Annotated in this window: 206 protein-coding genes, 7 tRNA genes and 3 pseudogenes (2 of these 216 cut by a window edge); 136 read left to right on the top strand and 80 right to left on the bottom strand. The window is 69.9% G+C overall.

Annotation, left to right across the window (positions count from 1 at the left end; genetic code table 11):
- The 4 genes in view from hisH to hisIE are tightly spaced (each overlapping or abutting the next) and all read left to right on the top strand, a layout consistent with a single transcriptional unit that may run on beyond the window.
- Positions 1-559, top strand: partial view of an imidazole glycerol phosphate synthase subunit HisH gene (gene hisH, locus AAG688_RS10465; RefSeq protein ID WP_411832213.1) — the 3' portion only. Its footprint begins 41 nt before the window's first position; the window shows 559 of its 600 coding nt (coding positions 42-600); its start codon lies beyond the left edge, outside the window; the stop codon is at positions 557-559.
- On the top strand, positions 559-1,323 hold the full coding sequence (hisA, locus tag AAG688_RS10460; RefSeq protein ID WP_411832212.1) for a 1-(5-phosphoribosyl)-5-[(5-phosphoribosylamino)methylideneamino]imidazole-4-carboxamide isomerase: 765 nt from the start codon (positions 559-561) through the stop codon (positions 1,321-1,323). The genes hisH and hisA overlap by 1 nt, the downstream gene beginning before the upstream one ends.
- Positions 1,317-2,093, top strand: coding sequence for an imidazole glycerol phosphate synthase subunit HisF (gene hisF / locus AAG688_RS10455; protein WP_411832211.1), 777 nt, complete (start codon positions 1,317-1,319; stop codon positions 2,091-2,093). The genes hisA and hisF overlap by 7 nt, the downstream gene beginning before the upstream one ends.
- Positions 2,083-2,685 (top strand): bifunctional phosphoribosyl-AMP cyclohydrolase/phosphoribosyl-ATP diphosphatase HisIE, encoded by a 603-nt coding sequence (gene hisIE / locus AAG688_RS10450; RefSeq protein WP_411832210.1) that lies wholly within the window; start codon positions 2,083-2,085, stop codon positions 2,683-2,685. Before hisF ends, hisIE begins: the two co-directional genes overlap by 11 nt.
- A 253-nt stretch (positions 2,686-2,938) precedes the next feature.
- On the opposite strand, the gene AAG688_RS10445 is transcribed toward hisIE, so the two are convergent.
- From AAG688_RS10445 to AAG688_RS10430, 4 genes are all read right to left on the bottom strand, one after another.
- A complete protein-coding gene (locus AAG688_RS10445; RefSeq protein WP_411832209.1) occupies positions 2,939-3,343 on the bottom strand; it encodes an HIT domain-containing protein in 405 nt (134 codons plus the stop codon).
- Positions 3,340-3,999, bottom strand: coding sequence for a dienelactone hydrolase family protein (locus tag AAG688_RS10440; RefSeq protein ID WP_411832208.1), 660 nt, complete (start codon positions 3,997-3,999; stop codon positions 3,340-3,342). Before AAG688_RS10440 ends, AAG688_RS10445 begins: the two co-directional genes overlap by 4 nt.
- Before the next feature lie 244 nt (positions 4,000-4,243).
- Positions 4,244-4,756 (bottom strand): transcription elongation factor GreB, encoded by a 513-nt coding sequence (gene greB, locus AAG688_RS10435; protein ID WP_411832207.1) that lies wholly within the window; start codon positions 4,754-4,756, stop codon positions 4,244-4,246.
- 9 nt (positions 4,757-4,765) lie between these two features.
- Complete coding sequence (locus AAG688_RS10430) at positions 4,766-6,250, bottom strand: helicase HerA-like domain-containing protein (RefSeq protein ID WP_411832206.1); 1,485 nt, start codon at positions 6,248-6,250, stop codon at positions 4,766-4,768.
- A gap of 158 nt (positions 6,251-6,408) precedes the next feature.
- Here AAG688_RS10430 and AAG688_RS10425 point away from each other — a divergent pair, with 158 nt between their 5' ends.
- The 3 genes from AAG688_RS10425 to AAG688_RS10415 all read left to right on the top strand — a co-directional run bounded on the left by AAG688_RS10425 (position 6,409) and on the right by AAG688_RS10415 (position 8,851).
- The gene (locus AAG688_RS10425) at positions 6,409-7,995 is read left to right on the top strand and encodes a transglycosylase SLT domain-containing protein (protein WP_411832205.1); all 1,587 of its coding nucleotides are present in this window, start codon (positions 6,409-6,411) and stop codon (positions 7,993-7,995) included.
- Positions 7,996-8,173: 178 nt separating this feature from the next.
- Positions 8,174-8,461, top strand: a complete 288-nt coding sequence (locus AAG688_RS10420) for a type II toxin-antitoxin system RelE/ParE family toxin (protein WP_411832204.1) — start codon at positions 8,174-8,176, stop codon at positions 8,459-8,461.
- A 21-nt stretch (positions 8,462-8,482) separates the two neighbouring features.
- Complete coding sequence (locus tag AAG688_RS10415) at positions 8,483-8,851, top strand: hypothetical protein (protein WP_411832203.1); 369 nt, start codon at positions 8,483-8,485, stop codon at positions 8,849-8,851.
- Positions 8,852-8,876: 25 nt separating this feature from the next.
- Here AAG688_RS10415 and asd read toward each other — a convergent pair whose 3' ends face one another.
- Together asd and AAG688_RS10405 are read right to left on the bottom strand one after the other, a co-directional pair.
- Positions 8,877-9,743, bottom strand: coding sequence for an archaetidylserine decarboxylase (asd, locus tag AAG688_RS10410; protein ID WP_411832202.1), 867 nt, complete (start codon positions 9,741-9,743; stop codon positions 8,877-8,879).
- Positions 9,740-10,390, bottom strand: a complete 651-nt coding sequence (locus AAG688_RS10405; protein ID WP_411832201.1) for an SCO family protein — start codon at positions 10,388-10,390, stop codon at positions 9,740-9,742. Before AAG688_RS10405 ends, asd begins: the two co-directional genes overlap by 4 nt.
- Before the next feature lie 132 nt (positions 10,391-10,522).
- Here AAG688_RS10405 and prmB point away from each other — a divergent pair, with 132 nt between their 5' ends.
- From prmB to AAG688_RS10370, 7 genes are all read left to right on the top strand, one after another.
- Complete coding sequence (gene prmB / locus AAG688_RS10400; RefSeq protein WP_411832200.1) at positions 10,523-11,452, top strand: 50S ribosomal protein L3 N(5)-glutamine methyltransferase; 930 nt, start codon at positions 10,523-10,525, stop codon at positions 11,450-11,452.
- Positions 11,453-11,569: 117 nt separating this feature from the next.
- A complete protein-coding gene (gene aroC / locus AAG688_RS10395) occupies positions 11,570-12,673 on the top strand; it encodes a chorismate synthase (RefSeq protein ID WP_411832199.1) in 1,104 nt (367 codons plus the stop codon).
- Complete coding sequence (locus AAG688_RS10390) at positions 12,666-12,821, top strand: hypothetical protein (RefSeq protein ID WP_411832198.1); 156 nt, start codon at positions 12,666-12,668, stop codon at positions 12,819-12,821. Before aroC ends, AAG688_RS10390 begins: the two co-directional genes overlap by 8 nt.
- A gap of 103 nt (positions 12,822-12,924) precedes the next feature.
- Positions 12,925-13,950, top strand: a complete 1,026-nt coding sequence (locus AAG688_RS10385) for an aspartate-semialdehyde dehydrogenase (RefSeq protein WP_411832197.1) — start codon at positions 12,925-12,927, stop codon at positions 13,948-13,950.
- Between the two features lie 40 nt (positions 13,951-13,990).
- Positions 13,991-15,697, top strand: coding sequence for a FimV/HubP family polar landmark protein (locus AAG688_RS10380; RefSeq protein WP_411832195.1), 1,707 nt, complete (start codon positions 13,991-13,993; stop codon positions 15,695-15,697).
- Positions 15,698-15,708: 11 nt separating this feature from the next.
- Positions 15,709-16,506 (top strand): tRNA pseudouridine(38-40) synthase TruA, encoded by a 798-nt coding sequence (truA, locus tag AAG688_RS10375; RefSeq protein ID WP_411832194.1) that lies wholly within the window; start codon positions 15,709-15,711, stop codon positions 16,504-16,506.
- Positions 16,507-16,708: 202 nt separating this feature from the next.
- A complete protein-coding gene (locus AAG688_RS10370) occupies positions 16,709-17,365 on the top strand; it encodes a phosphoribosylanthranilate isomerase (RefSeq protein ID WP_411832193.1) in 657 nt (218 codons plus the stop codon).
- A gap of 39 nt (positions 17,366-17,404) precedes the next feature.
- On the opposite strand, the pseudogene AAG688_RS10365 reads toward AAG688_RS10370, so the two are convergent.
- Positions 17,405-18,314, bottom strand: a pseudogene (locus AAG688_RS10365) (LysR family transcriptional regulator).
- Between the two features lie 99 nt (positions 18,315-18,413).
- On the opposite strand from AAG688_RS10365, the gene trpB reads away from it, so the two are divergent.
- From trpB to AAG688_RS10210, 31 genes and pseudogenes are all read left to right on the top strand, one after another.
- The gene (gene trpB / locus AAG688_RS10360; RefSeq protein WP_411832192.1) at positions 18,414-19,628 is read left to right on the top strand and encodes a tryptophan synthase subunit beta; all 1,215 of its coding nucleotides are present in this window, start codon (positions 18,414-18,416) and stop codon (positions 19,626-19,628) included.
- A 180-nt stretch (positions 19,629-19,808) separates the two neighbouring features.
- A complete protein-coding gene (trpA, locus tag AAG688_RS10355) occupies positions 19,809-20,612 on the top strand; it encodes a tryptophan synthase subunit alpha (protein ID WP_411832191.1) in 804 nt (267 codons plus the stop codon).
- A gap of 313 nt (positions 20,613-20,925) precedes the next feature.
- Positions 20,926-21,819 carry an acetyl-CoA carboxylase, carboxyltransferase subunit beta gene (accD, locus tag AAG688_RS10350; RefSeq protein WP_411832190.1) on the top strand — a complete coding sequence of 298 codons (894 nt, stop codon included), beginning with the start codon at positions 20,926-20,928 and terminating at the stop codon, positions 21,817-21,819.
- Positions 21,816-23,174 carry a phosphoglucosamine mutase gene (glmM, locus tag AAG688_RS10345; protein ID WP_411832189.1) on the top strand — a complete coding sequence of 453 codons (1,359 nt, stop codon included), beginning with the start codon at positions 21,816-21,818 and terminating at the stop codon, positions 23,172-23,174. Before accD ends, glmM begins: the two co-directional genes overlap by 4 nt.
- A gap of 70 nt (positions 23,175-23,244) precedes the next feature.
- Positions 23,245-24,213, top strand: a complete 969-nt coding sequence (locus AAG688_RS10340) for an isopenicillin N synthase family dioxygenase (protein ID WP_411832188.1) — start codon at positions 23,245-23,247, stop codon at positions 24,211-24,213.
- Between the two features lie 139 nt (positions 24,214-24,352).
- Positions 24,353-25,108, top strand: coding sequence for a triose-phosphate isomerase (gene tpiA / locus AAG688_RS10335; RefSeq protein WP_411832187.1), 756 nt, complete (start codon positions 24,353-24,355; stop codon positions 25,106-25,108).
- A gap of 51 nt (positions 25,109-25,159) precedes the next feature.
- The gene (secG, locus tag AAG688_RS10330; RefSeq protein WP_411832186.1) at positions 25,160-25,597 is read left to right on the top strand and encodes a preprotein translocase subunit SecG; all 438 of its coding nucleotides are present in this window, start codon (positions 25,160-25,162) and stop codon (positions 25,595-25,597) included.
- A gap of 49 nt (positions 25,598-25,646) precedes the next feature.
- Positions 25,647-25,731, top strand: a tRNA-Leu gene (locus AAG688_RS10325).
- Between the two features lie 361 nt (positions 25,732-26,092).
- The gene (locus AAG688_RS10320) at positions 26,093-26,449 is read left to right on the top strand and encodes an NADH-quinone oxidoreductase subunit A (protein ID WP_411832185.1); all 357 of its coding nucleotides are present in this window, start codon (positions 26,093-26,095) and stop codon (positions 26,447-26,449) included.
- Positions 26,440-26,994, top strand: a complete 555-nt coding sequence (locus tag AAG688_RS10315) for a NuoB/complex I 20 kDa subunit family protein (protein WP_411832183.1) — start codon at positions 26,440-26,442, stop codon at positions 26,992-26,994. Before AAG688_RS10320 ends, AAG688_RS10315 begins: the two co-directional genes overlap by 10 nt.
- 41 nt (positions 26,995-27,035) lie before the next feature.
- Positions 27,036-27,794, top strand: a complete 759-nt coding sequence (locus tag AAG688_RS10310; protein ID WP_411832182.1) for an NADH-quinone oxidoreductase subunit C — start codon at positions 27,036-27,038, stop codon at positions 27,792-27,794.
- Complete coding sequence (locus tag AAG688_RS10305) at positions 27,791-29,092, top strand: NADH-quinone oxidoreductase subunit D (protein WP_411832181.1); 1,302 nt, start codon at positions 27,791-27,793, stop codon at positions 29,090-29,092. Before AAG688_RS10310 ends, AAG688_RS10305 begins: the two co-directional genes overlap by 4 nt.
- Positions 29,089-29,616 carry an NADH-quinone oxidoreductase subunit NuoE gene (gene nuoE / locus AAG688_RS10300; RefSeq protein ID WP_411832180.1) on the top strand — a complete coding sequence of 176 codons (528 nt, stop codon included), beginning with the start codon at positions 29,089-29,091 and terminating at the stop codon, positions 29,614-29,616. Before AAG688_RS10305 ends, nuoE begins: the two co-directional genes overlap by 4 nt.
- A 4-nt stretch (positions 29,617-29,620) precedes the next feature.
- Complete coding sequence (gene nuoF, locus AAG688_RS10295; RefSeq protein ID WP_411832178.1) at positions 29,621-30,964, top strand: NADH-quinone oxidoreductase subunit NuoF; 1,344 nt, start codon at positions 29,621-29,623, stop codon at positions 30,962-30,964.
- Positions 30,965-31,067: 103 nt separating this feature from the next.
- On the top strand, positions 31,068-33,305 hold the full coding sequence (nuoG, locus tag AAG688_RS10290) for an NADH-quinone oxidoreductase subunit NuoG (RefSeq protein WP_411832177.1): 2,238 nt from the start codon (positions 31,068-31,070) through the stop codon (positions 33,303-33,305).
- Positions 33,302-34,393, top strand: a complete 1,092-nt coding sequence (nuoH, locus tag AAG688_RS10285; RefSeq protein ID WP_411832176.1) for an NADH-quinone oxidoreductase subunit NuoH — start codon at positions 33,302-33,304, stop codon at positions 34,391-34,393. The genes nuoG and nuoH overlap by 4 nt, the downstream gene beginning before the upstream one ends.
- 3 nt (positions 34,394-34,396) lie before the next feature.
- Positions 34,397-34,885, top strand: a complete 489-nt coding sequence (gene nuoI / locus AAG688_RS10280; RefSeq protein ID WP_411832175.1) for an NADH-quinone oxidoreductase subunit NuoI — start codon at positions 34,397-34,399, stop codon at positions 34,883-34,885.
- A 10-nt stretch (positions 34,886-34,895) separates the two neighbouring features.
- Positions 34,896-35,540, top strand: a complete 645-nt coding sequence (locus tag AAG688_RS10275; RefSeq protein WP_411832174.1) for an NADH-quinone oxidoreductase subunit J — start codon at positions 34,896-34,898, stop codon at positions 35,538-35,540.
- Positions 35,537-35,842, top strand: coding sequence for an NADH-quinone oxidoreductase subunit NuoK (gene nuoK, locus AAG688_RS10270; RefSeq protein ID WP_411832173.1), 306 nt, complete (start codon positions 35,537-35,539; stop codon positions 35,840-35,842). Before AAG688_RS10275 ends, nuoK begins: the two co-directional genes overlap by 4 nt.
- Before the next feature lie 16 nt (positions 35,843-35,858).
- Positions 35,859-38,073, top strand: a pseudogene (gene nuoL, locus AAG688_RS10265) (NADH-quinone oxidoreductase subunit L).
- A 33-nt stretch (positions 38,074-38,106) separates the two neighbouring features.
- Entirely contained in the window at positions 38,107-39,618 is a 1,512-nt protein-coding gene (locus AAG688_RS10260) for an NADH-quinone oxidoreductase subunit M (protein WP_411832172.1), read from the top strand.
- A gap of 9 nt (positions 39,619-39,627) precedes the next feature.
- Entirely contained in the window at positions 39,628-41,073 is a 1,446-nt protein-coding gene (nuoN, locus tag AAG688_RS10255) for an NADH-quinone oxidoreductase subunit NuoN (RefSeq protein WP_411832171.1), read from the top strand.
- A gap of 60 nt (positions 41,074-41,133) precedes the next feature.
- Positions 41,134-41,210: transfer RNA gene (locus tag AAG688_RS10250), tRNA-Met, on the top strand.
- 168 nt (positions 41,211-41,378) lie between these two features.
- A complete protein-coding gene (gene rimP / locus AAG688_RS10245) occupies positions 41,379-41,999 on the top strand; it encodes a ribosome maturation factor RimP (RefSeq protein WP_411832170.1) in 621 nt (206 codons plus the stop codon).
- Between the two features lie 3 nt (positions 42,000-42,002).
- Entirely contained in the window at positions 42,003-43,514 is a 1,512-nt protein-coding gene (nusA, locus tag AAG688_RS10240) for a transcription termination factor NusA (protein ID WP_411832169.1), read from the top strand.
- A 133-nt stretch (positions 43,515-43,647) separates the two neighbouring features.
- Complete coding sequence (gene infB / locus AAG688_RS10235) at positions 43,648-46,272, top strand: translation initiation factor IF-2 (RefSeq protein WP_411832168.1); 2,625 nt, start codon at positions 43,648-43,650, stop codon at positions 46,270-46,272.
- 107 nt (positions 46,273-46,379) lie between these two features.
- Entirely contained in the window at positions 46,380-46,748 is a 369-nt protein-coding gene (gene rbfA / locus AAG688_RS10230) for a 30S ribosome-binding factor RbfA (RefSeq protein WP_411832167.1), read from the top strand.
- Between the two features lie 176 nt (positions 46,749-46,924).
- Positions 46,925-47,860, top strand: a complete 936-nt coding sequence (gene truB / locus AAG688_RS10225) for a tRNA pseudouridine(55) synthase TruB (RefSeq protein ID WP_411832166.1) — start codon at positions 46,925-46,927, stop codon at positions 47,858-47,860.
- 138 nt (positions 47,861-47,998) lie between these two features.
- A complete protein-coding gene (rpsO, locus tag AAG688_RS10220) occupies positions 47,999-48,259 on the top strand; it encodes a 30S ribosomal protein S15 (RefSeq protein WP_411832165.1) in 261 nt (86 codons plus the stop codon).
- Positions 48,260-48,443: 184 nt separating this feature from the next.
- A complete protein-coding gene (gene pnp, locus AAG688_RS10215) occupies positions 48,444-50,552 on the top strand; it encodes a polyribonucleotide nucleotidyltransferase (RefSeq protein ID WP_411832164.1) in 2,109 nt (702 codons plus the stop codon).
- A gap of 303 nt (positions 50,553-50,855) precedes the next feature.
- Complete coding sequence (locus AAG688_RS10210) at positions 50,856-52,001, top strand: NAD-dependent epimerase/dehydratase family protein (protein WP_411832163.1); 1,146 nt, start codon at positions 50,856-50,858, stop codon at positions 51,999-52,001.
- Positions 52,002-52,066: 65 nt separating this feature from the next.
- Here AAG688_RS10210 and AAG688_RS10205 read toward each other — a convergent pair whose 3' ends face one another.
- The 3 genes from AAG688_RS10205 to AAG688_RS10195 form a co-directional block, all read right to left on the bottom strand.
- Complete coding sequence (locus AAG688_RS10205; protein ID WP_411832162.1) at positions 52,067-53,536, bottom strand: DUF1501 domain-containing protein; 1,470 nt, start codon at positions 53,534-53,536, stop codon at positions 52,067-52,069.
- Between the two features lie 10 nt (positions 53,537-53,546).
- A complete protein-coding gene (locus AAG688_RS10200) occupies positions 53,547-55,487 on the bottom strand; it encodes a DUF1800 domain-containing protein (RefSeq protein WP_411832161.1) in 1,941 nt (646 codons plus the stop codon).
- A 107-nt stretch (positions 55,488-55,594) separates the two neighbouring features.
- On the bottom strand, positions 55,595-56,992 hold the full coding sequence (locus AAG688_RS10195; protein WP_411832160.1) for a GntP family permease: 1,398 nt from the start codon (positions 56,990-56,992) through the stop codon (positions 55,595-55,597).
- A 199-nt stretch (positions 56,993-57,191) separates the two neighbouring features.
- Here AAG688_RS10195 and AAG688_RS10190 point away from each other — a divergent pair, with 199 nt between their 5' ends.
- From AAG688_RS10190 to AAG688_RS10180, 3 genes are all read left to right on the top strand, one after another.
- Complete coding sequence (locus AAG688_RS10190) at positions 57,192-59,393, top strand: TonB-dependent receptor (RefSeq protein ID WP_411832159.1); 2,202 nt, start codon at positions 57,192-57,194, stop codon at positions 59,391-59,393.
- A 294-nt stretch (positions 59,394-59,687) separates the two neighbouring features.
- Entirely contained in the window at positions 59,688-63,026 is a 3,339-nt protein-coding gene (locus tag AAG688_RS10185; RefSeq protein ID WP_411832157.1) for a PAS-domain containing protein, read from the top strand.
- 131 nt (positions 63,027-63,157) lie between these two features.
- Positions 63,158-63,646: an NUDIX hydrolase gene (locus tag AAG688_RS10180; protein ID WP_411832156.1), complete on the top strand. Its 489-nt coding sequence runs from the start codon at positions 63,158-63,160 to the stop codon at positions 63,644-63,646.
- 919 nt (positions 63,647-64,565) lie between these two features.
- Here the strand turns inward: AAG688_RS10180 and AAG688_RS10175 are convergent.
- The gene (locus AAG688_RS10175) at positions 64,566-65,231 is read right to left on the bottom strand and encodes a response regulator (protein ID WP_411832155.1); all 666 of its coding nucleotides are present in this window, start codon (positions 65,229-65,231) and stop codon (positions 64,566-64,568) included.
- Between the two features lie 100 nt (positions 65,232-65,331).
- Entirely contained in the window at positions 65,332-66,099 is a 768-nt protein-coding gene (locus AAG688_RS10170) for a 3-hydroxybutyrate dehydrogenase (RefSeq protein WP_411832154.1), read from the bottom strand.
- A gap of 195 nt (positions 66,100-66,294) precedes the next feature.
- On the opposite strand from AAG688_RS10170, the gene AAG688_RS10165 reads away from it, so the two are divergent.
- From AAG688_RS10165 to AAG688_RS10135, 7 genes are all read left to right on the top strand, one after another.
- A complete protein-coding gene (locus AAG688_RS10165; protein WP_411832153.1) occupies positions 66,295-68,052 on the top strand; it encodes a 3-hydroxybutyrate oligomer hydrolase family protein in 1,758 nt (585 codons plus the stop codon).
- A gap of 166 nt (positions 68,053-68,218) precedes the next feature.
- Positions 68,219-68,833 (top strand): CDP-alcohol phosphatidyltransferase family protein, encoded by a 615-nt coding sequence (locus tag AAG688_RS10160; protein WP_411832152.1) that lies wholly within the window; start codon positions 68,219-68,221, stop codon positions 68,831-68,833.
- A 33-nt stretch (positions 68,834-68,866) separates the two neighbouring features.
- Positions 68,867-70,342, top strand: a complete 1,476-nt coding sequence (gene phaE, locus AAG688_RS10155) for a class III poly(R)-hydroxyalkanoic acid synthase subunit PhaE (RefSeq protein WP_411832151.1) — start codon at positions 68,867-68,869, stop codon at positions 70,340-70,342.
- A complete protein-coding gene (locus AAG688_RS10150; protein ID WP_411832150.1) occupies positions 70,339-71,409 on the top strand; it encodes a class III poly(R)-hydroxyalkanoic acid synthase subunit PhaC in 1,071 nt (356 codons plus the stop codon). Before phaE ends, AAG688_RS10150 begins: the two co-directional genes overlap by 4 nt.
- An 8-nt stretch (positions 71,410-71,417) precedes the next feature.
- Complete coding sequence (locus tag AAG688_RS10145) at positions 71,418-71,834, top strand: DUF5329 domain-containing protein (protein WP_411832149.1); 417 nt, start codon at positions 71,418-71,420, stop codon at positions 71,832-71,834.
- Between the two features lie 79 nt (positions 71,835-71,913).
- On the top strand, positions 71,914-72,120 hold the full coding sequence (locus AAG688_RS10140) for a PspC domain-containing protein (protein WP_411832148.1): 207 nt from the start codon (positions 71,914-71,916) through the stop codon (positions 72,118-72,120).
- A gap of 109 nt (positions 72,121-72,229) precedes the next feature.
- Positions 72,230-72,667, top strand: coding sequence for a hypothetical protein (locus AAG688_RS10135; protein WP_411832147.1), 438 nt, complete (start codon positions 72,230-72,232; stop codon positions 72,665-72,667).
- Between the two features lie 180 nt (positions 72,668-72,847).
- Here the strand turns inward: AAG688_RS10135 and AAG688_RS10130 are convergent, their stop codons facing one another.
- The 20 genes from AAG688_RS10130 to AAG688_RS10035 form a co-directional block, all read right to left on the bottom strand.
- The gene (locus AAG688_RS10130) at positions 72,848-73,285 is read right to left on the bottom strand and encodes a hypothetical protein (protein WP_411832145.1); all 438 of its coding nucleotides are present in this window, start codon (positions 73,283-73,285) and stop codon (positions 72,848-72,850) included.
- Between the two features lie 70 nt (positions 73,286-73,355).
- Positions 73,356-74,570, bottom strand: coding sequence for an NAD(P)/FAD-dependent oxidoreductase (locus AAG688_RS10125; protein ID WP_411832144.1), 1,215 nt, complete (start codon positions 74,568-74,570; stop codon positions 73,356-73,358).
- Between the two features lie 40 nt (positions 74,571-74,610).
- Positions 74,611-75,306: a TetR/AcrR family transcriptional regulator C-terminal domain-containing protein gene (locus AAG688_RS10120; RefSeq protein ID WP_411832143.1), complete on the bottom strand. Its 696-nt coding sequence runs from the start codon at positions 75,304-75,306 to the stop codon at positions 74,611-74,613.
- 187 nt (positions 75,307-75,493) lie between these two features.
- Positions 75,494-75,579: transfer RNA gene (locus tag AAG688_RS10115), tRNA-Leu, on the bottom strand.
- A 35-nt stretch (positions 75,580-75,614) separates the two neighbouring features.
- The gene (locus AAG688_RS10110; RefSeq protein ID WP_411832142.1) at positions 75,615-76,196 is read right to left on the bottom strand and encodes a cysteine dioxygenase; all 582 of its coding nucleotides are present in this window, start codon (positions 76,194-76,196) and stop codon (positions 75,615-75,617) included.
- Positions 76,197-76,297: 101 nt separating this feature from the next.
- Positions 76,298-76,720, bottom strand: coding sequence for a hypothetical protein (locus AAG688_RS10105; RefSeq protein ID WP_411832141.1), 423 nt, complete (start codon positions 76,718-76,720; stop codon positions 76,298-76,300).
- On the bottom strand, positions 76,717-77,361 hold the full coding sequence (locus AAG688_RS10100; RefSeq protein WP_411832140.1) for a DUF5671 domain-containing protein: 645 nt from the start codon (positions 77,359-77,361) through the stop codon (positions 76,717-76,719). Before AAG688_RS10100 ends, AAG688_RS10105 begins: the two co-directional genes overlap by 4 nt.
- A gap of 114 nt (positions 77,362-77,475) precedes the next feature.
- Positions 77,476-78,600 carry a homoserine O-acetyltransferase MetX gene (gene metX, locus AAG688_RS10095; RefSeq protein ID WP_411832139.1) on the bottom strand — a complete coding sequence of 375 codons (1,125 nt, stop codon included), beginning with the start codon at positions 78,598-78,600 and terminating at the stop codon, positions 77,476-77,478.
- 113 nt (positions 78,601-78,713) lie between these two features.
- Positions 78,714-79,748 (bottom strand): tetratricopeptide repeat protein, encoded by a 1,035-nt coding sequence (locus AAG688_RS10090; protein ID WP_411832138.1) that lies wholly within the window; start codon positions 79,746-79,748, stop codon positions 78,714-78,716.
- The gene (locus AAG688_RS10085) at positions 79,742-80,206 is read right to left on the bottom strand and encodes a cytochrome c-type biogenesis protein (protein WP_411832137.1); all 465 of its coding nucleotides are present in this window, start codon (positions 80,204-80,206) and stop codon (positions 79,742-79,744) included. The genes AAG688_RS10090 and AAG688_RS10085 overlap by 7 nt, the downstream gene beginning before the upstream one ends.
- 50 nt (positions 80,207-80,256) lie before the next feature.
- The gene (locus tag AAG688_RS10080) at positions 80,257-80,757 is read right to left on the bottom strand and encodes a DsbE family thiol:disulfide interchange protein (RefSeq protein WP_411834985.1); all 501 of its coding nucleotides are present in this window, start codon (positions 80,755-80,757) and stop codon (positions 80,257-80,259) included.
- A 95-nt stretch (positions 80,758-80,852) separates the two neighbouring features.
- Complete coding sequence (locus tag AAG688_RS10075) at positions 80,853-82,775, bottom strand: heme lyase CcmF/NrfE family subunit (RefSeq protein ID WP_411832135.1); 1,923 nt, start codon at positions 82,773-82,775, stop codon at positions 80,853-80,855.
- A gap of 153 nt (positions 82,776-82,928) precedes the next feature.
- Positions 82,929-83,393: a cytochrome c maturation protein CcmE gene (ccmE, locus tag AAG688_RS10070; protein ID WP_411832134.1), complete on the bottom strand. Its 465-nt coding sequence runs from the start codon at positions 83,391-83,393 to the stop codon at positions 82,929-82,931.
- Positions 83,390-83,557: a heme exporter protein CcmD gene (ccmD, locus tag AAG688_RS10065; RefSeq protein WP_411832133.1), complete on the bottom strand. Its 168-nt coding sequence runs from the start codon at positions 83,555-83,557 to the stop codon at positions 83,390-83,392. Before ccmD ends, ccmE begins: the two co-directional genes overlap by 4 nt.
- Positions 83,554-84,318 carry a heme ABC transporter permease CcmC gene (gene ccmC / locus AAG688_RS10060; RefSeq protein ID WP_411832132.1) on the bottom strand — a complete coding sequence of 255 codons (765 nt, stop codon included), beginning with the start codon at positions 84,316-84,318 and terminating at the stop codon, positions 83,554-83,556. The genes ccmD and ccmC overlap by 4 nt, the downstream gene beginning before the upstream one ends.
- 210 nt (positions 84,319-84,528) lie before the next feature.
- Positions 84,529-84,978, bottom strand: a complete 450-nt coding sequence (gene azu, locus AAG688_RS10055) for an azurin (protein ID WP_411832130.1) — start codon at positions 84,976-84,978, stop codon at positions 84,529-84,531.
- A gap of 113 nt (positions 84,979-85,091) precedes the next feature.
- The gene (locus AAG688_RS10050; RefSeq protein ID WP_411832129.1) at positions 85,092-87,317 is read right to left on the bottom strand and encodes a putative bifunctional diguanylate cyclase/phosphodiesterase; all 2,226 of its coding nucleotides are present in this window, start codon (positions 87,315-87,317) and stop codon (positions 85,092-85,094) included.
- Between the two features lie 123 nt (positions 87,318-87,440).
- The gene (gene ccmB / locus AAG688_RS10045) at positions 87,441-88,130 is read right to left on the bottom strand and encodes a heme exporter protein CcmB (protein ID WP_411832127.1); all 690 of its coding nucleotides are present in this window, start codon (positions 88,128-88,130) and stop codon (positions 87,441-87,443) included.
- Positions 88,127-88,786: a heme ABC exporter ATP-binding protein CcmA gene (ccmA, locus tag AAG688_RS10040; protein ID WP_411834984.1), complete on the bottom strand. Its 660-nt coding sequence runs from the start codon at positions 88,784-88,786 to the stop codon at positions 88,127-88,129. Before ccmA ends, ccmB begins: the two co-directional genes overlap by 4 nt.
- Positions 88,787-88,855: 69 nt before the next feature.
- Entirely contained in the window at positions 88,856-89,341 is a 486-nt protein-coding gene (locus AAG688_RS10035; RefSeq protein WP_411832126.1) for a DUF3293 domain-containing protein, read from the bottom strand.
- Between the two features lie 71 nt (positions 89,342-89,412).
- On the opposite strand from AAG688_RS10035, the gene AAG688_RS10030 reads away from it, so the two are divergent.
- The 4 genes from AAG688_RS10030 (at position 89,413) to hemN (ending at position 93,984) form a co-directional block, all read left to right on the top strand.
- Positions 89,413-90,561, top strand: coding sequence for a pyridoxal phosphate-dependent aminotransferase (locus tag AAG688_RS10030; protein ID WP_411832125.1), 1,149 nt, complete (start codon positions 89,413-89,415; stop codon positions 90,559-90,561).
- Positions 90,562-90,680: 119 nt separating this feature from the next.
- On the top strand, positions 90,681-91,493 hold the full coding sequence (locus AAG688_RS10025; RefSeq protein WP_411832124.1) for an amidohydrolase: 813 nt from the start codon (positions 90,681-90,683) through the stop codon (positions 91,491-91,493).
- Complete coding sequence (locus AAG688_RS10020) at positions 91,468-92,043, top strand: DUF488 family protein (protein WP_411832123.1); 576 nt, start codon at positions 91,468-91,470, stop codon at positions 92,041-92,043. Before AAG688_RS10025 ends, AAG688_RS10020 begins: the two co-directional genes overlap by 26 nt.
- A 522-nt stretch (positions 92,044-92,565) precedes the next feature.
- Positions 92,566-93,984, top strand: a complete 1,419-nt coding sequence (gene hemN / locus AAG688_RS10015) for an oxygen-independent coproporphyrinogen III oxidase (RefSeq protein WP_411832122.1) — start codon at positions 92,566-92,568, stop codon at positions 93,982-93,984.
- Positions 93,985-94,147: 163 nt separating this feature from the next.
- On the opposite strand, the gene AAG688_RS10010 is transcribed toward hemN, so the two are convergent.
- Genes AAG688_RS10010 through AAG688_RS09995 form a run of 4 tightly spaced genes read right to left on the bottom strand, consistent with a single transcriptional unit; the run spans position 94,148 to position 98,034 of the window.
- Entirely contained in the window at positions 94,148-94,585 is a 438-nt protein-coding gene (locus AAG688_RS10010; RefSeq protein ID WP_411832121.1) for a PaaI family thioesterase, read from the bottom strand.
- Complete coding sequence (locus tag AAG688_RS10005; protein ID WP_411832120.1) at positions 94,582-94,968, bottom strand: hypothetical protein; 387 nt, start codon at positions 94,966-94,968, stop codon at positions 94,582-94,584. The genes AAG688_RS10010 and AAG688_RS10005 overlap by 4 nt, the downstream gene beginning before the upstream one ends.
- Positions 94,968-96,146: a PQQ-dependent sugar dehydrogenase gene (locus AAG688_RS10000; protein ID WP_411832119.1), complete on the bottom strand. Its 1,179-nt coding sequence runs from the start codon at positions 96,144-96,146 to the stop codon at positions 94,968-94,970. Before AAG688_RS10000 ends, AAG688_RS10005 begins: the two co-directional genes overlap by 1 nt.
- A gap of 28 nt (positions 96,147-96,174) precedes the next feature.
- Positions 96,175-98,034 carry an ABC transporter ATP-binding protein gene (locus AAG688_RS09995; RefSeq protein WP_411832118.1) on the bottom strand — a complete coding sequence of 620 codons (1,860 nt, stop codon included), beginning with the start codon at positions 98,032-98,034 and terminating at the stop codon, positions 96,175-96,177.
- Between the two features lie 152 nt (positions 98,035-98,186).
- On the opposite strand from AAG688_RS09995, the gene AAG688_RS09990 reads away from it, so the two are divergent.
- Positions 98,187-99,710 carry a fumarate hydratase gene (locus AAG688_RS09990; RefSeq protein WP_411832117.1) on the top strand — a complete coding sequence of 508 codons (1,524 nt, stop codon included), beginning with the start codon at positions 98,187-98,189 and terminating at the stop codon, positions 99,708-99,710.
- 156 nt (positions 99,711-99,866) lie between these two features.
- Positions 99,867-100,502 carry a glutathione S-transferase family protein gene (locus tag AAG688_RS09985; RefSeq protein ID WP_411832116.1) on the top strand — a complete coding sequence of 212 codons (636 nt, stop codon included), beginning with the start codon at positions 99,867-99,869 and terminating at the stop codon, positions 100,500-100,502.
- 177 nt (positions 100,503-100,679) lie between these two features.
- Here AAG688_RS09985 and AAG688_RS09980 read toward each other — a convergent pair whose 3' ends face one another.
- From AAG688_RS09980 to AAG688_RS09965, 4 genes are all read right to left on the bottom strand, one after another.
- Positions 100,680-101,156, bottom strand: coding sequence for an NUDIX hydrolase (locus tag AAG688_RS09980; RefSeq protein ID WP_411832114.1), 477 nt, complete (start codon positions 101,154-101,156; stop codon positions 100,680-100,682).
- On the bottom strand, positions 101,146-102,255 hold the full coding sequence (locus AAG688_RS09975) for a sterol desaturase family protein (RefSeq protein WP_411832113.1): 1,110 nt from the start codon (positions 102,253-102,255) through the stop codon (positions 101,146-101,148). Before AAG688_RS09975 ends, AAG688_RS09980 begins: the two co-directional genes overlap by 11 nt.
- Positions 102,256-102,330: 75 nt before the next feature.
- Positions 102,331-103,470: a phospholipase A gene (locus tag AAG688_RS09970; protein WP_411832112.1), complete on the bottom strand. Its 1,140-nt coding sequence runs from the start codon at positions 103,468-103,470 to the stop codon at positions 102,331-102,333.
- 53 nt (positions 103,471-103,523) lie between these two features.
- A complete protein-coding gene (locus AAG688_RS09965) occupies positions 103,524-104,009 on the bottom strand; it encodes a DUF456 domain-containing protein (RefSeq protein ID WP_411832111.1) in 486 nt (161 codons plus the stop codon).
- 240 nt (positions 104,010-104,249) lie between these two features.
- Here AAG688_RS09965 and AAG688_RS09960 point away from each other — a divergent pair, with 240 nt between their 5' ends.
- Positions 104,250-104,459 carry a cold-shock protein gene (locus AAG688_RS09960; protein WP_411832110.1) on the top strand — a complete coding sequence of 70 codons (210 nt, stop codon included), beginning with the start codon at positions 104,250-104,252 and terminating at the stop codon, positions 104,457-104,459.
- 96 nt (positions 104,460-104,555) lie between these two features.
- Here the strand turns inward: AAG688_RS09960 and AAG688_RS09955 are convergent, their stop codons facing one another.
- Together AAG688_RS09955 and AAG688_RS09950 are read right to left on the bottom strand one after the other, a co-directional pair.
- Positions 104,556-105,017, bottom strand: a complete 462-nt coding sequence (locus AAG688_RS09955) for a glycine zipper 2TM domain-containing protein (RefSeq protein ID WP_411832109.1) — start codon at positions 105,015-105,017, stop codon at positions 104,556-104,558.
- A gap of 126 nt (positions 105,018-105,143) precedes the next feature.
- Positions 105,144-105,560 carry a hypothetical protein gene (locus AAG688_RS09950; RefSeq protein ID WP_411832108.1) on the bottom strand — a complete coding sequence of 139 codons (417 nt, stop codon included), beginning with the start codon at positions 105,558-105,560 and terminating at the stop codon, positions 105,144-105,146.
- A 76-nt stretch (positions 105,561-105,636) separates the two neighbouring features.
- Here AAG688_RS09950 and AAG688_RS09945 point away from each other — a divergent pair, with 76 nt between their 5' ends.
- Positions 105,637-106,464, top strand: a complete 828-nt coding sequence (locus AAG688_RS09945) for a ThiF family adenylyltransferase (RefSeq protein ID WP_411832107.1) — start codon at positions 105,637-105,639, stop codon at positions 106,462-106,464.
- A 76-nt stretch (positions 106,465-106,540) separates the two neighbouring features.
- On the opposite strand, the gene AAG688_RS09940 is transcribed toward AAG688_RS09945, so the two are convergent.
- Together AAG688_RS09940 and AAG688_RS09935 are read right to left on the bottom strand one after the other, a co-directional pair.
- Complete coding sequence (locus AAG688_RS09940) at positions 106,541-107,311, bottom strand: TatD family hydrolase (protein WP_411832106.1); 771 nt, start codon at positions 107,309-107,311, stop codon at positions 106,541-106,543.
- A 3-nt stretch (positions 107,312-107,314) separates the two neighbouring features.
- Positions 107,315-107,539, bottom strand: a complete 225-nt coding sequence (locus tag AAG688_RS09935; RefSeq protein ID WP_411832105.1) for a DUF6116 family protein — start codon at positions 107,537-107,539, stop codon at positions 107,315-107,317.
- A gap of 173 nt (positions 107,540-107,712) precedes the next feature.
- Here AAG688_RS09935 and AAG688_RS09930 point away from each other — a divergent pair, with 173 nt between their 5' ends.
- The 4 genes from AAG688_RS09930 to AAG688_RS09915 all read left to right on the top strand — a co-directional run bounded on the left by AAG688_RS09930 (position 107,713) and on the right by AAG688_RS09915 (position 112,924).
- The gene (locus tag AAG688_RS09930) at positions 107,713-108,540 is read left to right on the top strand and encodes a glycine zipper 2TM domain-containing protein (RefSeq protein WP_411832103.1); all 828 of its coding nucleotides are present in this window, start codon (positions 107,713-107,715) and stop codon (positions 108,538-108,540) included.
- Between the two features lie 124 nt (positions 108,541-108,664).
- On the top strand, positions 108,665-109,828 hold the full coding sequence (locus AAG688_RS09925; protein WP_411832102.1) for an acyl-CoA dehydrogenase family protein: 1,164 nt from the start codon (positions 108,665-108,667) through the stop codon (positions 109,826-109,828).
- A 104-nt stretch (positions 109,829-109,932) separates the two neighbouring features.
- The gene (locus tag AAG688_RS09920) at positions 109,933-112,203 is read left to right on the top strand and encodes a thiamine pyrophosphate-dependent enzyme (protein ID WP_411832101.1); all 2,271 of its coding nucleotides are present in this window, start codon (positions 109,933-109,935) and stop codon (positions 112,201-112,203) included.
- A 163-nt stretch (positions 112,204-112,366) separates the two neighbouring features.
- Positions 112,367-112,924: an NADPH-dependent FMN reductase gene (locus tag AAG688_RS09915; protein ID WP_411832100.1), complete on the top strand. Its 558-nt coding sequence runs from the start codon at positions 112,367-112,369 to the stop codon at positions 112,922-112,924.
- A gap of 138 nt (positions 112,925-113,062) precedes the next feature.
- Here AAG688_RS09915 and ubiM read toward each other — a convergent pair whose 3' ends face one another.
- Positions 113,063-114,301 carry a 5-demethoxyubiquinol-8 5-hydroxylase UbiM gene (ubiM, locus tag AAG688_RS09910; protein ID WP_411832099.1) on the bottom strand — a complete coding sequence of 413 codons (1,239 nt, stop codon included), beginning with the start codon at positions 114,299-114,301 and terminating at the stop codon, positions 113,063-113,065.
- Positions 114,302-114,503: 202 nt separating this feature from the next.
- Positions 114,504-115,364: a YgfZ/GcvT domain-containing protein gene (locus AAG688_RS09905; RefSeq protein ID WP_411832098.1), complete on the bottom strand. Its 861-nt coding sequence runs from the start codon at positions 115,362-115,364 to the stop codon at positions 114,504-114,506.
- Between the two features lie 39 nt (positions 115,365-115,403).
- Here AAG688_RS09905 and AAG688_RS09900 point away from each other — a divergent pair, with 39 nt between their 5' ends.
- From AAG688_RS09900 to AAG688_RS09880, 5 genes are all read left to right on the top strand, one after another.
- On the top strand, positions 115,404-115,583 hold the full coding sequence (locus AAG688_RS09900) for a DUF1674 domain-containing protein (protein WP_411832097.1): 180 nt from the start codon (positions 115,404-115,406) through the stop codon (positions 115,581-115,583).
- Positions 115,584-115,640: 57 nt separating this feature from the next.
- Positions 115,641-116,036: a succinate dehydrogenase, cytochrome b556 subunit gene (gene sdhC, locus AAG688_RS09895; protein ID WP_411832096.1), complete on the top strand. Its 396-nt coding sequence runs from the start codon at positions 115,641-115,643 to the stop codon at positions 116,034-116,036.
- The gene (gene sdhD, locus AAG688_RS09890) at positions 116,033-116,419 is read left to right on the top strand and encodes a succinate dehydrogenase, hydrophobic membrane anchor protein (protein WP_411832095.1); all 387 of its coding nucleotides are present in this window, start codon (positions 116,033-116,035) and stop codon (positions 116,417-116,419) included. Before sdhC ends, sdhD begins: the two co-directional genes overlap by 4 nt.
- Before the next feature lie 30 nt (positions 116,420-116,449).
- Complete coding sequence (gene sdhA, locus AAG688_RS09885) at positions 116,450-118,240, top strand: succinate dehydrogenase flavoprotein subunit (protein WP_411832094.1); 1,791 nt, start codon at positions 116,450-116,452, stop codon at positions 118,238-118,240.
- 117 nt (positions 118,241-118,357) lie between these two features.
- Complete coding sequence (locus tag AAG688_RS09880) at positions 118,358-119,143, top strand: succinate dehydrogenase iron-sulfur subunit (RefSeq protein ID WP_411832093.1); 786 nt, start codon at positions 118,358-118,360, stop codon at positions 119,141-119,143.
- A gap of 321 nt (positions 119,144-119,464) precedes the next feature.
- On the opposite strand, the gene AAG688_RS09875 is transcribed toward AAG688_RS09880, so the two are convergent.
- The 7 genes from AAG688_RS09875 to cyoA all read right to left on the bottom strand — a co-directional run bounded on the left by AAG688_RS09875 (position 119,465) and on the right by cyoA (position 126,566).
- Entirely contained in the window at positions 119,465-120,019 is a 555-nt protein-coding gene (locus AAG688_RS09875; protein WP_411832092.1) for a response regulator transcription factor, read from the bottom strand.
- Entirely contained in the window at positions 120,009-121,376 is a 1,368-nt protein-coding gene (locus AAG688_RS09870) for an ATP-binding protein (protein ID WP_411832091.1), read from the bottom strand. The genes AAG688_RS09875 and AAG688_RS09870 overlap by 11 nt, the downstream gene beginning before the upstream one ends.
- Positions 121,376-122,065, bottom strand: coding sequence for an SURF1 family protein (locus AAG688_RS09865; protein WP_411832089.1), 690 nt, complete (start codon positions 122,063-122,065; stop codon positions 121,376-121,378). Before AAG688_RS09865 ends, AAG688_RS09870 begins: the two co-directional genes overlap by 1 nt.
- A gap of 346 nt (positions 122,066-122,411) precedes the next feature.
- The gene (gene cyoD / locus AAG688_RS09860) at positions 122,412-122,828 is read right to left on the bottom strand and encodes a cytochrome o ubiquinol oxidase subunit IV (protein ID WP_411832088.1); all 417 of its coding nucleotides are present in this window, start codon (positions 122,826-122,828) and stop codon (positions 122,412-122,414) included.
- Positions 122,825-123,472 (bottom strand): cytochrome o ubiquinol oxidase subunit III, encoded by a 648-nt coding sequence (gene cyoC / locus AAG688_RS09855; protein ID WP_411832087.1) that lies wholly within the window; start codon positions 123,470-123,472, stop codon positions 122,825-122,827. Before cyoC ends, cyoD begins: the two co-directional genes overlap by 4 nt.
- Positions 123,465-125,438: a cytochrome o ubiquinol oxidase subunit I gene (gene cyoB / locus AAG688_RS09850; protein WP_411834983.1), complete on the bottom strand. Its 1,974-nt coding sequence runs from the start codon at positions 125,436-125,438 to the stop codon at positions 123,465-123,467. Before cyoB ends, cyoC begins: the two co-directional genes overlap by 8 nt.
- 72 nt (positions 125,439-125,510) lie before the next feature.
- The gene (gene cyoA, locus AAG688_RS09845; protein ID WP_411832086.1) at positions 125,511-126,566 is read right to left on the bottom strand and encodes a ubiquinol oxidase subunit II; all 1,056 of its coding nucleotides are present in this window, start codon (positions 126,564-126,566) and stop codon (positions 125,511-125,513) included.
- Positions 126,567-126,761: 195 nt separating this feature from the next.
- Here cyoA and AAG688_RS09840 point away from each other — a divergent pair, with 195 nt between their 5' ends.
- From AAG688_RS09840 to AAG688_RS09755, 18 genes are all read left to right on the top strand, one after another.
- Positions 126,762-128,090 carry an MFS transporter gene (locus AAG688_RS09840; RefSeq protein ID WP_411832085.1) on the top strand — a complete coding sequence of 443 codons (1,329 nt, stop codon included), beginning with the start codon at positions 126,762-126,764 and terminating at the stop codon, positions 128,088-128,090.
- Positions 128,091-128,165: 75 nt separating this feature from the next.
- Positions 128,166-128,447 (top strand): succinate dehydrogenase assembly factor 2, encoded by a 282-nt coding sequence (locus tag AAG688_RS09835; RefSeq protein ID WP_411834982.1) that lies wholly within the window; start codon positions 128,166-128,168, stop codon positions 128,445-128,447.
- 19 nt (positions 128,448-128,466) lie between these two features.
- Positions 128,467-128,850 (top strand): hypothetical protein, encoded by a 384-nt coding sequence (locus AAG688_RS09830; RefSeq protein ID WP_411832084.1) that lies wholly within the window; start codon positions 128,467-128,469, stop codon positions 128,848-128,850.
- An 88-nt stretch (positions 128,851-128,938) separates the two neighbouring features.
- Positions 128,939-130,186, top strand: coding sequence for a lipoprotein-releasing ABC transporter permease subunit (locus tag AAG688_RS09825; protein WP_411832083.1), 1,248 nt, complete (start codon positions 128,939-128,941; stop codon positions 130,184-130,186).
- The gene (gene lolD / locus AAG688_RS09820; RefSeq protein WP_411832082.1) at positions 130,179-130,922 is read left to right on the top strand and encodes a lipoprotein-releasing ABC transporter ATP-binding protein LolD; all 744 of its coding nucleotides are present in this window, start codon (positions 130,179-130,181) and stop codon (positions 130,920-130,922) included. Before AAG688_RS09825 ends, lolD begins: the two co-directional genes overlap by 8 nt.
- Positions 130,923-131,164: 242 nt before the next feature.
- A complete protein-coding gene (locus AAG688_RS09815; protein WP_411832081.1) occupies positions 131,165-133,525 on the top strand; it encodes a DNA internalization-related competence protein ComEC/Rec2 in 2,361 nt (786 codons plus the stop codon).
- Positions 133,526-133,592: 67 nt separating this feature from the next.
- The gene (locus tag AAG688_RS09810; protein ID WP_411832080.1) at positions 133,593-134,237 is read left to right on the top strand and encodes a MotA/TolQ/ExbB proton channel family protein; all 645 of its coding nucleotides are present in this window, start codon (positions 133,593-133,595) and stop codon (positions 134,235-134,237) included.
- Positions 134,238-134,247: 10 nt separating this feature from the next.
- Complete coding sequence (locus tag AAG688_RS09805; RefSeq protein ID WP_411832079.1) at positions 134,248-134,685, top strand: ExbD/TolR family protein; 438 nt, start codon at positions 134,248-134,250, stop codon at positions 134,683-134,685.
- The gene (msbA, locus tag AAG688_RS09800) at positions 134,682-136,430 is read left to right on the top strand and encodes a lipid A export permease/ATP-binding protein MsbA (protein WP_411832078.1); all 1,749 of its coding nucleotides are present in this window, start codon (positions 134,682-134,684) and stop codon (positions 136,428-136,430) included. The genes AAG688_RS09805 and msbA overlap by 4 nt, the downstream gene beginning before the upstream one ends.
- Positions 136,427-137,431 carry a tetraacyldisaccharide 4'-kinase gene (lpxK, locus tag AAG688_RS09795; RefSeq protein ID WP_411832077.1) on the top strand — a complete coding sequence of 335 codons (1,005 nt, stop codon included), beginning with the start codon at positions 136,427-136,429 and terminating at the stop codon, positions 137,429-137,431. The genes msbA and lpxK overlap by 4 nt, the downstream gene beginning before the upstream one ends.
- Positions 137,432-137,618: 187 nt before the next feature.
- A complete protein-coding gene (kdsB, locus tag AAG688_RS09790) occupies positions 137,619-138,392 on the top strand; it encodes a 3-deoxy-manno-octulosonate cytidylyltransferase (RefSeq protein WP_411832076.1) in 774 nt (257 codons plus the stop codon).
- Positions 138,389-138,880, top strand: coding sequence for a low molecular weight protein-tyrosine-phosphatase (locus tag AAG688_RS09785; protein ID WP_411832075.1), 492 nt, complete (start codon positions 138,389-138,391; stop codon positions 138,878-138,880). The genes kdsB and AAG688_RS09785 overlap by 4 nt, the downstream gene beginning before the upstream one ends.
- Positions 138,877-140,298 carry a hypothetical protein gene (locus tag AAG688_RS09780; protein WP_411834981.1) on the top strand — a complete coding sequence of 474 codons (1,422 nt, stop codon included), beginning with the start codon at positions 138,877-138,879 and terminating at the stop codon, positions 140,296-140,298. Before AAG688_RS09785 ends, AAG688_RS09780 begins: the two co-directional genes overlap by 4 nt.
- Positions 140,295-142,142, top strand: coding sequence for an excinuclease ABC subunit UvrC (gene uvrC / locus AAG688_RS09775; RefSeq protein WP_411832074.1), 1,848 nt, complete (start codon positions 140,295-140,297; stop codon positions 142,140-142,142). Before AAG688_RS09780 ends, uvrC begins: the two co-directional genes overlap by 4 nt.
- A 6-nt stretch (positions 142,143-142,148) precedes the next feature.
- Positions 142,149-142,796, top strand: coding sequence for a CDP-diacylglycerol--glycerol-3-phosphate 3-phosphatidyltransferase (gene pgsA, locus AAG688_RS09770; RefSeq protein WP_411832073.1), 648 nt, complete (start codon positions 142,149-142,151; stop codon positions 142,794-142,796).
- Positions 142,787-142,862 (top strand) — tRNA-Gly (locus AAG688_RS09765). Before pgsA ends, AAG688_RS09765 begins: the two co-directional genes overlap by 10 nt.
- Before the next feature lie 119 nt (positions 142,863-142,981).
- Positions 142,982-143,055 (top strand) — tRNA-Cys (locus tag AAG688_RS09760).
- A 544-nt stretch (positions 143,056-143,599) separates the two neighbouring features.
- The gene (locus AAG688_RS09755) at positions 143,600-144,169 is read left to right on the top strand and encodes a GIY-YIG nuclease family protein (protein ID WP_411832072.1); all 570 of its coding nucleotides are present in this window, start codon (positions 143,600-143,602) and stop codon (positions 144,167-144,169) included.
- A gap of 58 nt (positions 144,170-144,227) precedes the next feature.
- Here the strand turns inward: AAG688_RS09755 and AAG688_RS09750 are convergent, their stop codons facing one another.
- On the bottom strand, positions 144,228-145,226 hold the full coding sequence (locus tag AAG688_RS09750; RefSeq protein WP_411832071.1) for a CorA family divalent cation transporter: 999 nt from the start codon (positions 145,224-145,226) through the stop codon (positions 144,228-144,230).
- A 366-nt stretch (positions 145,227-145,592) separates the two neighbouring features.
- Between AAG688_RS09750 and AAG688_RS09745 the strand changes: the two genes are divergently transcribed.
- The 4 genes from AAG688_RS09745 to AAG688_RS09730 all read left to right on the top strand — a co-directional run bounded on the left by AAG688_RS09745 (position 145,593) and on the right by AAG688_RS09730 (position 149,502).
- Positions 145,593-146,351 carry an endonuclease/exonuclease/phosphatase family protein gene (locus AAG688_RS09745; protein ID WP_411834980.1) on the top strand — a complete coding sequence of 253 codons (759 nt, stop codon included), beginning with the start codon at positions 145,593-145,595 and terminating at the stop codon, positions 146,349-146,351.
- Positions 146,352-146,356: 5 nt separating this feature from the next.
- Entirely contained in the window at positions 146,357-147,565 is a 1,209-nt protein-coding gene (gene clsB / locus AAG688_RS09740) for a cardiolipin synthase ClsB (RefSeq protein WP_411832070.1), read from the top strand.
- Positions 147,562-148,743: a lysylphosphatidylglycerol synthase transmembrane domain-containing protein gene (locus tag AAG688_RS09735; protein WP_411832069.1), complete on the top strand. Its 1,182-nt coding sequence runs from the start codon at positions 147,562-147,564 to the stop codon at positions 148,741-148,743. The genes clsB and AAG688_RS09735 overlap by 4 nt, the downstream gene beginning before the upstream one ends.
- Positions 148,744-148,872: 129 nt before the next feature.
- The gene (locus AAG688_RS09730) at positions 148,873-149,502 is read left to right on the top strand and encodes a hypothetical protein (protein ID WP_411832068.1); all 630 of its coding nucleotides are present in this window, start codon (positions 148,873-148,875) and stop codon (positions 149,500-149,502) included.
- A 116-nt stretch (positions 149,503-149,618) separates the two neighbouring features.
- Here the strand turns inward: AAG688_RS09730 and AAG688_RS09725 are convergent, their stop codons facing one another.
- From AAG688_RS09725 to AAG688_RS09715, 3 genes are all read right to left on the bottom strand, one after another.
- Positions 149,619-150,260, bottom strand: a complete 642-nt coding sequence (locus AAG688_RS09725; RefSeq protein WP_411832067.1) for a DUF4142 domain-containing protein — start codon at positions 150,258-150,260, stop codon at positions 149,619-149,621.
- A 127-nt stretch (positions 150,261-150,387) separates the two neighbouring features.
- Entirely contained in the window at positions 150,388-152,397 is a 2,010-nt protein-coding gene (locus tag AAG688_RS09720) for a protein-L-isoaspartate(D-aspartate) O-methyltransferase (protein ID WP_411832066.1), read from the bottom strand.
- A gap of 6 nt (positions 152,398-152,403) precedes the next feature.
- Complete coding sequence (locus AAG688_RS09715) at positions 152,404-153,120, bottom strand: BON domain-containing protein (RefSeq protein ID WP_411832065.1); 717 nt, start codon at positions 153,118-153,120, stop codon at positions 152,404-152,406.
- A gap of 187 nt (positions 153,121-153,307) precedes the next feature.
- On the opposite strand from AAG688_RS09715, the gene AAG688_RS09710 reads away from it, so the two are divergent.
- Positions 153,308-153,553: a hypothetical protein gene (locus tag AAG688_RS09710; protein WP_411832064.1), complete on the top strand. Its 246-nt coding sequence runs from the start codon at positions 153,308-153,310 to the stop codon at positions 153,551-153,553.
- A gap of 76 nt (positions 153,554-153,629) precedes the next feature.
- A complete protein-coding gene (locus AAG688_RS09705) occupies positions 153,630-155,252 on the top strand; it encodes an FMN-binding glutamate synthase family protein (RefSeq protein ID WP_411832063.1) in 1,623 nt (540 codons plus the stop codon).
- A 96-nt stretch (positions 155,253-155,348) separates the two neighbouring features.
- Here AAG688_RS09705 and AAG688_RS09700 read toward each other — a convergent pair whose 3' ends face one another.
- The 3 genes from AAG688_RS09700 to AAG688_RS09690 form a co-directional block, all read right to left on the bottom strand.
- Positions 155,349-156,497: a PLP-dependent cysteine synthase family protein gene (locus AAG688_RS09700; protein WP_411832062.1), complete on the bottom strand. Its 1,149-nt coding sequence runs from the start codon at positions 156,495-156,497 to the stop codon at positions 155,349-155,351.
- Positions 156,498-156,666: 169 nt separating this feature from the next.
- The gene (locus AAG688_RS09695) at positions 156,667-157,101 is read right to left on the bottom strand and encodes a c-type cytochrome (RefSeq protein WP_411832061.1); all 435 of its coding nucleotides are present in this window, start codon (positions 157,099-157,101) and stop codon (positions 156,667-156,669) included.
- Positions 157,102-157,108: 7 nt separating this feature from the next.
- A complete protein-coding gene (locus tag AAG688_RS09690; protein WP_411834979.1) occupies positions 157,109-157,489 on the bottom strand; it encodes a c-type cytochrome in 381 nt (126 codons plus the stop codon).
- Between the two features lie 350 nt (positions 157,490-157,839).
- On the opposite strand from AAG688_RS09690, the gene AAG688_RS09685 reads away from it, so the two are divergent.
- From AAG688_RS09685 to AAG688_RS09675, 3 genes are all read left to right on the top strand, one after another.
- A complete protein-coding gene (locus AAG688_RS09685; protein ID WP_411832060.1) occupies positions 157,840-158,988 on the top strand; it encodes an efflux RND transporter periplasmic adaptor subunit in 1,149 nt (382 codons plus the stop codon).
- A 104-nt stretch (positions 158,989-159,092) separates the two neighbouring features.
- Complete coding sequence (locus AAG688_RS09680; protein WP_411834978.1) at positions 159,093-162,737, top strand: efflux RND transporter permease subunit; 3,645 nt, start codon at positions 159,093-159,095, stop codon at positions 162,735-162,737.
- Positions 162,734-165,838 (top strand): efflux RND transporter permease subunit, encoded by a 3,105-nt coding sequence (locus AAG688_RS09675; RefSeq protein WP_411832059.1) that lies wholly within the window; start codon positions 162,734-162,736, stop codon positions 165,836-165,838. Before AAG688_RS09680 ends, AAG688_RS09675 begins: the two co-directional genes overlap by 4 nt.
- A gap of 243 nt (positions 165,839-166,081) precedes the next feature.
- On the opposite strand, the gene AAG688_RS09670 is transcribed toward AAG688_RS09675, so the two are convergent.
- From AAG688_RS09670 to ykgO, 8 genes are all read right to left on the bottom strand, one after another.
- Positions 166,082-167,326, bottom strand: a complete 1,245-nt coding sequence (locus AAG688_RS09670; RefSeq protein WP_411832057.1) for a TraB/GumN family protein — start codon at positions 167,324-167,326, stop codon at positions 166,082-166,084.
- 4 nt (positions 167,327-167,330) lie between these two features.
- A complete protein-coding gene (locus tag AAG688_RS09665) occupies positions 167,331-167,861 on the bottom strand; it encodes an N-acetyltransferase family protein (RefSeq protein ID WP_411832056.1) in 531 nt (176 codons plus the stop codon).
- Between the two features lie 10 nt (positions 167,862-167,871).
- Positions 167,872-168,756 carry a carbon-nitrogen hydrolase gene (locus AAG688_RS09660; RefSeq protein ID WP_411832055.1) on the bottom strand — a complete coding sequence of 295 codons (885 nt, stop codon included), beginning with the start codon at positions 168,754-168,756 and terminating at the stop codon, positions 167,872-167,874.
- Positions 168,757-168,837: 81 nt separating this feature from the next.
- On the bottom strand, positions 168,838-170,169 hold the full coding sequence (locus AAG688_RS09655) for an NTP/NDP exchange transporter (protein ID WP_411832054.1): 1,332 nt from the start codon (positions 170,167-170,169) through the stop codon (positions 168,838-168,840).
- A gap of 3 nt (positions 170,170-170,172) precedes the next feature.
- A complete protein-coding gene (locus AAG688_RS09650; protein ID WP_411832053.1) occupies positions 170,173-171,096 on the bottom strand; it encodes an aldo/keto reductase in 924 nt (307 codons plus the stop codon).
- Positions 171,097-171,219: 123 nt separating this feature from the next.
- Positions 171,220-172,257 carry an agmatine/peptidylarginine deiminase gene (locus AAG688_RS09645; RefSeq protein ID WP_411832052.1) on the bottom strand — a complete coding sequence of 346 codons (1,038 nt, stop codon included), beginning with the start codon at positions 172,255-172,257 and terminating at the stop codon, positions 171,220-171,222.
- A gap of 4 nt (positions 172,258-172,261) precedes the next feature.
- Positions 172,262-172,591 (bottom strand): hypothetical protein, encoded by a 330-nt coding sequence (locus AAG688_RS09640; protein WP_411832051.1) that lies wholly within the window; start codon positions 172,589-172,591, stop codon positions 172,262-172,264.
- Between the two features lie 213 nt (positions 172,592-172,804).
- Positions 172,805-172,930, bottom strand: coding sequence for a type B 50S ribosomal protein L36 (gene ykgO / locus AAG688_RS09635; RefSeq protein WP_010342887.1), 126 nt, complete (start codon positions 172,928-172,930; stop codon positions 172,805-172,807).
- A 158-nt stretch (positions 172,931-173,088) separates the two neighbouring features.
- On the opposite strand from ykgO, the gene cmk reads away from it, so the two are divergent.
- The 8 genes from cmk (at position 173,089) to galU (ending at position 181,424) form a co-directional block, all read left to right on the top strand.
- The gene (gene cmk, locus AAG688_RS09630; RefSeq protein ID WP_411832050.1) at positions 173,089-173,760 is read left to right on the top strand and encodes a (d)CMP kinase; all 672 of its coding nucleotides are present in this window, start codon (positions 173,089-173,091) and stop codon (positions 173,758-173,760) included.
- Positions 173,761-173,996: 236 nt separating this feature from the next.
- Positions 173,997-175,688, top strand: coding sequence for a 30S ribosomal protein S1 (rpsA, locus tag AAG688_RS09625; RefSeq protein WP_411832049.1), 1,692 nt, complete (start codon positions 173,997-173,999; stop codon positions 175,686-175,688).
- 84 nt (positions 175,689-175,772) lie between these two features.
- A complete protein-coding gene (locus tag AAG688_RS09620) occupies positions 175,773-176,078 on the top strand; it encodes an integration host factor subunit beta (RefSeq protein WP_411832048.1) in 306 nt (101 codons plus the stop codon).
- A 70-nt stretch (positions 176,079-176,148) separates the two neighbouring features.
- Entirely contained in the window at positions 176,149-176,445 is a 297-nt protein-coding gene (locus tag AAG688_RS09615) for a lipopolysaccharide assembly protein LapA domain-containing protein (RefSeq protein WP_411832047.1), read from the top strand.
- A 3-nt stretch (positions 176,446-176,448) separates the two neighbouring features.
- Positions 176,449-177,630 (top strand): lipopolysaccharide assembly protein LapB, encoded by a 1,182-nt coding sequence (gene lapB, locus AAG688_RS09610; RefSeq protein ID WP_411832046.1) that lies wholly within the window; start codon positions 176,449-176,451, stop codon positions 177,628-177,630.
- Positions 177,630-178,607, top strand: coding sequence for a lipopolysaccharide biosynthesis protein (locus AAG688_RS09605; protein WP_411832045.1), 978 nt, complete (start codon positions 177,630-177,632; stop codon positions 178,605-178,607). The genes lapB and AAG688_RS09605 overlap by 1 nt, the downstream gene beginning before the upstream one ends.
- 7 nt (positions 178,608-178,614) lie before the next feature.
- Entirely contained in the window at positions 178,615-180,528 is a 1,914-nt protein-coding gene (locus tag AAG688_RS09600) for a polysaccharide biosynthesis protein (protein ID WP_411832044.1), read from the top strand.
- Positions 180,525-181,424: a UTP--glucose-1-phosphate uridylyltransferase GalU gene (gene galU, locus AAG688_RS09595; protein ID WP_411832043.1), complete on the top strand. Its 900-nt coding sequence runs from the start codon at positions 180,525-180,527 to the stop codon at positions 181,422-181,424. The genes AAG688_RS09600 and galU overlap by 4 nt, the downstream gene beginning before the upstream one ends.
- Before the next feature lie 97 nt (positions 181,425-181,521).
- Here galU and AAG688_RS09590 read toward each other — a convergent pair whose 3' ends face one another.
- The 3 genes and pseudogenes from AAG688_RS09590 to AAG688_RS09580 form a co-directional block, all read right to left on the bottom strand.
- Entirely contained in the window at positions 181,522-182,727 is a 1,206-nt protein-coding gene (locus AAG688_RS09590; RefSeq protein WP_411832042.1) for an acetyl-CoA C-acyltransferase, read from the bottom strand.
- A 156-nt stretch (positions 182,728-182,883) separates the two neighbouring features.
- Positions 182,884-185,256: a 3-hydroxyacyl-CoA dehydrogenase/enoyl-CoA hydratase family protein gene (locus AAG688_RS09585; protein WP_411832041.1), complete on the bottom strand. Its 2,373-nt coding sequence runs from the start codon at positions 185,254-185,256 to the stop codon at positions 182,884-182,886.
- A gap of 52 nt (positions 185,257-185,308) precedes the next feature.
- Positions 185,309-185,935, bottom strand: a pseudogene (locus AAG688_RS09580) (TetR/AcrR family transcriptional regulator); the annotation flags it as partial.
- A 213-nt stretch (positions 185,936-186,148) separates the two neighbouring features.
- On the opposite strand from AAG688_RS09580, the gene ndk reads away from it, so the two are divergent.
- The 13 genes from ndk (at position 186,149) to tadA (ending at position 200,378) form a co-directional block, all read left to right on the top strand.
- On the top strand, positions 186,149-186,574 hold the full coding sequence (gene ndk / locus AAG688_RS09575; protein WP_411834976.1) for a nucleoside-diphosphate kinase: 426 nt from the start codon (positions 186,149-186,151) through the stop codon (positions 186,572-186,574).
- A gap of 15 nt (positions 186,575-186,589) precedes the next feature.
- Positions 186,590-187,798 carry a 23S rRNA (adenine(2503)-C(2))-methyltransferase RlmN gene (gene rlmN, locus AAG688_RS09570; RefSeq protein ID WP_411832040.1) on the top strand — a complete coding sequence of 403 codons (1,209 nt, stop codon included), beginning with the start codon at positions 186,590-186,592 and terminating at the stop codon, positions 187,796-187,798.
- A complete protein-coding gene (gene pilW / locus AAG688_RS09565) occupies positions 187,788-188,606 on the top strand; it encodes a type IV pilus biogenesis/stability protein PilW (protein WP_411832039.1) in 819 nt (272 codons plus the stop codon). The genes rlmN and pilW overlap by 11 nt, the downstream gene beginning before the upstream one ends.
- Complete coding sequence (locus AAG688_RS09560) at positions 188,603-189,421, top strand: helix-turn-helix domain-containing protein (RefSeq protein WP_411832038.1); 819 nt, start codon at positions 188,603-188,605, stop codon at positions 189,419-189,421. The genes pilW and AAG688_RS09560 overlap by 4 nt, the downstream gene beginning before the upstream one ends.
- Before the next feature lie 60 nt (positions 189,422-189,481).
- A complete protein-coding gene (locus AAG688_RS09555) occupies positions 189,482-190,114 on the top strand; it encodes a YfgM family protein (RefSeq protein WP_411832036.1) in 633 nt (210 codons plus the stop codon).
- Positions 190,114-191,319 (top strand): outer membrane protein assembly factor BamB, encoded by a 1,206-nt coding sequence (bamB, locus tag AAG688_RS09550; protein WP_411832035.1) that lies wholly within the window; start codon positions 190,114-190,116, stop codon positions 191,317-191,319. Before AAG688_RS09555 ends, bamB begins: the two co-directional genes overlap by 1 nt.
- Before the next feature lie 154 nt (positions 191,320-191,473).
- Entirely contained in the window at positions 191,474-192,874 is a 1,401-nt protein-coding gene (der, locus tag AAG688_RS09545; protein ID WP_411832033.1) for a ribosome biogenesis GTPase Der, read from the top strand.
- Between the two features lie 16 nt (positions 192,875-192,890).
- The gene (gene glp, locus AAG688_RS09540) at positions 192,891-194,108 is read left to right on the top strand and encodes a gephyrin-like molybdotransferase Glp (protein ID WP_411832032.1); all 1,218 of its coding nucleotides are present in this window, start codon (positions 192,891-192,893) and stop codon (positions 194,106-194,108) included.
- 167 nt (positions 194,109-194,275) lie between these two features.
- Positions 194,276-195,415 (top strand): molybdopterin-synthase adenylyltransferase MoeB, encoded by a 1,140-nt coding sequence (gene moeB / locus AAG688_RS09535; protein WP_411832031.1) that lies wholly within the window; start codon positions 194,276-194,278, stop codon positions 195,413-195,415.
- 130 nt (positions 195,416-195,545) lie between these two features.
- On the top strand, positions 195,546-196,415 hold the full coding sequence (gene folD / locus AAG688_RS09530) for a bifunctional methylenetetrahydrofolate dehydrogenase/methenyltetrahydrofolate cyclohydrolase FolD (RefSeq protein WP_411832029.1): 870 nt from the start codon (positions 195,546-195,548) through the stop codon (positions 196,413-196,415).
- A 167-nt stretch (positions 196,416-196,582) separates the two neighbouring features.
- On the top strand, positions 196,583-198,040 hold the full coding sequence (gene guaB / locus AAG688_RS09525; RefSeq protein ID WP_411832027.1) for an IMP dehydrogenase: 1,458 nt from the start codon (positions 196,583-196,585) through the stop codon (positions 198,038-198,040).
- A 114-nt stretch (positions 198,041-198,154) separates the two neighbouring features.
- A complete protein-coding gene (guaA, locus tag AAG688_RS09520) occupies positions 198,155-199,720 on the top strand; it encodes a glutamine-hydrolyzing GMP synthase (protein ID WP_411832025.1) in 1,566 nt (521 codons plus the stop codon).
- A 208-nt stretch (positions 199,721-199,928) separates the two neighbouring features.
- Positions 199,929-200,378, top strand: coding sequence for a tRNA adenosine(34) deaminase TadA (gene tadA / locus AAG688_RS09515; protein WP_411834975.1), 450 nt, complete (start codon positions 199,929-199,931; stop codon positions 200,376-200,378).
- A 30-nt stretch (positions 200,379-200,408) separates the two neighbouring features.
- On the opposite strand, the gene AAG688_RS09510 is transcribed toward tadA, so the two are convergent.
- Positions 200,409-200,867, bottom strand: a complete 459-nt coding sequence (locus AAG688_RS09510; protein WP_411832023.1) for a DUF2721 domain-containing protein — start codon at positions 200,865-200,867, stop codon at positions 200,409-200,411.
- 88 nt (positions 200,868-200,955) lie between these two features.
- On the opposite strand from AAG688_RS09510, the gene orn reads away from it, so the two are divergent.
- Positions 200,956-201,519 carry an oligoribonuclease gene (orn, locus tag AAG688_RS09505; protein ID WP_411832021.1) on the top strand — a complete coding sequence of 188 codons (564 nt, stop codon included), beginning with the start codon at positions 200,956-200,958 and terminating at the stop codon, positions 201,517-201,519.
- A gap of 112 nt (positions 201,520-201,631) precedes the next feature.
- Here the strand turns inward: orn and ppsA are convergent, their stop codons facing one another.
- Positions 201,632-204,004 (bottom strand): phosphoenolpyruvate synthase, encoded by a 2,373-nt coding sequence (ppsA, locus tag AAG688_RS09500; protein ID WP_411832020.1) that lies wholly within the window; start codon positions 204,002-204,004, stop codon positions 201,632-201,634.
- A 132-nt stretch (positions 204,005-204,136) separates the two neighbouring features.
- On the opposite strand from ppsA, the gene AAG688_RS09495 reads away from it, so the two are divergent.
- Together AAG688_RS09495 and AAG688_RS09490 are read left to right on the top strand one after the other, a co-directional pair.
- Complete coding sequence (locus tag AAG688_RS09495) at positions 204,137-204,979, top strand: pyruvate, water dikinase regulatory protein (protein ID WP_411832018.1); 843 nt, start codon at positions 204,137-204,139, stop codon at positions 204,977-204,979.
- A gap of 121 nt (positions 204,980-205,100) precedes the next feature.
- Positions 205,101-205,586, top strand: coding sequence for a DUF1249 domain-containing protein (locus AAG688_RS09490; RefSeq protein ID WP_411832017.1), 486 nt, complete (start codon positions 205,101-205,103; stop codon positions 205,584-205,586).
- Between the two features lie 31 nt (positions 205,587-205,617).
- Here the strand turns inward: AAG688_RS09490 and AAG688_RS09485 are convergent, their stop codons facing one another.
- The 7 genes from AAG688_RS09485 to AAG688_RS09455 form a co-directional block, all read right to left on the bottom strand.
- Entirely contained in the window at positions 205,618-205,842 is a 225-nt protein-coding gene (locus AAG688_RS09485; protein WP_411832016.1) for a hypothetical protein, read from the bottom strand.
- A 171-nt stretch (positions 205,843-206,013) separates the two neighbouring features.
- A tRNA-Glu gene (locus AAG688_RS09480) sits at positions 206,014-206,089 on the bottom strand.
- Between the two features lie 53 nt (positions 206,090-206,142).
- A tRNA-Ala gene (locus AAG688_RS09475) sits at positions 206,143-206,218 on the bottom strand.
- A 175-nt stretch (positions 206,219-206,393) separates the two neighbouring features.
- Complete coding sequence (locus AAG688_RS09470) at positions 206,394-208,646, bottom strand: heavy metal translocating P-type ATPase (protein WP_411834974.1); 2,253 nt, start codon at positions 208,644-208,646, stop codon at positions 206,394-206,396.
- Between the two features lie 140 nt (positions 208,647-208,786).
- Complete coding sequence (locus AAG688_RS09465; RefSeq protein ID WP_411832015.1) at positions 208,787-209,185, bottom strand: MerR family transcriptional regulator; 399 nt, start codon at positions 209,183-209,185, stop codon at positions 208,787-208,789.
- Positions 209,186-209,265: 80 nt separating this feature from the next.
- A complete protein-coding gene (locus tag AAG688_RS09460) occupies positions 209,266-210,180 on the bottom strand; it encodes a copper resistance protein B (protein WP_411832014.1) in 915 nt (304 codons plus the stop codon).
- The gene (locus AAG688_RS09455) at positions 210,177-211,880 is read right to left on the bottom strand and encodes a copper resistance system multicopper oxidase (RefSeq protein ID WP_411832013.1); all 1,704 of its coding nucleotides are present in this window, start codon (positions 211,878-211,880) and stop codon (positions 210,177-210,179) included. The genes AAG688_RS09460 and AAG688_RS09455 overlap by 4 nt, the downstream gene beginning before the upstream one ends.
- Positions 211,881-212,212: 332 nt before the next feature.
- Here AAG688_RS09455 and AAG688_RS09450 point away from each other — a divergent pair, with 332 nt between their 5' ends.
- The 13 genes from AAG688_RS09450 to AAG688_RS09390 all read left to right on the top strand — a co-directional run.
- A complete protein-coding gene (locus tag AAG688_RS09450) occupies positions 212,213-213,199 on the top strand; it encodes a glucokinase (protein WP_411832012.1) in 987 nt (328 codons plus the stop codon).
- Positions 213,200-213,565: 366 nt separating this feature from the next.
- Positions 213,566-215,593: a TonB-dependent copper receptor gene (locus AAG688_RS09445; RefSeq protein WP_411834973.1), complete on the top strand. Its 2,028-nt coding sequence runs from the start codon at positions 213,566-213,568 to the stop codon at positions 215,591-215,593.
- A gap of 87 nt (positions 215,594-215,680) precedes the next feature.
- The gene (locus tag AAG688_RS09440) at positions 215,681-216,928 is read left to right on the top strand and encodes a hypothetical protein (RefSeq protein WP_411832011.1); all 1,248 of its coding nucleotides are present in this window, start codon (positions 215,681-215,683) and stop codon (positions 216,926-216,928) included.
- Between the two features lie 231 nt (positions 216,929-217,159).
- A complete protein-coding gene (locus tag AAG688_RS09435; RefSeq protein ID WP_411832010.1) occupies positions 217,160-217,732 on the top strand; it encodes a molybdenum cofactor guanylyltransferase in 573 nt (190 codons plus the stop codon).
- Positions 217,729-218,094, top strand: coding sequence for a hypothetical protein (locus AAG688_RS09430; RefSeq protein ID WP_411832009.1), 366 nt, complete (start codon positions 217,729-217,731; stop codon positions 218,092-218,094). Before AAG688_RS09435 ends, AAG688_RS09430 begins: the two co-directional genes overlap by 4 nt.
- Positions 218,095-218,187: 93 nt before the next feature.
- Positions 218,188-218,352 carry a periplasmic nitrate reductase, NapE protein gene (gene napE / locus AAG688_RS09425; protein ID WP_411832008.1) on the top strand — a complete coding sequence of 55 codons (165 nt, stop codon included), beginning with the start codon at positions 218,188-218,190 and terminating at the stop codon, positions 218,350-218,352.
- 55 nt (positions 218,353-218,407) lie between these two features.
- Complete coding sequence (locus AAG688_RS09420) at positions 218,408-218,713, top strand: chaperone NapD (RefSeq protein WP_411832007.1); 306 nt, start codon at positions 218,408-218,410, stop codon at positions 218,711-218,713.
- On the top strand, positions 218,710-221,202 hold the full coding sequence (gene napA / locus AAG688_RS09415) for a periplasmic nitrate reductase subunit alpha (RefSeq protein ID WP_411832005.1): 2,493 nt from the start codon (positions 218,710-218,712) through the stop codon (positions 221,200-221,202). Before AAG688_RS09420 ends, napA begins: the two co-directional genes overlap by 4 nt.
- A 10-nt stretch (positions 221,203-221,212) precedes the next feature.
- Entirely contained in the window at positions 221,213-221,776 is a 564-nt protein-coding gene (locus AAG688_RS09410) for a nitrate reductase cytochrome c-type subunit (protein ID WP_411832004.1), read from the top strand.
- Positions 221,777-221,794: 18 nt separating this feature from the next.
- On the top strand, positions 221,795-222,379 hold the full coding sequence (locus tag AAG688_RS09405; protein ID WP_411832003.1) for a NapC/NirT family cytochrome c: 585 nt from the start codon (positions 221,795-221,797) through the stop codon (positions 222,377-222,379).
- A gap of 133 nt (positions 222,380-222,512) precedes the next feature.
- On the top strand, positions 222,513-223,028 hold the full coding sequence (gene fabA / locus AAG688_RS09400; RefSeq protein ID WP_411832002.1) for a 3-hydroxyacyl-[acyl-carrier-protein] dehydratase FabA: 516 nt from the start codon (positions 222,513-222,515) through the stop codon (positions 223,026-223,028).
- A 2-nt stretch (positions 223,029-223,030) separates the two neighbouring features.
- Complete coding sequence (gene fabB / locus AAG688_RS09395) at positions 223,031-224,239, top strand: beta-ketoacyl-ACP synthase I (protein ID WP_411832001.1); 1,209 nt, start codon at positions 223,031-223,033, stop codon at positions 224,237-224,239.
- Positions 224,240-224,453: 214 nt separating this feature from the next.
- On the top strand, positions 224,454-225,227 hold the 5' portion of the coding sequence (locus AAG688_RS09390; protein WP_411834971.1) for a UbiD family decarboxylase. It continues 714 nt past the right edge of the window; 774 of the gene's 1,488 nt are visible here — the first part of the coding sequence; the start codon lies at positions 224,454-224,456; its stop codon lies beyond the right edge, outside the window.

The raw sequence follows: 225,227 nt of genomic DNA, 5'->3' as shown, positions 1-225,227 counted from the left end.
CTCGGTGCGCGACGCGCTGCAGCGGCTCGGCATCGATCCGCTGCTGACCCGCGACGGCGGCGAGATCCGCGCGGCCGACCGGGTCATCCTGCCCGGCGTCAGCACCGCCGCGCAGGTGATGGCACGGCTGCGCGAGTACGATCTGGTGGATACGCTGCGCGCGCTGGAGGCGCCGCTGCTGGGCGTGTGCGTCGGCATGCAGCTGCTGTTCGAGCATTCTGAAGAGGACGACACGCCCTGCCTGGGCCTGCTGCCGGGCAAGGTCGCGCGGCTGCCGGAAAGCGCCGGCGTGCGCGTGCCGCACATGGGCTGGAACACGCTGCGGCGGCTGCGCGATGCGCCGCTGCTGGACGGCATCGCCGATGGCGAGCACGCCTATTTCGTCCACAGTTACGCCGCGCCGGTGACGGAAGACTGCATCGCTTCGTCCGGGCACGGCGTGCCGCTGGCGGCGGTGGTGCAGCGCGGCCGCGTGGCCGGCGCGCAGTTCCATCCGGAACGCTCGGCGGCGGTCGGCGCGCGGCTGCTGCGCAACTTCATCGAACAGGGACTGGACTGATGGCCGCGTTGAATCCCGTGCAGGCGGAAGCTTCGGATTTCCTTTGTTATCCGGCCATCGACGTCCGCCAGGGCAGGGTGGTGCGGCTGGCGCAGGGCGACTACGCGCGCGAGACGCGCTACGACGACGATCCGCTCGCGCCCATCCGCGACTACGCCGCGCAGGGCGCGCAGTGGCTGCACCTGGTCGATCTGGACGCGGCCCGCGCCGGCGGCTACACGCTGCTGCCGCTGCTGGCGCGCATCCGTGCCGAGACCGGCCTGCGCGTGCAGACCGGCGGCGGCGTGCGCGGGCGCGACGACGTGGCGCGCATCCTCGACGGCGGCGCCGATCGGGTGGTCATCGGATCGCTGGCGGTGCGCCGGCCCGACGAGGTGCTGGCCTGGCTGGAGGAATTCGGCGCGCAGCGCATCACCGTGGCGCTGGACACGCGCCGGATCGACGCGCAATGGCGGCTGCCGGTGCACGGCTGGACCGAGACCGCGACCGAAACGCTGGACGATCTGGTGCGGCGCTTCGCCGCGGGCGGGCTGATCCACCTGCTCAGCACCGACATCGCCCGCGACGGCATGCTGTCCGGTCCCAACCTGGATCTGTACGAGCACCTGCTTGCGACAGCACCGACGCTGCGCGTGCAGGCCTCCGGCGGCGTGCGCACCGTGGCCGATGTCGTCGCAGCACGTGCGCGCGGCTGCGCCGGCATCGTGCTGGGCCGCGCGCTGCTGGAGCGGCGCTTCACCCTGGCGCAGGCGCTGTCGTGCTGAGCCGGCGCATCATCCCGTGCCTGGACGTGCGCGACGGCCGCGTGGTCAAGGGCGTGCGCTTCCGCGATCACGTCGACATGGGCGACATCGCCGAACTGGCGCTGCGCTACCGCGACGCCGGCGCCGACGAGCTGGTGTTCTACGACATCTCCGCCAGCCCTGACGGACGCTCGGTCGATCGCGACTGGGTGCGACGGGTGTCGCGGCTGCTGGACATCCCGTTCTGCGTGGCCGGCGGCATCCGCGACGTCGAGACCGCGCGCGCGGTGCTGCACGCCGGCGCCGACAAGATCTCGGTCAACACGCCGGCACTGGAACGGCCGGCGCTGATAGGCGAACTGGCCGAGGCCTTCGGCGTGCAGTGCGTGGTGGTCGGCATCGACTCGGTGCGCGAGGCCGACGGCCAGTGGCGCGTGCGCCAGTACACCGGCGACCCCGCGCGCACCCGCGCGCTGCCGCTGACCACGCTGGAATGGATGGAGCAGGCGCAAGGTCTGGGGGCCGGTGAAATCGTACTCAACTGCATGGACAGCGACGGCGTGCGCCAGGGCTACGACATCGAGCAACTGGCGGCGGCGCGCCTGCGCTGCCGGGTGCCGTTGATCGCCTCCGGCGGCGCGGGAACACTGGAACACTTCGCGGAAGTCTTCGAGCGCGCCGACGTCGACGGCGCGCTGGCCGCCAGCGTGTTCCACAGCGGCAGGATCGCCATCCCCGAACTCAAACGCTACCTGTCCTCGCGATGGATCGAGGTGCGCCATGCCGCTTGACGCCGACGCGCTGGCCTGGGACAAGCAGGGCGGCCTGCTGCCGGCCGTCGTCCAGGACGCCGATACGCTGCGCGTGCTGATGCTGGGCTACATGGATCGCCAGGCGCTGGAAACGACGCGGGAAACCGGCCGCGTCACCTTCTACAGCCGCAGCCGGCAGCGGCTGTGGACCAAGGGCGAAAGCTCGGGCCACGTGCTGGAACTGGTGTCCGTCGAGGCCGATTGCGACGACGACACCCTGCTGGTGCTGGCGCGGCCGCAGGGGCCGACCTGCCACCTGCAACGGCCCAGTTGCTTCGCCGCTGCGCCGGAGGCGTTCCTGCTCGAACTCGATGCGATCGTCGCGCGCCGGGAGCGCGAACGACCGGCCGGCAGCTACACCACGAAGCTGTTCGAGCAGGGCGTGCGCCGCATCGCGCAGAAAGTGGGCGAGGAAGGCGTGGAGACCGCGCTGGCCGCGGTCGCGCAGGACGACGACGCGCTGCTGGGCGAGAGCGCGGATCTGCTCTACCACCTCGTCGTGCTGCTGCGCGCGCGCGGTCTTTCGTTGCGCGATGCGCTGGCGGTGCTGGAACGGCGCCACCGCGGTTAAGGCAATTTGATTGGTTCTTCACCCAACTCCGGTAAAGCGGCACGTAGAGCGGAGCTTGCTTCGCTGCTCCTGGCTCCGGAACCGGCATGGCCGAGCAAGCTCGGCTCTACGCAACGGCGACGCGAACGAAGACCAATGTAGAGCGGAGCTTGCTCCGCTGCCCGTCATGGGTGAAGAACCCTTTGATTGCTTCCCCGTCGTCCCCGCCTGACCAGACATGCGTCTGTTGAAAACCGCGGGGACGACGGGTGGATCAGCCCAGCCGCCGCCGCCAGTACTCGACCCGTGCCGCCAGCGCATCGCCGTGGCGCTGCGCCTGCCCGTGGCCCCAGACCGGACCGGGCCAGGCGGCGTCGCCCTCGTGGCGTCCGACCAGGTGCACGTGCAACTGCCGCACGATGTTGCCGAGCGCGCCGATGTTGAGCTTCAGCACGCCGGGTTCGCCGCGCAGCAGCGCGCCCACCTGGTTGATCTCGGCCAGCAGCAGGCGCTGCTGGCCGCCGTCCAGATCCAGCCATTCGCTGGCGCCATTCACGCGCGGCACCAGCAGCAGCCACGGATAACGGGTGTCGTCCATCAGCCGGACCTGCGACAGCGGGCCGTCGGCGACGAAGGCGCTGTCGGCCGCCAGCCGCGGGTCGAGCTGGAAATCGTTCATGCCAGGTGTTTCCGGAAGAATTCCAGCGTGCGCTGGCGGGCCAGGCGGGCGCTCTCGGGGTGGTGGCTGGCGCGCGCATCGCAGTTGAAGCCGTGGTCGGCCGGATAGGTGAACACGTCCATCTGCGGCAGCTTGTCGCGGTGCTGCTGGACCATTTCCGGCGGGATCGACTTGTCGTGCTCGCCGAAGTGGAACATCACCGGCGCCTTGGGCGCCTCGTCGAGGAACGGCACGTTGCGCGCGCCGTAGTAGCTGACCGAAGGCAGGCCCAGCCGCAGCGCGGCCAGCAGGGCGACGGTGCCGCCCCAGCAATAGCCGACCGTGCCCACGCGCGCCTGCGCGGCCAGCGCGTCGGCGGCGGCGCGGGTGATGTCCACCGCCGCGTCCAGGCCCAGCCGCTGGATCAGTCCGCGGCCGCGCTCGATGCCTGCCTCGTCGTAGCCCAGTTCGACGCCGGGTTCGATCGGATCGAAATAGGCAGGCGCCAGCGCGATGAACCCATCGGCGGCGAAGCCTTCGGCCACGCCGCGGATATGCGCGTTGACGCCGAAGATTTCCTGCACCACCACCAGCGCGCCGCGCGCCGGCTGCGCGGGCTCGGTCTTCCAGGCGGAGATTTCGCCCTGCGGGGTTTGCAACTTGATCCATTGGCCCATCGGAAGGCTCCTGCGTGCGCGGGGAGGGAAGGGTATTCGAAGCCGTGTTCGGCGGCCATGAATGGGCTTGTGGAGCTTTCGTTCATCGCTCGACGATTCGATGCTCGAATGGTTGGAGCGGTTTCACGATGTTTCCGTCATCCCCGCGAAGGCGGGGAAACAGCGAATGCATGCATCGCATTCCTGCCGTCGTTGGCAGTCGGGGAAGTGCCGAAGGAACAGCATGCTTCGTGGCACATGGCCGCTATGACTCGACCCCGTCATAGCGCACATCGACGATCACCAACTGCGCCGCCCCGCCTGGCAACTGCGCCTCGACCTCGTCGTCGACGCGCTTCTTCAGCAGCGCGCGCGCCAGCGGCGAGTCGATGCTGATCCAGCGGCGCGCGGCGTCGGTCTCGTCGGGGCCGACGATGCGGTAGCGGGTGGCCTGCCCGTCGGCGACGTTCTCGACCTCGATCCAGGCGCCGAAGAACACCGCCTGCGGATCGGCCGGCGCGCTCTCGACCACCCGCAGGGCTTCCAGCCGCTTGCTCAGGTAGCGCACGCGACGATCGATCTCGCCGAGCTGCTTCTTGCGGTAGGTGTACTCGGCGTTCTCCGAGCGATCGCCCTCGGCGGCGGCCGCGGCCAGCGCCTTGACCACCTCGGGGCGGCGCACGCGCCACAGATCGTCCAGCTCGGCCTTCAGCCGCGTATGGCCTTCGCGCGTGATCAGCGCGGTGCTCTTCTCACCGGGGGGACGCCAGCGGCTCATCGGATGCGCTTACTTCAGCTTGATGCTGCCGAGGATGTTGCGCACGATGCGGTTGGTGATCGTGCGCGCGGCCTGCTTGCCGGCCGCCTGCACCACGCCCTGGCGGCGCTTGGTGCCGAACAGCCACTCGTTGACCGTGCGGCCGAAGCCGCCGCTCTCGCCATCGTCCTCGCCGCGGCTGGCGGGCGGCGCCTTGGCCTGGGCCGGCGCCTGCTCGACCCGGCGGGCGAGCATTTCCGCCGCCGATTCGCGGTTGACCGCGTTGTCGTAGCGCTGCCCGACCGGGCTGCCGGCGCGCACCTGCGCGCGCTCGGTCTCGCTGATCGCGCCCATCCGGCAGCGCGGCGGCGCGATCAGGGTGCGCTGCACCGGCGACGGCACGCCCTTGTCCTGCAAGGTCGAGACCAGCGCCTCGCCGGTGCCGAGCTGCGAGATCGCCTGCGCCACGTCCAGGCGCGGGTTGGGGACGAAGGTTTCCGCCGCGGTCTTCACCGCCTTCTGGTCGCGCGGGGTGAACGCGCGCAGCGCGTGCTGCACGCGGTTGCCGAGCTGGCCGAGGATGTCGCCCGGCACGTCGTCGGGGAACTGCGAGCAGAAGTACACGCCCACGCCCTTGGAGCGGATCAGCCGCACCACCTGCTCGATGCGCTGGCGCAGCGCTGGCGGCGCGTCGTCGAACAGCAGGTGCGCCTCGTCGAACACGAACACCAGCCGGGGCTTGTCCAGGTCGCCGACTTCCGGCAGCGTCTCGAACAGTTCCGACAGCAACCACAGCAGGAAGCTCGAATACAGCCGCGGCTTGAGGATCAGCTGGTCGGCGGCGAGGATGCCGATGACGCCGCGGCCGTCGTGGTTGACCCGCATCAGGTCAGCCAGTTCCAGCGCCGGCTCGCCGAAGAAGCGCTGCCCGCCTTCCTGCTCCAGCCGCAGCAGCGCGCGCTGGATCGCGCCGACCGATTGCGTGCTGACCAGCCCGTAGCTCGTCGAGATGTCCTTGCGCTCCTCGGCGACCAGGCCGAGCAGGGCGCGCAGATCCTCCAGGTCGAGCAGCAGCAGGCCGCGGTCGTCGGCCAGCTTGAACACGATGTCGAGCACGCCGGACTGGGTGTCGTTGAGTTCGAGGATGCGCGCCAGCAGGGTCGGGCCCATCTCGCTGACGGTGGTGCGCACCGGATGGCCGAGCTTGCCGTACAGATCCCAGAACACCACCGGGCTGGCGGCCGGCGCATAGCCGTCCACGCCGAGATCGCGGGCGCGCGCCATCACCTTCTCGTTGCCGTCGCCGGCCACCGCCAGCCCGGCCACGTCGCCCTTGACGTCGGCCATGAACACCGGCACGCCGATGCGCGAGAAGCCCTCGGCCAGGGTCATCAGGGTGACCGTCTTGCCGGTGCCGGTGGCGCCGGCGACCAGACCGTGGCGGTTGCCAAGCCTGGGCTGCAGCGTGACGGGGATGTCGTCGGTGATGCCCTTGCCCAGCAGGATCGGATCCATGATGCGCCTCGCGGTGTGATGGGACGATTCTAGGGCGTGTGGCCAGCGACAGGAACCGCGCCGGCCGCCGCGATCCGCGATGTAATGCCTTGCCGCCTGCCCGAAGCCGGGGCTACCCTGCCTGCCTTTGCCGTCACTTGCCGTCACTTGCCGTAACGATGCCTCCGCACTGCCCCCATAAGCTGTCGCTGTCCCGTTCCCTGTTCATCGCCGCCGCGCTGTCGCTGCTGGCCCCCAGCGCGCTGGCCCAGCGCGTGTCCGCGCGCGATCGCGCCGCCGTCGAGGCGCTGGACGCACGCATGGCCGCCGCCGAGAAGCGCTACCGCGACGCGCTGGTGCTGATCGCCAACGCCGATCCCAAGGGGCAGGCCGAAAGCGACCAGGCGCTGGAGGACATGGAGGACGTGCTCAGCGCCTGCGTGCAGCAGCGCGGCTGCGAGGTCCACACCCTGCTGGCCGCCTACAAGCGGCTGCTCAAGCAGAACGCCGATGCCGAATCCTCCGCCTCGGCCGAACCGGGCGACGCCGGGATCGAGGAGGGCGACGCGGGCCACCACGTGGCGCCGATCCCCGGCGAGATCCCCGAGGCCGCGCGCGCGGCCGCGCTGCTCAACGACAACCGCCACGCCTTCGATCGCATGGTCGAGTACAACCCGGCGGTGCAGGCCTCGATCCGGCGCTGGCTGACCGACATGCGGGTGGCGCTGGTGACCAGCCACGAGAACTACCAGTACGTGCGCGAGGAGATGTGGCCGGCGTGGGAGCGCCACGGCCTGCCGGAAGCGCTGCTGTTCGGCATCATGGCCAAGGAGTCCAATGGCCGCGTGCACGCCAGCTCGCGCGCCGGCGCGGCCGGGCTGATGCAGTTCATGCCCGCCACCGGCCGTCGCTTCGGCCTGGGGCCGGACGGCACCGGCTTCGACACCCGCTTCGATCCGCGCATGGCCGGCATGGCCAGCGCCGAGTACATCAACGAGCGCATGCGCTTGCTCAACAACAACATCGAGTACGCGCTGGCCGCCTACAACGGCGGGGAAGGGCGCGCGCAGCGGATCTACAACCAGAACCCCGGCCGCGGCTTCTGGGACGAAGGGGTCTACAACCAGTTCCCGGGCGAGACCAAGGACTACGTGCCGATGGTGATCGCCGCGGCGTGGCTGTTCCTGCACCCGAAGGAGTACGGGCTGGAGTTCCCCAAGGTGCAGGCGCAGGCGGCCAGCTTCAAGCTGGCGCGGCCGGCGTCGATCTACGAACTGACCATCTGCCTGGGCAACGCCGGCGTGCGCGACGGCTACATGCGCGCGCTGCGCAACCTCAACCCGCGCTACGAGGCCGACACCTGGATCCCGGCCGGCACCACCATCCGGGCGACCCAGCGCATCGCCGCGCTGTACGCGCGCCACTGCGTCAGCGGCCCGCGCGCGGACCTGGCGCGCACGCTGGTCAGCGCCGACCTGAACGCCGCCATCGTCCGCGCCGCGCCGCTCAATCCCAACGTTGCCGTCGGCGACGTGACCCCGGTCGAGGGCGTGCCGACCACGGTGGCGACCGGCCAGCCGCAGCCGGCCGAACCCAAGCGCGCGCAGGCGCGCAGCTACCGCGTGGCCAAGGGCGACACGCTGGGCCGGATCTCGCAGAAGTTCGGTTGCGACCTGAAGGCGCTGGCGCGCGCCAACGGCCTCAAGGCCCCGGCCTACGCGGTGAAGCCCGGGCAGGCGCTGAAGCTGGAAAGCTGCCGGAAATAGGGAAGTCCGAAAGCCTCCGCCCGCGCGCGGGAGCGTGCATCGCGCACCCGATGATCCAGCGCCGCAAACATCTCGACAAGCCCGCGCCAAGTCAGGTGCGCGAGCCGGGATTCAGGGTGATATTTGCCTGCCTGAATACAAGTAATACATTGTATTCACTCCAGCCTTGGAACCGACCATGAGCATCACGACCGTTCGCCTGCAACCGGACGTGGAAAGCGGTCTGGAGACCCTGTCCAACAGGCTCCAGCGCAGCAAGAACCGGCTCGTCAACGAGGGGATCCGTGAGTTCGTCGCGCGGCAGGAACAGGAACAGGCGCATGGCCGAAACGTGCCGCAGGCGCCGGAGCCGGATACCATCCGCGATTTCGTTTTCGGCAAGTACGTCGTTCGCTATGTCGTGCATGGGGATGCACTTGTCGTCCTGCGTCCCTGGCATCAGCATGAGACTCGCGACGGCGACTGAGGCCGGAAATGGTGCGCACAAATGAAAGCGACCTCTGCCATCAAGAACGGCTTTATACCCAGCCCTCCGGATTTGTCGCAAGGGATGATTGCGGCATATAGGCAGATTGCGGATGCGCAGGGCAGGCTCCTGGTTCCCGTGCAGCATCAATTGAAATATGGAAATGAAATCGACAGCCCGATTCTCCTGATGCACGGGGAACAGCTGCTGGAACTTGTCGATGACTATGAACCTGTCACGGGTAATGCGCGCCTGGCTGCTTCACGGGATCAAACATGGTTCCGGCTTGTGTCTGGGGCGGAACCAATTGACGAGGATACGGAGTTCCTCGCCTGGCGCCTGGACCAGGGAAGTTGGCACCTTTGCTTCATGGAGCAATATCTTGCCTAGCAAGCTTGCTGGATGATGTTCCGAATCAACCGGACTTCTTCAGCCTTGCCAGCGCCTGCCCCAGCCGCACCGGGCATTCTGCGCCCAGCTCGGGGTTCAGCTCGGCCACGCCCGGCGGCAGCAGCACGATCACGGTGGAGCCGTAGTTGAAGCGCGCCATCTCGGCGAACCGCTCCAGCACGATGCCCTTGCCGCGGTAATCCTTGCGGGTGATGGCCTTGCCGTAGTGCGGGATTTCCTCGCCGCCCCACACCGTCTCCACGCCCGACACCAGCAGCGCACCGACCATCACCGAGGCCATCGGGCCGAAATCGGTGTCGAAGTGGCAGACCAGCCGCTCGTTGCGCGCGAACAACCGCGGCACCTTCGCCACCGCCGCCGTGCCGACGCTGAACAGCCGGCCCGGCACGTGCACGGTCTCGCGCAGCGTGCCGGTCCAGGGCATGTGCACGCGGTGGTAGTCGCGCGGCGACAGGTAGACGGTGGCGAACAGGCCGCCGACGAAGGGTTCGGCATCGGCCTCGCTGCCCAGCAGTTCGGCGGCGGTGAAGGACTGGCCCTTGGCCTGGAAGATGCGGCCGCGATCCAGCGCCTCGTGGCCGATGCGCCCGCACTGGCTGATGCGGCCGTCGGCGGGCATCAGCAAGGCAGCGGGGTCCGGATCCGGCACGCGCGCGCCGGCGCGCAGCGCGCGGGTGAAGAAGGCGTTGAAGCTGGGATAGGCGGTGGGGTCGGGCTGCTCGGCTTCGTCCAGATCCACGCCGAAGCGCGCGGCGACGGTGTCGATCAGCCACTGCTTGACCCGCGGCGAGCGCGAATACGCCAGCCGCCGCGCCATCGACGACAGCAGCCGGTGCGGCAGCACGTAGGTCAGCGAGGTGACCAGGCTCATCGCGCGGCTCCGGTCAGCGCAGCCATGTCCTCGGCGATCGCCTTCGGCTGGAACGGCGGCCGGATCAGCCCGGCCAGCCGGCCCTGCGGGTCGATCACCGCGATGCCGGAGGAGTGGTCCATGCTGTAGTCGTTGGGGTTGTCCTCGTAGGTCCTGCCCGGCACCTTCATGAAGACGAAGCCCAGCGACTTGGCGAAGTTCTCCAGCGTCGGCAGATCGGCGGTGGCGGCGACGGTGTCGGGGTGGAAGGCGTGCGCGTACTCGCCGATGCGGGTCGGCGTGTCGCGCTCGGGATCGACCGAGACGAACACCACGCGCGGGCGGATCGAGTCGGGCAGGCCGGTCCACTGCGCCTGCGCCTGGGCCAGTTCGGCCAGCGTGGTCGGGCACACGTCCGGGCAGAAGGTGAAGCCCAGGAAGACCAGGTTCCAGTGGCCCTTCAGCTCGCCGGCGGTCAGCTGGGTGCCGTCGGACTGGCGCAGCGAGAACTCCGGCAGCGGGCGCGCCTGCGGGTACATCGTCACCGCCTGCAGCTGCGGCCACTGCGGCGCGCGCGAGGCCGGGCCGAAGAATTTTTGCGCGGCCAGCAGGCCCAGGCCCGCGGCCAGCGCCAGTACCAGAACGATGCCGGTTTTTCGGTTGAACATGCTTCGCGAGAACCCTGTAGGCGGAAGTAAGGAGGGCGCCAGCATGCCGCAGGCGGCCGAAAGGCCACATGATACCCGTCGTCGCCCCTATAATCGGGGGCCCACCGACGGGACGCTCCCGCCCACCTCGCCATGACTGCCGACGCGGCCGCAGAACTGCACACCCTCATCGATCTGATCCGCTACGGCGCCAGTCGCTTCAACGCGGCCGGCCTGACCTTCGGCCACAGCCACGACAACGCGCTGGACGAGGCGACCCAACTGGTGTTGCACACGCTGCACCTGCCGCCGGATCTCGGCCCGGCCTACGGGCAGGCGCGGCTGACCTCTGAGGAGAAGGCGCGGATCCTGGCGCTGTTCCAGCGTCGCATCGACGAGCGCATCCCGATCGCCTATCTGACCGGCGAGGCGTGGTTCGCCGGCCTGAGCTTCAGGAGCGATGCGCGCGCGCTGGTGCCGCGCTCGCCGATCGCCGAGCTGATCGAGGCCGGCTTCGAGCCGTGGCTGGGCGGGCGCGAGGTCAACCGCGCGCTGGACCTGTGCACCGGCTCGGGCTGCATCGCCATCGCGATGGGCCACTACAACCCCGACTGGCAGGTCGACGGCGCCGACATCAGCGACGACGCGCTGGCGCTGGCGGCCGAGAACAAGGCGCGCCTGCACGCCGACAACGTGCGGCTGGTCAAGTCCGACCTGTTCGCCGGGCTGGCCGGCCAGCACTACGACCTGATCGTCAGCAACCCGCCGTACGTCACCAACGACGAGACCGACGCGCTGCCGCGGGAATATTCCTACGAGCCGGAACTGGGCCTGCGCGCCGGCGACGACGGCCTGGACATCGTGTTGCGGATCCTGCGCGACGCGCCGCTGCACCTGAGCCAGGACGGCCTGCTGATCTGCGAGGTCGGCGAGTCCGAGCGCGCGCTGGTGGCGCTGCTGCCTGACGTCGAGTTCGCCTGGATCGAGTTCAAGGTCGGGCAGATGGGCATCTTCGCGGTCGAGTGCCGCGAGCTGATCGCCCACAACGCCCGCATCGCCGAACTGGCCGAAGCGCGAAAATGAAACGCTGTCTTCCAGGCCGCGCCGGTCGCGCGGCCGCCTGACGCCGGGTTACGCTCGGCGACTGCCCGGAAGGGCACGCGGAACGCCATGCGCGCCGCGCCCATGCAGAGGTCGGCCTTGAGCAGCAACACCTTCGGAAAACTCCTGTCGGTCACCACCTTCGGCGAAAGCCACGGGCCGGCCATCGGCTGCGTGATCGACGGCTGCCCGCCGGGGCTGGAACTGGCCCCGGAGGAGTTCGCCCACGACCTGCAGCGCCGCGCCACCGGCAAGTCGCGGCACACCTCGGCGCGGCGCGAGGCCGACGAGGTGGAGATCCTCTCGGGCGTCTACGAGGGCCGCACCACCGGCACGCCGATCGCGCTGCTGATCCGCAACACCGACCAGCGCAGCAAGGACTACCGCGACATCGCCGCGCAGTTCCGCCCGGGCCACGCCGACTACAGCTACTGGCAGAAGTACGGCATCCGCGACCCGCGCGGCGGCGGGCGCTCGTCCGCGCGCGAGACGACGATGCGGGTGGCCGCCGGCGTTGTCGCCAAGAAGTGGCTGAAGCTGCGGCACGGCGTGGTCGTGCGCGGCTACCTGTCGCAACTGGGCGGGATCACCCCGCAGGGCTTCGACTGGGACGCGGTCGAGGACAACCCCTTCTTCTGGCCGCACGCGCCGCAGGTGGCCGAGCTGGAAAGCTACATGGACGCGCTGCGCAAGTCCGGCGACTCGGTCGGCGCGCGCGTGGACGTGGTCGCCGACAACGTGCCGCCGGGCTGGGGCGAGCCGATCTACGGCAAGCTCGACGGCGAGCTGGCCGCGGCGCTGATGAGCATCAACGCGGTCAAGGGCGTGGAGATCGGCGACGGCTTCGCCAGCGCGGCGCAGCAGGGCACCGCGCACCGCGACCTGATCACGCCGCAGGGCTTCCTGTCCAACCATGCCGGCGGCATCCTCGGCGGCATCTCCACCGGCCAGCCGGTACTGGCGTCGATCGCGCTCAAGCCCACCTCCAGCCTGCGCCTGCCGGGCGCGACGGTGGACGTGGACGGCAACCCGGCCGAGGTGATCACCACCGGCCGCCACGACCCCTGCGTCGGCATCCGCGCCACCCCGATCGCCGAGGCGATGGTCGCGCTGGTGCTGATGGACCAGGCGCTGCGCCACCGCGCGCAGTGCGGCGACGTCGGCGAGGTGACGCCGCGCATCCCCGGGCAGGCCGATGGCTGAAGCGCGGCCGCGCGCGGGGATGTCGCAGCCGCGGTTCGACGGCATCGTCGGACGGCACGGCGGGTATTGCGACGTCCGCGCGGTGCACGCGGACTGCCCGCAGGCCGTCGCCACCAAAAGCATCACCAAGATCGCCATCAAACGATAGGGAGCCTTGCGGTCGCGCGCATCGCCGCCGGAGGTTCCCCGAACACAGTCCCGCTCGCGCCTGTCGTTCTTCCCACTCCCACATCACATTGGCAACCCCCTACATGAGCAACCAGAACCGCAGCTTCACCGTCGCCGTCGTCGGCGCCACCGGCGCCGTCGGCGAAACCATGCTGAACATCCTGGCCGAGCGGGACTTCCCGGTCGGCAAGCTCCATGCGCTGGCCTCGGCGCGCTCGGCCGGCGGCACCGTCGAGTTCGCCGGTGAGAAGATCGACGTGCAGGATCTCGCCACCTTCGACCCGGCCGGCGTGGACATCGCGCTGTTCTCGGCCGGCGGGAGCGTATCGAAGGAATACGCGCCGAAGTTCGCCGCCGCCGGCGCGGTGGTGATCGACAATTCCTCGGCCTTCCGCTACGACGACGACGTGCCGCTGGTGGTGTCCGAGGTCAACCCGGAAGCGGCGCAGGACCGCCCGCGCGGCATCATCGCCAACCCCAACTGCTCGACCATGCAGATGCTGGTGGCGCTGGCGCCGCTGCACCGCGAGTACGGCATCGAGCGCATCAACGTGGCGACCTACCAGTCGGTGTCCGGCGCCGGCCGCTCGGCGCTGGAGGAACTGGGCCGGCAGACCGGCGCGCTGCTCAACTTCCAGGATCCGGAACCGCAGCGCTTCCCGGTGCAGATCGCCTTCAACCTGATCCCGCACATCGACGAGTTCCTCGACAACGGCTTCACCAAGGAGGAGATGAAGATGGTCTGGGAGACCCGCAAGATCCTCGGCGACGACAGCATCCAGGTGAACCCGACCGCGGTGCGCGTGCCGGTGTTCTACGGCCATTCCGAAGCCGTCGCCATCGAGACCCGGAAGAAGGTCACCCCGCAGCAGGCGCGCGAGCTGCTGGCGCGTTCGCCGGGCGTGGAGGTGGTGGACGATCCGAAGGCCGGCGTCTACCCGACCCCGGTCACCCATGCTTCCGGCAACGACCCGGTGTACGTCGGCCGCATCCGCGAGGATCTGTCGCATCCGCGCGGCCTTAACCTGTGGATCGTGGCCGACAACATCCGCAAGGGCGCCGCGCTCAACGCGGTGCAGGTGGCCGAACTGGTGGCGAAAAACGGTTGAACCGCTATATTCCCCCGCTGGGAACAGGTTGGGGAAGGGCGTGAGGCGCAAACCGGGACATCGACTGACGGCATGGCTGGGGCTGGCGCTGCTGGCCTTCAGCGGCGCGGCGATGGCGCTGGGACTGGGCGAGATCCGCGTCCGCTCGCAGCCGGGGCAACCGCTGCTGGCCGAGATCCCGATCATCTCCAGCGAGCCGGGCGAACTGGAGCAGCTCAGCGCCCGGCTGGCCTCGCCGGCGACCTTCGAGCGGGTCGGCCTGCCGCGCCCGCAGGGGCTGGTCAGCGACCTCAACTTCGCCGTCGCGCTGGACGATTTCGGCCGGCCGGTGGTACGGGTCACCAGCCGCGCGCCGGTGGACGTGGCCGCGGTCAACTTCCTGATCGAGGTGGACTGGGGGCAGGGCAGGCTGGTGCGCGAGTACTCGGCGCTGGTCAGCGCCCCGGACAGCGTCGCCGCCGCCGACCAGCCGCTGATCGAGGCGCCGCGAGCCGCGCCCACCGACACCATCGTGCGCCCGGTCGAGGCGCCGGTCGCGCAGGCGCCGCCGCCCGAACCCGAACCGGCGGCGCCACTGCCGCCGGCCCGGCCGCAGCCGCCCGTTGCGCAGCCGCCGCCCGCACCGGTGGCGCAGCAGGCCGCGCCGCCTGCGTTTTCCGCTTCCGGCGGGATCGAAGTGCGGCGCGGGCAGAGCCTGTCGCGGATCGCCCGTGATTTGACCCCGGAAGGCTTCACCCTGGATCAGACGATGCTGGCGCTGCTGCGCGCCAATCCGGACGCCTTCATCAACGGCAACATCAACCTGCTCAAGCAGGGCGCGGTGCTGCGCGTGCCGCAGAGCGAGGAGCTGGCGCAACTGGGCCAGCGCGAGGCCGCGGCACTGGTGCGCACGCAGGTCGCCGAATGGCGACAGGCGCGCCAGCCGATCCCGCAGCCGGCGGCGGTCGCGCAGGATCCGCCGGCCGGCACCCGCGCGCAGGCGACCGCCCCGCCGGCGGCCGACGCGCGGCTGGAAATCGCGCCGCCCGCTTCCGGCGCGGCGACGCAGGCAGGAACACAGTCCGGCATCAGCGCCGGTGGCGAGGGCGAGATGCTGGCGAACGAACAACTGCAACAGACGCGCGAGGATCTCGCGGCCCGCGAATCGGAGGTCCAGGAGTTGCGCGCGCAGGTCGCCGAGCTGGAAAAGCTCAAGCAGCAGCAGGAACAGCTGATCGCGATGAAGGACAGCGACCTGGCCCTGGCCCAGCAGCGCCTGGCGCAGAGCCAGGGGGGCGCGGGCGTGCCGGCCTGGGCCTGGGCAGGCCTGGGCCTGCTGGTGCTGGGCGCGCTGGTGTGGGCGCTGGCCAATCGCCGCCGGCGCCTGGCGCCGGCCCCGGCGCCGCGCAAGCCGATGTTCGACACTGCCGCGCTGGCAGCCGCGATGCCCGCCGCCGCCGTGGCAGCGCCGGTCGATGCGGCGGATGAAGACGGCGATGACGCCCGGGACTTCCCGCCGGCCGAAGAAGTCGCCGTGGCGCCGCCGGCGGTCGCGCCGTCGCGCCCGACCTGGCATTCCGGCGATGCCGCCGCCAGCGTGGTGCCGCTCAATCCCGCGCCGGGCGGCCGCGAGCGGCTGGAACTGGCGCTGGCCTACCTGGACCTGGGCGACGTGGCGACCGCGCGCGGCCTGCTCGACGAAGTGGCCGCCGGCAGCGACGCCGCCGCGCGCGACCAGGCGATGCAACTGCTGCGCGAGATCGGTTGAGCGGAAGTTACGTGACCCGCTACGCGCTGGGCGTCGAATACGACGGCGGCGGCTTCCAGGGTTGGCAGCGGCTGAGTCCGGCCGGCGTGGCCGACAACGGCACCGTGCAGTCGGTGCTGGAGCAGGCGCTGTCGAAGGTCGCCGACGCGCCGGTCGACACCGTCTGCGCCGGCCGCACCGACGCCGGCGTGCACGCGCAATGCCAGGTCGTCCACTTCGACAGCGACGCCCGCCGCACGCCGCGCGGCTGGATGCTGGGCGCCACCTCGCACCTGCCGCCGGCGGTATGCGTGCGCTGGTGCCAGCCGGTGCCGGAGGACTTCCACGCGCGCTTTTCCGCGCGCGCGCGCCGCTATCGCTACGTGTTGCTCAACCGCGCGATCCGCCCGGCGCTGGGGCGCCAGTACCTGAGCTGGGAGCGGCTGCCGCTGGACGCCGGGGCGATGCACCGCGCCGCGCAGGCGCTGCTGGGCGAGAACGACTTCAGCGCCTTCCGCACCGTGCACTGCCAGGCGCCGCACGCGCGGCGCGACCTGCAGGCGATCTCGGTGCGCCGCGACGGCGAGAAGGTGATCGTCGAGGTGCAGGCCAACGCCTTCCTGCACCACATGGTGCGCAACATCGTCGGCTCGCTGCTGCCGGTCGGGCGCGGCGAAAGGCCGGAGGAATGGATCGCCGAACTGCTGGCCGGCCGCGACCGCACCCTGGCCGGCCCGACCGCGCCGCCGGACGGGCTGGTCTTCGTCAGCCCGCTGTATCCGGCGCACTGGGGCCTGCCGGCGGAGGTATCGCTGCCGGAGGAAATCTGAGGGGAGTTGCGGATGGCTGCGCCGGATTCCACAGATAGTGCCCCAGCCGCCGGTTTTCGCTGGAATGACGAGCAAAGGGATACGCTTTTTCCCGATTCCCGATTCCCGATTCCCGATTCCCGATTCCCCTAATCCCTAATCCCTAATCCCTAGCCCCTAGCCCCTAGCCCCTAGCCCCTAGCCCCTAGCCCCTAGCCCCCCCATGCCCCAAACCCGCATCAAATTCTGCGGCCTCACCCGCTCCGAAGACGTCCGCCTCGCCGTCGAACTCGGCGTGGACTTCATCGGCCTGGTGTTCGCGCCGCGCAGCCCGCGTCGGCTGCTGCTGGGGCAGGCGCGGGAACTGCGCGAGCTGGTGCCGGAGGAAATCTGCGTGGTCGCGCTGGCGATGGACAACGACGCCGGCGAGGTCGCCGCGATCGTCGGGCACGTGCGGCCGGATCTGCTGCAATTCCACGGCGGCGAGGACGACGCCTTCTGCGCCGGCTTCGGCCTGCGCTACTACAAGGCGATCGCGATGGGCGGCGATTCGGAGGGCGCGCATGCCGCGATCGCGCGCTACCCGTCGGCCAGCGGCTTCCTGTTCGATGGCCACGCGGCCGGCGAGCAGGGCGGCAGCGGCCAGCGCTTCGACTGGCGGCGGATGCCGTCGCTGGGCGATCGCCCCTGCCTGCTGGCCGGCGGGCTCGACGCCGGCAACGTCGGCCTCGCCATCCGCGCCGCGCGGCCGTGGGGGGTGGACGTGTCCAGCGGCATCGAGGCCGCGCCGGGCGTCAAGGACGGCGAGAAGATGCGCCGCTTCGTCGAGGCGGTGCGCGTCGCCGACAGCCTGCACGCGCAAGGCGCACATCCTGCCTGAGCGCGCGTTGCGCCGTGCGCGCCTGCCTGCCCGATGCGTTCACTCCGGCAGCGGCGAATGCCCGTCCTGCAGTTGCCGCGTCAGCCAGCGCGCCAGCGCGGCGATGCGCGGGTCGTCGCGCTCGCCGGGCGCGCACAGCGTCCAGGCCGCCCCGGTGGCGGTGAATCCCCACGGCGCGGCCAGCCGGCCGGCGGCGATGTCGGCCGCCACCAGCGGTTCCGGTGCGATTGCCACGCCGAGGCCGGCGATCGCCGCCTCCAGCAGGTAGAACAGGTGCGCGAAGCCGGCGCCGTAGCGCAGCGACGCCGGGTCCAAGCCCTGCAGCGACGCCCACTCCGGCCAGGCCTGCGGGCGCGAGGCGGTGTGCAATAGCGGCAGTCCGGCCAGCGCGCCGGCTGCCTGCGCCGACAGCGTGGCGAAGTCCGGATGGCGGGGGCTGAGGACCGGGCCGATACGCTCGGCGGCCAGGGCATGCGCCTTCCAGCCCTGCGGCCAGGGCGGCCGGCCGATCGCCAGCAGCGCGTCCGCGCCGGCCGGCGCGGAATCGGGGCTGCCCTCGTGCGCGGACAGGTGCAGCTTGAGATCCGGCAGTGCGCGCTCCAGCGCCGGCAGGCACGGGATCACCCAGCGCGCCAGCAGGCTGCCCGGGCAGGCGAGCACCAGTGCGGCGGGCGCGGCATCGCGGCGCAGTTCCGCCACCGCCGACTGCAACTGCGCCAGGGCCGTGCCGGTCGCCTCGCCGAGCCGCGCGCCGGCCGCGGTCAGGCGCAGGCCGCGGCCGGCACGGGCGAACAGCGGCATGCCCAGTTCCGCCTCCAGCAGCTTGATCTGCCAGGCTGATCGCGCCGTGGGTCACCGACAGTTCGGTCGCCGCGGCGCTGACGCCGCCCAGCCGGGCGGCCGCCTCGAAGGCGCGCAGGGCGTTGAGCGGGGGCAGGGGACGTGGCATCGGTGAGAATTCCTGACGGGTCAGGTCAGATTTTATCGATTTTCCGGTCGCCACCTGTGCGCTAGAGTGAATCCCCGAATCCGCCCGCCCGCACAGCCCATGTCCACCGCCGTCGCCGACTTCCATGCCTATCCCGACGCCACCGGCCATTTCGGCCGCTACGGCGGGCGCTTCGTCGCCGAGACGCTGATCGGCCCGTTGCAGGAACTGGCGGCGGCCTACGACGCGGCCCGGGTCGATCCGGCCTTCGTGGCGGCCTTCGACAAGGATCTGAAGCACTACGTCGGCCGGCCCAGCCCGATCTACGAGGCCGAGCGGCTCTCGCGCGAGGTCGGCGGCGCGCGCATCCTGCTCAAGCGCGAGGACCTGAACCACACCGGCGCGCACAAGATCAACAACACCATCGGCCAGGCGCTGCTGGCCAGCCGCATGGGCAAGACCCGCATCATCGCCGAGACCGGCGCCGGCCAGCACGGCGTGGCCAGCGCCACCGTGGCCGCGCGGCTGGGGCTGGAATGCGTGGTCTACATGGGCGCCACCGACATCGAGCGGCAGAAGATCAACGTCTACCGGATGAAGCTGCTCGGCGCGACGGTGGTGCCGGTGACCAGCGGCTCGGCCACGCTGAAGGACGCGCTCAACGAGGCGATGCGCGACTGGGTCACCCACGTGCACGACACCTTCTACATCATCGGCACCGTCGCCGGCCCCGACCCGTACCCGCGCATGGTGCGCGACTTCAACGCGGTGGTCGGCCGCGAGGCGCGCCTGCAGATGCTGGAGGACTACGGTTGCCTGCCGGACGCGATCACCGCCTGCGTCGGCGGCGGCAGCAACGCCATCGGCCTGTTCCATGCCTTCCTCAACGATGCTTCCGTGCGCATCGTCGGCGCCGAGGCCGCGGGCGACGGCATCGACACCGGCCGCCACGCCTCGTCGCTGGCGGCCGGGCGACCCGGCGTGCTGCATGGCAACCGCACCTACGTGATCTGCGACGACGACGGGCAGATCACCGAGACCCATTCGATCTCCGCCGGCCTGGACTACCCCGGCGTCGGCCCCGAGCACGCCTTCCTCAAGGACAGCGGCCGCGCCGAATACGTCGGCGTCACCGACGAGGAGGCGCTGCACGCCTTCCACACGCTGGCGCGCACCGAGGGCATCCTGCCGGCGCTGGAGTCCAGCCACGCCATCGCCCAGGCGATGAAGCTGGCGCGCGAGCTGCCGAAGGACGCGCTGGTGCTGTGCAACCTGTCCGGGCGCGGGGACAAGGACGTGCACACCATCGCCGCGCGCGAAGGCATCGCGCTGTAGCGATTTATCCCTTCTCCCATCGGGAGAAGAGCCTGCCCCGTACTTGATACGGGGTGGCGCGCAGCGCCGGATGAGGGCAACGGGATCGTGATGCCTGCACCGTGTGTGACCCGGTTGTCCCTCACCCCAACCCCTCTCCCGATGGGAGAGGGGCTTTCGCAACATACTCGAGAGAACGCCATGACCCGCCTCGAAACCAGATTCGCCGAACTCAAGGCCGCCGGCCGCAAGGCGCTGATCCCGTTCGTCACCGCCGGCGATCCGTCGCTGGAGGCCACCGTGCCGGTGATGCACGCGCTGGTCGAAGCCGGTGCCGATGTGATCGAACTGGGCGTGCCGTTCTCCGACCCGATGGCCGACGGGCCGACCATCCAGCGCAGTTCCGAGCGTGCGCTGGCGCGGGGGGCGGGGCTGCGCTACGTGTTGGAGGCGGTGGAGGTATTCCGCCGGCAGGACGCCGTCACGCCGGTCGTGCTGATGGGCTATCTCAACCCGGTCGAGATCCACGGTGCCGAGCGCTTCGCCGCCGAGGCGACGGCGGCCGGCGTCGATGGCGCATTGCTGGTGGACCTGCCGCCGGAAGAGGCCGACGAAACCCGCGCCCTGTTCGACCGGCACGGGCTGGCGCTGGTCGCGCTGGCCGCCCCGACCACCAGCGCCGGGCGCCTGGCGATGCTGTGCGACACCGCGCGGGGCTACCTGTACTACGTCAGCTTCACCGGGGTGACCGGTGCGTCGGAACGGCTGGACACTGCCGCCGCCGGCCAGCACCTGCGCCAGATCCGCCAGCGCTCCCGGGTGCCGGTGGTGGCCGGCTTCGGCATCAGGGACGCCGCCAGCGCGCGCGCGATGGCGGCCGATGCCGACGGCGTGGTGGTCGGCAGCGCGCTGGTGAGCGTGCTGGCCGAGGCTGGCGACGGCGCCGAGGCCGCCTCGCGCGCGGCGGCCTTCCTCGCGCCGCTGCGAGCCGCGCTGGACGGCTGATTGGACGGCTGACCGCTCACCGGCGCCGGGCCACGGATCCGGCGGATTGCCGGGATAGCCCAGCGAGCTTCGCTCCACGAAAAGCGATGACAACCCACCTGCCCTTGTAGCGCCGAGCTTGCTCGGCGGGGACATTGCAGCAGGAAAGCCCCAGCGGAGCGAACTCCGCCCTACCGGCCGCAGGGCCTGTTCAGCAACCGGGAAGCCACCGCCAGCCGCCGCATCGTGGCCGGCCGCGTTGGCCCATGCCCGTTTCGCTAGAATGCGATCCCTTGGCCGCCCGGCGGCCGCGCGAACGGAAACCTCATCCCGCATGAGCTGGCTCAGCAAACTCATGCCCTCGGGCATCCGCACCGAAGGCAAAACCCAGAACAAGACCAAACGCAGCGTCCCGGAAGGACTGTGGGAGAAGTGCGACCGCTGCGGCGCGGTCCTGTACCGCCCCGAGCTGGAGGAGAACCTGGAGGTCTGCCCGAAGTGCAGCTTCCACATGCCGATCCGCGCGCGCGCGCGGCTGGCGGCGCTGTTCGACCCCGGCAGCACCAGGGAAATCGGCGCCGCGCTCGGCCCGACCGACGTGCTCAAGTTCAGGGACCAGAAGAAGTACGCCGACCGCATCAAGGCCGCGCAGAAGGGCACCGGCGAGCGCGACGCGCTGATCACGCTGCAGGGCCAGGTCAAGGGCCGCGCGCTGGTCGCCAGCGCGTTCGACTTCGCCTACATGGGCGGCTCGATGGGCTCGGTGGTCGGCGAGCGCTTCTCGCTGGGCGCCGAGAAGGCGCTGGAGATCGGCTCGCCGTTCGTGTGTTTCTCGGCCAGCGGCGGCGCGCGCATGCAGGAGAGCCTGTTCTCGCTGATGCAGATGGCCAAGACCTCGGCCGCGCTCGGCCGGCTGCGCGCGGCCGGGCTGCCCTACATCTCGGTGATGACCCATCCGACCACCGGCGGCGTGTCGGCCAGCTTCGCGATGCTGGGCGACATCAACATCGCCGAGCCGGAGGCGCTGATCGGCTTCGCCGGCCCGCGCGTGATCGAGCAGACCGTGCGCGAGACGCTGCCGGAAGGCTTCCAGCGCTCAGAATTCCTGCTCGAGCACGGCGCCATCGACCAGATCTGCGACCGCCGCGAGCTGCGCGACCGCCTGTCCGACCTGCTGGCGATGATGATGAAGCAGCCGAGGCCGCAGGACGCCGAGGTGATTGCGTGAGCAGGCGCTACTTCGGCACCGACGGCATCCGCGGCAAGGTCGGCGAGGGCGTCATCTCGGCCGACTTCGTACTGCGCCTGGGCAACGCGCTGGGCCGCGTGCTCAACCGCGGCACCCAGGAGGACGGCGGCGTCCGCCCGGTGGTGGTGATCGGCAAGGACACCCGCATCTCCGGCTACATGTTCGAGGCCGCGCTGGAGGCCGGGCTGGTCGCCGCCGGCGTGGACGTGCAGCTGATGGGGCCGATGCCGACCCCGGCGGTGGCGTTCCTGACCCGCACGCTGGGCGCCGACGCCGGCATCGTCATCAGCGCCTCGCACAATCCGCACCACGACAACGGCATCAAGTTCTTCTCCGCCGAGGGCGAGAAGCTCGACGACGCCACCGAACTGGCCATCGAGGCCGCGCTGGACGAAGACTTCGCCACCGTCGAGTCCGAGCGGCTGGGCAAGGCGCTGCGCACCCGCGACGCGGTCGGCCGCTACATCGAGTTCTGCAAGGCCAGCGTGCCGCGCGGTTTCGACCTTCGCGGGCTCAAGGTGGTGCTGGACTGCGCGCACGGCGCGACCTACCACATCGCGCCGCTGCTGTTCCGCGAGCTGGGCGCCACCGTCATCGCCATCGGCGACGCGCCGGACGGACTCAACATCAACGCCGGCGTCGGCTCGATGCACATCGACAACCTGTCGCGCAAGGTGCGCGAGAGCGGGGCCGACCTGGGCATCGCCTTCGACGGCGACGGCGACCGCGTGCTGATGGCCGACGACCAGGGCAACCCGGTCGACGGCGACGACCTGCTGTACGTGCTGGCGCGCGACTGGCAGGCGCGCGGCCGCCTGCGGGGCGCGGTGGTCGGCACGCTGATGACCAACTACGGGCTGGAACGCGCGCTGGCCGGGCAGGGCATCGACTTCGTCCGCGCCAGGGTCGGCGACCGCTACGTCCACCAGAGGCTGGTCGAGGGCGGCGGCGTGCTCGGCGGCGAGGCCTCCGGCCACCTGCTGTGCCTGGACCGCGCCACCACCGGCGACGCCATCGTCAGCGCCCTGCAGGTGCTGGAGGCGCTGCGCCGCAACGGCCAGAGCCTGCGCCAGGCGCTGGCCGGCATCGCCAAGCTGCCGCAGAAGACCGTCAACGTCCGCCTGGCCAACGGCGCGCGCCCGGCCGAGGCCGAGAGCGTGAAGGCCGCGCTGGCGCAGGCGCAGGCGGCGGTGGCAGGGCGCGGACGCGCCTTCCTGCGGCCCTCGGGCACCGAGCCGGTCGTGCGCGTCACCGTCGAGGCCGACGACGACGCGCTGATGCAGTCCACCCTGGAACGGCTGGCCGAAGCCGTCCGCGCCGCCGCCGCGCATTGACGCCCCATCCATGACCATCGGGCGGCTGCGTGTCCATGACCGCCGCCCGCGCCCTTCTTCCGGAGCCTTCATGACCTCGCGCATTCCCACCCTCGACATCCGCCGTTTCGTCGAACCGTCCAGCCCGGCCGACCGCGACGCCTTCGTCGCCGAACTCGGCGCGGCCTACCGCCAGTGGGGCTTCGCCGGCATCCGCAACCACGGCATCGAGCAGGCGCGCATCGACGCGGCCTACGACGCGTTCCAGAGGTTCTTCGCGCTGCCCGAGGAAACCAAGCTGAAATACCACGTCCCCGGCGGCGGCGGCGCGCGCGGCTACACCCCGTTCGGGGTGGAGACCGCCAAGGACTCCAAGCACTTCGACCTCAAGGAGTTCTGGCACATCGGCCGCGAGATTGCCGACGATTCGCAGTACCGCGGGGTGATGCCGCCGAACCTGTGGCCGGACGAGGTGCCGGGCTTCCGCGAGCACGGCTACGGCCTGTACCAGGCGCTGGACCAGCTGGGCGCGCGGGTGCTGTCGGCGCTGGCGCTGCACATCGGCCTGCCGGAGGACTGGTTCGCCGACAAGACCGACTCGGGCAACTCCATCCTGCGCCCGATCCACTACCCGCCGATCACCGGCGACGCGGCTTCCATCGAGAATCTTCCCAACGTGCGCGCCGGCGCGCACGAGGACATCAACCTCATCACCCTGCTGGTCGGCGCCAGCGCCGCCGGCCTGGAGGTCAAGTCCAGGCAGGGCGAGTGGGTGCCGTTCACCTCGGATGCCGACACCATCGTGGTCAACATCGGCGACATGCTGCAGCGCCTGACCAACCACGTGTACCCGTCCACCACCCACCGCGTGGTCAACCCGCCGGGCGATCTGGCGCGCCAGCCGCGCTACTCGGTGCCGTTCTTCCTGCATCCCAACCCGGATTTCCTGATCGACGTGCTGCCGTCCTGCGTGAGCGCGGACAACCCCAGCCGCTATCCCGAACCGATCACCGCGCAGGGCTACCTGGAGGAGCGGCTGCGCGAGATCAAGCTGAAATAAGGCCCGCGGGCGGCAACCCGCATCGCCTCCGGTCCCGCCACGCGCACCCGTGCGCATGGCGGGACGCGCCGCCCGGGCGGTTCGGTATTGCGGGCATATCGGCTATCCTTGCGCGCCGAACTGGACAGGAAATGGTCTCATGCGTCGCAAGATCGTGGCGGGCAACTGGAAACTGCACGGCGACCGCGCCTTCGCCTCCGCGCTGATGGACGAACTGGTCGCCGGCCTGCCGCCGGAAGGCGTGGAGGTGGTGATCCTGCCGCCGCTGCCGTACCTGGGCGAGCTGATCGAAGGCTACGGGCCCAGGGGCGTGCGCTTCGGCTCACAGGACGTCAGCTGCAACGAGAAGGGCGCCTACACCGGCGAGGTCTCGGCCTCGATGCTGGTCGACGTCGGCGCCGCCTACGGCCTGGTCGGGCACTCCGAGCGCCGCCAGTACCACAACGAGAGCAGCGAGCTGGTCGCGCGCAAGTTCGTCGCCGCCCGCAAGGCCGGGCTGACCCCGATCCTGTGCGTCGGCGAGACCCTGGCCCAGCGCGAGGCCGGCCAGACCGAGGCGCGCATCCAGAAGCAGATCGAGGCGGTGTTCGACGCCGCCGGCCCGCAGGCCTTCGACGGCGCGGTCATCGCCTACGAGCCGGTCTGGGCCATCGGCACCGGCCGGACCGCCAGCCCGGAGCAGGCGCAGGCGGTCCACGCCTTCATCCGTGGCGAAGTGGCCGCGCGCGATGCTAGAATCGCCGATTCGCTGCCCCTGCTGTACGGCGGCAGCGTCAAGCCCGACAACGCCGCGGAACTGTTCGCCCAGCCCGATGTCGATGGTGGGCTGGTGGGCGGCGCTTCGCTGGTCGCCCGCGACTTCCTCGCCATCGCGCAGGCGGCGGCGCAGGGCTGAATCATCGGGCCGGCCCGTGCCGGCCCCGCAACCGTATCGAGACGAACTGGAATGATGCTGATCCTCAACGTGGTCTACGTGCTGGTCGCCATCGCGATCATCGCGCTGGTGCTGATGCAGCGCGGCTCCGGCGCCGCGGCGGGCTCGGGTTTCGGCGCGGGCGCCTCCGGCACCGTGTTCGGCGCGCGCGGCGCGTCCAACTTCCTGTCCAAGAGCACCAAGTGGCTGGCGGTGGTGTTCTTCGGCATCAGCCTGTTCATGGCCTGGTACGCGACCCACAACGCGCGGCCGGCGCAGCAGCAGGACCTGGGCGGCAGCGTGATGACGCAGTTGCCGGCGGCACCGGCCTCGGCGCCGGGCGAACTGCCCTCGACCGTGCCCAGCGCGCCGATCGCAGCGCCGGCCGGGCAGGGCTCCAGCGTCCCGGCCGCACCGCCGCAGGCCGCTCCCGAAGTCGGGCGCCCGACCGCGCCGCAACAGGGCGATTGAACGACTACAATAGCGACATCCGCGCCGGCGCCGCCGGTGCGACAGCATTGCCCAGGTGGCGGAATTGGTAGACGCACTACCTTGAGGTGGTAGCGACGAGAGTCGTAGGGGTTCGAGTCCCCTCTTGGGCACCAATCCGGCGGAATGCCAGCAAGGCCTTCCGCGAGCAATACCGACGAAGGCCCGCCCCGCGCGGGCCTTTGGCGTTTTCCAGCCTTTTCGGCAGGCTGCAAGCGTTTACTAGGCAGTTCACGAACCGCTACAATTCCGCCTGTTCATCGTCGTCCCGGTACGTGCTGCGGAAGGGCGGCGATGATGGCATCCGCCGCAGCCGGTCCCGGTGCGCGGATTGGCCGGGATGCCGGATTCGGAGCGCGCTTGCGCAAGGCCGCGGAATCGGCGGTTCAATCGGTGAAATGCGAACCTTTCGCAAGGTCTGGCGCGACAGCGTGTAGACTGCGCGGCGGGCAGGTTAGGACAAGAGAGAAACGTAGCGTGCTGGCCAACTATCTGCCCACCCTGTTGTTCCTGATTGTCGGCACCGGCATCGGTGTCGCGCTGATGGTGGCCGGCCGCTTCCTCGGCCCGCGCCGCCCCGACGCGCAGAAGCTCACGCCGTACGAATGCGGCTTCGAGGCCTTCGAGGACGCGCGCATGAAGTTCGACGTGCGCTACTACCTCATCGCCATCCAGTTCATCGTGTTCGACCTGGAAATCATCTTCATCGTGCCGTGGACCCTGGTGTTCCAGGAACTCGGCGCGCGCGCGCTGGTTACGATGGGCCTGTTCGTGGGCATGTTGTTCCTCGGCTTCATCTACGTTTGGAAGAAGGGAGCGCTCGAATGGGAGTGATCCAGACCCTCGATCGCCTGATGACCAACCCGATCCCGGAAGGGCGGGTCGACGACATCCTGCGGCCGGAAGGCGACAACCCGCTGCTGGAGAAGGGCTACGTCACCACCAGCGTCGACGCGCTGCTCAACTGGGCGCGCACCGGCTCGATGTGGCCGATGACCTTCGGCCTGGCCTGCTGCGCGGTGGAGATGATGCACGCCGGCACCTCGCGCCTGGACCTGGACCGCTACGGCGTGGTGTTCCGCCCGTCGCCGCGCCAGTCCGACGTGATGATCGTGGCCGGCACCCTGGTCAACAAGATGGCCCCGGCGCTGCGCAAGGTCTACGACCAGATGCCCGATCCCAAGTGGGTCATCTCGATGGGCAGCTGCGCCAACGGCGGCGGCTACTACCACTATTCGTACTCGGTCGTGCGCGGCTGCGATCGCATCGTGCCGGTGGACGTCTACGTGCCGGGCTGCCCGCCGACGGCCGAGGCGCTGGTCTACGGCATCCTGCAATTGCAGAAGAAGATCTGGCGCACCCAGACCATCGCGCGCTGATTCCCCTTTCGTCCTTCAACTGACAGAGCACGCCACGCCCCATGGCTGAGCAAGCTGCAAACTTCATAGACCGGCTGCGCGCGCGCTTCGCGGACGCGACGGCCACCGTCGCCGCGCCGCGCGGCGAGGCCACGCTGGAAGTCGCCGCCGCCGACTGGCACGCGACCTGCCTGGCGCTGCGCGACGAGTTCGGCTTCGAGCAGGCCGTCGACGTCTGCGGCGTGGACTACCTGGGCTACGGCAGCGACGAGTGGGATACCTCCGACGTGTCTTCCGGCGGCTTCAGCCGCGGCGTCGAGGGCAAGGCGATGGGCCGCTTCGCCTGGGGCGAGTTCCCCAGCGCCGAGGAAGGCGAGCTCGGCGTGCAGCCGATGGACGTGCCGCAGAAGCGCTTCGCCGTGGTCCTGCACCTGCTGTCTTACCGGCACAACCGCCGCCTGCGCGTGCGCTGCTTCGCGCCCGACGACGGCCTGCCGGTGGTCGCCTCGGTCACCGACATCTGGGCCGGCGCCAACTGGTTCGAGCGCGAGACCTTCGACCTGTACGGGATCATCTTCGAGGGCCACCCGGACCTGCGCCGCATCCTCACCGACTACGGCTTCGTCGGCCACCCGTTCCGCAAGGACTTCCCGCTGATCGGCAACGTCGAGGTGCGCTACGACGCGGAGAAGAAGCGCGTGGTGTACGAACCGGTGACCTCGGTCGAGCCGCGCGTGGGCGTGCCGCGGGTGATCCGCGACGACGCCCGCTACCAGACCGCCGCCGGCGAGAGCGCCGCGCGCGAGGGCAGCCCCAAATGAGCGAGCAATCCCACACCGCCTTCGCCAGCAACCCTTCCGAGGGCCGGCAGGAAATCCGCAACTACACGCTGAACTTCGGCCCGCAGCACCCGGCCGCGCACGGCGTGCTGCGCCTGATCCTGGAAATGGACGGCGAGACCGTGGTGCGCGCCGATCCGCACGTCGGCCTGCTGCACCGGGGCACCGAGAAGCTGGCCGAGTCCAAGCCGTTCAACCAGTCGATCGGCTACATGGACCGCCTGGACTACGTGTCGATGATGTGCAACGAGCACGCCTACGTGCGCGCCATCGAGACCCTGATGGGCATCGAGGCGCCGGAGCGCGCGCAGTACATCCGCACGATGTTCGACGAGATCACCCGCATCCTGAACCACCTGATGTGGATCGGATCCAACGCGCTCGACCTCGGCGCGATGGCGGTGATGCTGTACGCGTTCCGCGAGCGCGAGGAGTTGATGGACTGCTACGAGGCGGTCAGCGGCGCGCGCATGCACGCGACCTACTACCGTCCCGGCGGCGTCTATCGCGACCTGCCCGATCGCATGCCGCGGTACAAGGAATCGCCCTGGCGCAAGGGCGCCAAGCTGAAGCAGTTCAACGCCGCGCGCGAAGGCTCGCTGCTGGACTTCCTCGACGACTTCACCCGCGAGTTCCCCAAGCGCGTGGACGAGTACGAGACGCTGCTGACCGACAACCGCATCTGGAAGCAGCGCACCGTCGGCATCGGCGTGATCTCGCCGGAGCAGGCGCGCGCCTGGGGCATGACCGGCGCGATGCTGCGCGGCTCGGGCATCGAATGGGACCTGCGCAAGAAGCAGCCCTACGCCAGGTACGACGCGGTCGATTTCGACATCCCGGTCGGCGTCAACGGCGACTGCTACGACCGCTACCTGGTCCGCGTGGCCGAGATGCGCCAGTCCAACCGCATCATCAAGCAGTGCGTGGACTGGCTGAAGGCCAACCCGGGCCCGGTGATGGTCAGGAACTTCAAGGTCGCGCCTCCCTCCCGCGAGGAGATGAAGGACGACATGGAAGCGCTGATCCACCACTTCAAGCTGTTCTCGGAAGGCTATTGCGTGCCGGCCGGCGAGACCTACGCGGCGGTGGAAGCGCCCAAGGGCGAGTTCGGCTGCTACCTGGTCTCCGACGGCGCCAACAAGCCGTTCCGCGTGCACCTGCGCGCGCCGGGCTTCGCGCATCTTTCGTCGATGGACGCCGTCGTCAAGGGCCACATGCTGGCCGACGTGGTGGCGATGATCGGCACCTATGATCTTGTTTTCGGTGAGGTGGACCGATGAGGGCCACGGGTAATTTCGAGGCGACGCAGCACGTCGATCCGCTGGTGGTGCTGAGCGATGCGACGCGCGCGCACATCGACCACTGGCTGACCAAGTTCCCGCCGGACCGCAAGCGTTCGGCGGTGCTGCAGGGGTTGCACGCGGCGCAGGAGCAGAACGGCGGCTGGCTGTCCGACGAGCTGATCGCCGCGGTGGCCAGGTACCTGGGCCTGCCGCCGGTTTGGGCCTACGAGGTCGCCAGCTTCTACTCGATGTTCGAGACCGAGAAGGTCGGCCGCAACAACGTCGCCTTCTGCACCAACATCAGCTGCTGGCTCAACGGCGCCGAGGACCTGGTCGCGCACGCGGAGAAGAAGCTCGGCTGCAAGCTGGGCGAATCCACCGCCGACGGCCGCGTCTACCTCAAGCGCGAGGAAGAATGCGTGGCCGCGTGCTGCGGCGCGCCGGTGGTGGTCATCAACGGCCACTACCACGAGAAGCTCACCCCGGCCCAGGTCGACGAGCTGCTGGACGGGCTGGAGTAAGCGCATGGCACATCATTCCCACACGTCCGAAGGCTACGGCCCGGTCGGCCCGGCGCCGAAGGAGCACCAGGCGGTCTACACGACGCTGCACTTCGACAAGCCGTGGTCGTACGAGAACTACCTGAAGACCGGCGGCTACCAGGCGCTGCGCAGGATCCTCACCGAGAAGATCCCGCCGGCCGACGTGGTCGAGATGGTCAAGCAGTCCGGCCTGCGCGGCCGCGGCGGCGCGGGCTTCCCGACCGGCCTGAAGTGGAGCTTCATGCCCAAGGGCGAGATGCAGAAGTACATCCTCTGCAATTCCGACGAGTCCGAGCCGGGCACGGCCAAGGACCGCGACATCCTGCGCTACAACCCGCACGCGGTGATCGAGGGCATGGCGATCGCCTGCTACGCCACCGGCTCGACCGTGGGCTACAACTACCTGCGCGGCGAGTTCCACCACGAACCGTTCGAGCACCTGGAGGAAGCCACCGCCGAGGCCTACGCCAATGGCTGGCTGGGCAAGAACGTGCTCGGCTCGGGTATCGACATCGACATCTACAACGCGCTCGGCGCCGGCGCCTACATCTGCGGCGAAGAGACCGCGCTGATGGAGTCGCTGGAAGGCAAGAAGGGCCAGCCGCGCTTCAAGCCGCCGTTCCCGGCCAACTTCGGCCTGTACGGCAAGCCGACCACGATCAACAACACCGAGACCTACGCCTCGGTGCCGGCGATCGTGCGCAACGGCCCGGAGTGGTTCCTCAACCTCGGCAAGCCCAACAACGGCGGCTGCAAGATCTTCTCGGTGTCCGGCCACGTCAACCGCCCGGGCAACTACGAGATCCGCCTGGGCACCTCGTTCGTCGAACTGCTGGAAATGGCCGGCGGCGTGCGCAACGGCAACCGGCTGAAGGCCGTGATCCCGGGCGGATCGTCGATGCCGGTGCTGCCGGGCGAGACGATGATGGGCCTGACGATGGACTACGACAGCATCCAGAAGGCCGGCTCCGGCCTCGGCTCGGGCGCGGTCATCGTGATGGACGAGACCACCTGCATGGTGCGCGCCTGCCAGCGCATCAGCCGCTTCTACTTCAAGGAAAGCTGCGGCCAGTGCACGCCGTGCCGCGAAGGCACCGGCTGGATGTACCGCATGATCACCCGCGTGGTCGAGGGCAAGGCCACGCTGGAGGACCTGCATACGCTGAAGGCCGCCGCCGGCCAGATCGAGGGCCACACCATCTGCGCGTTCGGCGAGGCCGCCGCGTGGCCGGTGCAGGGCATGCTGCGGCACTTCTGGCATGAATTCGAGTACTACATCGTCAACGGTCGCTCGATCGTCGATGGGAAGTTGGGAGTGGCGGCATGAACATGGTGATGAGGCCAGAGGCCAGAGGCCAGAGGCCGGTGACAGCATTCACGAGCACTTCCCTGATCCCTGACCTCTGGCTCCTGGCCCCTGGAGTTGCGGCATGAGCGCGCAACCCACAAATCCCGCTATTCCGCCCGATCACGTCACCGTCGAGATCGACGGGCAGGCGCTGGTCGTGCCGAAGAACTCGATGATCATCCAGGCCGCCGACAAGGCAGGCATCCCGATCCCGCGCTTCTGCTACCACGACAAGCTCGCCATCGCGGCCAACTGCCGCATGTGCCTGGTCGACGTGGAGAAGATGCCCAAGCCCGCGCCGGCCTGCGCCACGCCGGTGATGGACGGCATGAAGATCGCCACGCGCAGCGAGAAGGCGCTGAAGTCGCAGCGCAACGTGATGGAGTTCCTGCTGATCAACCACCCGCTCGACTGCCCGATCTGCGATCAGGGCGGCGAGTGCGAGCTGCAGGACCTGTCGCTGGGCTACGGCCGCTCGGTCAGCCGCTTCAACGAGCGCAAGCGCGTGGTGCCGGACGAGGACATCGGCCCGCTGGTCGCCACCGAGATGACCCGCTGCATCCAGTGCACGCGCTGCATCCGCTTCACCGCCGACATCGCCGGCACCTACGAGCTGGGCGGCATGTACCGCGGCGAGAACCTGCAGATCGGCACCTACGACGGCAAGCCGCTGACCACCGAGCTGTCCGGCAACGTCATCGACGTGTGCCCGGTCGGTGCGCTGACCAACAAGGTGTTCCAGTTCCGCGCCCGCCCGTGGGAGCTGACCGCGCGCGAATCCATCGGCTACCACGACGCGATGGGCTCCAACCTGTTCCTGCACGTGCGCCGCGGCGAAGTGCTGCGCACCGTGCCGCGCGAGAACGAGGCGGTCAACGAGTGCTGGCTGTCCGACCGCGACCGCTACTCGCACCAGGGCCTGCTGGCCGAGGACCGCGCCGTGCGCCCGCTGCTGCGCGAGGGTGATGGCTGGCGCGAAGCCAGCTGGGCCGAGGGCCTGGCCGCGGCGGCCGCGATCCTGCGCGCGCAGTCCGGCGACGAGATCGGCGTGCTGGCGCATCCGGCCACCTCCAGCGAGGAGGGCGGGCTGCTGGCGCTGCTGGCCTCCGGCCTGGGCAGCGGCAACCTCGACCACCGCATCTTCAACCGCGACTTCTCCGACGGCGCGGTCGCCCAGCCGTTCGCGCTGTCGCTGGCCGAGGTCGAGCAGGCCGACGTCGTCGTCGTGGTCGGCAGCAACATCCGCCACGAGCTGCCGCTGTTGCATGCGCGCCTGCGCAAGGCGCAGACCAAGCGCAACACCCGCATCCACGTGGTCAACCCGGTCGACTTCGACTTCACCTTCGACATCGCCGGCAAGCGCATCGTGCCGCCGTCGCGGCTCGCCGCGGCGCTGGACGACGCGGCGCTGCGCGAGGCCGCCTCGGGCGCGCGCAAGGCGGTGGTGATCGTCGGCGGCATCGCCGAGAACCATCCGCAGGCGGCCGCCATCCGCGCCGCCGCCTCGGCGTTCGCCGCGGCCACCGGCGCGGCGCTGTGCCGCATCCCGCAGGGCGCCAACGCGCTCGGCCTGGCCCGCGCCGGCGTGCTGCCGTCGCGGCGCGACGTCGCGGCGATGTTCGCCGAGCCGCGCAAGGCCTACCTGATCTACGGCATCGAGCCGGGCCTGGACTTCGCCGAGGGCGGCGCCGCGCAGAAGGCGCTGAAGGCGGCCAAGGTCGTCGCGTTCAGCCACTACGCGTGCAAGTCCACCCGCAACGTCGCCGACGTGATCCTGCCGATCGGCGCGCTGCCGGAAATCGAGGCGACGCTGACCAACCTGGACGGCGTCGAACAACGCACCCAGGCCGGCGGCAAGCTGCCGGGCGAGGCCCGCGAGGGCTGGCGCGTGCTGCGCGCGCTCGGCGGTGAACTGCAACTGGCCGGCTTCGGCTTCACCGACATTGCCGGCGCGCGCGCCGCAGGCGCGGGCGTGGCGCCGGCCACGGTCGCAACCTCGGCCGTGCCGCAAGCGGCGAAGGAAGGACTGGAACTGGCGGTCAGCGCCGCGATCTACCGCACCGACGCGGTGGTGCGCCGCGCTGCGGCCCTGCAGGCGCATCCGCTCAACCTCGCGCCGCGGCTGGTGCTGAATCCCGCCGACGCGCAGGCGGCGGGCCTGCAGGCGGGCCAGGTCGCCAAGGTCGGCGGCGGCGACGGCGCGGCGACCCTGCCGGTGGCGGTGGACGCGCGGGTGGCGCCCGGCGCGGCCTGGATCGAGAGCGGCCACGGCGCGACCTCGCCGCTGGGCGCCGGACGCGTAACGGTGGTGGGCGCATGAACGAGTTGCTGATCAATGCCGTCGGGCCGCTGCGCGACTGGCTGCTGGGGCTGGGCGACATCGGCGCGGTGCTGTGGATCGTGCTGAAGATCCTGGCGATCGCCGTGCCGGTGATCGTCGCGGTGGCGTTCTACGTGGTGTGGGAGCGCAAGCTGATCGGCTGGATGCACGTGCGCCACGGGCCGATGTACGTGGGCATGGGCGTGTTCCAGGCCTTCGCCGACGTGTTCAAGCTGCTGTTCAAGGAAGTCATCCAGCCCAGCAGCGCGCACAAGACCATGTACATCCTGGCGCCGCTGATCGTGCTGGCGCCGGCGTTCGCCGCCTGGGCGGTGGTGCCGTTCGATTACCAGGTGGTGCTGTCCAACGCCAACGCCGGCCTGCTGTACCTGCTGGCGATGACCTCGCTGGGCGTGTACGGCGTGATCATCGCCGGCTGGGCGTCGAACTCGAAGTACGCCTTCCTCGGCGCGATGCGCTCGGCCGCGCAGGTGGTCAGCTACGAGATCGCGATGGGCTTCGCGCTGGTCGGCGTGCTGATCGCCGCCGGCAGCCTCAACCTGACCGATATCGTGATGGCGCAGGCCGGCAACGCCGGTCCGTTCGAGTGGTTCTGGCTGCCGCTGCTGCCGCTGTTCGTCGTCTACTGGGTGTCCGGCGTGGCCGAGACCAACCGCTCGCCGTTCGACGTGGTCGAGGGCGAGTCGGAAATCGTCGCCGGCCACATGGTCGAGTACTCGGGCGCGGCGTTCTCGCTGTTCTTCCTGGCCGAATACGCCAACATGATCCTGATCAGCTTCCTGATCTCGATCTTCTTCCTCGGCGGCTGGCTCAGCCCGCTGCAGGGCCTGTCCGTGGCCGACGTCTCGCCGTGGGTGGACTGGATCTGGAAGGGCGGCTGGCCGTGGCTGCTGATGAAGGTGGCGTTCTTCGCCAGCGCCTACATCTGGTTCCGCGCCAGCTTCCCGCGCTACCGCTACGACCAGATCATGCGGCTGGGCTGGAAGGTGTTCATCCCGCTGACCATCGCCTGGATCGCGGTGACGGCGTTGATGGTGTTCTTCGGCGTGTTCGAGAAGGGTGTGTAAGAGATGAACAAGGTTGCGCACTACTTCAGGAGCCTGCTGCTGCTGGAACTGATGCAGGGGCTGTGGCTGACGCTGAAGTACACCTTCAAGCCGAAGTACACCATCATGTACCCGATGGAGAAATTCCCGCAGTCGCCGCGCTTCCGCGGCCTGCACGCGCTGCGCCGCTATCCCAACGGCGAGGAGCGCTGCATCGCCTGCAAGCTGTGCGAGGCGGTCTGCCCGGCGCTGGCCATCACCATCGACTCGACCCGGCGCGAGGACGGCACCCGCCGCACCACCCGCTACGACATCGATCTGTTCAAGTGCATCTACTGCGGCTTCTGCGAGGAGAGCTGCCCGGTCGATTCGATCGTCGAGACGCACATCCTCGAATACCACTTCGACAAGCGCGGGCAGAACGTGGTGACCAAGCCGCAACTGCTGGCCATCGGCGACCGGCTCGAGGCCGAGATCGCCGAGCGCCGCGCCGCCGACGCCGCCTTCCGCTGAGGTCCGAGAAATGGATTGGGTCAATATCGCTTTCTGGATCTTCGCCGCTTCCGCCGCGCTCGCCGCCGGCGGGGTGATCAGCGTGCGCAACCCGGTGCATGCCGTGCTGTGCCTGATCCTGACGTTCTTTTCGGTGGCCTGCGTGTGGCTGCTGGTCGGCGCCGAGTTCCTCGGCGTGGCGCTGATCCTGGTCTACGTCGGCGCGGTGATGGTGCTGTTCCTGTTCGTGGTGATGATGCTGGACATCGACATCGCCGCCGTGCGCGAGGGCTGGGTCAGGTTCCTGCCGGCCGGGTTGGTGGTGGCGGTGGTGATGCTGCTGCAGATGCTCGCGCTGATCGGCATCAAGGCCAAGTCGGCCGCGCCGTTCCCGGACAACGCCGCCGCCGCGGCCGCCGACGTCTCCAACACCGCCTGGCTGGCGCGCCGCCTGTTCACCGAGTTCCTGCTGCCGTTCGAGTTCGCCGCGGTGATCCTGACCGTGGCGGTGGTGGCGGCGGTGATGCTGACCCTGCGCAAGCGCCCCGGCAACAAGACCCAGAATCCTTCCGAGCAGTCGCGCGTGCGCGCGGCCGATCGCGTCCGCCTGGTCAAGATGGCGGCCGAGAAGCCCGCGCCCGTTGCCGATGCCGGCGAAGGGGAGGCCAAGCCATGATCACCCTCGGACACCTGCTGGCGCTGGGCGCGGTGCTGTTCTGCATCAGCCTGGCCGGCATCTTCCTCAACCGCAAGAACGTCATCGTGCTGCTGATGTCGATCGAGCTGATGCTGCTGTCGGTCAACATCAACTTCGTCGCCTTCTCGCGCGAGCTGGGCGATTCGGCCGGGCAGATTTTCGTGTTCTTCATCCTGACCGTGGCCGCGGCCGAGGCCGCCATCGGCCTGGCCATCCTGGTCGCCCTGTTCCGCACCCGGCGCACGATCAACGTGGCCGAAGTCGATACGCTCAAAGGCTGATGCTCCGATGACTGGTCTGGAAGTCCTCTCCAAGAACGTGCTGCTGGCCATCGTGCTGGCGCCGCTGCTGGGCAGCATCGTCGCCGGCGTGTTCGGCCTGGCAGGTGGGGCGCGCCGGCGCGCACACCGTCACCATCCTCGGCGTGGCGGTGAGCTGCGCGCTGTCGTGCTGGGTGCTGTACCAGCTGGCCGTGCAGGGCGCCGCGCCGTTCAACCAGAACGTCTACACGCTGTTCGAGGTGGGCAACTACGCCGGCCACGTCGGCTTCATGGTCGACAAGCTGACCGCGATGATGATGGTGGTGGTCACCTTCGTCTCGCTGCTGGTGCACGTCTACACCATCGGCTACATGGCCGAGGACCCGGGCTACCAGCGCTTCTTCAGCTACATCTCGCTGTTCACCTTCTCGATGCTCATGCTGGTGATGAGCAACAACTTCCTGCAGCTGTTCTTCGGCTGGGAGGCGGTGGGCCTGGTGTCGTACCTGCTGATCGGCTTCTGGTTCAAGCGGCCGAGCGCGGTGTTCGCCAACATGAAGGCGTTCCTGGTCAACCGCGTCGGCGACTTCGGCTTCCTGCTCGGCATCGCCTGCGTGCTGCTGCTGTTCGGCACGTTGGACTACGCCACCGTGTTCGCCAACGCGACCATGCTGGTCGGCGTCGACCTGCCGGTGTGGTCGGGCGCGATCGGCCTGTTCGGCAAGACCTGGCAGGTGCTGGACCAGCCGCTGCTGTGGCCGGCCGCCACGGTCATCTGCATCTGCCTGTTCATCGGCGCGATGGGCAAGTCTGCGCAGGTGCCGCTGCACGTGTGGCTGCCCGACTCGATGGAAGGCCCGACCCCGATCTCGGCGCTGATCCACGCCGCCACGATGGTGACCGCGGGCATCTTCATGGTGGCGCGGATGTCGCCGCTGTTCGAGCTGTCGCAGACCTCGCTGGACTTCGTGCTGTTCATCGGCGCGACCACCGCGTTCTTCACCGGCCTGATTGGCATCGTGCAGAACGACATCAAGCGCGTGGTGGCGTACTCGACGCTGTCGCAGCTCGGCTACATGACCGTGGCGCTGGGCGTGTCGGCGTACTCGGCGGCGGTGTTCCACCTGATGACCCACGCCTTCTTCAAGGCGCTGCTGTTCCTGGCCGCCGGCTCGGTGATCATCGGCATGCACCACGAGCAGGACATGCGCAAGATGGGCGGCCTGCGCAAGTACATGCCGATCACCTGGATCACCAGCCTGATCGGCACGCTGGCGCTGGTCGGCACGCCGTTCTTCTCGGGCTTCTACTCCAAGGACAGCATCATCGAGGCGGCCAAGCACCACAACCAGCGCGCCGGCGAACTCGCCACCCAGTTGCACGACCTCGGCGCGATGGTGCCCGAGTCCGTGGTGGCCGCCGCGCCCAGCCCCTGGGTCGCCACCTACGGCTACTGGGCGGTGCTGCTGGGCGTGCTGGTGACCAGTTTCTACAGCTTCCGCCTGCTGTACCTGACCTTCCACGGCCGCGAGCGTTTCCGCGACGAGCACCATCCGCACGTGCACGAGGATCACGGCGACTCGGATCACACCGACGCCGAGGCGCAGGTGCATGCCGACGAGCGCGAGCACCACGGCGCGCACGAGCCGCACGAATCGCCGTGGGTGGTGACCGTGCCGCTGATCCTGCTGGCGATCCCGTCCATCTTCATCGGCTTCTTCACCATCGGGCCGATGCTGTTCGGCACCGACTGGAGCGGCCACCACGCGCGGCTGCCGTTCTTCCTCGGCGCGATCGATTTCATCGATCCGGCGCGCGACACGCTGGCGGCGCTGAAGGAACACTTCCACGGACCGGTGGCCTTCGCCACCCACGGCTTCGTCACGCCGGCGTTCTGGCTGGCGTTCGCGGGCTTCGCGCTGGCCACGCTGCTGTACCTGGTGTTCCCGGACGTGCCCGGCCGGCTGCGGCAGAAGCTGGCGCCGCTGGTGCGCATCCTGGAGAACAAGTACGGCATGGACGACCTGTGGATCGGCGGCCTGGCCGGCGGCGGCCTCAAGCTGGGCAAGCTGTCGCGCGGCATCGACAGCAGGCTGATCGACGGGGTGGTGGTCAACGGCAGCGCGCGCCTGGTCGACCTGGCCGCCAGCCTGCTGCGCCGTACCCAGTCCGGCTACCTCTACCACTACGCCTTCGCGATGATCCTCGGCCTGATTGTGCTGCTGGCCGTGCTCATCCGGTTTTGGCAATGAACGCCCTGGCGCTGAACTGACGGAATACCACACGTGTCGAACTGGCCCCTGCTTAGCCTCCTGATCTGGTTGCCCATCCTGGGCGCCGTGGCCGTGCTCGCGCTGGGTGGCGCGCGCGCGGGCGCTGCGCGCTGGCTGGGCATCGCGGTCGCGCTGCTCACCTTCATCCTCAGCCTGGGCCTGTGGACCGGCTTCGACGCCGCCGACCCGGGCATCCAGTTCGTCGAGAAGCACGCGTGGATCCCCGCGTTCGACATCTGGTACGCGCTCGGCGCCGACGGCATCGCGGTGGCGCTGATCCTGCTGACCACGGCGGTAACCGTGCTGACCCTGCTCGGCGCGTGGACCTCGGTGGAGAAGCGGGTCAACCAGTACGTGGCGGCCTTCCTGATCCTCGAGGGCGTGACGGTCGGCATCTTCGCCGCCACCGACGCGATGCTGTTCTACGTGTTCTTCGAGGCGATGCTGATCCCGATGTTCCTGATCATCGGCGTGTGGGGCGGCCCGCGCCGCATCTACGCGGCGATGAAGTTCTTCCTGTACACCTTCCTCGGGTCGGTGTTCATGCTGGTGGCGCTGATCTACCTGTACCTGAAGGGCGGCAGCTTCCAGCTGGCCGACCTGTACGCGCTGCAGCTCGATTCCGGCGAGCAGACCTGGCTGTTCTTCGCCTTCCTGATCGCCTTCGCGGTCAAGGTGCCGATGTTCCCGGTGCACACCTGGTTGCCGGACGCGCACGTCGAGGCGCCGACCGCCGGCTCGGTGATCCTGGCCGCCATCGCGCTGAAGATCGGCGGCTACGGCCTGCTGCGCTTCAACCTGCCGATCGTGCCGGACGCCTCGTACGAATGGGCCGGTTTCGTCATCGCGCTGTCGCTGATCGCGGTGGTCTACGTCGGCCTGGTCGCGCTGGTGCAGGACGACATGAAGAAGCTGATCGCCTATTCGTCGGTCTCGCACATGGGCTTCGTGACCCTGGGCGTGTTCATCGCGATGGGGCTGGTGCGCGACTACGGCAACCTCGACGGCGCGCGGCTGGGCCTGCAGGGCGCGATGGTGCAGATGATCTCGCACGGCTTCATCTCCGGCGCGATGTTCACCTGCGTCGGCGTGCTGTACGACCGCATGCACACCCGCATGATCAAGGACTACGGCGGCGTGGCCAACGTGATGCCGTGGTTCGCGGTGTTCTTCGTGCTGTTCGGCATGGCCAACTCGGGCTTGCCGGGCACCAGCGGCTTCGTCGGCGAGTTCATGGTGATCGTGGCCAGCTTCCAGAAGCACCCGCTGATCGCGCTGGCCGCGGCCAGCACGCTGATCATCGGCGCGGCCTACACGCTGTGGCTGGTGCGCCGGGTGATGTACGGCGAGATCGGCAACGCGCACGTGGCCGCGCTGAAGGACGTCAACCCGCGCGAGGCGCTGGTGCTGGGCCTGTTCGCCGCCGGCGTGCTCGCGATCGGCATCTATCCCAAGCCGCTGACCGACCTGATGGAACCCTCGATCGCGAACCTGGCGATGCAGCTCGCCAACAGCAAGCTGTAAGGAACAACGATGACGCAGATGCTACCCACCGCCGCCGACCTGCTGCCGCTGTTGCCGGAGGTGACCCTGATCGCCGGCGCCTTCGCGCTGCTGATGCTGGATCTGTTCCTCGACGATCGCCGCCGCATCGTCACCCATGCGCTGGCGCTGGCGCTGCTGGCGGCGGTGCTGTTCATGATCTACGCCGGCGTGGGCGGGCAGGGCGAAGCGTTCAACGGCATGTTCGTGCGCGACGTGATGGCCAACGTGACCAAGCTGGCGATCGTGCTGGTCGGTGGCCTGTCGCTGATCTACGCCTGGCCGTACCTGCGCGAGCGCAAGCTGTACCCCGGCGAGGTGCCGGTGCTGGTGCTGCTGGCCACCGCCGGCATGATGATGCTGGTCTCGGCCGGCAACCTGGTGATGGTCTACCTGGGGCTGGAACTGCTGGCGCTGTGCTCGTACGCGCTGGTCGCGCTCAACCGCGACGACGGCCTGTCGGCGGAAGCGGCGATGAAGTACATCGTGCTCGGCTCGATCGCCTCGGGCCTGCTGCTGTACGGCATGTCGCTGGTCTACGGCACGACCGGTTCGCTGGACCTGGGCGAGATCCAGCAGGCCGTCCTCGATCCCGGCGACAAGCCGATGCTGCTGACCGGCCTGGTGTTCATGGTCGCCGGCGTGGCGTTCAAGCTCGGCGCGGCGCCATTCCACATGTGGCTGCCCGACGTCTACCACGGCGCGCCGACCCCGGTGACGCTGTTCATCAGCACCGGCCCCAAGCTGGCCGCGTTCGCGATGGCCTACCGCCTGCTCGACAACGCGCTGGCGCCGACCGTCGAGTACTGGCAGTGGCTGCTGGCCGGACTGGCCGCCGCCTCGCTGGTGATCGGCAACATCGTCGCCATCGCGCAGACCAACCTCAAGCGCATGCTGGCCTATTCGACCGTCTCCCACGTCGGCTTCCTGCTGCTGGGCCTGGTCGGCGGCGGCCCGCAGGGCTATGCGGCGGCGCTGTTCTACGCCATCGCCTACGCGCTGATGTCGGCGGCCTCGTTCGGCGCCATCGTGGTGCTGTCGCGGCAGGGCTTCGAGGCCGATCGCATCGACGACTTCAAGGGCCTGGGTTCGCGCAACCCGTGGCAGGCGTTCCTGGTGCTGTGCGTGATGGCCTCGCTGGCCGGCGTGCCGCCGTTCCTGGGCTTCTGGGCCAAGCTGCTGGTGCTGGGCGCGGCGCTGAAGGCCGGCTTCCTGTGGCTGGCGATCCTGGGCGTGGTCTGCGCGGTGATCGGCGCGTTCTACTACCTGCGCGTGATCAAGGTGATGTACTTCGACGAGCCGGTCGGGCAGGCGCAGCCGCCGCGCCCGGGCCGGGCGGTGCCGGTGGTGTTCGGCGTCAACGCGCTGGCGCTGCTGGCGCTGGGCTTCGCCTGGAATCCACTGATGTCGTGGTGCCAGCAGGCGTTCGCCGGCTGAACATTTGTTGCGGAATGGGCTTGCAATAAACGCGCCGCATCCGCATAATTCCGCTTCTGCTGCGGGGTGGAGCAGTCTGGCAGCTCGTCGGGCTCATAACCCGAAGGTCGCAGGTTCAAATCCTGCCCCCGCTACCAAGTTTTCAGGCCCGGCGGCCTGGTCATGCCAGCCGCCGGTCCTCGTGAAACTCGGGCACGCAACGACGCATGTTCCCGTCGTTGCACCGGAATCCAGCGTATCGGACAAAGGGCCCATCGGGCCCTTTGTTGTTTCTGCAATCCAACGACGGACGACAAGGTCACCATTTGAGCGACAAGGCCAACCAGATCGCGAACCTGCTGGCTCCCACGGTCCAGGCCCTGGGGCTGGAACTGCTGGGCGCCGAATACCTGCCGGCGCCGGGCGGGGCGACGCTGCGCCTGTACATCGACGTGCCCGGGGCCGAGCAGGACAGCCGCGCGGTCGGCATCGACGACTGCGAGGCGGTCAGCCGCGAGGTGTCGGCGCAATTGGACGTGGAAGACCCGATTTCCGGCAACTACACGCTGGAGGTGTCCTCGCCCGGCATCGACCGGCCGCTGTTCACGCCGGCGCAGTTCGCCCGCCACCTGGGCCAGAAGGCCAAGGTGGCGCTGAAGCTGCCGCAGGACGGCCGGCGCCGCTTGCAGGGCGTCATCGCCCGCATCGAAGGCGACAGCATCGTGTTCGTGGTGGACGCGGCCGAGCTGGCCGTGGCGTTCGACAACATCGACAAGGCGCGGCTGGTCCCCGACTGGGCCGCGCTGGGGCTGGCGCCGGAAAAGCCTTCCGGCAGGAAGGCCAGGCCCACCGATTCCAAACCCGGTACTGCCAGGCCGTCTTCCGGCGGGCAGGCCAACAGGCAAAAACCCAAACAACCGGCGGCCCGCAAGCCGCGCGCGGAGTGAAAGATGAGTAAGGAACTGTTGCTGGTGGTGGACGCGGTCGCCAACGAGAAGGGCGTGCCGCGCGAGGTGATCTTCGATGCCATCGAGGCCGCCCTGGCTTCGGCCGCCAAGAAGCGTTATCAGGATCAGGACGTGCAGGTGCGCGTGTCCATCGATCACAAGGACGGCAGCTACGAGACCTTCCGCCGTTGGGAAGTGGTGGCCGACGACGTGGTGATGGAGTCGCCGGACCGCCAGATCCGCCTGATGGACGCGGTCGACGAGGCCGACGGCGTCGAGGTCGGCGACTGGATCGAGGAGCAGATCGAGAACCCGGACTTCGGCCGCATCGCCGCCCAGGCCGCCAAGCAGGTGATCGTGCAGCGCGTGCGCGAGGCCGAGCGCCAGCAGGTCGTGGACGCGTGGAAGGATCGCATCGGCGAACTGGTCACCGGCGTGGTCAAGCGCGCCGAGCGCGGCAACATCTACGTCGACCTGGGCGGCAACGCCGAGGCGTTCATCCCGAAGGACAAGGGCATCCCGCGCGACGTGCTGCGCGCCGGCGACCGCGTGCGCGGCTACCTGTTCGACGTGCGCTCCGAGCCGCGCGGCCCGCAGCTGTTCATCAGCCGCGCCGCGCCGGAGTTCATGATCGAGCTGTTCAAGCTGGAAGTGCCGGAAGTGGGCCAGGGCCTGGTCGAGATCAAGGCCTGCGCGCGCGATCCGGGCGATCGCGCCAAGATCGCCGTGCTGGCGCACGACACCCGCACCGATCCCATCGGCGCCTGCATCGGCATGCGCGGCTCGCGCGTGCAGGCGGTGAGCAACGAGCTCAACGGCGAGCGCGTGGACATCGTGCTGTGGAACGACAACCCGGCCACCTTCGTCATCAACGCGATGGCGCCGGCCGAGGTGCAGTCGATCATCGTCGATGAAGAGAAGCACTCGATGGACCTGGCCGTGGCCGAGGATCGCCTGGCCCAGGCCATCGGCAAGGGCGGCCAGAACGTGCGCCTGGCCAGTCGCCTGACCGGCTGGCAGCTCAACGTGATGACCGCCGACCAGGTGCAGGCCAAGAGCGAGGCCGAGCAGGCCGTGGCCCGCCAGCTGTTCATGGACAAGCTGGAGGTGGACGAGGAAATCGCCGCCATCCTGGTGTCCGAGGGCTTCAGCACGGTCGAGGAAATCGCCTACGTGCCGGTCGGCGAGCTGCTGGCGGTGGAGGGCTTCGATGAGGACATCGTCGAGGAGCTGCGCGCCCGCGCCCGCGACGCGCTGCTGAACGAGGCGCTGGCCGAGGAGGAGGGGCTGGAGGAACACCAGCCGTCCGACGACCTGCTGGCGCTGGAGGGCATGGACGAGGCGACCGCCTACGCGCTGGCCAGCCACGGCGTGCGCACCAGCGAGGACCTGTCCGACCTGGGCGCCGACGAAGTGCTCGAGTTCGGCATCGAGGACCTGGACGAGGCGCGCGCCGCCGCGCTGATCCTGGCCGCGCGCGCCGAGGAGATTGCCCGCCTGGAGCGTGGCGAATGATCGCCACGGGGGCCCCCCTGGAGCACGGCGAATGATCCGTCGATGAACGCCGCCCTGGACCGTTCAGGGCTTAGAATCCGCGTTCCCTCCGCAAACGGCGTGGGGGCGCAACACAGAAGAACCTAGGATCCGAATGTCGCAGCAAACCACCATCCGCAAGCTGGCTGAACTGGTCAACACGCCGGTCGAGAAATTGCTGGAGCAACTGGCCGAGGCCGGCATGAGCTTCAGCGGCCCCGACCAGGTCGTGACCAGCACCGAGAAAGTGAAGCTGCTCGGCTTCCTGCGCCGTACCCACGGCAAGAGTGACAAGTCGGTCGAGGAAATCGCCGCGCCCAAGAAGATCACGCTCAGCCGCCGCAAGGTGCAGGAGCTGACGGTCGCCGCCGGCCGCACCAAGACCACGGTCAACGTCGAAGTGCGGCAGAAGCGCACCTACGTCAAGCCGACCGACGAGGCGCCGCCGACCACCTCGCACAACGAGCCGGATCCCGAGCGCGCGGAAATCCTGCGCAAGCTGGAGGAATCCAAGCAGCGCAACCTGGAAGAGCAGCAGCGCCTGGCCGCCATTGACCAGAGCCGCAAGGAAGAGCAGGAGCGCCGCCGCCAGGAGGAGGAAGCCGCCCGCGCCGAAGCCGCGCGCCTGCAGGCCGAGGCCGAGGCGGTGGCCAATGCCGCCGGCGTGGCCAGCGAGGACGGCGAAACCCCACGTCCGGCCAAGGCCGGCGGGCACCACGTGCCCAAGCCGCCGGTGCGCAAGGATCCGCCGCGCGTGGACGATCGCAGCGCGGCCGCCAAGCACAAGACCCGGGGTTCGCACGCGATGGTCGCCGGCGTCGAGGACGACGACAGCACCCAGCGCTTCGCCGGCCAGCTGCACCTGTCGGCCGCCGATCGCGCGCGCCGCGGCGCCTCGCGCGGCAAGCCCAAGCCCAAGCGCCACGAGCAGTCGCGCGGCGGTTCCGGCGCGCACGGCTTCGAGCGCCCGACCGCGCCGGTGGTGCGCGAGGTCGCCATCGGCGACACCATCACCGTGGCCGACCTGGCGCAGAAGCTCGCGCTCAAGGGCGGCGACGTGGTCAAGGCGCTGTTCAAGATGGGCGTGATGGCCACCATCACCCAGACCATCGATCACGACACCGCCGCGCTGGTGACCGAGGAACTCGGCCACAGGCCCATGCGCGCCGGCAGCGACGACGCCGAGAGCGAACTGCTGGCCCATGCCGAGGAAGTGCAGGGCGACAAGCTGGCGCGTCCGCCGGTGGTCACCATCATGGGCCACGTCGACCACGGCAAGACCTCGCTGCTGGACTACATCCGCCGCACCAAGGTCGCCACCGGCGAGGCCGGCGGCATCACCCAGCACATCGGTGCCTACCACGTGGAAACCCCGCGCGGCGTCATCAGCTTCCTCGACACCCCGGGCCACGCCGCGTTCACCTCGATGCGCGCGCGCGGCGCCAGGCTGACCGACATCGTGGTGCTGGTGGTGGCCGCCGACGACGGCGTCATGCCGCAGACGGTGGAAGCCGTGCAGCACGCCAAGGCGGCCGGCGTGCCGCTGATCGTGGCGGTCAACAAGATCGACAAGTCCGACGCGGATCCGCTGCGGGTCAAGAACGAACTGCTCGCCCACGACGTGGTGGCCGAGGAGTTCGGCGGCGACACCCAGTTCGTCGAAGTGTCGGCCAAGGTCGGCACCGGCATCGACACCCTGCTCGACGCCATCTCGCTGCAGGCCGAAGTGCTCGAACTCCGCGCCGTGCACGAGGGCCGCGCCAGCGGCGTGGTCATCGAGTCCTCGCTGGACAAGGGCCGCGGCCCGATCGCCACCGTGCTGGTGCAGCAGGGCTTGCTGAAGAAGGGCGACTACCTGGTCTGCGGCATCCAGTACGGCCGCGTGCGCGCGCTGTTCGACGAGACCGGCGGCCAGCCGGAATCGGCCGGCCCGTCGATCCCGGTGCAGGTGCTCGGCCTGTCGGGCGTGCCCGAGGCCGGCGACGACTTCGTCGTGGTCAAGGACGAGCGCCTGGCCAAGGACGTGGCGCAGCAGCGCGACGCCAAGCGCCGCGAGTCGCGCCTGGTGCAGTCGGCCGGCAGCCGCATGGAAGACCTCATGGCGCAGATGGGCAAGGGCGAGGGCCAGCAGGTCCTCAACCTGGTCATCAAGGCCGACGTGCAGGGCTCGGTGGAGGCGCTCAGGCAGGCGCTGGTGGCGCTGTCCAACGACCTCATCCGCATCAACGTCATCACCGCTGGCGTCGGCGGCATCACCGAGTCCGACGCCAACGCCGCGGTCACCGCCAAGGCGACCGTCATCGGCTTCAACGTGCGCGCGGACGCCTCGGCCCGCCGCATCATCGAGGCCAACGGCGTGGACCTGCGCTACTTCTCGATCATCTACGACGTGATCGACCAGGTGAAGCAGGTGGCGTCCGGCCTGCTGGGCGTGGAGATCCGCGAGGAGATCATCGGCATCGCCGAGGTCCGCGACGTGTTCCGCAGCTCCAAGTTCGGCGCGGTGGCCGGCTGCATGGTCATCGAGGGCGTGGTCAAGCGCAACAAGCCGATCCGCGTGCTGCGCGACAGCGTGGTGGTGTTCGAGGGCGAACTGGAATCGCTGCGCCGCTTCAAGGAGAACGTCGACGAGGTGCGCAACGGCACCGAGTGCGGCATCGGCGTGAAGGCCTACAACGACGTCAAGGCCGGCGACCAGATCGAGTGCTTCGAGCGCATCGAGGTGCAGCGCACCCTGTAAGGGTGCGCTGGGAATAGGGAATGGAGAATCGAGAATCGCAACGGCGGTTCCCGGACGTTCCCGGCTCCAACTCCCGACCATTCCCCATTCTCGATTCCCCATTCCCGATGACGAAGTCATTCACCCGCACCGATCGCATCTCAGCCCAGCTCCGCCGCGAGCTGGGCACGCTCGTGCACGAGGCCGTGCGCGAGGGCGGGTTGCCGTCGGTCAGCGTGTCCGACGTGGAGGTCACCCGCGACCTGGCCCACGCCAAGGTGTTCGTCACCGCGCTGATGCCCGAGCGTTCGGTCGAGGCGGTCAAGGGCCTGCGCGATATGGCGCGCGAAATCCGGATGGAACTGGCGCGGCGGGTGAAGCTGCGGCATACCCCGGAACTGCACTTCCACTACGACGATTCGGTCGACCGCGGCGAGCGCATCGAGAACCTGCTCCGCGACTCGGGACTCGGGACCGGCGATCCGGAAGATCAGTAAGCCTCCCTTTGGTTTTTCAGGCGGCGCATGCGGGCGCAAGCCGCTGCGCGCCCGGTCGCTCGCCTCCAGCGACCGGCGTCCGAGATACATATGTTCGTCATCCAGCGCTTCCGGCTTGCGCCGGGATGACGAGCAAAGGCGATACGCTTTGTCCCTAGCCCCTAGCCCCTTAGCCCTTGAAACCCCGCATCGCCTACCGCCGTCTCGACGGCATCCTGCTGCTGGACAAGCCGCCGGGCATGAGTTCCAACGCCGCCCTGCAGGCGGCGCGGCGGCTGCTGCGCGCGGAGAAGGGCGGCCATACCGGCAGCCTGGACCCGCTGGCGACCGGGCTGCTGCCGCTGTGCTTCGGCGAGGCGACCAAGATCGCCGGCCTGCTGCTGGGCGCGCGCAAGGCCTACGAGACCGTCGCCGTGCTCGGCGCGACCACCGATACCGACGATGCCGACGGCGCGGTGCTGCGCGAACGTCCGGTGCCGGCCATCGACGACGCCATGCTGGAAGCGGCGCTGGCGCCGCTGCGCGGGCGCATCCGCCAGCGCGCGCCGATCTATTCGGCGCTCAAGCAGGGCGGCGAGCCGCTGTACGCCAAGGCGCGCCGCGGCGAGGCCATCGAGGCGCCCGAGCGCGAGGTCGAGGTGCATGCCATCGAGGTGTTGTGGCGGCAGCCGGACCGGATCGCGCTGCGCATCGAATGCGGCTCGGGCACCTATGTGCGCAGCCTGGTCCGCGACCTGGGCGAGGCGCTGGGTTGTGGCGCGCACGTGGCGCAACTGCGGCGGCTGTGGGTCGAGCCGTTCAGGCAGCCGGCGATGCATACGCTGGAGCAGCTGGCGGCGCTGGCCGAGGCCGGCGAGGCCGCGCTGGACGCCTGCCTGCTGCCGGTCGAACAGGGGCTGGCGGGATTCCCGGCCGTCACCCTGGCGCCGGCCGAGGCCCGCCGGCTGGGGCTGGGCCAGCGCCTGCGCGGTCCCTGGCCCGCGGCCGGGACCGTCGCCGTCCACGGCCCGGACGGCCGCGTGCTGGGCCTGGCCTCGGTCGACGCCGGCGGCCTGCTGTCGCCGCAGCGCCTGTTCACCTGGGCCGTGCCGGGACAGGAGGGCGCGCAATAAGACCTTGTTTCACAAGGGGCCACAGGCGTACACTACGTCGCCGGTTTCATACCGGCATTTCCTTTTGCATCCACGGCGAGCCACGCGGTGCCCGGCATCCTCCGGCGTTCCTGCAGGCTTCGCGTCAACGAGAAACCCATGTCCATCGATACCCAGAAAGTCATTGAAGAGAACAAGCGCAGCACCAACGACACCGGCTCGCCGGAAGTCCAGGTCGCCCTGATCACCGCCCGCATCGAACAGCTGAGCGGCCACTTCAAGACCCACAAGAAGGATCACCACAGCCGTCGCGGCCTGCTGCAGCTGGTCAACCGCCGCCGCAGCCTGCTCGATTACCTCAAGCGCAAGGACAACGAGCGCTACAAGGCACTGATCGAGAAACTCGGCCTGCGTCGCTGATGCACCCCTCCGCCGCGGCGCAGCAATGCGCCGCGGTTTGCATTTCAGGGAAGGCAACGGCCCACGCCGCCGTTCCCGGGAATGCGTTCCACCGCCGTCGTATCGGCCGGACATGCCGGCCAGCCGGACGCGACAAGGGTCGCGCGCGGTCCAACCCGAAAAGCTAGAACGCTAAGGAATCAACGTGGCAAAAATCACCAAAACCTTCCAGTACGGCAAGCACACCGTCACCCTGGAGACCGGCGAAATCGCCCGCCAGGCCGGCGGCGCCGTCCTCGTCAAGATGGACGACACCGTACTGCTGGTCACCGCCGTGGCCGCCAGGAACGCGCGCGAAGGGCAGGACTTCTTCCCGCTGACGGTGGACTACCAGGAGAAGTTCTACGCCGGCGGCCGCATCCCCGGCGGCTTCTTCAAGCGCGAGGGCCGCGCGACCGAGAAGGAGACGCTGATTTCGCGCCTGATCGACCGCCCGCTGCGCCCGCTGTTCCCGGAAGAATTCCGCAATGAAGTGCAGGTCATCGCCACGGTGATGTCGCTGAACCCGGACATCGACGGCGACATCCCGGCGCTGATCGGCGCCTCGGCCGCGGTCGCCCTGACCGGCGCGCCGTTCAACGGCCCGATCGGCGCGGCCAAGGTCGGCTACGTCAACGGCCAGTACGTGCTCAACCCGACCGTCAGCGAGCTGAAGGATTCCAAGCTGGAGCTGGTGGTCGCCGGCACCGCCAACGCCGTGCTGATGGTCGAGTCGGAAGCCGACCAGCTGTCTGAGGACGTCATGCTGGGCGCGGTGATGTTCGGCCACCGCGAGATGCAGAAGGTCATCGCGGTCATCAACGAGCTGGTCGCCGAAGCCGGCAAGCCGAAGTGGGACTGGCAGCCGCCGGTCAAGAACGAAGGCCTGATCGCCGCGCTGCGCAACGCCGTGGGCGACAGCCTGGCCGGCGCCTTCCAGGTGCGCGACAAGCTGGAGCGCCGCGACACCATCTCCAACCTCAGGAAGGCCATCCTCGGCGCGCTGGCGCCGGAAGCCGAGTCCAATGCCTGGAATGCCGGCGATCTGTCCAAGGAATTCAGCGAGCAGGAATACCAGACCATGCGCCGCTCGGTGCTGGAGACCAAGGTGCGCATCGACGGCCGCGGCCTGGCCGACGTGCGTCCGATCACCTCCAAGGTCGGCGTGCTGCCGCGCACCCACGGCTCGTCGCTGTTCACCCGCGGCGAGACCCAGGCGATCGTGGTCACCACGCTGGGCACCGCGCGCGACGGCCAGATCATCGACGCCGTGTCGGGCGAGTACAAGGAAAACTTCCTGTTCCACTACAACTTCCCGCCTTACTCGGTCGGTGAAGCCGGCCGCATGATGGGCCCGAAGCGCCGCGAAATCGGCCACGGCCGCCTCGCCAAGCGCGGCGTGCTGGCGGTGATGCCGTCGCTGGAGGAGTTCCCGTACACCATCCGCGTGGTCTCGGAAATCACCGAGTCCAACGGCTCCTCGTCGATGGCCTCGGTGTGCGGCAGCTCGCTGGCGCTGATGGATGCCGGCGTGCCGATCAAGGCGCCGGTGGCCGGTATCGCGATGGGCCTCGTCAAGGAAGGCGACGACTTCGTCGTGCTGAGCGACATCCTGGGCGACGAGGATCACCTCGGCGACATGGACTTCAAGGTCGCCGGCACCGCCGAGGGCGTGACCGCCCTGCAGATGGACATCAAGATCGAGGGCATCACTGAGGAAATCATGAAGCAGGCCCTGGCGCAGGCCAAGACCGGCCGACTGCACATCCTCGGCGAGATGGCCAATGCGCTGACCGCGCCGCGCCAGGAGCTGAGCGAGTTCGCCCCGCGCCTGCTGACCATCAAGATCCACCCGGACAAGATCCGCGAGGTCATCGGCAAGGGCGGCGCCACCATCCAGGGCATCACCAAGGAGACCGGCACCCAGATCGACATCCAGGACGACGGCACCATCGTCATCGCCTCGGTCAATGCCGCCGCCGCGCAGGCCGCCAAGGCGCGCATCGAGCAGATCACCTCCGACGTCGAGCCGGGCCGCATCTACGAGGGCAAGGTCGCCAAGATCATGGACTTCGGTGCGTTCGTCACCATCCTGCCGGGCAAGGACGGCCTGGTGCACGTGTCGCAGATCTCCAACGACCGCGTCGAGAAGGTCAGCGATGCGCTGAAGGAAGGCGACGTGGTCAAGGTCAAGGTGCTGGAAGTCGACAAGCAGGGCCGCATCCGCCTGTCGATCAAGGCGGTGGAGGAAGGCGAGGGCGTGTCGGCCGAATAAGCCGCGCCTCGGCCTCAATCGCAAGCGTCACGAAAAAGCGGGCTTCAAGCCCGCTTTTTCGTGGCCGTTTGCCTGGGTCTTGCCCGGAGGCCGCAGGGCGGCGTGTTCTCCGGTAGAGCCGAGCTTGCCCGGCTCCCTGATGCCGGATGGAAGGGCAGTCGAGCAAGCTCGGCTCTACAGAGATGCGGCATGTGGCGTCCACCGGCGATGGAGGAAGAAGGTCACCGCGACTTCCGGCATGGGAGGGCGCGTGCCCGGGATGCTATCTAGGCAGCTTCCCATCCCGGCCTGCCTGGAGCCGACATGACCACCACCCGCCGCGACCTGTTCAAGCTGGGCGCACTGGCCGCCGCCGCGGCCGCGCTGCCGTCGTTCGCCTCGTCCGCCGATGAAGCCCGGCCGGTCGCCAGGGCGGCCAGGCCGCTGGACATCCTGATCCTGGGCGGCACCGGCTTCACCGGCCCGTTCCAGGTCGACTACGCGCTCAGGCGCGGCCACAGGGTCACGCTGTTCAACCGCGGCCAGCGGCCCTCGCCGAAGTGGCCGGGCGAAGTGGAACAACTCAACGGCGATCGCAACACCGGCGACCTGGCATCGCTGAAGGGTCGCAAATGGGACGTGTGCGTCGACAATCCCACCAGCCTGCCGTTCTGGGTGCGCGACGCCGGCAAGGTGCTGAAGGGCAACGTCGGCCATTACCTCTTCATCTCCACCATTTCGGTCTACGCCGACGGCAGCAGGCCGGGCATCACCGAGGACGCGCCGCTGGCGCAGTACAAGGGCAAGGACGCGATGGCCGAGACGCAGGAGTCGCTGCGCGCCGACGTCGGCAACCTCTACGGCCCGCTGAAGGCGCTGAGCGAGGCCGAGGCGCGCAGGCAGTTCGGCGAGCGCGTGACCATCGTGCGGCCGGGCTACATCGTCGGTCCGCGCGACGAGACCGACCGTTTCACCTACTGGCCGCACCGGGTCGCGCAGGGCGGCGAAATCCTGGTGCCGGGCGACGGCGCCGATCCCATCCAGATCATCGACGGCCGCGACCTGGGCGAATGGATGATCCGGCTGGCCGAGGCCAGGACCTACGGCGTCTTCAATGCCTGCGGCCCCGACTACCGGCTGGGCATGGACGCGATGCTGCACGGCTGCCAGGCCGTGACCGGCGGCGGCATGACGCTGACCCACGTACCGCCGTCGTTCCTCGAAGAACACAAGGTCGGCCTGCCGATCTGGGTGCCGTCGAAGGACAGCGAGTACGCCGGCTACGGCGCGGTCAGCAACGCGCGCGCCATCGCCGCCGGCCTGACCTTCCGCCCGCTGGCTATCACCGTGGCCGATCTGCTGGCGTGGTTCCGCGGCCTGCCGGCCGAGCGCCAGGCCAAGCTGCGCGCCGGCATCAGTCGCGAGAAAGAGGCGGAACTGCTGAAGGCCTGGCACGCGCGCGGCGCCTGAGCCTGAAGCGCGCCCGGATCGCGTGATGGCAGTGCGCCTGCCGCGACGGGCGCAGGATTCGGTGGTTAGCGTTCCCGGCGCAGGATCGCCCGGTCCACCGGGCCACGGCGCTGCCAGTCGGGCGCGGCGCGTCCGGCCGATGCGTCGAGAGCGGGCGCTGCACCCGGCACCGCCAGCGCGGGAATCGACGCTGCCTGCGGTTCGGATCTGGCCACCAGGTCGGCGCCCTGCACGATGCCCAGCGGCGCATAGCCGGCGTAGCCCGGGAACACCTGGCTCAGGTTGGCGTTGCCCATCCGGCGGATCAGGATTTCCGAGAACACCTGGCGGTAGTCGGTGGTGACCGGCACGTCGCCGTGGGTGGCCGACAGCGTTTCCGGGTTCAGCCCCATCCAGGTGCCGTAGAACCTGCGGCCATTGACCGGGCCGCCGAGCACCAGCAGCGGATTGCCGTAGCCGTGGTCGGTGCCTCCGTTGGCGTTGGCGCGCACGCGGCGGCCGAACTCGGACTGCACGACCACCGTCACCCGCGACATCTGCCCGCCGGCGTTGAGTTCGTTGAAGAAGGCGTACAGCGCGGTGGACAGTTCGCTGATCTTGTTCTGGTAATAGTGGTAGCCGCTGCCGGCGGTGCCCTGGCCCTCGTGCGTGTCCCAGCCGCCGAGGTCGAGGGTGGCGTAGCGCAGGCCGAGGTTGAAGCGGATCGACTGGGCGATGGTCCACAACTGCTGGGCGAAGGTGCCGGTGGGCCAGCTGGCCGGCAGGCTGGCGTAGGCCTGCTGGTTGATCAGCTTGAGCGCGGCGTCGGCACGGCTGCCGTTGACGCCCAAGCCGGTGGGACCGCCCCACAGGTCGGCCAGGGTCTCGTTGAGGCCGCGGAAGCCGGCCGGCGAATCGCTGCGTATCCGCTGCCAGGCATAGGCGCCGGCGTTGAGCGCGAAGTCGGCCGGGCTGGTCATGGTCAGCCCGTCGATGGCGCCCAGCAGGCTGGCCGGCCGCGTGCCGCTGATGCCCAGCGAGGGCAGGCTGGCGGTCGTGCCGCCCGCCCGCGTTTCCCAGGCCCGGGTGATCCAGCCGGTCGGCGAGCCGTATTTTCCGGGCGTGCCGAGATCGATGTAGAGCTGGGCATCGAAGTGGCTGCGGGTGACCGCGGTGGCCATGCCGCAGGCGTGGACGATGGCCAGCCTGCCGTCGTTCCACAGGTCGCGCAGGCCGCTGGCGGAAGGATGCAGGCCGAAGCCGGTGGCGGCATTGCCGGCCAGGGTCAGCGGCAACGCGCCGTACGTGCCGCTGGCGGCGATCTGCAGATTGGGGCGCGCCTGCTCGTAGTGGCTGCGATCCTGCCCGCTGATCGGCACGACCAGGTTCAGCCCGTCCAGGCCGCCGCGCAGGAACAGGTGCACCACCGTGTCGTAGGGGTTGGCGGCGGCGAAGGCGTCGTCGGCGAACATCATCGACGTGCCGGCCGCGCCGACCACCGCGGCGCTGCAGCAGCCCTTGAAGAACTCGCGCCGGGTCAGTTTGAAATCGCTCATCGGTTCGACCTCAGCGGCTCATGAACTCGGGGGACATCAGGATCAGCGAGACCATGCTGCGCAGGCGCTGGTGGTTGTAGTGGCGCTTCAGATCGCTGGCGGCCCAGGCATCGGTGTCGGTGATGACGTAGCTGGCGGGATCGCCGTTCTGCGCCATGAAGTTGATCAGGGTCTGTTTGCGTCCGGCTTCCGGCTGGTAGCCGAGGATGCGGTTGCACCAGAAGGTGACCAGGTTGCTAGCAGTCCACGTAGCCACGCCGCTGCGGGTGGCATCGATAATCGGGCTGAGGAAGGCGTCGCCTTCCTTCGTTTCCGTCAGCCAGTTCACCAATTTCCAGGTCATCGCGAACGAGTTGGACCCGGACCAGGCGATGCCGGTGTCCGGATAGCCGTTGGGCGCCGGCCAGTTGTAGGGGACGTGGCCGGTGAAGCCCATCCGCCACATGAACTCGTTGCTCTTGTCGTGATCCAGCCGCAGCGTCCAGGTCTGGCCGAGCGCGCGCATCGCCGCGACGACCGCCTCGAACGGCCGGCGGTTCTTCTGCCCCCAGCCGTTGATCATGTCCTCGGAGGTGAGGATGTGGCGCAGGGTGATCTCGATCTGGTTCGGATGCTGCCAGTGGGCGCGGAAGATCGCCGCGGCGCTGTCGACCAGCGGCTGCGACGGGGTGTCGCCGACGAAGCGCCGGATCAGCTTGCCGCAGATGAACTTCGCCACGCGCGGGTGGCTGGCCAGCCGGTCGAGCACGTCGCGGCCGTCCTTCATCGCCGGCTGCTCGGGCGTGAGCGTCATGCCGAGCAGGAACTTGGGGCCGGCGTCGTGCCAGGACTGGCGGTAGACGAAGGTGCCGTCGTTCTCGGTGGGGAACTGCCAGTGCCCGTTCTTGGCCGACCAGCCGGTGAAGGCGGCGGCGGTCTCGTAGACGTCGACGTCGGTGTAGCCGATCGGGTAGGACGGATCCTCGGGGCACGGCGGCACCCGGAACGGATCCATGAAGCCGAGGTAGTTCTCCGCGCCCAGCGTGTGCAGTTCCAGCAGTTCGCGGGCGAAGTTCTCGTTGGGGCCGGAGCGCGAATTGTTGATGTTGTCCAGGTAGTAGAGCATCGCCGTGCTCTTGGCGACCTCTTCCAGCATCGTGCGGAAGTTGCCCTTGGCGTGGGCGCGGATCACCTCGCGATCATAGTGCGCGTGGACCGAGCCGACGCTGTAGTCGGTGCCCAGCACGTTGAAGTGGTCGTGCCAGAAATTGGCCAGCACCTCGCGCAGTTGCCGGCGCGAATGCACTGCGCGCACGAAGGCGGCGCGCTGCACCTCGTTGCCGGGGCGGATGCGCACGGCGTACTCGGGATCGTTCTTGGTGTGGTCGTTCCACATCTGCGCCAGCGGCTTGCCCAGCGTGGTATAGCCGGCCTGGGCCAGGCGCGCGTCCAGGGCGGCGTCATTGATGGCGTCCCAGTCCAGTTGCCAGTCCACGTAGTTGGCCAGGCGCTGCCGGTCGTTGCCGCCCAGCGCGTTGAACTCGTTGATGCTGGCCGGGGTGGCGCCATAGCTGAGGCGGTTGAGCATGCGCACCGCGAACGGCGGCGCCGGCAGCGTGACCAGTCGCGGCGCCGACAGCCCGGCCATGCTGCGTGCGCCGCCGTCGGTGGCCGCCTGCCCGGCGGTTGTATTGGCCGGGGTGCCCTTGTCCGGCGCCTGCGACTGGCGGCGCGTGCCGTACAACTGCTGGTGGCGCTGGCGAACCCGCGCTTCCATCGCCGCCAGCGAATCCCCGGGAAGGGACGACGAAGGCGATGACGGCGAGGCGGCGCCGGGACGCGCGCGCCGGGTCCAGTAGGAGAGGGATTGATCGCCTGAAAATGTGCCGGCGTTCGCATCGAGTGATGCCTCGTCCAGCAGCGCGCGCTCGCGCAGTCCGGACAGCCGGAAATGGAGTGGGCGTCTGGCCATGATCCCTGCTTGATGTCCCCCGGGCCGCGCAGTATTGGCGAAGTGCCGCCTGCATTATTGCGACGCGCCGCACAGGCCGGCCAACCGGCCGGTGGCACAGGGGGATATCAAACCCAGCCGGTGGCGTAGAACACGCCGATGATCACGAATACCGCGGCGGTCTTGATCAGGGTGATGGCGAAGATGTCCTTGTAGGACTGCCGGTGGGTCAGGCCGGTCACCGCCAGCAGGGTGATGACCGCGCCGTTGTGCGGCAGCGTGTCCATGCCGCCGGAGGCCATCGACGCGACCCGGTGCAGCACGTCCATCGGGATGCCGGCGGCGTTGGCGTTGGCGATGAAGCTGTCGGCCATCGCCGCCAGCGCGATGCTCATGCCGCCGGAGGCCGAGCCGGTGATGCCGGCCAGCGTGGTCACCGAGATCGCCTCGTTGACCAGCGGGTTGGGGATCGCGCCGAGTGCGTTGGCCACCACCAGGAAGCCCGGCAGCGCGGCGATCACCGCGCCGAAGCCATATTCGGAGGCGGTGTTCATCGCCGCCAGCAGCGCGCCGCCGATGGCGTTCTTCGTGCCTTCGGCGAAGCTGGCGAATACGCTGCGCCAGGCGAACGCCAGCACGGCCAGGATGCCGACCAGCAGCGCGCCCAGCACCGCCCAGATCGCCGCCAGCTTGGACACGTCCTGCACCACCGGCGCCGGGTTGCCGATGACCGCCGGTACGAACGACTGCGTCGCGCCATAGAACTCGGGAATCCAGCGGGTGAAGGCGAAGTTGGCCACGCCCACCAGCAGCAGCGGCAGCAGCGCGATCAGCGGATGGGCGAGCTTCTCGCCGCGGAACGGCTCGGGCTCGTTGCGCAGTTGGCCGCCGTAGCCTTCGCCGGCGCGCAGCGCCGCGCGCCGGCGCCATTCCAGGTAGCCCATGCCGACGATCAGGATGAACACGCCGCCCAGCGTGCCCAGCACCGGCGCGGCCCACGAGGTGGTGCCGAAGAACGCGGTCGGGATGATGTTCTGGATCTGCGGCGTGCCCGGCAGCGCGTCCATCGTGAAGGTGAACGCACCCAGCGCGATGGTGCCGGGGATCAGCCGCTTGGGGATGTCGCTCTGGCGGAACAGCTCGGCGGCGAACGGGTACACCGCGAACACCACCACGAACAGCGACACGCCGCCGTAGGTCAGCAGCGCGCAGACCACCACGATCGACAGCATCGCGCGCTGCGCGCCGAGCAGGCGGATGGTCGCCGCGACGATCGACTTGGAGAAGCCGGAGATCTCGATCAGCTTGCCGAACACCGCGCCGAGCAGGAACACCGGGAAGTACAGCTTGAGGAAGCCGACCATCTTGTCCATGAACAGGCCGGTGAACATCGGCGCGACCAGCGCGGGATCGGTCAGCAGCACCGCGCCGAGCGCGGCGATCGGCGCGAACAGGATCACGCTGTAGCCGCGGTAGGCCACGAACATCAGGAAGCACAGCGCGGCCAGAACGATCAGGAAGGACATCACGGCTCCTCGGCGTCGCGCCGGGTGACAGGCGGCGGCCGGCGGGCCGCGGGAATGGCGGCGAGTATCGGCACCGCGCCATGCGCCGGCCCACTGTACGAAGGTACAGGTGCGGCGCCGGCGGCCGGTGTCTAGCCTTGCCTGCGAATCGGCGGCGTTCGTCCGCCGCCACGTCATACCCGGGAGGAGGGGAGACCCAATGAAGCGCAAGCACCTGAGCCTGGCCATCGGCTGCATCCTGTTGTCGTCCACGCCGCTGGCGTGGTCGCAGGACACGGCCGCCGCCGGCGATACGCCAGCCAGTTCCGCCACCACGCTCGATGCCGTCACCGTGACCGCGCGCAAGCGCGAGGAGACCCTGCAGGAAGTGCCGGTGGCGGTCACCGCGTTCACGCCGGAGACGCTGGAGAAGCTCAACGTCAACGACATCGGCGACCTCGACGCGCAGGTGCCCAACCTGACCATCTACGCCGCGCGCGGCTCCACCAGCACCGCCACCGCCTACATCCGCGGCGTCGGCCAGGCCGATCCGCTGTGGGGCGTGGACCCGGGCGTGGGCATCTACCTGGACGACGTCTACATCGCCCGTCCGCAGGGCGCGCTGCTGGACGTGTTCGACGTCGGCCGCATCGAGGTGCTGCGCGGCCCGCAGGGCACGCTGTACGGCAAGAACACCATCGGCGGCGCGATCAAGTACATCTCGCGCGGGCTGCCGAAGGAAACCGAGGGCTTCGCCTCGATCACCGTCGGCAACTACAACCAGCTCGACGCCAAGGCCGCCGTCGGCGGCCCGATCGGCGGCGCCGACAGCGGCCTGCGCGCGCGCGTGTCGGTGGCCAGCATGAACCGCGACGGCTTCGGCACCAACCTCCATACCGGCCAGGACGTCAGCGACAAGGAGATCAACGCCGCGCGCTTCCAGCTCGGCGCCTACGCCGGCGACGACTTCGACGTGCAGTTCGCGCTGGACTGGATCGACGACCAGTCCGGCGTGCGCGGCGCCAGGATGCTGGCGGCGAACGGCAACGTGCTGGTCCCCGTGTCCGGCATCGCGCCGCTGGACGACCGCTACGACATCCGCAGCGGCATGAAGAACGTCAACGACACCTCGATGAAGGGCGCCTCGGCCACCGTCAACTGGCGCCCGGGCGAGGACTGGACCTTCAAGTACGTCATCGCCAAGCGCGAGTCGGATACCGAGACCAACATCGACTTCGACACGCTGCCGCAGATGATCGCCGACGTGCGTGCGTTCTACAGCGACCAGCAGGTCACCAACGAACTGCAGGCCAACTACGATGGCGGCGGCCGCGCCCGCGGCGTGATGGGCCTGTACTGGTTCGACGGCGACGCCGGCGGGCAGGTGCTGAACAACTTCTTCAACCTCAGCTTCGGCGACACCCAAGGCGTGGTCAACACCTCGAGCTTCGCCGCGTATGCGGACTGGACCTTCGACCTGACCGAGCGGATGAAGCTGGACGTGGGCGCGCGCTACACCGACGAGGACAAGCACGCCATCGCCTACAACATCGGCTACACGGACGCCACGTTCACCCGCCCGAACGGCGCGGTCGCGGCGAACTTCGACAAGACCATCAACTTCAAGAACGTCTCGCCCAAGATTTCGCTGGACTACCAGGTCACGCCGGATGTCATGGCCTACGCACTGGCCTCGCGCGGATTCAAGTCCGGCGGCTACAACATCCGGGCCAACACCACCGCGGTGCCGCGCTCGGGCGAGCCGTTCGACGACGAGAGCGTCGACAGCTTCGAGATCGGCACCAAGATGGGACTGCTCGACCAGCGCCTGTTCCTCAACCTGGCCGCGTTCCACAACGTCTACAGGGACATCCAGCTTTCGGTGTTCACCGCATTGCCGGGAGGCGGCTTCTTCGGCGACTTCACCAACGCCGGCAAGGGCACGGTCAACGGCCTGGAAGTGGAATACCAGTTCCTGCCGACCGCCAACTGGCTGATCAGCGGCAACCTGGCCTGGCTGGACGCCAAGTACGACGAGTTCATCAGCGCCGGCGTCAACATCGCCGACACCCAGTACTTCACCAACGCACCGGAGTTCTCGGGTGCGCTGAACGTGGAATACCGCACCGAACTGGCCAACGGCGGCAACCTGTCCGCGCGCGTGGGTTATTCCTACCAGTCCGAGGTATGGCCGACCACCGATCTGAGCCCGGCGATCCGGCAGGACGGTTACGGCCTGCTCGGCGCCGGCGTGATCTGGCGCGCCAATGATGCGTGGTCGTTCTCGTTGCAGGGTTCCAACCTGACCGACAAGGAATACCGCACCACCGGCTACAACCTGGTCAGCGCCGGCCTGGGCGTGCTGACCGGCTTCTACGGCCCGCCGCGCCAGTACTCGCTGACCGCCCGCTACGATTTCTGAGCGGGTGACGGCGGTGCAGGCGACTCCGGCGACGGCGGGCGAAAGCCCGCCGTCGCCGCGTTATGCTCATGGCATGGGGGAGCCTGCCGGAAAAGTCGGTGATTCGCGGTGCCGTAGGGCCGGGCTTGCTCGGCTGCTTGGGTTCCGGAGCCGGGAGCGGAGCAAGCTCCGCTCTACAGGGATTCGCGGTGTCGTAGAGCCGAGCTTGCTCGGCTGCGCAGGTTCCGGAGGCGGGAGCAGCGGAGCAAGCTCCGCTCTACAGGGGTTTTGGCTCGGCCTCCGTCGGTTCCATCCATGCTGAGCTTCTGGGTCGTCGCCCTGGCCAGCCTGGCGTGGCTGGCGCTGATGTTCGGCACCGCGCTGTACGGCGAGCGGCGGCCCAACCTGTTCGCGCGGCACTGGCGGCACGTGTATTCGCTGTCGCTGGCGGTGCACTGCACCTCGTGGACGTTCTACGGCACGGTCACCCAGGCCGCGCGCTACGGCTGGCCGCTGCCGCCGACCTTCCTCGGCGCGATCCTGTTCTACGCGCTGGCGGTGGCCTTCATGATGCGGCTGGTGCGGCTGGCGCGCGAGAGCAACGCCACCTCGCTGGCCGATCTCATCGCCACCCGGCTGGGCAAGGATGCGTGGCTGGCCGCCACGGTCACCCTGGTCGCCGCGCTCGGGCTGATTCCCTACATCGCCCTGCAGCTCAAGGCCATCGCGATGAGCTTCGCGACGCTGACCGCGGCGAGCGGACAGGTGGAAGCCGCGGTGCCGCTGTGGCGCGACAGCGCGCTGTACGTGGCGCTGGCGATGGCGCTGTTCGCGATGCTGTTCGGCACCCGCCGTGCCAGTGCGGCCGAGCACAACCGCGGACTGGTGCTGGCGATGGCGTTCGAGTCGCTGTTCAAGCTGGTGGCGATGCTGGCGCTGGGCGCGTTCGTCTGGTTCGGGTTGAAGTCGCTGCCCGACGCGCCGGCGCCGGCGCTGCCGCTGGAGCCGGTCGGCGGATTCGCGCCGCTGGTGCTGCTCGGTGCGCTGGCGATGTTCATCCTGCCGCACCAGTTCCACGTCGGCGTGGTCGAGTGCCGCGACGATCGCGACGTGCGCACCGCGCGCTGGCAGTTCCCGCTGTACCTGGTGCTGATCGCCTTGCCGGCGCTGCCGCTGGCGCGCGCCGGCACCGCGCTGCTGGGCGACGCCGTGCCGTCGGACATGTACGCGCTGGCGCTGCCGTTCTCGCAGGGGCACGAGGGCGTGGCGCTGCTGGCCTTCCTGGGCGGCATGAGCGCGGCCACCGGCATGGTGGTGGTCAGCACGCTGACGCTGAGCCTGATGATCGGCAACCACTGGTTCGCGCCGGGCCTGCTGCGCGGCGCGTGGTCGCGCGGGCAGGGCGGGGATCGCCGCGGCGACCTGCTGCGGCTGCGGCGCGGCGGCATCCTGGCGATCATGCTGCTGGCGTGGGCGTACAGCCGCTTCAACAGCGGCAACGATGCGCTGGCCGACATCGGCGCGGTGTCGTTCTCGGCGCTGGCCACGCTGGCGCCGGCGCTGGGCTTCGCGGTATGGCGGCCGCAGACGCCGCCGCGCGCGGCGGTCGCCGGCATCGTCGCCGCGTTCGCGGTATGGGCATGGGTGATGCTGGTGCCGATGTACGCGGTGGCGACCGGCAGCGAACCGGTGTGGATGCGCGCCGGGCCGCTCGGGCAATCGTGGCTGTCGCCGCACGGGCTGTTCGGGCTGACCGGCTGGAGCCCGCTCGGGCGCGCGGTCGGCGCCAGCCTGTTCGTCGGCATCGTGGTCACCTGGGCGCTGGCGACCTGGCGCGGCGATGCGCCGCGGCGCAGCGGCCGCCGCCTGGATCGGCAGACACTGCGGGACGCGGGCCTGCGCTTCCTCGCCCGCGAACGGGTCGAGCAGCTGCTGCGCGACGCGCCGGCCGAAGGCCCGGTGCCGGCGGCGCTGGAGCAGGGCGTGGAGCGCGAGCTGTCGGCGGTGCTGGGCTCGGCCTCGGCGCGCCTGCTGCTGGACGCGGCGCGGCGCGAGAGCGGCGAACTGGACGCGGTGGCCGCGATCGTCGGCGAGGTCTCGCAGGACCTGCGCTTCAACCAGCAGGTGCTGGAGGCGGCGCTGCACAACATGAGCCAGGGCATCAGCGTGGTCGATCGCGAGCAGCGGCTGGTGGCGTGGAACCGGCGTTATGCGGAGATGTTCGGTTTCCCCGGCGAGCTGCTGCAGGTCGGCCGGCCGATCGCCGACCTGACCCGCTGGGCGCTGCAGCGGATGCCACACCGCGGCGCCGACGATCGCGCGCTGGAGCGGCGGCTGGCGTTCATGCGCGCCGGCACGCCGCACCTGACCGAGCGGGTGTTCCCGGACGGCAGCATCGTCGAGATCCGCGGCAACCCGATGCCGGGCGGCGGCTTCGTCGCCACCTACACCGACGTGACCGCCTCGCGCCAGGCCGAGCGCGCGCTCAAGCGCGCCAACGAGACTTTGGAGCAGCGCGTGGCCGAGCGCACCGCGCTGCTGGAGACTGCCAAGCGCGAGGCCGAGCACGCCAACGACGCCAAGAGCCGCTTCCTTACCGCCATCGGCCACGACCTGCTGCAGCCGCTGCATGCCGCCCACCTGTTCACCGACGCGCTGGCGCAGCAACTGGCCGATGCGCGCCAGCGCGCGTCGGCCGAGCAGATCCGCGGCGCGCTCGATTCCACCACCGACCTGCTGACCGGCCTGCTCGACATGTCGCGGCTGAAGGCCGGCGGGCTGGTGCCGCAGCCGCGCGACTTCCCGCTGGCCGAGGTGCTGGAGCCGCTGGCGTCGGAGTTCGCCGCGCTGGCGGGCGAGCGCGGGCTGGCGTTCCGCTGCCGCAGCACGCGGCTGTGGGTGCGCAGCGACCCGCAACTGCTGCGGCGCGTGCTGCAGAACTTCCTCGCCAACGCGGTGCGCTACACCGCCGCCGGCGGCGTGCTGCTGGGCGCGCGACGGGTGGCCGGCCAGCGCCTGCGCATCGAGGTGCATGACACCGGCCCGGGCATCGCCGAGGCCGAGCGGCGCAGCATCTTCGAGGAATTCCGCCGCGGCGAGGACGCGCCGGGGCAGGGCCTGGGACTGGGGCTGTCGATCGCCGATCGCATCGCGCGGCTGCTGGAGATCCCGCTGTCGCTGCGCAGCCGGCTCGGGCACGGCACCGTCTTCGCGGTCGAACTGCCGATCGTCGCGGCCGCGCGCGGAGCCGGCGGGCTGGCCGTGCGCGCCGGCCTGTCCGGACGGCGCGTGCTGGCGGTGGACAACGACGCGCAGGCGCTGGTCGCGCTGCGGCAACTGCTGGAAGGCTGGGGCTGCGAGGTCGCCGCCGCCGCCGATCGCGCGCAGGCGCGGGCGCGGCTGCGGGACGCGCCGGCGGACCTGTGGCTGTTCGACTACCACCTCGACGAGGGCGACACCGGAGTGGCGCTGCGCGGCGAGTTGTCCGCGCTCTTCGGCGAACGGCCCTGCCTGATCCTCAGCGCCGACCAGACCGAGGCGGTGCGCCGCGCCGTCCACGAGGCCGGCCTGTCGCTGCTGGCCAAGCCGGTGCGGCCGCTGGCGCTGAAGTCGGTGCTGGATCGGCTGGTGGCCGCGCAGCACTCCGCGCACTGAAACCCGCCTTGTGGGAGCGACGTCAGTCGCGATGAGGCTTTACCGGGATTCCGTCGCGACTGACGTCGCTCCCACCGGAGGGTTCGCCGATACGCCTTACAATGGCGACCGGTTTTCCCGGTTCCTCGCGCATGCCCTACACCCCCATCGTCGCCACGCTCGGCTACGTGCTCTCGCCGGATCGCTCGCAGGTGCTGCTGATCCATCGCAACGCGCGCCCCGACGACCAGCACCTGGGCAAGTACAACGGCCTGGGCGGCAAGATCGAGCGCGACGAGGACGTGGTGGCCGGCATGCGCCGCGAGATCCTGGAGGAAGCCGGCATCGCATGCGAGGCGCTCGCCTTGCGCGGCACCATCAGCTGGCCCGGCTTCGGCAAGCATGGCGAGGACTGGCTGGGCTTCGTGTTCGTGGTAACCGCGTACACGGGCGTGCCGTTCGAGCGCAACCCCGAAGGCACGCTGGAATGGGTGCCGGTCGAGCGCATCATGGAACTGCCCTTGTGGGAAGGCGACCGCCACTTCCTGCCGCTGGTGTTCGACGGCGATCCGCGCGCGTTCCACGGCGTCATGCCGTACCGCGACGGCCGCATGCTGTCGTGGAACTATTCGCGCATCTGAAACCCGCGTTGTCCACACCGGGTGTGGACGGCCTTCGGGCAAACATGTGGATAACCGCCGGCGCGCCTTGTGGCACAAGGCTGTCAAGGGGTGTGGCGAAAAAATGGCCAGCCGATGACGCTCCGGTTTCCGCATCCTCCGGATGCTTGTCCACAGCGCATGTGGATGTCGTCGGGGCAAACATGTGGATAACCGCCGGCGCGCCTTGCCGCACAACGCTGTCAAGCGGGATGGCGAAAAAATGGACAGCTCTGTCGGAGCGGGGAGCGGAGCAAGCTCCGCTCTACAGGAGCAAGGTGTGCCGTTCGTACCTCGAGGCATCGGAACGGCACGCATCAGGTGCTGTAGAGCCGAGCTTGCTCGGCTGGGGCCTGCCCGAACAGGGCAGCGGAGCAAGCTCCGCTCTACAGGAACAAGGTGTGCTGTTCGTACCTCGAGGCATCGGAACGGCACGCATCAGGTGCTGTAGAGCCGAGCTTGCTCGGCTGGGGCCTGCCCGAACAGGGCAGCGGAGCAAGCTCCGCTCTACAGGAGCTAGGTGTGCAGGTTCGTCATCGAGGCATCGGAACGGCACGCATCAGGTGCTGTAGAGCCGAGCTTGCTCGGCTGGGGCCTGCCCGAACAGGGCAGTGGAGCAAGCTCCGCTCTACAGGGCAAGGTGTGCAGGTTCGTACCTCGAGGCATCGGAACGGCACGCATCAGCTGCTGTAGAGCCGAGCTTGCTCGACTGGGGCCTGTGCGAACAGGGGCAGCGGAGCAAGCTCCGCTCTACAGGAGCTAGGTGTGCAGGTTCGTCATCGAGGCATCGGAACGGCACGCATCAAGCGCTATAGAGCCGAGCTTGCTCGGCTGGGGCCTGCCCGAACAGGGCAGCGGAGCAAGCTCCGCTCTACAGGGGCAAGGTGTGGATGGCGCGGTGTCAGCCTTCGATCTGCCGCGCCGGATCGCTCAGTTCCAGCTCGCGCAGCACCACGCTGGCCTGGGTGCGGTTGCGCACGCCGAGGCGATCGAAGATGGCAGACAGGTGCGCCTTGACGGTGCGTTCCTGCACGTCGAGCTGGTCGGCGATTTGCTTGTTGAGCAATCCCTGCGCCACCAGCGTCAGCACGCGGAACTGCTGCGGCGAGAGGCTGGCCAGCCGCGCAGCCAGTTCGGTGTCGTGCCGCGAGGACTGCGCGCGCGCCACCGCCGCGCGCAGCGAGGCCGGCAGCCACTGCTCGCAGGCCAGCACGCTGCGGATGGCCTCGCGCAGTTCGTCCAGGCCCGAGCTCTTGGGCAGGTAGCCGGCCGCGCCGTGGTCGAGCGCGCGCCGGACCACGCGCGGATCGTCGTTGGCCGACACTACCACCACGGCCACCGCAGGGTACTGCGCGCGGATCGCCGCCAGCCCGGCCAGCCCGTGGTTGCCCGGCATGTGCAGGTCCAGCAGGACCAGATCCACTTCCGGATGCCGGTCCAGCGCGTCCAGCACGCCCTCCAGCGATGCCGCCTCCAGCACCGACAGCTGCGCCACCGCATCGGCCGCCGCACCGCGCAGGGCGGCGCGGAACAGCGGGTGGTCGTCGGCGATCAGGAGGGTGGGCATGAAGCGAGGAGTGAGCGGAGAGGAGTGAGGAGTGAGGGAAGCAAGGGTGGGAAGCGAGCTTTTGCTCACTCCTCACTCCTCTCCGCTCACTCCTGCTCTTTCACTGCACCGTCCACCCCCCATCCAGCACCAGGCACTGCCCGGTCATGTTGCGCGCGGCGGGCGAGGCGAGGAAGGCGGTGACGCCGGCCAGTTCGTCCATCTCGATGAACACGCCCTTGGGCATCGGCTTGAGCATGATCTGGCCGATCACTTCCGACTCGGGAATGCCGCGCGTGCGCGCCTGGTCGGCGATCTGCCTGTCCACCAGCGGCGTCTTGACGTAGCTGGGGCAGACCGTGTTGATGGTGATGTCGGTGTCGGCGGTTTCCAGCGCGACGACCTTGGAGAATCCCACCAGGCCGTGCTTGGCCGCCACGTAGGCGCTCTTGTACGGGCTGGCGACCAGCGCATGGATGCTGCCGATGTTGACGATGCGGCCGAAGCCGCGCTCGCGCATGCCCGGCAGCACCGCGCGGGTCAGCCGCGCCACGCCGACCAGCATCACCTGCAGCAGGAAATCCCATTTCTCCATCGGGAAGTCCTCCAGCGGCGAGACGTGCTGCAGCCCGGCGTTGTTGACCAGCACGTCCACCGGCCGCGAGATCGCTGCCAGCGCGGCGGCGATGCTGGCCTCGGAGGTCACGTCCAGCGCGACCGACTCGGCCGAGCCGCCGCCGGCGCGGATGCGCGCGGCCACGGTCTCGGCGGCATCGCGGTCGAGATCGCTGACGATCAGGTGGCGGCCGGCCTGGGCCAGCTCTTGGGCGATGCCGGCGCCGATGCCGCTGGCCGCGCCGGTGATCAGGTAGCTGTGGGTCTGCTGCATGGGGGTCTCCTTTCGGGGTAGGGTAGCAACTCGCGCCGCGCCGGTTCGTGGTACCAAAGTACGATGACACCCCGGGACATGGCGTTTAGCTTGAGGGCAATGACCGGAACGGTGGGCGAAGACATGCCGCGACTTGCTTGCGCGTTGATGATGGGACTGGCGCTGGCCGGATGCGCCAGCGCCGACGGAGCCAGGATGAGCCGGGATGAGCCGATGATCGAACCGCAGCGCGTCACCGAGCATCGCGGTGGCGACGATCTGCTGACCGCCGGCCTGGGCCTGGACGGCCTGCGCGCGATGATGCCGCCGGCGTTCGCCGACCCGCAGCGGCCGACCGCGCGGGAACTGCGCCGCCGCGCGATCTGGAGCAGCTGGCGCGGCATCGCCGATCTGTCGCCGGGCGGCGGCTACGGCCAGGTCTACGGCAGCACGGCCGCCGTGCCCGGGCGCGAGTACTCGGCGCTGGCCACGCTGCCCGGTGCGCGCCAGCCGCATCGCGTGCTGGTGCAGGTGCCGGACGATTTCGACCAGACACGGCGCTGCGTGGTGGTGGCGCCCTCGTCCGGCTCGCGCGGCGTCTACGGCGCGATCGCGGTGGCCGGCGCGTGGGCGCTGCCGAAGGGCTGCGCGGTGGCCTACACCGACAAGGGTGGCGGCTCGGACTACTTCGACCTGGACAGCCAGGCGGGCTTCGGCGAGGACGGCACGGCGCGCCCGCGCGAGGCCGGCGATCTCGCGTTCGCGCCCGATGCGGCCGGCGGCGGCGGGGTGGCGTTCAAGCACGCGCACTCGCGCGACAACCCCGAGGCCGACTGGGGCCGGCACGTGCAGCAGGCGGCCGGGTTCGCGCTCGGCGCGCTGTCGCAGGCGTTCCCGCAGGCCAAACCGTTCCGCTTCGACAATACCCGCGTCATCGCCGCCGGCATCTCCAACGGCGGCGGCGCGGTGCTGCGCGCGGCCGAACTGGAGGGCGACTGGCTGGACGCGGTGGTCGCCGGCGAGCCCAACGTCTGGGCGCGCGGGCAGGCCGGCGCGCGTTCGCTGTACGACTACACCACCGAGGCCGCGCTGCTGATGCCGTGCGCGCTGCTGCACCTGCCGGCCGAGGCGCTGCCGCAGCCGCCGCTGCGCGCGCAGGCCGAGCCGTTGTGGACGCAGCGCTGCGCCTCGCTCAAGGCGGCCGGACTGGTCGAAGGCGACAGCGTGCAGGCGCAGGCCGCCTCGGCCCATGCGCGACTGCTCGCCAATGGCTGGACGCACGAGGTGCTGGTCGCCGGCGCGCTCAGCGTCGGCTTCGACCTGTGGCGCGCGATCGCGGTGACCTATGCCTCGGCCTATGGGCGCTACGGTGTCGGCGAGCATCCGTGCGGCTATGCGTTCGCCGCGCAGAACCCGGACTTCAGCGCGCGCGCGTCCACCGCCGCCGAACGCGTGGCCTGGTGGTCCGACGCCAGCGGCATCCCGCCGGGCAACGGCGTGGGCATCGTCGATACGCGCATCGCCGCGCCCGACTTCACCCTGCCGGGCTTGCAGTGCCTGCGCGCCTTGCAGGCCGGCGACAGCGCCGATGCCCTGCGCGTGCGCGCGGGCATCGACGCCACCGCCGCCGCGCCGCCGCGAGCCGGGCTGCCGGTGGTGGTCATCCACGGCCGCGACGACGGCCTGGTCCCGGAAGCGTTCAGCAGTGCGCCCTACGTCGCCGCCGCGCGCGCCGCCGGCCGTGACGTGCGCTACTGGCAGGTGCGCAAAGCGCAGCATTTCGACGCCTTCCTCGCGCTGCCGGCCTACGGGGCGCGCTACGTGCCGCTGCTGCCGTACATGTACGCGGCGCTGGATCGCGTGCAGGCGCACCTGGACGGGCAGGGCGCCTTGCCCGCCGATGCGGTCGTCGAAGCACGGCCGCGCGGCGCCGGCGCGGTGGAGGCCACGCAACTGGCGATGCCGTCGCGCTGAATCCGCCGATCCCCCTGTAGAGCCGAGCTTGCTCGGCTGCCTTTCTGCCCTGTAGCCGAGCAAGCTCGGCTCTACAGGGAACAATCCGTGGTTGTCCTGAAGGAAGGCTCCCCGCATTCACGCCGCCGGCCTTACCCTGTAGGCCCTTCCCGCGCGAAGAACCGCCATGCGCCGACACTTCTCGATGATCCGCGACTTCCAGCTGGCCGACTGGTTCACGCTGGCCAACGCCGTATGCGGCACCGGCGCGGTGTTCGCGGCGATGCGCTTCCTGCAGGACGGCATCGTCGGCGACCTGATGATCGGGATGGCGCTGATCCCGCTGGCCTTCGTGTTCGACGCGCTGGACGGCCGGGTCGCGCGCTGGCGCCGGCAGGCTTCCACGCTGGGGCGCGAGCTGGACTCGCTGGCCGACGTGATCTCCTTCGGCGTGGCCCCGGCCGCGCTGGCCTACGCCTGCGGCATGCAGGGCGGCTGGGACGCGGTGGTGCTGGCGTACTTCGTCGCCTGCGGGGTCAGCCGGCTGGCGCGCTACAACGTCACCGCCGAGAGCCTGTCCGGCGGGGACGACAAGGTGAAGTACTTCGAGGGCACGCCCATCCCGACCAGCCTGCTGCTGGTGATCGTGCTGGCGGTGGCGGCCTGGGGCGGGAACCTGGGCGCCGACCTGTGGCTGGGACAACTGCAACTGGGGCCGTGGCAACTGCATCCGCTGGTGCTGATGTACCTGATCTCCGGCACGCTGATGATCAGCAAGACCCTGCGCATCCCCAAGCCGTGATTTCGCCCTAGAATCACCGCAAAGGGAGGGCGCATGGCCAACTTCGCAGCATCCGGCGACTTCGAATCGCTGGCACGGCAGTACTGGAACCTCTGGAGCGACGCGCTGAGGCAGGGCGCGCTGGGCGCGCAGCCGCAGGCCCCGGGCGGGTGGCAGCAGGCGATGGACGCGTGGGCGCGGCTGATGCCGGGCAACAGCCATCCGGTCGAGGAGATGATCGGCCGCTTCCAGCGGCAGTCGCAGGACTGGTACGGGCAGATGCAGCAACTGGCCGCGCAGTTCGCCGGCCGCGACCACGGCGCCAGCGACATCCGCAACGCCTGGCAGCAGATGCTCGGCCTGGCCGGGCATGCGCACAACCACAATCCCTTCGCCGACCTGTTCCAGGCGGTGCAGGGGCCGGGCGTGACCCAGGTCGACGGCTGGCTGCGGCAGGTCGAGCCCTACCTGGAGTCGTTCCGCCGCGACGGTTCGCGCTGGCTGCAGATGCCGGCCTTCGGCCCGATGCGCGAGCACCAGGAGCGCTGGCAGGCGCTGGCGCAGGCGCAGCAGGACTACCAGCAGCGGCAGGGCGAGTACAACGCGCTGATGCTGGGCACCCTGCAGCGCGCGCTGGACGTGTTCGAGCGCGACCTGCACGCGCGCGCCGAGAACGGCAACCGCATCAGCAGCGCGCGCGGGTTGTTCGACGCGTGGATCGACGCCGCCGAGGCGGCCTATGCCGAATCCGCGCTTTCGCCGGAGTTCCGCCATGCCTTCGGCGCGCTGGCCAACGCGCAGATGCGCCTGCGCCAGGGCATCCAGAAGGAGGTCGAGCACGTCTGCGGCCTGTTCGGCATGCCGACGCGCACCGAGATCGACTCGGCCCACCGCCGCATCGCCGAACTGGAACGCACGCTGCGCAAGCGCAGCGCACAGCCGCAGCCGCAAGCGGCGGCGGGACCGTCCAGGCGCGCCGCACCCGCCGCGGCGAAGACAGACGCCGCGCCCGGGCGCGCGACGCCCGCGCCGGCCGTGGAAACAACCGAAGCAGCCCCGCCGCGCCGCCGCGCCGCCGCGCCGCGCAAGCATGGCGCCGTTGCCGCGTCTCCGAAGCGTGGCCCCGCGGTCGCCGCCAGGCAGGCGGACGACGACGCGCCGGCCGCCGGCAAGCGGCGGACGCCGGCCCGCAAACCGGCAAGGCCCGCCGCCGCCCCGGCCAAGGGCGCGCGCAAGCCGCGCACGGCCGGCAAGCGCGCGGTCACCGCCGCCAAGTCCCCGGCGACGCGCAAGACGGCCGACAAGGCCCGCCGCGCACCGGCGGCGCGCCGGCAACTGGCCGCCAAGGCATCGTCGCCGGCCAAGGTCGAACGCCGGCCGGCGGCCCCCCCGAAGCGCACCCCGAAAGCCCGGCCCGCCGCCGCCGCCCCGGCCGGCGTCGTGTCGATGAAGGACTGGGTGGCGCGCAACGCCGCCGCGCAGGCGGCAACGCCGGCGGCGACCGGCGGCAAGCGGAGTAAGCGGAAATGACCTTCCCCCTCGACATCACCCCGGACGCGCTGGCGCAGGAAACCCTGACGCTGCAGCAGAAGCTGTCCGCCGGCCTGCACGTGCTGCCCGACGTGGAGGACGTGAACTACGGCGCCACCCACAAGCAGGAAGTGTGGCGCGACGGCAAGGTGACGCTGTACCGCTTCGTCGGCGAGAAGGCGCCGACCACGCGGGTGCCGCTGCTGATCGCCTACGCGCTGGTCAACCGCCCGTACATGGTCGATCTGCAATCCGACCGCTCGCTGGTCAAGGGCCTGCTGGCGCTGGGCGAGGACGTCTACATCATCGACTGGGGCTATCCGGATCGCTCGGATCGCTTCCTGACCCTGGACGACTACTTCAACCGCTTCATCGACGGCGCGGTCGATCACCTGTGCCAGGCGCACGGCGTGGACGCGGTCAACCTGCTCGGCATCTGCCAGGGCGGCGCGTTCTCGCTGTGCTACGCCGCGCTGCATCCGGACAAGGTGCGCAACCTGATCACGATGGTCACCCCGGTGGATTTCCACACCCCGGACAACATGCTCTCGCAATGGACGCGCGAACTGGACGTGGACCTGTTCGTCGACACGCTGGGCAACGTCCCGGCCGACATGATGAACGCCTGCTACCTGATGCTGAAGCCGTTCCGGCTCAACGTGCAGAAGTACGTCGGCCTGATCGACATCCTCGACGACAAGCGCGCGGTCGAGGACTTCCTGCGCATGGAGAAGTGGATCTTCGATTCGCCGGACCTGGCCGGCGAGGCGTTCCGCCAGTTCATCAAGCAGTTCTACCAGGGCAACGGCTTCGTCAACCGCAACGTCGAGATCGGCGGCGAGCCGGTGGACTTGGGCTACGTGGACATGCCGGTGCTCAACATCTACGCCGAGCAGGACCACCTGGTGCCGCCGGACGCCTCGCGCGCGCTGAAGGATCTGGTCGGCAGCCAGGACTACACCGAGCTGAGCTTCAAGGGCGGCCACATCGGCATCTACGTCTCCAGCCGCGCCCAGCGCGAGGTGCCGGCGGCCATCCACCAGTGGCTGGCGCGGCGCTCGGGCTGAAGCGGCTCATGCAGCTGGGCATGCGCGGGCGGGCTGCACCACGCCTGCCCGCGGCCGCCGCGGCCCTGCTCCTGCTGCTGGCGCTGCCGGCGCCCGCCGTCGCCGCACCCGCGCCGCGCGCGCAGCAGGAAATCGCCGGCCTGATGGCGGCGCTGGCCGGCTCGCATTGCCAGTTCCAGCGCAACGGCAAGTGGCACGACGCCGCCGAGGCGCGCCGGCACCTGCAGCGCAAGTACGACTACCTGCTGAAGAGGAACCTGGTGGACAGCGCCGAGCAGTTCATCGAGCGCGCCGCCAGTTCCAGCAGCGTCAGCGGGCGCGAGTACCGCGTGCGCTGCGCCGGCCAGCCGGAACGCGCCTCGGCCGAGTGGTTCGGCGAACAACTGCGCCGCCAGCGCGCGGCCGGCGGCACGCCCGGCCGCTGAGCCGGAACCGGAGGCCGGCTTCACGTGGCCTGTGGCCTCCGGCTCCTAGACTGGCCGCATCACTCCCCAGGGGAACGCCATGAACACTTCCTCCCCGCGACCGTTCACCCGTTCACTGAACGACCGCATGATCGCCGGCGTGATGGGCGGCATCGCGCACCATTTCGGCTGGAACCCGACGCTGCTGCGGGTGCTGTACGTGATTTTCTCGCTGCTGTCGGCGGCCTTCCCGGGCATCCTGGTCTATCTCATCCTGTGGCTGCTGATGCCGCAGGAAGCCGACTGACGCCTCGCGCCATCCCGTCGCCCGCTGCGCAGGCGGCCACGCCCATTCCCCCGGACCGTCCCGTCGCGAGAAGATGGGCGCGGGATTTCGCGAGGGGAGAAAGACGCGCATGGCGCACCCGGCCGTACGCCGCACACTGCTCGTCCTGGGCGTGGCGTGGACGCTGCCCAATACCCTGGTGGGCCTGCTCGCCGGCCTGGCCGGGATGCCGTTCGGCGCGCGCGCGCATTTCAGCCGGCGCGACATGGCCATCGTCTTCCAGCGCTGGCCGTGGGGACCGGGCGGGGCCATCACCTTCGGCAACAGCATCCTGCATACCGGCGCCACGCTCGACTCGGACTGCGTGACCTACGAACACCGCGCCGGCATCTGCGAGCACCCGGCCATCCGCCTGTGCGACCACGAACGTGCGCACGTGCTGCAGTACATGCTGCTGGGACCGCTGTTCCTGCCCGTGTACCTGCTGTGCGGCGGGGTCAGCGTGCGCAACCCGCTCGAACGCGCCGCCGACCGCTACGCGCTGACCGGCCGCGGCTGGTGGCCCTGAGGTCTGAGTACCGGATGGCCGACGAACGGTCGGCGTCCCTGTACTTTCTGCTAACGCGCGACGCGCTAGCCTGCACGCGTCGGAAAACCAAGAGGCGCAATGCCGAAGGTCTCCGACAACGGAGGGCCCAGCCATCCGGGATACTTCCCGGACAGACTGGGCCTTCTCATTGGGACTTGCTCAGCTGGATTTTTTCGCCGCTTTCTTCGTCGCGCGCTTGCGCGCGGCCGATTTGCGGGCGGTCTTCCTGGCAGTCTTCCTGGCGGCGGATTTCTTTCCGCCTGTCTTCTTCGCAGCGGTCTTCTTCGCAGCGGTTTTCTTCGCCGCGCGCTTGCGGGTCGCGGTCTTCTTGGCCGGACTTTTCTTCGCCGCGGATTTCCTCGCCGTGGTGGTCTTCTTGGCTGCGCGCTTGCGGGTCGATTTCTTCGCCGCCTTGCCAGCGGACGACTTGCGCCCCGACCCGCTGCGCTTGCCGCCGCCGTCCTGCTTGTTGACGGTGGCCCAGGCGATGCGCTCGGCGGCTTCGCGGGAGCGCCCGCTTTCGAGTTCGCTTTCCTCGATGTGCTCGGCCTGGCGCTTCTGCTTGTCGGTGTAGGAGGATTTTTCTCCACGGGGCATGGCGGTTCTCCGTCGATGGGGCGTGGCCGACGCTAGAACGGCTCGCGTGTGCAGGCGATGAATGCCGGCGTCAGCGATCCAGCCGCTCGAAGGAGAACAGCCGCGCCAGCGGATGGGCGCGGCGCTCGATCCGCGCGCGCAGCAGGCCGGCGCCGAGCATGCTGTAGGTGATGCCGTTGCCGCCGTAGGCCATCGCGAAGTGGATGCGCGGACCGTGCTGCCGGTGCGGGCCGAAGAACGGCAGGCCGTCGCGGGTCTCGGCGAAGGTGCCGGCCCAGGCGAAGGCGGGAGAGAGATCCAGCTGCGGGAACAGCTTGCGCAGCTTGCCGCACAGCGCGCGCGCCTTCTTGTCCACGCGTGCGTCGCGGCGGGCGGGCACGTCGATGGCGTCGTCCTCGCCGCCGACCAGCAGGCGGCCGTCGCCGGTGCTGCGCAGGTACAGGTAGGGGCGCGCCGATTCCCACAGCAGCGTGTCCGCCAGGAAACCCAGCCTGCCCGGCTCGACGGGATCGGTGATGAAGGCGTAGCTGCTGCGGTTGCTCGCCACCGGCTGGTCCAGCCATTGCTGGCTGGCATAGCCCGCCGCCATCACCAGGTGGCCGGCGCGCACGCGCTGGCCGCCCTCGGTGGTCAGGGTCACCCCGCGCGCGTGCCGGTGGATGTGCGCGACGCGGGTGCGGTCGTGGATCGCCGCGCCCTGCCGGGCCAGGCGCTGGAACAGCCGGTGCGCGAAGCGGTAGGCGTCCACGCGCGCGGCCTGGTGGCTGAGGATGGCGGCCGGGGCGTCGAAGCCGAAACGCTCGGCGAGCGCCTCGCGTGGCAGCCATTCCACGTCGAAGCCATGCCGCCTGCGCATGCCGTACTCGTCTTCCAGATCGCGCGCGTGGCGGCGCCTGCTGGCGTAGTACAGGCTGTCGTTCCAGGCGAAATCGACGTCGCGCACCTGCCGCGCCTTGTCCCGCAGCAGCACCAGCGCCTCGGCGCAGGCGCGGTAGGCCAGCACGGCGTCATCCTCGCCGTAGCGCGCGGCCAGATCGACCAGGTGGGTGTCGATCTCGTACTGCAGCAGCGCGGTGCTGGCGGCGGAACTGCCCCAGCCGACGTCGCGCTGCTCGATGACCACGACCTCGTGGCCGTGCGCGGCCAGTTCGTCGGCGATCAGCGCGCCGGTGATGCCGCCGCCGATGATGGCCACGTCGCAGGCCGCATCCCCGCGCAGCGGCGGGAACGCCTGCATCAATCCGTTCTTGACCGCCCAGTAGGGATAGCCGCTCTTCAGGTCCATGTCGTCGCGCAGCAAGGGACCGGACGGCCCGCCGGCGGGGTCAGCGAGGCAGCGTGCCTTGCAGGAACAGCTCCACCGCGTCCCGCGCATTGGCCCGGAGCTGATCCGGGTCGGGCAGGTCGGTGATGCCGCTGGCAAGGCGCATGACCATGTCGCCGAACAGCATCATGGAGAACTGCGCGGCAGCGCTGTGTGTAGACGCCATCCGCATCCGCCCGGCCTCGACCTGGCGGTCGAAATACCCGGCCAGGGTGGCGCGGAAGGTGCCGACCACGTTCTCGAAGAACCAGTCGCGCAGCGTCGGGAACGACTGCCCGTCGCCGATCACCAGCCGGTAGATCACCCGCGACTCCGGCCGAGCCATCAGCTCGGCCATGCGCTGCGCCAGCGCCGGCAGCGCCTGTTCCGGCGGCAGCACCGACAGGTCGATGTCGCGGGTGGTGTGCAGGTAGAAGTCCAGCCGCCGCTGCAGGATGGCGTGCGCCAGCCCTTCCTTGTCGCCGTAGATGCGGTACAGCGTAGCCAGCGAACCGCCGGCGCGCGCGACGATCTCGCTCAGCCGCGCATGCCGGTAGCCCTTCTCGGCGAAGACCTCGGTGGCCGCGTCGATGAACTTCTCCGCGCGGATTTCTCCGCGCCGGCACAGATCGACCTGCGGCAGCGGACGCAGCGGCGTGCGTGCCGCCGGTTCGTCTCCGGCGTTTCCGTAGAGGGGAGAGGAATTGTGGGAATTCATGGCAGGCGCCTTTGAGGGAGCTGTCGCCGTGAAGCCTAGCAAAGCCCGCGCGGCGAGGGAGCCACGACTGATGGCAGGGGAGCCTGCGGACGGCGCGGCGAAGCCACTGGCCACGGCCAGCCGCGAACCGGTTGCCATGAAAGCAAAACGCCCCGGGCCATCGAGGGCGAGGGGCGTTTTGCAGGCCTGGTGCCGAAGGTGGGACTCGAACCCACACGCTTTTAAGGGCGGCGGATTTTGAGTCCGCTGCGTCTACCATTCCGCCACTTCGGCGCGGAGGCGAAGTATAGCCGAGGGCGGGGGCCGCGTCAGTGCGCCGGGTCGGTGCCGAGCAGGCGCTCGCTGCGGCGCAGCCAGCCGTCGCCTTCGCCGTGGTCGGAGTAGATGCCGCAGCGGACCATCGGGCGCTGGTAGACGTGCAGCGAGACGGCGATGTCCTCGTCGCTGGGGTTGCGGATGGTGTGGTATTCGTGCGGCGGGATCAGGCTGCCGGCCGAGCCGGTGCGGGCCTCGATGGTGCCGACCGGGACGAAGCGGTAGCGCGGGTCGTCCTGCTCGGCCAGTTCGTACTGGGTGATCTCCAGCCGGCCGCGCCAGACGCCCTCGACGCACCACATCCCGCAATGGTCGTGGATCATGGTGCCCTGGCCGGGCGCCCAGGTCATCGCAATGACGGCATAGCCGTGCTCGCGGCTGGCATGGAGCTCGCGGCGTGCGTAGTGGTCGTCCACCGGTTCCATCACCGCCGCGGGCAGCGCGACGGCGGCATCGTCCATCAGTTCGCACAGCGACTTGCGCAGCGCGTCGGTGATCGCGCGGTCCTCGCCCAGGGCGACGGCCGCGTCGAGCGCGGCGATCAGCCGCTCGCGGCCTGGAAATTCGAGATGCATGGGAAGCCTCCCAGGAAGATGTGTCGTCATTCTAGGGAGGCAAGGCTGAGCAGGATGTTCAGCAGGCCCTTCGGGCAGCCCCGGCGATGCCCGTGGCGGGTTCAGCGCGGCTTTTCCGCTTTGCGCGCGAAGCAGTGTTCGCCGCGGCCGTGCGCCCATTCGCTGTCGGTCCAGCGTTCGGCGGCCTGGGCGCTGTCGGTGGCGAAGACCGCGCACAGCCGGTAGCGCAGGCCGGCCTCGGGACTGTAGCGATAGGGCCGGGCGGTGGCGGGATCGGCCAGCGACAGCCGGGTCCCGGGCTGGCCGGCCAGGGTGGCCAGGTCCGGCGGCAGCGCCTCGTGCTGGCGCACGTGCTGGTCGATGCCGCGGGCGATGCGGCGCAGGTCGTCGATGCGGCGTTCGTCCAGCCGCGCTTCCCGCTGCGCCGCCGGCGAGCCCATCGCCATCAACGCGGCGATCACCGCGCCGACGATCGCCACGCCGGCGAGCGCGACCAGTGCATGGCCGATGCCCCAGCCCTTCATGGTTCCTTTTCCTCCTTGCGCAGATCCCACAGGTAGTAGCCGAAGATGCTGCCTGCGATCAGCCCGGCCACGACCACCTTGGCCACGAACCGCAGGGTCAGTTCGCCGCCCAGCGCGTTGTAGAGCAGCGTGGTCATGTCGCCGATCAGCACCATCGCGGCGACGAACAGGGTCAGGTAGGTCAGCCAGCGCCGCACCGCCGACAGCCGCTTGGCGGGATTGCGCGCCAGCTCGCGCGAGAGCAGGCGGGCGACCCAGGCGAACACCGGGAAGGCGATCAGCACCGAGGCGGTGGACCAGCGCATCGACGACGGACGCCGCGAGGCGAGGTATTCCATCTCGGCCGGATCCGGCCAGGCCTTGTTGATCAGGTCGAACAGCAGGCTGCCCAGGTGCCAGGCGGCGTAGTAGAGCGTGGCGAACAGCAGCAGGTAGAGGAAGGCTTCGCGCGCGGACAGGTACGGGCGCGGCCTGGGCACCGGCAGTGGGAAATCGACTTCGGCATACGCCGACAGCGCGCTGCGCACCTGCTCGGCCGGCCAGCCGGCCGCCGCCAGCGCATCGGCGGTCTGCTGCCGGCTTGCGCCACGTGCCAGCGCCTCGCGCACGAAGGCGTCCAGTTCCTGCGTCGTCGATGCCATGCGCTGCCTCCGTGGTGGATTCGCGGGTGAATCTAGCAGCTGGATGCGGGGCGGGCCATCGGGGTGCGTTTTTCCCACAGGGTTTGGCTGGCCGGCCTTCGCTGGCCCGGCCTTTCAGAGCGCGTCGAGGAAATCGCGCACCGCCGGGCCGAAGCGGGCGAAATCGACCAGGAAGGCGTCGTGGCCCTGTGGCGAGGGCAGTGGCAGGAACGCCGCATCGGCGCCGCCCAGGCGCAGCCCCTCGGCGATCTGCTCCTGCTGCTGCAGCGGGAACAGGATGTCGGTGGTCGCGCCGATCGCCAGCGCCTTGTCCACGCGGATGCGCGCCAGCCCGCGCAGCACGTCGCCTTCCCCCTTGCCGTCGGCGTACTCGGCCAGGTCGAACCAGTCCATCGATCGGCTCAGGTAGAGATAGCAATTGGGATCGAAGCGGCGCACGAAGCGGCGCGCGTGGCCTTCCAGGTAGCTCTCGACCTGGAATTCGAGGCCGAACGGATCTTCGTCGGGGCGATCAGATTCCAGCCGCACGCGGCCGAATCGGCCGTCCCACTCCAGCGCCGAGCGGTAGGTGATGACGCCGAGCTTGCGCGCCATGCGCATGCCCGATTCCGGGTACGTCGCCTCGTCGTACCGGCCGTTGTTCCAGTTGGGATCGAGCCGGATCGCCTCGCGCTGCAACGAGCGGATGGCGATGGAGAACGGCAGCGCCTGCGCGCTGCCGGAGATGTTGACGTGCGCGCGCGCCGTGCCGGGATGGCGCAGCAGCAGCGCCAGCGCGGTCATGCCGCCCATCGAGTTGCCGATCAGGCAGGCCAGGCGATCTATGCCCAGCCCGCGCACCACCTCGTAGGCGGCGTCGGCGCCGTCCTCGATCGACAGTTCGGGGAAATCCAGCCGGTACGGCGCGCCGGTGGCCGGGTCGATCGACGCCGGCCCGGTCGAGCCCTTGCAGCTGCCCAGCGAGTTCACGCAGACGACGAACCAGCGATCGGTGTCGATCGGCTTGCCCGGCCCGAGCATCGCCTCCCACCAGCCTTCCTCGGGATTGTCGTCGCTGCGCGCGGCGTGCGCGTCGGGCGAGAGGCCGGTGACGATGAGGATGGCGTTGTCGCACGCGGCGTTGAGCCTGCCCCAGGTCTCGTAGGCGATGCGCGCATCGAACAATTGGCCGCCGCGCTTCATCGGGAACGGCGAGGGCAGGGCGTGGAAGCGGGACGACGGCGGGACGAATTCGGTCATCCGGCGATTCTAGCCGCTGCGCGCGCTGCGCCAGGCAGGCGATGACGGGAAAACAGCGTCCTTCCGGGGGAATTGCGCGCGTCGCGCCAGCGCGGCGCGACGGCGGCGCGGCTTCAGTCGGCCGCGCCGATCACCAGTTCCACCGGCGCGGTGGCCGGCAGCGGCACGCGCACCGGCGCCGATTCGACATCGCCGGGCTGGCGCGTGGCGTTGCCGCTTTCCGACAGCCGCGCGACCAGTTCCACTTCGCGCAGCGCCGAGAGCTTCTGCGTCGGCATCAGGCTGTCGGCATCGTCCAGCACCACGGTCAGCGGCAGGTCCTGCACGCCATGCTTCTCCACCGCCACCGGCATCGGCGGACCGCCGGCCATGCGCGCGATCACGAACACGCTGGCGTCGCCGCGCAGGCGCACGCGGCTGGCGAACTGTGGATCCAGCGACACCTTGATCGTCACCGCGTGGGCGGTGGCTTCGGTCGAATCGGGTCGGGCCTGCGCGGCGGCCGGCAGCGGCGGCAGCCCGGCCTCCGCGCGGGCCTCGTCGATCTGCGGGCGCAGCTGCGCGGCGGTGGCCGCGTCCACGCGCGCCAGCAGCGGTTCCCAGGTCCGCGCGGCCTCGGCGGGCTGGCCGTTCTGGCGCTGCGCCACGCCGAGGAACCAGCGCGCGCGCTGGTTGGGCGGATCCAGCGCCAGCGCCTTCTCCAGCATCGACACGCCCTGCGCGTCGAGCTTGCGCTCGGCGCTGGCGAACAGGCGCGACTGCGCCGCTTCGACCAGCAGTTCGGGATCGTCGGGCAGCAGCTTCACCGCCTTGTCGAAGGCGGCCTGCGCATCGGCATGGCGCAGTTGCGCGGCATAGGAACGGCCGAGCAGGCGCCAGCCTTCCGGCTCGTTGGGGTGGCGCTCCAGTTCGGCCTCCAGCTGGGCGATGGCGTCCTCCAGCGTGATCGGCAGCGCGCCGGCGGCCGTGTGCGGCGACAGCGCGGCCGGCGTGCCGACCAGCCGGTACAGCGCGAAGGTGGCGACGGACAGCATGAGGATGACCGCCACCACGGTGCCGCGCGCGCCGCGCCACAACGGCCACAGCACCGCGGCGAGCACGAGGACGGTCAGCAGCGCGGCGAGGGCGGCGAACAGGTTCATCACCACTCCTGGGTGTCGTCGGGTTCGGCCACCGGCTGGCGGCCGCGGGTGCGCACGATGCGCCAGACCAGCAATGCGCCGGCCAGCAGCAGCAGCGCCGGGCCGAACCACAGCAGCCAGGTGCCGGCGCTGACCGCGGGCCGGTACAGCACGAACTCGCCGTAGCGCTGGACCAGGTAGTCCTTGATCTGCGCGTCGCTCTTGTCCTGGCGCATCTGCGCCAGCACCTCGCGGCGCAGGTCCTGGGCGATCTGGGCGTTGGAATCGGCCAGCGACTGGTTCTGGCACATCACGCAGCGCAGTTCGGCGGCGAGCTTGTGGAAGCGCGCTTCCTCGGCCGCGTCCTCGAAGCGCAGCGGCGCCGGATCGCCGGCCTGGGCGAAGGCGTTGGCGGCCAGCAGCGACAGCAGCAGCGCCAGCAGTCCCGCGCGTAGAGCCGAGCTTGCTCGGCTGCCCTTCGGCACGGCATCGCGGAGCCGAGCAAGCTCGGCTCTACAGGGAGGACGGGGCGCCTTCATTGTTCGGCCTCGATCCGCTCCAGCGCGGGGATCAGCTCGTTGGCGAGGATCTCGTCGGTGACCGCGCCCACGCGCTTCCAGCGCACCACGCCGTTGCCGTCGACCAGGAAGGTTTCCGGCGCGCCGTAGATGCCCCAGTCGATGGCGGTGCGTCCCTCGACGTCCGCCAGCACCAGCATGTACGGGTTGCCGAACTGCTCCAGCCAGCGCAGCGCGTCCTCGCGCTCGTCCTTGAGGTTGTAGCCGACGAAGCGCACGCGCTTGGTCAGCGCGAAGCGGGTCAGCACCGGGTGCTCGACCCGGCACTCCGGGCACCAGCTGCCCCAGACGTTCATCACGTAGGGCTCGCCGGCCAGGTCGGCGTTGGTGACGCGGCGCTCGGGCGCGTGCAGCAGCGGCAGGTCGAACGCCAGCGCCGGCTTGCCGATCAGCGGCGAGGGCAGCGCCTCGCGGTCGGCGCGGCCGGACTGCTTGACGCCGTAGAGCAGCAGGCCCATCAGGCCGACGAAGAACAGCCCGATGATGACCACCGCGAAGGTCAGCGCGCCGCGCGAGGGCGGCTGCGACGGGGCGGGAGAAGGCGGGGTATCGTTCATGCCGTCCTCGTTTCGTTGTGGCGGCGGAAGCGCCTATCGGCCGCGGTGACGAACCCGCCCAGCGCCATCAGCAGCGCGCCCAGCCAGATCCAGCGCACGAACGGCTTGATGTGCACGCGCACCGCCCAGGCGCCGTCGCCCAGCGATTCGCCCAGCGCGACGTAGATGTCGCCGGTCAGGCCGGGGCGGATGCCGGCCTCGGTCATCACCTGGCCGCCGCTGGCGTAGGCGCGCTTTTCCGGGTGCAGCAGGGTCAGTTCGCGATCGCCGCGCAGCACGCGCACGTGGCCGCGGTCGGACAGGTAGTTGGGGCCCTGGGTCTCGTCCACGCCCTCGAAGCGGAACGCGTAGCGGCCGACTTCCAGCGTCTGCCCCGGCTTCAACGCGACCTCGCGCTGCACGTTCATCGCCTCGACCAGCAGCGCGCCGACCAGGAACACCGCGATGCCCAGGTGCGCCAGCACCATCCCCCACATCTCCGGCGTCATCCGGCCGCTGGCGCGCAGCCGCTGCCAGACGAAGCGCAACGTGCCCAGCGCGACCCACGTCGCGCCGGCGACGCCGGCGGCGGTCTTCAGCGGCCCCTGCGGCGCCATGAACCAGGCAATGGCGCCGGCGGCCAGCGCCAGCCCCAGCCAGGGCAGCAGCAGCGCCAGCGGCCGCGACGGCTGCTCGCGCTGCCAGCGGGTCAGCGGGCCGAACGGCACCAGCAGCACCAGCGGCGCCATCAGCACCACGAACAGCAGGCCGAAGTAGGGCGGGCCGACCGAGATCTTGCCGAGGTTCAGCGCATCGGCCAGCAGCGGGTACAGCGTGCCCAGCAGCACCATGCCGCAGGCGCTGGCCAGCAGCAGGTTGTTGGCCAGCAGCAGGGTCTCGCGCGAGCTGGCGGCGAACGGCGCGCCGTCGGGCAGGCGCGGCGCGCGCAGCGCGTACAGCAGCAGCGAGGCGCCGATGACGATGGCCAGCAGGATCAGGATGAACATGCCGCGCGACGGATCGGCGGCGAACGAGTGCACGCTGGTCAGCACGCCCGAGCGCACCAGGAACGCGCCCAGCAGCGACAGCGAGAAGCTGGCGATCGCCAGCAGCAGGGTCCAGCCGCCGAAGCTGCCGCGCTTCTCGGTCACGGCCTGCGAATGGATCAGCGCCGCGCCGGCCAGCCACGGCATGAAGCTGGCGTTCTCGACCGGATCCCAGAACCACCAGCCGCCCCAGCCCAGCTCGTAGTAGGCCCACCAGCTGCCCAGCGCGATGCCCAGGGTCAGGAAGCCCCAGGCCACGTTGGTCCACGGCCGCGTCCAGCGCAGCCAGCGCGCGTCGATGCGGCCCTCGATCAGCGCGGCGATGGCGAAGGCGAACGGCACCGCGAAGCCGACATAACCCAGGTACAGCATCGGCGGGTGGATGATGAGGCCGGGATCCTGCAGCAGCGGGTTGAGGTCGCGCCCTTCCGGCGGCGCCGGCAGCAGCCGGTCGAACGGGTTGGAGGTGAAGATCAGGAAGGCGAGGAAGCCGATGCCGACCAGTCCCATCACCCCGAGCACGCGCGCGACCACCACCTCGGGCAGGCGCCGCGAGAACGCCGCCACCGCCGCGCCCCAGGCCGCCAGCACCAGCACCCACAGCAGCAGCGAGCCCTCGTGCGCGCCCCACACCGCCGAGTAGCGGTAGATCATCGGCAGCAGTGAGTTGGAGTTCTGCGCCACGTACTGCACCGAGAAGTCCTGGCGCACGAAGGCGGCGGTCAGCAGCGCGAACGCCATCGCCAGCAGCGCCAGTTGCGCGTACGCCGCCGGCCGCGCCACCGCCATCCACGCCGCGTTGCCGCGCTGCGCGCCGACCAGCGGCAGCGACGCCTGCAGGGCGGCGACCAGCAGCGCCAGGATCAGGATGATTTGTCCGAGTTCAGGCAGCATCGCGGTTCCGGGAACGCGGCGCGATGTCGATGGCTGGATGCATCGCGCGACGGGAAACATCCCCTCTCCCGCGCTCGCGGAGGAGAGGGGCAGGGGTGAGGGGGAAGCCCGGGAAGGTTGTCGCCATTTCAGGTGACGACTCGCGCGCCGCAATCAATTCGCCGGCTCCGCCGCGGGCGTCTGCACGTCGTGCTTCTGGTGCGCGATGCCCATCTTGTCGGCCACTTCCTTGGGCATGTAGGTCTCGTCGTGCTTGGCCAGCACGTCGTCGGCGACGAACACGCCGTCCTTCATCGTGCCGGTGGCGACCACCGCCTGGCCCTCGCGGAACAGGTCGGGCAGGATCTTGCTGTACACCACCGGCAACTGCGCGTCGCCGTCGGTGACGCGGAAATGCGCCTCCAGCGAGCCGGACTCGCGGCGGAACGATCCCTTCTCGACCATCCCGCCCAGGCGGAAGCGCGCGCGCTCGCCGGCCTCGCCGCGCAGCACCTCGGCCGGCGTGTACAGGTAGGCGACGTTGCGCTCCAGCGCCAGCACCAGCAGGGTGGTGGCGACGGCGGCGGCGGCCAGGATGATCAGGATGAAGAACAGGCGGCGGCGGCGGGTCGGGTTCATCGGGTCAATTCTCCGGTCGCGCCCTCGACGCGCGGCTGGCGGGCGGCGCGCAGGCGCGCCTGCCGCAACTGGCGGCGGATCTCCAGGCGCGGGACCAGGAAGTCCCACAGCAGCACGCCGGCGAACACCGCGTAGGCGGCGATGACGTAGCCCAGGTAGCTCATGGCCGCGCTCCGGCCAGTTTCGCCACCCAGTCCTTGCCGGCCTCGCGGCGCAGGTTGTCGGCGCGCGCGCGCGCCAGCAGCGAGCCGGCGAACCAGAACTTGGTCGCCAGCACCATCAGCCACAGCGGCGCCTGCATGCTGGCGTCCATGCTGGACTCGCCGAACATGCGGATGGTCTGGCCCTGGTGCAGCGAGTTCCACCACACCACCGAGTAGCGGATGATCGGCAGCAGCGCCACCCCGACGATGGCCAGCAGGCCGGCGGCGCGCGCGGCGGCGCGGCGGTCGTCGATGGCGTTGTACAGGCCCATCACGCCCAGGTAGAGGAACAGCAGGATCAGCTCGGTGGTCAGGCGCGGATCCCAGTCCCACCAGGTGCCCCACATCGGCTTGCCCCAGATGCTGCCGGTGGCCAGCGTGATCACGGTGAAGGCCGCGCCGATCGGCGCGCAGGCCATCGCCAGGATCTCGCACAGCTTGATCCGCCAGACCAGCGCGATGGCCGCGTAGAAGGCCATCAGCCCGAACACGAACATGCTCATCCAGGCGGCGGGCACGTGGATGTAGAGGATGCGGAAGCTGTCGCCCTGCTGGTAGTCGGCCGGTACCACGAACAGGCCCTGCCACAGCCCCAGCGCCAGCAGCGGCAGCGCGGCCAGGTAGCACCACGGCGCCCAGCGCGCGGCGAAGCGGTCGAAGTAGGGCGGTGAACCTAGCTGGTGGAACCAGCGGACCAACGGGTGGGGAGCGGTGGAACTCATGCGTGGGTGTGGCTCGGAAGCGATGCGGGGGACCGGCGGGGACGCCGGAAGGACCTTGCACCGGCCGCGGCGGCCGTCAGGCCGGGATCGCGCCCGCAAGCGCGCAAGGATACCAGCCCTGCCCAGGAGCCGACAGGCCGCCGCCGGCGCGCCCGTGCGGCGATGGCCCGTGGCGCGCCGTCTTCACGCGCGCCACGGAAGCGCGCACGCTCACTTGAGGGTGAGCGTGCCCTTCATCAGCGTCGCATGGCCGGGGAAGCTGCAGAAGAACGAGTACGGCCCCGGCGCGGCCTTCAGCTTGGCGACCGGGATGGCCAGGGTGGTGGTCTCGCCGCCGCCGATGACCTTGCTGGCGGCGATGACGCGGGCATCGCCCGGCTTGACGTATTCGTTGGCCAGCCCGGCCTTCATGCCGTCGGCGTTGACCGCCTGCAGGTCGGCGCTCTTGGTGACGACGACGTTGTGGCCCATCACGCTGCGGCCCAGCTTGCCGGTGTGCTTGAGGGTCAGGGTGAAGGTGGTGCAGCTCTTGTCGACCGGGATGTCGGTCAGGTTGAACTTCATCGCGTCGTTGCCTTCCAGCACGGCCGAGCAGGACGCGGCCTGGGCCAGCGGCGCGGCCACCAGCAGGGCCGAGGCGAACAGCAGTTTGCGGATCATGGGGAACTCCTGGCTAGCGGGGAATCTTCAGCGTCCATGATGGGCGCACGGCGTCCGCGCCGCATTGATTGACATCAATCGCGCCACCGCGCGAACGCGGGTATGGCCGCGGTTCATCCATGCGGCTCAACGGCCGAAGCGTCCATCAGCCAGCGCTCGAAATCCCCGGCCGGCATCGGCCGGGCGATGTGGAATCCCTGCGCCTGGTCGCAGCCCAATGCGGCCAGCGCGGCCAGCGTTTCGGCATCCTCGACGCCCTCGGCGACCACGATCAGGCCGAAGCTGTGCGCCAGGCCGATGGTCGAGCGCACGATGACCTCGTCGGCCGGGTCGGTCAGCATGTCGCTCACGAACGAACGATCCACCTTGAGGGTATCGATAGGCAGCTTCTTCAGGTAGCTCAGCGAGGAATAGCCGGTGCCGAAGTCGTCGATGGCGATGCGCAGGCCAAGGTCGCGGAACGCCAGCAGCACCTTCAGCGCGCGCTCGGGATCGGTGATCAGCGCGCTCTCGGTGATTTCTATTTCAAGCAGTCCGGCCGGCACCGAGAATTCCCGCAGCAGCGCGGCGATCATCGCCGGGCATTGCGCGTCGAGCAGGTTGCGCGCCGAGAGGTTCACCGCCACGCAGATCGGCCGGCCGGCGTCCAGCCAGCGCCGCACATGCCGCAGCGCCTGGCGGATCACCCAGCGCCCCAGCGCATGGATGATGTCGCTCATCTCGGCGGCCGGGATGAAGTCGCCCGGCGGCACCATGCCCAGCTGCGGGTGCGGCCAGCGCAGCAGCGCCTCGCACCCGGTGCAGCCGGCTCCGTCCAGGCCGACGCGGGGCTGGAAGTAGAGCTGCAGCTGGTCGGCGCGGATGGCGTTGCCCAGCTCGGAAACCAGCGCCAGCCGGCGCGGGCTGTAGGAGTCGTAGCCGCTTTCGTAGACGGCCGCGCCGAGGCCGTTGACCTTGGCGTGGTACATCGCCACGTCGGCGCAGCGCAGCAGGTCATGGCTGCTGCCGCCTTCGCGCGGGAACAGCGCGATGCCGAGGCTGCCGCCCAGTTCCAGGACGATGCTCTCCACCTGCCGCGGTTCGCGTAGCCCGCGCAGCAGCCAGTCGCCCAGCAGCATCGCCGCCTCCGGCTCGTCGATGCCGTAGGCCAGGATGACGAACTCGTCGCCGCCCAGGCGGAACAGTTCGGCCCGGTGCTGCGCCAGCAACCGGGCCAGGTCGTTGGCGATGCTCTTCAGCAGCAGGTCGCCGACCCGGTGGCCGAGGGTGTCGTTGACTTCCTTGAAGCGATCCAGGTCCAGCAGCATCAGCACCACGCCGGTGCCTTCGATGCGCGCGCGCTCGATCCATTCCGAAGCGCGCGCGTGCAGGTGGCTGCGGTTGGGCAGGCCGGTCAGGTCGTCATGGGTGGCGCGGTGTTCCAGTTCGCGCCGCGACTGCTGCAGGATGGCTTCGCTGCGCTTGCGTTCGGTGATGTCGCGCACCACCGCCAGCAGGCAGGGACGGCCGTCGATGCTCAGGCCGCGCAGCGCCACCTCGGCGTCGAACAGGCTGCCGTCCATGCGGCGATGCTGCCACTCGAAGCGCTGCGGGGCCTTGAACGCCCGCCGCATCTTCTCCGCGGCAAGCGCGGCCGAATCGCCGCCGCACGGCTGCCACGGCGGCGAGGCGGCGGCCGGCGCCATGCCCAGCAACTGCTCGCCGCTGCAGCCGAACATGGCGCTGGCGGCCGGATTGCAGGCGATGAAAAGACCGTCGCGCATGACGAAGATGGCGTCGGCCGCGCCGTCGAACAGCGCCCGGTAGCGTTGCTCGCTGTCGCGCAGCGCGGCCACGGCGAACAGTTGCGAGATCAGGTCGGCCACCGAGGTGAGGAAGTTCTTTTCCTCCCCGCTCCACATGCGCCTGTGCCCGACCGACTCGAAGCACAGTACGCCCCGGGTCTCGCCTTCGACCCGCACGGTGGCGTCGAGGAAGGAGTGGATGTCGCGCGTGCGCAGGTAGTCCTGCATGCCGGCCAGGCGCGGATCGCGGAAAGCGTTGCTGACCTCGACCAGCCGCTCGTCGCCCAGGGTGTTGTAGTAATCGGGGACGGCGATCAGGTCCAGGATGGCCGGGTCCCGCTCGGTCTGGCCCACTTCGTACAGCGACAGGCACTGCATCGCGCTGCGGTCGGCGCTCATCCGCCAGACGCTGGCCCGCGTCACGCCCGTGGCCTCAACGCAGAAGCGCGTCACGTGGTCCAGCGCGCAGCTCAGGTCGGCGCTCCAGATGGCCGGATCCTTGGACAGGCCGATGTAGGCGTCCGCCAGGCGCCGTGGCGGCTGGCCCTGGCGCACGAGCGCTTTCGATGATTCGGACACCGACGTACCCCCTGGCCGCCCGCCTGCGTCCGGACGAGGCTACCCCAGGCCGGGCGTTTGCGCACCGGTGGATGCGGCGAAAAGTGCCCTGCGTCGCCCTCAGGGCAGCGAGATGCGGATCGCCGCCGCCGCCGCCAGCGGCGCCAGCACCGCCGCCGCGGCCAGCCCGGCGCCCAGGTACAGCAGCGCCCCGGTGCCGTCCAGGCCCTGCGCGGCCAGCGCCACGCTGCCGGCGCCGAACACCAGCACCGGCACGTACAGCGGCAGCGCCAGCAGCGCGACCAGGATGCCGGAGCGGCGCATGCCCACCGTCAGCGCCGCGACCACCGCGCCGAGCAGGCCGAGCAGCGGCGTGCCCAGCGCCAGCGAGGCCAGCAGCATCGGCAATTGCGCGCGCGGCAGGTGCAGCAGTTCGCCCAGCAGCGGGGTGATCAGCAGCAGCGGCAGGGCGGTGGTCAGCCAGTGGCTGAACACGCGCACGCCGACCAGCCAGGCCAGCGGCACCGGCGCGAGGATCCACTGCTCCAGCGAACCGTCCTCGGCGTCGCCGCGGAACAGCGTATCCAGCGACAGCAGCCCGGCCAGCAGCACCGCCACCCACAACACCGCGGCGGCCGCCTTCGCCAGCGATTGCGGGTCGCCGCCCAGGCCGAGCGCGAACATCACCACCACCAGCACCGCGAACAGCGCCGGCTGCATGGCGTCGCCGCGCCGCCGCCACAGCAGTTGCAGGTCGCGCGCCAGCAGGGCGCGGGCGGCGCGCGGCAGCGAAGGGGAAGTGGCGCTCATGCCACCGCTCCCTTCCGCGCCCGGTCCAGCACCAGCATGCGCGTCTGCACCGGCGGCGCGGCATAGGCGCCGTGGGTGGTGAGCAGCGCCGCGCCGCCGTCGCGCAGGTGCGCCGAGATCATCCGGTTGACCAGGTTGATGCCGTCCAGGTCGAGGTTGGCGTAGGGCTCGTCGAGCAGCCACAGCGGCGCCGGCGAAAGCCACAGCCGCGCCAGCGACAGGCGCTTCTTCTGGCCGGCGGAGAGCTGCCGCGCCAGCGTGCCCTCGTAGCCGGCCAGGCCGACGATGGCCAGCGCCTGGCCCGGCATCTGGCGCGCGCGGCGGCCGTGCAGGCCGCACAGGAAGTCGAGGTTCTGCAGGCTGTCCAGGTCGGCCTTCAGCGCCGGCAGGTGGCCCAGGTAGGCCATCGCGTGCGAGCGCCGGGCCGGGCCGGCCGGCTGGCCGTCGATGTCGATCCCGCCGGCGTCGGCGCGCAGCAGCCCGGCCAGCACGCGCAGCAGGGTGGTCTTGCCGGCGCCGTTGCCGCCCTGCACCAGCAGGGCCTCGCCGGCGTCGACGGCGAAGTCCAGCGGGCCGAAGACGGGCTCGTCGTTGCGCGAGAAGGTCAGTCCGCGCGCGGCCAGCAGCGGCGGCGGGGACGGGGGGGCGTCGATCATCGGGTGGACGGTGGCGGCGGTCGCCGGCGCGGGAACGGCGGCCATTGTATGCGCAGGCCCGCCGCGGGTTCAGCCGACCCAGTCGGTGTGGGGATCTTCCTGCGCGCAATCCGGCCGCGCCCACAGCATCCGCAGCCGCACCGGTTCGCCGGCCCGCCAGGCCAGCGTGCCGCCCTGGCCGAACTCGCGGCCCAGCGCGTCGGCCTGCTCCAGCGGGCAGTCCAGCACCAGCCAGCCGCGTTCGATCGCCCCGCCCTGGGCGTTGCAGCCCAGCGACGGATAATGGCGCAGGCGCAGCGCGTGCAGGCGCGATTGCAGGCGCTCGTCGGCGGCACGGTTGTCGGCCCGGTCGCGCTCGCCCGGCGGCGGGTTCCAGGCGGTGATGAACAGGTAGCGGCCGGCGCCGAGCTGGCGCTCGACGTCCGGCGCGGTCTGCCCGGCCTTGTACAGCCATTCGTCGTGGCCGATGCTCACGAAGTAGTGCGCGGCCTTCCACGCCAGCGCCAGGCGGGCCTTTTCCGCCTCGGGAACGCTGTGTCCGTCCTGTCCATCCATGCCGCCATCATCCCCGTAATCCGCCATTGCGTACACTCCCCGTCCCTCACTCAGTGTCCCCGGGAAGGCGGATGTCCCTGCAAACCAAGCTGCCCAAGGTGGGCACGACCATCTTCACCGTGATGTCGCAGCTGGCCGCCGAGCACGGCGCGGTCAACCTGGGGCAGGGCTTCCCCGACTTCGACGTGCCGCGGCGGCTGGTGGACGAACTGGAGCACGCGATGCGCCAGGGCCACAACCAGTATGCGCCGGCCACCGGGGTGGCGCCGCTGCGCCAGGCCATCGCCGCCAAGGCGCGGCGCTGCTACGGCGCCGAGATCGACGCCGATGCCGGGATCACCGTCACCAGCGGCGCCACCGAGGCGCTGTTCAACGCCATCCACGCGGTGGCGCGGCCGGGCGACGAGGTGATCGTGCTGGACCCCGCCTACGACAGCTACGAGCCGGCGATCGAGCTGGCCGGCGCGCGCGCCGTGCACGTGGCGCTGGATCCGCGCAGCTTCGCGGTGGACTGGGACAGGGTGCAGGCCGCGATCACCCCGCGCACGCGGCTGCTGATGATCAACAGCCCGCACAACCCGTCCGGCGCGATGTTCGGCGAGGCCGACATGCGCCGGCTGATCGACATCCTCGACGGCACCGACATCGTGCTGATCTCCGACGAGGTCTACGAGCACATCGTCTTCGACGGCCGCCGCCACGAGTCGGTGCTGCGCTGGCCGCAGCTGGCGCGGCGCGCCTTCGTGGTGTCCAGCTTCGGCAAGACCTACCACTGCACCGGCTGGAAGGTCGGCTACGCGATCGCGCCGCCGGAACTGGGCGCCGAGTTCCGCAAGATCCACCAGTACAACGTGTTCTGCACCTTCGCCCCGGCGCAGCACGCCTTCGCCGCGATGATCCGCGACGAGCCGGAGCACGACGAGCGGCTCGGCGCGTTCTACCAGGCCAAGCGCGACCGCTTCCGCGAGCAGTTGCTGGGCACGCGGCTGAAGCCGCTGCCGGTGCCGGGCGGGTATTTCCAACTGGTGGACTACTCGGCGGTCAGCGATCTGCCCGACCACGAGTTCGTGCGCTGGCTGACCGTCGAACACGGCGTCGCCGCGATCCCGCTGTCGCCGTTCTACGAGAACCCGCCGCCGGAGCAGCGCCTGGCGCGCCTGTGCTTCGCCAAGAACGAGGCGACGCTGGATGCGGCGATCGAGAGGCTGGTGAAGCTGTGATTGGGGATTGGGGATTGGGGATTCGAAGAAGCAAGGAAGCACTTCGCAAGCCGCTCTTTCCCTCAGTCACGAATCCCTGGCCCCTAACCTCTAGCCCCTAGCCCCTAGCCCCTAGCCTCATGAAAGATCTCCGCATCTCCCTCGTCCAAGGCGCCACCCGCTGGCACGACCCGGAAGGCAACCGCGACTACTACGGCGACCTGATCGCGCCGCTGGGCGGGGCGACCGACCTGGTGATCCTGCCGGAGACCTTCACCAGCGGGTTCTCCAACGACGTCATCGACCAGGCCGAGACGATGGACGGCGAGACGGTGGCCTGGATCCGCACCCAGGCCGAACTGCTCGGCGCGGCCGTCACCGGCAGCGTGCAGTTGCGCACCGCCGACGGCGCCGGCTCCTCGCAGGTGTTCAACCGCCTGCTGTGGGCCACGCCCGACGGCGAGCTGCGCCACTACGACAAGCGCCACCTGTTCCGCTACGCCGGCGAGCACAAGCGCTACGCCGCCGGGCGCGAGCGGCTGACGGTGGAGTGGAAGGGCTGGCGGATCAATCCGCAGGTCTGCTACGACCTGCGCTTCCCGGTGTTCTGCCGCAACCGCTACGACGTCGAGCGGCCCGACGGCATGGACTTCGATCTGCAGATCTTCGTCGCCAACTGGCCGGCCGCGCGCGCCCATCCGTGGAAGACGCTGGCGCGCGCACGCGCCATCGAGAACCTGTGCTACGTGGCGGCGGTCAACCGGGTCGGCGTGGACGGCAACGACCTGGCGTATTCGGGCGACAGCGCGGCCATCGACTTCCTCGGCCAGCCGCTGGCCGAGATGGGGCCGGAGGAGGGCGTGCGCACGGTGACGCTGTCGGCCGCCGAACTGGCCGCGCACCGCGAACGCTTCCCGGCGATGCTGGATGCCGACCGCTTCGAGCTGCGCTGAGCCGGCAGCCGGCAGGCTGTGGACGATTGGCCATTCGACCCATCCGGCCGAAACGCTGATCGCCCTGCTGGCCGCCGCCGGCATCGAGGCGGTGGCCGACGTGCGCCGCTTCCCCGCCTCGCGCCGGCTGCCGCAGTTCAACGCGGCCGGACTGGCACGGACGCTGGCGCATGCCGGCATCGCCTACCTGCCGTTCCCGCAGCTGGGCGGCAGGCGACAGGCGCGCTCCGATTCGGGCAACCTGGCGTGGAAGGAAGCCGGCTACCGCGGCTACGCCGACTACATGCAGACCGACGGCTACCGGCACGCGCGCGGCCGATTGGCGCAGGCCGCGCGGCAGCGCCGCACCGCGATCCTGTGCGCCGAGGCGGCCTGGCGCAGTTGCCACCGCCAGTTGATCGCCGACGACTTCAAGGCTGCCGGCTGGGAAGTGCTGCACCTGCTGGCGGACGGCGGCTGCCAGCCGCATCCCTGGTCGCCTGCCGCGCGCATCGTCGACGGCCGGCTGGACTACGGCACCATGCCGCCGGCGCAGGGGCGCCTGTTCTGAATCTCCTCGAACCCATTCCCCGCGATCCCTTGTAGAGCGGAGCTTGCTCCGCTGCTCCCGGCTCCGGAGCCTGGTGAGCCGAGCAAGCTCGGCTCTACAGCACTACGGGGGCGATACCCTGCGGCTTGCCACGAGGTATTCGGGTCCATTCCCCACCGCCCTTGTAGAGCGGAGCTTGCTCCGCTGCTCCCGGTTCCGGAGCCTGGTGAGCCGAGCAAGCTCGGCTCTACAGCGATAGGGAGGTCGATACTCCGCGATTTGCCACGAGGTCTTCGGCTCCATTCCCCACCGCCCTTGTAGAGCGGAGCTTGCTCCGCTGCTCCCGGCTCCGGAGCCCGGCGAGCCGAGCAAGCTCGGCTCTACAGCGATGCAGGAGCGATATTTCGGGCTTGCCGCGAGGCATTACCGGCCACCGGCGAGCCCCACGGTCGGCCATATTGCGGCGGTTTCGGGATTTGCGGCCGGTCGCGGGCATTGATCGAGGTCAAGGCGCAGCCGGGCTCGGCAACCGAAACTGCAGCGATGGAGACGTCCACCCACGCCGTGCAAGCCCCTGCCTCATGGCCGTTCGACGCGGATCTGCTGCGCCGCTACGACCGCCCGGGGCCGCGCTATACCTCGTACCCGACCGCGCCGCATTTCAGCGCCGGCTTCGGCGAGGCGGACTTCGTCCAGCTGGCCGCCGACAGCAACGTCGGCGCGTTCTCGCGGCTGCTTTCGCTGTACGTGCACGTGCCATTCTGCCGCAGCCCCTGCTTCTACTGCGGCTGCAACCGGGTGATCACCCGCGACGAGAGCCGCGGCCGCGATTACCTGCGCGCGCTGCGGCAGGAAGTGGAACGGATCGCGCCGCTGTTCGACGCCAACCGCGAGGTGATCCAGCTGCACCTGGGCGGCGGCACGCCGAACTTCCTGTCGGCCGCGCAACTGGTCGAGCTGGTCGCGCTGCTGCGCCGGCACTTCACCTTCAGCGACAGCGCGCAGCGCGATTTCTCCATCGAGCTGGATCCGCGCTTCGTCAACGGCGCGGACGTGGCGACGCTGGCCGGGGCCGGCTTCAACCGCATCAGCCTGGGCGTGCAGGACTTCAACCCGGACGTGCAGCGGGCGATCAACCGCGAGCAGAGCGTCGAGCAGACCCGCGAGATCGTCGAGGCCGCGCGCGCGTCGGGCATGCGCTCGGTCAACATCGACCTGATCTACGGGCTGCCGTTGCAGACCCGCGAAGGCTTCGCGCGCACGCTCGACACCGTGGTCGGCATGCGCCCGGACCGGCTGGCGGTCTATGGCTACGCGCACCTGCCGCACCTGTTCAAGGCGCAGAAGCACATCCACGACCACCAGCTGCCCGCGCCGGAGGACAAGCTGGCGCTGCTGGGGCTGGCGGTGGAGAAGCTCTCGCAGGCCGGCTATCGCTACATCGGCATGGATCACTTCGCCCTGCCGGAGGACGATCTGGCGGTGGCGCAGCAGCGCGGCGGGCTGCGCCGCAACTTCATGGGCTATACCACCCATGCGCAGACCGACCTGATTGGCCTGGGGCCGAGCGCGATCAGCCAGGTCGGCGACAGCTTCAGCCAGAGCCACCGCGACGTGATGGCCTGGGAGGAGGCGCTGGCGTCCGGCCGCCTGCCGGTGGCGCGTGGCATGCGCCTGGACAACGACGACGTGCTGCGCGCCGACGTCATCCAGCAGCTGATGTGCCAGGGCGAGGTGGAGTTCGAGCAGATCGAGCGCGCCCACGCCATCGGCTTCCGCGACTACTTCGCCGACGCCATCGACACGCTGGCGCCGCTGGTCTGCGACGGGCTGGTGCAGGTGCTGCCGGAGCGCATCGTGGTCACCCCGCGCGGACGCGGGCTGGTGCGGCTGGTGGCGATGTGCTTCGACCGCTACCTGAAGCAGACCCCGGCGACGGTGCGCTACTCGCGCACGATCTGAAGCGCGGCGGGGCGAACCGGTGGGAGCGACGCCAGTCGCGACGCGGCGCAGGCAAGAGCGGCGGCGAAGGCGAAAGCGCCGTCAGGCTGAACGTCATCGCGATGCCTTCGGCATGCCGGTTTCCATCGCGACTGGCGTCGCTCCCACAAGGAAGGAGCATCCCTCAGCGCGGTTCGAGCACCTGCGCCGTGGCCTGGCACAGCGCCAGCACGCGCCCCTGCGGATCGGCCGCCTGCGCGCGCAGGTGCAGTTGCGCGCGGGTGCGTTCGACCAGCCAGGCGGTGCAGACGATGTGCGGAATGTCCGACGTGACCGGCCGCAGGTACTGGGTGTTGAGCGACACCGTCGCGCTGGGCGGGGCGACGAGGTAGGAGAACGGCCCCAGCGTATTGTCCAGCGCGGCGACGATGAAGCCGCCCTGCATGTGGCCCAGCGGGTTGCCGTAGCGCGGCAGCACCGGGAAGCGCGCGCTCAGCGACCGGCCCTCGACGTAGTCGACGAACTCGCCCTGCATGTCGAGCAGGCACGGCGGCGGGATTTGCAGGTCCATGCCTTCCGGCAGTTTCGCGCGCAGCAGCGCGTTGAAGTCGGGCGCGTTCAAGGCGTGAAGCTCATCTCGATGAAGGTGTGGAACGGCGTGCGCGGCGGCGTGAACAGCGTGGCCTGCGCGAGCTGTTTCTCGAAGCAGATCGCCAGCGGCGTGGCGCCCTCGCGCCAGGTCCGCACGACCCGGCCGGCGGCGTCGAGTTCGGCCACCACCACGAACGGCGCCGGATCCGCGCTCGGGCTGGCGCAGGCGGCGGCCGCCGCGCCCACCAGCCGTCCCTGGCTTTCCAGCAGCCTGCGGTTGTCCTGTCCTTGCAGCGAAGCCTCGTCCGCCTGCGCGCGTTCGTACGCCTGCCGGTAGTCCAGCGGCGCCTGCGCCCGGGCCGGCGACGGCAGCGCCATCAGCGGCAGCAGCGCCAGCGAGGCGAGGGCGCGCATCACGGCGCCTTCGGCGGGTCGATGCGCAGCAGCTTGCCGTCGGTCTCGTCGGTGACGACGTAGATCCCGCCGTCCACGCCGACACGCACGTCGCGGATACGCTCGCCGAGGTCCTGCAGCAGCCGTTCCTCGCCGACCACCTTGTCGCCATCCAGGCTGAGCCGGATCAGGTTGCGCTGCGCCAGCGAGCCGAGGAACAGACTGTCGTTCCACGGATCGCCGGGACGGCCGGTGTAGAACGCCATGCCGGACAGGCCGGGCGAGACCTCGAAGACGTGGTGCGGCGGCTCCATGCCTTCCTTCTGCTTGCCGATCGCCTCGGGGATCGGCTGGCCGGAATAGTTGATGCCGTGGGTGACGATCGGCCAGCCGTAGTTGCGGCCGGGGCGGGGCAGGTTGATCTCGTCGCCGCCGCGCGGGCCGTGCTCGCTGGCCCACAGCTTGCCGGTGCGCGGGTCGAAGGCCATGCCCTGCATGTTGCGGTGGCCGTAGCTCCAGATCTCCGGGCGCGCGCCGTCCTGGCCGACGAAGGGGTTGTCGCGCGGCACGCCGCCGTCCAGCCTCAGCCGCACCAGCTTGCCCTGCAGCTTGTCCAGGTCCTGGGCGAACGAGCGCATCGTGCGATCGCCTTGGCTGACGAAGAGGTGGCCGTCGCCGTCGAAGGCCAGGCGCGAGCCGAAATGGTTCTCGGCATTGACCTTCGGCGCCTGCCGGTAGATCACCGTCAGCCCGTCGAGCGCGGCGTCGCCGAGGATCGCGCTGGCCACGCTGGTGCCGGCCAGGCCGCCGCCGTCCGGCTCGGCGTAGCTCAGGTAGATCCTGCGGCTGCTGGCGAAATCGGGCGCCAGCGCCACGTCGAGCAGGCCGCCCTGGCCGCGCGCGGCCACTTCCGGCACGTTGGCCAGCGGCGCGGAAACCTGGCCGTCGGCGCCGACGCGGCGCAGCTTGCCGGAACGCTCGGTCACCAGGAAGCCGCCGTCCGGCAGCAATGCGACCGCCCACGGATGATCCAGCCCGCGCGCGATCGTCGAGACCTGCACCCGTTGTGTGCTGGCCGCGGCCTGCGGCGCGGGCGTCGCCTCGCCGGCGGCATCGGCGCCGCCTTGCGCGCCGGGCTGGCAGCCGGCGAGGACGAGCGTCAGGGCCGCGGCCAGCGGCAGCAGGGAAGTCCGGGTCATCGCGAAGCCTGGGAAGCGGGAAAGGGCGTCAACGATAACCAGCCGCCTGCAGTTCGAACAACTCGGCGTAGCGCCCGCCCTCGGCCAGCAACTGCTCGTGGGTGCCGCTGGCCTCCAGCCGGCCCTGGTCGAGCACGAGGATGCGATCGGCCATGCGCACGCTGGAGAAGCGGTGCGAGATCAGCACCGCGGTGCGGTTGTCCGACAGTTCCTTGAAGCGCTGGAACACCTCGAACTCGCTGCGCGCGTCGAGCGCGGCGGTCGGTTCGTCGAGGATCATCACCTGCGCGTCGCGCATGTAGGCGCGGGCGATGGCGATCTTCTGCCACTGGCCGCCGGACAGGTCGACGCCGGTCTTGAAGCGGCGGCCGATCAGTTGGTCGTAGCCGTGCGGCAGGGTGGCGATGACCTGGTCGGCCATCGCGCGCGCGGCGGCGTCGCGGATGCGCGCGGCATCGTCCATCGCCTCGATCTGGCCGACGCCGATGTTCTCGCCGGCGGTCAGGTGGTAGCGCACGAAGTCCTGGAAGATCACCCCGATGTTGGCGCGCAGATCGTCCAGGTCGTATTCGCGCAGGTCGCGCCCGTCCAGCAGGATGCGGCCCTCGTCGGGGTCGTACAGCCGCGCCAGAAGCTTGACCAGGGTGGTCTTGCCGGCGCCGTTCTCGCCGACCAGCGCCAGCACCTCGCCGGCGCGCAGCTCGAACTCCAGCCCGCGCAGCGCCCATTTCTCCGCGTCCGGGTAGCGGAAGCCTACGTTCTCGAACACGAAGCCGCGCGCGATCGGCTGCGGCACCGGCAGCGGGTTTTCCGGCGAGGCGATCTCCGGCTCGATCTCGAAGAACGAGAACAGGTCGTCCAGGTATAGCGCCTGCCCGGCGACCTGCGAGAAGCCGACCAGCAGCCCTTCCAGCAGCTGGCGCAGGCGGCGGAAGCTGCCGGCCAGGAAGGTCAGGTCGCCGATGCTGAAGTCGCCGCGCACCGTGCGCCAGGCGATGTAGGCGTAGGCCACGTAGTAGCCCAGCGTGCCCAGCGCGGCCAGCAGGGTGCCCCAGAACGCGCGCTTGCGCGCCAGCGCACGGTTGGCGCGGAAGAACCTGTCGGCCAGCGTGCGGTAGCGCGAGATCAGGAAGCGGTGCAGGTTGAAGATCTTGACTTCCTTGGCGGTCTCCACGCTGGCGCCCATCTGCCGCATGTATTCCAGCTGCCGCCGCTCCGGCGTCCACTGGAAGTTCAGCGAATAGCTCAATGCGTTGAAGTGCGCCTCGCCGACGAAGGCCGGGATCAGCGCGATGGCCAGCAGCAGGATCAGCCAGGGCGCGTAGATCAGCAGGCCGGCGGCGAAGCTGACCACGGTGATCGTGTCCTGCACCTGGCCGAACAGCTGGCTCATCAGGTTCATCCGCCCCATCGTCTGGCGGCGCGCGCGGTCCAGCTTGTCCTGCAGGTCCGGATCCTCGAAGTCCTCCAGGTCCAGCGTCGCCGCGTGCTCCATCAGGCGGATGCTGGTGGCGTTGGTGAACAGTTCCGACAGCAGCGCGTCGGCGTAGCTGACCAGCCGGCCGAGCAGGTCGGACAGGATCGCCAGGCCGAACTCCAGCGCCAGCAGTCCCAGCAGCGGTTCCAGCTGGCCGCTGCGCCAGGCCTCGCCCAAGGTCTGGAAACCCAGCCCCAGCCCGACCAGCCGGATCGCCTCGTCGATGATCAGCTTGCCGATGTACAGCATGACGATGGGCAGCAGCGCACGGATCACGCGCAGGCCCAGGCTGGCCAGGGTCAGCGTCCGGCTGGTCTGCCAGATCTGCTTGAGGAAGGGCGGCAGGTTGCGCATCGCGTCGAGGCGCTCGCGCAGGTTGGGCCTGTCGCGGGAGGGGGCGTGGGGGCTCATGCGCCGATTCTGCCAGCCCGGCTGCGAAGACGGCGGCAGAGGCGACCTCCGGGCCGCGCCGGCCATCGGGGCAGGGCCCGGTAACGGGGCGCGGCATGGCCTAAAATGACGGCTTCCGCCCGCTACCCACCGGCAGCCCCGGCTTTCGCCCCATGACCTCCATCAAGCAAGAAGACTTCATCCAGTCGGTCGCCGACGCGCTCCAGTACATCAGCTACTACCATCCGGTCGACTACATCAAGAACCTGTCCGCCGCCTACGAGCGCGAGCAGTCGCCGGCGGCCAAGGACGCCATCGCCCAGATCCTGATCAACTCGCGCATGTGCGCCGAAGGCCACCGGCCGATCTGCCAGGACACCGGCATCGTCACCGTGTTCCTGGAAATCGGCATGGGCGTGCGCTGGGACGACGCCACGATGGGCGTGGAGGACATGGTCAACGAGGGCGTGCGCCGCGCCTACGCCCATCCCGACAACAAGCTGCGCGCCAGCGTGCTGGCCGACCCGGCCGGCAAGCGCACCAACACGAAGGACAACACCCCGGCGGTGGTCAACACGAAGATCGTCCCCGGCAATACCGTGGACGTGATCGTCGCGGCCAAGGGCGGCGGTTCGGAGGCGAAGTCGAAGTTCGCCATGCTCAACCCCTCTGACTCCGTGGTCGACTGGGTGCTCAGGACCGTGCCGACGATGGGCGCCGGCTGGTGCCCGCCGGGCATGCTCGGCATCGGCATCGGCGGCACCGCCGAGAAGGCGATGCTGCTGGCCAAGGAGGCGCTGATGGAGCCGATCGACATCACCGACCTGCAGGCGCGCGGCGCCACCAACCGCGCCGAGGAACTGCGGCTGGAACTGTACGAGAAGGTCAATGCGCTGGGCATCGGCGCGCAGGGCCTGGGCGGCCTGACCACGGTGCTCGACATCAAGGTCAAGGATTACCCGACCCACGCCGCCAACCTGCCGGTGGCGATGATCCCCAACTGCGCGGCCACCCGCCATGCGCACTTCACCCTCGACGGCAGCGGTCCGGTCGCGCTGGATCCGCCGTCGCTGGAGGACTGGCCCGAGCTGACCTACGACCCGCAGAACGCGCGCCGGGTGAACCTGGACACGATCACCCGCGACGAAGTCGCGACGTTCAAGCCCGGCGAAGTGCTGCTGCTGAGCGGCAAGCTGCTGACCGGCCGCGACGCCGCGCACAAGCGCATGATCGACATGCTCAACCGCGGCGAGACGCTGCCGGTCGATTTCACCAACCGCTTCATCTACTACGTCGGCCCGGTCGATCCGGTGCGCGACGAGGTGGTCGGCCCGGCCGGCCCGACCACCGCCACGCGCATGGACAAGTTCACCCGGCAGATGCTGGAGCAGACCGGCCTGCTCGGCATGGTCGGCAAGTCCGAGCGCGGCGACGCGGCTATCGAGGCGATCCGCGACAACAAGGCGGTCTACCTGATGGCGGTCGGTGGGTCGGCCTACCTGGTGTCGAAGGCGATCCGGGCGTCGAAGGTGCTGGCGTTCGAGGACCTGGGCATGGAGGCGATCTACGAATTCGAGGTCAGGGACATGCCGGTAACGGTGGCGGTCGATGCGCAGGGCGAGTCGGTGCACAAGACCGGCCCGCGCGAATGGCAGGCGCGCATCGGCAAGATCCCGGTGATCGTCGAGCCGGCCTGAGCCTGCGTCTGGTAGAGCGGAGCTTGCTCCGCTGCTCTCGGCTCCGGAGCCGAGTTCGGTTCTACGGCGGCGCAGCGGTCGATGCCTCGCGGGTAATTCATTCCATTCCGCCGGTCGCGACAAGCAACCCTTCATGACCCGGCCAAGGGAGCTACGATGTCCATCATCCTCTACGGTTCGCCCAGCACCGCTTCGCTGGTCGTCCACTGGCTGCTGATCGAACTGGGCGTCGAGCACGAGCTGCGCCTGCTCGATTTCGAACGGCGCGAGCACAAATCGCCCGAATACCTCGCGATCAATCCGGCCGGGCGCGTGCCCGCGCTGGTCATCGACGGGCAGGTCGTCACCGAGGCCGTGGCCATCGCGATGCACCTGGCCGACCTGCATCCGCAGGCCGGCCTGGCCCCCGCGCCGGGCACGCCGATGCGGGCCGACTACTACCGCTGGATGCTGTTCTGCGCCAACACGCTGCAACCGGCGTATCGCGCCTGGTTCTATCCCGACGAGCCGGCCGGCGCGGAACATGCCGGCTCTGCCCGCGAACAGGCGCGCCTCCAGCTGGAGGCGGGCTGGCAGCATGTGGCAGATCATCTCGCGGTGAACGGTCCGTACCTGCTCGGCGAGACGCGCACCGCGGCGGACTTCCTGCTGACCATGCTGATGCGCTGGTCGCGCAACATGCCGCGCCCCAGCGACGCCTGGCCGGCGCTGCGCGAGCACGCGCGGCGGATGAAGGCGCTGCCCAGCTTCGGCGAGCTCTACGCGCGCGAGGGTTTGAGCGACTGGACCTGATGGGGGGAGCCGCTGACGACCTGTTGGCGTTCTCGCTCCGGTTCACATCAGAACTGTCATCCCCGCGAAGGCGGGGACCCAGTGTCTTTGCTTTCAAAAGCCTGAAGTCGCTGGATCCCCGCCTTGGCGGGGATGACGGATGTTCGCGAGGAAGGAAGCACCTGGATCGAAAATGCCTTAGCCGGCATAAGCCAAAAGCGCCGCGTCTATCGCCGATGTGCCGTCCGGGGGATTGCCCGGAGGCCACCAGCCGATGGCTTCGATTTCGTCGGTCGGATCGAACGGGGCGACGGAAGAGACTTCCACCCGGTAGAGCGCGCCATGCTTGACGAGAAATCCGCGGTCGGCCCGGTCGGGTACTTCCAGTTCCATCAGCGCCCGCCAGCGCGGGTTCGTCGCGCGCTGGCCGGTTTCCTCCATCACCTCGCGCACCGCGCAGTGGGCGGCCGACTCGCCCGCATCGACATAGCCTCCCGGCAGCTCCCAGGCCTTGCGCCTGCGGTTGCGCACCAGCAGCACGCAGGAACCCTGCATGACCAGCGCCAGCGCGAAACCGAACGGCGCGGTGACGGCCGCCTCGCCGACGGCATGCACCGCCACCAGCCGCTCGCCGCGCTCGTTGACGATCGACGCGCGCGCCGGATCAGTCCACATGATCGTCGTAGTGCTTCCTGCGCTGGAACGGCATCAGGTGCTGGCGCAGGATGCCGCGCGGCACCGTCTCCAGTTTCATCACCCCGTATTCCTGTGGCCATTCCTCCTGCCGCGGCGGCAGCTTGAACGTGCCCATCAGCATGTCCACCAGCGGCAGGTGGATGGCGTAGTTCACGTCCAGGTAGTCCTTGTGCCGGGCATGGTGCCAGTGGTGGTAGCGCGGCAGCACCAGCAGGTACTCCAGCCATCCGAAGCGGATGCCGAGGTTGGCGTGGGCGATCACCGCCTGCAGGCCGACCAGGATCACGTAGGCGTTCACCGCCGGCGTCGAGAAGCCCAGGATCAGCAGCGGCAGCAGCACCGCGCTGCGGGTCAGCACGATCTCGACCAAGTGGATGCGCGATCCGGCCAGCCAGTCCATGTGGCGGCTGGAATGGTGCACGGCGTGGAAGCGCCACAGCCACGGCAGGTTGTGGTAGGCGCGATGCAGCAGCGCCTGCGCCAGGTCGGCGACGAACACCGCGATCAGGAACTGCGCCCACACCGGCAGCGACTGGATGGCGTCCTTCAGCGCCGGGAACGACGCCAGCCCGGCGATGGTCGAGGTCGAGGCGGTCACCAGGATCAGGATGAACTGCACCAGCACGTGGCTCATGAAGAAGTAGGCGATGTCGGTGCGCCAGCCCGGCCGCAGCGGCGACAGTTCGCGCTTGCCCAGGTAGCGCTCCAGCGGCACGAACACCAGCGCGGAGAAGAACAGCGACAGCACGAACCAGTCCAGCCCCAGCGAGTAGGGCGTCTGCCCGATGGCGTCGAACTGCACGTTGGTGCCGCCCAGCAGCACCGCCAGCGTCGCCGAGCCTACGCCGACGGTGGCGATGCGCTTGTTGCGGTCGCGCAGGATGGCCAGCGTGCCCATCAGGAACGCCGCGACCAGCCCGACCAGCAGCAGGTGCCGCGCGAAGCGCTCGTCGTAGACCGCGCGGAACTCGCGGCTGGTCAGCAGTTCGGGATGGTGGAAGCACAGCACGGCCATCAGGCTGAGCAGCCCCAGCATGGCCGAACCGTAGGCGAAGAACGAACGACGCTGGCGTGGCATGGGATCCTTTCCCGGCTGCGATGACGGGCCAGCATACGGAAGCGCGCCGTCATGCGTCCATGCACGTAGCCGCGGTCAGTACCACTCCAGCAGCGAGATGCCCACGCCCAGGTAGGTCGCCTTGTGGTTGTAGTCGATCAGGCTCTCGCCGTAGCCGTGGAAGGCCTGCACGTGGCCGCGGAAGCTGCGGTTGAGCGGGAAGCCCCAGTCCAGTTGCAGCGCGCCGCGCGACTGCTCGCCGCCGCGCAGCGTGTGCCGCGCCAGCACGGTGAACACGTGGCCGTCGCGGACGTAGGTCAGCATCGCGTCGCCGCGGCCGACGTAGTCCTCGATGTCCGGGTTGTCGTCCTCGTTGCCGTCGGGCACGCGCCACCACGGCCGCAGCACCAGCGCCCAGTTCTCGCGGTCCAGCCCCACCGTGGCCACGATCCGGTTCCAGCTGCGCGAGAGCGGATCGCCGCGCCCGTTGGACTGGTGGTTGAAGCCGATGCCGGCCATGCGGCCCTTCCAGCCCAGCAGGCTGTAGTTGTTGCGGAACAGCAGCAGCACTTCCGGCTCGTAGTTGGTCTCGCGGAACGGCCGCGACTGCTCGCCGTTGAACACCTGCCAGCGCGAACTCTGGGTGTAGGCGCCCCACAGGTCGCCGTTGTCGCCGAACAGGTTCTCCGCGAACTTGGTCTTGAAGCTGAGCTGGAACTTGGTCTCGGTGTTGTCCAGGTCCTGCGGCTCGGTCACCGTGTTGGACGGGTTGGGCGAATGCGGCGTGCGGTTGGTGTCGCTGGTCCAGAACGCCGGCAGCAGGTAGACCGGCTTGTAGCCGCGCATCTGGAACACGCCCAGCTTGGAGTCCTTGGCCAGTTCCCAGCGGCTGTCCAGCAGCGAACCCTTGCCGGCATTGGCCAGCGCCTGCTCCAGCAGCGGGTCGTCGCTGCGGAACAGCGCCCCGCGCAGGCGGCTGAGCTGCCGCCCGGAGGCTTCGGCTTCCTCGGCCGCGGCCTTTTGCAGGCTCTCGCGCGCCGCCTGCGCCTGCTCGTCGGCCTTGCGGGTGGCCTCGCTGTCCTGGCGGAACAATGCGTCGTAGCAGGCCAGCCGCGTCGAGTCGCTTTCGATGGCGGCGCAGGCGGCGGGAGGGATGGGAGCGTCCTGCGCGGCCACGGACGCGCAGGACGCCAGCAGGGTCAAGGTGACAATGGAGGAACGAGTACGGAGCGTCATCGTGGGCCGGCCGGGGGGAACCTGCGCATTCTGCCGCAGCTGCCCGCGGCCGTTCACAGGAACCAGGCCAGGACGAACAGCCCGAGCATCGCGAAGGCCAGCCCCAGCTTGAGCACCACGCCGATCACGATGCCGATCCAGGTGCCGAGGCCGACCCGGGTCGCCTGGCCCAGCTGCCGGCCGTGCCACAGCTCGCCGGCCAGCGCGCCGACGAACGGCCCGGCGAACAGTCCGATCAGTCCGAAGAACAACCCGACCACCGTGCCCACGGCGGCGCCCAGCAGCGCCTTGCCGCTGGCGCCCACGCGCCTGGCGCCGGCCACCGAGGCCAGGAAATCCACCGCCACCGAAAGCAGGGTCAACACCCCCAGCACGGCCAGCACCGCCCCGCCGATGCGCTGGAAATCGCCGGCCCAGGCCGCCAGCACCATCCCGGCGAACACCAGCGGCAGCCCGGGAAGTGCCGGAAGTACCACCCCGGCCAGCCCGACCAGGATCAGGACGAGGGCGAGGGTGTAGTAGAGGGCCTGGATTTCCAAGGATTCTCCTTTTTCAATCAATGGGTTGGGAGGCTGTCAGCCGTGCTGGCAGGGGGTTTGCAATTTGATAAACGCCGGGTTAATGTGCGGCCGCTGTCGTTGCCAAGGTCACCGTGAATCGTGGCCTAGATCCAGATGCGGTAGATCCATCGATCCGCTACATCGTTCGCACCCCGCTTCCTCCTTGCAACCAGCCGCCCGCCAGGGGCGTATCCATCACCCGTTCCAAGGAGTAAGTCGATGTCCGACCGTGAGACCGGAACCGTCAAGTGGTTCAATGATGCCAAGGGCTTTGGCTTCATCAGCCGCGAGAACGGCGAAGACGTGTTCGTGCATTTCCGCGCCATCCAGAGCCAGGGCTTCAAGAGCCTGAAGGAAGGCCAGAAGGTCAGCTTCACCGTCGTGCAGGGCCAGAAGGGCCTGCAGGCCGACGCGGTGCAGCCACTCTGAAATCCTTCCCGGCCGCAAGGCCGGGACGTGGCAGGAACAGGAAAAAGCCCGACGCGAGTCGGGCTTTTTCTTTGCCTGCCGTGAACGGGGTGGGGGTCAGCGGATGACCACCCGGCCGTTGACCACGCGCACGTAAGTGTTCTCGCGCACGCCGCCCAGGTCGCGCTGGTTGATCACGATGGTGCGGCCATCGTCCATGCGCACGTGCACGTCGTAGGTATCGTCGGTGACGCGGTTCTGGATGGCGTTGCCGGCGACCGCGCCGGCGACCGCGCCGGCGGCGGTGGCGGTGTTGCGGCGGCCGGAACTCTTGTCGTCGGCGAGTTCGCGCCCGGCGACCGCGCCGACGATGCCGCCCAGCACCGCGCCGGTGGCCGAGGGCGCCGTGCGGCCCGAGGCGACGCGGTCGATGCGGGTCACGATGCCGCAGTCGGCGCAGTAGCGCGACGAGGAAGGCGCGGAGGAATAACCGCCGCTGCCGTAGCCAGGCGAGGTGCTGGCGCAGCCGGCCAGCGCGGTGGCGGCGACGGCGCCGACGAGAAGCAGACGGATCTTCATGGTTTCCTCCGGTTCGATGCCAGCGGGGACATCCCCGTGCGTCCGCATCGTCGCGCCGGCCGGGTGAACCGTGCGTCAACCATCCCGCGAACCGGCGGCGAAGCCGCGGCGCGCGTCAGCGCCAATTCAGCCGCGGAAATCCTGGTGGCAGGCCTTGCAGCCGTCGCGGATGCGATCCTTGAGCTGGGTGGCCGCGACGCATTCGGTCGGCGGCGTGGACAGCCCCGCGTCGAGGCTGGCGCGGAACTGGCTGGCATGCTGCGAGAAGCGCTGGTCCTCGGCCAGGCCCGGGAAGGCGATCTCCAGGTCATTGGCCATCGCGCGCAGCGTGCGCACGTGGGGGACGGTATCGGTGGCGGCGCAGCGGCTATGCGAGATGCTGCGCGACAGCAGTTCGGCATGCTTGTCCATCACGTGCATCACGCTGTCCGGAAACGGATCCTGCCGCGCCTGCAGCGCGCGCATCGCCATCACCGTGCAGATGCCGCCGACCGCCAGGCCGAGCAGGAACAGGAACAGGTAACGCGATGCTTGGCTGGCCATGCGGCGGGCTCCGGATTGAAGGTCCGGGCGATGGTACGACGCGCGTGCCGGCCTTGGCCACGATTACAATGGCGCGATGGAATCAACCGAACTGCCCGAGGCCCTGCGCGAGCGCTTCGCCGGCATCGACCGCCTGTACGGCCGCGGCGCGATCGCGCGGCTTTCCTCGTGCTGGGTCGCGGTGGTCGGACTGGGCGGGGTCGGCTCGTGGGTGGCCGAGGCGCTGGCGCGCTCGGCCATCGGCCATCTGGCCCTGATCGACGCCGACGACATCTGCGTGTCCAACAGCAACCGCCAGTTGCCGGCGCTGGAAGGCCAGTACGGCCACAACAAGGCGCAGGCGATGGCCGCGCGCTGCCGCGCGATCAACCCGCTGATCGAGGTGGAGGCGGTGCCGGCGTTCGTCACCGGCGCCAATCTGGGCGAACTGCTGGACCGCGGTTTCGACCTGGTGCTGGATGCTTGCGACAGCTTCCGCACCAAGGTCGAGATGATCGCCTGGTGCCGCCGCCGCAAGCTGCCGATCATCGTGTCCGGCTCGGCCGGCGGTCGCACCGACCCGACCCAGATCCGCCTGCGCGACCTCTCGCGCACCGAGCACGACGCGCTGCTGGCGCTGATCCGCAAGAAGCTGCGCACCGAGTTCAACTTCCCGAAGAACCCCGATCGCTACTTCGGCGTGCAGGCGGTGTACTCGCTGGAGAACGTCAAGTATCCGCAGGCCGACGGCAGCGTCTGCGGGCTGCGCCCGCAACTGGGCGCCGACGCCGCGCTCAAGCTCGACTGCGGGCTGGGACTGGGCGCGGCCACCCACATCACCGGCGCGTTCGCGTTCGCGATGGCCGCGCGCGCGCTGGAACTGCTGCTCCGGCAGGCAAGGCCCGCGCAGGCGACGACGACATAGCCCCTCTTGTAGAGCCGAGCTCGCTCGGCTGCTTTTCGTCCATGCGCCGGGTGCAGGCAGCGGAGCAAGCTCCGCTCTACATTGGGTCCGCCAAGCCAAACAGCCGCACCGCATTGGCGGTAGTGGCCCCGGCGACGGCTTCCGCCGGCTGCCCGCGCAACCGCGCGATGGTCTCGCAGATGAAGGCCAGCCGCGCCGGCTCGTTGCGCTGGCCGCGGATTTCCGCGTCGGGCTGGTCCGGCGAATCGGTTTCCAGCAGCAGGTACTCCAGCGGCATCCCGCGCACCAGCCGCCGCAGCCGTTGCGCCCGCTCGTAGGTCACCGGCCCGCCGATGCCGATCAGGAAGCCCATGTCCCAGAGCTGGCGGGCCTGCTGCGGGCTGCCGGAGAAGCTGTGCACCACGCCGCGCAGCCCGCCGACGCGGCGAATCGCGGCGATGACCGCATCGACCGCCTTGCGCGCGTGCACGATGACCGGCAGCGCGTATTCGCGCGCCAGCTTCAGCTGCGCGTCGAAATAGAAGCGCTGGCTTTCCGGATCCAGTCCCTCGACGAAATGGTCCAGCCCGCATTCGCCGATCGCCACTGGCCGCTCGCGCTCGATCCAGCCGCGCAGGTCCTGCAAGTCCTCCGGGCGATGCGAAGACAGGTACACCGGGTGCAGGCCATAGGCGGCGTGCAGGCCTTCGTCGGCTGCGCAGACGTCGCGCAGCCCGGGCCAGCCCTGCGCGTCGATCGCCGGCACCACCTGCGCGACCACGCTGGCCGCGCGTGCGCGGGCGATCACGGCGGCGCGGTCGTGCGCCAGTTCGGCCACGTCCAGGTGGCAGTGGCTGTCCACCAGCATGCGTCAGCGCCTGGCGGGCGGCTCGACCACCGCCGGCGGCTCGCGGCGGCGATCCTTCCAGTTGGCCAGCAGCAGCGTGCCCAGGCCCAGCAGGATCTCCTCCAGGAACGGGAGCGGGTCCGGAACCAGCAGCGACAGCAGGAACAGGCCGGCGGTCAGCTTGAACAGGGTGGGGAAACGCAGCTTGCGCGCCCAGTCGATGATGGGCAGCAACAGGGGATTGGCCATGACCGTGCCTCGTGGGTGACGGCGCTAAGATGAATCCCGCAGCCGCGGGGATCAATGGATGCCGTTCATCGTGCAGTCTGGAAGTCGCCCGGGTTCCGGGATTTCATTCAGGTTCGTAGTGCTGCAATGATGCCGGACCGGGTTGCCCGGGATGAGGACGAAGGGAGGCAGTGATGAAGAGCAATACCACGACAATCCTGGTGGCCGCCGGCGCGTTGCTGGTCGGGGGCGTGGCCACCGCGGCCTTCATGAAGAATCGCGACAGCGATGCCGCGCCCATCGCCGCGGTGCCGCCCGCGGCCATCCTCGAACCGGTGGAGCCGGCCGACGATGCGCGCCTGATCGACAGCAACATCCCGACCGCGCCGGCGCTGCAGTATGCCGACGTGATCAAGGTCGCGCCGGTGACCACGCGCGAGAAGCTCTACGCCAGCGTCATCGGCACCGAGCCGGTGCGCGAGACCACCACCAGCGTGACCCCGCGCGAGGTCTGCGAGGACGTGGTGGTGCAGGAGCGCCTGCCCGAGCGCGACGGCAACGTCGGCGGCACGGTGGCCGGCGCGGTGGTCGGCGGCCTGCTCGGCAACCAGGTCGGCAAGGGCAGCGGTCGCAAGGCCGCCACCGTGGCCGGCGCGGTCGCCGGCGGCGCCATCGGCAACCGCGTCGACAAGAACCATGTCGGCGGCCGCGTGGTGACCCGCACCGAACGCCAGTGCCATACCGAGAACGCGACCTCCGAATCGTCGCGGGTGACCGGCTACAACGTCACCTACCGCAACCCGGACGGCTCGACCGGCACCATGCGCATGGCCGACAAGCCCGGCACCCGCATCGCGCTGGGCAACACCGACAAGGTCATCGGCTACGACGTGACCTACCGCCTGGACGGCCAGGAGCGCACCATCCGCCTGGACGAGAAGCCGGCCAGCGATCGCCTGCCGGTCATCGACGGCCAGGTGGTCACCCGCACCGCCTCGGCGGGCACGCCGGCCCAGGGCTGACGTTTCCACGAAAGGACCCCGCAAAGGCCGGCGTTTCGCCGGCCTTTGCTTTGCGGACTGAAGCTTACGGCGCCCGCGCGGACCCGAATACAATGCCGGATTGACCCGAACCGGACTTCCGCGCATGGCCCTGCATCCCTACGATCTGTTCGATGTCCGCTCCCTGCTCAGCGACGAGGAGCGCGCGGTGCAGGACACGGTGGCGCGCTTCACCGACGAGCGGGTCATCCCGATCATCGGCGAGGCCTTCGACCAGGGCCGCTTCCCGAAGGAACTGGTGGAGGAAATCGCCAGCCTGGGCCTGCTCGGTTCCTCGCTGCCGGAGCAGTACGGCTGCGCCGGCCTCAACGCGGTCAGCTACGGCCTGATCTGCCAGGAACTGGAGCGCGGCGATTCCGGCATCCGCAGCTTCGTCAGCGTGCAGTCGTCGCTGTGCATGTACCCCATCTACGCCTACGGCAGCGAGGAGCAGCGCCAGCGCTGGCTGCCCGACATGGCCGCCGGCAAGGTCATCGGCTGCTTCGGCCTGACCGAGCCGCACGGCGGTTCCGATCCGGCCAACATGAAGACGCGCGCGGTGCGCGACGGCGGCGACTGGGTGATCAACGGTTCCAAGATGTGGATCACCAACGGCAACCTGGCCGACATCGCGATCGTCTGGGCGCAGACCGACGACGGCATCCAGGGCTTCGTGCTGGAGAAGGGCATGCCCGGCTTCACCGCGCAGGAGATCAAGCACAAGATGTCGCTGCGCGCGTCGGTGACCAGCTCGCTGTTCTTCGACAACGTGCGCGTGCCCGACGCCAACCGCCTGCCCAACGTCAAGGGCCTGAAGGGGCCGCTGGGCTGCCTGACCCAGGCCCGCTACGGCATCACCTGGGGCCCGATCGGCGCGGCCATCGCCTGCCTGGACGAGGCGCTGAACTATTCCAAGGAACGCATCCTGTTCGACCGCCCGGTCGCGGCCACACAGAGCGCGCAGATCAAGCTGGCCGAGATGGCCCGCCGCATCACCCTGGCGCAGTTGCTGGTGCTGCAGCTGGGCCGGTTGAAGGACGCCGGCGCGATGCAGCCGCAGCAGGTCTCGCTGGCCAAGTGGAACAACTGCCGCATGGCCATCGACATCGCGCGCGAGTGCCGCGACCTGCTCGGCGGCGCCGGCATCACCACCGAGCACGCCGCCATCCGCCACGCGCTGAACCTGGAGTCGGTGATCACCTACGAGGGCACCGAGACCGTGCACCAGCTGGTGATCGGCCGCGAGCTGACCGGCATCAGCGCGTTCTGACCGCGCGCCGGATCCGCCATCCCATACGGCCGTAGAGGGAAGGTGGCGGCGCAACCGTATTCCCCACATCGACCGCCACGCCCGGAACCGGATCCTCGACCGCCATGTTCGCCACCGTTCCCACCCCCATCCCGGCCCGCATGAAGGGCCTCAACCGCGCCGAGATCTGCGACGTCAACTTCCAGCAGTTCGTGCGCGACTGGCGTGGGCAGGCGCAATCCCGGCCGGCGCCGTCCGGCGCGATCCTCGACGGCAGCGCGCTGGACGCGCGCGGCTTCGCCGAACTGCTGGAATCGCAGCTGATCTCGCGCCACCTGGACCTGATGGCGCGCGTGCTGCGCGTGCAGAACAAGGTCTTCTACACCATCGGCAGCAGCGGCCACGAGGGCAACGCGATGGTCGCGCGGCTGGCCCGGCATACCGATCCGGCGTTCCTGCACTACCGCAGCGGCGGCTTCATGGCCGAGCGCTTCCGCAAGCTGCCGGGCATGGATCCGGTGATGGATTCGGCGCTGTCTTTCGTCGCCAGCGCCGAGGATCCGGCTTCCGGCGGCCGCCACAAGGTCTGGGGCAGCAAGCCGTTGTGGGTGCTGCCGCAGACCTCGACCATCGCCTCGCACCTGCCCAAGGCGCTGGGCACGGCCATCGCCATCGAGCAGGCGCGCCGCATCGGCCATGCGCTGCCGGTTCCCGACGACAGCATCGCGATCTGCTCGTTCGGCGATGCGTCGAGCAACCATGCCACCGCGCAGACCGCGTTCAACGCGGCGGCGTGGACCGCCTACCAGAAGCTGCCGGCGCCGGTGCTGTTCGTCTGCGAGGACAACGGCATCGGCATCTCGGTGAAGACGCCGGACGGCTGGATCGGCCGCAACTTCCGCGACCGCGCCGACCTGGACTACTTCCATGCCGACGGCCTGGACCTGGCCGCCGGCTACGGCCAGGTCCAGGCGGCGGTGGAGCACTGCCGGCGCACGCGCCGGCCGACCTTCCTGCACCTGCGCACCACCCGCATCATGGGCCACGCCGGCACCGACTTCGAGATCGAGTGGCGGCCCATCGAGGAACTGTGCGCGGTCGAGGCCACCGATCCGCTGCTGCGCAGCGCCGCGATCGCGCTGGAATCGGGGCTGATGTCGAAGGACGAGCTGCTGGCGCTGTACGAGCGCATCCGCGTGCGCTGCTTCGCCGCCGCCGAGGAAGCCGATCGCCGGCCCAGGATCACCTCGCTGGGGGAGGTGATCGCGCCGCTTGCGCCGTACACGCCCGATGCCGTCGCCGCGGAAGCCGCGCGCGAGGCGCCGCGCGACAAGCGCCTGGCGGTGTTCGGCGGCGAGGACAAGCTGCCGGAGAACCTGCCGCCGCGCCATCTGGCCATCCAGATCAACAACGCGCTGCACGACCTGTTCTGCAAGTATCCAGAAACGCTGCTGTTCGGCGAGGACGTGGCGCAGAAGGGCGGCGTCTACACCGTCACCAAGGGCCTGCACAAGGCGTTCAAGGGCGGCCGCGTGTTCAACACGCTGCTGGACGAGACGATGATCCTCGGCCTGGCGCAGGGCTACGCCAACATGGGCATGCTGCCGTTGCCGGAGATCCAGTACCTGGCCTACTTCCACAACGCCTGCGACCAGATCCGCGGCGAGGCGGCGTCGCTGCAGTTCTTCAGCAACGACCAGTACCGCAACCCGATGGTGGTGCGCATCGCCGGGCTGGGCTACCAGCGCGGCTTCGGCGGGCATTTCCACAACGACAACTCGATCGCCGCGCTGCGCGACATCCCGGGGCTGGTGGTCGGCTGCCCGTCGCGCGGCGACGACGCGGCGACGATGCTGCGCACGCTGGCCGCGCTGGCCAAGGTGGACGGCCGCGTCACCGCGTTCCTCGAACCGATCGCGCTGTACATGACCAAGGATCTGCACGAGCCCGGCGACGGCCAGTGGCTGTTCCCGTATCCGGCGCAGGACGAGGCGATGCCGCTGGGCGAGGGTCGCGTCTACGACGCCGATGCCGGGGACCTGGTGATCTTCACCTACGGCAACGGCGTGCCGATGAGCCTGCGCGCCGCGTGCGAGATCGAGGCCGCGCACGGCTGGCAGGTGCGCGTGGTCGACCTGCGCTGGCTGGTGCCGCTCAACGAGGCCTTCATCGCCGCGCAGGCGGCCAGCGCCCGGCGCATTCTGATCGTCGACGAGGGCCGCCATTCGGCCGGCGTGGGCGAGGGCGTGATCACCGCGATCGCCGAAGGCGGCTACGGCGCGCGCCCGTTCCAGCGCGTGGTCGGCGCCGACACCTACACGCCGCTGGCCGGCGCGGCGTTCCTGGTGCTGCCGTCCGAGCAGGACATCGTGGCCGCGGCGGCCCGGCTAGCGTAGTGACCCCGGCCCGGGTAGAGCGGAGCTTACTCCGCTGCTTTCCAGGTTCCGGAGCCCGCGCAGCTGAGCAAGCTCGGCTCTACAAGGGACGGCACAACAATTAACGGCGCCCTGACGGACCGGCGGCGATACTGGCCGCCGGTTCGCGTCGCGGAGAAGCCCCATGAGCAAGATCACGGTCGCCGTGCTGGTCGGCAGCCTGCGCAAGGAGTCGTACAACCGCCGGCTGGCGAAGGCGCTGGAGAAGCTGCTGCCCGAAGGCTGGCGCTTCGACTACCTGCGCATCGACGACCTGCCGCTGTACAACCAGGATTTCGACCAGGACTACCCGGCAGAGGGCACGCGCCTGAAGCAGGCCGTCGAGGCTGCCGATGCGCTGCTGGTGGTCACGCCGGAATACAACCGCTCGTTTCCCGGCGTGCTGAAGAACGCGCTGGACATCGGCTCGCGCCCGTGGGGCACCAACTCGTTCAACGGCAAGCCGGGCGCGGCCCTGGGCGCCTCGCCGGGCGCGCCGGGCACGTCGATGGCGCAGCAGCACCTGCGCAACGTGCTGCTGTACCTGGGTGTCAGGCTGATGGGCGTGCCGGAGGCCTACGTGCAGTTCAAGGAGGATCGCATCGACGCCGAGGGCAACATCCTCCACGACGACACCCGCAAGTTCCTGCAGGACTACGTGGACAAGTTCGTCGCCTGGGTCGGGCAGTGCCGCAAGGCCTGAGCCGATGAACGGCCTCGCAGCAGCAGGATTGCCGTAGCGCCGCGCTTGCTCGGCTGCGCGGGTTCCGGAGCCGGGAACTCCAAATCGAGAGCAGCGGAGCAAGCTCCGCTCCACGGGGACTATCGCAGCCGGCGGGATTCAACCGCTGCCGGGACGCAGGTGCGCGAGGCCCTTACGCAGCCGCTGCGTCCATGACGCATCGACCGGGCCTTCGTCGGCCAGCGTCGCGGCCACCGCGCGGCGGAACGGGCGCAGCCGCGCGACCAGCGCCAGGCCGGCCTGGCGGGCATGGCGCATCAGCGGACGATCGTCGGTGAACACGCCGACGATCGCGCGCGTGGCCAGGTACAGCGGCAGCGTGCCGGCGCGGTGGCGGCGCTCATAGCGCGCCAGCAGCGATGGCGCGGCCAGGTCCAGGCCTTCGGCGCGCGCGGTGGCGGTCATGTCGGCCAGCCGTTCGACGCTGGCCAGGCCGAGGTTGAAGCCATGCGCGGTGACCGGATGCATGCCGACCGCGGCATCGCCGGCCAGCGCGAAGCGGCGGCCGACGAAACGGCGCGCATAGACGCCGATCAACGGATACAGATGGCGCGTGCTCTCCAGCCGCATCGCGCCGAGACGGCCACCGAAGCGCTCGCGCATCTCCTGCGCGAAGGCGGCCTCGTCCAGCGCGTGCAACCGCTGCGCCTCCGGTTCGGTCACCGTCAGCACCACCGAGGCCAGGTGCTCGCGCAGTGGCAGCAGGGCCAGGGTCTGGCCGTGGCCGAACCATTCCCAGGCGACCTGGCCATGCTCGGCCTCGTGCGACATGCGGCAGACCAGCATGTGCTTGCCGAAATCCTGCTGCTCGGCGCCGATGCCCATCGCGCGCCGGGTCTGCGAGAAACGGCTGTCGGCGGCGACCAGCAGGGCGCCGTGCAGCAGCGTGCCGTCATGCAGGGTGACGCAGGCTTCGCGCTCGTCGGTGGACACGGCGGCGACGCGGGCCTCGGTGTGCAGGGTGACGTCGTTGGCCTCCTGCAGCGCCTGCCATGCGGCGCGCCGGATCAGGTGGTTGGGCACCAGGTAGCCCAGCTGCGGCTTGTCGGTCAGCGAGCTGTCGATGCGCAGCTGCGCCGGCGAATCGCCGGTCATCACCTGCGCGTGGCGCAGCGCGGACACTTCCTCCCCGGCGATGTGCCGCCACACGCCCAGGCGGGTGAGCAGCCGCACCGAGGCGTGGGTGAGGGCGATCTCGCGTCCGTCGAAGGCCGGCTCGGCGATGGCGTCGGCCGGCTGCCGTTCCACCACCGCCACCTTCAGCGACTGGTCGGCGAAGGCCTTGGCCAGGCACAGGCCGGCCGGACCGGCCCCGATGATCACGACGTCGTAGTCCATGCGCACGCTCCCTCAGTTTGAGTGGCCAGTCTAGGCAGGGAGGCGCGGAACGAAATGATCTGGATCAATCAGGCTCGGGCGGGCGTCCGCGGTGGAATGCGCGGACGGCACGCGATGGGCGGCGGGGCACATGCGCCATTTATCGTCGCGCCTGCGCTGGAATGGCGGTGGACCGATGCCGGGCCGGCACCCGATACCTGCGCTAGCGTTGCAGGCCTTCGCGCAACGGGATGCGCCGGACCGACGCGCCGCCGGCCTGCAGCGGGCCTTCCTCCATGTCCGCCGACACCACCGCCAGCGCCAGCCATCGCCCGTCTTCCGGGCGGACGCAGACGATCTCGCCGATGGCGGTGTTGTCCTGCGTGCCGACGCTCGCGCCTTCGGCGATCGCGGCATCGGCTTCCAGCAGCGCCAGTGCGCGCTTGGCCTTGCCGAAGAAATGCGTGCGCGCGACGATTTCCTGGCCGGGGTAGCAGCCCTTGCGCACGCTGTAGGCCGGCAGGCGATCCAGCGACAACTGCTGCGGCGTCCACTGGCCGCGCTGCGCTTCCGACAGCCGCGGCAGGCCGAAATGCAAATCGTTCGCGGCCCACGCGCCGGTATCCTCCACCGGATCGGCGGCGGCGGCCAGGCGCAGCGTGCGCGGATGCGCCGTGCTGCCAAAGTCGATCTCGATGCCCTCGCCATCGTGGGCTATGGTGTTGCCGGCGGCGCGAAGCGGGGAGGCCAGGGCGCCGGTTACAGGCTCGTCGCAGCGGCGGATCACGACCTTGCGGCGGAAGACGAAGCGCTGCAACTGCTCGACGAACGCGTCGGCGGGGTGGTCGGGCAGGATCAGCAGCAACCGGTCCTGCGCCAGCTTCAGCAGCGCGAACACCGCCAGCACGCGGCCCTTGGGCGTCAGCCAGGCGTTCCATTGCCAGTGCCCGGTCGGCAGCGCGGCGACGTCGTTGGCGAACTGCGCCTGCGCGAAAACGCCGGCGTCCGCGCCTTCCAGCGCCACCGCCGCATAGCCGGGCAGGGCGGAAAACGACGCATTGGTAGGGGAAAGGTTGTAAGCCAAGGTGCCGGGGATTAAAATTTTGTGCGTTGCGAGATTCCCATGATAGGTCAAAGCCCTTCCATTCCCGAACCCAAGGCTGGAACGCAGTCGCCCGCGGAGGAGCTTCCGCAGGCGGACGGCGGCGGGGAGGAGACACGCAGGGAGATCGGCGGACGCGGTGGATTGGAACCCACCCGTTATGGGGATTGGGAAAAAAACGGACGCTGCGTCGATTTCTGAGCAGCATTTAGCCAACGCGGTCGCATGACCGCACAGCCGAGACAACGAGCGCAGCGCATGGCGACCCGAGAACGTCCGCTTTCACCGCACCTGCAGGTGTACCGGTGGCAGATCCAGATGGTCACTTCGATCCTGCACCGCGCCACCGGCGTGCTGCTGGCCTTCGGCGCACTGCTGATCGCCGCCGCGCTGCTGGCGCTGATGCTGGGGCCGCAGGCCTGGGCCTGCGTCACCGAGCTGGCCGCCGCCTGGTACGGCAAGGCCTTCCTGTTCGGCTGGAGCTGGGCCTTCGCCTACCACCTGTGCAACGGCATCCGCCACGTCGTGCAGGATTTCGCCATCGGCTTCAGCATCCCCGCGTTCGTGCGCAGCAGCTGGCTGTCGGTCATCGGCAGCCTGGTGATCACCGCGCTGATCTGGGGCTGGCTGCTGTTCCAGGGAGGTGCCGCATGAGCAACAAGTTCCGCACGCCGCTGAAGAACGTGCGCGGCCTGGGCGCCGCCAAGATCGGCACCGAGCATTTCGTCCACCAGCGCCTGACCGCCACCGCGCTGGTCCTGCTGGCGACCTGGTTCCTGATCTTCGTGCTGGGACTGGTCGGCAGCGACCACGCCACCGCGGTCGAGGCGGTGTCCCGGCCGTGGAACGCGATCCTGCTGGTCGGTTTCCTGGTGGCGATGTTCTGGCATGCGCAGATCGGCCTGCAGGTCATCCTGGAGGACTACATCCACAACTCGCTTCTGGCCCTGGCCCTGCAGGTGACGGTGAAGTTCGTCGCCGTGCTGGGCGCAATCGTCAGCATCTTCGCGGTTGCCCGCATCGCACTCGGCGCCTGAGCCGCCGGTCCCGACAGGAATCCAGACAGCATGTCCGCCTACAAGATCACCGAACACAAGTACGACATGGTCGTCGTCGGCGCCGGCGGCGCCGGCCTGCGCGCCACCTTCGGCCTGGCCCAGAAGGGCCTGCAGACGGTGTGCCTGACCAAGGTCTTCCCGACCCGTTCGCACACCGTGGCCGCGCAGGGCGGCATCTCCGCCGCGCTGGGCAACATGGGCGAGGACGACTGGCGCTATCACTTCTACGACACCATCAAGGGCTCGGACTGGCTGGGCGACCAGGACGCCATCGAGTACATGTGCCGCGAGGCGATCCCGGCGATCATCGAGCTGGAGCACTACGGCGTGCCGTTCTCGCGCACCGAGGAAGGCAAGATCTACCAGCGCCCGTTCGGTGGCATGACCACCCGCTACGGCGAGGGCCCGCCGGCGCAGCGCACCTGCGCCGCCGCCGATCGCACCGGCCACGCGATGCTGCACACGCTGTACCAGCAGTCGCTGGCGCATGATGCGCGCTTCATGATCGAGTACTTCGCGCTCGACCTCATCTTCGACGAGGAAGGCGTCTGCCGCGGCGTGCTGGCCCTGGACATGGCCGAGGGCTCGCTGCACCTGTTCCGCGCCCACGGCGTGGTGCTGGCCACCGGCGGCTACGGCCGCGCCTACTTCAGCGCCACTTCGGCCCACACCTGCACCGGCGACGGCGGCGGCCTGGTGATGCGCGCCGGCCTGCCGATGCAGGACATGGAGTTCGTGCAGTTCCACCCGACCGGCATCTACGGCGCCGGCTGCCTGATCACCGAGGGCGTGCGCGGCGAAGGCGGCATCCTGCGCAACAGTAGCGGCGAGCGCTTCATGGAGCGCTATGCCCCGCACTACAAGGACCTGGCCTCGCGCGACGTGGTGTCGCGTTCGATGACCATCGAGATCCGCGAGGGCCGCGGCGTCGGCGAGCACAAGGACCACATCCTGCTCGACCTGACCCACCTGGGCCCGGAAGTGATCAACGAGAAGCTGCCCGGCATCGCCGAAAGCGCGCACATCTTCGCCGGCGTGGACGTGACCAAGCAGCCGATCCCGGTGATCCCGACCGTGCACTACAACATGGGCGGCATCCCGACCAACTACCACGGCGAGGTGGTGCGCAAGGTCGGCGACAACCCCGACGCCGTGGTGCCGGGCCTGTACGCCATCGGCGAGGCCGCCTGCGTGTCGGTGCACGGCGCCAACCGGCTGGGTTCGAACTCGCTGCTGGACCTGGTGGTGTTCGGCCGCGCGGTCGCCAACCGCTGCGCCGAGACGATCAAGAAGAACGCCCCGCACAAGCCGCTGGCCTCCGACGCCTGCGACAAGGCGTTGGCGCACCTGGACAAGCTGCGCCACGCCAAGGGCGGCACGCCGACGGCGATCATCCGCGATCGCATGCAGCGCACGATGCAGTCCGACGCGGCGGTGTTCCGCACCAGCAAGACGCTGGCCGAAGGCTGCGGGAAGATGGCCGAGGTGTTCGCCAGCTTCGAGGACGTCAAGGTCTCCGATCGCTCGCTGATCTGGAACTCGGACCTGATCGAGACCTACGAGCTGCACAACCTGCTGCTCAACGCGGTGGCGACGATCAACTCGGCCGAGCAGCGCAAGGAAAGCCGCGGCGCGCACGCGCACGAGGACTACCCCGAGCGCGACGACGTCAACTGGCACAAGCACACGCTGGTGACGGTGGACGAGCGCGGCGGGTGCAGCTTCGACTATCGTCCGGTGCACATGTACACGCTCAGCAAGGACGTGGACGTGGTGCCGCCGAAGCCGCGCGTGTACTGACCAAAGCCGGGAATAGGGAATGGGGAATCGGGAATCGATGTCGTCCTTAACGGTCGCCGCAGTTTCCGGATCTTTCCATTCCCGATTCCCCATTCCCTATTCCCGGAATTGAAAGCCATGGCAGAGTTTTCTCTCCCCAAGAACTCCCGCATCACCAAGGGCAAGCATTTCCCCGCCAAGAGCGGCGGCGGAAACGTGCGCACCTTCAAGATCTACCGCTGGAGTCCGGACGACGACCAGAACCCGCGCACCGACACCTACGAGGTGGACCTGGACGCGTGCGGGCCGATGGTTCTCGACGCGCTCATCAAGATCAAGAACGAGATCGACCCCACGCTGACCTTCCGCCGCTCCTGCCGCGAGGGCATCTGCGGTTCGTGCGCGATGAACATCGACGGCACCAACACGCTGGCCTGCACGCGCGCCATCAGCGACTGCAAGAAGGAAGAGGTGCCGATCTACCCGCTGCCGCACATGAGCGTGGTCAAGGACCTGGTGCCGGACCTGACCCACTTCTACGCGCAGTACGCCTCGATCAAGCCGTGGATCCGCACGCAGACCCCGCCGCCGCCGGACCGCGAGCGCCTGCAGTCGCCGGAGGACCGCAAGCACCTCGACGGCCTGTACGAGTGCATCCTGTGCGCCTGCTGCTCGACCAGCTGCCCGAGCTACTGGTGGAACGGTGACCGCTACCTCGGCCCGGCGATCCTGCTGCAGGCCTACCGCTGGATCGTCGACTCGCGCGACGAGGACACCGGCGCGCGCCTGGACGACCTGGAAGACCCGTTCAAGCTGTACCGCTGCCACACCATCATGAACTGCGCGCGCACCTGCCCGAAGGGCCTGAACCCGGCGCTGGCGATCGCCGAGATCAAGAAGCTGCTGATGGCGCGGCGCGCCTGAGCCGGCCTGCAACAGGGTGATTGCACGAAAGGCCCGGGAAACCGGGCCTTTTCGTTGCCGTTGGATGGGGCCAGAAGCTTCAGCATGCTCTGGCTCTGGCTCTGGCTGTTGCCATGCTTTTGATTTCCAGCGCCTTGAAGCAAGCCGAGCATCGCAGGACAACGGGGCCGAAGATCTGCCCTTGTCTGAGCGCAGCGAGTTTGGGCAGCTCTTCGGCCCTGCCGGTCTGCGATGCTCGGCTCGCTTTACGGCAGGGGAAGTCAAGAGCAGAAAATCAACGGCAACCGTAACCGCAACCGCAACCGCTGTTGCCGTCGCCGGCTACTTCACCTGCTGCTTGCCCAGCTTGCGCGCCAGCGTGCGCCGGTGCATGCCCAGCCGGCGGGCGGTTTCGGAGACGTTGAAGCCGGTCTCGGCCAGAACTTCGTGGATGCGCTCCCATTCCAGCGTCTTGATCGAGGTGGGGCGCTCGCCCAGGCCGACCTCGGCGTTGCCTTCGGCGCGGCCGAAGGCCGCCTCGATGTCGTCGGTGTTGGAGGGCTTGGCCAGGTAGTGGCAGGCGCCGAGCTTGATCGCCTCCACCGCGGTGGCGATGCTGGCGTAGCCGGTCAGCACCACGATCAGCATCTTCGGATCGCGCGCGTGCAGAGCCTGCACGCAGGCCAGGCCGGAACTGCCGCCGGCCAGCTTCAGGTCCACCACCGCGTAGCCGGGCGAGAAATCCTGCAGCACGCCTTCCAGGTCGGCCTGGCCGCCGGCGTGGCGCACTTCGTAGCCGCGCCGCTCGAACGAGCGGGTCAGGGTGCGGGCGAAGGCGGCGTCGTCCTCGACGATCAGCAGGCGGCGAGGCGGGGAAGTGGCGTTTTCATTGCTCATCGGATTGCTCCGGTTCGTGCCTGTCCAGCGCCAGCGCCGACAGCGGCAGTTCCAGCACCACCTCGGCGCCGCGCGGCTGGCGGTTGGCCGCGTACAGGCGGCCGCCGAGGCTGCGTGCCACGTTCAGCGACAGGAACAGGCCGAGCCCGCCGCCCGGACGCCCCTTGCTGGAATTGTAGGGCTTGCCGAAATCGGCCAGCGTCGCGGCGGTGAAACCCGGCCCGGCGTCGCTGACCTTCAGCCGCAGCAACTCGCCGTTGTCGCCTTCGCGGGTGACTTCCAGCCCGACCCAGTCCGGCGAGGCCTCCAGCGCGTTGTCGAGGATGTTGCCGATCATCTGCTTCAGGCCCGAGTCGGACACGATCGGCACGTCCTCGTCGAGGTGGCGGCGGTAGTCCAGCGTGTTCACCGGGCGGGTGGCGCACCAGTCGCTGGCCAGTTCGTCGAGGAAGCCCACCAGCGTGGTCTGCGCCGGCGCCTCGCCACGGGCGTCGCCGGCCGACAGCAGGATGCCGGTGACGATGGCCTTGCAGCGTTCGAGCTGGGTCTGCATCTCGTCCAGGTCCTGCTGCAGTTCCGGGTGCGCGGAGAACGGCTCCATCCGCCGCCAGTCGCCGAGCAGCACCGACAGCGTGGCCAGCGGCGTGCCCAGCTCGTGCGCGGCGCCGGAGGCGAGCAGGCCCATGCGCACGATGTGCTCCTCTTCGGCGGCCTGCTGGCGCAGGTCGGCCAGGCGCGCGTCGCGGTCGCGCAGGATGCGCGCGATGCGGCCGATGAACACGCCGGCCAGCACCGCGGTCAGCACGAAGCAGGCCAACAACCCCTGCACGTAGGGATCGGCGATGCCGCGCGCCGGCTCGGCGGCGATCGTCACCGGCCCCGGGAACACCACCAGTCCCAGCACGCCGACGCCGCTGGCGGCCAACACCACCCATCCGGCCCAGGCCGGCAGCAGCACCGCGCCCAGCGCCACCTGCAGCAGGTACAGGAACACGAACGGGTTGGTGATGCCGCCGCTCAGGTGCAACTGCGCGGTCAGCGCGGCCACGTCGACCAGCAGCGCGGCCAGCAGCGCCAGATCGCTCACGTGCTGGCGCGGCCGCCAGAAGATCAGGCTGGCCAGGTTGAACAGCGCCAGGTAGGCGACGACGCTGAGCATCGCCGCCAGCGGCAGGCGGATGTCCAGCGCGAAGTGGACGAAGCCGATCGTGGCGAGCTGGCCGACCATCGCAATCCAGCGCAACTGGATCAGCTGCTGCATGCTGCGCGCGGCGGCGCCGCGGGTGGTGTCGCTGCGCGCCGACTCGAAGGCCTGCCGCTTGGGGGTGTCGTGTTCCGCGTTGTCCAGGGTGAGCATCAAGGGGTTTCCGTGCGGTGCCGGCGCCAGCGGCGGCGGATGCGCGATTCCTCCAGCGCGAAGCGCCAGGCGCCGCCGGCCACCAGCAGGGCCAGCACGAACCAGGTCAGCGCATAGCCCAGGTGGTTGTCGCGGAACCGTACCACCGTCAGCCCGCCGCGGGGCCACGGCGTGCCGGCCTGCGCGGCCGAGGCGGCGTCGGCATCGACGAAGAACGGGGCGGCGTTCGCCAATCCGTGATGGGCGGCGATGGCCTCGACGTCGCGCGAGTGCCAGCGATCCTCGGCCGGTGCGTTGCGGCGCAGGAAGCCGCCGCCGGGTTCGGACAGGCGCAGCAGTCCGGTCACGTCGGCCGTTTCCGCGGCCGGCGGTGGCGCGCGCCAGTCCTCCGGCACGAAGCCCAGGTTCACCAGCACCACGCTGCCGTCGTCGCGGCGCAGCGGGCGCAGCAGCCAGCGGCCGGGACCGGCCTCGGTCACCGCCTGCACGCGGGTGTCGCGGCCTTGCAGCCAGCGGCCTTGCAGGCGCACGCGGCGGTATTCCTGCTGCTTCGGCGTGGAGGCCCAGGCCGCGGCGTCGGGAGCCGGCGCGGGCGCGGCATGCACGCGCGCTTCCACCCGCGCGATCAGGTCGTGCTTCCAGGCCAGGCGCTGCAATTGCCAGATGCCGAGCGTGGTGAAAAGTGCCACGCCGCAGGTGAATGCTGCCGCCAACAGTGTCAGTGCCAATGGGCCGCGTGGCGGGCGCGTGGCTGTGGCGTTTTTGTGCGGGCTTGTCGTGGGGCCGAGTTGCTCATTCATGGTTGCGTGCCCGTTGCCGCCGGTGGGCTAGGGTGTGTTATGCGCTTTCCCACAGGCCAGGGCCATCGCGATGCGATACAGAGGGCCTCGTCAGGGCCGCTTCCCGCATCCGGGCGTGGCGAGCCGAGCAAGCTCGGCTCTACAGCCAAACTCGTTGTAGAGCCGAGCTTGCTCGGCTTCCCAGCCATGCCAGCGCGGCCCACGCCGTACTCAAAGCGGCACAGACGCGCGGATATCAAGGCAGGTTGCGCACGTCGTGTGGCGACATCGGCATCATGTTGACGTTGAGGTGGTGCATGACCCACAGCGAGCCGGCCAGCACGATCACCACCAGCACCAGGGTGAAGATCAGTGCCAGCAGGTTCCAGCCGCCTTCCGACCTGGCGTTCATGTGCAGGAAGTACACCATCTGCACGACGATCTGGACCGCCGCCAAGCCCAGGATCACCAGCGCGGTGACGCCCGAGTCGGCGAAGACGCCGCCCATCACCAGCCAGAACGGGATCACGGTCAGGATCACCGACAGCACGAAGCCGACGACGTAGTCGCGCAGGCTGCCGTGCGCGGCCTCGTCGTGCCCGACGTGCGGGCCGTGCTCGCCGCCGTGCTCGTCGTGGCCGTGGGTCGCGTGCGGGTCGCGGGGCTGGCTCATGGCAGCGCTCCCATCAGGTAGACGAAGGTGAAGACGCCGATCCAGACGACGTCGAGGAAGTGCCAGAACATCGACAGGCACAGCAGCCGGCGGCGGTTCTCCGGGCCCAGCCCGTAGCGCCGCACCTGCACCATCAGCACCACCAGCCAGACGATGCCGAAGGCCACGTGCAGGCCGTGGGTGCCGACCAGCGCGAAGAACGCCGACAGGAACGCGCTGCGCCGCGGGCCGGCGCCCTGGTGGATCAGGTGCGAGAACTCGTACAGCTCCAGGCCCAGGAAGGCCAGGCCGAACACGCCGGTCACCGCCAGCCACAGCAGCACGCCGGCGACGTGCCGGCGCTGCATGGACAGCATCGCGAAGCCGTAGGTGATCGAGGACAGCAGCAGCATCGCCGTGTTGACCGCGACCAGTTGCAGGTCGAACAGGTCCGCGCCGGTGGGGCCGGCCGCGTAGTTGCGGCCGAGCACGCCGTAGACGGCGAACAGGCAGGCGAAGATCAGGCAGTCGCTCATCAGGTACAGCCAGAACCCGAGCAGGGTGCCCTGCTGCGGATGGTGGCGGCCGGACAGGTCGTAGAACTGCGGCGGCTGCCCGGGCGCGGGCGACGCGCCTGCGGCGGGGAGGGCGTGGGCGTCAGACATGGGCGTTCAGCAGGGCGGTGCGCTGCTCCTCGGTCCCGGCCACGGTCTGCGCCGGGATGTGGTAGTCGCGCTTGTAGTTGAAGCTGTGGACGATGGCGGCGATGACCGTGGCCGCCAGCGAGGCGATCGCCAGCCACCACACGTGCCAGACCAGGGTGAAGCCGCACACGGTGCTCAGGCCGGCGATGACCACGCCGGCGGCGGTGTTCCTCGGCATGTGGATCGGCAGGAAGCCGGCCAGTGGCCGCCTGGCGCCGCGCTGCTTCATGTCCCACCAGGCGTCGTTGTCGTGCACCACCGGGGTGAAGGCGAAGTTGTACTCCGGCGGCGGCGAGGAGGTGGACCATTCCAGGCTGCGGCCGTCCCACGGGTCGCCGTTGACGTCGCGCAGCTGCTCGCGCCTGCGGAAGCTGACGAAGATGCAGATCAGGAAGCAGGCGATGCCGATGGCGACCAGCACCGCGCCGAAGGCGGCGATCTGGAACCAGATCTGCAGCGAGGGATCGGTGAAGTGGCTGACGCGGCGGGTCACGCCCATCAGGCCCAGCACGTACAGCGGGGTGAAGGCGAACCAGTAGCCGGCCAGCCAGAACCAGAACGACATCTTCCCCCAGAAGTCGTCGAGCTTGAAGCCGAACGCCTTCGGGAACCAGAACGTCATGCCGGCGAACAGGCCGAACACCACGCCGCCGATGATCACGTTGTGGAAATGCGCGACCAGGAACAGGCTGTTGTGCAGCACGAAGTCGGCCGGCGGCACCGCCAGCAGCACGCCGGTCATGCCGCCGACGACGAAGGTGACCATGAAGCCGATCGTCCACAGCATCGGCACCTCGAAGCGGATCCGCCCGCGGTACATGGTGAACAGCCAGTTGAAGATCTTCGCGCCCGTGGGGATCGAGATGATCATCGTGGTGATGCCGAAGAACGAGTTGACGCTGGCGCCCGAGCCCATCGTGAAGAAGTGGTGCAGCCACACCAGGTAGGACAGGATGGTGATCACCACGGTGGCGTAGACCATCGAGCTGTAGCCGAACAGGCGCTTGCCCGAGTAGGTGGCCACGATCTCGGAGTACACGCCGAACAGCGGCAGGATCAGGATGTAGACCTCCGGATGGCCCCAGATCCAGATCAGGTTCACGTACATCATCGGGTTGCCGCCGAGATCGTTGGTGAAGAAGTTGGTCCCCGCGTAGCGGTCCAGCGCCAGCAGCGCCAGCACCGCGGTCAGCACCGGGAAGGTCACCACGATCAGCACGTTGGTGCACAGCGCGGTCCAGGTGAACACCGGCATCCGCATCAGGGTCATGCCCGGCGCGCGCATCTTGACGATGGTCACTATCAGGTTCACGCCCGACAGCAACGTGCCGACGCCGGCTATCTGCAGCGCCCAGATGTAGTAGTCCACGCCGACGTCGGGGCTGTAGTCGATGCCCGACAGCGGCGGGTAGGCCAGCCAGCCGGTCTTGGCGAACTCGCCGACGAACAGCGACACCATCACCAGCCCGGCGCCGGCGGCGGTCATCCAGAAGCTGAAGTTGTTGAGGAACGGGAAGGCGACGTCGCGGGTGCCGATCTGCAGCGGCACCAGGTAGTTCATCAGGCCGGTGACCAGCGGCATGGCCACGAAGAAGATCATGATCACGCCGTGGGCGGTGAAGATCTGGTCGTAGTGGTGCGGCGGCAGGTAGCCGAGGTTGTCGCCGAAGGCCATGGCCTGCTGCAGGCGCATCATCAACGCGTCGGCGAAGCCGCGCAGCAGCATCACCAGGCCCAGCACCATGTACATGATGCCGATCTTCTTGTGGTCGATGCTGGTGATCCAGTCGCGCCACAGCCTGCCCCACAGCCGGTAGCGGGTCAGCAGGTAGAGCATGGCCAGGCCGCCGAGCACCACGCCGGCGAAGGTGGCGATCAGGATCGGCTCGTGCAGCGGGAGCGCGCTCCAGCTCAGGCGGCCGAAGATCGGGTGGTCGGCGATGGGAGTGGCGTTTTCGGGCGTCATGTCGTCAACGGGCTTGCGGCGCGGCGCGCGCGATCAGGGGGCGGAGCGGGAGAGGAAGGGCAGGCCGGCGGCGGGCGGATCGCCGGCGCGGCACATCGCCGACTGCACGTAGCTGCGGCCGCGCAGGTCGCCGCGCTGGCGCGCCTCCAGTCCTTCCATGCGGGTGCGGCCGGCGCCGTTGCCGGCGTCGATGGCCATCATCTCGTGCATGCACATGCGGCGCGGGTCGACGCAGCGGTTGAGGATGGCCTCGTAGAGGTCGCCGTCGACGCGTGCGTAGTGGCGCACCGGCTCGCGCTCGCTGGGCTTCTCCAGTTCCAGGTAGGCGTCGCGATCCAGTTCCGCGCCGCTGGCGCGCACCTTCGCCACCCACCGTTCGAAGCCGGCCTCGTCGGTGGCGTGGAAGCGAAAGCGCATGCCGGAGAAGCCGGCGCCGCTGTAGTTGGAGGAGAAGCCCTCGTACTCGCCCGGCGTGTTCATCACCGCGTTCAGCTCGGTCTGCATGCCGGGCATGGTGTAGATCATGCCGGCCAGCGCCGGCACGTAGAACGCGTTCATCACCGTGGAGGAGGTGAGCTTGAAGCGGATTGGCCGATCCACCGGCGCGGCCAGCTCGTTGACCGTGGCGATGCCCTGTTCCGGGTAGAGGAACAGCCACTTCCAGTCCAGCGAAACCACCTCGACCTCCAGCGGCCGCACGCCCTCCGGCACCGGCTTGCCCGCGGCGATGCGATCCAGCGGGCGGTACGGATCCAGGGTGTGCGTGCTGATCCAGGTGATCGCGCCCAGCGCGATGATGATCAGCAGCGGCGCGGCCCAGATCACCAGCTCCAGCTGCAGCGAGTGGTCCCAGTCCGGCTTGTAGGTGGCGGCCTTGTTCGAGGCCCGGTAGCGCCAGGCGAAGAACAGCGTCAGCGCGATCACCGGGACGATGATGATCAGCATCAGCACGGTGGCGACCACGATCAGGTCGCCCTGCTGGCGCGCCACGTCACCGGGCGCGTTGAGCAGGATCGTGTTGCAGCCGGCCAGCGGCAGGACCAGGCCGGCGGCCGCGAGCAGGCGGCGCAGGGGCTTGAATGGAGGCATGGGAGGCGGACGTGTGCAGTCGCGGCGGGAAGCACTCTAGCGCCGGGTCGCGATGGGGGCGATTGGACGTTTTGTCCTATGGCCGCGGCGTTGCGTTGGTGGGAACCTGTGCCGACCGGCGTTCTGCCCGGCGCGCGCACGCGCATGCGCCGCTCATCGATTCCCGTCACCGCACCACCAGCCACTCCGCCCGCGATGTCCTCGATTCCCGCGTCCAGTTCCACCGTCTCCGTCCACGGCCCGGACTCCGAGCCGCACAGCGAGGTCGCGCCCGGCGAGATCGCCGTCGGCGTGGTCATCGGTCGCGCTTCGGAGTACTTCGACTTCTTCGTCTACGGCATCGCCTCGGCGCTGGTGTTCCCGCGGGTGTTCTTCCCGTTCGCCGAGCCGTTGCAGGCGACGCTGTACTCGTTCGCGGTGTTCGCGCTGGCATTCATCGCGCGGCCCGTGGGCACCGCGCTGTTCCTGCGCATCCAGGAGCGCTGGAGCCGCGGCACCAAGATGACCGCGGCGCTGTTCCTGCTCGGCACCAGCACCGCCGGCATCGCCTTCCTGCCCGGCTACGCGCGGCTGGGCGCAGCCGCCATCGTGCTGCTGGCGCTGCTGCGCATCGCCCAGGGCGTGGCGCTGGGCGGATCCTGGGACGGCCTGCCGTCGCTGCTGGCGCTCAACGCGCCCAGGCACCGTCGCGGCTGGTACGCGATGCTGGGCCAGCTCGGCGCGCCGGTGGGCTTCATCGTGGCGGCCGCGCTGTTCGCCTTCCTGCATTCCAGCCTGTCGGCCGACGACTTCTACGCCTGGGGCTGGCGCTATCCGTTCTTCGCCGCCTTCGCCATCAACGTGGTGGCGCTGTTCGCGCGACTGCGGCTGGTGGTCACCCACCAGTACGAGCAGCAGATGGGCCAGCGCGAGCTGCAGCCGGTGCCGCTGCGCGAACTGTTCCGCGAGAAGGGCCGGCACGTGCTGATCGGCGCGTTCGCGCCGCTGGCCAGCTACGCGCTGTTCCACATCGTCACCATCTTCCCCATCTCGTGGATCCTGCTGTACTCCGGGCAACCGATTGCCGGCTTCCTGATGGTGCAGGTGGCCGGCGGCTTCCTCGCCATCGGCGGCGTGCTGGCCTCGGGCGTGATCGCCGACCGCTTCGGCCGGGTGCCGACGCTGGGCGCGCTGGCGCTGGCGATCGCGATGTTCAGCGGCTTCGCGCCGACCCTGCTCGGCGGTGGGCCGCTGGCGCAGGACGCCTTCATCCTGATCGGCTTCCTGCTGCTGGGCCTGTCCTACGGGCAGTCCTCCGGCGCGGTGACCCGCAACTTCGGCTCGCGCTACCGCTATACCGGCGCGGCGCTGACCTCCGACTTCGCCTGGCTGATCGGCGCGGCCTTCGCCCCGCTGGTGGCGCTGGGCCTGTGCGCGCACTTCGGCCTGGCCTACCTGGGCGCGTACCTGCTGTCCGGTGCGCTGTCCACGCTGGCCGCGCTGGGCATCCACACCTGGCTGAAGCGGCGCGAGGCGCAGGACTGAAGGCCGCGCGCCTGTCAAAAAGCGGGCGGGACGGTCAGAATGTCCGGCTTCTACCGCTTCCGCTCGACCGATGCGATGACGCAGGAAACCCACGACCACGCGCACGCCGCCGAACCGGCCGCCGAACTGCGCCGCATCCGCTGGCGCTGCCGGCGCGGCATGCGCGAGCTCGACCAGCTCTTCGAACGCTACCTGGAACGCGGATGGCCGTCGTCGTCCGACGCCGAGCGCGGCGTTTTCCTACGCCTGCTGGATTGCGAGGACGATAAGCTCTGGCGCTGGTTCATGGGCTACGAGCAATGTCCCGATGGCGAACTCTCCGCGCTGGTGCAACGCATCCGTCGACTGCCGGCTTGAATGGCGCCCCTCGCGCTGGGTGGGCGGCGCGCTCCTGCTGCTGGCGGCGCTGTCGCCGTTCGCGGTGCTTGCCAGCGGGCTGCCGCGCGCAGCGGCCTGGCCGCTGGCGGCGACGGCGCTGGGATACGGCGTGCTGGGCGCGATGCGATACCGGCGACAGCCTGCCCGGCAACTGGTCATCGGCGGACATGGCGGCGAACCATCGCTGGACGGCCTGCCGCTGCGCCAGGCGCGCCTGCGCTGGCGCGGTCCGCTGGCCTTCCTGAGCTGGCGTGACGGGCGCGGCCGCATCCGCCGCCTGCACTGGTGGCCGGATACCCTGCCGGCCGCGCGCCGACGTGAACTGAGGCTGGCCGCCGCCGCGCTCGCCGATGACCGCCCCGCATCGGCGATGGCACCATAGGCGCGGTCGCGCTCCCCCGCGTCCGGCCGCTCGCATACACTGGCGCGTCCGTCCCCCGTCGCATCGCGACCTTCCCGTCCAGGCCCTGATGTTCAAACCCATCCCCGTCGCCATCGGACTGCGCTACCTGCGCGCCAAGCGCCGCAACGGCTTCATCTCCTTCATCTCGCTGGCCTCGATCCTCGGCATCGCGCTGGGCGTGACCGTGCTGATCACCACGCTGTCGGTGATGAGCGGCTTCCAGCGCGAGATCCGCGACCGCCTGCTGCAGATGACCGCCCACGCCACCGTCAGCGGCGCCGGCGAGGCGATGCAGGACTGGCCCCGCGCGGTCGACGTGGCGATGCGCGACGCGCGCGTGTCCGGCGCGGCGCCCTACGTCGACGTGCAGGCCATGCTGACCGGCAACGCCGACCCGCAGGGCGCGCTGGTGCGCGGCGTGCTGCCCGAGCGCGAGCCGCAGGTGTCGGTGCTGGGCGAGAAGATGAAATCCGGCAGGCTCGATTCGCTCGTCCCGGGCGAGTTCCACATCCTGCTGGGGCAGGACCTGGCCGACTGGCTGCGCGTGGGCGTCGGCGACAGCGTGGTCGTCACCGCCGGCGATTTCCAGGGCACGCCGATGGGGGCGATGCCCAAGATCAAGCGCTTCACCGTCAGCGGCACCTTCTCGGTGGGCCACAACGACGTCGACCGCAACCTCGCCATCGTCCACATGGGCGACCTGCAGCGCGTACTGCGGATGGGCGAGGGCGTGACCGGCGTGCGGCTGAAGCTGCACGACATGGACCAGGCCTGGAACGTGGCGCGCGACCTGGCCATCGGCCTGCAGGGGCCGTACCGGATCAGCGACTGGACGCGCGAGAACGCCAACCTCTACCACTCGCTGAAGATGGAGAAGACGGTGATGGGCATCCTGCTGTCGCTGATCATCGCGATGGGCGCGTTCAACCTGGTGTCCTCGCAGGTCATGCTGGTCACCGACAAGCAGGCCGACATCGCCATCCTGCGCACGCTCGGCCTGACCCCGCGCGGGGTGATGCAGGTGTTCATGGTGCAGGGCTCGCTGATCGGCGTCATCGGCACCGTGGCCGGCGTCGCCGGCGGCATCCTGCTGACGCTCAACCTGGAGCGCATCCTCGGCGTCATCGAGTCGGCGTTCGGCATCACCCTGCTGCCGCCGGACGTCTACTACATCACCGGCCTGCCGTACGACCTACAGGCCAGCGACGTGGTGGTGATCGCGCTGGTGGCGCTGACGATGAGCTTCCTCGCCACCCTGTACCCGGCCTGGCGCGCCGCGCGCACCCAGCCGGCGGAGGCGCTGCGCTATGAGTGAGCATCAGGATTCGCAAGTGCGGAAGGCGGGTATGAACGAGACGGTCATCCGCGCCGAGGCGCTGGGCAAGACCTATGCGGAAGGACGGCTGCGCACGCCGGTCTTCGACGGGCTGGAACTGGACGTGCGCGCGGGCGAGACCGTGGCCATCGTCGGCGCGTCCGGCGCCGGCAAGAGCACGCTGCTGCACCTGCTGGGCGGGCTGGACACGCCGACCGCCGGCGAGGTCTACGTGGACGGGCACCGGATGTCGGCGCTGTCCGACGCCGCGCGCGGCCAGCTGCGCAACCGCGCGCTCGGCTTCGTCTACCAGTTCCACCACCTGCTGCCGGAGTTCACCGCGCTGGAGAACGTGATGATGCCGGTGATGCTGGGCGGCGCCGACGTCCGCGAGGCTTCCGCGCGCGCGCGCGAACTGCTGGAGGCGGTCGGGCTGGGCCACCGCATCGAGCACAAGCCGGGCGAGCTGTCCGGCGGAGAACGCCAGCGCGCCGCGGTGGCGCGCGCGCTGGTCAACCGTCCCGCCTGCGTGCTGGGCGACGAGCCGACCGGCAACCTCGACGAGAAGACCGCCGCGACCGTGTTCGAGCTGATGCTGGAACTCAACCGCGCCCAGCGCACCAGCCTGGTGCTGGTGACCCACGACCGCCGCCTCGCGCGCCGGCTGGATCGCGTGCTGGAACTGCACGAGGGCAAGCTGCGCGAACTGGCGCCGGCTTCGCTCGACGGCGCCTGATTCGTCGTCCCGGGAAAGAGGACCGCTTCCTCCGTGTGCAGGCGCGCATGGAACGAGGCGGCCCGACGACGCGTGCTGCAATCCGCACGTGCCGATGCGGCTGATGGGCGCGCCTCCGCGCGGTCCGCGCGTGCTCGATTCGCACTGAACCGGATTATCCCCACGACGCAGCGTCCGTTCGGCTGACGACCGGACAGGGCGCTGGAAGCGACCATGTTGCTTGGTCAGCACGGAGAGGCGACATGGATTGTCCGGCCGGAAACAGCGATGCCATCACGCGGCGAAGCCCACCTGAAGCGCCGGCGCCGTTCGGGCTCATCGCGGCGGCATGCCTGCTGGCCGGTGCGCTGGTCTCGCTGTGGCTGCCGCGGGCCTGGCCCGGATGGACATGCGCGCTGTTGCTGTCGTGCGGGCTTGCGCTGTGGTGCTGGCGCAGCCTGTACCGGCCTATCGGCGTCGCGCTGGCGGGTTTCGGCTGGGCGGGCATCCATGCGGTCTGGGCGTTGTCGCTGCAGTTGCCGGCGGACCTGGAAAAGCGCGATTGGCAGGTCGAAGGGCGCATCGCCGACCTGCCGCAGGCCGAGGCGCGGCGCACGCGCTTCAAGCTGGTGGTCGACGACGAACCCGGGCAGCCGGCGCCGCTGCGCGGCAAGACCTTGCTGCTGTCGTGGTACGACGACTACCGCGCACAGGCCCCGGGGCCGAGGACGGCGCTGCGCGCGGGCGCGCACTGGCGCATGACGGTGAGGCTGCGCGCGCCGCGCGGGCTGAGCAATCCGGGCGGGTTCGACAGCGAGCGCCACGCGCTGGTGCAGCGCATCGCCGCGACCGGTTATCTGCGCGATGCGAAGGCGGCGCTTGAACGGGAACCGCCCGCGGGCCTGCATGCCTGGCGCGAAGGCATGTCCGACCGCATCGTGCAGGCGGTCCCTTCCGAACATGCGCGGTTCGTCGCCGCCCTGGCGCTGGGCGATACGCGGCGGTTGGACGAGGGCGACTGGGAAACCCTGCGCGCGACCGGCCTGACCCACCTGATCGCCATTTCCGGGTTCCACGTTGGCCTGGTGGCGGGCTTCTTCGGGCTGGCGGCCGGAGGCGCGTGGCGGTTGTTCCCGCGTTGGGCGCGCAGGCTGCCGCGGCCGCAGGCGATGGCCATCGGCGCGCTGCTCGGCGCCTGCGGTTACGCGGCGGTGGCCGGCTTCGCGCTGCCGACGGTGCGCACGGTGCTGATGATCGCGGTGGTGGTGCTGGCGCGGCTGTGGCGGCGTCCGGTGCGGGTGTCCGATGCGCTGGCGCTGGCGTTGATCGCGGTGCTGCTGTTCGACCCGCTGTCGCTGCTGATGGCCGGCTTCTGGCTCAGCTTCGCCGGCGTGGCCTGGCTGGTGTGGTGCCTGCCGGAGCGACAGGTCGCGCTGTGGCGGGGCTTCCTGTCGGCGCAGGGCGTGGCCACGCTGGGGTTGCTGCCGCTGACGGTGGTGCTGTTCGGGCAGGCGTCGCTGGTCGGGCCGCTCGCCAACCTCGTCGCCATTCCGTGGTGGAGCCTGGTGGTGGTGCCGCTGGCGCTGATCGGCACCGGCCTGGAGGCGCTGGACGCGGGCGCCGGGGAGTGGGCCTGGCGGCTGGCGGCGGCGTGTTTCGATCCGAGCTGGCGGGCGTTCGCGTGGCTGGCGCAGGGCCGCTTCGCGCTGTTCTGGCTGCCGGAAGCCACCGCCGTGGCGCTGCCGCTGGCCCTGCTCGGCGCGTTCTGGCTGCTGCTGCCGCGCGGCGTGCCGGGCAAGCCGCTGGCGCTGCTGCTGTGGCTGCCGCTGTTGTGGCCGGATCGCGAGCTGCCGGCCGAAGGCGGGGTGGAGATGGTGATGCTGGACGTCGGGCAGGGGCTGTCCGTGCTGGTGCGCACCCGCCGGCACGCGCTGCTGTACGACGCCGGGCCGGCGGTGCGCGACGGCTTCGATGCCGGCGAGCGGGTCGTGGTCCCGGCGCTGCGGGCGCTGGGCGTGGCGCGGCTGGATCGCATGGTGATCAGCCACGGCGACCAGGATCACGCCGGCGGTGCGCCGGCCGTGCAGCGCACGCTGCCGGCGACGCTGGTGCAGGCGCCGCAGGGGTCGCCGACGCCGGCGCAGCGGCATTGCCAGGCGGGCGAATCCTGGCGGTGGGACGGCGTGGTGTTCCGCTACCTGCATCCGACCGCCCACTTCCCCTACCTGCGCAACGAGGCCAGCTGCGTGCTGCGCATCGAGACCGCGCACGGCGCGATGCTGCTGACCGGCGACATCGGCGAGGTGATCGAGCGCGGCCTGGTCCGGCGCGACCCGGCGGCCCTGCGCGCCGAGGTGGTGCTGGCCGCGCACCACGGCAGCGGCGGATCCTCGGATCCGGCCTTCGTCGCCGCCACCGGCGCGAAGCTGGCGCTGGTGTCCAGCGGCCACGGCAACCGCTTCGGCCACCCGCGCGCCGACATCGTCCGCCGCTGGCAGGCCCACGGGGCCGAGGTGGTGGACACCTCCCGCAGCGGCGCGGTGCGGATCTGGCTGGACGGCGACGGCCTGGCGTTGCGTGAACGCCGTCACGCGCACCGGCGGTTGTGGAGCGCGGTGCGGTGAAGCGGGACGGCTGGGCTATCCTATCGGCCTTCGTGTCGGACGGTACGCGTTGCCGTAAGGATTGAACGTGCTGGAATTGGTCAAGGCCGGCGGTTGGCCGATGATCCCGTTGCTGATGCTGGCCGCGCTCGCGCTGGCCATCGTGATCGAGCGTTTCTGGACCCTGCGCCGCAAGGAAGTGCTGCCGCCGGGACTGGGGCAGGAGGTCCGCACCTGGGCCGCGCGTGGGCAGCTGGAGCCGGCGCACGTCGAGTCGCTGCGCCGGACCTCGCCGCTGGGCGAGGTGCTGGCCGCCGCGCTGGACGTGCGCAACAAGCCGCGCGAGCAGATCCGCGAGCGCATCGAGGACACCGGCCGCCACGTCGTGCACCGGATGGAGAAGTTCCTCAACACCCTGGGCAGCATCGCCTCGGCCGGGCCGCTGCTGGGCCTGCTGGGCACCGTGGTGGGCATGATCCAGATGTTCCTGGGCATCCTCGACAGCGGCGTGGGCGACGTCAACCAGCTCGCCGGCGGCATCGGCAAGGCGCTGGTGTGCGCGGCCGCCGGCATGATCGTGGCGATTCCGGCGCTGATGTTCCACCGCTATTTCCGCGGCCGCATCGCCGGCTACGTGATCGAGATGGAGAAGGAAGCCACCGCGCTGGTCGATGCGCTGGAAGCGCGCCATCCGCGCCCGGCCGTGCGCCCGGCTCCCGTCGCCGCGTCCTGAGCCCGCCCCGATGCGCATCCGCGACGACCGCGCCCACGAGGAGCCGGAAATCAACCTGGTCCCGCTGATCGACGTGATCCTGGTGCTGATCATCTTCTTCGTGGTCACCACCACCTTCGACTCGCGCTCGATGCTGCAATTGCAACTGCCGCGCGCGACCGGCGAGCCGGTGGCCGCGCAGACCCGCGCGCTGAGCGTGCTGGTCAACGCCGACGGCCACTACTTCGTAGACGAGCACGAGGTACTGCGCACCGACGTCGACGCGCTCAAGCAGGCCATCGCGCAGGTGGCCGGCGAAGATCGCGATCGCCCGGTGCTGCTGCGCGCCGACGCGCGCACGCCGCACCAGGCGGTGGTGACCGCCTACGACGCGCTGGCGCAGTCGGGCTTCCGCACCATCCAGATCGCCACCGCGCCGGAGACGCGCCCGCCCGGGAGCGCGCCGTGAGCAGGCCGCACGCGCCGGTGTGGCCGGTCTACCGCCGCCTGCTCGGCTATACGCGGCGCTACTGGCCGTACTTCCTGATCGCGCTGGTCGGCATGCTGGTCGAGGCCGGCGCCGGTGTGGCGTTCGCGCGGCTGATGGAGCCGCTGACCAACAACTTCGTCGCGCCGCGGCCGGAGATGGCCTGGCAGCTGCCGCTGGCCATCGTCGGCCTGTTCGTGCTGCGCAGCTTCGCCACCTTCGCCAGCGACTATGGCATCGCCCGCACCGGCCGCAGCGTGGTGCGCGACCTGCGCGAGCAGGTGCTGGCCAAGTACCTGCGGCTGCCGTCGGCGCATTTCGACGCCGAGTCCACCCCGGTGATGGTCAGCCGGCTCAACTACGACACCGAGCAGGTCACCGAGGCCAGCGCCAACGCGCTCAAGACCGTGGTCACCGACGGCCTGACCATGTTCGGCCTGCTGGCGGTGATGTTCCACACCAGCGTCAAGGTGACCCTGGCGATGCTGCTGGTGACGCCGCTGATCGGCGTCATCGTCTGGTACGTGGGCAAGCGCTACCGGCGCATCAGCGGCGGCATCCAGGACAGCATGGGGCGGATGGCGCAGGCGGCCGAGCAGTCGCTGGCCGCGCAGCAGGACGTCAAAGTGCACGGCGCGCAGGCGCTGGAGACCTCGCGCTACGCCGCGCTGGCCAACCGCATCCTGGCGCTGAACATGAAGGTCGAGACGACCCGCGCCTCGGCCTCGGCGATGGTGCAGCTGCTGGCGGCGGTCGCGCTGGCGGTGATCGTGGCGGTGGCCGCGCGCGAGGCGCTGGCCGGCCTGCTGGACGCCGGCCAGTTCGTCATGCTGATGACCTCGATGATGGCGATCATCCCGTCGCTGCGGCGGGTGACCAGCGTGCAGACCTCGATCGCGCGCGGCATGGCCGCCTCCGAGCGATTGTTTTCCATCCTCGACGCCGACGAGGAGGCCGACGCCGGCCAACTGCCGCTGGCGCGCGCGCGTGGCGAGCTGGTGTTCGACCGGGTCAGCCTGCGCTACCGCGACCAGGAGAAGTACGCGCTGCAGGACGTCAGCTTCACCGCCCGTCCCGGCACGGTGACGGCGATCGTCGGCCGCTCGGGCAGCGGCAAGACCAGCCTGGTGCGGCTGGTGCCGCGCTTCTACGAGCCCGACGGCGGCCGCATCACCCTGGACGGGGTGCCGCTGCACGAATACCGGCTGGCCGACCTGCGCCGGCAGATCGCGCTGGTCGGGCAGAAGGTGATGCTGTTCGACGATAGCATCGCCGGCAACATCGCCTACGGCGCGCCGATCGATGCCGAGCGCATCCGCAGCGCGGCCGAGGCCGCCAACGCCTGGGAATTCATCGAGCGCATGCCGCTGCAACTGGACGCGCGCATCGGCGACAACGGCGCGCTGCTGTCCGGCGGCCAGCGCCAGCGCCTGGCGATCGCCCGCGCGATCCTGCGCGACGCGCCGATCCTGATCCTCGACGAGGCCACCGCCGCGCTGGACAACGAGTCCGAACGGCTGGTGCAGAACGCATTGCAGCGGCTGATGCCCGACCGCACCACGCTGGTCATCGCGCACCGGCTGTCCACCATCGAGCACGCCGACCAGGTGCTGGTGCTGGACCACGGCCGCCTGGTCGAGCAGGGCACGCACGCCGAACTGCTGGCGCGCGGCGGCCTGTACGCGCACCTGCACCAGATGCAGTTCCGCGAGAGCGAGGCCGGGTGAGCCGGCGCGCCGACACCACGCCTGCCTGGTGGTACGGGCAGGCGCGCGCGCCGTGGCATGCGCGCCTGCTGGCCGGCCTGTACGGCGCGCTGGTCGGGCTGCGCGCCCGGCTGTACCGCGCCGGCGTGTTGCGCCGGCACGGCGCCGGCGTACCGGTGATCGTGGTCGGCAACGTCAGCGTCGGCGGCACCGGCAAGACGCCGCTGACGATAGCGCTGGTGCAGCGCCTGCGCGAGGCCGGCTACACCCCGGGCGTGGCCAGCCGCGGCTATGGCCGCCAGGACGAGGACCAGCCGCGCTGGGTCGATGCGGCGACGCCGCCGGCCGAGGGCGGCGACGAGCCGGTACTGATCGCGCGCCAGGGCGGGGTGCGCGTGCGCGTCGATCGCGACCGCGTCGCCGCCGCGCGCACGCTGGCCGCGGCCGGCTGCGACATCGTGGTCTGCGACGACGGCCTGCAGCACTACCGGTTGCGGCGCGATGTCGAGATCGAGGTCATCGACGGCCAGCGCCGCTACGGCAACGGCCTGCTGCTGCCGGCCGGGCCGCTGCGCGAGCCGGCGCGGCGCGGCGCGGACTGCGACTTCCGCGTGGTCAACGGCGGCGAGGCCGGCTTCGGCGAATGGCCGATGGCGCTGCGGCCCGACCATGCGCTGCCGATGCGCGGCGGCCGCCCGCGCGCGCTGGCGTCCTTCGCCGGCCAGCGCGTGCATGCGGTGGCCGGCATCGGCAACCCGCAGCGGTTCTTCGAGATGCTGCGCGGGCAGGGCATCGGCGTGGTGCCGCACGCCTTCGCCGACCACCATGCCTACCGCGCCGAGGATTTCGAGTTCGGCAGCCGGCTGCCGGTGCTGATGACCGAGAAGGACGCGGTGAAGTGCGCGGCCTTCGCCGACGACGGCTTCTACAGCGTGCCGGTGGCCGCGCAGTTGCCCGAGGCGTTCTGGGTGGCGCTGCTGGATCGGCTGAGGCTCGCCGACAATCCCGTGGGAGCGACGTAAGTCGCGACGGAACTTTCCGCTAGCGGAAAAGTCTTCGTAGGTCGATGCCACGGGCCGTGCGGTATCCGGAGCTTCATGTGCGCGACGAAGAGCGCTTTTCCGCCGTCGCGACTTGCGTCGCTCCCACGGCGGAACAGGGCGCTATGCTTGTCCTGTCTATCTCCAATCCCAATCCCGCCGCAGCCCCATGCCCCCGCCTGATTTCGTCGTCGCCATCCCCGCCCGCCATGCCTCCACCCGCCTGCCGGGCAAGCCGCTGCGCACGATAGGCGGCGAGCCGATGGTGCTGCGGGTCGCGCAGCGCGCGCTGGCGGCCGGGGCGGGCGAGGTCTGGGTGGCCACCGACGATGAACGCATCGCCGACGCGCTGGCCGGCAGCGGCGTGCGGGTGGCGATGACCTCGCCGGACCACGCTTCCGGCAGCGACCGCCTGGCCGAATGCGCGCGCATCGCCGGCTGGTCCGACGACGCGCTGGTGGTCAACCTGCAAGGCGACGAGCCGTTCGCGCCGGCGGCGGGCATCGCCGCGGTCGCCCGGGCGCTGGCCGTCAGCGGCGCGGAGATGGCGACCCTGGCCACGCCGATCGCCGATGCCGAATCGCTGTTCGACCCCAACACGGTCAAGCTGGTCCGCGACGAGGCCGGCGACGCGCTGTACTTCAGCCGTGCGCCGATCCCGTGGCACCGCGACGCCTTCGTGCAGGATCGCGCCGCGCTGCCGGACGGGACGACCTGGTTGCGCCACATCGGCATCTACGCCTACCGGGCCGGTTTCCTGCGGCGTTTCGCGGCGATGCCGCCGGGGCGGCTGGAGCGCATCGAGTCGCTGGAGCAGCTGCGCGTGCTGGAGGCCGGCCTGCGCATCCACGTGGCGCTGACGCCGGAGCCATTCCCGCCCGGGGTCGATACCCCCGAGGACCTGGCCCGCGCCGAGGCGCACTGGCAGGCGCTGCAGCGATGAGGCTGCTGTTCGTCTGCCTGGGCAACATCTGCCGCTCGCCGATGGCCGAGGGTGCGCTGCGCGCCCGCCTGCGCGAGGCCGGGCTGGGCGGCCGGGTCGAGGTGGACTCGGCCGGCACCGGCGACTGGCACGTCGGCCATCCGCCGGATCACCGCGCGATCGCCTGCGCGCGCGGGCACGGCGTCGACATCGCCGGCCTGCGCGCCCGCCAGTTGCAGCGGCAGGACTTCGAGCGCTTCGACTGGCTGCTCTGCGCCGACGCGCAGAACCTGCGCGATGCGCGCCGGCGCGCGCCGCCGCAACTGGCACACAAGGCAGTGCTGCTGCTGGAATGGGCCGGCATCCCTGAAACGGTGGCGGTGCCGGATCCGTATACCGGCTGCGGCGACGACTTCGAGCTGACGTGGCGACTGGTCGATTCGGCCGCCTCGGCGGTCGTGGCGCGCCTGGCCGCCGGGCCGGAGTCCGGCATAATCGACCGATGGTGAATACGGATCTGGCGCCGGAACTGCCGGCCGGGCTGGCGTGGCTCAATGCGACGGAAGGCACGCTGTACGAGCAGCGCGGCCGGATCGTGGCGCTGGCCTTCGTCAATCCGGGCTCGGCCTGGTGCGCGCAGCGGCTGGCCGAACTGGCCCTGCTGCAGGCCCGCCATGCCGGCCGCCTGCACGTGCTGGCGATCAGCGTGCCGCGCTTCGACAGCGAGCGCGACGGCGCGCGCGCGCTCAAGCGCCTGCGCCGGCACGGCAATACCCTGCCGGTCGCGCACGATGCCGACTGGGCCGCCTGGCAGCGCTTCGGCATCGAGGCCTGGCCCACCGTGCTGCTGATCGACGGCGAGGGCCGCATCCGCCACCGCTTGGCCGGGCTGGACGCGCCGGGCGAGCTGGAACGGTTGACGCTGGCGCTGTGCGAGGGGCTGGGGTTCCCGCCGGACGACGACCTCGGCCGCGCGCGCGAGGCCAATCCCGAACCGCGCCTGCCGCTGCGCTTCCCGACCGGGCTGGCCGCCACCGGCGAGCGCCTGTACGTGGCCGACAGCGGCCACAACCGCATCCTCGAATGCACCCACGGCGGCCGCGTGCTGCGCCGGTTCGGCATGCCGGCGGCGGACCTGGTCGACGGCGAGACCACGCTGGCCGGCTTCAACCGCCCGCACGGGCTGGCGCTGGTGCGCGAGTCGCTGTACGTGGCCGACACCGGCAACCACGCGCTGCGCCGCATCCACCTGGGCTCGGGCGTGGTCGATACGCTGATCGGCAACGGCAGGCCCGGCGAGCCGGCCGAAGGCGTGGTCGCCGCGCCGCGCACGGTGTCGCTGGCGCATCCACTGGCGCTGGCCGAGGCCAACAACCGCATCTTCATCGCCCTGGCCGGCGACAACCGCATCTGGAGCTACGACCTGGCCTCGCGCGAACTGCACGCGGTCGCCGGTTCCGGCCAGCTGGAAGTGCGCGACGGCAGCGGGCCGATGGCCGCCTTCGCGCAGCCGGCCTCGCTGGCGGCGGTGCACCAGATGATCTACGTCTGCGACGCGCTCGGCTCGGCGGTGCGCTCGCTGCAGTCGCGCAGCGGCGTGGTGCAGACGCTGGTCGGGCAGGGGCCGTGGGTGTTCGGCAACGACGACGGCGCGCGCGAGACCGCGCGCCTGCAGCACCCGCAGGCCATCGCGCTGGCGCCGGACGCGCCGCAGCTTTGGATCGCCGACAGCGGCAACGGCGCGCTGCGCATGTTGCGCCTGGGCGGCGGCGACGTCACCACGCTGCCGCTGCCGCGCGCCCTGCAGGGGCCGGCCGGGCTGGCGGTGGCCGCCGGCGCGGTCTGGATCGCCGAGACCGACGCGCATGCGGTCGTGCGCTACGACATCGCCACCGGTCGGCTGGATCACGTGCCGATAGAAGAATGAGCGGGCGGGGCGGCAATGATTTCGACGGCAAGGCCTTCGCGGCCGGGCTGAGCACCGCGCCGGGCGTGTACCGCATGTACGCGGCCGACGACAGCCTGCTCTACGTCGGCAAGGCCGGCGCGCTGCGCAAGCGCGTGGCCAGCTATTTCAGCAATGCGCCGAAGTCGCCGCGCACGCTGGCGATGCTGGCGCAGGTGGCGCGGATGGACGTCACCGTCACCCGCAGCGAGGGCGAGGCGCTGCTGCTGGAGAACCAGCTCATCAAGTCGCTGTCGCCGCGCTACAACGTCTCGCTGCGCGACGACAAGAGCTACCCCTACGTGCTGTTGACCGACCAGGAATGGCCGCGCATCGCCTTCCACCGCGGCCCGCGCGCGGTGCCGGGCCGCTATTTCGGCCCGTATCCCGGCGCCGGCGCGGTGCGCGAGACGCTCAACCTGATGCAGAAGCTGTTCAAGATCCGCAACTGCGAGGACAGCGTGTTCCGCAACCGCTCGCGGCCGTGCCTGCAATACCAGATCGGCCGCTGCAGCGCGCCCTGCGTGGGCTTGGTGTCGGCGGAGGAATACGCCGAGTCGGTGCGCCGCGCGGGACTGTTCCTGGACGGGCGCAGCGACGAGCTGAGCCGGCAGCTGACCGCGGCGATGGAACGGGCCAGCGCGGAACTGGACTTCGAGCAGGCCGCGCGGCTGCGCGATCTCATCACCTCGATCCGCACGGTGCAGGCGCGCCAGTTCGTCGACGGCCAGGCCGCCGACCTGGACGTGCTGGCCTGCGCGATGCAGGGCAGCACCGCCTGCGTGCTGCTGCTGGCGTTCCGCGACGGCCGCAACCTCGGCACGCGCACGTTCTTCCCGCGCACCAACGGCGAGGACAGCGCCGCCGAGGTGCTGGGCGCGTTCGTCTCGCAGTACTACGCCGAGCAGCTGCCGCCGCGCGAGATCGTGCTGGACCGCGAGATCCCCGATGCGCAGCTGATCGAGAACGCGCTGTCGGCCGCCGCCGCGCGCAAGGTGCAGCTGAAGTGGAACGTGCGCAGCGAGCGCGCCGGCTACCTCGACCTGGCGCGGCGCAACGCGGAGATCGCGCTGGTCACCGAGGTCAGCAGCCGCGGCGCGCAGACCGCGCGCAGCCAGGCGCTGCAGGAACTGCTGGACCTGCCCGAGCCGGCGCAGCGCATCGAGTGCTTCGACATCAGCCACACGATGGGCGAGGCAACGGTGGCCTCGTGCGTGGTGTTCGATGCCGCCGGCCCGGTGCGGGCGCAGTACCGCCGCTTCAACATCGCCGGCATCGAGCCGGGCGACGACTACGCGGCGATGCACCAGGCCATCGAACGGCGCTTCCGCCGCGCGGTCGAGGAGAACGGCGTGCTGCCCGACGTGCTGCTGATCGACGGCGGCGCCGGCCAGCTCGCGCAGGCGCGCGGCGTGCTGGCCGACCTGGGCGTGGAAGGGGTGAAGCTGGTCGGCGTGGCCAAGGGCGCCGAGCGCCGCGCCGGCCACGAGACGCTGCTGCTGGACGACGGCCGCGAACTGCGGCCGGGCGCGGCCTCGCCGGCGCTGCAGCTGATCCAGCAGGTGCGCGACGAGGCGCACCGCTTCGCCATCACCGGCCACCGCGGCAAGCGGCAGAAGGCGCGCACGACCAGCCGGCTGGAGGACATCCCCGGCATCGGCCCGCGCCGCCGCGCCAGCCTGCTCAAGCATTTCGGCGGGCTGGCCGGCCTGAAGGCGGCCGGCGCGGAGGAGATCGCGCGGGTCGAGGGCATCAATGCGGCCCTCGCCGAGCGGATCTACGCTAACCTGCACGGGTTGCCGCCGCCCATCGCGGGAAACGAGTAGTCGCTGATGAAGTTGACCATCCCCACCTGGCTCACGCTGCTGCGGATCCTGCTGATCCCGGTGCTGGTGCTGGTGTTCTACCTGCCCTACAAGTGGACCAACTTCGCCGCCGCGTTCGTGTTCATCCTGGCCGCGGTGACCGACTGGCTGGACGGCTGGATCGCGCGGCGCTACCACCTGGGCTCGGCGTTCGGCGCGTTCCTGGACCCGGTGGCCGACAAGCTGATGGTCGCGGTGGCGCTGTTCCTGATCGTGCAGGACAGCCCGACCATGTGGATGGCGATCTGGGCGGCGGTCATCGTCGGCCGCGAGATCGCGGTGTCGGCGCTGCGCGAGTGGATGGCCGAGCTGGGCCAGCGCGCCACGGTCAAGGTCGCGGCCATCGGCAAGATCAAGACCATCGTGCAGATGGTGGCGCTGAGCTGCCTGCTGTACGCCTCCACGCCGGGCCGGCTGGAGCGCGCCGACATCTGGATGGGGGAGTGGGTGTTCCGCCTCGGCGACTGGCTGCTGGCCATCGCCGCGCTGCTGACCCTGTGGTCCGGCTTCCAGTACCTGCACGCGGCCTGGCCCATTTTGCGCGCCGATGAAAAAAAGGCTGTTGACAGTTCCAAGGATGCGGGTAGAATTTCCGGACTTTCCACGCGGGAATAGCTCAGTTGGTAGAGCGCAACCTTGCCAAGGTTGAGGTCGCGAGTTCGAGTCTCGTTTCCCGCTCCAAATCGCTCCGTTGCATCACCCGATGGGACGGATGGAAACAGAACCCCGCACGCGGGGTTTTGTTTTGTAAGGCGCTTGAAATGGCGCGTTGATTGCGCCAGTCTGGCGTGGTCGTCACCGGCCTGGTGGCAGAGTGGTTATGCAGCGGACTGCAAATCCGCGTACGCCGGTTCAATTCCGACCCAGGCCTCCATCCTTCCGGCGATTGTCCGCCGTTTCCCCGCTTCCGGAATCGATGCCCGCGCCCGGCGCTGGTATGCTCTGGCGCGCGCGTCGCAGGCGCGCGGGAAGCGGCAGTGGAGGCCTTGCGGAACGTGCCGCGGTTCCCGGCTCCGCCCGAGTGGTGAAATGGTAGACACAAGGGACTTGAACGATTGAGCCCTCCGGGGGAAACCCGGGAGGTGAAGCCCGTCAAATTCGGCGAACGCCCTGGACCGCGCGTCCGAGCCAACGCCGAGCCAAGCCTCCCGGCGACGGGAGGAAGGTGTAGAGAGCAGACGGCGGGCACCTAAGGCGCAGGGCGCTAGGGTGAAGGCGTGCTCCAGACCACGAACGGCGGCGACGCCGGCGGCCAAAGCCGAAGTGGTACGAAAATCCCTCGACCTCGCGGTCATGCCGGTTCGAGTCCGGCCTCGGGCACCACCTTCGCATCCCCGCGCCGCATCCGCGGTTCGCAGCGCGTGAACCGGCGCGCTGCGATGCTGGCGCGACCGGCTGCCCGCCGATGGCCCGAGCGCATGAAATCGCCGTCCTGCTATCTCTACGTCCTGCCGCTGGCCTACGAGGACATCCTGAAGATCGGCATCTCGCACGATCCGCTGGCGCGCGCGCAGGCGTTTTCCCGCCGCTATTACGAGTTCTTCGACCTGCCGCGCAGCCTGCTGGTCGAATTCGACGGCCGCCGCGAGGCGCAGGCGCGCGAGACGCAGCTGCACCGGCGGCTGTGCGAACTGAACGCGATGCAACCGCTGACCGTGCCGGCGCGCGCGGCCGGCGGCACCGAGTGGTACCGCGGCGCATACGAGACGGTGCGCGGCGAGATCGAGCGCGATCTCGCCGCCGGCCATCGCGGCCATGCCGGCGGCATCGACTGGTGGCGCGGGCGCTTGCAGGACCAGCGCGAGGCGCTGTTCGAATGGGCGACGCAGGCCTTCCGCGACGACGTGCCCGGTGCGTTGCCGGTGGCCGGGCGCCATGCGCTGCTGGCCGATGCGCTCGACGCCTACGCCTGCCTGGACGTTGCGCTGGAAGGCGCGCTGCCGGCCGAGGTGGAGGCGTGGTATCGCCGCCACCGTCAGGCCGGGTGACGGCGGCCTTCGTCGCGTTCTTGCCGGTTCCCGTGCGCGGGCGCCGCCGGCCGCGTCTTCAGAACCAGCGCCGCCACCGGCCGTAGGCGATCGCGCCGCCGGCCAGCAGGCCCATGCCGCCGACCGCCGCCCAGAAGCCGGCGGCCCGGGTCTGGAACAGTCCGGCGTTGAAGTTCATGCCCAGGGCGCCGGCGATGACCGCCAGCACGCCGGTCACCACGGTGGCGAAGGTCAGGATGCGCATCGCGTCGTTGGTCTTCAGCGCGGTCTGGCTGCTGAACAGGTCGAAGCTGCCGATCACCAGTTCGCGCGCGTTCTCGACGATGTCCATCGCCCGTTCGAAACGGGTGTCCAGCGCATCGAAGTGCCGTTCGGCCGCGCGATCCTCGGCCGGGCTGAAGTCCGGACGCGACAGCACGCCGAACACCGCGCGGTGCGGCGAGAGCATGCGCCGCATCCGCGAGGCATGCCGGCGCAGCCCGCGCAGTTCGGGCAGGCAGTCGCGGCGCCGGTCGGCCAGGATGTCCACTTCCAGCCGCTCGACCGCCATCTCGAAATCGGCGGCCGCCTCGAAATAGGTGGAAAGGTGGCCGTCTAGCACCGCCGCGACGAAGCTCTGCGCGCACAGCACGCCGACGTCGGCCTGCCCGGCGTTGCGCCCATGCATCTCGTCGATGAACGGCAACGCCTGCCGGTGGATGCTGACGACGACGTTGCGGCCGGCCAGCAGCGTGAACACATGGCCGTTCAGCGGCGCGCAGCCGTTGTCCACGGCGATCGCGCGCACGGCGAAGAAGCCGTCGTATTTCCTGACCCACGGCGTGGTGCCGCCATCGTCGGGCAGGGTGCGCGCGGCATCCGGCAGGCCGAGCGAGGACCAGATCGCGTCCAGCAGCGCGGCGTCGGGCTGCAGCAGGTCCACCCACAGCAGCATGTGATCGTCGAGCCGCAATCCGGGCAGATCGTCGCAATCCAGGTCGCGTCCGCCGCTGGCATGGCCGAACAGGCGGGCGCGGCAGGACGTGGCGGGCGGGGCATCTGCGGCTTCGGCATCCATGCGCGACTTGTAGGGCGTCCGCCGTCTGGCCGGCGTGAATCCGCGGCATCGCCGGTGCGGCGGTTCACCCTGTTTTCGCGAATGCCTGTCTATGGTCGGTTCCGTCCGGACTTCCGCAGCGTGCCGACGGCCGAGCGCGGCGCAGTCCGCGTTGCCGGCATGTCGCGGCAGCCGCGATACCCGAATCCTTCGTCCACGAACGCCATGCCGCCATTGCCCGCCGCCACCGGAACGACGACAGCGCCTGCGCGGCACGGCGACGCGAGGGCGCGCCGCGGTGGCGGAAAGGGCGGGGATCGCGGTGCGCTTCCCGCCGCCGCTGCGAGCGCCGGTGCCGGCACGGCGATTCCCGTAGCAGCGGGCGCGCTGCCGGAACTGCGGGTGCTGACGGCCAACATCCACATGGGCTTCAGCTTCCTGCGGCGGCGCTTCGTATTGCCGCAGTTGCGCGAGGCCATCCGCGGGGTCGGCGCCGACCTGGTGTTCCTCCAGGAAGTGCTGGGCGAGCACAGCGGGCACGCGCGCCGGCATCGCGCCTGGCCCGGCGTGCCGCATTACGAATTCCTCGCCGACAGCTTGTGGCCGCAGTTCGCCTACGGCCGCAACGCGGCGTATCCGGCCGGCCACCACGGCAACGCGCTGCTGTCGCGTTTTCCCATCCTCGAATACGAGAACCGCGACGTCTCCATCGCCGGCCACGAGAACCGCGGCCTGCTGCATTGCGTGCTGGAGATGCCGGGCCACGCCACGCGCCTGCATGCCGTCTGCGTCCACCTGGGGCTGCGCGAGGCGCACCGGCAGCGCCAGCTCGACCTGCTGTGCGGCGTGCTGGAAACCCACGTGCCGGCCAGCGCCCCCGCGATCGTGGCCGGCGACTTCAACGACTGGCGCGGGCGGGGCCATGCGCGCATGGCCGCCTGCGGACTGCGGGAGGCCTTCCTGCACGCGCGCGGCAGGCTGGCGCGATCGTTCCCGGCGCGCTGGCCGCTGCTGCCGCTGGATCGCATCTACCTGCGCAACCTGGAGGTGCGCGAGACGGCGGTGCTGTCGGCGGCGCCGTGGTCGCGCCTGTCCGATCACGCCACCCTGTACGCGCGGGTCGGCGGCATCGGGGCGGCCGCATGAGGCGGATGCGCACGGGGCTGTCGTGGCGCGACGGCAACTGCGCGCGGCTGCTGGAGAACGGCGAGGAGTTCTTCGCGCGCGCGTTCGAGGCCATCGACGCGGCGCGCGAGGAGATCCTGCTGGAGACGTTCATCCTGTTCGAGGACGCGGTGGGCCGCGAGCTGCACGGCAGGCTGGCGGCCGCCGCGCGGCGCGGCGTGCGCGTGGACGTGCTGGTGGACGGCTACGGGTCGCCGCGCTTCTCGCCGGACTTCCTGGCCGGGCTGGCTGAAGCCGGCGTGCGCCTGCGCACCTTCGATCCGCACCGCACGCTGCTGGGACTGCGCCTGCACATCTTCCGCCGCATGCACCGCAAGCTGCTGGTGGTGGACGGGCGGGTCGCCTTCTGCGGCGGCATCAATTTCTCCGCCGATCACCTCGACAGCTTCGGCCCGCGGTCCAAGCAGGACTATTCGGTCGAACTGGCCGGCCCGGTCGCCGCCGACATCCGCGCCTTCGTTGCCGACGGTGTCGCGTCGCGGGCGGACGCGGGCGGGCACGCGCCGGCGGCCGGCGGCGCGCAGGCCGCGCTGGCGCTGCGCGACAACCATCGCCACAGCACCGGCATCGAGCGCGTCTACCGCGAGGCGATCCGCGCGGCGCGCTCGGAGATCGTGATCGCCAACGCCTATTTCTTCCCCGGCTACGGTTTCCTGCGCGATCTGCGCCATGCCGCGCGCCGCGGCGTGAAGGTGACGCTGATCGTGCAGGGCGAGCCGGACATGCCGATCGCGATGATTGCCGCGCGCTCGCTGTACCGGGACCTGCTGCGCGAAGGGGTATGCATCCACGAGTACGGCCGGCGGCCGTTCCACGGCAAGGTCGCGCTGATCGACGACGACTGGGCGACGGTGGGATCGAGCAACCTGGATCCGCTGAGCCTGTCGCTGAACCTGGAAGCCAACGTCTTCATCCGCGACCGCGATTTCAACGCGGAACTGCGCGCGCGGCTGGAGCGGCTGCGCCGGCGCCACTGCCGCACCATCGAGGCCGACGGCCTGCCGGCGCGCGCCGGCTGGCCGCTGCCCGGTCCGCTGCTGTACCACGTGCTGCGGCGCTTCCCGGCCTGGGCCGGGTTGTTGCCGGCGCATGCGCAGAAGGTGGTGGTGCTGGCGCCGTGCGGGGACACCAGCCCCCCGGATGGCGCCGATGACTCCAGGATGGCGGACGCATGAGGCGACCGCGCGGCCGCTGGCGCCCGCGCGTCGCGCGCGCGTTGACGGTCGCGATTTCCCTCGTCGTGCTCTTGCTGCTGGCGCGGTACGCGCGCTCGCTGGACTGGCCGGCGGTCGGCGAGGCGCTGCGCGGCTACGGCGCCGGCACGCTCGTCTGCGCACTGGCGCTGGCGGCGGCGAGCTACCTGCTGTACTGCGCCTACGAACTGCTGTCGCGCCGCTACGGCGGCCACGGCCTGCCGGCGGCGCGTACCGCGGCCATCGGCTTCGTCAGCTACGCCTTCAGCCTGAACCTGGGCGCGCTGATTGGCGGCGGCGGATTGCGCCTGCGCCTGTATACGCGCAACGGCGTCAAGGCGGTCGAGGTGGCGCGCGTGGCGCTGTTCGCGGTGGCGACCAACTGGCTGGGCTACCTGGCGCTGGCCGGCGGTGTGCTGGCCAGCGGCGCGATGCCGTTGCCGGCGCGTTTCGGGTCGTCCGCAGGATTGCAGGCGCTGGGCGTGGCGATGCTGCTGGCGGTGGCGGCCTACCTCGGGGCCTGCGCGCGCTGGAGCGGCCGCGGATTGAGCCTGCGCGGCCATGCCTGGACGCTGCCGTCGCTGCGGATGGCGCTGCTGCAGTTGCTGCTGTCCTCGCTCAACTGGCTGGCCATCGCCGGCATCCTGTTCCTGCTGTTGCCGGGCGAGGTCGGCTATCCACGGGTGCTGGGCGTGGTGCTGGTGGCCGCGGTGCTGGGCGCGCTGATGCACGTGCCGGCCGGGCTGGGCGCGTGGGAGGCGGCGTTCCTGGCGATGCTCGGCGGGCAACTGGGCAAGCCGGCGGTGGTCGCCGCGCTGCTGGCCTACCGCGCGATCTACTACCTGCTGCCGCTGCTGGCCGCGCTGGCGCTGTACGCGCTGCTCGAGGCGCGGCGCCGGCGGCGGGGCGCCGCCACGGTCTCTTCATCGCGGCCGGTCCAGCATCGCCGGCATGCAGGCTGGCGGGAGGACGCCATGAACGGGATTTCCGGACGACAGGATCCGTTGCGGCCCGATGCGGCGCCCGGCCCGGGCGAGCAGCCGGGCAAGCGCGACAGCGAGCGGCGCAACGATCCGGAGCAGCAGGCCGGCGCGCGCGAAGGCAAGCGCGAAGGCGCCGCCGCCGCGCGCCGCGGGCCGCGCCGTGAGTCGCCGCCTTGACGCTTGCCGCTCCGTCACCCGTCCTTGCCGCGCGATCGGGATGATGGCGATGCACGCCCTGCATCCGTGCGGCGTGCGCAATCCATCCGGCGCGGCATCCGCGCATCCATAGAACGAAGGAGAGGCAGCATGCGTTACCGGTATCTCGCGATCGCGATGGCGTTGTCGGTTGCCGCCTGCGGACAGCAGGTCGGTGCGCCGGCGTTGGGTGACGACGAGGCGCGCGCGACCGATCCGCCCGCCGCGCCCGTGGCCGTCGAAGGCAGCGCGCTGCCTTCGGCGCCGGACCAGTCGTTGCTGCTGCAGGGCGCGGGCGAACCGCCGTACCTGGTCGATGCGGCCGGCAATGCGCTCTACGTGCTCGAAGGCAACCGCGACGGCGGCAAGTGCGACGCCGCCTGCCAGGAAGTATGGCCGCCGGTGATCGCGTCGGACGCGCGGCCAGGCGTGGCCGCGGGCGTGCGCGGCGAGGCGGTGGCCAGCATCGCCGGGGCCGACGGCCGCCAGCACGTCACCTACAACGGCCAGCCGCTGTACCGCTATGCCGGCGACCAGGGCGCGGGCCGCACCGCCGGGCACGAGGTCAGCGACAAGTGGGGACAATGGCGCCTGATGGGTGTTCATGGCGAAACGCTGACCCGGCCACCGCAGGCCGCGCCGGCGGATCGTCCGCCACCGGGCGTCGCGCCGATGCAACCGGGGACGCAGGCGGCGGCGCCGGTTTCCGATGGGCGGACCGCCGGTTCCGCCGGGGACTGAGCGGTTCCTTGGCGATAGCGGATTTGCAAAGCCCCTCTCCCGTGTGCGGGGAGAGGGGTTAGGTGAGAGGGTGCGAAACCGGGTGATGGAAACCGTCGCGTGATCCGCGCAAGGCATCACCGGGCCGGCAGCCCGCCCAGCAGGGCCTGGGCCTGCTCCAGGTGGGCCGCGACGTGGCCGCGCGTGGTGGTCAGGTGCTCGCGCACCGCGTCGCTCTCGGCCGCCGGAATCAGATCGTTGTCCAGCGCCGCGAGCGCCTCGGTGTGGTCGCGGACCATCGCTTCGACGTAGGCGCGGGTATAGCCGGCGTCGGCGCTGGCGCCAAGCTGCTCGCGCGCGGCGGCGGCCTTGTCGCGCTGGGCGATGGCCGCGGGCGCGGCAGCATCGGGATTGAAGCGGGCGGTCTGATCGCGGTTGCGCGAGTGCTCGTCGATCATCCGGCGCGCATAGGCGGCCACGTCGTCCGGCAGCGTCCTGGCCAGCGCCTGCTCGGCGGTGGCGATCTCGTGCTCGTTGATGGCGTTGAGCACGCCCAGCGCGCCGCGCTCGGCTTCGCTGGCGGCCACGCTCTCGCCGGCCACCGGCGTCACCGCGTCCTCGGGCGGCCCGGCGGGCGGAATGGCGGGCGCGCTGGCGGCGGCCGCTTCGGTCTCGGCGTTGGCGGCGATGGTCGCCTCGCGATCGGCGGCGCCGCGATCGCAGGCGCCCAGCAGGCCGGCGACGGCGAGCGCCGGCAGCAGTTTGACGAGGGTGTTCATGGTGTCGTTTCCGGTGGGGCGCGGAATGCGCTCCCCGACCATGCGGGCGCCGGCGTGAAGCGGTTGTCTAGCCGCGCACCCGGTTGCCGCGGCACGCATGACGGCAAAGCGCACGCCAGGCCCCGGTTCATTCGCCGAACGGGTACGTGTCCGGCATGCCGGCCTCGTGGCCATGAGGGGGCAGGGCGTCCACCGCGCGGGTGCTCCCGTACCAGAGGTAGGCGTCGAACTGGCGCGACAGCGCGGCGCTCGCGTAGTGGCTCTGGCGCTCGGAATGCGGCCGGTAGATGACGCCGATGAAGCGTTCCGGCCTGGGCGCGGCGAGCGCGGCGTGCAGGCCGTTGGAGGCGGCGGCGTGCAGTTCCACCATGCAGTCGCAGACCCCGGCGCGGTGGAACAGGTGCTCCACGCTGTCCGGCAGGGAAGGGCGCACCTGCATGATCCGCATCGGCTCGTCCCAGTCGTCGGCGGCCGCGACGGTGCCGGCATGGGTGCCGAACCCGATCAGCACCGCGTGCTCGCCCCACTTCTGGCGGCACAACTGGCCCAGGTTGAGTTCGCCGCGCACGCGGCCCATGTCGGTGTGGCGCGCGTCGCCGATGTGCGAGTTGTGCGCCCACACCACGGCGCGGGCGTGCTCGCCATGCGCTTCCAGCAGGCTCTCCAGCGTCTGGAACATGTGGCGGTCGCGCACGTTCCAGGCCTCGGCGCCGCCGCGGTACATCGCGCGGTAGTAGGACTCGGCGTTGCCGATCAGGCGGGCGTTGTGGCGGGCATCGAGGAAGTCGTCGCCGTCGCGCGCGCTGTACTCGGACTGCTTTTCCAGCAACAGCTGCAGCATCTGCAGGACCGGTTCCTCGCAGCGGGCAAGGCCCTCGCTGGCCACGGCCAGGCCGTAGCCTGCCGGATCGTGCGCCCACGGCGACAGGCAGCCGTAGCGCGATCGCGCCAGCGCGGCCGCGTCGGGATCCACCGATTCGAGGTAATCGACCACTGCGCGGATCGAGCGGTGCAGGCTGTACAGGTCCAGTCCGTACAGGCCGGTGCGCTGCACCTGGGGCAGCGCGGCGTTGTGCGCGGCCAGCCAGTCGACGAACCGCTCCATCTCGCGGTTGCGCCACATCCACTGCGGGAAGCGCTGGAACGGCGGCGCGGCATCCGGCGGGGCGGGCCGGCCGCGCACGCGCCGATCCAGCGCGGCCGCGTCCGGCCAGTCGGCCTCGATGGCGACGATGCGATAGCCGTGCTCGCGCACCAGGTGGCGGGTGATCGCGTCGCGGGCGCGGTAGAACTCGGATGTGCCGTGGCTGCATTCGCCCAGCAGCACCACCCTGGCCAGCGCGAAGCGCTCGAACAGGTCCGCGAAAGCCTGCGAATCGACCTCCGGCAGCATTTCCGCCGCCCGCCGGATGAGCGCGACCACCGCGTCGTCGTCGATGGGCGGCCCGGCGGCGGCATCGGTGGAGGACGCATCCCCGCCGCCCTGTGCATCGTCCCATCCTTCGCGACCGATCAACGGCACGAAGCGCACCTCGCCCAGTTCCTCCTCGCGGTAGTCGTCCTCGCCGAGCCGGGTCACGCGCAACAGGCGCTGGCGATCGCGCGCGTCGCCGACCGGGATGACCAGTCGCCCGCCGATGCGCAACTGCTTCAGCAGCGTGCGCGGCACCGCCGGGCCGCCGGCCGCGGCCACGATGGCGTCGAACGGCGCGGCTTCCGGCCAGCCGGCGGTGCCGTCGCCCGTGCGCAGCTCGATGTCGCCGTAGCCGAGCTCGCGCAGCCGTTCGCGCGCGGCCTGCGCGAGTTCGGGAATGCGCTCGATGGCGTGGACCCTGGCGCCCATTTCGTGCGCGACCGCCGCCGCGTAGCCGGAGCCGGCGCCGATGTCGAGCACGGCATCGCCTTCGCCGATGCGCGCGGCGTCGAGCATCAGCGCGACGATGTACGGTTGCGAGATGGTCTGTCCGTGCGCGATCGGCAGCGGCGCGTCCTCGTAGGCGCTGGACTGGAATCGCACGGGCACGAAGCGTTCGCGCGGCACCGCGCGCATGGCCGCCAGCAGGCGCGCATCGTCGAGGCCGCGCCCGGCGACGTGGCGCAGCAGCATGCGTTCGCGCGCTTCCTGCCAAGGATCCAACGCGGCCTACTCGGGCTTGCGCGCGGGCACGAACGGCGAGACCGGATCGCTGGCGGGGAAGGTTTCCTCCAGCGCCTGGTCCTGGTGGCGGTCGGCCTGCGCTTTCGCCTGCGCGTCCGTGGCCGGGCTGGCGGAAGCGGGCGCGGACGCGCTGTCGCCGGCACGCGCGACGCGGATCTCGTTGCGGATTTCGCCGGAAGAACCGCCGCAGTCCGCGGCGATGTCCTCGGCGCGGTACTTCATCGCGCGCGTGGGCACGCTGCCGGCGAGCGTGATCACGCCGGCGACGACGGTGACCTGGAGGTCGCTGGCGTCCACGTAAGGATCGTCGGTGAGCCGCTCGTTCAGATCCTCGTGGATGCGGGCATCGGTCCGGGCGAAGCCGCGCGGGCCACGTCCGCGGTAGCCGCGTTCGCCGTCGCGTCCGGATTCATCGCGCGACCAGGGTTCCTGGTAGCCGTAGCCGTGGCTGGCGGTGCTGCGCGCCTTCCTGGCCGTGCCCGGGCCGAAGTCGCTTTCGTCGAAGGCGGTGGTCCCGCCGATGCCGACGCCCGGGCCGTGCCGCCGGCGATTGCGCCGATAGTGCGCCCGGGCCTCGTCCTCCCCGTCGCGATGACGGCGCTCCTCCCACCACTGGCGGCTGGCGCCGTAGAGCCGTGAGCCCAGGTCGCGCAGATCGGCCAGCGTCGTGCGTATCTCGTCTTGCAGTTGGTTGCGGTCCATGAATGCGGTCCTCGTCGAACGTGGATGGCGTGGTGCGCCGACCGTATGCGATCGGAAGTAATCCGGATGTGTTGGCGGCGAGGCGGCGGAGGCAGGTGCCTTTCACATCGGCGATGCGTGGCGGCGCCGATACTTGGGCGGGAGCGATGCATGGCCGGCGCGACGCCGGCCGGAACGGAGGAAACCGATGAGAGTCCTGCCCCTGCTGATCCTGGCGCTGGCCGTGGCCGGCTGCGATCGCCGTTTCAGCGATCAGCCCGACCCGCCCGATGCGCCGGGCCCGGACCGCGAGGACATCGTCGTTCCCGCGCCGGCCGGCACCGAACAGCAGGGGACGACGCCGCGCTCCTGCGACGGCAAGGTCGGCGACGAACTGGCCGCGTGCATCTCGCCGCAGGAACAGCCGCAGGAAAGCGAGGATCAGGAACTGTAGGCGCGGGCGCGGCGGGCATTCCGCGCGAGGACGCGATGCGGCATGCTTGCCGCCCGTGTTCCTGTCCGGAGAGCCGATGATCCGCTACCTGGCCTATGCATCGAGCATCGCGCTGACGCTGTTGGCGCTGCTGCTGGCCCTGCGCTGGCCGGGATGGATATGGGGCGCGGCGATCTTCGGCGCGCTGGCCGTAGTGGGGACCGTCGATCTGCTGCAAAGGCGCAGCACCCTGCGCCGCAACTATCCGCTGCTGGCGCATTTCCGCTACGGGCTGGAGTCGGTCGGGCCGGAGATCCGCCAGTACTTCATCGAGGGCGACACCGCCGAGGTGCCGTTCTCGCGCCAGCAGCGCGCGCTGGTCTACCAGCGCGCCAAGAACGTCAGCGACGTGGTGCCGTTCGGCAGCCAGCAGGACGTCTACAGCGTGGACTACGAGTGGATCAACCACTCGCTGATGCCGGTATCCATCGATTCGCACGATTTCCGCATCGTCGTCGGCGCGGGCTGCGCGCAGCCCTATTCGGCCAGCGTGTTCAACATCTCGGCGATGAGCTTCGGCTCGCTGTCGGCCAACGCGGTGCGCGCGCTCAACGAGGGCGCGCGGCGCGGGCGCTTCTTCCACGATACCGGCGAGGGTTCCATCTCGCCCTACCACCGCGAGCATGGCGGCGATCTGGTGTGGGAGATCGGCTCGGGCTATTTCGGCTGCCGCGACGCCAAGGGCGGCTTCAGCGAGGAGCGCTTCGTCGAGAACGCGCGCTCGCCGCAGGTGAAGATGATCGAGGTCAAGCTGTCGCAGGGCGCCAAGCCCGGCCACGGCGGCATGCTGCCGGCGGCCAAGGTGACGCCGGAGATCGCCACCACCCGCGGCGTGCCGGTGGGCCACGACTGCATCTCGCCGGCGCGGCACTCGGCGTTCTCCACGCCGGTGGAGCTGCTGCGCTTCGTCGCGCGCCTGCGCGATCTGTCCGGCGGCAAGCCGACCGGGTTCAAGCTGGCCATCGGCCATCCGTGGGAATGGTTCGGCATCGCCAAGGCCATGCAGGAAACCGGCCTGCTGCCGGACTTCATCGTCGTCGACGGCGCCGAGGGCGGCACCGGCGCGGCGCCGGCCGAGTTCATCGATCACGTCGGCGTGCCGATGCACGAGGCGCTGCTGCTGGTGCACAACACGCTGGTCGGGTTGGGGCTGCGCGATCGCATCCGCATCGGCGCGGCCGGGCGCATCACCAGCGCCTTCGACATCGCCCGCACGATGGCGCTGGGCGCGGACTGGTGCAACGCCGCGCGCGGCTTCATGTTCGCGCTGGGCTGCATCCAGTCGATGAGCTGCCACAACGACCGCTGCCCGACCGGCGTGGCCACCCAGGACCCGGTGCGCGGCCGCAACCTCGACGTGGCCGACAAGGCGGTGCGCGTGCAGCGCTTCCACGACAACACGCTCCGGGCGCTGCGCGACCTGCTGGGCGCGGCCGGGCTGGAGCATCCGCAGCAGTTGGGACCGGAACACATCCTGCGCCGGGTCTCGCCGATCGAGGTGCGCTCGCTGGCCTCGCTGTACCGGTTCGTGCAACCAGGCGAACTGCTGCGCGGCATCCCCGATCATGCGGTGTTCCGCGATTTCTGGGCCGCTGCGCGCAGCGACTGCTTCAGCCCGCCGGCGCGGGTCAGCGCGCTGTGCGACACCAAGGATCGCTAGGGCGTCTCAGGCCACTGGGTACAGCGGAGCGAGCTCTGTTCCGCGATGATGGCCGCCGCAAGTGGTCAAGGCGCGCGTTCGTGGCGCGCCTGCCGATCAGTCCAAGCAGCCGGGCCGCATCTGCGCCAGCGACACGCCCGCCAGCGCGTCGCCGCGCACCGCCGCGGCGATGATTGCGTCGGCGCGCTCGATGTCGATGCCCTGCTGTGCGTACCACGCCGGCGAGTAGTAGCTGTGCGCATAGCGATCGCCGCTGTCGCACAGGATGGTGACGATGGAGCCGGCCAGGCCTGCCTCGCGCATGCGCCGGGCCGCTTCCAGCACGCCGACGAAGTTGGTGCCGGTCGAGCCGCCGACGCGGCGGCCGAGGCGGGCGCTGACGTGGCGCATCGCCGCCAGGCTCAAGGCATCGGGCACCTTGACCATCGCATCGACGCATTGCGGGATGAAGCTGGCCTCCACGCGCGGGCGGCCGATGCCCTCGATGCCCGAACCGACGGCGAGCACGCGGCCGCAGTCGGGCCTGCCTTCGACGCAGCCGCGGTAGTAGTCGTAGAACACCGAATGCTCCGGATCCACGCACAGCACGCGGGTGTCGTTGCGGCGGTAGCGCACGTAGCGCCCGAGCGTGGCGCTGGTGCCGCCGGTGCCGGCGCCGCAGATGATCCAGTGCGGCACCGGGTGCGGTTCCTGCGCCATCTGCTTGAAGATGGATTCGGCGATGTTGTTGTTGGCGCGCCAGTCGGTGGCGCGCTCGGCGTAGGTGAACTGGTCCATGAAGTGGCCGCCCAGTTCGCGCGCCAGCCGCGCCGACTCGGCGTTGATCGCGCCCGGGTCGTCGACCAGGTGGCAGCGCGCGCCCTGGAACTCGATGGCGGCGATCTTCTCCGGCGAGGTGCAGGTCGGCATCACCGCGATGAAGGGCAGGCCCAGCAGGCGGGCGAAATACGCTTCCGACACCGCCGTCGATCCGCTCGAGGCCTCGATCACGGTGGTGCCTTCCTGCAGCCAGCCGTTGGCCAGCGCGTACAGGAACAGCGAGCGCGCCAGCCGGTGCTTGAGGCTGCCGGTGGGATGGCTGGACTCGTCCTTCAGGTACACGTCGATGCCGGGGTGGCCGGGCATCGGGAACGGAATCAGGTGGGTGTCGGCCGAGCGGTTGAAATCCGCCTCGATGGTGGCGATGGCGCCGGCGACCCAGTCGCGGGCCGCGGTGGAGCATGAAGCGGGGAACAGGGCTGGCATGGGCGGCGCTCGGTGAATCCGTCTCGGGAATCGCTCCGGTCCGGCAGGCCGGAAGCGGTATGGATTATGGCCCAGCACGCGGCCAGGGATTCGAGCGGACTCCCCCGGCCGGGCGAACAAAAGAAAACGGAGCCATGCGGCTCCGTTTTCCGGGCCATGCAGGCGGCCGTCAGTAGACGCCGTGCAGATCCCTCAGCTGGCTCGGGCGCGAACCGAAGTAGGCCGACAGATCGGCGATTTCCTGATCGGTCAGCGACGTGGCCTGCGGGGTCATCAGCGCGTGCTGGCGGCGGCCGCCGCGGTAGTCCTGCAGCGCGTGCGCCAGGTAGTCGGCGTACTGGCCGCCGAGCTTGGGGTAGGTGCCGTCGATGGGCGCGTTGCCGTCGGCGCCGTGGCAATCGATGCAGCTCTGGCCGGTGGCCTTGCCCTTGGCGTTGGCCAGTTGCTCGCCGACGGCGATGCGGCCTTCGGGCAGGCCGGCGGAGCTGGAACGGGCTTCGGCGGCCGGGTCGGCGGCGTGGTCCTCGTTCTTCGAACAGGCCACCAGGGCGAGGGCAGCGAGCAGGGCGATGGCTAGACGCTGGGCGTGCTTGGCGTTGGGCATGTTCGGATTACTTGACGGTGGAAAGGAAGGCCGCGATGTCGGCGATGTCCTGGTCGGAGAAGCTCTCCGACTGCGCCTGCATCGTCGGATGCTTGCGGGTGCCCTTCTTGTACTCGCTCAGGGCCGCGACCAGGTACTCGTTCGACTGGCCGCCGATGCGCGGGACCTTGTAGTTCGGGTAGGCGTTCTTGTAGCCAGTGACGCCGTGGCAGCCCTGGCAGGTGTAGGCCAGCAGCTTGCCGTTGTCGGCATCGCCGGCCAGCGGGGCGGCCGGGGCCGGGCTGGCGGCCGGTGCGTCGGCGGGGGCGGGGACATCCTGGGCATTGATGGCGGCCAGGGGCAGGGCGGTGGCCAAGGCAAGGCAAGCGGCGAGCGGCAGCGGTCGCATCATGTCGTAATCCGGATCTCTCAATTGCGCGCGCACCGTCCATCCGGGCGCTTGGCTGGGGGGAGTATAGCCCGCGATCCGCGCAGGCCGCCATTGGCTGAACGAGGGCTGCGCGCTTGAGCTTTGTCCTTGACAATGGAGCCATGAGCGGCCACCGACCCGGCGGACGGCCGTGGCGTTCGCAACCGGCGCTGGAGGCGATGTAGCCGATGGCAACCTTCCGTCGCCATCCTGCATCCGGTCAAAAGACTCCCTCGCAAGTCACCATGACCTTCGGCGCATGGCGTGGCTGGATGGGTGATATACCTTGATACAACACCTAACAACAACAACAGCCACGGTCCCGAACCATGCCACGAGCCAGCCATTCCCGCCGCCCGCTGCCCCAGCGCCTCATCCTGGTCCCGGCGTTGCTTTTCGCCGTGTTGGCGCTGGGCGCCTGCAAGAACGGCGGCCCGGCTTCCGAAGCCCAGGCCAAGCCCGGCGACGCCGCCAAGTCCGCCGAGGCGGTGCCGGTGGAAGTGTCGGCGGCCAGCCGGCGCGCCATCGCCGCCAGCTACGCCGGCACCGCCGCGCTGGAACCGCTCGCCGAGTCCCAGGTGGTCGCCAAGACTTCCGGCGTGGCGCTGGCGGTGCTGGCCGAGGAAGGCCAGGTGGTGCGCGCCGGGCAGCCGCTGGTGCGGCTGGATCCGGACCGCGCGCGGCTGGCGGTGGCGCAGAGCGAGGCGCAGATGCGCAAGCTCGAGAACAACTACCGGCGCGCGCAGCAACTGGTCGGCCAGCAGATGATCAGCGCCAGCGACGTAGACCAGCTCAAGTACGACCTGGAGAACGCGCGCGCGCAGTACCGCATGGCGTCGCTGGAGCTGTCCTACACCACGGTGACCGCGCCGATCTCCGGCGTGGTCGCCTCGCGTTCGATCAAGACCGGCAACTTCGTCCAGATCAACACGCCGATCTTCCGCATCATCGACAACTCGCGCCTGGAAGCCACGCTCAACGTGCCCGAGCGCGAACTGGCCACGCTCAAGGCCGGCCAGCCGGTGCAGTTGCAGGCCGACGCGCTGCCGGGCCGCAGCTTCCAGGGCGTGGTGGACCGCATCGCGCCGGTGGTCGATTCGGGCAGCGGCACCTTCCGCGTGATCTGCGCGTTCGACGGCGGCGACGAATTGCAGCCGGGCATGTTCGGCCGCATCCGCATCGACTACGACCAGCGCGCCGACGCGCTGGTGGTGCCGCGCGTGGCGCTGCTGGACGACGGCGAGCCGGCGGTGTTCGCGGTGCGCGACGGCAAGGCGGTGCGGGTGCCGGTCAAGCTGGGCTACACCGAAGGCGAGTGGACCGAGATCCGTGACGGCCTGAAGGAAGGCGAGCAGGTGGTCACGGCCGGCAAGGTCGCGCTGCGCGACGGCACCGCGGTGCAGCTGATCAACGCGGCGGCCGACAAGGCCACCGCGACGACCAAGGCCAAGGTCGAAGCCGACGGAAGCAAGCAATGAGCCACCACCATTCCGAACCGCGCGGGCCGGGCGCTTCCGGCTGGCAGGCGAACGCACGTGGCGGGCTGGTGGAATTCGCCGTCCGCCGCCGGGTGACGGTGGCGATGTTCACCATCACCCTGGTGCTGTTCGGCTTCCTCGCACTGGGCAACCTCAAGGTCAACCTGCTGCCGGATCTCAGCTACCCGACGCTGACCGTGCGCACCGAGTACACCGGCGCGGCCCCGGCCGAGATCGAGACGCTGATCACCGAGCCGGTGGAGGAAGCCGTCGGCGTGGCCAAGGGCCTGCGCAAGCTCAAGTCGGTCTCGCGCACCGGCCAGAGCGACGTGGTGCTGGAGTTCGCCTGGGGCACCGACATGGACCAGGCCAGCCTGGAGGTGCGCGACAAGATGGAGTCGCTGCGGCTGCCGCTGGAGGCCGAGCCGCCGGTGCTGCTGCGCTTCAATCCCTCCACCGAGCCGGTCATGCGCCTGGCGCTGTCGGCCAAGGGCGAATCGGCCGATGAGGCCGATGCGGTCCGCCTGCTCACCGAACTGCGCCGCTACGCCGACGACGATCTGAAGAAGAAGCTGGAGCCGGTGGCCGGCGTGGCCGCGGTCAAGGTCGGCGGTGGCCTGGAGGACGAGATCCAGGTCGACATCGACCAGCAGCGGCTGGCGCAGCTCAACCTGCCCATCGACACCATCATCAACCGCCTCAAGCAGGAGAACATCAACCTGTCCGGCGGCCGCCTGGAGCAGGGCTCGCAGCGCTTCCTGGTGCGCACGGTCAACCAGTTCGCCGCGCTGGAGGAGATCCGCAACATGCTGGTCACCACCCAGGGCGCCGGCGGCGGCGAGGCCGAGGCGGCCGCGCGGCAGATGGCGGCGATCGCCGCCTCGACCGGATCGGCCGCGGCGATGGCCGCCGCCGCCTCGGTGCAGAACGCGTCGTCGGGTTCCTCGAGCGCGGTGGCCGGCGGCATGCCGGTGCGGCTGAAGGACGTGGCCGACGTGCGCCAGGGCTTCAAGGAGCGCGAGGCGATCATCCGCGTGGCCGGCAAGGAAGCGGTGGAACTGGCCATCTACAAGGAGGGCGACGCCAACACCGTGGCCACCGCCGACGCGGTGCAGGCGCGGCTGGAACAGATCCGCGCGCAGTTCCCCGCCGACATGGAACTGACCGTCATCGAGGACCAGGCCAAGTTCATCCGCAGCGCCATCTCCGACGTCAAGTTCGACGCGATGATCGGCGGCAGCCTGGCGATCCTGGTGATCTTCCTGTTCCTGCGCAGCGGCTGGAGCACCCTGGTGGTGGGCCTGTCGCTGCCGGTGTCGATCGTCACCACGTTCTTCTTCATGGACCAGTTGGGCCTGAGCCTGAACGTGATGTCGCTCGGCGGCCTGGCGCTGGCCACCGGCCTGGTGGTGGACGATTCGATCGTGGTGCTGGAAAGCATCGCCAAGGCGCGCGAGCGCGGGCTGGGCGTGATCCAGGCGGCGATCGAGGGCACCCGCGAGGTCAGCATGGCGGTGGTCGCCTCTACCCTGACCACCATCGCGGTATTCCTGCCGCTGGTGTTCGTCGAGGGCGTGGCCGGCCAGCTGTTCCGCGACCAGGCGCTGACCATCGCCATCGCCATCGGCGTGTCGCTGCTGGTGGCCATGACCCTGATCCCGATGCTGTCGGCCTGGAAGGGACGCGCGCCGCTCGGCTTCCCGGAGGAACCGGCGCATCCGCGCGGGCCGCTGACCGACAAGGGCGTGGTGGCGATCCACGACATGCTGCGCCTGCCGCTGCGCTGGCCGCTGCCGCGCGCATTGGCCTGGCTGCTGTGCGTCGTGCTGTCGCCGCTGACCTTCCTGGCCGGCTGCCTCAAGGCGCTCTACGTCTCCCGGCACGGCCTGTTCTGGTGGCCGCTGCTGTCGCCGCGCTGGCCGCGCGCCGTCGCCATCGTAGTCTGGCTGTTGCTGGTGCCGCTGCGCGTGCTGATCCTGCCGGTGTGGATCGTGGTGATGCTGCTGGTGACCTGCACCGGGCCGCTGCTGTTCGGCCTGAGCTGGCTGGCGGTGCGGATCTGGCGGTTGCTGAATCGGGTGGTGTCGCCGGTCATGGGCTGGCTCAGCGACCGGGCGATGGCGCCGTACGCGCGCGCCGAGCGCGGCTACCTGGCGCTGCTGCCGGCGGCGCTGCAAAGCCCGGGGCGGGTGCTGACCTTCGCCGGCGTGGCGTTCGCGCTGTCGCTGGCGGTGATCCCGTTCCTCGGCACCGATCTGATCCCGCAGCTGGCGCAGGACCGCTTCGAGATGACGGTCAAGCTGCCGCCCGGCACGCCGCTGCGCGACACCGACAGGCTGGTGCGCGACCTGCAAGCCAGGCATGCCGGCGACGCCGGGGTGGAATCGCTGTACGGCGTCAGCGGCAGCGGCACCCGCCTGGACGCCAACCCGACCGAGAGCGGCGAGAATATCGCCAAGCTGACGGTGGTGATGGAAGGCGGCGGCAGCCGCGCGTTCGAGATGGAGCAGAGCGACCGCATGCGCGCGAGCATGGCGCAGCATCCGGGCGCGCAGGTGGATTTCAGCCGGCCGCAGCTGTTCAGCTTCTCCACGCCGCTGGAAATCGAACTGCGCGGGCAGGACCTGGACAGCCTGCAGCGCGCCGGACAGAAGCTGGCCGGCCTGCTGCGCGACAACGCCCACTACACCGACGTCAAGTCGACGGTGGAGCAGGGCTTCCCCGAGATCCAGATCCGCTTCGACCAGGAACGCGCCGGCGCGCTCGGCCTGAGCACCCGCCAGATCGCCGACGCGGTGGTCAAGAAGGTGCGCGGCGAGGTCGCCACCCGCTACAACTTCCGCGACCGCAAGATCGACGTGCTGGTGCGCGCGCAGGAATCGGATCGCGCCTCGGTCGAGAGCATCCGCCAGCTGATCGTCAATCCCGGCAGCGGCCGCGCGGTGCGGCTGGGCTCGGTGGCCGACGTGGTCGCCACCATCGGCCCCAGCGAGATCCACCGCGCCGACCAGATGCGCGTGGCGGTGGTGTCGGCCAACCTGCGCGGCATCGACCTGGGCTCGGCGATGGAGGAGGTGCAGGCGATGGTGGCCGCCGATCCGCTCGGCGCCGGCGTCGGCATGCACATCGGCGGGCAGGGCGAGGAACTGGCCGAGTCGGTGCGCTCGCTGCTGTTCGCCTTCGGCCTGGCGATCTTCCTGGTCTACCTGGTGATGGCCTCGCAGTTCGAATCGCTGCTGCACCCGTTCGTGATCCTGTTCACCATCCCGCTGGCGATGGTCGGCGCGGTGCTGGCACTGCTTCTGACCGGCAACTCGATCTCGGTGGTGGTGTTCATCGGCCTGATATTGATGGTGGGCCTGGTGACCAAGAACGCGATCATCCTGATCGACAAGGTCAACCAGCTGCGCGAGGCCGGCGTGGCCAAGCGCGAGGCGCTGGTGGAGGGCGCGCGCTCGCGCCTGCGCCCGATCATCATGACCACGCTGAGCACGCTGTTCGGCTTCCTGCCGCTGGCGATCGCGATGGGCGACGGCGCCGAGGTGCGTTCGCCGATGGCGATCACCGTCATCGGCGGCCTGCTGGTGTCGACCCTGCTGACCCTGTTCGTGATCCCGGTGGTGTACGACCTGATGGATCGCCGCGCCGACGCCCACTACCGCGAGCGTGGCCTGCGCGCCCGCGCCGACGAGGCCGGCGGCGGACTGGATGGCGAGCTGCCGGGCGCCGACGGACTGGAGCGCGCATGAACGTTTCCGAGTTCAGCATCAAGCGGCCGATCACCACGATCATGTGCTTCGTGTCGCTGGTGGCGATCGGCCTGATCGCCTCGGTGCGGCTGCCGCTGGAAGCGCTGCCGGACGTGTCGGCGCCCTTCATGTTCGTGCAGCTGCCGTATGCCGGCTCCACGCCCGAGGAAGTCGAGCGCACCGTGGTGCGCCCGGCCGAGGAAGCGCTGGCGACGATGAGCGGCATCAAGCGCATGCGCAGCAACGCGCGCGCCGACGGCGGCGGGGTGTTCCTGGAGTTCTCCGACTGGGATCGCGACATCTCCATCGCCGCCTCCGAGGCGCGCGAGCGGCTGGACGCGATCCGCGACGAGCTGCCCGACGATTTCCAGCGCTACTACGTGTTCAAGTGGTCCACCAGCGACGAAGCCGTGCTGCGCGTGCGGCTGGCCGCCGACATGGACCTGACCGGCGCCTACGAGCTGATCGACCGCGAGATGAAGCGGCGGCTGGAGCGCATCCCCGGCGTGGCGCGGGTGGAGATCAGCGGCGCGCCGCCGAACGAGGTCGAGATCGCCATCGATCCCAGCCGCCTGACCGCGCACGACCTGAGCCTCAACGAGCTGTCGCGCAAGCTCCAGGAAGTCAATTTCTCCGTCTCCGCCGGCCAGATCGAGGACGCCGGCCAGCGCCTGCGCCTGCAGCCGGTCGGCGAGCTGACCGACTTGCAGGAACTGCGCGACCTGGTGCTCAACGCCAGCGGCCTGCGCCTGGGCGACATCGCCGACGTGCGCCTGAAGCCGATGCGCATGGATTACGGCCGCCGCCTGGACGGGCGCACCGCGGTGGGCCTGGACATCTTCAAGGAGCGCAACGCCAACCTGGTGGAGGTCTCGCGCAACGTGCTGGCGGAGGTGGAGGCCATCCGCAGCCAGCCCGGCCTGGACGACATCGACCTGAAGGTCATCCAGAACATGGGCAAGGAGGTCACCGACTCGCTGACCGAGCTGGCCGAGGCCGGCGCGATCGGCCTGGTGCTGTCGATCGCGGTGCTGTTCTTCTTCCTGCGCCACTGGCCGTCGACGCTGATGGTCACCCTGGCCATCCCGATCTGCTTCGTGGTCACGCTGGGCTTCATGCACTTCGCCGGCGTCACCCTCAACGTGCTGACCCTGATGGGCCTGCTGCTGGCGGTGGGCATGCTGGTGGACAACGCGGTGGTGGTGGTGGAGAGCATCTACCAGGAACGCGAGCGCATGCCCGACCAGCCGCGGCTGGCGTCGATCCTGGGCACGCGCAACGTCGCCATCGCGCTGTCGGCCGGCACGCTGTCGCACTGCATCGTGTTCCTGCCCAACCTGCTGGGCGAGACCAACAACATCAGCATCTTCATGGCGCAGCTGGCGATCACCATCACGGTGTCGCTGCTGGCGTCCTGGCTGGTGGCGGTGAGCCTGATCCCGATGCTGTCGGCGCGGATGAAGACGCCTGCGGCGGTGCACAACCCCAAGGGCCTGATCCCGCGCCTGCAGCGCCGCTACGCCGGCGTGCTGCGCTGGACCCTGGAGCACCGCGGCTGGAGCGTGCTGGGCATCGTGATGATCGTGCTGCTGAGCATCGTGCCGATGGTGAAGACCAAGACCGATTTCTTCGGCGGCGGCGACAGCAAGGAAATCCAGATCTACTACCAGTGGAAGGGCGGCTACACCCGCGACCAGATGCTCCAGGAGGTGGTCCGCGTCGAAGACTACCTCAACGCCAACCGCGAGCGCTTCGACATTAGCCAGGTCTACACCTGGTACAGCGAGCAGGGCGACGCGGCGACGATGGTGACCTTCGCCGATTCGGTCAAGGACAGCAAGCCGCTCAGCGACGTCATCAGCAAGGAACTGCCCAAGTCGGCGCGCGCCACGCTCGGCGTGCGCGGATCCGGCGGGCAGGGCGGTGGCGGCGGAAGCCCCGGGCAGAACGTGCAGGTGCAGCTGGTCGGCGATTCGACCCAGTTGCTGTACGAGCTGGCACAGGACGTCATCCCGATGCTGGCGCGGCGCACGGAGCTGCGCGACGTGCGCCTGGAGGGCGGCGACCGCAACACCGAGCTGAACGTGCGGGTGGATCGCGAGCGCGCGGCGGCCTACGGCTTCAGCGCCGAGGAGGTGTCCAGCTTCATCGGCCTGGCCCTGCGCGGCGCGCAGCTGCGCGAGTTCCGCCGCGGCCAGACCGAGGTGCCGGTGTGGGTGCGCTTCGAGGGCGCGCAGAGCTACGGCGTCAGCGACGTGGCCGGCTTCATGGTGCGCGCGTCCGACGGCCGCACGGTGCCGCTGCAGAGCATGGTCAGCATCGACGTGCTGCCGGCGGCCAACCAGATCAGCCGCTACAACCGCCAGACGATGGTGACCCTGCAGGCCAACCTGACCGACGGCACCACCATGCCGGACGCGCGCAAGGCGCTGGAGGACACCCTGAAGGCGGTGCAGTTCCCGCCGGGCTACGGCTACACCTTCGACGGCTCCGGCTTCCAGGACGACGCCGAGGGCATGAAGCAGATGCTGTTCAACCTGCTGCTGGCGCTGGTGATGATCTACGTGCTGATGGCGGCGGTGTTCGAATCGCTGCTGTTCCCCTCGGCGATCATGAGCTGCGTGCTGTTCTCGGTGTTCGGCGTGTACTGGCTGTTCTGGCTCACCGGCACGCCGTTCACGGTGATGGCCTTCATCGGCATCCTGGTGCTGATGGGCGTGGTGGTGAACAACGGCATCATCATGGTCGAGCACATCAACAACCTGCGCCGCAAGGGCCTGTCGCGCACCGACGCATTGGTGGAAGGCAGCCGCGAGCGCCTGCGCCCGATCATGATGACGATGGGCACGGCGATCCTGGCGATGGTGCCGATCTCGCTGAGCGACACCGTGGTGCTGGGCGGACTGGAATACTCGCCGATGGCGCGCGCGGTCGCCGGCGGGCTGGCGTTTTCCACCGTGGTCAGCCTGCTGTTCCTGCCGACCATCTACGCCATCCTGGACGACCTGCGCAACGACACCGTGCGGATGCTCCGGCGCGCCCGCCAGCGCAAGGGCGGCAATGCCGCCGCCGCCGCGATCACGGCGATCCATACCGAGTGATGCGAAACGAAAGCGCCGGGCAGTGCCCGGCGCTCTTTCAGCCTGTAGAGCGGAGCTTGCTCCGCTCCCCGGCGCATCCGCCGAGCAAGCCCGGTGCTAAAACCCTCGCAAGGGCGCGGGCCTTGCGATCCACTTGCAACGACATGGCCGCACTCGTTCTCGCCTGTAGAGCGGAGCTTGCTCCGCTCCCCGGCGAACCGTCCGCCGGGCGGGCCCGGCGCCACGGCCGAGGAAGAACCTTGTTCAGCCGATCAGCTTGCCCAGCATCCGCAACCCGCCGGTCCACACGCCGATGGCCGTGCCCAGGCTGGTCAGGAAGAAGTTGAGCAGGATCCGCGCCACCCGATTCTTCCACCAGCCGCGCACGTGTTGCACGTCGTCGCGCAGGGCCATGAAGTCGGCGTAGGTCGGCTTGCGCAGGTTGGCCTCGACCAGCGCGCTGACCGTGCCCGACGCCAGCGCCGGGTGCAGCGGCGTCAGCGGCGAGGAGATGAAGGCGGCGAGGATGCTTAAGGGATGGCCGCCGGCGACCGCGCAGCCGATTGCGCCGAGCACGCCGGTCGCCAGCACCCACTGCACGATCAGGTCCGAGCCGACGTCGACGCCGCCCTGCCAGAAGCCCCAGGCGAAACCGCCCAGCACGAACACGCACAGCGCGATGGTGAACCAGGGGATGCCGCTCTTCCGCCTGACCTGCTGCAACTGCGCCAGCGCCTCGGCCGGCGGGTCGGTGTCGTTGGCCAGGTGGGTGGCCAGGCCGTGCAGGTGGCCGGCGCCGACCACCGCCAGCACGCGGTAGGGCGCGTCGTCGCGGACGTCGGGCCTGTCGCGCGCGACCTCGCGCAGGCGCGTGGCCATGTAGCGGTCACGCTCGGCGATGATGGTCTGGTACAGCGCCGGGCTGTCGCTGGCGAACTCGCCGAAGCTCGATTCCAGCAGGTCGCCCTGCTTGAGCTTCTCGATCTCCTCGTCGCCGACCTGCTCGTCGCCGAACATCGCCGCGCCGATGCCGGCGGTGACCTTGATGCGGCCCCACCAGCCCAGCCGCTGCATCGCCCGCTTGAAGGTCAGGCCGACCTCGCGGTCGATCAGGTGCAGCGGCAGCCCGCGCGCCCGGGCGTCCTGCGCGCCGGCCTTCAGCTCGGCCCCCGGCTCCACGCCCAGTTGCTCGGCCAGCCGGCGCTGGTAGGCGGCCAGCGCCAGGTTGGCGGCGAACAGGTGGGTCTTGCCCTCGCGCAGTACCTTGATGAGATCCAGCCGCGCCAGCGCGTCGGGATCGTTCAGCGCCTGCAGCCGGCCTTCGTCCAGTTCGATCGCCACCGCGTCGTAGTGGCCGCCGGCGATGGCGGCGCGCACCGCATCGACGCTGCTGCGCGAGACGTGCGCGGTGCCGAGCAGGGTGAAGCGCACGCCGTCGCGCTCGACCACGCGGTGCGGCTGGTTGGCCAGCGCGTCGTCGACGGGGATGGGGGAGATTTCGGAAGTCATCGCGTCATTCGTTCGGGGGAGGCGCGGCGTCGCCGTCGCCGAGGGAGCGCTGCATCTGCACGGTGTCCAGCCAGCGGCCATGCTTCCAGGCGATGCCGCGGAAGACGCCGACCATCCGGAAACCGAAACGCTCGTGCAGCCTGATCGAGGCGGTGTTGGCCGGTTCGCCGATCACCGCGATCATCTGCCGGTAGCCGCGTAGCGCGCATTCGTCGATCAGCCGCTGCAGCAGGGCCGCGCCGATGCCGCGGCCCTGCTGATCGGCGGCCACGTAGACCGAGTTCTCGACGGTGAAGCGGTAGCCGGCGCGCGCGCGATAGCCGCTGGCATAGGCATAGCCGGCGATGCGCCCGTCGCGCTCGGCGACCAGGTACGGATAGCCGGCGTCGAGCACGCCCCGCATCCGCCGCAGCATCTCGGCCTCGTCGGGCACGTCGTATTCGTAGGTGTTGACGAAGTCGCGCACTTCCGCCGCGTAGATCGCGGTGATGGCGGCCACGTCGTCCGGCGTGGCGTTGCGGAGCGTCGGATCCAAGCGGGGCGGCTCAGTCGATGTAGCGCTTGAGCAGGTCGCCGTAGGCGTCGATGCGGCGGTCGCGCAGGAACGGCCAGATCCGGCGCACGTCCTCGCTGCGCGCCAGGTCGATCTCGGCGCTGAGGATCTCCGCCTCGCCGCCGGCCTCGGCGACGAACTCGCCCTGCGGCCCGAGCACGTGGCTGTTGCCCCAGAAACGGATGCCGGAAGCGCCCAGCGGCGAGGGCTCGTGGCCGACGCGGTTGCACGACAGCACCGGCAGGCCGTTGGCGACCGCGTGGCCGCGGTGGCTGAGGATCCAGGCGTCGCGCTGGCGGTCCTTCTCGTCCTGCGCGTCGTCCGGATCCCAGCCGATGGCGGTGGGATAGAGCAGCAGTTCGGCGCCGGCCAGCGCCATCAGGCGCGCGGCTTCCGGATACCACTGGTCCCAGCACACCAGCACACCCAGGCGGCCGACCGAGGTGTCGATCGGGGTGAAGCCGATGTCGCCCGGGGTGAAGTAGAACTTCTCGTAGAAGCCCGGATCGTCGGGGATGTGCATCTTGCGGTACTTGCCGGCGATGCTGCCGTCCTTCTCGAACACCACCGCAGTGTTGTGGTACAGCCCGGCCGCGCGGCGCTCGAACAGCGAACTCACCAGCACCACGCCGTGTTTCTTGGCCAGGGGCCCGAGCCGCCCGGTGCTGGGACCGGGGATGGATTCGGCCAGGTCGAACTCGCATACCGCCTCGTGCTGGCAGAAGTACGGGCCGTTGTGCAGTTCCTGCAACAGCACCAGCCTGGCGCCGCGCGCGGCTGCCTCGGCCACGCGGGATTCGATGACCGACAGGTTGGCGTCGGCGTCGCCGTGGTTCTTTTCCTGGATCAGGGCAACGGGCAGGGTCTTGCGGGTCATCGTCGGCAATGCGTGCAGCGGGGAACGCGCATGTTAGCGCGGATGCCGCGCCGGCAGGTCTTTGCAAGGTGAACGCCGCGCTCAGCCCGGGGGAGCGGTAGCGGCCTCGCGGCGCCGCTGCGCGCGCCCCAGCGCCGCGCCGGAGCCGGCCCACACCAGCGCGATGCCGGCGCCGATGAACATCGCCAGCGCCGGATGCTCGCCCAGCAGGTCCAGCCCGCGCTTGACCCAGCCGCTGAGCGCGTCGCCGCCGCGATAGACCACCGTGTCGATGAAGTTCTTGGCCTTGTACTTCTGCTCGGCCGGCACGACCGTGTAGAGCATCTCGCGCCCGGGCCGCACCAGCGCGTATTCGCCGGCGCGGCGCACCACCATCACCACGACGAACACCGCGAACACCGGCGCCAGCGCCAGCCACAGGAAGCCGGCCGCCATCACCAGCGGCACCGCCACCAGCAGCACGCCCACGCCCAGCTTCTGCGCGATCCGCCCGGTGATGAACACCTGGGTCAGGATCGCCAGCGTCTGCACCACGGTGTCGATCAGGCCGAACACCTGGGTCTGCCGGCTGCGGTCGGGGAAATGCTCGGCGACCATCCGCGCCTGCTCGAAGTACAGGAAGGTGGTGACGCTGGTCAGCAGCACCACGAACAGCGCGATGCCGAACAGGTAGCGCGAGTGGAACACCGCGGTGGCGCCTGCGAACGGATTGCCGCCCAGCGCGCGCCGGCGCTGGCCCTCGTCGCCGGCACCGGCGCCGGCCGGCAGCGGATGGCGGTCGCGCCAGCGGTGCAGCCAGATCGCCGCCGCCGCGCTGGCGCCGATCAGCAGCGCCGACAGCCCCATCAGCCCGCCGTGGCCGATCGGCCCGACCAGCGCGGTGGTCAGCACCGGGCCGGTCAGCCCGCCCAGGCTGGCGCCGCCGGCGATCAGGGCGAACAGCCGCTTGGCCTCGCTGCTGACCAGCACGTCGGCCAGCACGCTCCAGGCCAGCGATATCATCAGCAGGTTGATCACCGACACCCAGATGTAGAACCCGCGCGCGATCCACAGGTTGTCCGGTCGCAGCGCCATGCCGGCGGCGAAGCCGAGCAGGCTCAGCACCACCAGCCCGAACACCCACGGCACCAGCCGCCGCCGCGACACCTTCGAGGCCAGCCAGCCGAATACCGGCAGCACCGCCAGCGTCGCCACGAAGGTGCCGGTGAACAGCCATTGCAAATTGTCCACGCCGCCGGTCACGCCCATCGTCTCGCGCACCGGCCGCAGCATGAAATAGCCGGTGAACAGCAGGAAGAACATCGCCAGCCCGGCCGCCACTGCCGGCGCCTCGTGCGACTGCACGTTGAACAGCGCGGACAGCCAGCGCAGCGGCGCCGGCGTCCGGCCGGCCGGGGAGGGCGCGCTCGCCATCGATCAGGCGAACATCGCGATCAGTTCCTGCTGCTGCGCGGCCGTCAGCAATGGCCCGCGGCCGGCCTTGAGCTGGTCGGCCTGGCGATCCGGCCGGCTGGTGGCCGGGATGACCGCGGTCACCGCCGGATGGCTGATGGCGAATTTCAGGAACAGCTGCGACCACGAGGTGACGCCGGCCTCGGCCGCCCAGCCGGGCAGGTCCTTGCCGGCGACCCGGGTGAACAGCTTGCCGTCGTCGAAGGCGCGGTTGATCAGCACCGCCACGCCCTGGTCGCGCGCCAGCGGCAGCACCGTGCGCGCGGCCTGCGGCGCGTTGACCGAGTAGTTGATCTGGATGAAGTCGAGCTTCTCGCTGCGCAGGATGTTCTCCAGCTCCGGCAGGCCGCTGGCGAGGAAGTGGGTGACGCCGACGTAGCGCGTCCTGCCCTGCTGCTGCAGTTCGCGCGCATACGGCAGCTGCCGCTTCCAGTCGCGCAGGTTGTGGACCTGCAGCAGCTCGACCTTGTCGGTGCGCAGCCGGCGCAGCGACTCGGCCCACTGCGCCTCGGCCGCCTCGCGGCTGTCGGCGGCGATCTTGGTGGCGATGAAGGCGCGCTCGCGCCAGCCGCCGTCGGCCAGCAGCGCGCCCAGCACGTCGTCGGCGTTGCGGTAGTTGGGCGAGGTGTCGAACACCTTGCCGCCACCGTCGAAGAAGACCTTGACCGTCTGCTTGAGCTGCTCGTAGTGGGGCGAGCCGATCTCGGTCTCGTAGCTGCCCGAGGTGCCGGCGCCGATCACCGGCAGCCGTTCGCCGCTGGAGGGGATGGCGCGGGTGAGCAGGGGACCGGTGGCCTCCTGGGCCCGCACCGGGACGCGGTGGGCCGCCAGGGCGATGCCGGCGGCGGCGAATGCGGAAGTGCTGAGGAACCTGCGTCGACTGTACATGGCGGTCTCCACGGAGGCGGCCGCTTTTTATGCGCGATTACGGCGGCGGGAATGTAAACAGAACGTTCAAGCGCGCCCCAACCAAAGTCATGCAGGCCGCGGCGTCCGCCGCCGGCGCCGGGTTCAACCCGGCGCGAGCAGGCCCGCGGGCAACTGCATGGTGATGCAGTGCAGGCTGCCGTTCTGCCAGATCAGCGGCCGGCAGGGCACCTGCACGATCTCGCGATCCGGGTAGGCCTGCGCCAGCACCGCCGCCGCGCGCGCGTCGGCCGGATCGCCATAGGCTGGCATCAGCACCGCGCCGTTGACGATCAGGTAGTTGGCGTAGGACGCCGCCAGCCGCCGGCCTTCGTCGAGGATCGGCCGCGCCCACGGCAGCGGGAACAGCCGGTACGGCTTGCCGTGCAGCGTGCGCAGCGCGGCCAGTTCGTCGGCCATCGCCCGCAGTTCGGCGTAGTGCGAATCCTGCGGATCGTCGCAGGCCTGGAACACGATGGCGTCGTCCGGCGCGAACCGCGCCAGCGTATCGATGTGGGCGTCGGTATCGTCGCCCTCCAGGTAACCGTGGTCCAGCCACAGCACCCGCTGCTGGCGCAGCCAGCCGGCCAGCTTCTCGGCCAGTTCGGCGCGCGGCGCGTCGGGATGGCGCTCCTGCAGGCAGCGCCAGGTGGTCAGCAGGGTGCCGGCGCCGTCGGTCTCGATGGCCCCGCCTTCCAGGGCGAAATCGATGCTCTGGACGAAGTAGTTGTGGAAGACGTTGAGCCCGGACAACTCGCCGACCAGCAGGTCGTCGCGGCCGGCCTCGTACTTGCCGCCCCAGCCGGTGAAGCGGAAGTCGAGCAGCTTGAAGCGCTGTCCGTCGCCCAGCGTGATCGGGCCGGAATCGCGCAGCCAGGTGTCGTCGTACTCGGCCGGCACGAAGCGCACCTTGCCCATGTCGATGCGCGCCGAGCGCAGGCGCGCCTCGGCGTAGGTCTGCAGGTCGTCGTCGGCCACGCAGATCACCACCGGCTGGAAGCGGGTGATGGCCGCCACCAGGGCGACGTAGGTCTCCTCGACCTCGCCCAGGCGCGGGCCCCAGTCGGTCTCGGCGTGCGGCCAGGCGAGCAGGATCGCGGACTGGGGTTCCCACTCCGCGGGAAAGCGCAAGGCGTCGCTCATGGGATCAACGAATCGGCGGCTTGGGGCCGATTTCCTGCGGACCGGCCTGGTTGGCGACCACGTCGATGACGCGGTTCTTCTCGAAATAGACGGTGAAGGCCGGGTAGACCCAGCGGTTGATCACCGGCCACTGGCGCTTCTGCCCGCCGCGCGGATCCAGCCGCTGCTGCGGCGCGCCGAAGCGCGCCTCGACCTCGGCGGCGGTCTGGCCGCGGAGCGGGACGGCCTGCGCGGGCTTTTCGGCGGCGCGGTCGATCAGCAGCGTGTCGGCGGAAGCGCTGCCGGCCACGGCGAGCAGGGCGATGAAAGGAAGGACGTAGGCACGACGGTTCATGGATGCGGTTCCCCCGATGGACGCGCCTTTATAGCAAAACGCGTGCAACAAAAAACCGCCGCGCCGCAAGTAATGTGCAGTAATGGGTGGGTTGGCGCGTCGCCACGCGACCGGGCAATGAATGGCCTGAAACAAAAAGCCGCCTTGCGGCGGCTTTTTGCTTTGCACCACGCGGGCCGGAGCTGGCGCCGCCCGTCGGGGTGTCCCGCAGCCTCAGCGCTGGCGGGCCTTGAAGCGCGGATTGGACTTGCAGATCACGAAGACCTTGCCGCGGCGGCGGACCACCTTGCAGTCGCGGTGACGGGCCTTCGCCGACTTCAGGGAGGACAGGACCTTCATGGGATAAACCTCGGCGTAAATGGGGTTGGGCGAAATCAAGCCCGCTATTCTAGCGGCAATTCCCCAGCCGCATCAAGTGGTTGCCTGCGACGGCCGGGCGCGGCGGCGGCCCGGCCGGGAACGGGCGGCATAATGGGGCAAATCCGAAGGAAGCCCCCATGCCCGAAAACGTCCCCGTCCTCACCATCGATGGTCCCTCCGGCGCCGGCAAGGGCACGGTCAGCCGCATCGTGGCCGGCCGGCTGGGCTGGCACTACCTGGACTCCGGCGCGCTCTACCGCGCGGTCGGGGTCGCCGCCAGCTGGGCCAACCTGGACGTCTCCGACGCCGCCGCGCTGGTGCGCTGCACCTTCGACACCCGGGTCCGCTTCGCCGACGACTCGGGCAAAGGGCTGCGCGTGCTGGTCAACGAGGTCGACGCCACCGAGGAACTGCGGCTGGAGACCACCGGCGCGGTGGCCTCGGCCATCGCCGCCTTCCCGGAGGTGCGCTCGGCGCTGAAGGAGCGCCAGCGAGCCTTCCGGCAGCCGCCGGGGCTGGTCGCCGACGGCCGCGACATGGGCACGGTCATCTTCCCGGACGCCCGGTTCAAGGTGTTCCTGACCGCCAGCGCCGAGGAGCGCGCCGACAGGCGGTATAAGCAGTTGAAAGACAAAGGGGTTTCGGTCACAATCGACGGTCTGCTACGCGAGATTCTCGCCCGTGACGCCCGCGATGCGCAGCGCACGGTGGCGCCGCTGCGGCCGGCCGACGACGCCGTCCTCATCGACACCACCGGGCTGGATATCGAACAGGTGGTCGAGCGCGTGCTGGCAATCGTGGCGCCGTAGCCGCAGCAACCGCTGCGGCTGCCCCGGCTTCCTTCCCTGGCAAGGGCAAGGCAGGAAGGGAAGGCGTCGCGGCGCCGGCCCGGCATCGAGCGAAGCAGGACAGGCCGTCCCGAGGCAATCGTGCCGAGGCGACGTTTTTCCATTCAACACACGGCACTCGCGTGCCAGAAAGGGTGGGCAGGGGGCGCGCCATCACGGCGTACACCTGTCCGTGTGTCCAACCGAGTAATCAACTAATGACCGAATCATTTGCAGAGCTGTTCGAACAGAGCCAGACCCATCTCGCCAAGCTGAAGCCCGGCGCGATCGTCGTTGGCACCGTCGTGGAAGTGCGCAACGACGTGGTGGTGATCAACGCGGGCCTGAAGTCCGAAGGCATCGTGCCGATCGAACAGTTCCGTAACGACGCAGGCGAGATCGACGTGGGCGTGGGCGACCAGGTGAAGGTCGCGCTCGACTCCATCGAGAACGGCTTCGGCGAAACCGTCCTCTCGCGCGAGAAGGCCAAGCGCGCGATGGTGTGGGACGAGCTCGAGGAAGCCCTCGAGAAGAACGAGACCATCACCGGCCGCATCAGCGGCAAGGTCAAGGGCGGCTTCACCGTCGACATCAAGGACGTCCGCGCGTTCCTGCCGGGCTCGCTGGTCGACGTGCGCCCGGTGCGCGACCCGGGCTACCTGGAAGGCAAGGAGCTGGAGTTCAAGCTCATCAAGCTGGATCGCAAGCGCAACAATGTCGTCGTCTCCCGCCGCGCGGTGGTCGAGAGCGAGCATTCGGAAGAGCGCGAGCAGCTGATGGACAAGCTGCAGGAAGGCGTGGTGCTGAAGGGCGTGGTCAAGAACCTCACCGACTACGGCGCGTTCGTCGACCTGGGCGGCATCGACGGCCTGCTGCACATCACCGACATGGCGTGGAAGCGCGTGCGCCATCCGTCCGAGGTGGTCGAGGTCGGCCAGGAGCTGGACGTGCGCGTGCTGAAGTACGACCGCGAGCGCAACCGCGTCTCGCTGGGCCTGAAGCAGCTGGGCGAGGATCCGTGGGACAACATCGCCCGCCGCTACCCGGCCAACAGCCGCGTGTTCGGCAAGGTCTCCAACGTCACCGACTACGGCGCGTTCGTCGAGATCGAGCCGGGCGTGGAAGGCCTGGTGCACGTGTCGGAAATGGACTGGACCAACAAGAACGTCAACCCGTCCAAGGTCGTGCAGGTCGGCGACGACGTCGAGGTGATGGTGCTGGACGTGGACGAAGAGCGTCGCCGCATCTCGCTGGGCATGAAGCAGGTCGCCGCCAACCCGTGGGAGACCTTCGCGGCCATCCACAAGAAGAACGACAAGGTGTCCGGCCAGATCAAGTCGATCACCGACTTCGGCATCTTCATCGGCCTGGACGGCGGCATCGACGGCCTGATCCACCTGTCGGACATCAGCTGGAACTCCACCGGCGAGGACCTGGCCCGCAACTTCAAGAAGGGCGACACCCTTGAAGCCGTGGTGCTGGCCGTCGATCCGGAACGCGAGCGCATCAGCCTGGGCGTCAAGCAGCTCGAGCAGGATCCGTTCGGCCAGTACATGGCCGCGCATCCGAAGGGCTCGAAGGTCGAAGGCACGGTCAAGGAAGTCGACGCCAAGGGCGCCGTCATCGAACTGGCCGACGGCATCGAAGGCTACGTTTCCGCCCGCGACATCAGCCACGAGCGCGTGGACGACGCCAGCCAGCACCTGAAGGTCGGCGACAAGGTCGAGGCCAAGTTCACCGGCATGGACCGCAAGGGGCGCACGCTGCAGCTGTCGATCAAGGCCAAGGACGAAGCCGAGACCGCCGAGGCGCTGGCCGAGTACAACAAGTCCGCCGCCGAAGCGGCCGCTGGCACCACCAGCCTGGGCGCGCTGCTGCGCGCGCAGCTGGACGGCGGCAAGTCCGAGTAAGCGCAAAGCAACAAGCCGTTCCCATCCGGCCCGGGGTGTCATCCCCGGGCCGGTCATGGGCATATCCGCCTGATGCCATAAGCGATGACCAAGTCCGAACTCATCGAAATCCTGGCCCGCCGCCAGCCGCACCTGAAGGCCGAAGACGTCGATCTGGCGGTCAAGGCGCTGCTGGAAATGATGGCGGGATCGCTGGCCCAGGGCGATCGGATCGAGATTCGCGGCTTCGGCAGCTTTTCCCTGCACTACCGTCCCCCGCGCGTGGGCCGCAACCCCAAGACCGGCGAGTCGGTCGCGTTGCCGGCCAAGCACGTGCCGCATTTCAAGCCCGGCAAGGAACTGCGCGAGCGCGTCAGCGCGGTCACGCCCATCGTCGAGAACGGCGAATGACGCCCCGCCGGCGCTGACCGCGCCGTGCCGTCTCGGCTAAGCTAGCGACACCGCCGCAAGGAGTCGCCCGATGAACGTGTTCCGCCTGCTCGTTGCCCTGGTCTTCCTTGCCGTCGGCCTGGTCATCGGCGTCCTCAACACCCAGCCGATACGGGTCAATTTCCTCTTCGCCGAATTCGCGACCTCCTCGGGCGCGGCGATCATCGTATCCCTGCTGGCGGGCGTCCTCATCGGCGGCCTGATTGTGCTGGCCACGCTGGTGCTGCCCCTGTACGCGCGACTGCGCAAGGCGGGCAAGGCCGCGGTCGCCGCCGATGCCGGCGCCGCCTCGCCGCTGCCGCCTTCGTCCACCGGCGCCGGGTTCTGATCGATGCAGCAGTTCCTGAGCGAATGGTTCTGGTTCTTCCTGTTCCTGCCGCTGGCGGCGCTGAGCGGCTGGGTGGTCGGCCGGCGCGGCGGGCAGCGGCACGGCACCACCCAGGTCAGCCGCCTGTCCAGCACCTATTTCCGCGGCCTGAACTACCTGCTCAACGAGCAGCCCGACAAGGCGATCGAGCTGTTCCTGCACATCGCCGAACTGGACAAGGAAACCTTCGAGACCCAGGTCGCGCTGGGCCACCTGTTCCGCCGCCGCGGCGAAGTCGATCGCGCCATCCGCCTGCACCAGGGGCTGGTGCAGCGCCCGGATCTCAGTGACCAGCAGAAGGTGCAGGCGCTGCTGGCGCTGGGCGAGGACTACATGCGCTCGGGCCTGCTGGATCGCGCCGAAACCGTGTTCAGCGACCTGGCCCGCATCGACCGGCGCGCGCCGCAGGCGCTCAAGCACCTGATCGGCATCTACCAGGCCGAGCGCGACTGGGAGAAGGCCATCGACAACGCCTTGCGCTACGAGGAAGTCACCGGCGAGCCGATGGGCCGGCTGGTCGCGCAGTTCGAATGCGAACTGGCCGAGCGCCACCGCACCGCCAACGACATGGACGCGGCGCGCCAGGCCATCGCCCGCGCCTACCAGGCCGATGCCGGCAGCGTGCGCGCCGGCATCCTGGAGGGGCGCATCGAGTCGGATGCCGGCAACGCCGAGGCGGCGATCCGCGCCTTCGAGCGTGCGGCACGGCACGATCCCGACTACCTGCCGGAAATACTCCCGAGCCTGCTGGCCAACTACGAGAAGGGCGGCGATCTTTCCGGCGCGCGCGCCTTCCTTTCGGAAATGTGCGAGCACTACCGCGGCATCGCCCCGGTGCTGGCGCTGACCCGACTGGTCGAGAACCAGGATGGCGTGGCCGCCGCGCGCGCCTACCTGGCCCGGCAGCTGAAGGACAGGCCGTCGGTGCGCGGCGAGGCGGCGCTGATCGACCTGACCCTGGCCGAGGGCGCGGATCCGTCGGCCACGCTGCACGATCTCAAGCACATCACCGACCAGTTGCTGGTGCGCAATCCCAGCTACCGCTGCACGCGCTGCGGGTTCGGCGCGCGCACGCACCACTGGCAGTGCCCGAGCTGCAAGGAGTGGGGCACCGTCAAGCCGCTGCTCAACTACGCGGTGGTGTGATGCCGGGCTGGGAAAGCTGGCTGCCGCTGCACTTCGGGCTGGCGGCGGCATTGACCTGGGCCGCGCGCGCGTACGCGTTGCGCCGGCGGCTGCTGGATCATCCCGGCGAACGCCGCAGCCACACCGCCGCCACCCCGCGCGGCGGCGGCATCGCCATCGTGATCTGCCTGCTGCTGGCCACCGGCGCGTGCTGGCGGTGGTCGGTCCTGGGGCCGGACCTGCTCGGCGCGTTCGCCGCCGGCCTGCTGCTGGTCGCGGGCATCGGCTGGTGGGACGATCACCGACCGCTTTCGCCGCTGTCGCGCTTCGTCGTGCAGGTCGTCGCGGCCGCCGTGCTGGCCTGGGGCGTCCACCAGCAGGCGGACAATGCCTGGCTCGGCCTGCTGGCCTTCGCGCTGGCGCTGGTGCTGGTGAACGTCTGGAACTTCATGGACGGCATCAATGGGCTGGCGGCGAGCCAGGCGGCGATTGCCGCGCTGGGCTACGCCCTCGTCGGCGCGTCGGCGACCCCGTTGCTGGCCGGCGCACTGCTGGCCGCCTGCCTGGGCTTCCTGCCGTTCAACTTCCCCAAAGCGCGGATCTTCCTGGGCGACGTCGGCAGCGGTGCGCTCGGCTACGCGCTGGCCGCGCTGGCGGTGCTGTCGGTCGGGCCGGCGTCAGCGGCCTGGCCGGTGGTGATGCTGCCGCTGGCGGTCTTCCTCGTAGACGCGGGCTTCACGCTGCTGTCGCGCATGCTCGCCGGGGATCGCTGGTGGACGCCGCACGTCACCCATGTCTACCAGATCTCGGCCCGGCGTCACGGGCATTCTGCGATAACCGTCGTATATGGCGGGCTGAGTCTCTTAACATTAATCTTGATGGTGCTATCGTCGCGTTCATCAACGTATACGGCCATTGCCGCCACCTTCCTCGGCTATCTGGGTCTGGCGGCAGGGTGGTGGTTCGCCCGGAACGCGACGAAGACCGACAAGGAGTGAACAACGCATGATGTCCCGGCGCGACCGTCTGACCAGCCTGACCCCACGCATGCTGGTGGTGGCGCACGATCTGGTCATGGTCTGGCTGTGCTGGCAGATCCTACACCGGGTCCGGTACTCGTTCGTGGCCTACGCGCCCGATTTCCCCTTGTGGTCCAACGAGATCGCCGTGGTCCTGCTGGGACAGGCGGCGGTGTTCTGGTGGATGGGGCTGTATCGCGGACTGTGGCGCTTCGCCAGCCTGCCGGACCTGTGGAACATCGGCAAGGCCAGCCTGCTGGGCACGGTCCTGATCGCGCTGGGCCTGTTCTTCTACAACCGCCACGAATCGCTGCCCAGGACCGTGCTGGCGTTCTACCCGGTCCTGATGGTGGTCATGCTGGGCCTGCCGCGGCTGGCCTACCGGGCCTGGAAGGATTTCCAGGTCAACCGGACCCATCACGCCTCCTCGCGCGTGGTCATCCTCGGCGCCGGCCGCGCCGGCGAGGCGCTGGTGCGCGAACTGCGCCGCACCGGCGTCTATTACCCGGTCGCCTTCCTGGACGACGCGCCGCGCCTGCAGGGCGCGCGCCTGCAGGGCGTGCCGGTGCTGGGCACGCTGGACAACGCGGCCCGGGTCGCCCGCGAGACCGCGGCCAAGCTGCTGGTCATCGCGATGCCGTCGCTGGACGCCCCGGCGATGCAGCGGGTGGTGGCCATCTGCGAGAGCACCGGCCTGCCGTTCCGGATGGTGCCGCGGCTGGTCAACGTGCTGGAAGGCCATTCGATGCCGGGCGATCTCAAGGAGGTCGCCATCGAGGACCTGCTGGGGCGCAAGTCGGTCACCCCCGACTGGAAGCTGATCCGCGGCTGGCTGGGCGCGCGCACGGTGCTGGTCACCGGCGCCGGCGGGTCCATCGGCTCGGAACTGTGCCGGCAGTGCGCCCGCCACGGCGCCCAGCGCATCGCCCTGCTGGAAGTGGACGAACTGGCGCTGATCACCATCCAGGCCGACCTGCAGCGCGCCTTCCCGGATCTGGAGCTGATCCCGGTGCTGGGCAACTGCGGCGATCCGGCGGTGATCGGGCATGCGCTGCGGCTGTCCGAGCCGGACGCGGTCTTCCATGCCGCCGCCTACAAGCAGGTGCCGCTGCTGGAACGGCACCTGCGCGAAGCGGTCGGCAACAACGTGCTGGCCACCGAGACGGTCGCCCGCGCCTGCCGCGACGCCGGCGTGGCCACCTTCGTGCTGATTTCCACCGACAAGGCGGTCGATCCGGCCAACGTGCTGGGCGCGACCAAGCGGCTGGCCGAGATGGTCTGCCAGACGATGGACGACGGCAAGGCCGGTACGCGCTACGTCACCGTGCGCTTCGGCAACGTGCTCGATTCGGCCGGCAGCGTGGTACCGCTGTTCCGCGAGCAGATTCGCAAGGGCGGGCCGGTGACGGTGACCGATCCCGAGGTCACCCGCTATTTCATGACCATCCCCGAGTCGTGCCAGTTGATCCTGCAGGCCGCCGCCGGCGCCGCGCATGCCTCGATCTACACCCTGGACATGGGCGAGCCGGTGCCGATCCGGCTGCTGGCCGAGCAGATGATCCGGCTGGCCGGCAAGCAGCCCGGGCGCGACATCGCCATCGTCTACACCGGCCTGCGTCCCGGCGAGAAGCTGCACGAGAACCTCTTCCACGCCGACGAGGACTACCGGCCGACCTCGCACTCGAAGATCCTGCAGGCCGAGGCGCGCGAGATCGCGCCGGAATTCCTGGAACTGGCGCTGCAGCGCCTGCGCGGCGCCTATGCGCGCTACGACACCGACGAGCTGCGCGACGTGCTGCGCGTGGCGGTGCCCGAGTTCGCGCCGCTCGAACAGGAATTCGACGGCGCCGCCGCCAACATCGTCGCCTTCCCCGCGCGCGAGACCCGAAGAATCCGATGACGCAACGCATCCGCAAGGCCGTTTTCCCGGTGGCCGGACTCGGCACCCGCTTTCTTCCCGCGACCAAGACCGTTCCCAAGGAGATGCTGCCGATCATCGATCGGCCGCTGATCCAGTACGCCGTCGACGAGGCCATCGAGGCCGGCTGCGACACGCTGGTGTTCGTCACCAACCGCTACAAGCACGCGGTGGCCGACTACTTCGACAAGGCCTACGAGCTGGAACAGAAGCTCGAGCGCGCCGGCAAGACCGAGCAGCTCGAACTGGTGCGCAACGTGCTGCCGCCGCACGTGCGCGCGGTGTTCGTCACCCAGGCCGAGGCGCTGGGACTGGGCCACGCGGTGCTGTGCGCCAAGCCGATCGTCGGCGACGAGCCGTTCGCGGTGATCCTGCCGGACGATCTGATCTGGAACCGCGGGCCGGGCGCGCTGAAGCAGATGGCCGACGCGGCCGAGGCTTCCGGCGCCAGCATGATCGCGGTGCAGAACGTGCCGGCCGACAAGACCGACAGCTACGGCATCGTCGCCACCGAGGCGTTCTCGGGCCGCTCCGGCCGCATCGGCGAGATCGTGGAGAAGCCGCGGCCGGAGGAGGCGCCGAGCAACCTCGCCGTGGTCGGGCGCTACGTGCTGGACGCGCGCATCTTCGCGCTGCTGGAGAGCACCACGCCCGGCGCCGGCGGCGAGATCCAGCTCACCGACGCCATCGCTGCGCTGCTGGCGGAAAAGCCGGTGCACGCCTATCGCTTCCAGGGCACGCGCTTCGATTGCGGCACCCACATCGGCCTGATCGAGGCGACCATCCGCTACGCGCTGGACCACGAGAAGCTCAGCGATGCGGCGCGCGAGACGATGCAGAGCGCGCTCAGCGAACTGGGCGTCACCGACCTGGAGTGAACCTCGGCGGCGTTGGCCGGCAGGTTGGAATGCAAGACAGGGAAATGGCGCCCCCGCGGGGCGCCATTCCTGTTTCGCGTTGCCGAAAGGCGATGGCTCAGAGCGCCTCGAAGATGCCGGCCGCGCCCATGCCGGTGCCGATGCACATGGTCACCATGCCGTACTTCTGCTGGCGGCGGCGCAGGCCGTGGACGATGGTCGCGGTGCGGATGGCGCCGGTGGCGCCCAGCGGGTGGCCCAGCGCGATTGCGCCGCCCAGCGGGTTGACCCTGGACGGGTCCAGCCCGCTGTCGCGGATCACCGCCAGCGCCTGCGCGGCGAAGGCCTCGTTCAGTTCGATCCAGTCCAGCTGATCCATGCCCAGGCCGGCCTGCTTCAGCGCCTTCGGGATCGCCGCGATCGGGCCGATGCCCATCACTTCCGGGCGCACGCCGGCGACCGAGAAGCTGACGAAGCGCGCCAGCGGGGTCAGCCCGTAGTCCTTGATCGCCTGCTCGGAGGCCAGCAGCACCGCGCCGGCGCCGTCGCTCATCTGCGAGGAGTTGCCGGCGGTGACGCTGCCGCCGAACTGGCCGTTGCGGAACACCGGGCGCAGCTTGGCCAGTCCCTCCAGCGAACTGTCGGGACGCGGGCCCTCGTCGTTCTCGACCAGCAGCTTCTTCAGCCGCACCGTGTTGCCGGCCAGGTCCGGCTGGTGCGAGATCACCTCGTACGGGCTGATCTCGCCCTTGAATTCGCCGGCGGCGATCGCGGCGATGGCCTTCTGGTGCGAGGCCAGCGCGAACGCGTCCTGGTCCTCGCGCGAGATCTTCCATTCCTCGGCGACCTTCTCGGCGGTGATGCCCATGCCGTAGGCGATGGCGACGTGGTCGTCCTTGAACACGGACGGGGAGAGGGCGACCTTGTTGCCCATCATCGGCACCATCGACATCGACTCGGTGCCGCCGGCCAGCATCAGGTCGGCGTTGCCGAGGCGGATCTGGTCGGCCGCCAGCGCTACCGCCTGCAGGCCGGAGGAGCAGAAGCGGTTGACGGTCTGCGCGGCGACGGTGTCGGGCAGGCCGGCCAGCAGCACGCCGATGCGCGCCACGTTCATGCCTTGCTCGCCCTCGGGCATCGCGCAGCCGATGATGGCGTCGTCGATGCGCGAGAGGTCGATGCCGGGCGCCTGCGCGACGACCGAACGCAGCACGTGCGCGAGCATGTCGTCGGGACGGGTATTGCGGAACACGCCCTTGGGCGCCTTGCCCACCGGCGTACGGGTGGCGGCGACGATGTAGGCGTCCTGGATTTGCTTGGTCATTTGGCTTTCTCCGAAAGCCGGGAATGGGGAATGGGGAGTCGGGAATCGTTGAAGCGGATCCGCGCGACCGGGAACATTCCTATTGCCGGCAGAAATTTGGAGGAAGGGGCATCGGGCCGTTGCGTTTCGCCATTCCCGATTCCCCATTCCCTATTCTCAGTTCCTCAACGGCTTGCCCGTCTTCAGCATGTGCCCGATGCGCGCCTGCGTCTTCTCCTGCTGGGCCAGTTCGACGAAGTGCTGGCGTTCCAGCTTGAGCAGCCATTCCTCGTCCACCAGCGATCCGCGATCGATCTCGCCGCCGCACAGCACGGTGGCGATGCGGGTGGCGATCTCGTAGTCGTACTCGCTGATGAAGCGGCCTTCCAGCATGTTGACCAGCATCATCTTGAAGGTGGCGATGCCGACGTCGCCGGCGACCTGGATGCGGCGGGCCGGCAGCGGCGGGCGGTAGCCGCCCTCGGCCAGCGCCAGCGCCTCGGCCCGGGCGATGTGCAGCGACTCGTAGGCGTTGAAGGCGACGCGGTCGCCGGCGCGCAGCAAGCCCAGTTCCTTGGCTTCGACCGCCGAGGCGGACACCTTGGCCATCGCCACGGTCTCGAAGGTCTTCTTCAGCTCGGCGAACACGTCGCCGCCCGGGCCGGCGGCCTGCGAGGCGCGCACCGCCAGTTCCTTCAGGCCGCCGCCGGCCGGCAGCAGGCCGACGCCGGCCTCGACCAGGCCGATGTAGCTCTCCAGCGAGGCCACCACCTTGGCGCTGTGCATCTGGAACTCGCAGCCGCCGCCCAGCGCCAGCCCGCGCACCGCCGACACCACCGGCACCAGTGAATACTTGATGCGCTGGCTGGTGGCCTGGAAGTTGGCGACCATCGCCTCGAACTCGGCGATCCTGCCGGCCTGCAACGCGCCCAGCGCGCCGGCCAGGTCGGCGCCGGCGGAGAAGGGCTCCTTCGCCTGCCAGATCACCAGGCCCCTGAACTTGCGCTCGGCGAGGCCGATGGCCTCCTGCAGGCCGTCCAGCACCGCGTCGGACACGGTGTTCATCTTGGTCTTGAAGCCGACCACGCCGATGTCGTCGCCGTCGCTCCACAGGCGCACGCCGTCGTTCTCGAACACCGTCTCGCCCTGCGCGAAGCTCTCGCCCAGCAGCGGATCGGGGAAGCGCTGGCGCCTGTAGACGGGCAGGGCCGAGCGCGGCAGCCTGGCGTTGCGCGCCGGGCTGTAGCTGCCCTCGGCGGCATGCACGCCCTCGCGGCCGTCGAACACCCAGTCCGGCAGCGGCGCGCTGCTCATCGCCTTGCCGGCGACGATGTCGTCGGCGATCCACTGCGCCACCTGCTTCCAGCCGGCGGCCTGCCAGGTCTCGAACGGGCCGAGCGACCAGCCGTAGCCCCAGCGGATGGCCAGGTCGACGTCGCGCGCGGTCTCGGCGATGTCGGCCAGGTGGTAGGCGCTGTAGTGGAACAGGTCGCGGAACACCGCCCACAGGAACTGCGCCTGCGGGTGCTGGCTCTCGCGCAGCCTGGCGAACTTCTCGGCCGGGTTCTTGATCTTCAGGATCTCGATCACCTCGGGCGCGGCGGCGCGATCGGCAGGGCGGTAGTCCTGCTTTTCCAGGTCCAGCACCAGGATGTCCTTGCCGGCCTTGCGGAAGATGCCGGCGCCGGTCTTCTGGCCCAGCGCACCCTTGGCGATCAGCGCCTCCAGCCACTTGGGCGACTTGAAGTAGTCGTGCCACGGGTCGTCGGGCAGGGTGTCGGCCATGGTCTTGATGACGTGCGCCATCGTGTCCAGGCCGACCACGTCGGAGGTGCGGTAGGTGGCCGACTTGGGCCGGCCGATCAGCGGGCCGGTGAGGGCGTCCACTTCGTCGAAGCCCAGCTTGAATTCGCCGGTGTGGTGGGCGGTCGCCAGGATCGAGAACACGCCGATGCGGTTGCCGATGAAGTTCGGGGTGTCCTTGGCGTAGACCACGCCCTTGCCGAGCTGGGTGGTCAGGAAGGTCTCCAGCCCCTCCAGCACCGCCTTGTCGGTGTCGCGGGCGGGAATCAGCTCGGCCAGGTGCATGTAGCGCGGCGGGTTGAAGAAGTGCACGCCGCAGAAGCGGTGGCGCAGCTGACCGGGCAGCACGTCGGCCAGCGCGTTGATGCCCAGGCCTGAGGTGTTGGAGGCCAGCACCGCGTGATCGGCCACGAACGGGGCGATCTTCCGGTACAGGTCCTGCTTCCAGTCCATCCGCTCGGCGATGGCCTCGATGATCAGGTCGCAGTCCTTCAGCAGTTCCAGCCCGGTCTCGTAGTTGGCCGGGGTGATGGCCTCGGCCAGCGACCTGCTGGCAAGCGGCGCGGGGCTGAGCTTGGCCAGGTTGGCGATGGCCTTGAGCACGATGCCGTCGGGGTGGCCTTCCCTGGCGGGCAGGTCGAACAGCACGGTATCGACGCCGGCGTTGGTCAGGTGGGCGGCGATCTGCGCCCCCATCACGCCGGCCCCGAGGACGGCCGCCTTGCGTACGAGCAGTTGGTTGGACATGTCGGGATTCCTGGTTGGAGGATGTTGCGGTTATTCGTTGCCGGCGGCGGGGCCGGGCGGGCCGGCGCAGGCCGGCCTCGACGAAGCGGATCAACTCGCGCGCGGCGCGCTCGCGGTGGGCGGCCTCGCCGACCCCGGCCGGGCGCTTGATCAGGCCGAAGTCGGCCATCGCATAGGTCAGCGCGCCGGAGAAGAAGTCCAGCCGCCAGTACAGCTCCTCCTTGCTCAGTTCCGGCACGCAGGCGGCGATGGCCTTGCCGAACTCGCGCAGCACGTGGCCGTAGTGGTCGGACAGGAACTTGCGCAGGCCGTCGTTCTTCTCGGCGTAGGCGCGGGCGATGACGCGGACGAAGGCGCCGCCGCCGTGGCGGTCCTGGGCCAGCGCCAGCGCCGGTTCGACGAAGGCGGCCAGGATCGGCTGCAACTCGCCCGGGCGCTGCTCCAGCGCCGCGTGCAACTGCGCCAGGCGGGCGGCGGTCATGTCGTCCATGCGGCGGCGGAAGACCTCGTTGACCAGGTTTTCCTTGGAGCCGAAGTGGTAGTTGACCGCGGCGATGTTGACGTCGGCGCGGGTGGTGACCTGGCGCAGCGAGGTGCCGGCGAAGCCGTGCTGGGCGAACAGCTCCTCGGCCGCGCCCAGGATGCGGTCCTTGGTGGAGAAATGGGTGGAGTTGGCCATCGGGCACCTGCAATCAAACGCTTGTTTGATTCTCTGCCCGGTTCCGGCCCTTGTCATGCTGCTTTGCAGCAAAACGTGTCGACGCGCAAGTTACAAAGCGCCGGCGTTAGGTTAGAATCGCCATGTGAAACCAAGCCTAAGCCCGCGTCCCTGCGCGGGTTTTTTCGTGTTAACCTCGGGCCTTCAGTGGCCCGCCCAACGGAGACAATCCCCATGGCGCTGGAGCGCACCCTGTCCATCATCAAGCCCGATGCCGTCGCCAAGAACGTCGTCGGCGAAATCTATTCGCGTTTCGAGAAGGCCGGCCTGAAGATCGTCGCCTCGAAGATGAAGCACCTTTCGCGCCGCGAGGCCGAAGGCTTCTACGCCGTACATCGCGAGCGCCCGTTCTTCAGCGCGCTGGTTGAGTTCATGATCTCCGGCCCGGTCGCCATCCAGGTGCTGGAAGGCGAGGGCGCGATTCTGAAGAACCGCGAGCTGATGGGCGCCACCAATCCGAAGGACGCCGCGCCGGGCACCATCCGCGCCGACTTCGCCGACAGCATCGACGCCAACGCCGTGCACGGCTCCGACGCGGCGGAAACGGCCGCGCAGGAAATCGCGTACTTCTTCGCCAGCACCGAGATCTTCCCGCGCTGAGCCGATGAGGAAACCGTGAGCGAACCCGTGCAGATTCCCAGCGTGACGACCACCGGCGAGCCGCTCGCCGGCATCGCCGTGCGCAGGCAGAACCTGCTCGAGCTCGATCGCGAGGGGCTGGAGCGCTTCTTCGCCGAGACCCTCGGCGAAGCGCGCTACCGCGCCCACCAGGTGATGAAGTGGATCCACCACCGCTACGTCACCGACTTCGACCAGATGACCGACCTCGGCAAGGCGCTGCGCGCCAAGCTGCACGCGCATGCCGAGGTCGTCGTCCCCAACGTGGTGTTCGACAAGCCCTCCGCCGACGGCACCCACAAGTGGCTGCTGGCGATGGGTGACGATGGCAGGAACGCCATCGAGACCGTCTACATCCCCGACAAGGGGCGCGGCACGCTGTGCGTGTCCTCGCAGGTCGGCTGCGGCCTGAACTGCAGCTTCTGCTCGACCGCCACCCAGGGTTTCAACCGCAACCTGACCACCGCCGAGATCATCGGCCAGGTGTGGGTGGCCGCGCGCCACCTGGGCAACGTGCCGCACCAGCAGCGCCGCCTGACCAACGTGGTGATGATGGGCATGGGCGAGCCGCTGATGAACTTCGACAACGTCGTGCGCGCGATGAGCGTGATGCGCGACGATCTCGGCTACGGCCTGGCCAACAAGCGGGTGACGCTGTCCACCGCCGGGCTGGTGCCGATGATCGACCGGCTGTCCAGCGAGAGCGACGTGTCGCTGGCGGTGTCGCTGCACGCGCCCAACGACGAGTTGCGCGAGCAGCTGGTGCCGCTCAACAGGAAATACCCGATCGCCGAGTTGATGGCCTCGTGCGCGCGCTACCTGCGCGCGAACAGGAAGCGCGACTCGGTGACCTTCGAATACACGCTGATGAAGGGCGTCAACGATCAGCCCGAGCACGCCCGCCAGCTCGCCGCGCTGATGCGCCGGTTCGACAACGCGGTGCAGGCGCGCGATTCGGGCAAGGTCAACCTGATCCCGTTCAATCCTTTCCCCGGCACCCGCTACGAGCGCTCGGACGAGGCGCAGATCCGCGCCTTCCAGAAGATCCTGCTCGACGCGCAGGTGCTGACGATGGTCCGCCGCACGCGCGGCGACGACATCGACGCGGCCTGCGGGCAGTTGAAGGGGCAGGTGATGGATCGCACCCGCCGGCAGGCCGAATTCCGCCGCCAGTTGCAGTCGCAGGGCGTGGACGATGCGGCATAAGGGGTTCTGGCTGCTGTTGATCGCCTGCGTGCTGCTGGCCGGCTGCAGCCGCCTGACCTTCGTCAAGCCGAAGATGGAGCGCAAGGACGGCGAACAGATTGCCCCCGAGTACCGGGTCAGCGACAGCGCCGCGACCAAGAAGCGCATGGGCAACCAGGAGCGCCTGATCCGCGCCAGCCAGCGCCTGCGGGCCGGTCAGCTGGACGAGGCAGAGCGCGAGGCCCGGCAACTGCTCAAGGACGATCCGCAGTCGGTCGACGCCCATACGCTGCTGGCGGTGATCGAGGACGGCCGCGGGCGCGTGGAGCAGTCCGGCCAGCACTACAAGCGCGCCGCCGAGCTGGCGCCCGGCAACGGCGCGGTGCAGAACAACTATGGCGCCTGGCTGTGCGGCAATGGCTTCCCGGCCGAGTCGCTGGTGTGGTTCGACCGCGCCCTGGCGGACCCGGATTACCCCACGCCGGCCGCGGCATTGGCCAATGCCGGCGGCTGTGCCTCGCGCAGCGGCCAGCACGAGCGTGCCGGCCGCGACCTGCGCCGGGCGCTCGAACTCGAACCGGCCAATGCGTTCGCGCTGGCGGCGATGGCGCAGCACGAATACCGCCGGCAGCGTTATTTCGAGGCGCGCGCCTTCATCGAAAGGCGCCTGGCGGCTGCGCCGGCCAATGCCGACGTGTTAAAACTCGCGTCACAGATAGAGGAAGAACTGGGCGACAAGGCTGCTGCGAGTCGATATGTTCAGCGATTGCGGGCGGAGTTTCCCGGTGCGGTCGATGCCATGAATCTCGGGGGAAATGCAGTGCCATGACCGATTCAAACCGGATCCAGACGCAGTCCGCCCTGGACTGCGGGATTGTGCTGAGGGAGGCGCGCGAGCAGGCGGGGCTGGAGCTGCAGGAAGTCAGCCAGCGCCTGAAGATGCCGCTGAAGGTGTTGCAGGCGCTGGAGCAGGGGCAGTGGGGACTGCTCGGGGCGCCGGTGTTCGTGCGCGGCCAGCTGCGCAGCTACGCCCGACTGCTCAAGATCGACGTCGAGCCGTTCCTGCAGCGGGTGGAGCTGGAAACCACGCCGCCCCCCGAACTGGTCAGCCACAGCCATACGCCGCGCTTCCAGCGCGTGTTCGAAAGCATGGCCAGGCGCGCGGTCTACATCGTGATCACCGCCGCCATCGCGGTGCCGGTGTGGCTGGCCACGCGGCCGCACCTCAACGGCGGCGACGGGCAGACCGCTTCGCTGGACGTGCCATCGGCGCTGCCCGGTGCGAGTGGCGATGCCGCCGCGTCGCCGGCAACGGCTTCGTCGCGGCCGCCCGCCAAGCCCTATGTCGCTTCCATCGCGCCGTTGCCGAGGCCGTCGGCGCCTGCGCTGCGCCTGCGCCTGACCGGCGACAGCTGGGTGCGGATCACCGCGCCTGACGGCAGCACGCTGGAGCAGTCGCTGCTCAAGGCCGGCGAGGAGCGCAGCTACGCCGGCGGCCAGGTCGCGCGCGTGGTGCTGGGCAATGCCGGCGCGGTCGAGGTTCAGCAATCCGGTAGTACGGTGGACCTGACGCCGTACCGGCGAGCGAATGTCGCGCGCTTTACGGTATCCTCTGAGGGTTCCCTCGCGCCGGTCGCCGACTGACCCGCACGCGGGTCTGTCCAACCACACAAGACCCCGCCAGACGGGGCATTACGAGTACGCATGGCGATTGACGATCTGCTCGACGAGCACGAACAAAGCGAACGCGTCCGCAGCTGGCTCAGGAACAACGCCACCACCTTGGTGGGTGGCGTGGCCCTGGGCCTTGCGGTGATCCTGGGCTGGCAGTGGTGGCAGAAGCACCTGCTCGGCAGCCAGCAGAAGGCCCATGCCGATTACCAGGCGGCCGTGGAGAGCATCGCTGGCGGCGATCTGGAGAAGGCACGCTCGGCCATCGCCGGCCTGTCAGACAAGAAGATATACGCCGAACTGGCCGCGCTGCGGCTGGCCAGGGCGCAGGCGGAGGCCGGCCAGACCGACGCCGCGCTCGCGACCCTGCGCGGCATCGATCCCGAGCCGGCGCTGCAGTCGCTGGTCAACGTGCGGCTGGCGCGCCTGCTGACCGAGAGCGGCAAGCCCGCCGACGCGGTCACCCTGCTGGCCGGCGCCACCGACGCGGCCGGCCTGGAAGCGCGTGGCGACGCATTGCTGGTCACCGGCAAGCAGGACGAGGCGCGTGACGCCTATTCGCGTGCGCTGACCGCGCTCGACGTCGCCGCGCCGCAGCGGCGCCTGCTCGAAATCAAGCTCGCCGATACCGGCGGCCTGCCCACCCGCGCGGAGGAGCAGGGCTGATGCGCCGTCTTTCCTTCGCGCATCGCGCGCTGGTGGTGCTGGCCGTGGCCGGCGCGCTGTCCGGCTGCAGCACGGTCAAGGGCTGGTTCGGCGGCAAGGACAAGCCCGACGAAAAGCCCACCGAGCCGGCCGAACTGGTCGACTTCAGCGCTTCGGCCGAGGTCGCCAAGGCCTGGAGCGTCAACCTTGGCAAGGGCGAGGATCGCCTGGGGATCCGGCAGGCGCCGGTGGTGCATGACGGGCGCGTCTACGCGGCCGCGGTCGAGGGCGGCGTGCGCGCGCTCGACCTGCAGACCGGCCGCGTGCTGTGGCGCTACCAGCCCGAGAAGATCAAGAAGCAGCCCGAACTGCGCCTGTCCGGCGGTCCCGGCGCCGGCGAGGGCCTGGTGGCCATCGGCACGCTCGACGGCCAGGTCATCGCGCTCGACGCCGACAGCGGCGCCGAGAAGTGGCGCGCCAAGGTGACCGGCGAGGTCATCGCCGCGCCGGCCATCGGCCAGGGACTGGTGCTGGTGCGTTCCAACGACGGCCGCGTGTCGGCGTTCGGCGCCGCCGACGGCACCCGCCGCTGGTTCTGGACCCGCGAACTGCCCAACCTGACCGTGCGCGGCAATGCGTCGCTGACGCTGGGGCCGGGGCTGGCGTTCGTCGGCAATGACGACGGCACGCTGGCCGCGCTGGCCATCAACGACGGCCGCATGCTGTGGGAGCGCACCGTCGCCGTGGCCGACGGCCGCAGCGAACTGGAGCGCATGGCCGACGTGGACGGCGCGCCGGTGCTGGAAGGCACCACCGTCTACGCCACCAGCTTCAAGCAGGAAACCACCGCCCTGGAAGGCCCGAGCGGGCGTCCGCTGTGGACGCGCGAGAATGGCGGCGTCGGCGGTCTGGACGTGAGCAGCAGCTACGTGCTGGTGTCCGACCTCGGCGGCACCGTCTGGGCGCTGGACAAGTACAGCGGTTCGCCGATGTGGTCGAACAAGACCCTGCTGCGCCGCTCGCTGACCGCGCCGACCGTGCAGGGCGACTATGCGGTCGTCGGCGATCTGGACGGCTACCTGCACTGGCTGCGGCTGGACAACGGCGAGCAGGCCGCGCGCGCGCGCACCGGCCGCAAGCCGATCCGCGCCCAGCCGGTCGAGGCCGACGGCCTGCTGCTGGTGCAGGATGTCGAAGGCGAGCTGACCGCCTTCCGCCTGCGCTGAATCAGGCGTTCCGCGCCACACGGGAATCGTCGCGCAGGCGGCGGTTCCCGTTCGTTTTTTTGCGGCGGCCCGCCCGCCGCTTCCCTGCGCGTCACCCGCTGATGGGCGGGCGATGCGGTAGCCTTGCCGCACAGACCCGGATGATCGTTTCCACATGCTGCCTCTCGTCGCCCTGGTGGGCCGCCCCAACGTGGGCAAATCGACGCTGTTCAACGCGCTGACCCGCAGCCGCGACGCGCTGGTCCACGACCAGCCCGGGGTGACCCGCGACCGCCACTACGGCATCTGCCGCCCGCAGGACCAGCGCCATTTCGCCGTGGTCGACACCGGCGGCATCGCCGGCGAGGAGGAGGGACTGGCGGGCGCGACCGCGCGGCAGGCGCGCGCGGCGGCCGAGGAGGCCGACTTGGTGCTGTTCATCGTCGACGGCCGCGAGGGCGCCTCGGCGCTGGACGACGACATCCTGGCCTGGCTGCGCAAGGCCGCGCGCCCGACCGTGCTGGTGATCAACAAGATCGACGGCATCGACGAGACCACCGCGCGTTCGGATTTCGCCCGCTACGGCTTCGGCGACGTGCTGGCGATCTCGGCCGCGCACCGGCAGGGCATCGACGACCTGATCGACGAGGTGCTCGAACGCCTGCCCGAGCAGGGCCAGGTCGAGGCGCTGGACCAGGATCCGGCGCGCATGCGCATCGCCTTCGTCGGCCGGCCCAACGTCGGCAAGTCCACGCTGGTCAACCGCCTGCTCGGCGAGGAGCGCATGATCGCCTCCGAGGTGCCGGGCACCACGCGCGACTCGATCGCGGTGGACCTGGAACGCGACGGCCGCCTGTACCGGCTGGTCGACACCGCCGGCCTGCGCCGCAAGTCGCGGGTGGACGAGGCGGTGGAGAAGTTCTCCATCGTCAAGACCCTGCAGGCCATCGAGCAGTGCCAGGTCGCGGTGCTGCTGCTCGATGCCACCGAGGGCGTGACCGACCAGGATGCCAGCGTGCTCGGCGCGATCCTCGATGCTGGCCGCGCACTGGTGGTGGCGGTCAACAAGTGGGACGGGCTGACCACCTACCAGCGCGAGCAGACCGAGGCGCTGCTGGGGCGCAAGCTGAGCTTCGTCGAATGGGCCGAGGCGGTGCGCATCTCGGCCAGGTACGGCTCGGGCCTGCGCGAGCTGTTCGCCGCCATCCACCGCGCGCACGCCTCGGCCACGCGCGAGTTCGGCACCAGCGAGGTCAACAAGGCGCTGGAAATCGCCTGCGAGACCAACCCGCCGCCGAGCATCCGCGGCCACGCCTCCAAGCTGCGCTACGTGCATCCGGGCGGCGCCAACCCGCCGACCTTCATCGTCCACGGCACCCGCCTGAAGGTGCTGCCGGATTCGTACAAGCGCTACCTGGAGAACTTCTTCCGCAAGCGCTTCAAGCTGGTCGGTACGCCGGTGCGCTTCATCTTCAAGGAAGGCGCCAACCCCTACGAGGGCAAGAAGAACGTGCTGAGCGAGCGGCAGGTGGCGAAGAAGCGCCGGCTGATCCGCCACGTCAAGCGCGGCAAGTAGCCGCGGGGACGGCACCGTGGCGGAAGGCTTCCCGACCCGCATCGGCTACGCGCAAGCGCTGCGCATCGTGCGCGATGCCGCCGCGCGCCGGCGGCTGCCGGCCGAGCGGGTGGCGACCCGGCGCGCCGATGGCCGCATCGTCGCGCACGATCTCGCCGCGCCGATCGCGCTGCCTTCGTTCGACAATAGCCGCATGGACGGCTATGCCGTGCGCCACGCGGATCTGCGCGCCGACGCGCCGGTCAGGCTGGACATCGTGGGCGAACAGTTCGCCGGTGCCGCCGTGCCGGTGCGGGTGGACGCGGACCAGTGCGTGCGCATCACCACCGGTGCGCCGATACCGGCCGGCGCGGACACCGTGGTCATCCGCGAACGGGTGCGCGAGGAAGGCGAGGCCATCGTCGTGGAAGGCGCGCCCGCGCCCGGTGCGGACATCCGCCGCACCGGCGAGGACGTGGCCGCCGGCGAGACGGTGCTGCGCGCCGGTGATGTGTTGACGCCGGCGCGGCTGGGGCTGCTGGCAGCGCTAGGCGTGGACGCCGTCGAGGTGTCGGCGCGGCCGACCGTGGCGGTGTTCACCACCGGCGACGAACTGGTCGAGCCGGGGCTGCCGCTGCAGCCGGGGCAGATCTACAACGGCAACCGCGAACTGCTGATGGCGCTGCTGCGCGCCGAGGGGCTGGAGCCGACCGCGTGGCCGGCGCTGCCGGACGATCCGGCGCGGCTGGCCTCGCAACTGGGCGACGCCGCTTCGGCCTTCGACGTGGTGATCACCTGTGGCGGGGTGTCGGCCGGGCAGAAGGATCACCTGCCGGAGCTGCTGCGCGCGCATGGCCGCATCGATTTCTGGAAGGTGCGGATGAAGCCGGGCATGCCGGTGCTGTGCGGCCAGTGGGATCGCGCGACGGTGCTGGCGCTGCCGGGCAATCCGGTGTCGGCGCTGGCGACCTTCCTGGCGCTGGGCCGGCCGTTGCTGGACGGCTTGCAGGGCAGGGCCGCGCGGGCGCGCCGGCATGCCGTGCTGGCGACGGCCTGGCGCAAGACGCAGGAGCGCCACGAGTTCCTCCGCGGCGGCCTGCATCACGGCGAAGACGGCAGGCTGTCGGTGCGGCCGCATCCGGCCGACGCCTCGCACCAGTTGCGCGCGGCCGCCGACAGCGATGCGCTGATCGTGCTGGAGGAAGGCCTGCGCGACCATGCCGCCGGCGATGTGGTGGAAATCATCGCTTATTGAGATTCGTCTCACGATTGGGGGCGGGCGCTACCATTCCTGGCATGCCGTAGAGCGGGAGTTGCTCCGCTCCTTCGGCATCCCGCCGCCGGGCAAGCTCGGCGCTAAAGACGTCGGCTCCAGACCCGGGTGGGAAACCGTTGTCGGGCCGGTTGCGCGATAATCGCGCCATGAGCATCGAGGAAATCGATCCGCGACAGGTTCGCGAGCGCCTGGCGCGCGGCGCGCGCTTCATCGACGTGCGCGAGGAACACGAGCGCGCCGGCGGCCAGGCCGAAGGCAGCCTGGGCATCGCCCGGGCCGAGCTGGAAGCCGAGCCGGCGCTTCACCTGCCCGATCGCGAGGTCGAGGTGGTGCTGATCTGCCAGCGCGGCGCGCGCTCGCTGGCGGCGGCGCGGGCCTTGTCGGCGCAGGGCTATGCGCGGCTGGCGTCGGTGGCCGGCGGCACCTCGCGCTGGCTGGAGGAAGGGCTGCCGGCGTTCGAGCCGGTGCTGGACGAAGATCGGCGCGATTTCAACGAGCGCTATTCGCGCCACCTGCTGCTGCCGGAGGTCGGTGCGGCCGGGCAGCGCCGGCTGGAGCGCGCGCGGGTGCTGCTGATAGGTGCGGGCGGGCTGGGCTCGCCGTCGGCGTACTACCTGGTCGCGGCTGGCGTCGGCCGGTTGCGCATCGTCGACGACGACGTGGTCGATCGCAGCAACCTGCAACGGCAGATCCTGCACGGCGAGGCGCGCATCGACCTGCCCAAGGTCGATTCGGCGCAGGCCACGCTGTCGGCGCTGAACCCGCGCACCCGCATCGAGCCGGTCCGCGAGCGCGTCACCGCCGCCAACGTCGACGCGCTGATGCAGGACGTGGACGTGGTGCTGGACGGCGCCGACAACTTCCCGGTGCGCTACCTGCTCAACGACGCCTGCATCCGGCACGGCAAGCCGCTGGTGTACGGCGCGGTGCAGCGCTTCGAGGGGCAGGCCAGCGTGTTCGACGCCGGCCGCCATCGCGGCCGCTGCCCGTGCTACCGCTGCCTGTTCCCGGAACCGCCGTCGCCGGAGTTCGCGCCCAACTGCGCCGAAGCCGGCGTGCTGGGCGTGGTGCCCGGCATCGTCGGGCTGGTGCAGGCGGCCGAGGTGTTGAAGCTGCTGCTCGGCATCGGCGACACGCTGGCCGGGCGGCTGCTGCACTTCGACGCGCTGGCGATGCGCTTCCGCGAGACCCGCCTGCGCGCCGACCCCGATTGCCCGCTGTGCGCGCCGGGGCGGCCGTTCCCGGGCTACATCGACTACCAGCGCTTCTGCGCGGGTGGAAGTTGACCGGCGCCCAAGCCGGATGCGCAGCGAGAGCGTGGCCTACACGGCGTCGTGAAGGTTCTGCGCCCGCGCGCCGTTGGAAACCGGGCACGCGGATGGAGGACAATGGCGGCACTCCATACCCGTTCCCCCGATGACTGCCCGAATCCTGGACGGCCGCCGCGTCGCCGAAAACCTGCTCGATCAACTCAAGGCGCGCGTCGATGCGCGCGTGGCCGCCGGCCGTTCGCGGCCCGGGCTGGCGGTGGTGCTGGTCGGCGGCGACCCGGCCTCGGCGGTCTACGTGCGCAACAAGCGCCGTGCCGCCGAGAAGGTCGGCATCGAGGCCTTCGACCATGACCTGCCGGAAGGCACCGGCGAGGCCGAGCTGCTGGCGCTGATCGACCGCCTCAACGCGGATCCGAAGATCCACGGCATCCTGGTGCAGCTGCCGCTGCCCGGCATCCCCGACGCCAGCGCGCTGATCGAGCGCATCGACCCGCGCAAGGACGTGGACGGCTTCCACCCGGCCAACGTCGGCCACCTGGCGCTGCGCCAGTTCGGCCTGCGCCCGTGCACGCCGCGCGGCATCACCACGCTGCTGGCCTATACCGACCGGCCGGTGCGCGGGCAGAACGCCACCATCGTCGGCGTCAGCAACCACGTCGGTCGGCCGATGGCGCTGGAACTGCTGATCGCCGGCTGCACGGTGACCAGCTGCCACAAGTTCACCCCGCCGGACGTGCTGGAGGCGCGCGTGCGCGACGCCGACATCCTGGTGGTGGCGGTGGGGCGGCCGGGCCTGATCCCGGGCGAATGGGTCAAGCCGGGCGCGGTGGTCATCGACGTGGGCATCAACCGCCTCGACGACGGCCGGCTGGTGGGTGACGTCGGCTTCGACGCGGCGGCCGCGCGCGCGAGCTGGATCACGCCGGTGCCGGGCGGGGTGGGGCCGATGACCGTGGCCACGCTGATGCAGAACACGATCGAGGCGGCCGAGGCGGCGCTGGGCGAGTCGACCTGATGTGGGAGCGACGTCAGTCGCGACGGGCCTTAACCCGGTAAAGCCCGTCGCGACTGACGTCGCTCCCACGAAAAACGGGCAGGGGGAAAACAGCTTCCTGCCGAAGGTGTCGGAGCGCCTGCGAAGCGGGGTATAATGCCGCGCTTCCCCACCATCCGGGTCAGCCGATGCTGCGCATCCAGGCCGAAGCACTCACCTACGACGACGTCTCGCTCGTCCCCGCCCATTCCACCGTACTGCCCAAGGACGTCAGCCTGGAAACGCGGCTCACGCGCGACCTGCGGCTGAAGCTGCCGATCGTCTCGGCGGCGATGGACACCGTCACCGAGGCGCGCCTGGCCATCGCGATGGCCCAGCTCGGCGGCATCGGCATCGTCCACAAGAACCTGACCGTCGAGCAGCAGGCCACCGAAGTGGCCAAGGTCAAGAAGTTCGAGGCCGGCGTCATCAAGGAACCCTTCACGGTCGGCCCTGAGACCACCATCGCCGAGGTGCTCCAGCTCACCCGCGATCGCAACATCTCCGGCGTGCCGGTGGTGGACGGCGGGCAGCTGGTCGGCATCGTCACCAGCCGCGACATGCGCTTCGAGACCAAGCTCGACGATCCGGTCCGCCACATCATGACCAAGAAGGATCGCCTGATCACGGTCAAGGAAGGCGCCAGCGACGGCGAGGTGCTGCAGCTGCTGCACAAGAACCGCATCGAGAAGGTGCTGGTGGTCAACGACGATTTCGAGCTGCGCGGCCTGGTCACCGTCAAGGACATCCAGAAGAAGACCGACAACCCCAACGCGGCCAAGGACTGCGCCAGCCGGCTGATGGTCGGCGCGGCGGTCGGCGTGGGCGGCGACACCGACCAGCGCATCGAGGCGCTGGTGGCCGCCGGCGTGGACGTCATCATCGTCGACACCGCGCACGGCCATTCGCAGGGCGTGCTGGATCGCGTGGCCTGGGCCAAGAAGCGCTTCCCGCAGCTGCAGGTGATCGGCGGCAACATCGTCACCGGCGACGCCGCGCTGGCGCTGATGGACGCCGGCGCGGACGCGGTCAAGGTCGGCGTCGGTCCCGGCTCGATCTGCACCACCCGCATGGTCGCCGGCGTCGGCGTGCCGCAGGTCACCGCGATCAGCATGGTCGCCGAGGCCTTGCAGGGCCGCATCCCGCTGATCGCCGACGGCGGCATCCGCTATTCCGGCGACATCGGCAAGGCGATCGTCGCTGGCGCCTCGACGGTGATGATCGGCGGCCTGTTCGCCGGCACCGAGGAAGCGCCGGGCGAGGTCGAGCTGTTCCAGGGCCGCAGCTACAAGAGCTACCGCGGCATGGGCAGCCTGGGCGCGATGGAGAAGGGCAGCAAGGACCGTTATTTCCAGGACGCCTCCGACGCCGACAAGCTGGTGCCGGAAGGCATCGAGGGCCGCGTGCCGTACCGCGGATCGGTCGGCGGCATCATCCACCAGCTGATCGGCGGCCTGCGCGCGGCGATGGGCTACGTCGGCTGCGCGACCATCGAGGAAATGCAGCAGAAGCCCAGCTTCGTCACCATCACCGGCGCCGGCCAGCGCGAGAGCCACGTCCACGACGTGCAGATTACGAAGGAACCGCCGAACTACCGCATGGGGTGAAGCGAGGAGTGAGCGGAGAGGAGTGAGGAGTGAGGGAAAGCTCCGGTGCTCCTCTTCTTCTTTCTTGTCCCGCTCTTACTCACTCCTCACTCCTCTCCGCTCACTCCTCGCCCCATGACCAACCTCCACACCGACAAGATCCTCATCCTCGACTTCGGCGCGCAATACACGCAGCTGATCGCCCGCCGCATCCGCGAGATCGGCGTGTACTGCGAAATCTGGGCCTGGGATCACGATCCGGACGAGATAGCCGCGTTCGGGGCCAAGGGCATCATCCTCTCCGGCGGGCCGGAATCGACCACCCAGCAGGGCGCGCCGGCCGCGCCGCAGCAGGTGTTCGACAGCGGCCTGCCGATCCTGGGCATCTGCTACGGCATGCAGACGCTGGCCGCGCAGCTGGGGGGCGCCACCGAGGCCGCCGACGCGCGCGAGTTCGGCCATGCCGAGGTGCAACTGGTCGCGCACGACGCGCTGCTGGGCGGGCTGAGCGATCACCAGGGCGAGCCGCGCATCGACGTGTGGATGAGCCACGGCGACCACGTCGCCCAGGCGCCGCCGGGCTGGACCGTCACCGCGGTCACCGACCGCATCCCGGTCGCGGCGATGGCCTGCGAGGAAAAGCGCTGGTACGGCGTGCAGTTCCACCCGGAAGTCACCCACACCAAGCAGGGCCAGACCCTGCTGCGCCGCTTCGTCACCGAGATCTGCGGCTGCAGGACGCTGTGGACGGCGGCCAACATCATCGACGACCAGATCGCCCGCGTGCGCGAGCAGGTCGGTTCGGACGAAGTGATCCTGGGCCTGTCCGGCGGCGTCGACTCGTCGGTGGTGGCGGCGCTGCTGCACAAGGCCATCGGCGAGCAGCTGACCTGCGTGTTCGTCGACACCGGCCTGCTGCGCTGGCAGGAAGGCGACCAGGTGATGGCGATGTTCGCCGAGCACATGGGCGTGAAGGTCATCCGCGTCGATGCCGCCGAGCGCTATTTCAAGGCGCTGGAAGGCGTGGCCGACCCGGAGGCCAAGCGCAAGATCATCGGCAACCTGTTCGTCGAGATCTTCGAGGAGGAGTCGAACAAGCTGGCCAACGCAAGGTGGCTGGCGCAGGGCACCATCTATCCGGACGTGATCGAGTCGGCCGGCAGCAAGACCGGCAAGGCCCACGTCATCAAGAGCCACCACAACGTCGGCGGCCTGCCCGAGCACATGAAGCTGGGCCTGGTCGAGCCGCTGCGCGAACTGTTCAAGGACGAAGTGCGCCGCCTCGGCGTCGAACTCGGCCTGCCGCGCACGATGGTCTACCGCCACCCGTTCCCCGGCCCCGGCCTGGGCGTGCGCATCCTCGGCGAAGTGAAGCGCGAGTACGCCGAACTGCTGGCCCGCGCCGACGCCATCTTCATCGACGAGCTGCGCAAGGCCGACCTGTACGACAAGACCTCGCAGGCGTTCGCGGTGTTCCTGCCGGTCAAGTCGGTCGGCGTGGTCGGCGACGCCCGCGCCTACGAGTGGGTGATCGCGCTGCGCGCGGTGGAGACCATCGACTTCATGACCGCGCACTGGGCGCACCTGCCGTACGAGTTCCTCGGCACGGTTTCCAACCGCATCATCAACGAACTGCGCGGCGTCTCGCGGGTGGTCTACGACATCTCAGGCAAGCCGCCGGCGACCATCGAGTGGGAGTGATCCGGGTACGAAGTTCGCCGCGGCGCCATCGGCGGACACGCCGTCGCATTGAAGCGGGCGCGGGGCGGCCGCCACGGAGCTCCGGATCAGGCGCCGCTATACAATGCGGGCCGATGACGGGACGCACGGAATGACGAAGATCCTCACCAGCGGAGCCGGCGACGGGGCGTCTGGCGCCGTGACCGGTCCGGAGGCCGACGAGCACTGGATGCGCCACGCCTTCGCCCTGGCTGACCGCGCCGAGCGCGAATTCGGCGAGATCCCGGTCGGCGCGGTGCTGGTCGGCGCGGATGGCCGGGTGCTGGGCGAGGGCTGGAACCGCAACATCGCCGATCACGACCCCAGCGCGCATGCCGAAATCATGGCCATGCGCGAGGCGGGCAGGACGCTGGGCAACCACCGGCTGGTCGGCACCACCTTGTACGTGACGCTGGAGCCGTGCGTGATGTGCGCGATGGCGATCGTGCATGCGCGGGTCACGCGGCTGGTCTACGGTGCGCGCGATCCCAAGACCGGCGCCTGCGGCAGCGTGTTCGACCTGATCGCTGACCCGCGCCACAACCACCGCGTGGCGGTCAGCGGCGGCGTGCTGGGCGAGGAGGCCGGGCGCCGGCTGAGCAACTACTTCCGCGCCAAGCGCGGCAGGCCGCCGCTGTGAAGCCCGCCGCGCAAGCCCGCGCTCGCCGGTTCAGCGGGGCGGCTTGCGCGCATGCCGGTGATCCATCTCCTCGTTGATCGCGGTCACCGCCAGCGTGGACTCGCGCGCCAGCAACAGGCTGGAGGCGAACATCGCCAGCACGCCCAGTGCGGCCAGCAGGATCGGCAGCTTGCCGAGCCGGTGGTCGAGGAAGCTGTCCACCGCCACCGACAGGCTGGTGCCGACGAAGAAGCTCAGCGCCACGTACAGCAACTGGCCGGCGCGCAGCATGGTCAGGCTGCGGCGGCGTTGCAGCGCGATGCGCTGTTCGTGGAGCAGGCGCTCGGATTCGTCCTCGAGCTGGGGCAGCTCCTGCAACAGCGTGCGCGTGCGATCGATGATGCGGGCCAGGCGGTTGTTGGCCGACAGCAGCAGCGAGGCGGTGGCGGTGAGGAAGAAGGCCGGCGCCAGCATGGCGCTGAGGATGGCGTAGTGGCTGACGTCGTTCATGGGCGGGCGCCGGGAAGGTCTGCGCTATCATGGCGATGGCGCGGGTTTCCCGCAATTTCCTGATGGATTTCCCTGACAAGGCGGATGCATGACTGTCGACAAGGCCAACCACGATCGCCTGATCTGGATCGATCTCGAAATGACCGGGCTGGATACTGATCGGGATTCCATCCTCGAAATCGCCACCGTGGTGACCGACTCTCAGCTCAACGTGCTGGCCGAAGGGCCCGAACTGGCCATCGCCCATCCGCTGGAGGCGCTAGAGGCGATGGACGAGTGGAACCGCAACCAGCATCGCCGCTCCGGCCTGTGGCAGCGCGTGCTCGACAGCCAGGCCAGCCTGGGGCGGGCGGAAGCGCTCACCGTCGACTTCCTCTCGCAGTGGCTGCCGGCCGGCGCCTCGCCGATGTGCGGCAATTCGATCTGCCAGGACCGCCGTTTCCTGCACCGGCTGATGCCGCGGCTGGAGAAGTACTTCCACTACCGCAACCTCGACGTGAGCACGCTGAAGGAACTGGCGCGGCGCTGGGCGCCGGGCGTGCTCGAGGGCGTGCGCAAGCAGTCGGCGCACACCGCGCTCAGCGACGTGCGCGATTCCATCGAGGAACTGCGCCATTACCGCAGGCACATGAGCCGGCTGTCGGGCGGCTGATCTCGGCGCGGGCCGTTGCCCGCAACCGGTCTGCAGGGCCGGGCTTGCCCGGCTGCTTCGTGCGCGCGCGAGCCGAGCAAGCTCGGCTCTACATTCAAAGGCGGGAGGCGGGTTACCCGGCTTTGCGCTTGGCCAGCCGCAGCCAGGTATCGACCACGGTGTCCGGGTTCAGCGACACCGACTCGATGCCCTCGGCCATCAGCCATTCGGCCAGGTCCGGGTGATCGCTCGGCCCCTGGCCGCAGATGCCGACGTACTTGCCCTTGGCGCGCGCGGCCTTGATCGCCATCGACAACATCTTCTTGACCGCCGGGTCGCGCTCGTCGAACAGGCCGGCGACGATGGACGAGTCGCGGTCCAGGCCCAGGGTGAGCTGGGTCAGGTCGTTGGAGCCGATCGAGAAGCCGTCGAAGATGTCGAGGAACTCGTCGGCCAGCAGCGCGTTGGACGGCACCTCGCACATCATGATGATCTTCAGGCCGCGCTCGCCCTGCTTGAGGCCATGCTTGGCCAGCACCTCGATGACCTTGCGGCCCTCGTCCAGCGTGCGCACGAACGGGATCATCACCCACAGGTTATCCAGGCCCATCTGCTCGCGCACGCGCTTGACCGCCTGGCATTCCAGCGCGAACGCGGGCTCGAACGAAGGATCGACGTAGCGGCTGGCGCCGCGGAAGCCGATCATCGGGTTCTCCTCGTGCGGCTCGTAGCGGCTGCCGCCGACGAGGTTGGCGTATTCGTTGGACTTGAAGTCCGACAGCCGCACGATCACCGGGTGCGGCGCCACCGAGGCGGTGATGGTGGCGATGCCCTCGGCCAGGCGATCGACGTAGAAGCTGACCGGGTCGGCGTAGCCGGCGGTCTTGGCGTCGATCTTCCTCCTGGTCTCGGCGTCCTGGCGGTCGTATTCCAGCAGCGCCAGCGGGTGCACGCCGATGTGGCTGGCGATGATCATCTCCAGCCGCGCCAGGCCGATGCCGGCGTTGGGCAGCTGGCCGAAGTCGAACGCGCGCTCGGGGTTGGCGACGTTCATCATGATCTTCAGCGGCGCCGGCGGCATCTGCGCCAGGTCGGTGGTGGTGCGCTCGAAGGGCAGGGCGCCGGCGTAGATGAAGCCGGTGTCGCCCTCGGCGCAGCTCACCGTCACGTCCTTGCCGTCCTCGATCAGGTCCAGCGCGTTGCCGGTGCCGACCACCGCCGGCACGCCCAGCTCGCGCGCGATGATCGCCGCGTGGCAGGTGCGGCCGCCGCGGTTGGTGACGATGGCGGCGGCGCGCTTCATCACCGGCTCCCAGTCCGGGTCGGTCATGTCGGCGACCAGCACGTCGCCGGGCTGCACGCGGTTCATGTCCTCCAGCGAGCGCACCACGCGCGCCACGCCGCTGCCGATCTTCTGGCCGATGGCGCGGCCCTCGGCGATCACCTCGCCGCGCTTCTCCAGCGCGTAGCGCTCGATCCGGGTGGCCTGGCCGCGCGACTTCACCGTCTCCGGCCGTGCCTGCACGATGAACAGCTTGCCGCTGACGCCGTCCTTGGCCCATTCGATGTCCATCGGGCGGCCGTAGTGCTGCTCGATGGTCAGCGCCTGCCGCGACAGCTCGTGCACGTCCTCGTCGCCGATGGAGAACCTGCCGCGCAGCTCGGCCGGGGTGTCCTCGGTGCGCACGCGCTCGCCCGGCTGGTCGGAATAGACCATGCGGATCGCCTTGCTGCCGAGCGAGCGGCGCAGGATCGCCGGCTTGCCGGCCTTCAGCGTCGGCTTGTAGACGTAGAACTCGTCGGGGTTGACCGCGCCCTGCACGACCATCTCGCCCAGGCCCAGGCTGGCGGTGACGAACACCACGTCGCGGAAGCCGGACTCGGTGTCCAGGGTGAACAGCACGCCGGAGGCGCCGACGTCCGAGCGCACCATCAGCTGCACGCCGGCCGACAGGAACACGTCCTCGTGCTTGAAGCCATGGTGGACGCGGTAGGCGATGGCGCGATCGTTGTAGAGGCTGGCGAAGACCTCCTTGACCTTGTGCACGATGTCGTCGGCGCCGCTGACGTTGAGGAAGGTTTCCTGCTGGCCGGCGAACGAGGCGTCGGGCAGGTCCTCGGCGGTGGCCGACGAGCGCACCGCCACCGCCACCTCGCCGCCGCCGTTCTCCGCGCACAGGCGCGCGTAGGCGTCGCGGATGTCGCGGTCCAGGTCGGGCTGCAGCGGCGCGTCGATGACCCAGCCGCGGATTTCCCTGCCGACCGCGGTCAGCGCCGGCACGTCCTCGACGTCGAGCGTGGCCAGCCGGTCGAAGATGCGCTTGGACAGGTCGTTGTGGGCGATGAACGCCTTGAACGCCTCGGCCGTGGTGGCGTAGCCGCCGGGCACCGACACGCCGAGTCCGGCCAGGTTGCCGATCATTTCGCCGAGCGAGGAGTTCTTGCCGCCGACGCGGGCAAGATCGGACAGGCGCAGCTCGTGCAGCCAGAGGATGTTCTCGTTCAAGCGACAATGCTCCAATGCAGGACCGTGCGCCGCGCCGAGACTCCCGGCCAGGCCGTGTCCAAGGGGGAAAGAGACGGATATGATGCTATGCAGACCAATTGCAGACAAGCTTGATCCGACGGGGGTTTCGTGGTGAATGACGAGCGTGGCGCGGTTCCCGTCCTCCGGCCGGTGTTCTATGTTTCCGATGGAACCGGTATCACCGCCGAGACCATCGGCCACAGCCTGCTGACCCAGTTCTCCGGCTTCACCTTCCAGACCGACCGCCTTTCCTTCGTCGACGACGCCGACAAGGCGCGCGAGGCGGCCGCGCGCATCCGCGCGGCCGGCGAACGGCTGGGCTGCCGGCCGATCGTGATCAATTCTTGCGTGGACCCGCAGCTGACCGCGCGGCTGGCCGAGAGCGGGGCGCTGATGCTGGACGTGTTCGAGCCCTTCATCGAGCCGCTGGAGCGCGAACTGGGCATGCCGAGGCAGAACCGCGTCGGCCACGCGCACGGGCTGGTGGATTTCGAGACCTACCACCGGCGCATCAACGCGATGAATTTCGCGCTGACCCACGACGACGGCATCGCCATCAACTACGACGAGGCCGACGTGATCCTGGTGGCGGTGTCGCGCGCCGGCAAGACGCCGACCTGCGTGTACCTGGCGCTGCACTACGGCATCCGCGCGGCCAACTATCCGCTGACCGATCAGGACCTGGAAACCGATCGCCTGCCGGTGCGGCTGCGGCCGTACCGGCGCAAGCTGTTCGGCCTGACCATCGATCCCGAGCGCCTGCACCAGATCCGGCAGGAGCGACGGCCGAATTCGGGCTACGCCAAGCTGGAGACCTGCAGGCGCGAGGTGGCCGCGGCCGAGGTGATGTTCCAGATGGAGCGCATCCCCACGCTCAGCACCACCAACAAGTCTATCGAGGAGATCTCCAGCAAGGTGCTGACGACGCTGGGGTTGCAGCGCGAGATGTTCTGAAAGCGCCGTGGCGGCGGCGCAAGCGATGCGCGGAAAGCGCCGGGATCAATCCTTAACTTAGGCCGCACGCGCAGGGGCGTCAATGCTGCCGCGCCGTCGCGCCAGCGTGTAGCATCGGGCCATGTCCCAGGCCCTTTCCCGCGTCGCGCGCATCCCCAGGCTCAGCCGCTTCGGCTGGCTGATGGCGCTGTACGCGGAGAACCATTCGCGCCTGTCGCGGCTGTTCGCGCCGGAGCGCCTGGCCGAGGGCACCTACGTCTCGTCGATCGGCGACGGGCTGGACGTGCGGGTGGACGTCATCGAGACCCACCGCTACACCGTCGAGCTGCGGATCACCTACGACCTGCGCGATCCGCTGACCGGCGAACCGGATCCTTCCGCCTTCATCCGCTACTACCGCGACGCCCACCAGGCCGAGGCCACCCATTGCTATGTGGGCCGGCGCTGGCAGGACGTGATCGGCCTTTATCCGCCGCCGGCCGAAGTGGTCGGCCACCGGATGCGGATGAACACCTTCCTCGGCAAGTGGCTGGAATACCTGGCCGAACAGGGGCATGGCGTGGCGACGCTGCGGCCGGCGTGCGCGACCACGCTGGACGTGGCCTGACGACGGCCAATCCGTGGACCCGGTATGCGGGTCAGAGCCGTTTCACGAAGCAGATGGCATCCAGCCGCGAGCCGCCGTTCGAGCCGCTGCCCATGTCCAGCACGTCGATCGAGCCGGCGGTCTCCAGTTCCAGCACCCGCCGCGCGACCGCGTGGAAGCTGGCCTCGTCCAGGCCCAGGCCGGCCGCGGTCCAGCGCACGTCGCGGTGCGGCGGCAGTTGCGAAAGCAGTTCATCGGCGAGAGAAAGCGGCATCATCGGCAGGCTCCTGGCGCAAGGGAACAGCTTGATCCAACCCCGTCTCAACGGATGAGCCGGTCGAGCCTGGCCACCGCAGCGCAGTGATACGGCAACCGGTGTCTTTTTCCCGTCAAGGCCGCGGGCGGCGCAAGAAAAAAGCCCCGACCGGAGTCGGGGCTTTCGGAAGGGTGGCGTCCCCACGGGGATTCGAACCCCGGTCGCTACCGTGAAAGGGTAATGTCCTAGGCCTCTAGACGATGGGGACGCAGTGAAGCTCGTGTATTTCCTGCGGCATCCGACAGGCCTGGTGTCGGAAGTTGGTGGAGCCAGCCGGGATCGAACCGGCGACCTCTTGCATGCCATGCAAGCGCTCTCCCAGCTGAGCTATGGCCCCACGTGTGCTGGCAGGAGCGGAATTGTAGATAGGCTTCCGGCCACTTGCAAGCATTCGCCGCGAAATTTTTTCGCCCTGGGTTTCCGGGTTTCGAGCACGTGCCGCGAACGATGGAACGTCCAGCACGAAGCGTCCTTGCACCGCGAACCCGGACACGTCCGCCGCACGCGGCGCCTCAATCCGACAACGGCAGCCGCGCGCGCCGCAGCCGCAGCGCATTGGCGATCACCGAGGTCGAGCTCAGGCTCATCGCCAGCGCGGCAAGCATCGGCGACAGCAGCGGGCCGCCGAAGGCGTACAGCAGGCCGGCCGCCACCGGCACGCCGAGGGCGTTGTAGAGGAAGGCGAAGGCGAGGTTCTGGCGCATGTTGCGCACGGTCGCCTGCGACAGCGCGCGCGCGCGCAGGATGCCGCGCAGGTCGCCCTTGACCAGGGTGACCTGCGCGCTGGACATCGCCACGTCGGTGCCGGTGCCCATCGCGATGCCGACGTCGGCCGCGGCCAGCGCCGGGGCGTCGTTGATGCCGTCGCCGGCCATCGCCACCCGGCGGCCCTCCTGCTGCAGCCGCGACACCAGCGCGGCCTTGTCGGCCGGGCGCACCTCGCCGTGCACTTCGTCGATGCCGAGCCTGGCGGCGACCGCGCGGGCGGTGCGTTCGCCGTCGCCGGTGGCCATCACGATGCGCACGCCGGCCCGGCGCAGCGCGTCGATCGCGTGCGGGGTGCTGGCCTTGATCGGATCGTCGACCGCGATCAGGCCCGCCGCCTTGCCGTCCACCGCCAGGAACATCACGCTGGCGCCGTCGCCGCGCAGCGCGTCGGCGGCCTGGCGCAGTGCCGCGACATCGATGCCTTCCTCGTCCATCAGCGCGGTGTTGCCCAGCGCCAGCGCATGGCCTTCGACGCGTCCGCGCACGCCGACGCCGGTGGCCGATTCGAAGTCTTCCGCCCTGGCCAGCGCGACGCCGCGCGCGCGCGCCTCGGCGACGATGGCCTGCGCCAGCGGATGCTCGCTGCCGGCGTCGAGGCTGGCGGCCAGCCGCAGCACCTGGTCGGGCGGGAAGGCGGAAGCGGCCTGGATCTCGCGGAACGCCGGCCGGCCTTCGGTCAGGGTGCCGGTCTTGTCGACGATCAGGGTGTCGATCCGGCGCAGCGTCTCGATCGCCTCGGCGTCGCGGAACAGCACGCCGCCCTGCGCGGCGCGCCCGCTGGCGACCATGATCGACATCGGCGTGGCCAGGCCCAGCGCGCAGGGGCAGGCGATGATCAGCACCGACACCGCGTTGAGCACGGCATAGGTCCACGAGGAACCGAGCAGGCCCCAGCCGAGCAGCGTCAGCAGCGAGGCGGCCAGCACGCCGAGCACGAACCAGAACGAGACCCGGTCGGCCAGCCGCTGCATCGGTGCGCGCGAGCGCTGCGCCTGCGCGACCAACTGGATGATCTGCGCCAGCACGGTCTCGCCGCCGACCTTGTCGGCGCGGATGATCAGGCTGCCGGCGCCGTTGAGGGTGGCGCCGATGACCGCGTCGCCCGGCTGTTTGGCGACCGGCACCGGCTCGCCGGTCAGCATCGACTCGTCCAGGTGGGAGCGGCCTTCCAGCACCTCGCCGTCGACCGGCACCTGCTCGCCCGGGCGCACGCGCAGGCGATCGCCGACCTGCACCTGGGCCAGTTCCACGTCTTCCTCGCCGCCGTCGTCGCGCAGCCGGCGCGCGGTCTTCGGCGCAAGCCCCAGCAGCGCCTTGATCGCGCTGCCGGTGCGCGCGCGCGCCTTCAGTTCCAGCAACTGGCCGAGCAGGGTGAGCGAGACGATCACCGCCGCGGCCTCGAAATACACGCCGACCCGGCCGTGCTCGTGGAAGGAAGGCGGGAACAGCTGCGGCGCGACCGTGGCGACCACGCTGTAGCCGTAGGCGGCGGCCACGCCGGTGCCGATCAGCGTCCACATGTTGGGGCTGCGGTTGGCGATGGACTGCGCCCAGCGCTGGAAGAACGGCCACGCCGCCCACAGCACCACCGGCGTGCTCAGCGCCAGTTCCAGCCAGCCGCGCGCGGCGGGCGAAAGCCAGGGCAGGTAATGGCCGCCCATCGCCAGCAGCATCGTCGCCGCGCTCAGCGGCAGGGTGATCCAGAAGCGGCGGCGGAAGTCGGTCAGTTCCGGGTTCTCGCCCTCGTCCAGCGACGGCATCATCGGTTCCAGCGCCATGCCGCAGATGGGGCAGGTGCCGGGGGCGTCGCGGACGATCTCCGGATCCATCGGGCAGGTGTACTGCGTGCCGGGCGGTGCCGGCGGCGCAGGCGTGGCCGGCGCCAGGTAGCGCGCGGGGTCGGCGACGAACTTCGCGCGGCAGCCTTCGCGGCAGAAATGGTAGGTACGGCCTGCGTGCTCGGCGCGGTGGACCGAGGTCGCCGGATCCACGCGCATGCCGCAGACCGGGTCCAGCGCCTGTCCGGTGTCCTGTGCGGAGTCCGGGGCGCGGTGGTGGCCGCCGCAGCAGCTGCGCGGGGCGGGGGAAGGCTGGCCGGCGTCCGGAGCTGCGCCTGGGTGCGGGGGAGTTTGCGGGTTCATTCGGGATCCTGGGTCAGGGCGGCCATGATCGGGCAGGCGGCCAGCGTGCCGTGGCCGGGGCAGGCTTCGACCAGTTTTTGCAGGGCGGCGCGCATGCGGGCCAGTTCGGCCAGCCGTTCCTCCACCACCGCCAGCTTGTGCGCGGCGGCGGCCTTCATCTGCGCCATGTCGCCGCCGTGGCCGGCGCTGAGTGCCAGCAGTTCGCGTATTTCCTCAAGAGTGAAGCCCAGGCCTTTGGCTCGACGGATGAAGTTGAGCCTCAGCACGTCGTCGGCGCCGTATTGGCGGTAGCCGCCTGGCGTGCGGGTGGGCGGCGGCAGCAACTGCTGGCGCTCGTAGTAGCGGACGGTGTCGATGGCCACGCCGGCGAGGCGGGCGAACTGGCCGATGTTCATGGGGCCGTTCCGATTCGGGGACGGTTGCCATTCTGCTCCCTTGACCCGGCTCCAGGGTCAAGGGTTCTGTCTCCAGCCGTTCAGAACCAGAAGCGCAGGCCCGCCACCCAGCCCTGCTCGCGCGGCGATTCGCCGTGGGCGCGGGACAGGTCGGCGGTGTCGCCGAACTCGCGCGACCAGGCATAGCCGACATAGGGCGCGAACCGCCGGCTGAATTCGTAGCGCAGGCGCAGGCCCAGTTCCGCCTCGCTGAGGCCGCGGCCGATGCCGCGCTGCGGGTCGGCCTTGCCGTGGAACATCGTTTCCAGCTTGGGTTGCAGGATCAGCCGGTTGGTCAGCAGGACTTCATATTCCACTTCAATTTGGGCCGCCAACCTGCCGGATTCGCCGAGGTAAGCCGTGGCCTCGACCTCGAACAGGTAGGGCGCATGACCTTGCACGCCGACCGCCAGCCACTGCCGCGACGGGCCACCGCCGAAGTCCTGGCGCAGGCCGATCACGCGGTCCCACCAGGGTCCGGTCGCGTGCGCCCAGAGCAGGTGGACGCTGCCATCGCCGTGGCCGCCCTCGCGATGGCCCTCGCTGTGCAGCCACAGCTTGTCGTAGCTGCGGCCGAGGCCGGCGGACAGGCTCCAGTGGGCGGCGTCGCCTTCGACCGATTCGAGCTGGTTGAAGCGCAGCACGCCGATCAGCGGGTCCTCCTGCATGTGATCGGCCATGTCCATGCCGTGCAGGTCGGGGAAGGCGGCGGCGCGATCGGCGTCGCTAGGAATGGGGAAGGGATGCGGCGCGGGCGGCGGCGGTGCGTCGCCGTTGTTCTGTTGCGACGCACGCTGTTGCGCGCTGTGCTGCGCGTGATCGTGGTGCGCGTGCGGGTCGGGCTGGCGCTGCGCCTGCGGCGTGGCGGCATGGCCGGCGTGGTGATCGTGCTGGGCCAGCGCGACGGGGGCGAGCAGGCACAGCGGCAGGCAGGCGAGCAGGGCTGCGGGCTTCATGCCTCCACCCTCACTTCGCGGAACATGCCCAGCTCCATGTGCAGCAGCATGTGGCAGTGGAAGGCCCAGCGGCCCAGCGCGTCGGCGCTGACGCGGAAGCTGCGGATGCTGCCCGGCGGCACGCTGACGGTGTGCTTGCGCACCTGGAAGCGGCCGTCGGCGCTTTCCAGATCGCTCCACATGCCGTGCAGGTGGATGGGGTGCTCCATCATCGTGTCGTTGACCAGCCGCATGCGCACGCGCTCGCCGTAGCGCAGGCGGACAGGCTGCGCCCTGGAGAACGGGATGCCGTCGAAGCCCCAGACGTAGCGCTCCATGTTGCCGGTCAGGTGCAGTTCGATGTCGCGGCCGGGTTCGCGCGGGTCCGGGTCGTCGAAGGCGCTGTGCAGGTCGGCGTAGGTCAGCACGCGGCGGCCATTGCCGCGCAGGCCGATGCCCGGATCGTCCAGGCGGCGGGTCGGCGTCATCGTCTGCATGTCCACCGCCGGGTTGCCGGCCTCGCTGGCGGGGTGGGCGATCATCGCCGCGCCGCCGTGCGTGCCGTGGCCCATGTGCGCGCCGCAGCCGCCTTCGCCCATCGTCGCGCCGCAACCGCCCTCCATGCCCTTCGTGCCGTGGCCGCCGTGGCCCATGTCCTCCATCGTCAGCAGCGCGCGCGGGTCCAGCGGCGGTACCGGAGCCTGCAGGCCGGGGCGCGGCGACAGCGTGCCGCGCGCGTAGCCGCTGCGGTCCATCGCCTGGGCGAACACGGTGTAGGGCTGGTCCTCCGTCGGGGCGACGATCACGTCCAGCGTCTCGGCCACGGCGATGCGGAACTCGTCCACCGACACCGGGTGCACCGGCTGGCCGTCGGCGGCGACCACGGTCATCTTCAAACCCGGGATGCGCACGTCGAAGAAGGTCATCGCCGCGCCATTGACGAAGCGCAGGCGCACGCGCTCGCCCTTGCGGAACAGGCCGGTCCAGTTGCCATCGGGCGTGATGCCGTTCATCAGGAAGGTGTAGGTCAGCCCGTTGACGTCGGCCAGATCGGTCGGGCTCATACGCATCAGGCCCCAGGCGGCGCGGTCGCGCAGCGTGGCGAGCCAGCCATCGCGGCGGGCGTCGCGCAGCAGATCGCCGGCGGTCTGCTGGTAGCGGTTGTAGTAGTGCGCGTCGATCTTCAGCTCGCGCACCAGCGCATGCGGGTCCTTGTCGCTCCAGTCCGACAGCAGCACCACGTAGTCGCGGTCGGCGGCGATCGGGTCGGGCTGGCGCGGCTCGATCACGATCGCGCCGTACAGGCCCAGCGCCTCCTGCATGCTGGAGTGGGCGTGGTACCAATAGGTGCCGGACTGGCGCAGGGGGAAGCGGTAGGTGAAGGTCTCGCCCGGGCGGATGCCGTGGAAGCTGAAGCCCGGCACGCCGTCCATGTCGGCCGGCAGCAGGATGCCGTGCCAGTGCAACGAAGTGTCCACGCCGAGCCGGTTGGCCACCCGCAGCGTGACCGTGTCGCCCTCGCGCCAGCGCAGCAGCGGGGCCGGCAGCGAGCCGTTGACGGTCACCGCGCTGCGCGCGCGGCCGGTGAAGTCGACCGGGGTGGCACTGATGGCCAGGTCGAATTCGGTGCCGCGCAGTTCGGGGACCGATACCGGGCCGGCGGCGTCCGGCGCGGCCAGCGCCGAGGCGGGCAGGCACAGCCCGGCAGCCGAGACGCCCATGCCGGTGACGAAGCGGCGGCGCGAAAGGCCGGCACCAAGGTGATTAAAAGGATTCAATATATTTCGCAAGTTAATGATTCACAACGGATGCATGGAATCCGCGCCGTCCATCCTGCCAGCCCTGGACCCGCATCATGTCAAGCGGCGCAGGACGGGTGGACGGGGCCGGGCGCATCTGCCGGAGTGTATCGCGCGTTCCTTGCCGACCTGACAAGGGGATGCCGGGCGATCCACAATTGCGCTTGCCGGCGCATTGCAGATGCACCGCAACCGCCTCAGCCTCGATGGCCCGAACGCGGTCGATACTGTTTCCGGACCCGCAGGGAAAAAGCGTGAGCGAAGAGGTGACGGCCATCCTGGTGGCCGATGTCGGCGGGACCTATGCGCGACTGGCCTGGGCGCGCCCGGGCGATGGGCGGGTGCCGCGCATCCTGGATTACCGTCGCTACGTCTGCGCCGAGCATGCCGACCTGGCGACCATCCTGCGCCGCTACCGGCGGGAACTGGTCGATAGCGGCATCGCCGCGCCGGACGTGGCGGTGGTGGCGATCGCCGGGGTGCTCGACGGCGACTGCCTGCTCAACACCAATCTGCCCTGGCCGGTGTCGGTCGAGCAGACCTGCGCCGACGCCGGCCTGCGCACGCTGCGGCTGGTCAACGACTTCCAGGCGCTGGCCCATGCGATCGGCCACGCGGATCCGGCGGCGATGCGCTGCCTGACCGGTCCGCCGCTGCACGTCGCGCGCTGGCCGGCGCTGGTGCTCGGCCCCGGCACCGGGCTGGGCGCGGCGCTGCGGCTGGACTCGGTGGACCATCCAGTGCTGTCCAGCGAGGTCGGCCATGCCGCGCTGGCCGCCGGCACGGAACTGGAAATGGACATCGTGCGGCTGCTGGCGGCCCGCCACGGCCACGTCGACAACGAGCGCATCCTGTCCGGGCCCGGGCTGGTTAACCTGCACCGATGCCTGGGCGAACTGCGCGGCGTCGCCGCGCCCTGGTCGACGCCGGCCGAGATCCTCGACGCGGCCGCCAGCGGCGAGGCGCTGGCGGTCGAGGGCGTGCAGGTGTTCTGCGGCTGGCTGGGCAGCCTGGCCGGCGATCTGGCGATCACCTTCGGCGCGCGCACGGTCTACCTGGCCGGCGGCATCACCGCGCACCTGGCGCAGTGGCTGGACGATGGCCGCTTCCTGCGCCGCTATCTCGACAAGGGCGCACTGTCGCCGGCGTTGCGGCGCGTGCCGGTGTGGTGCGTCGAGCACGGCCAGCTCGGCGTGATCGGCGCGGCCGCCTGGCATGGCGATGGCATGGGCGAACGCTGAGCCGCTTCGGCTCCCGATTGCCGCCTCCGATCCGTAGAGCCGAGCTTGCTCGGCTGCCCTTTGCTTGCGAACTCGTGCAGCCGGGCAGGTCCGGCTCCACACCAAGACTTCGTTGCCCGGTTTCGCGGGCATGGAAAGCCCGCGCGCATTGATCCAGATCAGTGGCCCGACAATGGCTTGATGGAAGTCAAGCCAGCCTCGATCAGCATGAAAAACACGTTTCCCCGCGCCGCGCGCGGGTCGAAAATCGACCTGCACAAATCGATGAGGTCGCATGTCATGGAAAGCAGGATGCAAAGAAGGATGTTGAGCGTGGCGCTGGCCGCCGCGCTGTTCTCCACCGGCACGGCGGCCGCGCACGACGGCATGCAGCATGCGGCACACACGGCACACGCGACGCCGGTGACGCCAGCGACGCAGGCGGCGGACACGGTGACGATGGACCGGCTGATCGTGATCGGCGTGGCGCCGAGCATGGCGACCACCTTCGTCACCGACCCGCGGCTGCCGCGCCAGCCGGTGCCGGCCAGCGACGGCGCCGACTACCTGAAGACCGTGCCGGGCTTCTCGACGCTGCGCAGCGGCGGCACCAACGGCGACCCGGTGCTGCGCGGCATGTTCGGCTCGCGCATCAACCTGTTGACCAACGACGGCGCGATGATCGGCGCCTGCCCGTCGCGGATGGACAACGCGCTGTCCTACATCGCGCCGGAGACCTACGATCGCCTGACCGTCATCAAGGGGCCGCAGACGGTGCTGTGGGGGCCGGGCGCCTCGGCCGGCACGGTGCGCTTCGAGCGCGAGATCCCGTACTTCGACCAGCCCGGCGTGCGTGCCAGCGGCAGCCTGCTGGGCGGCAGCCGCGGCCGCAACGACCAGGTGCTGGACCTGTCCGCCGGCAATCCCACCGGCTACGCGCGGCTGTCGGCCAACCGTTCCGAATCCGACGACTACCACGACGGCGACGGCAAGGCCGTGCCTTCGGCATGGGACAAGTGGAACGCCGACGCCGCCTTCGGCTGGACCCCGGACGCGGACAGCGTGCTGGAGTTCAGCGCCGGCACCGGCGATGCGCAGGCGCGCTACGCCGGCCGCGGCATGGACGGGTCCAAGTTCGATCGCACCAGCTACGGCCTGCGCTACGAGAAGCGCGCCTTCGACGGCGCGATCGATTCGCTGGTCGCCAACGTCTTCTACAACGACGTCGACCACGTGATGGACAACTACACGCTGCGCACGCCGGACCCGTCCGGCGCCATGCCGATGCCGATGGCCAGCAACGTCGGCCAGCGCAGCACCGGCGGCCGCGCCGCGATCACCTGGCACAACGGCCGGCTGGAGACCACCGCCGGCCTCGACCACCGCGCCAGCCGCCACCAGCGCCGCAGCGCCAGCGGGCGCGACGCCTACCTGCAGGTGCCGTGGACGGTCGATGCGCGCGCGCGCAACACCGGCGTGTTCACCGAGTCGCACTGGCACATCAGCGACGTGCATCACCTGATGGGCGGCCTGCGCTTCGACCGCGCCGAGGCCGAGGACCTGCGCGCCACCACCAGCGGCATGATGCCGATGCCCAATCCCACCGCCGGCGTCACCCGGCGCGAGACGCTGCCTTCCGGATTCGTGCGCTACGAGCAGGAATTGGCCGAGGTGCCGATGAACTGGTACGCCGGCATCGGCCATACCCGGCGCATGCCCGACTACTGGGAACTGTTCTCGCCCAACCGCGGCCCGGACGGCGCGCCCAACGCCTTCGCCGGCGTGCGCCCCGAGCGCACCACCCAGCTCGACGCCGGCCTGCACTACCGCGGCAGGCGCGTCGATGCGTGGGCGTCGGTGTACGCCGGGCGCATGCAGGACTACATCCTGTTCGACTACCTGGGCGGCGGCATGATGGGCAGCACCACCCGCGCCCGCAACGTCGATGCCGACATCCGCGGCGGCGAGGCCGGCGTGGAATGGAAGCTGGCCGATCACTGGAAGCTCGGCGGCACCCTGGCCTACGCCTGGGGCGAGGTTTCCTCCACCGGCACCGCGCTGCCGCAGATGCCGCCGCTGGAAGCCAAGTTCTCCGCGGCCTATGACAACCGCCGCTGGTCGATGGGCGCGCTGCTGCGGGTGGCCTCGTCGCAGGATCGGGTCAGCACCGGGCAGGGCAACGTGGTCGGGCGCGATCTCGGCCCCAGCCCCGGCTTCGCGGTGTTCTCGGTCAACGGCGGCTACCGCTTCAACGATCGCGTGCAGCTGGCCGCCGGCGTCGACAACCTGTTCGACCGCACCTACAGCGAGCACCTCAACCTGGGCGGCAACAGCGCCTTCGGCTATCCGTCGATGCCGGTGCGCATCCACGAGCCGGGACGCACGCTCTGGATGAAGCTCAACTTCAAGTATTGAGCGCAGCGCGCTTCCTCCCATCCGGGCGGGAATGCGGATGGGGGGGCAGGGCGCACGCCGTCACCCCTCACCCACTGGAGAATCCCGATGCAAGCACCCCTCAACCGCTGGCTGGCGTTGCCGTTGCTGGCGGTTTCCGTCCCCGCGCTGGCCGACGCGTCCTTCCGCGATCTGTTCGAGCAGGGCAAGCCCGTGCTCGACCTGCGCTACCGCCATGAAAGCGTCAGCCAGGACAACGCGCTGCGCGATGCCGGCGCGCACACGCTGCGCACCCGCCTGGGCTTCCAGAGCGGGCGCTGGCACGGCTTTTCCGGCCTGCTGGAAATCGACAACGTCAGCCACCTGGGCGGCGACGGCTTCAACGACACCCGCAACGGCCGCACCACCCATGCGGTGGTCGCCGATCCGGACGGCACCGAGATCAACCAGGCCTCGCTGCGCTTCGACGGTGCGCGCGGCAGCGCCACCCTGGGCCGCCAGCGCATCAACCTGGACAACCAGCGCTTCGTCGGCGGCGTGGCCTGGCGGCAGAACGAGCAGACCTACGACGGCGCGTCGCTGCAGTTCAAGCCGCGCGAGGGCACCAGCGTCGGCTACGCGTGGCTGGACAACGTCAACACCGTGTTCGGCCCGGCCGACGGCGCGCGCGCCAATGCCGCCAACCGCGCCGACATCGACGGCGACAGCCACCTGTTCAACCTGCGCCACGCGTTCTCGCCGGCGCTGGCGGTGACCGCCTACCATTACCGGCTGGACCTGGAGAACGTCGCGGTGGCCGCCAACGCGCCGCTGGGCACGCTGTCCAGCCGCACCAGCGGCGTCCGCGCCGACGGCGCGCGCGGCGCCTTCGGCTACGCGCTGGAATACGCCCGCCAGCGCGACCTGGCCGGCAACCCGTGGACGCTGGACAGCGAATACTCGCTGGCCGAACTGGGCTACCGCGTGCGCGGCGTGCAGTTCAAGCTGGGGCAGGAGACGCTGGGCGCGGGCCCGGCAGGCCCGGGCAACCGCGCCTTCCAGACCCCGCTGGCGACCAAGCACCTGTTCCAGGGCTGGGCCGACGTGTTCCTGACCACGCCGGCCGATGGCCTGGTGGATCGCTACGTCGGCGCGATCATGCCGCTGGCCGGCGGCACCGCGCAGGCGTGGTACCACGACTTCTCCGCCGATCGCGGCGGCGGCTACGGTCGCGAATTCGACCTGTCCTACGCGCATCCGATCCCCGGCGTGAAGGGACTGTCGGCGCTGGTCAAGTACGCGCGCTACGACTCGGACGACCGCGCGCGCAGCGTGGATACCGAGAAGTTCTGGCTGCAGTTGCAGTACAGCCGCTAGGCAAGCTCCTTGCCCGTCATCCCCGCCTGCACGGGGATGACGGCAGGATAGGTTGTCCGAATCATTTCCGGCGTGCGAGAGCGGTGCCGGCGATTCGCGGCAAGGCATGGCAAGATTCCCACGGGCCGGCGCGGCGCGATTCCCGGCGAGTGCGGACAGTGAGGAGCGACAACATGCCGGCCATCGCATCGAGGATGTCGGGTATCCCGTTCGCGGACGGAGCGCGAAACGATGGATAGCGCCACGCCTTTGCCGGTGCCGGCGCCCTGGACCGGCGTGCTGCTGGCCGGCGGGCGCTCCTCGCGCATGGGCCAGGACAAGGCGCGGCTGGTATGGCGCGGCATGCCGCTGATCGAACACATGCGCGCGCTGCTGCTGGAGGCCGGCGCGGCGCGGGTGGCGATCAGTGGTTGCTATCCGGAGTACGGCGCGGTGCCCGACGCGGTGCCGGCACTGGGACCGCTGGGCGGGCTGCACAGCCTGGCCGCCACCGAGCCTGACGGCACCTGGCTGGTCGTGCCGGTGGACATGCCGCGGCTCGCGGCTTCGACGCTGCACCGCCTGCTGGCAGCGCCCGCGGCGGCCTGCGCCTGCTACCACGGGCGGCCGCTGCCGATGCGCCTGCAACTGGACGCGGACAGCCGGCGCACGCTGGCCGCGCTGGCTTCCGCGTCCGGGCGCGGGCGTTCGCTGCGCGCGCTGCACGCGGCCCTGGGCGGCATCGAACTGGCGATCGGGGCGGGCGACGAGGATGGCCTGGCCAACGTCAACACGCCGGAACAATGGCAGGAGCTGATCAAGTGAAATTGCAGATACAGCAGCAGACCCTGCGCTTCCGCATCGACGAGGCCGAACTGGCCGGACTGCTCGACGGCGGCACGATCGAGAACGCCACCCGCCTGGGCGCGGACACGATCTTCCGGCAATCGATCGCGCTGGCCGATGCAGGACGCGCGCTGTTCGACTGCCAGCCATCGCACTGGCGGCTGCAACTGCCGCGCGCGCAGGTGATCGAACATGCGCGTCGCCTGCCTTGCCGCGAGGGCCTCGTGTTCGCCTGGCCCGATGCGGCCGGCGACGGCGCGCAGGCAGGGATGCTGCAACTGGTCTTCGAGGTGGACGTGCGCGACAGCACGCGCAAGCGCATTCGCGGCACTGCAACATAGCGGGCGCCCGCATCCGTTCGTCACCGCGTGTTCGCATGAACATGCAAAAGCCTGTGCTAGTCTCCGGCCCCGTGAGCGAGCCAGGTGCGCAGCATGCAACAACCCAGTGACGCTATCGCGGTCAAGCGGCAGGAACGTTTCGCCTTCCTGCTGCTGACGGTGGTGATCTTCCCGCTGGCCACGGTGCTGATCGTGGCCGGTTACGGTTTCCTGGTGTGGATATGGCAGATGTTCGCCGGTCCGCCTTCGGGGACATGAGGATGATGGCCGGTTCCGTCATCATCCATCGGCAGTTGCGGGCGGGGGCGGGCTGATGGCCGAGTCTCCCGGCCGCGAGCTGCACATCGCCAGCTTCATCGTGCAGCACCAGCCGCAGGCGGCCGACGCGCTGGCCGCCGCGGTGCTGGCAGGCGAGGGACTGGAAATCGCCATCCCCGGCCAGACCCGCAGCATCGTGCTGTGCGAGTCGGACGATCAGCACGCGCTGCTCGAACACGTCGAGACGCTGCGCAACGTGGCCGGCGTGCTCAACGTCGCCCTGGTCTACCACCACGCGGAAGCGCGGGCGTCGCTGGACGCGCCGCTGGCGCCGGCCGCAGTCAACGGAGCACAACGATGACCACACGCAGGGAGTTCGTCCGCAACAGCGCAATCGCCACGGCCGCGGCCGCGGCGGGCATCGCCTTGCCCGGCGGCGGCAGCAACCTCGTCACCGAGGGCGACCTGACCAGGCTGAAGTGGGACAAGGCGCCGTGCCGCTATTGCGGCACCGGCTGCGGGGTCAACGTCGCGGTCAAGGACGGCCGCGTGGTCGCCACCCACGGCGACGTCCACGCCGAGGTCAACCGCGGCCTCAACTGCGTCAAGGGCTATTTCCTGTCCAAGGTGCTGTATGGCGCCGATCGCCTGACCATGCCGCTGCTGCGCAAGAAGAACGGCGCCTACGCCAAGGACGGCGACTTCGAGGAGGTGAGCTGGGACGAGGCCTTCGACGTGATGGCCGATAAGTTCAAGGCGGTACTCAAGGCCAAGGGCGGCGACGGCATCGGCATGTTCGGCTCCGGCCAGTGGACCGTCTTCGAGGGCTATGCGGCCAACAAGCTGATGAAGGCCGGCTTCCGCAGCAACCACATCGATCCCAATGCGCGCCACTGCATGGCCTCGGCGGTGATGGGCTTCATGCGCACCTTCGGCATGGACGAGCCGATGGGCTGCTACGACGACATCGAGGCGGCCGACGCGTTCGTGCTGTGGGGCTCGAACATGGCCGAGATGCACCCGATCCTGTGGACCCGGGTCACCGACCGGCGGCTGTCCAACCCGCACGTCAAGGTGGCGGTGCTGTCCACGTTCGAGCACCGCAGCTACGAGCTGGCCGACATCCCGATCATCTTCAAGCCGCATTCGGACCTGGTGATCCTCAACTACATCGCCAACCACATCATCAGGACCGGCCGGGTCAACAGGGACTTCGTCGACAGGCACACCACCTTCAAGCGCGGCAACGACGACATCGGCTATGGCCTGCGCCCGGAGCATCCGCTGGAGGTCAAGGCGAAGAACGCCAAGGACGCCGGCGGCGGCCAGCCGATCGATTTCGACGAGTTCGCCCGCTTCGTCGCGCCGTACACGCTGGAGAAGGCCGTCGAGATGACCGGCGCCGAGCCAGGCTGGCTGGAGAAGCTGGCCGAGCTGTATGCCGACCCCAAGACCAAGGTGATGTCGTTCTGGACGATGGGCTTCAACCAGCACACGCGCGGGGTGTGGGCCAACAACATGGTCTACAACATCCACCTGCTGACCGGCAAGATTTCGACGCCGGGCAACAGCCCGTTCTCGCTGACCGGACAACCCTCGGCCTGCGGCACCGCGCGCGAGGTCGGCACCTTCAGCCACCGGCTGCCGGCCGACATGCTGGTGGCCAACCCCGAGCACCGCCACCATGCCGAGGAGATCTGGAAGGTCCCGCACGGCGTGATCAATCCCAAGCCCGGCTACCACGCGGTCGAGCAGAACCGCGCGCTGAAGGACGGCAAGCTCAATGCCTACTGGGTGCAGGTCAACAACAACATGCAGGCCGCGCCCAACCTGCGCGAGGAAACCTGGCCCGGCTACCGCAACCCGGACAACTTCATCGTGGTGTCCGACGCCTATCCCACGGTCACCTGCCAGGCCGCCGACCTGATCCTGCCCACGGCGATGTGGGTGGAGAAGGAGGGCGCCTACGGCAATGCCGAGCGCCGCACCCAGTTCTGGCACCAGCTGGTGAAGGCGCCGGGGCAGGCGCGCTCGGACCTGTGGCAGTTGATGGAGTTCTCCCGGCGCTTCACCACCGACGAGTGCTGGCCGGCGGAACTGCTGGCAAAGAATCCGCAGTACAGGGGCAAGACGCTGTTCGAGGTGCTGTTCGCCAACGGCAAGGTGGATCGCTTCCCGCTGACGGACATCGAGCAGGGCTATGCCAACGAGGAATCGGACGCGTTCGGCTTCTACGTGCAGAAGGGCCTGTTCGAGGAATATGCCGAGTTCGGCCGCGGCCACGCGCACGATCTGGCGCCGTTCGACACCTACCACCGCGAGCGCGGCCTGCGCTGGCCGGTGGTCGATGGCAAGGAGACGCGCTGGCGCTACCGCGAGGGCGCCGACCCCTACGTCAAGAAGGGCGCCGGCTTCGAGTTCTACGGCAACAAGGACGGGCGCGCGGTGATCTGGGCGCTGCCCTACGAACCGCCGGCCGAATCGCCGGACGCCGAGTACGATCTGTGGCTGGTCACCGGGCGCGTGCTCGAGCACTGGCACTCCGGTTCGATGACCATGCGCATCCCCGAACTGTACAAGGCGTTCCCGGCGGCGGTGGTGTTCATGAACCCGGACGACGCGCGCGCGCGCGGGCTCAAGCGCGGCGACCAGGTCTCGGTGGTCTCGCGCCGCGGCGACATGCTCTCGCGGGTGGAGACCCGCGGCCGCAACCGCATGCCGCCCGGCGTCATCTTCGTGCCGTGGTTCGACGCCGGCCAGCTGATCAACAAGGTCACCCTGGACGCGACCGATCCGATATCCAAGCAGACCGACTACAAGAAGTGCGCGGTCAAGGTACTGCCTGCCTAGGAGAGCCATCATGCGCAACAAATCCCTGTTGATTGCGATCCTGGCCGGCGTGGTGCTGGTGCTGGCGGTGTTCGCGCTGGGCTGGCGGTTCGGCACCGCCACCGGCGGGAGGGCGGTGCCGGAGCCGGCCGATGTCCCGGCCACCGCCGCGACAACGCCGCCGCCGCTCGATGCCCTGCTCGACAAGCAGATCGACGCGATCCGCCGCGGCGTGCCGGTGGACCAGGAAGGCGATCCGCCGCCGATGGCGCGGGTCGAGAACGCCGACCTGGTGCGCGCACGCGCCTACCCGATGCAGCCGCCGACCATCCCGCACACCATCGACGGCTACCAGGTCGACAAGAACAGCAACCGCTGCATGCTCTGCCACGCGCGCAGCAACGCGGCCACCTTCCAGGCGCCGCCGGTCAGCGTGACCCACTACATGGACCGCGACGACCAGTTCCTCGCCACCATCTCGCCGCGCCGCTACTTCTGCAGCCAGTGCCACGTCGTGCAGACCGATGCGCAGCCGCTGGTGGCCAACACCTTCGAGGACATCGACACCGTGCTGTCCCACAGCGGGAGCCAATGAGCCATGTGGAAGCGCACGATGCAACGCGTCAAGCCGATCTGGCGCACGCTGCGATCGCCCAGCGTGCACTACAGCCTGGGCTTCCTCACCGTGGCCGGCTTCATCGCCGGGATCCTGTTCTGGGGCGGCTTCAACACCGCGCTGGAGGCGACCAACACCGAGACCTTCTGCACCAGCTGCCACGAGATGGAGGCCAACGTGTTCGAGGAGCTCAAGCCGACCATCCACTACAGCAACCGCTCCGGCGTACGCGCCACCTGCCCGGACTGCCACGTGCCGCACAACTGGACCGACAAGATCGCGCGCAAGATGCAGGCGTCGAAGGAGGTCTGGGGCAAGATCTTCGGCACCATCAGCACGCGCGAGAAGTTCCTCGACAAGCGGCTGGAACTGGCGATGCACGAGTGGGATCGGCTCAAGGCCAACGACTCGCTGGAATGCCGCAACTGCCACGACTACACCTCGATGGACCTGACCCGGCAGGGGTCGCGCGCCGCGCAGGTCCACAAGCTGTGGCTGGGCACCGGCAAGAAGACCTGCATCGACTGCCACAAGGGCGTGGCGCACCGCCTGCCGGACATGACCGGCATCCCGCAGGGTTGAATGCGCGAAACGTACGCATGCGTAGGTGCCTGTTGCCTACGCCTGCGTACGGAAAACGCGTTGATGAAGATCAAGGCTGCGCGGCGATTGCATGACAAAATGGGCGTTTCTCCCCCCGTCCGGAACTTTCCCGATGAGCCTGCCTTCCTCGTTCGACCGTGAGCAACTGTTGCAATGCGCGCGCGGCGAACTGTTCGGTCCCGGCAACGCGCGCCTGCCCGCGCCGCCGATGCTGATGTTCGATCGCATCACCCACATCGCCACCGAGGGCGGCCAGTACGGCAAGGGCGTGATCCGCGCCGAGCTCGACATCCGCCCGGACCTGTGGTTCTTCGCCTGCCATTTCGAAGGCGATCCGGTGATGCCGGGCTGCCTGGGCCTGGACGCGATGTGGCAGCTGGCCGGCTTCTACCTGCCCTGGCTGGGCGAGCGCGGCCGCGGCCGCGCGCTCGGCGTGGGCGAGGTCAAGTTCACCGGCCAGATCCTGCCGGACGCCAGCCTGGTGAGCTACGAGATCGACATCCGCCGGGTCATCCGCGGCAAGCTCAACATGGTGCTGGCCGACGGCCGCACGCGGGTCGACGGGCGCGAGATCTACACCGCCAAGGATCTGCGCGTGGGCCTGTTCGCCTCGACCGAGGGCTTCTGAAGATGCGCCGCGTCGTCGTCACCGGAATGGGGATCGTGTCCTGCCTGGGCAACGATCCCGACAGCGTCTCGGCCGCGTTGCGCGAGGGCAGGGCGGGCATCACCCACGTGCCGCAGTACGCCGAGATGGGATTGCGCAGCCAGGTCGCCGGCGTGCCGGTCATCGACCTGGAGGCCGAGATCGATCGCAAGCAGCGCCGCTTCATGGGCGACGCCGCCGCCTACGCGCACGTCGCCACCCGCGAGGCGATCGCCGACGCGGGGCTGACGCCGGAACAGGTCAGCCACGTCCGCACCGGCGTGATCGCCGGCTCCGGCGGCGGTTCGCCGGAATGGCAGATCGAGACCGCCGACCTGATGCGCGCGCGCGGGGTGCGCAAGATCGGCCCGTACATGGTGCCCAAGACGATGGCCTCGACGGTGTCGGCCTCGCTGGCGACCTCGTATTCGATCAAGGGCGTGAGCTATTCGCTGTCGGCCGCGTGCGCGACTTCGGCGCACTGCATCGGCGCGGCGGCGGACCTGATCCGCGCCGGCCGCCAGGACGTCGTGCTGGCCGGCGGCGGCGAGGAACTGCACTGGGGCATGACCTGCCAGTTCGACGCGATGGGCGCGCTGTCCACCCACTACAACGAGACCCCGGCCTCGGCCTCGCGGCCCTACGACGCCGGCCGCGACGGCTTCGTCATCGCCGGCGGCGGCGGCATGCTGGTGCTGGAGGACCTGGAGCACGCCCGCGCGCGCGGCGCGCGCATCCATGCCGAGTTGATCGGCTACGGCGCCACCTCCGACGGCGCCGAGATGGTCGCGCCGTCCGGCGAGGGCGCGGTGCGCTGCATGCGGCAGGCGCTGGAAGGGGTCGATGCGCGCATCGACTACCTCAACACCCACGCTACCGCCACGCCGCTGGGCGACGTGGTCGAGCTGGAAGCGGTGCGCGAGGTGTTCGGCAATGCGGTGCCGCCGATTTCCTCGACCAAGGCGCTGTCCGGCCACTCGCTGGGCGCGGCCAGCGTGCACGAGGCGATCTACTGCCTGCTGATGATGCGCGACGGCTTCATCGCCGGCTCGGCCAACATCGACCAGATCGACGAGCGCGCCGCCGGCTACCCGATCGTGCGCGCCAGTCGCGAGGCGCGGCTGGACACGGTGATGTCCAACAGCTTCGGCTTCGGCGGCAACAACGCCGCGCTGGTGTTCGCGCGGTTGTGACGTTCCGCCCCGCCTCCCTCGCCGAGGGCGGGGGAGGCGGATTGCCTGCGCTACGCGCCGCTTCGCCACCGTGCGCGGATGGCGCGGCAAATCCTTTCCGCCACGCGCTTGATCTGGATCAACACGGCCCCGCGGCCTCGCGCATAGCCTGCCGTCTTCCCCGCCGCCCGCATCGCCGATGCGGCAGCGGCGCATCGCGGACGACGACGGGCGCATGGCGTTTCACGATCTCAGACAATTCCTTCAACGCCTGGCCGAGCAGGATCAACTGCTCAGCATCGACGCGCCGGTGGATCCGGAACTGGAGAGCACGGCGCTGAGCCTGCGCGCACTGCGCGCGGAAGGGCCGGCGCTGCTGATGAACAATCCGGCAGGCTCGGAACACCCGCTGCTCGGCAACCTGTTCGGCCATCGCCGCCGCATCGAGCTGGCGCTGGGCGGCCGGCCGCTGGCATCGCTGCGCGAACTGGGCGAGCTGCTGGCCGCGGTGAAGGAACCGCGCTGGCCGTCGGGCCTGCGCGAGGCGCTGGGCAGCTGGCCGGAACTGGCCCAGCTCGCGCACGTGGCGCCGCGGCAGGTCGGCGAGGCCGCGTTCTGCGAGCAGGTGCTGGAGAAGGATGAGATCGATCTGCGCCGGCTGCCGATCCAGCGCTGCTGGCCGGAGGATATCGATCGCCTGATCACCTTCGGCCTGGTGATCACCCGCGGCACCCGCCAACCGCGGCAGAACGTGGCCATCTACCGCCAGCAGCCGATCGGGCGCAACCGCGTGATCATGCGCTGGCTGCCGCACCGCGGCGGCGCGCTCGACTATGCGAGCTGGCAGGCCGCGCATCCGGATCGGCCGTTCCCGGTGCTGGTGGCGATCGGCGCGGATCCGGCGACCATGCTGGCGGCGGTGGCGCCGGTGCCCGATACGCTGTCCGAGTACGAGTTCGCCGGCCTGCTGCGCGGCGCGCGCACGCGCCTGTGGCGCAGCGAGCTGACC

This window comes from Pseudoxanthomonas mexicana (assembly GCF_046736355.1).
In the GTDB taxonomy this organism is placed as follows: Bacteria; Pseudomonadota; Gammaproteobacteria; order Xanthomonadales; family Xanthomonadaceae; genus Pseudoxanthomonas_A; species Pseudoxanthomonas_A mexicana_B.
The sequence above is the reverse complement of the archived record's forward strand: the minus strand, read 5'-3'. Positions and strand labels throughout refer to the sequence as shown.

What these genes read in the sequence shown, in the direction of transcription:
- AAG688_RS09710 (WP_411832064.1), top strand. Translation starts at nt 153,308, where the DNA reads ATGAGAGTCCTGCCCCTGCTGATCCTGGCGCTGGCCGTGGCCGGCTGC.
- AAG688_RS09650 (WP_411832053.1), bottom strand. Translation starts at nt 171,096, where the DNA reads ATGTACAGTCGACGCAGGTTCCTCAGCACTTCCGCATTCGCCGCCGCC.
- AAG688_RS09955 (WP_411832109.1), bottom strand. Translation starts at nt 105,017, where the DNA reads ATGAAGATCCGTCTGCTTCTCGTCGGCGCCGTCGCCGCCACCGCGCTG.
- ccmA (WP_411834984.1), bottom strand. Translation starts at nt 88,786, where the DNA reads ATGATCGACGCCCCCCCGTCCCCGCCGCCGCTGCTGGCCGCGCGCGGA.
- AAG688_RS09460 (WP_411832014.1), bottom strand. Translation starts at nt 210,180, where the DNA reads ATGAAGCCCGCAGCCCTGCTCGCCTGCCTGCCGCTGTGCCTGCTCGCC.
- nuoG (WP_411832177.1), top strand. Translation starts at nt 31,068, where the DNA reads ATGAGCGCGCAACCCACAAATCCCGCTATTCCGCCCGATCACGTCACC.
- AAG688_RS10170 (WP_411832154.1), bottom strand. Translation starts at nt 66,099, where the DNA reads ATGCAGCAGACCCACAGCTACCTGATCACCGGCGCGGCCAGCGGCATC.
- AAG688_RS09590 (WP_411832042.1), bottom strand. Translation starts at nt 182,727, where the DNA reads ATGACCAAGCAAATCCAGGACGCCTACATCGTCGCCGCCACCCGTACG.
- AAG688_RS10160 (WP_411832152.1), top strand. Translation starts at nt 68,219, where the DNA reads ATGCGCCGACACTTCTCGATGATCCGCGACTTCCAGCTGGCCGACTGG.
- AAG688_RS10405 (WP_411832201.1), bottom strand. Translation starts at nt 10,390, where the DNA reads ATGTTCAACCGAAAAACCGGCATCGTTCTGGTACTGGCGCTGGCCGCG.
- AAG688_RS09605 (WP_411832045.1), top strand. Translation starts at nt 177,630, where the DNA reads ATGCCGGGCTGGGAAAGCTGGCTGCCGCTGCACTTCGGGCTGGCGGCG.
- AAG688_RS10005 (WP_411832120.1), bottom strand. Translation starts at nt 94,968, where the DNA reads ATGCGCGCCCTCGCCTCGCTGGCGCTGCTGCCGCTGATGGCGCTGCCG.
- AAG688_RS09555 (WP_411832036.1), top strand. Translation starts at nt 189,482, where the DNA reads ATGGCGATTGACGATCTGCTCGACGAGCACGAACAAAGCGAACGCGTC.
- AAG688_RS09470 (WP_411834974.1), bottom strand. Translation starts at nt 208,646, where the DNA reads ATGCGCGTGGATCCGGCGACCTCGGTCCACCGCGCCGAGCACGCAGGC.
- nuoI (WP_411832175.1), top strand. Translation starts at nt 34,397, where the DNA reads ATGAACAAGGTTGCGCACTACTTCAGGAGCCTGCTGCTGCTGGAACTG.
- folD (WP_411832029.1), top strand. Translation starts at nt 195,546, where the DNA reads ATGACTGCCCGAATCCTGGACGGCCGCCGCGTCGCCGAAAACCTGCTC.
- AAG688_RS09995 (WP_411832118.1), bottom strand. Translation starts at nt 98,034, where the DNA reads ATGAGCCCCCACGCCCCCTCCCGCGACAGGCCCAACCTGCGCGAGCGC.
- fabA (WP_411832002.1), top strand. Translation starts at nt 222,513, where the DNA reads ATGAGCCTGCCTTCCTCGTTCGACCGTGAGCAACTGTTGCAATGCGCG.
- AAG688_RS09785 (WP_411832075.1), top strand. Translation starts at nt 138,389, where the DNA reads ATGAGGCTGCTGTTCGTCTGCCTGGGCAACATCTGCCGCTCGCCGATG.
- AAG688_RS09815 (WP_411832081.1), top strand. Translation starts at nt 131,165, where the DNA reads ATGGATTGTCCGGCCGGAAACAGCGATGCCATCACGCGGCGAAGCCCA.
- nuoE (WP_411832180.1), top strand. Translation starts at nt 29,089, where the DNA reads ATGAGGGCCACGGGTAATTTCGAGGCGACGCAGCACGTCGATCCGCTG.
- pgsA (WP_411832073.1), top strand. Translation starts at nt 142,149, where the DNA reads ATGAAGTTGACCATCCCCACCTGGCTCACGCTGCTGCGGATCCTGCTG.
- asd (WP_411832202.1), bottom strand. Translation starts at nt 9,743, where the DNA reads ATGAGCCTGGTCACCTCGCTGACCTACGTGCTGCCGCACCGGCTGCTG.
- AAG688_RS09405 (WP_411832003.1), top strand. Translation starts at nt 221,795, where the DNA reads ATGCAACGCGTCAAGCCGATCTGGCGCACGCTGCGATCGCCCAGCGTG.
- AAG688_RS09755 (WP_411832072.1), top strand. Translation starts at nt 143,600, where the DNA reads ATGAAATCGCCGTCCTGCTATCTCTACGTCCTGCCGCTGGCCTACGAG.
- AAG688_RS09685 (WP_411832060.1), top strand. Translation starts at nt 157,840, where the DNA reads ATGCCACGAGCCAGCCATTCCCGCCGCCCGCTGCCCCAGCGCCTCATC.
- napA (WP_411832005.1), top strand. Translation starts at nt 218,710, where the DNA reads ATGACCACACGCAGGGAGTTCGTCCGCAACAGCGCAATCGCCACGGCC.
- nusA (WP_411832169.1), top strand. Translation starts at nt 42,003, where the DNA reads ATGAGTAAGGAACTGTTGCTGGTGGTGGACGCGGTCGCCAACGAGAAG.
- ykgO (WP_010342887.1), bottom strand. Translation starts at nt 172,930, where the DNA reads ATGAAGGTCCTGTCCTCCCTGAAGTCGGCGAAGGCCCGTCACCGCGAC.
- ndk (WP_411834976.1), top strand. Translation starts at nt 186,149, where the DNA reads ATGGCGCTGGAGCGCACCCTGTCCATCATCAAGCCCGATGCCGTCGCC.
- AAG688_RS10185 (WP_411832157.1), top strand. Translation starts at nt 59,688, where the DNA reads ATGCTGAGCTTCTGGGTCGTCGCCCTGGCCAGCCTGGCGTGGCTGGCG.
- pilW (WP_411832039.1), top strand. Translation starts at nt 187,788, where the DNA reads ATGCGGCATAAGGGGTTCTGGCTGCTGTTGATCGCCTGCGTGCTGCTG.
- AAG688_RS10175 (WP_411832155.1), bottom strand. Translation starts at nt 65,231, where the DNA reads ATGCCCACCCTCCTGATCGCCGACGACCACCCGCTGTTCCGCGCCGCC.
- AAG688_RS09465 (WP_411832015.1), bottom strand. Translation starts at nt 209,185, where the DNA reads ATGAACATCGGCCAGTTCGCCCGCCTCGCCGGCGTGGCCATCGACACC.
- AAG688_RS09490 (WP_411832017.1), top strand. Translation starts at nt 205,101, where the DNA reads ATGTCCCAGGCCCTTTCCCGCGTCGCGCGCATCCCCAGGCTCAGCCGC.
- hemN (WP_411832122.1), top strand. Translation starts at nt 92,566, where the DNA reads ATGGAGACGTCCACCCACGCCGTGCAAGCCCCTGCCTCATGGCCGTTC.
- AAG688_RS10075 (WP_411832135.1), bottom strand. Translation starts at nt 82,775, where the DNA reads ATGCTGCCTGAACTCGGACAAATCATCCTGATCCTGGCGCTGCTGGTC.
- AAG688_RS10440 (WP_411832208.1), bottom strand. Translation starts at nt 3,999, where the DNA reads ATGGGCCAATGGATCAAGTTGCAAACCCCGCAGGGCGAAATCTCCGCC.
- clsB (WP_411832070.1), top strand. Translation starts at nt 146,357, where the DNA reads ATGCGCACGGGGCTGTCGTGGCGCGACGGCAACTGCGCGCGGCTGCTG.
- trpA (WP_411832191.1), top strand. Translation starts at nt 19,809, where the DNA reads ATGACCCGCCTCGAAACCAGATTCGCCGAACTCAAGGCCGCCGGCCGC.
- AAG688_RS09825 (WP_411832083.1), top strand. Translation starts at nt 128,939, where the DNA reads ATGTTCAAACCCATCCCCGTCGCCATCGGACTGCGCTACCTGCGCGCC.
- AAG688_RS09695 (WP_411832061.1), bottom strand. Translation starts at nt 157,101, where the DNA reads ATGCCCAACGCCAAGCACGCCCAGCGTCTAGCCATCGCCCTGCTCGCT.
- AAG688_RS09975 (WP_411832113.1), bottom strand. Translation starts at nt 102,255, where the DNA reads ATGCCACGCCAGCGTCGTTCGTTCTTCGCCTACGGTTCGGCCATGCTG.
- AAG688_RS09620 (WP_411832048.1), top strand. Translation starts at nt 175,773, where the DNA reads ATGACCAAGTCCGAACTCATCGAAATCCTGGCCCGCCGCCAGCCGCAC.
- ccmD (WP_411832133.1), bottom strand. Translation starts at nt 83,557, where the DNA reads ATGAGCTACCTGGGCTACGTCATCGCCGCCTACGCGGTGTTCGCCGGC.
- lolD (WP_411832082.1), top strand. Translation starts at nt 130,179, where the DNA reads ATGAGTGAGCATCAGGATTCGCAAGTGCGGAAGGCGGGTATGAACGAG.
- AAG688_RS10165 (WP_411832153.1), top strand. Translation starts at nt 66,295, where the DNA reads ATGAGCCGGGATGAGCCGATGATCGAACCGCAGCGCGTCACCGAGCAT.
- metX (WP_411832139.1), bottom strand. Translation starts at nt 78,600, where the DNA reads ATGACCGAATTCGTCCCGCCGTCGTCCCGCTTCCACGCCCTGCCCTCG.
- AAG688_RS09725 (WP_411832067.1), bottom strand. Translation starts at nt 150,260, where the DNA reads ATGAACACCCTCGTCAAACTGCTGCCGGCGCTCGCCGTCGCCGGCCTG.
- AAG688_RS09835 (WP_411834982.1), top strand. Translation starts at nt 128,166, where the DNA reads ATGACGCAGGAAACCCACGACCACGCGCACGCCGCCGAACCGGCCGCC.
- AAG688_RS10390 (WP_411832198.1), top strand. Translation starts at nt 12,666, where the DNA reads ATGGCTGAAGCGCGGCCGCGCGCGGGGATGTCGCAGCCGCGGTTCGAC.
- AAG688_RS09440 (WP_411832011.1), top strand. Translation starts at nt 215,681, where the DNA reads ATGCAAGCACCCCTCAACCGCTGGCTGGCGTTGCCGTTGCTGGCGGTT.
- AAG688_RS10135 (WP_411832147.1), top strand. Translation starts at nt 72,230, where the DNA reads ATGGCGCACCCGGCCGTACGCCGCACACTGCTCGTCCTGGGCGTGGCG.
- AAG688_RS10140 (WP_411832148.1), top strand. Translation starts at nt 71,914, where the DNA reads ATGAACACTTCCTCCCCGCGACCGTTCACCCGTTCACTGAACGACCGC.
- nuoF (WP_411832178.1), top strand. Translation starts at nt 29,621, where the DNA reads ATGGCACATCATTCCCACACGTCCGAAGGCTACGGCCCGGTCGGCCCG.
- bamB (WP_411832035.1), top strand. Translation starts at nt 190,114, where the DNA reads ATGCGCCGTCTTTCCTTCGCGCATCGCGCGCTGGTGGTGCTGGCCGTG.
- AAG688_RS09875 (WP_411832092.1), bottom strand. Translation starts at nt 120,019, where the DNA reads ATGAGCAATGAAAACGCCACTTCCCCGCCTCGCCGCCTGCTGATCGTC.
- AAG688_RS09510 (WP_411832023.1), bottom strand. Translation starts at nt 200,867, where the DNA reads ATGAACGACGTCAGCCACTACGCCATCCTCAGCGCCATGCTGGCGCCG.
- AAG688_RS09655 (WP_411832054.1), bottom strand. Translation starts at nt 170,169, where the DNA reads ATGGCGAGCGCGCCCTCCCCGGCCGGCCGGACGCCGGCGCCGCTGCGC.
- AAG688_RS10030 (WP_411832125.1), top strand. Translation starts at nt 89,413, where the DNA reads ATGTCCCTGCAAACCAAGCTGCCCAAGGTGGGCACGACCATCTTCACC.
- AAG688_RS09730 (WP_411832068.1), top strand. Translation starts at nt 148,873, where the DNA reads ATGCGTTACCGGTATCTCGCGATCGCGATGGCGTTGTCGGTTGCCGCC.
- AAG688_RS10020 (WP_411832123.1), top strand. Translation starts at nt 91,468, where the DNA reads ATGCCGACCGCTTCGAGCTGCGCTGAGCCGGCAGCCGGCAGGCTGTGG.
- secG (WP_411832186.1), top strand. Translation starts at nt 25,160, where the DNA reads ATGATGCTGATCCTCAACGTGGTCTACGTGCTGGTCGCCATCGCGATC.
- tpiA (WP_411832187.1), top strand. Translation starts at nt 24,353, where the DNA reads ATGCGTCGCAAGATCGTGGCGGGCAACTGGAAACTGCACGGCGACCGC.
- sdhD (WP_411832095.1), top strand. Translation starts at nt 116,033, where the DNA reads ATGAGCAACAAGTTCCGCACGCCGCTGAAGAACGTGCGCGGCCTGGGC.
- rpsO (WP_411832165.1), top strand. Translation starts at nt 47,999, where the DNA reads ATGTCCATCGATACCCAGAAAGTCATTGAAGAGAACAAGCGCAGCACC.
- ccmE (WP_411832134.1), bottom strand. Translation starts at nt 83,393, where the DNA reads ATGAACCCGACCCGCCGCCGCCGCCTGTTCTTCATCCTGATCATCCTG.
- AAG688_RS09985 (WP_411832116.1), top strand. Translation starts at nt 99,867, where the DNA reads ATGTCCATCATCCTCTACGGTTCGCCCAGCACCGCTTCGCTGGTCGTC.
- AAG688_RS09990 (WP_411832117.1), top strand. Translation starts at nt 98,187, where the DNA reads ATGACCTCCATCAAGCAAGAAGACTTCATCCAGTCGGTCGCCGACGCG.
- sdhC (WP_411832096.1), top strand. Translation starts at nt 115,641, where the DNA reads ATGGCGACCCGAGAACGTCCGCTTTCACCGCACCTGCAGGTGTACCGG.
- AAG688_RS10150 (WP_411832150.1), top strand. Translation starts at nt 70,339, where the DNA reads ATGACCTTCCCCCTCGACATCACCCCGGACGCGCTGGCGCAGGAAACC.
- AAG688_RS10195 (WP_411832160.1), bottom strand. Translation starts at nt 56,992, where the DNA reads ATGTCCTTCCTGATCGTTCTGGCCGCGCTGTGCTTCCTGATGTTCGTG.
- AAG688_RS09600 (WP_411832044.1), top strand. Translation starts at nt 178,615, where the DNA reads ATGATGTCCCGGCGCGACCGTCTGACCAGCCTGACCCCACGCATGCTG.
- AAG688_RS10100 (WP_411832140.1), bottom strand. Translation starts at nt 77,361, where the DNA reads ATGGCATCGACGACGCAGGAACTGGACGCCTTCGTGCGCGAGGCGCTG.
- AAG688_RS10105 (WP_411832141.1), bottom strand. Translation starts at nt 76,720, where the DNA reads ATGAAGGGCTGGGGCATCGGCCATGCACTGGTCGCGCTCGCCGGCGTG.
- prmB (WP_411832200.1), top strand. Translation starts at nt 10,523, where the DNA reads ATGACTGCCGACGCGGCCGCAGAACTGCACACCCTCATCGATCTGATC.
- AAG688_RS10190 (WP_411832159.1), top strand. Translation starts at nt 57,192, where the DNA reads ATGAAGCGCAAGCACCTGAGCCTGGCCATCGGCTGCATCCTGTTGTCG.
- napE (WP_411832008.1), top strand. Translation starts at nt 218,188, where the DNA reads ATGCAACAACCCAGTGACGCTATCGCGGTCAAGCGGCAGGAACGTTTC.
- AAG688_RS09940 (WP_411832106.1), bottom strand. Translation starts at nt 107,311, where the DNA reads ATGCTGGTGGACAGCCACTGCCACCTGGACGTGGCCGAACTGGCGCAC.
- nuoH (WP_411832176.1), top strand. Translation starts at nt 33,302, where the DNA reads ATGAACGAGTTGCTGATCAATGCCGTCGGGCCGCTGCGCGACTGGCTG.
- AAG688_RS09935 (WP_411832105.1), bottom strand. Translation starts at nt 107,539, where the DNA reads ATGGCCAATCCCCTGTTGCTGCCCATCATCGACTGGGCGCGCAAGCTG.
- uvrC (WP_411832074.1), top strand. Translation starts at nt 140,295, where the DNA reads ATGAGCGGGCGGGGCGGCAATGATTTCGACGGCAAGGCCTTCGCGGCC.
- AAG688_RS09705 (WP_411832063.1), top strand. Translation starts at nt 153,630, where the DNA reads ATGATCCGCTACCTGGCCTATGCATCGAGCATCGCGCTGACGCTGTTG.
- AAG688_RS09435 (WP_411832010.1), top strand. Translation starts at nt 217,160, where the DNA reads ATGGATAGCGCCACGCCTTTGCCGGTGCCGGCGCCCTGGACCGGCGTG.
- sdhA (WP_411832094.1), top strand. Translation starts at nt 116,450, where the DNA reads ATGTCCGCCTACAAGATCACCGAACACAAGTACGACATGGTCGTCGTC.
- hisIE (WP_411832210.1), top strand. Translation starts at nt 2,083, where the DNA reads ATGCCGCTTGACGCCGACGCGCTGGCCTGGGACAAGCAGGGCGGCCTG.
- AAG688_RS10385 (WP_411832197.1), top strand. Translation starts at nt 12,925, where the DNA reads ATGAGCAACCAGAACCGCAGCTTCACCGTCGCCGTCGTCGGCGCCACC.
- AAG688_RS09680 (WP_411834978.1), top strand. Translation starts at nt 159,093, where the DNA reads ATGTTCACCATCACCCTGGTGCTGTTCGGCTTCCTCGCACTGGGCAAC.
- AAG688_RS09950 (WP_411832108.1), bottom strand. Translation starts at nt 105,560, where the DNA reads ATGGCCAGCCAAGCATCGCGTTACCTGTTCCTGTTCCTGCTCGGCCTG.
- hisA (WP_411832212.1), top strand. Translation starts at nt 559, where the DNA reads ATGGCCGCGTTGAATCCCGTGCAGGCGGAAGCTTCGGATTTCCTTTGT.
- rbfA (WP_411832167.1), top strand. Translation starts at nt 46,380, where the DNA reads ATGACGAAGTCATTCACCCGCACCGATCGCATCTCAGCCCAGCTCCGC.
- greB (WP_411832207.1), bottom strand. Translation starts at nt 4,756, where the DNA reads ATGAGCCGCTGGCGTCCCCCCGGTGAGAAGAGCACCGCGCTGATCACG.
- AAG688_RS10425 (WP_411832205.1), top strand. Translation starts at nt 6,409, where the DNA reads ATGCCTCCGCACTGCCCCCATAAGCTGTCGCTGTCCCGTTCCCTGTTC.
- kdsB (WP_411832076.1), top strand. Translation starts at nt 137,619, where the DNA reads ATGCCCCCGCCTGATTTCGTCGTCGCCATCCCCGCCCGCCATGCCTCC.
- AAG688_RS09445 (WP_411834973.1), top strand. Translation starts at nt 213,566, where the DNA reads ATGCAGCATGCGGCACACACGGCACACGCGACGCCGGTGACGCCAGCG.
- AAG688_RS09925 (WP_411832102.1), top strand. Translation starts at nt 108,665, where the DNA reads ATGGCCCTGCATCCCTACGATCTGTTCGATGTCCGCTCCCTGCTCAGC.
- AAG688_RS10315 (WP_411832183.1), top strand. Translation starts at nt 26,440, where the DNA reads ATGGGAGTGATCCAGACCCTCGATCGCCTGATGACCAACCCGATCCCG.
- AAG688_RS10420 (WP_411832204.1), top strand. Translation starts at nt 8,174, where the DNA reads ATGAGCATCACGACCGTTCGCCTGCAACCGGACGTGGAAAGCGGTCTG.
- AAG688_RS09805 (WP_411832079.1), top strand. Translation starts at nt 134,248, where the DNA reads ATGCGCATCCGCGACGACCGCGCCCACGAGGAGCCGGAAATCAACCTG.
- AAG688_RS10200 (WP_411832161.1), bottom strand. Translation starts at nt 55,487, where the DNA reads ATGGCCAGACGCCCACTCCATTTCCGGCTGTCCGGACTGCGCGAGCGC.
- lapB (WP_411832046.1), top strand. Translation starts at nt 176,449, where the DNA reads ATGCAGCAGTTCCTGAGCGAATGGTTCTGGTTCTTCCTGTTCCTGCCG.
- trpB (WP_411832192.1), top strand. Translation starts at nt 18,414, where the DNA reads ATGTCCACCGCCGTCGCCGACTTCCATGCCTATCCCGACGCCACCGGC.
- cyoC (WP_411832087.1), bottom strand. Translation starts at nt 123,472, where the DNA reads ATGTCTGACGCCCACGCCCTCCCCGCCGCAGGCGCGTCGCCCGCGCCC.
- cyoD (WP_411832088.1), bottom strand. Translation starts at nt 122,828, where the DNA reads ATGAGCCAGCCCCGCGACCCGCACGCGACCCACGGCCACGACGAGCAC.
- AAG688_RS09900 (WP_411832097.1), top strand. Translation starts at nt 115,404, where the DNA reads ATGATAGGTCAAAGCCCTTCCATTCCCGAACCCAAGGCTGGAACGCAG.
- AAG688_RS09750 (WP_411832071.1), bottom strand. Translation starts at nt 145,226, where the DNA reads ATGGATGCCGAAGCCGCAGATGCCCCGCCCGCCACGTCCTGCCGCGCC.
- AAG688_RS09870 (WP_411832091.1), bottom strand. Translation starts at nt 121,376, where the DNA reads ATGCTCACCCTGGACAACGCGGAACACGACACCCCCAAGCGGCAGGCC.
- AAG688_RS09455 (WP_411832013.1), bottom strand. Translation starts at nt 211,880, where the DNA reads ATGGGCGTCTCGGCTGCCGGGCTGTGCCTGCCCGCCTCGGCGCTGGCC.
- AAG688_RS10145 (WP_411832149.1), top strand. Translation starts at nt 71,418, where the DNA reads ATGCAGCTGGGCATGCGCGGGCGGGCTGCACCACGCCTGCCCGCGGCC.
- guaB (WP_411832027.1), top strand. Translation starts at nt 196,583, where the DNA reads ATGCTGCGCATCCAGGCCGAAGCACTCACCTACGACGACGTCTCGCTC.
- AAG688_RS09410 (WP_411832004.1), top strand. Translation starts at nt 221,213, where the DNA reads ATGCGCAACAAATCCCTGTTGATTGCGATCCTGGCCGGCGTGGTGCTG.
- AAG688_RS09840 (WP_411832085.1), top strand. Translation starts at nt 126,762, where the DNA reads ATGTCCTCGATTCCCGCGTCCAGTTCCACCGTCTCCGTCCACGGCCCG.
- AAG688_RS09645 (WP_411832052.1), bottom strand. Translation starts at nt 172,257, where the DNA reads ATGAGCGACGCCTTGCGCTTTCCCGCGGAGTGGGAACCCCAGTCCGCG.
- phaE (WP_411832151.1), top strand. Translation starts at nt 68,867, where the DNA reads ATGGCCAACTTCGCAGCATCCGGCGACTTCGAATCGCTGGCACGGCAG.
- AAG688_RS10035 (WP_411832126.1), bottom strand. Translation starts at nt 89,341, where the DNA reads ATGGATGGACAGGACGGACACAGCGTTCCCGAGGCGGAAAAGGCCCGC.
- AAG688_RS10430 (WP_411832206.1), bottom strand. Translation starts at nt 6,250, where the DNA reads ATGGATCCGATCCTGCTGGGCAAGGGCATCACCGACGACATCCCCGTC.
- AAG688_RS10370 (WP_411832193.1), top strand. Translation starts at nt 16,709, where the DNA reads ATGCCCCAAACCCGCATCAAATTCTGCGGCCTCACCCGCTCCGAAGAC.
- AAG688_RS09880 (WP_411832093.1), top strand. Translation starts at nt 118,358, where the DNA reads ATGGCAGAGTTTTCTCTCCCCAAGAACTCCCGCATCACCAAGGGCAAG.
- AAG688_RS10080 (WP_411834985.1), bottom strand. Translation starts at nt 80,757, where the DNA reads ATGGGCCTGCTGCTCTACGGCGTCAAGCAGTCCGGCCGCGCCGACCGC.
- AAG688_RS09660 (WP_411832055.1), bottom strand. Translation starts at nt 168,756, where the DNA reads ATGACCCGCAAGACCCTGCCCGTTGCCCTGATCCAGGAAAAGAACCAC.
- fabB (WP_411832001.1), top strand. Translation starts at nt 223,031, where the DNA reads ATGCGCCGCGTCGTCGTCACCGGAATGGGGATCGTGTCCTGCCTGGGC.
- AAG688_RS09930 (WP_411832103.1), top strand. Translation starts at nt 107,713, where the DNA reads ATGAAGAGCAATACCACGACAATCCTGGTGGCCGCCGGCGCGTTGCTG.
- AAG688_RS10340 (WP_411832188.1), top strand. Translation starts at nt 23,245, where the DNA reads ATGACCTCGCGCATTCCCACCCTCGACATCCGCCGTTTCGTCGAACCG.
- AAG688_RS10415 (WP_411832203.1), top strand. Translation starts at nt 8,483, where the DNA reads ATGAAAGCGACCTCTGCCATCAAGAACGGCTTTATACCCAGCCCTCCG.
- infB (WP_411832168.1), top strand. Translation starts at nt 43,648, where the DNA reads ATGTCGCAGCAAACCACCATCCGCAAGCTGGCTGAACTGGTCAACACG.
- ccmB (WP_411832127.1), bottom strand. Translation starts at nt 88,130, where the DNA reads ATGAGCGCCACTTCCCCTTCGCTGCCGCGCGCCGCCCGCGCCCTGCTG.
- AAG688_RS10445 (WP_411832209.1), bottom strand. Translation starts at nt 3,343, where the DNA reads ATGAACGATTTCCAGCTCGACCCGCGGCTGGCGGCCGACAGCGCCTTC.
- AAG688_RS09915 (WP_411832100.1), top strand. Translation starts at nt 112,367, where the DNA reads ATGAGCAAGATCACGGTCGCCGTGCTGGTCGGCAGCCTGCGCAAGGAG.
- der (WP_411832033.1), top strand. Translation starts at nt 191,474, where the DNA reads ATGCTGCCTCTCGTCGCCCTGGTGGGCCGCCCCAACGTGGGCAAATCG.
- AAG688_RS09980 (WP_411832114.1), bottom strand. Translation starts at nt 101,156, where the DNA reads ATGTGGACTGATCCGGCGCGCGCGTCGATCGTCAACGAGCGCGGCGAG.
- AAG688_RS10275 (WP_411832174.1), top strand. Translation starts at nt 34,896, where the DNA reads ATGGATTGGGTCAATATCGCTTTCTGGATCTTCGCCGCTTCCGCCGCG.
- AAG688_RS09960 (WP_411832110.1), top strand. Translation starts at nt 104,250, where the DNA reads ATGTCCGACCGTGAGACCGGAACCGTCAAGTGGTTCAATGATGCCAAG.
- moeB (WP_411832031.1), top strand. Translation starts at nt 194,276, where the DNA reads ATGAGCATCGAGGAAATCGATCCGCGACAGGTTCGCGAGCGCCTGGCG.
- AAG688_RS09700 (WP_411832062.1), bottom strand. Translation starts at nt 156,497, where the DNA reads ATGCCAGCCCTGTTCCCCGCTTCATGCTCCACCGCGGCCCGCGACTGG.
- AAG688_RS09970 (WP_411832112.1), bottom strand. Translation starts at nt 103,470, where the DNA reads ATGACGCTCCGTACTCGTTCCTCCATTGTCACCTTGACCCTGCTGGCG.
- AAG688_RS09640 (WP_411832051.1), bottom strand. Translation starts at nt 172,591, where the DNA reads ATGAACCGTCGTGCCTACGTCCTTCCTTTCATCGCCCTGCTCGCCGTG.
- rpsA (WP_411832049.1), top strand. Translation starts at nt 173,997, where the DNA reads ATGACCGAATCATTTGCAGAGCTGTTCGAACAGAGCCAGACCCATCTC.
- ccmC (WP_411832132.1), bottom strand. Translation starts at nt 84,318, where the DNA reads ATGAGTTCCACCGCTCCCCACCCGTTGGTCCGCTGGTTCCACCAGCTA.
- AAG688_RS09920 (WP_411832101.1), top strand. Translation starts at nt 109,933, where the DNA reads ATGTTCGCCACCGTTCCCACCCCCATCCCGGCCCGCATGAAGGGCCTC.
- AAG688_RS09945 (WP_411832107.1), top strand. Translation starts at nt 105,637, where the DNA reads ATGGAATCAACCGAACTGCCCGAGGCCCTGCGCGAGCGCTTCGCCGGC.
- galU (WP_411832043.1), top strand. Translation starts at nt 180,525, where the DNA reads ATGACGCAACGCATCCGCAAGGCCGTTTTCCCGGTGGCCGGACTCGGC.
- nuoK (WP_411832173.1), top strand. Translation starts at nt 35,537, where the DNA reads ATGATCACCCTCGGACACCTGCTGGCGCTGGGCGCGGTGCTGTTCTGC.
- cyoA (WP_411832086.1), bottom strand. Translation starts at nt 126,566, where the DNA reads ATGCCTCCATTCAAGCCCCTGCGCCGCCTGCTCGCGGCCGCCGGCCTG.
- AAG688_RS10210 (WP_411832163.1), top strand. Translation starts at nt 50,856, where the DNA reads ATGACCACCACCCGCCGCGACCTGTTCAAGCTGGGCGCACTGGCCGCC.
- AAG688_RS10180 (WP_411832156.1), top strand. Translation starts at nt 63,158, where the DNA reads ATGCCCTACACCCCCATCGTCGCCACGCTCGGCTACGTGCTCTCGCCG.
- AAG688_RS09420 (WP_411832007.1), top strand. Translation starts at nt 218,408, where the DNA reads ATGGCCGAGTCTCCCGGCCGCGAGCTGCACATCGCCAGCTTCATCGTG.
- AAG688_RS10310 (WP_411832182.1), top strand. Translation starts at nt 27,036, where the DNA reads ATGGCTGAGCAAGCTGCAAACTTCATAGACCGGCTGCGCGCGCGCTTC.
- AAG688_RS10205 (WP_411832162.1), bottom strand. Translation starts at nt 53,536, where the DNA reads ATGAGCGATTTCAAACTGACCCGGCGCGAGTTCTTCAAGGGCTGCTGC.
- guaA (WP_411832025.1), top strand. Translation starts at nt 198,155, where the DNA reads ATGACCAACCTCCACACCGACAAGATCCTCATCCTCGACTTCGGCGCG.
- AAG688_RS09560 (WP_411832038.1), top strand. Translation starts at nt 188,603, where the DNA reads ATGACCGATTCAAACCGGATCCAGACGCAGTCCGCCCTGGACTGCGGG.
- cmk (WP_411832050.1), top strand. Translation starts at nt 173,089, where the DNA reads ATGCCCGAAAACGTCCCCGTCCTCACCATCGATGGTCCCTCCGGCGCC.
- AAG688_RS09585 (WP_411832041.1), bottom strand. Translation starts at nt 185,256, where the DNA reads ATGTCCAACCAACTGCTCGTACGCAAGGCGGCCGTCCTCGGGGCCGGC.
- AAG688_RS10120 (WP_411832143.1), bottom strand. Translation starts at nt 75,306, where the DNA reads ATGAATTCCCACAATTCCTCTCCCCTCTACGGAAACGCCGGAGACGAA.
- AAG688_RS09690 (WP_411834979.1), bottom strand. Translation starts at nt 157,489, where the DNA reads ATGCGACCGCTGCCGCTCGCCGCTTGCCTTGCCTTGGCCACCGCCCTG.
- AAG688_RS10110 (WP_411832142.1), bottom strand. Translation starts at nt 76,196, where the DNA reads ATGCATCTCGAATTTCCAGGCCGCGAGCGGCTGATCGCCGCGCTCGAC.
- AAG688_RS09735 (WP_411832069.1), top strand. Translation starts at nt 147,562, where the DNA reads ATGAGGCGACCGCGCGGCCGCTGGCGCCCGCGCGTCGCGCGCGCGTTG.
- orn (WP_411832021.1), top strand. Translation starts at nt 200,956, where the DNA reads ATGACTGTCGACAAGGCCAACCACGATCGCCTGATCTGGATCGATCTC.
- AAG688_RS09615 (WP_411832047.1), top strand. Translation starts at nt 176,149, where the DNA reads ATGAACGTGTTCCGCCTGCTCGTTGCCCTGGTCTTCCTTGCCGTCGGC.
- AAG688_RS10000 (WP_411832119.1), bottom strand. Translation starts at nt 96,146, where the DNA reads ATGACCCGGACTTCCCTGCTGCCGCTGGCCGCGGCCCTGACGCTCGTC.
- AAG688_RS10025 (WP_411832124.1), top strand. Translation starts at nt 90,681, where the DNA reads ATGAAAGATCTCCGCATCTCCCTCGTCCAAGGCGCCACCCGCTGGCAC.
- AAG688_RS09675 (WP_411832059.1), top strand. Translation starts at nt 162,734, where the DNA reads ATGAACGTTTCCGAGTTCAGCATCAAGCGGCCGATCACCACGATCATG.
- nuoN (WP_411832171.1), top strand. Translation starts at nt 39,628, where the DNA reads ATGACGCAGATGCTACCCACCGCCGCCGACCTGCTGCCGCTGTTGCCG.
- accD (WP_411832190.1), top strand. Translation starts at nt 20,926, where the DNA reads ATGAGCTGGCTCAGCAAACTCATGCCCTCGGGCATCCGCACCGAAGGC.
- azu (WP_411832130.1), bottom strand. Translation starts at nt 84,978, where the DNA reads ATGATCCGCAAACTGCTGTTCGCCTCGGCCCTGCTGGTGGCCGCGCCG.
- AAG688_RS09670 (WP_411832057.1), bottom strand. Translation starts at nt 167,326, where the DNA reads ATGACTTCCGAAATCTCCCCCATCCCCGTCGACGACGCGCTGGCCAAC.
- AAG688_RS10125 (WP_411832144.1), bottom strand. Translation starts at nt 74,570, where the DNA reads ATGGACCTGAAGAGCGGCTATCCCTACTGGGCGGTCAAGAACGGATTG.
- tadA (WP_411834975.1), top strand. Translation starts at nt 199,929, where the DNA reads ATGCGCCACGCCTTCGCCCTGGCTGACCGCGCCGAGCGCGAATTCGGC.
- AAG688_RS10305 (WP_411832181.1), top strand. Translation starts at nt 27,791, where the DNA reads ATGAGCGAGCAATCCCACACCGCCTTCGCCAGCAACCCTTCCGAGGGC.
- AAG688_RS10130 (WP_411832145.1), bottom strand. Translation starts at nt 73,285, where the DNA reads ATGCCCCGTGGAGAAAAATCCTCCTACACCGACAAGCAGAAGCGCCAG.
- AAG688_RS09715 (WP_411832065.1), bottom strand. Translation starts at nt 153,120, where the DNA reads ATGGACCGCAACCAACTGCAAGACGAGATACGCACGACGCTGGCCGAT.
- ubiM (WP_411832099.1), bottom strand. Translation starts at nt 114,301, where the DNA reads ATGGACTACGACGTCGTGATCATCGGGGCCGGTCCGGCCGGCCTGTGC.
- AAG688_RS09485 (WP_411832016.1), bottom strand. Translation starts at nt 205,842, where the DNA reads ATGATGCCGCTTTCTCTCGCCGATGAACTGCTTTCGCAACTGCCGCCG.